The following is a 227929-nucleotide window of genomic DNA, read 5'->3' on the forward strand; positions in this document are numbered from 1 at the left end:
CGTTGCTCCTCGGACAACGAACTTCGCGCACGCATGAAACTGCTCCCCGGAGGTCGGATCTGAATTTCTCAGTCCAACTTCCGGGGAGCAGTTCAGAACCAGCACCGCCCCGCTCGCGCCGGGATCGAAGGGCGTGCTCATCGCCACCTATCGGGTGGCCTACGACGTGCCGTCGGCCTGGACGGTCCACTCCGAGAGCGACACGATGTCGTTCTCCAACACGACCGGCGCGATCGACGGTCGCGGCCAGGCGACCGAAGGCGCCGACTACTGTCCGGGCTCGGTCTATCGCGCCATGGCCGCTGTCACCTCGACCACCGAAACCGATCCGGCGGCCGCTGCCACGCGTGTCGCGAAGATCGCCGCGGCAGGCGGATATTCGGACCCGACGGGCGGAAAGGTCGGCACGCCCACCTCGCTCCAGACCCAGAGCGGTGTCAGTGGTCAATTCGTCGAGACCTCAGGTCCGTGGACCCCGCAGGTCCCGGGCTGTACCGCCAACGCCTACTCCGTCTACGCCTTCGGCTTCCGCAACGCCGCCAACACGACCCTCGTCCTGACCCTTCTCGTCGACCGCGGCACCTCCGGGGAACTCACCGCCGATCAAGCCGAGAAGATGATCAAGAGCCTGCGCCTGGTCTAGACCGCCGAGCGGATGCCCACGCAGACAGTCCAACGGGCCTTTCACCTGCGCCGGACCGGTGGGGCCGCCCCTGCCTGTCGCCGAGATGCTGCACCGGGTGCGGCTGTCGACCCGGCGCAGGTGGGCTCAGGAATCCTTCGGCAACGTGGCGAGGAAGTCGCGGAAGTCGGTGGCGGGGCGACCGGTCAGGTGCTGCACCGCATCGGTCACCTGGGCGAGGTCGCCACGAGCGATCGCGGTGTAGGTGCTGACCCAGCCGTCGACTTCCCACTTCGGCGCGTCGTACTTCGCGCGGGAGGCGTAGGCCTGGTCGACGGTCTGGTCGACGTAGCGGAAAGGACGGCCGAGGATCTCGGTCATGTCGGCGGTCGCGGTGGTGAGGCTGAACGCGCGCGGACCGGTGATGTCGAAGGTCTCGCCGTCGTAAGCCGTCGAATCGAGCACTGCCGCAGCACAATCGGCGACGTCGGCGCGCGCGACCGCGGCGACCTCGCCGTCGCCCGCCGGGCCCTCGATCACACCGTCGGCATCGGCGAAGTGCGGGATGATGTCCTGGTACTGGTTGTCGCGTAGGAACGTGAACGCCAGGCCGGAGTCGCGGATGGCCTGTTCGGTGTGCCAGTGATCGCGGCCGAAGGTGAACGTGGCCTCGGGCGCGGCGCCGACGAACGACAAATACACGATCCGTTGGACTCCCGCGTTCTTGGCGGCATTCACCACGGCGATCTGCTGGGCGGCCCGATCGGCACTCTCGGTGGCCGAGACGAAGAAGAAGGTCTGTACCCCATCGAGCGCGGACGCGACGGTGGCGGGATCGCCGAAGTCGACGGTCGCGGTGGTGGCTCCCTCGATCGGCGCGATGTGTTCGACACGGCGGCCGAGCAATCGCAGTCGCGCGCTCGAAGGCGCGAGCAGGCCGGCGACCCGGCCGCCGATTTTTCCACTTGCTCCAGAAATCGCGATGGTCTGCGGCATCGGTTCAGGCTATGGGGCTGTCACGCCGGGATGGGCCGACACGCCCACCGGTACGCGCGTCGGTGCGCGGAACTGCCCATGAGGTGGTGGAATCGGCGCGTGCGTGTATCGAGTGGAATAGCAGCCTGTGTCGTGGCCGTGGCGCTGGTCCTGCCCGCGGGCCCGGCCGCGGGCGTGGTCGAGGACACGGCGTGCGGATCGACCCTGTCGCAGGCCGATGTCGCCGAGCTCGCGCGATTGTCGGACACGTCGGCGATCTCCGGTGCGGGCAGTCTGGACCGACTCGAGGACGCGGTGGCCCGCCATCATCGGATCACCGAGATCCTCGTGGAGCATCGAGACCTGCGCGGACTGTTCGCGATCGGGCTCGACGGGGTCGAATACGCCGCGGTGATGCCGATGCAGCGCGACCCGTCGGCCTTCGCGAACCGCGAGTACGCGCACGCGATCAGCCTCGAGCTGTTGCGCCGTTTCCTCGACAACCTGCACGCCGAGTTCACCGGAGGCGCCGCCGAACCCCAGTGGGCGCACTACTTCGCCCTCGCCCGGGACTGTGGGGCATCGCGCGCTCGCACGGCGATGGCCGGATACAACGCGCACCTGACCGTCGACCTGACCTATTCGGTGGCGGCCGTGGGCAGCAAGCCGGAGAACGCACCGGACTACTTCAAGATCGTGGCCGGGATCGCTTCGGTCGGTGACGTGATCATCGACCGCACCAAGGCGGCCTACGGCGCCGATCTCGGACCGCTCTGGCGGTTCTACTTCGTCGGCGAGGGACTCGACCAGCTGTTCGGCGCGGGAGTGGCCACCGAACAGCTGCTCATCGCCGCCGACCTCGGCGCGAACACGGTGATCTTCGCCAATGGGCTCGCCCTACAGGACCCAGCCCTGGCGCCCGCGATTCGCGCCGAGATCACTGGTTTGTGGCAGGCGGGCGACCTTGCCTTCGAGGCGTTGGCCCGCATCAACGCACTCTGAATCCGGGCCGTCACCGTCCGAGATCGGCGTCGAACAACGCGGTCGTCAGGAGCGGTGGAACCGGAAGTCGGCTGCGAGCGCGTCATGGCAGATGTCGTCGAGCTCGAGAAGCTGGTGGATCCAGGTCGGTGCGGTGATCGGCGTTCGGATCACCGCGCGGACCGTGATGGCGGCGACCACCGCGGTGGCCAGTGATTGGCCCCGGCCGGTCGCGGACCTGATGGATCCGTCGGCGGACCTGGCCAGCGCTACCCACCGATCGCTGCTCCCCGGCATATGCGCCGGTGCAAGCGGTTGCAGCGCAGGCGCCCAGGTGAGGGCGGACAGGCCGAGAGTGGCGAGCCGGGAGTCGAGGCGGAGGTAGGTGCGCACCGGCACCCCGAATTCGCGGGTGAGGCGGTGCTGATCTGCGAAGTCGGCGCGCACCGCGGGAAATGGTCGGTAGGCGACCTCTTCCGGTAGTGGAAAGCTTTGTCGCCCGGTGAAATTGCGGATGCTCGAGCCGTCGGCGTCGGGAAAGCGCTGACCGAGAAGTCGGTAGGTCCAGGCCGTCGCTGCGGGCCCGTGGGATTCGCCGGAGCCGAGGCCGATCATGATGTCGACCGGGCCGCGGTGATGCGCGAGCGCGTCGACGGCGAGCAGGGTGGTCAGGCCGGGCGCCAACCCGACACCGAGGACGGCGGGCCCTTCGACGTTCTCGAGCGACCGGACATACTCCGACGTCGCCGAGATATCAAGGAAGGGGATCCCGCGCCCCGCACATGCCTGTGCCAGCTGAACATCCTCCGCGCCCACGCAATTCACCACGATGGACGCCGCAGCCAAGGCCGCGTCGACACTGGCGCTGTCGCGGATGTCGACCACCCGGTCTGCCCTGCTCGCGTCACGCCCTGCCGCCTGCGCTGGAATGCCCTCGGCGCGCAGCAACCGCACCAGGTGCGCCCCGACAGTTCCGTATCCGCCCAGAACCAGCACCGTCATCGAAGATCCTCCCCGTCGTCGACACCGATCCTACGTGGCCGAAAACCGAAAAGCCCCGGCTTGCAGCGGGTAACCGCACAGCCGGGGTCCAATTTCGTCGAATCAGCCCGCGGACTTCTCCGAGCTGCGGATCTCGACGATCGGCAGCACCAGCGCGGCGGGCGCGCCGGCGGGAACGACCGGCTGGTTCGGGCGGACCGGGGCGATCTTGGTGTAGCCCGCGCTCTGTTCGGGGCGGGTGTCGAGCTCGCCCTTGTTCGGCCAGTAGGCGGCCGCGCGCTCGGCCTGGGCGGTGATGGTGAGCGACGGGTTGACACCCAGGTTGGCCGACACGGCCGCACCGTCGACGACGCTGAGCGTCGGGTAGCCGTACACGCGGTGGAAGGCATCGATCACGCCGTGCTCGCGGTCGGCACCGATCGCCGCGCCACCGAGGAAGTGCGCGGTCATCGGCACATTGAACACATCACCCCAGGTGCCGCCGGCTTCGCCGCCGATCTTCTCCGCGACCCGCCTTGTCACGTCGTTACCCGCGGGGATCCAGGTCGGGTTCGGTTGTCCGTGACCCTGTTTGGAGGTCAGCTTGCGCCCGCCGAACAGGCCACGCTTGGTGTAGGTGGTGATCGAGTTGTCCAGGTGCTGCATCACCAGCGAGATGATGGTGCGCTCACTCCAGTTCTTCACGCTCATGAAGCGGAAGAAGGTCAGGGGATTGGCCAGCACGAGGCCGAGGAACCGCAGCCACCGTGGCACGCGGCCGCCGCCGTCGACCATGAGTGTCTGCAGCATGCCCATCGAGTTGGAACCCTTGCCGTAGCGAACCGGCTCGACGTGGGTGTCGGGCGTGGGGTGGATCGAGGAGGTGATCGCCACACCCTTGGTGAAGTCCTGATCGGGTCCGAGCGTCTTGGTGGCGGCACCGACGATGGATTCGGAATTCGTGCGGGTCAGCAGGCCGAGCTTGGCCGACAGGTTCGGCAACGAACCCTCATCGCGCATCGCGTGCAGCAACTTCTGCGTACCGAGCGTGCCCGCCGCGAGCACGACGTGCGCGGCGGTCAGCGTCTTGGGCGCCTTGCGCACCCAGGCGCCGGTGCGCTCGGTGGCCACGTCCCATGTGCCGTCGGGCAACGGACGCAACGCCGAGACCGTGGTCATCGGAATGACCTGCGCCCCAGCCTGTTCGGCGAGGTAGAGGTAGTTCTTCACCAGGGTGTTCTTGGCGCCGAACTTGCACCCGACCATGCAGTCGCCACACTCCACACAGCCGGTGCGCTCGGGACCGACACCACCGAAATACGGGTCGGCTTCGGTCTTGCCCGGCGTACCGAAGAACACACCGACGGGCGTCTGCACGAAAGTCTCGCCCACACCCATGTCCTCGGCGACGGATTTGAAGATCTCGTCGGCGGGGGTCATATGGGGATTGGTCACCACTCCGAGCATCTTTTTCGCTTGCTCGTAATACGGGGTGAGCTCGGTGCGCCAATCGGTGATCTCGCGCCACTGCGGATCCCGGAAGAACGGCTCCGGGGGCACGTAGAGGGTGTTGGCGTAGTTCAGCGAGCCGCCACCGACGCCGGCGCCACCGAGGATCAGGACGTCGCGCAGCGGGTGGATACGCTGGATGCCGTAGCAACCGAGCTTGGGCGCCCAGACGAATTTGCGCAGGTCCCAACTGGTTTTGGGCAGTTCGTCATCGGCGAAGCGGCGGCCCGCTTCGATGACACCGACCTTGTAGCCCTTCTCCACCAGGCGCAGCGCGGTGACACTGCCGCCGAATCCGGAGCCGACGATCAGAACGTCGAAATCGGTGGTGCGCTCGGGCATGGGGGAGCTCCTCGATCGGTGTCGACAGTGACGCGGGTAACGCTAATGGCGACAGCCAGAGCTGTCAACGTAGGGTCGAGCCGGTTCTATGCTGGTCGGGTGGCCCGATATACCCGAGCGGAACTCGCCGATGTCAGCGGCGTGGCCTCGCGCACCATCCGCTACTACCACTCGCTCGGCGTGCTGCCGAAACCCGGTCGCGCGGGCAAGGAAGTCGTCTACTCCGACGAGCATCTGGACCGGCTGCGCGACATCGTCGCCATGCAGGCCCGCGGGCTGCGGCTGGATGCCATTCGCGAGGTGTTCGACACCGAACCGCAGGCCGGTGACTGGCGCACGCTGTTCGATCCACGCGCGAGCCAAGCCGTCGACCGCTCGTCCTACGTCGACGACGCCGAGCTCACGGCCATGCTGGGCGACCGGGGCACCGACGTGCTCACCGAACTCGTCACGGCGGGCTACCTGGAACGCCGTGGGCAGCGCTGGTTCATCGGCGACGGTCCGATGCTCAAGGGCGCGCTGGTGCTCTACGACGTCGGCACCGACATCACCCTCAGCGGGGTGTTGCGGACCCTGATCCGCTCGCGCATCGCCGACCTCGCCGACGAAGTCGTGCGCACGGTCCGCGACGCCGCGGGAACCGGTTACGGCGGTGAGGGAGTAGCCGTGGACCTGAGTCGCTTCCGCGACCGTCTGCTCGCGATGGCCTGGGAGGTCGGCGGCGCCACCTTGGCCGCCGAGATCGAACGAGCCGCCGCCGAAGACGACACGGCGGTGCGCTCCGATCCAGCCCGCGCCGTGAGTGGGCGATGATCGGACGATGAGCTCCGAGCATCCGGGTCCGCGCGCACTGGCCCGCGCGCAGACGATCGCCGATATCAAACGCATCGGTCGCGAGCACCTGGCCACCCAGGGTGCGGCTGCCCTGTCCCTGCGTGCGGTCGCGCGCGATCTGGGTGTGGTGTCCTCGGCGGTGTACCGGTACGTGCGCAGTCGTGACGAGCTACTGACCATGCTGGTGGTCGACGGCTACAACGCCCTCGGTGACGCCGTCGACGCGGCACTGCTCGCGACGCCCGACGATCCCGCGACCCGGTTCCGGGTGACCGCGCGAACCGTGCGCGACTGGGCGCTGGCGGAGCCGGCCTGGTACGGCCTGCTGTTCGGTACACCGGTCCCCGGCTACGCCGCACCCGCGGCCGACACCGAGGCGCCTGGGGTGCGGGTGATCGCGATCCTGCTCGACATCGTCGACAGTGCCTACCGTCGGGGTCAGCTCAGCCTCCCCGCTACGGACCCAGCGATCACCCCGCGTACGTCGGCAGACCTCGCCGCGATCCGCGAGCAGTTCGGGCTGCTGGTTCCCGATCGGGTGATCGCGGCTGCCATCACGGCTTGGACCACGCTGTTCGGTGCCGTGAACTTCGACGTGTTCGACATGTACGGCCGCGACACCTTCGCCGATCGCGCGGAGATTTTCGACCTCACCATCGACCAGCTATTGCATCTGCTCGGCTTCGTCGTGCCGCGCCAAGATGATGTGGACCGGTCGGTACGGTAGCGAAACGAAGAGTTCCCGCGGTATGTGGGGAGAGGGAATGTGTGAACGGCGATATCGGCGTCGCCAACGAAGGAGAGTGCCCGAGTGAATTCCCGCGAGGAGATCTTGCGCAGAGTCCGTGACGGGCTGCTCGACCTGCCGGAAGACGAGCGCCGAGTCCCCATCCGCCGATCCGGCGGTCGACACGCGGCCGTGGATCCGACCGAGCGGGCCGAGGTGCTCGCCCGGTTCGACGAACGGTTGCGCGAGCACGGCTCGGTGGTGCGCACCGTCGACATCGCGGGCCTGCCCGCCGCGGTCGCCGACGTGCTCTACGGCATGAGCGTGCAGACGGTGCTCGCCGCGGTCGAGCCGGGCCCGGCGTGGTTGGACCGCTGGGCCAGTGCGCCGGGACACCGGGTCGTGCACAGCGGGTCGGACTCGGCCGAGCCCGCGGATGCGGTGGTTCGCGACGCGGTCGCCGGTGACGCCTCGACCGGCTCGCTGGCACTCGATGTCGACGGCGGACCAGTGGTCTCCGACGACATGCCCCAAGTCTGTGTAGTACGCGCCGATCGCGTCTTCGCCGCCCTGCCCGAAGCGCTGGACCACCTCGACCAACGCCGCCCGCTGATCTGGCTCGGCGGCCCCGGCGATACCGAACTGGCCCGTCAATTGGTGGTTCTGCTCGTCGAATAGGCCGCGCGAAATGTTATCGTGCCAGGGTTGTGTGGGACCGACGGTCTCAGTTATTCTTGGGTAACGGTGTGACGGTGCTAACAGCGCTGTGCACGCCGGAACGCGAACCGAGGAGGCACCGATGACGCTGACCGAATCGAGCCGTGGCGGACTCATCAGCGAGGAGTACCGAGATGCGTTGGCGACCCTGTCGCAGGGGTCTGTCGACCGGCATTTCGATCCCTACCTCGATATCGATTGGGATTCGCCCGCGCTCGCCCTTGACCCGAACGATGTGCGGTGGGTGCTCTCGCCGGATGTCGACCCGCTGGGCGCCACCCAGTGGTACCGCGACCAGCCGCTCGACAGGCAGATCGCGATCGGAAAGTGGCGCACCGCCAATGTGATCAAGGTCGGCGCCGCGTTCGAGAGCATCCTGATCCGCGGAATGATGCAGTACATCATGAAGCTGCCCAACGGCTCCCCGGAGTTCCGGTACTGCTTGCACGAGATGACCGAAGAGTGCAATCACATCCAGATGTTCCAGGAACTGATCAACCGGATCGGTGTCGACGTGCCCGGCATGCGGCCGCTGTTCCGGGCCCTGTCGCCGCTGATCGGTGTCGCGGGTGGTTACGCGCACACCATCTTGTTCATCGGCATCCTCGGTGGTGAGGAACCGATCGACCACTATCAGAAGGCCGTGATCCGCGAGGGCGCGTCGATGCCGCCGATGGTATTGCGCACCATGCAGATCCACATCGCCGAGGAAGCGCGTCACATTTCGTTCGCGGGTGATTTCCTCGCCGCGCACATCGGTCGGATGGGCAAGTTCAATCGCGGAGCCTGCTCGGTGGCGTTCCCGATCGCCATGCGATGGCTGGCGGGCGAGATCATGGCGCCCCCGCGGTCGTTCGGGCGCGAGTTCGATATTCCGCGTGAGGTCATCGAGCAGGCGTTCTGGAAGTCGGAGCACTCCAAGAAGATCCTGTCCGGCTACTTCGGCGACATGCGCAAACTGGCCGAGGATCTGGATCTGATGAACCCGATCGCCAAGCAGCTCTGGCGCAAGCTCGGTGTCGACGGTCCGGTGTCGCGCTACCGCAGCGAGCCCGAACGCACCGCGCGCCGCGTCGCCTGAGTCAGGCGCGGGCCACCAGTTGCGTGATGACCTCGGTCAGCTGCTGATCGGGGTCGAGGGTCAGGCCGTGGCGGCGGGCGACGCCGTCGACCACGTGCCAGGCATAGGAGGCGACCTCCTCGATCAGCTGGTCCCTGGTGAGCGCCGGATTCGGGTCGTTGGCCCAGCGGGTGACGGTGGCCTCGGTCATCGACACGATGGCGAAGGTCATCGTGTCGGCCGAGGCCTCGTCGGTCACACCGACCACCCCGGCGAGGCCGGTGACGAGAGCCCTGGTCGAGCCCGCGATGGTGGCGATCATCGCGCTCATCGCATCGATATCGGGATCGGCCTCCGACGGTCCGGTGCGCAGGAAATCGTGCAGCCGGGGATGGTCCTGGATCCAGGTGACCACCGCGCCGATCGTGCGCACCAGAATTTCGTGGATCGAGCCCTCGGCGATATCGAGCGCGTCTTCGATCTCGGCGACGAAACGGTCGGCGATCTCGCTCCTGATCCGGCGATCCAGCTCGTCACGACCGGCGAACTGCCGGTAGACCACCGATTTCGCGAGCCCCGCGTGCTCGGCGATCTGGATGATCGGCACCTCGACTCCGGCGGGCGCCTGTTCGAGCAGCTCGACGGCGGCCAGCACGATCCGCTCTCGGCGGCTGTCGTTGTGCGGCTGCCATCGCGCTTGCCTGCCGCTCACGGCGCTGGAGGGGTGTGACGCTGTGCTCGACACCCGCCCGAGTGTAGAGCAATCGTTGACGCTTCAATCCGCTACCGGGGGACCGACACGGGATCGGTGCAACTGGCGAGCCCGTCGACGATCGAACACGGGGCGACAGGGCGCGTCGGCCGGTAGTCGGAGGCGACGCCGCCCGCCGCGGTGATCGCGCGGTAGGCCTCGACCGCGTCGGTCGGGGTGCGGGTGAGTGTCGGGTCGGTGAGGACGTCGACCGTGTAGAGACCGAAACGAGGTGTGTAGGAGCCCCACTCGTAGTTGTCGGTGAGGCTCCAGTAGTTGTAGCCCATCAGCGGTATGCCGTCGGCAACGGCGCGCTGCAGCCAGTAGACGGTGTCGCGCAGCGAATCCGCGCGGGTGTAGCCGTCGGCGCGGGGGAGTCCGTTCTCGGTGGGGAGCCCGTTCTCGACGATGTAGAGCGGACGGCCGGGGAACTTTCGCGCGTAATGGTCGAGTGCGTAGTAGATCCCTTCGGGCTGCAGCGGCAGCGTCCAGAGGCGGTCGGGTTCGGGGACTTGCAGTTCGGTGGCGGAGAAGCCGTAGTAGTAGTCGATGCCGATGAAGTCCAGGCGCGTCGAGATCCGGTCGAGGATCAACCCGCTGACCGCATCGTCGACGGCGGGGATGTAGGCGACGTTGCTGGTCACCTGGGCGCCGGGGTGTACGGCGTGGATGTAGTCGTAGATGCTGTTGTGCGCCTCGATGATTCGTTCACCCATGGTGAGGACGTCGGCGGCACCGATGCCGCCGTGACGCAGATCGTTGACCAGATAGAACGTCGGCTCGTTGAAGGTCACCCACAGCGGGTCCGCGCCGGCGAACCGGTCGACGACGTGGCGGGCGTTGGACAGCCAGTTCGCGACGATCTCCGGATCGCGCCAGCCGCCGCGATCGGCCGCCCAACCCGGGTACACCCAGTGATCGAGGGTCAGCATCGGCCGCATCCCGGCCGCGGTGATCGTCGCGACCACGTCGTCGTAGAACGCGAGCGCCGCCTCGTCCCAGACACCGGGCCGGGGTTGGATCCGTGCCCACTCGATGCCGATGCGGTACACGCGCACACCGAGTTTCGCGGCCAAGGCGATGTCGGACCGGTAGCGACCACGGAAGTCGACAGAGTTCAGGTAGGGGTCGGGAGTGGTCCCGGATTCGACATAGCGGCGCCAGTTGCTGTCCGGCGCATCGCCCTCGGCCTGGAATCCGGAAGCTGCCACGCCCCAGAGGAATTCGGGTCCCAGTGGTGCCAGTTGGGTCGGCGCGGGTGGTCGGGCGAGGGTGGGGGAGGTGCTGGTCGTGAGCAGGACCGCCGCGGTCATGACGACCGTAGCGAGGATGCGGCGACCACTGGGGGAGTGCATGGCGCTCCTGGCAGCTAGGGGAGGGGAGTGGGTTCAGTGTGCGACATCGAGGTGATTGCGCGGGGGAATTGCGGCGGAGCGGTGAGCACAGTGGTCATTCTGTAAAACAACATGTAATTACGTAGATATGCGCATCTACTTATGTCTCCCCCTTTGACCACTATACGGCCGACCATTCTCAACATGTCCATACGTCATCCCTACTCACCAACAGGGACAGGGGAGGGCTCCGCTAGGTCACCGGGTCCCGGGCGTCGTCCACCACACCGAGTGAGTTGCCTCTCAGCGCGCCGTCGTGAGTGGGTGAACCCGGTTCGCTCGAGCCAGGATTCGAAGATGGTTTGGAATCCCTTGCCGGGCTTCGCGCGCGTGTTCGCGACTCAGCCCTGGGTGATGCGTGGCGCCGGCGTCGTTCTGCCGACCGAGCGGGTTTTGCGCAGGCTCAGTGGCGGTCGGTGGGGTGTGCTCGACCTGGCCGGGCTCCCGTCGATCGAGATCACGGTGGTCGGGCGCAAGTCCGGGCAGCCGCGCACCACTTCGCTGCTGTGTGTGCCCGACGGCGACGGCTTCTATCTGGTCGGCTCGAACTGGGGCAAGGCGCAGCATCCAGCCTGGTCGGCGAACCTGCGCGCGGCCCGGACCGCATCGGCCCGCTTCGGCGGCAGCCCGACCTTCCCGGTAACCGTCACCGAGATCGCCGGTGTCGAGCGCAAACGTGTGTGGGATCAGGTCGTCGAGTTCTGGCCCGGTTACGAGATGGAATTCCAGCTCTCGGGCGGCCGTGAGTTTCGCATCTTCCGGCTCGATCGGATCCGCTGATCACAGTCCCAGCTTGGTGACCGCGTTGTCTTCGAGCGGGTTCGCGGTGCGAATGTAGCCGTGGACAGTGCGAGGGTTGGACCAGCGGCCTTGGCGCATGATCTCTCGGTCGCTGGCACCGCCGAGGGCGGCCTGGGTGGCGAAGCCCGCGCGCAGGGAGTGTCCGGAGAACAGGTCCGGGTCGAGGCCCGCGCGGGCTGCGTAGCGTTTCACGAGTTCGGCCACGGCCCGCCCGGACAGCGCGGTGGCGCCGATCGAGCCGTGCCGGTTGATCGTGGGGAACAGGGGGCGATCCTCATCGGTGCTGAGCCGGGTGCCGGCGAAGCCGTGGCAGCGATGGATCGTCGTGTCGGCCGCGAGAGTGTTCGTCGTCCAGGATCGTGCGCCGACGTCGCCGGTGTCGGCGTGGACTTCCAGTAGGCGGACCCAGTCGGCGAACGCGCAGATCGGGCAGGTGCGCGGATGTTTGCCGCGGGGCAGGGCGATGCGTTGTTCGGCGACGCCGGTCGGGTCGGTCTTCGTGGTCGGCAGGTGCACGATGAGCAGTGGTTCGCCGGTGGTGTGGTCGGTGCGCACGTGCACGTCGCTGATGCGAAGCCCCGCGAGTTCGCTACGCCGTAGCGCGCCTGCGAAGCCGACCAGCAGCGCCAGGGCGTCTCGGCGGCGGGCGGGTTCGGTGGGCCAGGCAGGTGCGGGGAGTTCGGCGAGGAGCTGGTCGAGGGTGTGCAGCAGGACCGGCCGTTTCCGGGTCGGTGGGGTGCGGCGGGTGCGGCGGATTCCGCGCAGGGTGAGCCGGACGACGTCGGAGCGTGTGGGCGAGGGGAGTCCGTTGGCGGCGTGGACAGCGGCGATGGCGGCGGATTTGCGATCCAGGGTGGCCGGGCTGAATGCCCATGCGCCGTTGTCTCGTCGGGCGTCAGCGGAGGCGGCCAGGTAGACGGCGACGTCGAGTGGGTCCGCGGGGAGTGCTTGTCGCTGTTCGACCGCGCACCAGCCCGCCCAGGCGATCCAGTCTGTTCGGTAGGCACGCAGGGTGTTCGCGGATTGGGAGGCTTCGAGGTAGCGGCGCAGCGCACCTGCCTGGTTGTCATCGAAGCGTTCGCGGACCAGGCGTAGAGCGGCGGTGTCGACGAGGACGCTGCGCACCCCTCGGCGCAATTCGGTCCGTACCTGTTCGGGAAGTACGACCGATGCGTCGCTCAACTTCGCCACTCCTCGCGTGAATCGGTCTGCCGCCGATGACTCCTGGCGTGGAGCCTAGTCATCGGCGTGACTTCACGGCATTTCTTCGAGTTCGGCGAGCTGGGTGTGGATGTAGGCGGCGAGGCGGTGGCGGGCCGCGCCGGTGAGGAAACTGGTGTCGCCGAGGCGCGGGAACTGGTCATCGACGGCTTCGGTGCCGGCGGGTGGCTCGCTGACGAGCTCGAGTCGTGCCGGATGCTGTTGGGGGAGAGGAACATTCGGTTCGTACGGCTCGGTGGATGCTGCTGCGGTACGTACCATGTCTGAAGCCTAACGTTTTGGTCACGGCGGTTGCCAACATGGCGGGGTGGGTAGTGATTACCGCCACGTTTTGTCCGATATAGGTCATGATGCCCGATTTGGGTGCTTCTCGAGCGCCATTATGGGCCGATGCTGGTCGTCATCGCCGACACGGAAATCCGGTACGTGAACTACCCGTTCGTAGGCGTCTCGGTGCATCCCGACGGGGTGGTCGCGGCTTCGGAGATCCGCGAGGTCGATCCGCGGGCCACCCCGCCGGAGTTGCGGACCGAGCACGGCGAGACGTTGTTCGTGGTCGCCTCGGACGGGTCGTCACTCGACGACTTCTGCCACCGCGACGCGATCGCCGTGCGTCGTCGTCCCGATATCTGGGGCGATCTGCTCGAACCGTTCCTCGACACGTGGTTCGACCCCGAACACCAACGAGCCACCGAGCAGCGGCTGGTTCGCGCGGGCCTGTCGTCGGCGGAGATCGTCGAGATCCGTCGGCGGGTCGAACCGGCCATGATGTCCTACAACTTCGACAGCATGCTGTGGGACTGGGTGTATCTGGGATTGCACGACCTGCTGTCCGCGGCGAACGGCGTCCTCGTTCGGCCGTCGGCACAGGCGACCCTGGGAGATCCCGTGCAGCTCTACCGCTGGGCTATGCGCATCGCCGCGCCCACCGGCGGAGCGATGCCAATGAGTTGAGTCGCTTCGACCGCGTCTCACGAGGCACGTGCGGTCAAGTCCGGGCGGGCAGACTCCGCGATGTAGCCGGCGACCGGGCTCAGCTTCAGGACGGCGGGCATCCGGCGGGTGAGGGCCGACGGGCCGGTGAACCTCACCCGCCCGGTCGCCATGGCCTGGGTCAGCGGCATCCGCCCCAGCCACACCTCGTACAGCCCGGCGACGTCGGCGCTGATCGTGACATCGACGGGGTAGCCGGGATCGGTCTCGCACACCGACGGCACCGCGGCCTCCACCACGATCCAATAGCGCCGAACGTCATCGGTGAACCGGACATGCAGCACCTGCCGTCGACCGGGGAGCATCGAGGTGTCGACCCGGGTATGCATCCACCACACCAGCAGAGCGGCATCGAGTTCGTCCTCCTGCGGTGCGCCGAAGGTCCAGCGCGCGCCCCATTCGCCCAGACCGAACAGGATCGGCTCGAGCTGGCTGCCCGCGTCGGTGAGCAGGTGTTCGGGGCCGAGCTTCTCGATGAGTCCGGCGCGTTCGAACTGGCGCAGGCGCTTGGCGAGCAGGCTGCGTGACAGGCCGGGGAGACCGCGGGCGAGGTCGTTGAAGCGGGTGGTGCCGACGAACAGGTCGCGCAGGATGAGTAGCGACCACCGTTCGCCGAGCACGTCGAGTGCACGCGAGATCGGGCAGTACTGGCCATAGCCTGCGGTCGTTGTTGTCATTGGTCACCTCACCGACGGGGTCCATCTTCTGGACCGGGAGAGTCCACTTTGTGGACTATCTGGTTATCGCGGCGCTTCTTACCTTCGAAACATGACTTCCACACTTTCTGACACCACGTCCAGCACCGACCGCGTCCACCTCGCCCGCGAGATCGGTGAAACCCTGCGTCTCGAGGTCCCCGAGCGGGACCGCACCGGCGAGATCTCCGTCGCCGCGTTCGACCGGTTGCGGTCGAGCGGTCTGTCGGCCGCGCTCGTGCCGGTCGAGTTCGGCGGCGGGGGCGCCTCGCATCGGGAGATGGGCGAGATCTTGCGCGAGCTCGGCAGGCACGATCCGTCGACGGCGGTGGCGTTCGCGATGCATTCGCATCTGGTGGCCGCGCAGGTGTGGCGGCACAACCACGGAGTGGACGCGTCGGCGGTGTTCGCGAAGGTGGCGGGCGGTGCGATTCTGGTCAGCACCGGCGCATCGGATTGGGTCGAATCCAACGGGCAGGCGGTGCGCGGCGACGGTGGGTATCGGGTGAGCGCGCGCAAAGCGCCGGCCAGTGGGTGCGAGGTGGGCGACGTGCTCGTCACCAGCGTTCGCTACGGCGACGAGGTGCTGCACTTCGCGATCCCGTTGTCCGCTGCGGGCGTGAGCATCGACAAGACCTGGGATTCATTCGGCTTGCGGGCGAGCGGTTCGCATACGGTCGTGCTCGACGATGTGTTCGTGCCCGATGCGGCGATCTCGATGACCCGCCCGGTCGGTCCGTGGCCGCCGGTGCTGAATGTGGTGATCGGCGCGGCTCTTCCGCTGGTACTGGCCGCCTATCTCGGTGTCGCGGACGCGGCCGTCGACCTCACCGCGCGTCTGCTGGAGGGGCGCTCCGATGCCCATACCGTGCAGTCGGCAGGCGAAATGCTCAACGCTTACACCACCGCCACCGACCTCGTCACCGCCATGTTCACCGACTCCGAGAACCTGACCTTCCCCAACACCGACACCTACGCCGCCCGCACGCTGAGCCGCAAAACCGTTGCCGCCGACGCCCTCGTGTCCACCGTCCGCCTGGCCATCGAAGCCACCGGCGGCGCGGGCTACTCCCGCACCTGCGACCTCGAACGCCTCTACCGCGACATCCACGGCTGCCAGTTCCATCCCTTGCCCCGCGCCAAGCAGACCCGTTTCAGCGGACGAGTCCTGTTGGGGCACAGCCCGCTCGGCTGAGCAGGAGAGGGTCACCGAATCACGGTGACCCGCTCTTCTGCTGTGCCCGTGGGCCCCTCGGCCGACAGCAATATCGGGTGCTCGTACGCGCACTCGCATGGTTTGATCAGCGGGTGATGATCTTCGCGCAACAGTGGTGGCCGCTGACTTAGCGGCTGACCGCGTTGTGCGCGGCCGCCCTGAGGGTGGCCAGATCTGTCGCGAGACTTCTGTTCCGACCCTGTGGGCGGTCCCCGAACAGGAGGACGACCATGATGGACGACGACACGGCTACGGGAACCGGTGGGTTCGGCGAGATTCTCGTCAGCTCGCGCTCACTCGGCGAGTACCAGGCGATGTTCGCGCTGACCGAAGACGATCTCGGGCGCAGAATTCTGGATTGCCCGAGTGGTGCGGCAGGGTTCGTAGCCGAGCTGAGTCGACGCGGCGGTGATGTGACTGCTAGCGACGTAGCCTATTTCGACAATGGCGTCGAGCGCGTGGCCGCCACCGCGGTCGACGAAGCCGACCGCGGCAACAACTATGTCCGTGAGCACGCCGACGCCTATCGTTGGACATTCTTCACCGACCCCGACGAACACCGTCGCGCCCGCCGTAGGTCTGCTCAACACTTCGCCGACCACGTCCGCACCTCCCCGCAGAGCTACATTCCCGCTCGGCTGCCCACACTCCCGTTCGCCGACAACACCTTCGACCTCGTTCTCAGCTCACACCTTCTCTTCAGCTACGCCGATGATCTGGACCTCACGTTCCATCGCCAGGCGATCATCGAGCTGATGCGTGTCGCCGCGACGGAGGTCCGTCTGTTCCCGCTGGTTCCGATCGGCTCGACGGCGCGCTATCCCCAGCTCGCGGACCTGCTCACCGATTTGTCCCTTTCGGGCATCGAGAGCCGAATCGTTGAGGTGGAGTACGAGTTCCAAGCGCAGGCGAACGAAATGCTGGTGTGTACGAGGACCGCTGACGGTTAGGCGGTGTTCGTAGCAGCGGCAGGGTGGTGACGGTCCCGGGCGGCGGAAAATCGGTCGCCGGTCTCTGTGGTTGCTGGCAGAATGCTCCCGCATGGAACGGACGTTCGAGGAGATTCTGCGCGAAGCCGCGACGGCACCGGTGGAAGGCTGGGACTTCTCCTGGCTGGACGGGCGGGCCACCGAGCAGCGGCCGTCGTGGGGCTATCAGCGGCTGATGAGTGCCCGTCTGAAGTCCGCGACGGCCGCCCTCGATATCCAGACCGGGGGCGGCGAAGTCCTCGCCGAGGCCGCGATCTTCCCGCCGACCATGGTCGCCACCGAGTCGTGGCCACCCAACCTCGCCAAAGCCACGGGGTTGCTGCACCCGCGGGGCGCGGTCGTTGTCGCCGATCCGGACGAGCCGCCACTGCCGTTCGCCGACGCCGCGTTCGACCTGGTGACCAGTAGGCACCCGGCCACGATCTGGTGGGACGAGATCGCTCGGGTGTTGTGCGCGGGCGGAGTGTATGTGGCCCAGCACGTCGGACCCGCCAGCGTGTTCGAGCTGGTGGAGTACTTTCTGGGACCGCAGCCCGAGGCGCGGCGTCGGCGTCATCCCGACGAGGAGGTGGCGGCCGCCGAGGCTGCCGGGCTGCGGGTTGTCGATCTGCGCAGCGAGCGTTTGCGGATGGAGTTCCACGACATCGGCGCGGTGGTCTATTTCCTGCGCAAGGTGATCTGGATCGTGCCGGGCTTCACCGTCGACGGCTACCGCGATCGTCTGCGTGGACTTCATGACCAGATCGAGCGGGACGGCTCGTTCGTCGCGCATTCTGCCCGCACCTTCATCGAGGCCGACAAGCCCTGCTGAAGACGAGGCCTTCCCATGAATTAGAGGTTGTGCTCTAATTCCGTTTTAGAGGTATCTCTCTAGAACGATGGAGTCGACATGACAGCACGTGACGTAGCCGAGAGTCTGTACGCGGCCTTCGCCGAATCGGATGGCCCGGCCCTCGCCGGTTTGCTGGATCGATCGTTCACCGCGCGCGTGAGTTCGGGGATGCCGCTGGGCGTCGGCGGCTCGATTTCGGATCCACAGAGCATGCTCTCGGGCGTGTGGGGCACCGTCTTCGCTGCCTACGCCGCCGCGCCGTACCCCGAGGAGTTCGTTCCGGTCGCGCCCGACCGCGTCATTGTGTTCGGGTTCTACCGAGGCACGTGCCGGTCGACGGGTACCGGCTTCGAAGCCGCTTTCGCCCATGATCTGACCGTCCGCGACGGCAAAATCGTGTCGCTGATCCAGATCACCGACACCGAGCAGTGGCATGCGGCGTTGAGTGCCGGGTAGGCGGACCTGCTCGCCGCGGACATCCGAAAGTTCCTCCGGCGCAACATCGAGTAGGCGGTTTGCTGAGGTGTCAGCGGCAGTCGATGTACTCGAGATAGGCCCGGCCCGTGATCGCGCGGCCCCGGTAGGTGCCGCTGTAGTCGTAGGTGCCGACGAACCCGGCGCCGAGTCCGTAGGAGTAGTCACCGCCGGCGTTGCCGTCGATGCTGATCAGGTCGCGGCCTCGGTCGTCGAGTACCTGCCACGACAACGCGTTCGGTAGTCGCATCGTGCGGCCGTCGGGGGTTCGCCGCGGCGCGGATTCGTACTCGCGGACACGGAATTCGAATCCGCGGGTGTACACGCCGCCGTACTCGTCGAGCGAGCGAAGATAGACCGCTTGCTGGATCGGGAACCCGGCGGGACCCAGGACCTCCACCATCAGGGCCTGGGTGCGTTCGTCCAAGTTGAGGACGTGGTAGGTGAAGAATTTCGCGGGCAGCTTCGGTCGTGTCGAGGCTGTCACGCTGTGCACGCCGACACCGGCGGCGTATTCGACGGTGCACAATCCCTGCACCTCGACGCGCTCACCGCGATGGTCGACGTGGCCGCGGTAGGTCGACAGCACACTCCAATGTCGATACAGCGCAGGGATGTTGGCGAAGTGGGCGACCTTGTCGGTGGCTTCGATCGCGAGTTCGACGGTGACTTCGGGGTGGGTTCGGCGCACCGTGAAGCGCGGGTAGGTGCCGTCGATGACGAGGTCCTCGCCGAATCGCAGGTGACTGCCGTCCGCGGCGAACTCGCAGTCGCGGGCGATGCTGTGTACGAGGAACTGTCCGTCGGACATCGATGCCGTCGCCGAGGACGTGTACGCGGTGTCGGATGGGGTGGTCGTGATCGCGTGGTCATTGGCGAAGATCGTCACGCCGGGGGTGCCCACGATCGACATGACGCCGAAGGATCGGTGCGGCTCGGGCAAGTCCGGCACCATCACCCCGTAGTGCACCCAGCTCCGCCGGCGCCCCGACGGTGGGCTCATCGACTGGGTGGCATCGAACGGGAGGCCGTTCACCCGCCCGGTCCGGTTCACCGATCCGACCAGCCGCTGCGCTGCGCCCACCGCTCATTCCCTTCGCTGTACCTGCTCGCGGCGATATTACCTGAAAGTAATATCGCCGATGTCGGGCGTCCTGCCCGCGAGACGGCGAAACCGGCCGCAGAAATATGACAAGAGATGTCAAGGTTGCGGACGAGTATGGCGTTGGCCTATCACCCAGTGGCAAGGAACCCCATGCGTGAAACCCCAGCAGATCTCGCACGACTCCAGGCGCTTCTCGACGCTTCCCTCACCAGCGCCACCTCGCACCTGCGCTCGATCATCAACAGGGAGAACACGCTGACCGCGGAAGAACTCGTCCGGACCCTGACCGGCATGTGCACCCTGTCCCTGTCCACCGTGACGGCGAAGTGCGAACCGCGGATCAGCGGGGCGGACGGACACTTCCTGCACGGACTGTGGCACTTCGGGACCGCACGCGACGCCGCGAAGGCACGCCACCTCGCCGTCCGCCCGGCCGCCAGCGTCGCCCACCTGCGCGGCGAGAACCTGGGCGTGTTCACGCACGGCACGGTCGAGATCCTCAATCCGGTGGGCGGCGAGCCTTGCGCGGAGTGGCCGGAGCTGCTCGCGTATTTCCAGGACTTCTACGGCGCCGACGCTTTCGACTGGGACAACGAGGTGGTCTACTACCGCCTTCGTCCGCACTGGATGACGGTCTACGCGCCCGACATCACGCGGCTGGGATGATCCGATCGAGTCGGTGGGGTGCGTCGGTGCCGAGGTCGACGTAGCTTGGTGCGACAGTTGTCGGATCAGGAAACCGGGGGTGTTGTCGCTCCCCAGGCATCCGATTGCGCACTCGCCGAAGGAGTTTCGCTGTGTCACACGATTCCGCGCCGGTCCCCGCAGACCCGACCGTGCTGCACCCCATGCCCGGCCAACCGCGAGTTGTGCTGTTGAAGCCGCTGATCACCTCGCCCCTGATCGAGGTCGGTGAGTACTCCTACTACGACGATCCCGACGACCCGACCTCGTTCGAAACCCGCAATGTCCTTTACCACTACGGCCCGGAGAAACTGATCATCGGGAAGTTCTGCGCGCTCGGCACCGGAACACGGTTCATCATGAACGGGGCCAACCACCGCATGGACGGCCCGTCGACCTTCCCGTTTCCCACCATGGGTGGCTCCGGGTCCAACCATTTCGACCTGCTCACCGGTCTGCCGGGCCGAGGCGACACCGTCGTCGGCAACGACGTCTGGTTCGGCAACGGCACGACCGTGATGCCCGGTGTGCGGATCGGCCACGGCGCGATCATCAGCACCGGCTCCGTCGTGACCGGCGATGTCCCGGACTACGGCATCGTCGGCGGAAACCCGGCCCGTCTCATCCGAACCCGTTACGACGACCGCGATATCGCGCGGCTGCTGGCAGTGGCATGGTGGGACTGGCCCGCCGAACACATCACCGCACATGTACCGACGATCATGTCGGGCAGCATCGAGGACCTGGAAGCCGCCGCCGAATCCTCGAAATGAGTGCCGTTCCTCGCTCAAGGGTGGGTGTGCAGATGGTCGGCGAGGTAGCGCCCGGTGATGCTGTGGGGGTCGGCGGCGATGTCGTTCGGCGTACCGGTGGCGACAATGGTTCCGCCCGCGGTGCCGCCGCCTGGTCCCATATCGATGATGTAGTCGGCGTTGGCGATCATATCGAGGTCGTGCTCGATGACGATGACGGTGGCGCCGTTGGTGTTGAGGCGGCCGATGACCGTGAGCAGGGTGCGCACGTCCAAAGGGTGAAGGCCGACGCTCGGTTCGTCGAAGACGAACAGGGTGTCGGCCTGGTCGCGGCCGAGTTCGGTGGCAAGCTTGAGCCGCTGCGCTTCGCCGCCGGAGAGCGTGGGGGTGGCTTCACCGAGGGTGAGATATCCCAGGCCGAGGTCGATGAGTGACTGCAACCGGGTGCGGACGCGGCGGAGGTCGGCGGTGAGCTCGATGGCCTCGGCGACGGTGCGGGTGAGCAGGTCGGGTAGCGAAATGGCGCTGTCGTCCGGCGCGTTCGGGAGGGGGCGCCTGATCTCGTCGGCGGCGGGTGCGTAGCGGGTGCCGCCGCAGTCGGGGCAGTCGATGTCGACGTCGGGCAGGAACTGTACGTCGAGGGAGACCTGGCCGGTACCTTCGCAGCGGGGACAGCGCAGCGAGCCGGTGTTGTAGGAGAAGTCCGCGGCGGTCAACTCGCGTTCGACGGCGGCGGGGAGGGTGGCGTAGGCGCGGCGCAGATCGTCGAGGACTCCGCTGTAGGTGGCGACAGTGGAGCGGACGTTGATGCCGATGGGGGTGGCGTCGACCATGTCGACGCGGCTGATCCCGGGTGCGTCGACATGGTCGACGTGAACAGGCAGTGAGCCGCCTGCCGTGTGGGTTTCGAGTGCGGGGACGAGGCTCTCCAGGATCAGGGTGGTTTTGCCCGAGCCGGAAACACCGGTCACCGCAGTCACTCGCCCCTGTGGGATGTCCACGTCCAGGGCGTGGACGGTGTGCAGGGAGCGGGTCGACAGGCGGATGCGGCCGCGGTCGAACATCTCCTCGGCACTCGCGCCGGCCCGGACGACGACGGGTTCGCGGCCGGTGAGGAATCCGCCGAGCAGCGATGCCGGGTTGTCGCCGAGGTCGGCGGGGCTGCCGGTGGCCAATACGCGACCGCCTTCCCGGCCCGAGCCGGGGCCCATCTCGATGAGCCAGTCGGCCTCGCGCAGGACCTGCACGTCGTGGTCGACGCAGACCACCGAGTTGCCGTCGCGCAGCAGATCTCGCATCACGCCGAGCAGGCCGTCGACATTGGACGGGTGCAGGCCGATGGAGGGTTCGTCGAGGACGTAGAGCACCCCGGTGGTCTGGTTGCGCACCGCGCGGGCGAGTTGGACGCGTTGGCGTTCGCCGGTCGACAGGGTCGAGCTCGTCCGGTCCAGGCTCAGATACCCCAATCCCAGATCGAGCAGCCTGCGGGCCATCTCGAGAAGTTTGTCGACGAGATCGCGTGTCATCTGCCCCATCTCGGCCGGCAAGCTCTGTTCGAGGGTGGGCGCCCAGGCGACGAGTTCGTCGAGAGTCTTCGCGGTGGCCTGGGCCAGGTCGATCCCGTGGATCTGTGATCGGCGGGCCTTGTCGCTGAGTCGGGTGCCACGGCAGTCGGGGCACACCTGGGCGCTGATGAACTTGTTGACCCGGGTCAGCCCGCGCTCGCTGGTGGCCTTGTTCAGTGCTTGCTGCACCGACTGCACCGCGTTGCGGTAGGTGAAGTCCATCTCGAACAGCTTGCCGTTCTTCGTCGGCACCTCGATGTGGCGTTTCTCGGGCGGGCCGTGCATCACGATGTCGCGTTCGGCGGCCCGCAGTTTCTTGTAGGGCACGTCGGTGCGCACACCCATTTCGGCGACGACTCGGGGCATCACGGTCAGCCCGAACATCGACCAGGGGGCGACTGCGCCTTGGTCGATGCTGCGTGACGGGTCGGGCACCAGCGCGTCCTCGTTCACCTCGCGCACCACCCCGGTTCCCGCGCACCGTGGGCAGGCGCCGTCGGAGTTGAAGGCCAGCGATTCCGCGCCCGGCGGATAGAAGACCGCCCCGCACACCGGGCAGGTCAGGTCACGGTCGAGTGCCACGTCGATGGTCGGGTCGAGGCGGTGTCCGTTGGGGCAGCAGTGTGATCCGAGCCGCGAAAACATCAGCCGCACCACATTGAGCAGTTCGGTGGAGGTACCGAAGGTGCTGCGCACCCCGGGCACACTGGGGCGTTGCCGCAACGCCAAGGCCGCGGGCACGTGCTCGACACTGTCGACGGCCGCGCGCGGGGCCTGCGCCATGCGGCGGCGGGAATAGGTCGACAACGCCTCGATGTAGCGGCGCGATCCCTCGGCATACAGCACGCCCATCGCCAGCGAGGACTTGCCCGACCCCGATACTCCCGCCACCCCCACCAACGTGCGCAACGGCACCGTCACGTCGATGTCGTCGAGGTTGTGTACTTTCGCGCCGTGCACCTCAATCGCCGACGGCTGGTCGTGCATCGCGGCATGCGTTCGATCCGGTGGGGCGACCGGCAGGTGGTTGCCGTCGGCGTGGACCTCGTCGCTGGTCATCTCTTCTCCTCGGATGGGCAGTACAACGTCTCCGGTATCAGCATTTCGCTCGCGGTGAGCGACAACGGAACCGCAATATGCGAATGCGGAAGTTACTTCCTTAGAAGTTGCTTCCATGGAATATAGTTTGCTAGGGTCGAGCTCGCAACCTCACTCAGGGCGCATTTGGGCACGCCCCCGTCCACACTCGAACACCGAACCGAGGAGTACATTTCATGACCGAGAAGAACATCGAGATCGCCCGCAGCTACTTCCACGCCGTCCGAACCGGCGACATGACCACCCTCGGCGAATTGCTCGCCGAGGATATTGTCTGGCATCAGCCCGGCGTCAACAGGTTCTCCGGCGCACAAGGGCCGTGACGCCGTGTTCACCATGCTCGGTGCCATGATGCAGGCCAGCCAGGGCAGCTTCGCTATCGACACCGTCCACACCCTCATGAGCAACGGTGACCTGGTCGCGGCGACCCTGCACTTCTCCGGCCGCCGTGACGACACCGCCATGGCCATGGACGGGGTCGACCTACTGCGCGTCATAGACGGCAAGATCGTCGAAATGTGGCTGTTCTCCACTGATCCGGCCGCCGAAGACGCGTTCTGGGGTCGGTAGCGCTTGCTCATGAAGCCGCCGACCGAGACGAACTCGGTCAGGGGTCGCATGGCGTCGCCGACTGATCGTGCTCGCGGTGGCTTGCGGCCCGCCGGGCACCGGCATCGACCGCGAGCACCACACCTCACAGACCAACGGAAATAGTGATGATGACCGACCTGAAGTCGCTGTACGACAACCTGATTCGCTACGAGATCGAACTGTGGAGCGCCATCGACGCCGCCCTGCGCGCCGAATGCGATCTGCAGCTGACCTGGTTCGAGATCCTGCGATTCCTGGCCGACCACGGCGGCAACCGTGTCCAGGATATCGCCGCGGAGTTCGCCATCACCGTCGGCGGCACCAGCAAAGTCGTCGACCGCATCGAAGCCGCCGGCTACTGCGCGCGCCGCGCCAACCCCGACGACCGCCGGTCTTCCCTCGTCGAACTCACCGCGGCCGGACAACAGGCCCTCGACCGAGCCGAGGTGGTATTCGACCGCGAACTCGAACAGCGCATCGGCGCGGTACTCGACAACCAGACGATCCACACGGTCGTCGCTGCCCTCTCCGCCCTTCGCGCTGCTGGGCGTGCCCGCGACACCGACGGCAAGTCCACCTAGGATCGGCGCTCTACCGGCGGCTATGCCGTATTCGTTGCCTTCTCTGCGCTCACGACCGAAAACCCGTGCCGGTGCTCGGTTTCGGTCGCACCGATGACTTTCAGGTGGTTTCGCCGTCCATATCTCTGGATGTACCGACAGACAGGAGTCTCGGCATGACGAAACCGTTTCGAATCGGCACGACCTCGATACGGGCGAACGGGGTGGATCTCGGTATCGAGAGTTGCGGCCGTGAGAGCGATCCGCTGGTCCTGCTGGTCGGCGGGACGACGATGCTGTCCTGGCCCGACGCGCTGTGCGAGCGACTCGCGTCGGGTGGGCGGTGGGTGGTCCGCTACGACCTGCGTGACTCCGGCGCGTCGACGACTCTCGACCCGGAGAATCCGGGGTACGACCTGCGGGATCTCGGCGCCGATGCGGCCGCGCTGGTCGGTGCCCTCGGCAGGGAGAGGGCCCACCTCGGTGGGGTCGGCGTCGGCGGGATGGTCGCTCAGGTCGCCGCATTGGACCACCCGGAGACGTTTTCCGCACTGACTCTCGTCGGCACCCGACCCGTGGCGCCGGGCCCGATCGACGAGGACCTTCCCGACCACGACCCCGCGGTCATGGACGCGCTGTTCTCCCACCCGCTGCCGGACTGGACCGATCGGGATGCAGTCGCGTCGTTCGCGGCCGCGAGCGCCGAGCCGATGGGCAACGATCCGGAGCAGGCGCGGGCGACCGCGACCCGGATCTGGGACCGAACGTCGTCCAATGATCCTGCGGTGCACCAGGCCAACCAGATCGGCATGGTGTTCTCCCGGATCGACTGCGCCCCGCGCTGGCGGGAACGCCTCGGTGAGCTCGAAATGCCCACGCTCGTGGTGCACGGTCGCGCTGATCCGTTCTTCCCGCTCGGCAACGGCGAAGCCCTCGCCGCCGAGATCCCCACGGCGCGATTGCTCGTCCTCGACGACATGGGCACTGACCTGCCGAACGCCGCCGCCGCCCAGGTCGCTGCCGCCATGCTCGCCCGCTGAGCTCGGCTGACGCGGCCACCGGGGATTTCCTGCCCAGTGGGTCAGCACCCGCTGACCCACTGGGCCGCCGCTGCCCCGTGCGGTGGACCAGTGGGGCTACCGAACAGCGTTGCCGCTCACACCACGTACGTGAGCGCCGCTGCCACCGACAGGGCCAGCATGCCGAGGCAGTTGATCCAGAACTCGTATCCGAGGAACCGGGCCCGGTAGTGGGCGTACGAGGCGCACAAGAAATAGGCGATCACGCCGACCGCGGTGGCGAATCCGACGCCGGGATACTTCATTCCGACAAGGAGACCGGCTGTGGCCGCCAGCTTGATGGCGATCAGCGTCCACCACCAGTCGCGTGGAAATCGGACGCCGTCGAGGCATCGCTGAATGAACATCGGCGGACGCACGGACATGAGCGCGTCGGCGAACAGCGAGAGCGCGAGTAGCGCTGGTAGCCACCATGGTTGGGAAGTGTGGATCATTGGTTTCCTCTCGGGGGCGTGATGACGAATTCGATGGTCTGTCGTAGTTGGTCGGCCGCGTCGGGCATCGCGATGGCACCGCTGGCCGCGGTCATCAGCAAACCGAGGTATGCGAGATAGATGGTCCGAGCGCCACGACCGATCTGGCCGGGGGGCAGCGCTGATCGGGCTAGCACGGTTTCGAGTTCGCCCAGCAGTGCTAGCGCGAGGTCTCGAAAGATCACCGACTCATGGTTTCCGCGGACGAGGATCGCCAGGTACTCGCGTGAGAGCTCGGAATCGAGCGCGAAATGTCCGACGAAGGGCTCGAAGAGCTTCAGCACGTCTTCGGTGGTCGCGGTCGTCGTTGCGGGTGCGAGTTCGGTTTTCCTGCTGTTGTGCACCGCGGTGATCCAGTTGTCGTAGAGCAAGACGAGTAGCGCATCCTTTTCGCCGGCCGCCATGACGGTCCCGGTGCTCACGTTCGCTTCGGCGGCGATCTGCCGAATCGTGGTTGCCTTGAAGCCCTGGGTGCGGAAGAGCCGTTCGGCTGCTGCCAAAACCTTCTGTCGCGTCGCTGCTTGTTGCTCCGACCGTGACTGAACATGTTCACTGAACATGTTCAGAACGATATATCAGGGTTGATCTCGGACGCAAACGCGGTGTCGTCGGTCGGTCGATGACCTGGATGCCGACGAGCATCGAGCGATCCTTGGGCGGTCGGGCTACCAGTCTGTGGCCGGAGCGGAACACGACGAGTAGTGAGACATCTATCCTGTTGCGCGGCGCGACATTGCCATGCCCTGCGCTCAGGAAATTGGCCCGCTGCCGACGCTGTCACCTGGGACGGGGCGCTTCGATGGGCGCAACGAGCGGGTGAGTTCACCGGTGCAGGTGGACGGTTCGACCTTCCCGTTGTGCGACGCGGCATTTTATGTCTCCTCCGGCAGGTCAATAGCGTCGAATTCATGGATCGGAACTTTCAGTCGGCGGAAGAACAAGCGGCTGCCCTACATGCTGGTGACGTGACCTCGGAGGAACTGACCGAGGAGGCGATCGCTCGTATCGAGCGCTACGACAAAGTGATCAACGCGATCTGTGTGCCGGATTTCGACCGTGCGCGCGCCGCCGCAACCCGTGCCGACCAGGCGCGCGCCCGCGGTGAGAACAGGCCGCTGCTCGGTATTCCGGTGACGGTCAAGGAGTCCTACAACATGGCCGGGCTGCCCACGACCTGGGGCATGCCCCAACACGCGAACTATGTACCAGCCGAGGACGCGGTACAGGTGTCACGACTCGAAGCCGCCGGCGCAGTGGTGCTGGGTAAGACCAATGTGCCGTTGAACTTGCGAGATATCCAGAGCTTCAACGACATCTACGGCACCACCAACAATCCATGGGATCACGGCCGCACCTCGGGTGGGTCCTCCGGCGGATCGGCGGCGGCCCTGGCGTGCGGGTTCGGCGCGCTGTCCATCGGCTCCGATCTCGCCGGCTCACTACGCACCCCCGCGCACTTCTGCGGTGTCTACGCGCACAAGCCGACACTCGGGCTGGCGGCAACCCGCGGCATGGCCACACCGCCCACACCGGCTTTGCCGACCGACCTCGACCTCGCCGTCGTCGGCCCGATGGCGCGCACCGCCCGCGACCTCACGCTGCTGCTCGACGTGATGGCCGGACCGGACCCGCTGACCCACGGCATCGCCTACGACCTCGCGCTACCGCCCGCGCGCCACGAGCGGATGTCGGACTTCCGTGTCCTGGTCATCGAGGACCATCCGCTCATCGCGACCGAATCGGCGGTGCGGGCGGGGGTGAATCGGGTCGCCGAGGCGCTCGTCGAGGGGGGTGCCCGCGTCGAACGGCACAGCCCGCTGCTGCCCGATCCGACCGAAGCGGCGACGCTCTACATGCTGCTGATGCTGTCGAACGCCGCCGCGAATCTTCCCGTCGACGCGTACGAACAGCTGCGGACCCACGCCGAAGCCCTGAGCGCCGACGACCGGAGTCTCGATGCGGCGCGGCTGCGCGGCATGGTGCTCAGCCACCGCGGGTGGGTCGAGGCGAACAACCGTCGCGAACTCCACCGCCACGGCTGGCGGCAGCTCTTCGCCGAGTTCGATGCCGTGGTGTGTCCCATCACGCCCACTCCCGCGTTCCCGCACGACCACCACGGAGCCCTGGAGAACCGGCACATCGACATCGACGGTGTCGAGTACCCGTACTTCGACCAACTCGTGTGGGCCGGTGTGGCCACCATGCCCGGACTGCCCGCCACCGCCATACCCGCGGGCCGGTCCCCGGAGGGACTGCCGGTGGGCGTGCAACTCATCGGTCCGATGTTCGAGGACCGCACCCCGCTGCGGTTGGCCGAACTGCTCGAGCAGAAGATCGGTGGCTTCCACAGGAGATCAGAGACAGGCCGGTTGAACGGGTTCTCCAAGTGAAAGCGTTCTATCGCGAATCACCGGCCGGGTATTCCGCGTGGATGTCGCCGCCGAACAATTGCCAGTAGAAGGCGTTCATCTTCGCGGCAGCAGGTGCGTGCCGGGCCAGGATCGCGGCCACGACCGGCGGCACGGTGTCCGGGATGTGGCCAGCGGCGCACTGCACTACGTACTCGTTGCGGGCGACGGGGCCGCCGCTGGTCGGCATCGGTATCGCACAGACATCGGTCACCAGCCAGTTGACCAGTCGCATGGCGGCGTAGTCGGCGTCATGGGTGGCGTGGCGTTCGACGAAGGCCCGCTCGGCGGTCGACAGGTCGAAATGCGGCGAGGTGGCCAGCCCGAAATCGCTGAGATAGATCCTGTCCCCGTCGGTGCGCACGTTCTCGAAGTGTCCGTCCATGTGCAGTAGTCCCCGGTGGCTCAGGAACGTGACAATCTCTGAAAACTGCTGCTCGACGACGGTGGCCCTGCCGATGGGGTTCTCGCGCAGCCATTCCGACATCGGGTACGGGATGTATTCGCAGAACAGCACGAGGCTCGACGGTGCGGCGGCCAGCGCTTCGAGCCGGGCACGTACCGCCGGGCTGTTGCCCTGGGTCGAGACCACAGCATCGATGTCGGCATGTTCGGCCGCGATCGGCGAACGGCCTGGCAGCACCCGCCAGTGGTAGAGCAGGGGGAACGCCTGCGTCTCGCCGGCCAGAACAGCGTCGGTGACGATGATGTTCGCAGCCAGTTCGCGCCATCCGTTGAAGCTCGGGCCGCCGATGCCGTACTGGCAGAACACAGGCAGGTCGAACAAGTTCGCGGTGGAGCCTCGGTGGTTGAGTTCTCGATCACTCAGGGGGATCCGCTTGGCGAACACGGGCACGCCGTCGACATCGAGAACCGCCGTGCCGCCGCCCACTCCCACAGTGTTGGTCCGGCCCGCGTCCATCAGTGCCGCGAGCTCGCTGTCGCTGCGAGAAGCTAAACAATCCGAGAGTCCTTGGTGGAGCTCACTTTTGGCAGCTGTCATCGCACGATTCTGCCAGCGACTGGGGTTGACCGCGCGTGGTGAAGCAGCCCAGTGCGGCGAGGTGACCGGGGGATACAGACCGGTCGAAACGAGTCACTAAACCCGATCGGTACGCCCGTACAAGCGAGCACAGTTTTCGACGGGATTCGTCGCGGTTACGTTGCGTTGTCAGCGACCAAACGTAAACGTAAATAATGGGCGGTTGTTCGCCACGAACTTGGACCCTGACCCCCGATAATGTTCACTTATCGGGGGTCAGAACCGGAAGGGTCGGTTTCGGGCAGTGAAGAGACGACACGTATTTCGTTCCGTGCAATACGTAAGGAAATGACGAAACCAACGCTACGATTCTCTGGTGTCGAGCACCTGCAACTATCCGGGCTGCGCCCGCCCCATCACTCGCGCAGGCGGCCCGGGTCGCCCCTCCGAGTACTGCGATCACCCGGACCACACACGATGGCGGGCGTGGCGGGAAAGGCAACGCCAGCAACAGGAGTCCGAGAGTGCCGCGTCTACTGTCACTGTGACGGCTCAGGGGCCGGTGACGGTGGCGCGGTTGCGGGCCGATGAGTTGCTCGGACAGTTTCGAGGGCTGGCCGAGCAATTGGGGACCACGCTGAACGCGGCGGTAGCCGAGCTACAGACGATCGGGGATCCATCGGTAGCCGAAGCGCAGGTCCAGGCTGCGCAGGCCGACGCAGCTCGCCGGATCGCCGAGGCGGAGATGGCCACGGTGGCCGCCGAACAAGCGCGGCGCGAGGCGGAAGAGGCACGCGCACTGGCGGAATCAGTCGCCGAGGAGGCGGTGGCGGCCGCGGAGCAGGCGGAGCAGGCGGTGGGTGAGGCGCTCGCGGCCAGGGATGAAGTGGTGGCCTCGGTGGACGCGCTCACCAGGCAAGCTGCCGAGGACGTATTCGCCGCGCGCAGCGACGCCGAGGCCCAAGTGCGCGCGGCGCAACGGCAAGCGGCCGACGAAATCGACACAGCGAAACGGGAGGCCGACGAGACCGTGGCGCGCGCCGAACAGCGGGCCGATACCGAGATCGCCCACCAGCGCCGCGATGCCGACGCCCGGATCGCTGCCGCGAATGCCGAACGCGACCTCGCGATCCAGCGGGCCGCCGACGCCGACCGCGCCACCGAGCGCGCCGAGCAAGCCACCGCCGAACGCGTAGAGGCCGCCGCCGAGGCACGCGAAGAATGGCGGCGGGCGCGCACCGAACTCGACACCGCGCGCGGCGAACTCGACCGCACCCGCACCGAACTCGCCGAGTTGCGCCGCACCACCACCGTCGAAACCCAGCAACGCCGCACCGAATCGGCCGCGGCGCTGGAGCAGGTGCGCGCCGAAGCCGCCGAACGGTGGGCCGCGGTCGACGACGCCCGCAAGCAAACACTGGCCCGCGCCGAACGTGCCGAAGCTCAGCTCGACGAACTCCTCGCCGCTGCCCGCACCCCGCAGCCGCAACGATGAGTGGGGTATCGGCGACGGTGCGCGGCGACCTGGACTAGCGTCACGCCCATGACCGAGCAGCCCGGCCCTCTCGAATCGACCCGTGAGTTCGCCGCCATCGACATCGACGACATGCTGAACGCCGAAGAAACCTACACCGGTCCGTCATCACGGATTCGGCTGATCGCGATCTTGGTGGTGGCGGCACTGGTGCTGAGCGCCGGTGCCACCACCCTCGCGATCTTGCTGGCCTGACCTGTCAGGCGGGCCGGGCCATCGGGGTGTCGGGATCGCCTGCGTTGCGCAGCGCGACGATCTGGTCGGGCACCCAGTAGATCCGGCCGAATTCGAACGCCTGATAGACCCCGTCGTCGTGGGGGATCTCGTCGGAGATCGGCCATCCGAGCTCACCGTTGTGGTAACCGGCCGCCGCCCACCGCGCGCCGATCGCACCGTGCACCCAGTACGCGGGTTGCTCGGCGCGCCGGTACACGGTGCCGCCTTGGAACGCTTGTGCGAGCCCTGGCCCGGAGCCGCGCGGATCGGGCAGCTCGGTGTGCTCGGCGGTCGGATAGCCCAGGGGGCCTGCCTCCCAGTTCAACTCGGCGTACTTGGCCATCATCGCGGTCGGGACGGCGTGGGCGTCGGTAGCCGGGTGCCAGTAGACGTAGCCGTGTTCGAATTCGGCGAAGCGGCCCTGTCCGTCCGGCGTGGCGAGTTCGCCGTCTGTGCGTCGTGCGCCCAACCACGGCGACGCCGCGGCACGGGCATCGATAGCGGTCGGCCCGGTTCCGCCGGCGAACGAGGCGACGTGCGCGGCGAACACATCCCACGGGAAGTTCGGGCCGACATCGGTATGGGTGCCGATACCGAGCGCCTTGGTGACGTACTGGTGATCGGAGATGCCGTCGCCGACGTGGTAATCCGGCTCGATCACCTCGGTGGAGTACCCGTGCCGGTGCGCGCTGCGTACGGCGAGGTAGGCGGCGATCCGCAGATCACCGTCGATGGCCAGCCACTGCGCACGCGACCACGCGACGCGGCTGCCCGCGAAGCACAGATTCACGGTGAACGGGTTCGCCGAGAGTACCGACCACGACGCGAATTCCTCCGGGACCACCCGGACCACTATCGCGTCGCGCAGCGTGTAGTGGTAGGACACTCCGTTTGCGGGGTTGTTCAGGTAGGCGGCAAGGGATTCGGCAGTGCCGTTGCCTTCCTGTGTGTGCAGCAGGAAGTTGGTGATCCGGGCGCCTTCGCGCGGGGAGTGCGAGCGTCCGAGGCGGTCGATTTCGGTGAATTGCGGGACGACGACCGCTCGGTCGAGCGCCCACTGCCCGAAGTCGGCGGCGAGAATGTCGTTCACATCGACGCGGGTGCCGTCGATCAGCGGCCCGGGGTTGCTCGGGGTGTCGATCACCCGCTGGTAGAGCACGGACCGAGGTTCGCGTTCGGTGCCCGACCAGGCACGGGTCTGCCATGCCCAACTGAATTCTCCGCGCGCCCCGATCACCCCGTCCTCGATCGCCCACGCGCAGACCCGCGAATGCCCGTAGATCCCGGTCCATGCCGTACCCAGCACCGAATTGACGCCACGGAAGAACTCGACGGCGACGCTGTTCCACTGTGACAGCGTGATGTCCTCGTCGACGGCGAAGAAGATCGGTGCCTGCCGAGGCGCACCCACGCTCAGGTGGGTGGTCAAGGCCTGTTCGGCCATCCGCCTGCCGCCGTCGAACCCGGTGGTCCAGTCCGAGGGTGTCGCGTCACCGGGTTTGCCGTACTGCCAGATGGAGACGATGTCGAGCCCGGCGGCGGTGAGCGCGCGAGCGTAGTCGGCGGTGATCGGTTTGGCACCGAAGTTCGCGCCCGGTCTGCTCGGTGAGATGTAGGCGAGCACCGCTGAGTGTCCCGCCGCGGCGATCGCCCGCGGATCGATGAGCCTGGCCGCGAAATCGACAGCTGTGGACATGATTGACCCCCTGTATGACTGCGTATCCGATGGAATTCCCGAGATGGTGGAACTATCGCGATGATCTACGCTGGTACCCGAGGATCGGTACCGGGGGTGAGGATCTCACCCTGCATCCTTCATTCTAAACGAAACACTTACTCCCGCACCGTCGTTCACCAACGAACAGGGTAGTACCCGAAATCGGGAGTAGTTTCACTCACGCACGGTTGCCCGTGCGCCCGCTAACCTTTCGCTATGGTGGCGCAGCTGATGTGGGGGATCCCGACGCACGGGTTCTTCGTCGCGCTCGGGGTCGCTGTCGCCGCGGTGGTGTTCGTGGCCGAATGCAGGCGCCGCGACGCACTGCGCGAGGAGTCCCTGGTCGCGGTCACCGGGGCATTGGTCGGTGGGGCGATCGGGATGCGGTTGACGAGCCTGGTCGAGACCCTCGATCCCTATGAGAGCTGGATGTTCGGTGCGCGCAGTGTGCTGGGCGGATTGCTCGGCGCGTATGTGGGCGTGTTGATCGCGAAACGGATCATCGGTTATCAGGAACGGACCGGTGACCTGTTCGCCCCCGCGGTGGCGCTGGGAATGGCGGTGGGGCGCATCGGCTGCTTGCTCACCGAGGCGCCGGGTCGGCCGACCAGTCTGCCGTGGGGGATCCACGCGCCCACGACGGTGCCGCAGTGCCCCGGCTGTGTGGCCGGTGTGGCGATGCATCCCAGTTTTCTCTACGAGATCGTGTTCCAGCTGGCCGCGTTCGGCGCGCTGTGGTGGTTGCGGGACCGGATCAGCACACCGGGGGAGCTGTTCACCCTCTATGTCGGGGCCTACGCGATCTTCCGATTCCTGGTCGAGTTCACCCGGGCCAACGGCACGGTGTGGCTGGATCTGACGCGCCCGCAGTGGTTCCTGCTGCCCGGGCTGGTGCTGGTGGCGGTGCGCTGGGGCATCGGCTACCGCCGCGGGAACTACGACGGGGTACTTCGACGAAAGGTCGTGGCATGAACTTTCCACCCGGACCACCACCGAACATGCCACCCCCGCCACCGCAGCAGGGTGGAAAGCCGCCGGGGCAGGGCGGGCAGGTCGCGGCGATGGCGTTGGCCGGTGCGATGGCGTTCATCGTGGTCAACGCGATAGCGGGATTCGTCGTGTTCCTGATGGTCGCCTCCCTCAACGACGACACCGCGACCAGGCTGCTGTTCGGGCTCACCGCGGTGGTCAGCGCGTCGGCGGCTTTCGGTGGCGGCTGGCTGTTGATCCGGCGTAAGCGTCCCGCACCCAAGGGGTTCGGGCTGGGGTTGATGATCGGGTGGTCGCTGGTCACCGTTTTCACCGCGGGGTTGTGCACGGCCATCAACCCGGAGCTGTACACGGGGATGTTCGGGATGGCGCCATGACCGGAATGCCGTTGCGGGGTGATCGAATCCTGCGCTACGTCACCGCGTTCTGCCCCCGCTGTCACGACGAAAACCCGGATACTCCGCTGTCGGAGGTGGCGCGGCTGTCGGGGTGGCTGGCCGAACGGGACGGGAGAGTGTTCCTCGAACGAGGGTGTCGCACCCACGGCATGGTGCGCACGCTCTACGACGAGGACCCCGAAATTCTGGCCTACCTCGAAGAGTGGACGGCCCCGACCAAAGCGCACCTACCCGACACGGTCGGCAACTTCGATCCGGTGCCCTCGGCGTACCTGCGTGGCCTACCCGAGATGCAGACCCAACACACCTGCATTCTGCTCGAGGACATCATCGACAGCTGTAATCTGCGCTGCCCCACCTGCTTCGCCGACTCCTCGCCGGACCTGCGCGGTGTGGTGGCGGTCGAGGACGTGCTGGCCAATGTCGATCAGCGGCTGGCCCGGGAGAACGGGCGTCTGGACGTGCTGATGCTCAGCGGCGGTGAACCGACCCTGCATCCGGAGTTGGCGCGACTGCTGGCCGCGTTGACCGCACGCCCGATCACCCGGATCCTGCTCAACACCAACGGCCTGCGAATCGCTGTCGACGACGAGCTGCTGGCGTTGCTGCGCTCCCATCGCGACCGGGTCGAGGTGTATCTGCAATACGACGGGGAGACGGCGCGGGCCTCGCGCCATCACCGCGGCGGTGACCTGCGGGTCCGTAAACAGCAGGCGCTGCAACGGCTCTCGTCGAACGCTGTTTTCACCACCTTGGTGATGACCGTGGCGCTGGGCGTGAACGACGACGAGATCGGTGCTGTCGTGCGCACCGCCATGGACACCCCGTTCGTCGGCGGGGTGTCGATCCAACCGCAATTCGGTTCCGGGCGTTCGGGAACGATCGACCCGATGGAGCGGCTCACCCATACCGGTGTGCTGCGCCGACTCGGTCCGCAGACCGACGGCCGGGTCACCTGGCGTGATCTCACCGCGCTGCCGTGTTCGCATCCGCACTGCTGCTCGGTCGGCTACCTGTTGCGCGACGACGCCGGCGACTGGCGGTCGCTGGTCTCGTTGATCGGACACGACAGGTTGAAGCAGCAACTGGGGCTGGTGTCGAATCGGATCGCGGACTCGGCGTTGCCCGCCGAACTGCGGGTGGCGGTGCAGGAATCGTTGCTGGGTCTGCTCTCGGAGCAGTCGTCGCTGTCGCATCCGGAGATCGGGCGGGTGTGGCGCAACATCTGCGAGAACTGCGATCTGGGAATGTCGACCCTGCTGACGTTGGCGTCGTCGGCATTGCCGGGGCGGCGCAAACGGTTGCGGACACTGCTCGGGGAACGGGTCGTGCGGATCACGGTGAAACCGTTCATGGATATGTCGACGATGATCGAGGAGCGGCTCACCCAGTGTTGCGTGCACGTCGGCACACGCGCTGACGCCGATCAGTGCGCGCCGTTCTGTGCGGTGCAGGCGTGGCCGGCGCTGTCGCGGCAGCGGTTGTCGGCGGCGGCACCGTCGGGGCGGGCGTTGTTGCCGGTGGAGGCGCGGTGAGCGAGCGCGGGGTCTACTACGAGGAGGCGGTACGCGGGCAGCAGCCGCACGACCCGTTGACGTTGTGTGTGGTGGCGACCGTGGCGTTGCTGACCTGGTTGGTGGGGCCGTGGGCGGTGGTCGGATTCGGTGCGCTCGCGTTCGTCGGTTACTGGCGGGCGTGGCGGGCCGGGTTGCGGCGGAGCCGGTGCTGGTTGCGCGATACCCGGCTGGTGCTGGCCTATGTCGGGGCGATCGCCGTGGTGGGCGTCGTCGCGGCGGTGTGGTGACGGCGTGTCGCCAATGCTGTTGCGGCAGAACGGTAGCGGGTCGAGACGTGGCACGGTTGACTGGTAGCCATGGCCTCCACTCGATCCAGCAGGCAGCGCCGCTCCGGTGCGCCGACGCCCGCGGTGCCACCGGGCGAATTGATCGTCGTCACTGTGCCGACCGGGCCCCGGATCACCCCGATCGCCCTGCGTGAGAACCGGTCCGCGCGGACCAGGGTGGATGAATTGCTGCCTGCCACCGCGCATCTGGTACCGATCTTCGGTCCCGACGACCGGTTGGCGGCCAGGTTGGCCGACACGGCTCAGGCGCCGGTGGCGGGGGAGTATCTCGGCTACTACTCGGTGCAGGGTGAACTGGGCGACCTCGGAGAGCTCGCGCATCGGCTGCGTGCCGACGACACCGTCGCCGCCGCCTACGTGAAGCCCGCTGCCGAACCGCCGCTCGCACCGCTCGCGGAGAACATCGTCGCTCCGCGAGCCCCGGCGGTGACACCCGATTTCCGGGTAAGGCAGGCGTATCTGGACGCGGCGCCGAACGGCATCGACGCGGTGTGGGCGCACACCAGGCCCGGCGGGCTCGGCACCGGTGTGCGAGTGATCGATGTCGAGGGGGCGTGGCGGTTCACCCACGAGGACCTGCGCCAGAACCAGGGCGGGATGATCGGTGGCACCGCCTCGGCCGATCTGGGGTGGCGCAACCACGGCACGGCCGTCGCCGGTGAGATCAGCGGTGACCTCAACGCCGTGGGTGTCACGGGAATCGCCCCCGACGCCCATATCCGGGCCATCTCCATCTTCGGCATCGGCTCGGCCGCCGCGATCCGCTCCGCGGCCGACGCACTGAACCCCGGCGACATCGTCCTCATCGAGTTGCACCGACCCGGACCACGATTCGACTACCGGAGCACCCCCGACCAGCGCGGCTACATCGCCGTCGAATGGTGGCCCGACGACTTCGCCGCCATTCGCTACGCCGTGAGTCGCGGCATCATCGTCGTCGAAGCCGCGGGCAACGGCGGCGAGAACCTCGATGACGCCGTCTACGACACCCGCCCCGGCGACTTCCCCGCCACCTGGCACAACCCGTTTCGCGCGGGCCCCGCCGACTCCGGCGCGATCGTGGTGGGCGCGGGCGCCCCACCACCGGGCTTGCACGGCCGAGACCACGGCCCTGCCCGCTCGCGCCTGGACTTCTCCAATCACGGTGCCCGCCTGGATGCCCAAGGGTGGGGCCGTGAAGTCACCACCACCGGGTACGGCGACCTCCAAGGCGGACCCGACGAAGACCTCTGGTACACCGACGAGTTCAGCGGCACCTCCAGTGCCTCCCCGATCGTCGTCGGTGCCATCGCCGCCTACCAGGGCATCCGCGCCCACGGCCCCGGCCGCGCGACCCCCGACCAGGTCAGAACCCTGCTCCGCACAACAGGCTCCGCCCAAACCGCCGCACCCGGTCGTCCCGTCGGCCAACGCATCGGCGCTCTTCCCGACCTACGGGCCATGACCGCGAAAGACTGACGAACACTGCCCACCGGGTCGAAAATCGGATGTGTCCGGGTGTGGTGGCGTGGCAGGGTACGGGCATGACATCTGCGAGGAGTTTTTCCGTTCGGGCGGCAACTCAGGCGGATTCGGCGGCGATCAGGGGGTTGCAGGAGGCGGGTTTCGGAATGCGGTACGGGGGTGACGAGGACCAGTTCCGGGGGCAGATCTTTCCCGTCGAGCGGTCGTTGGTCGCGGTGGAGGGTGATCGGATCGTGGGGCACACGGTCGATCGGACGATGACGGTCACGGTGCCGGGGGAGCGGACGGTGCGCGCGTGTGGGGTGTCGGGGGTCGCGGTGGCGCCGACGCATCGGCGGCGGGGGATCTTGCGCGAGCTCTACCGGGCCCAGCATGCTCGCACCGAAGCCGACGGGTTGCCGTTGACGATCTTCACCGCCAGTGAGGCCACGATCTACGGGCGGTTCGGGTACGAGGTGGCCGTTCTCGACACCGCGGTCTCCATCGACGCGCGGCGGGCCGAGTTCCGCTCGACCACACCGGATCCCGGAGGTGTCACACTCGAGACGCTGACCGAGGCCGCCGCGCGGATTCGCGAGATCTACGAGCGCTGGCAGAAAGTGACGTCGGGGGCGCAGGATCGTCCGGACGCCAAGTGGGACCTGTTCTTCGCCGATGTGGAACGTCACCGGCAGGGTGCGACGACCCTGTTCGTGCTGCTCCACGCCGACGGATACGCCCTGTATCGACGTTCCCGGCGCGAGAACTGCGACATCGCTTCGGTGTGGGAGTTCCGTGCCGTGACCCCCGATGCGCACGCCGCGCTGTGGCGGGTCCTGCTCGGCATGGACCTCGTCGACACCGTGGAAGCCGAGATCGCCGACGACGACCCGTTGGCCCACATGCTCACCGACCCGCGCGCGGTGAAGGTGACCCGCCGCGGCGATTCGTTGTGGGCGCGAGTGATGGACGTGCCGGCGGCCTTGACCGCGCGCACCTACCGCGCCGACCTCGATACCGTACTGGCGGTGCACGACCCGTTCCGCAGCGCCGGCGGGAATTTCGCCCTGCGCATCCGCGACGGCATCGCCGAGTGCGAGCCGACCACCCGGGCAGCGACTCTGAGCGTCGACATCAACATTCTCGGTGCGCTCTACTTCGGCGGGCAGCGCGCGAGCACGTTCGCCGCCGCGCACCGCATCGTGGTCGAGGGTCCGGAGGTGCTGCGCGCGTTCGACGCAGCGTTCGCTGCCGACCGGGCGCCGCAACTGGGCTGGTTCTTCTAGGACCTACGACAACGGGCGCGTTCACCGCGCAGGTCGCCGCCGCGGGAGTACGGTAGGTAGCTGTGGATTCGCACGAGGTCGATTCTTCGGTTCGGGTGCGTGGCGCCCGGGTCCACAACCTGCGTGATGTCGACGTGGACATGCCCCGAAACGCCCTGGTGGCGTTCACGGGTGTCTCGGGGTCGGGCAAGTCTTCGTTGGCGTTCGGCACCCTCTACGCGGAATCGCAGCGCCGCTACCTGGAGTCGATGGCACCGTATGCTCGGCGATTGCTGAACCAGGTCGAAGCCCCCGATGTCGACACCGTCACCGGTCTGCCGCCGACGGTGGCACTGGCCCAGCGTCGGTCCGCGCCGTCGTCGCGATCGACCGTCGGCACCGTCACCGCGATCTCGAACACGTTGCGCATGCTCATGTCCCGCGAAGGTCACTATCCCGACGCCCCGGCGAGAACCGGCCCAGGGCATTATCCGCAGGGCACCAACCGCCTCTATTCCGACGCGTTCTCCCCGAACACCGTCGAAGGCGCCTGCCCGCGTTGTCACGGACAGGGTGTCGTCCACGAAGCCACCGAGGCATCGATGGTGCCCGACCCGTCGCTGAGCATTCGCGCGGGCGCGATCGCGTCGTGGCCCGGCGCCTGGCAGGGCAAGAATCTGCGCGATGTGCTGGCCGCGCTCGGCTACGACATCGACCGCCCGTGGCGTGAACTCTCACCCGCCGCCCGCGAATGGATCCTGTTCACCGAGGAGAAGCCGGTGGTCACGGTCGAACCCGTGCGCGAACCACACCGCATCCACCGCCCCTACCAGGGCACCTACACCGGCGCACAACAGTTGTTGCTGCGCTCGCACGCCGAATCCAAGAGTGAGGCCACCAGGGCCCGCGCGGCCGAATACCTGCACACCACTGTCTGCCCGGTGTGCGAGGGGCGGCGACTCAAACCCGAAGCGCTCGCGGTGACCTTCGCCGGGTTCGACATCACCGAGCTGGCCGCGCTGCCACTGAGCGAGCTCGTCGAGATCTTGCGGCCCTACACCCCCGGCACGGAAGCGCTGGCCGTGCTCACCCAGGACCTCACCTCGCGCATCGACGTGCTGATCGAACTCGGGCTCGGCTATCTGAGCGTCGACCGGGAAAGCCCGACACTGTCCGGCGGCGAGCTACAACGGTTGCGGCTGGCCGGTCAATTGCGGTCGGGACTGTTCGGAGTCGTCTACATTCTCGACGAGCCATCGGCGGGACTGCACCCCGCCGACACCGCCGCACTGACGAAAGTCCTGAACCGCCTCAAGAATTCGGGCAACAGCGTATTCCTGGTCGAACACGACCTCGACGTCGTCCGGCACGCCGACTGGCTCATCGACATCGGCCCCGGCGCGGGCGTGCACGGGGGCACGGTGCTCTACGCCGGGGAAGTCGACGGCTTGCGCGAGGTCGCTGATTCGATCACCAGGCCCTACCTGTTCGACGAAATCACCCGGCCCCCGCGCGCGACCCGAATCCCCACCGGCGAGCTGCGATTGCGCGCGATCACCAGCCACAACCTGCACGATCTCGACGTCGACATCCCCCTCGGTGTGCTCACCGCGATCACCGGTGTCTCCGGATCGGGCAAGTCGACTCTGCTGCACGCCGTGTCGGTCACCGCACACGCGGATCCCGGCATCGTGCGCGTCGTCGAGGTCGATCAGGCGCCGATCGGGCGGACCCCACGGTCGAACCTGGCCACCTACACCGGCCTGTTCGACACGGTGCGCACACTGTTCGCCGCGACCGACGCCGCTCGCGCCCGCGGGTACGGCGTGGGCCGGTTCTCGTTCAATGTCGCCGAAGGGCGCTGTCCGACCTGTCAGGGCGAGGGTTACATCACCGTGGAGTTGCTGTTCCTGCCCAGCACCTACAGTCCGTGCCCGACCTGTCACGGTGCCCGCTACAACCCCGAAACCCTCGACATCACCTACCGCGACACCACCATCGCCGAGGTGCTCGACATGACCGTCGACCAGGCGGCCGGCTTCCTCGCCGATGTGCCCGTCGTCGCGCGGGCGCTGCGTACGCTCCGCGACGTCGGCCTGGGCTATCTGCGGCTCGGGCAACCGGCCACCGAACTGTCCGGCGGTGAGGCGCAGCGGGTGAAGCTGGCCACCGAGTTGCAGCGAGCTCGACGCGTCGGCACCGTGTACCTGCTCGACGAGCCAACTACCGGCCTTCATCCGGCCGACACCGATATCCTGATGACACAACTGAATTCGCTTGTCGACGGCGGCGCCTGCGTGGTCGTGGTCGAACACGACATGGCCGTGGTCGCCGGAGCCGACCACGTGATCGACATGGGACCGGGGGGCGGTGGGCAGGGAGGCCAGATCGTGGCGCAGGGGACACCGCGACAGGTGGCGGACAATCCGGTGAGCCGGACTTCGCCCTACTTGCTGGAGCGATCGAGATGACCCACGACGTTGATCGGACCCGGAATGCGATGCTGGTCGCGGGCGGGTGCTCGTTCGCGCTCGGTGTGGCGCTGCTGCTGTGGCCGGGACGCGACGAATCCACCCTGGCGATGCTGTTCGGGATCTCGCTGGTCCTGAGCTCCCTGGTGCAGGCGTATCTGGCGGTGACGGCGCGGATCGCGTTGCTGCTGCGCGTGTTGGTGCTGGTCAGTGCCGGTCTCACGGGCATTTTGGCCACTCTGGCTTTTTACGGTGGCAACATCGAACTGCTCGCACTCTGGATCGGGATCGGGTGGTCGGTGCGCGGCATCGTGCAGGCGCTGGTCGCGGCGTGGGACGACAGCGTCGTCGACGGCTGGATGCACGAAGTGTGCGGGCTCGCCACTACCGCGATCGGCGTCGTCGTCATCGCGATCACCTTCCAGACGGTCACCGGATTGGCCACCATGGCAGGCGGTGGGCTGGTCGTGATCGGTGTCATGGAGTTGTGCGCCGGGGGGCTCGGGCGGGCGGCTCTGCGCGCGGCGAACGGGTCCGCGGTCGAGGATCCGGGGTCGCCGATTCGGGCTGCCACCGAGCGGTAGTCGCCAATCACACACTGCGAGTGGGCAATTGGTAGTTCGCGCGAACTCGGGGACAACGTGACATTGCGGGTAGTCGAGCGAGTGCTGAACTCTGCGTGCACCCTCGCTCACCGCTGGGGTATCTGTGCAGCACGCCGGTAGCGTGGCCCGCGGCGTGCGCACGGGAGGGCCTTTTGTTCGGCGCGCCGCCGCCCGCAGCCCGATCGTGAGCCCAGGAGAAAAGTGTGTCGCGCGTAGTTTCCGGCGTAGCCGCCGATGCGGTCCAGCGTGAAAGGCAGGCCATGCGGCGCATGACCGAGAGCCTGGTCGAGGACCTGTCCGAGAACGTCCCCGTCGACCAGGTGACGTCGGCGGTCGGCGCCGCGCATCATCGTTTCACCGGTAAACCGATCCGGGAGTTCGTACCGATCCTGGTCGAGCGGATCGTCCGGCGCGAACTCGCCGATCCCGATCCCACGGTGCGGGTCCCGGCCCCCACCGCCGCGCGGGCCGCCGAACTGATCGCGCGCGAGTCGAACACCACCGGGGAGCCGGGGAAGCGGTCGGTGCGCGGGCGTGCGGTGGCGCCGCTGTCGATCGGCGCGGCCGTGCTGGTCGCCGCCGTCGTTGCCGCCGTGGTGCTGTTGCCCGGTGGCGCCGATGCCCCGGCCGCCGCCCCTGTCGCCGGGCCGACCGTGGTGCGCGGTGTCGTCGGGTCGGAGAAGATGTCGTACTTCGCCGACGAGCGTGTGGTGAAGGTGCTCGCCGACAACGGTCTCCGCGTTCAGGTCGAACCGGCGGGGTCACGGCAGATCGCGACCACCGTGGACCTCGGCGGCGTCGATTTCGCGTTCCCGTCGAGCATTCCGGCGGCGCAACGAATCCAGCGTCAGCGCAATATCACCACCAAGTACACGCCGTTCTCGTCACCGATCGCCATCGCCACCTACCGGCCGATCGCGGACCTGCTGACGGCGGCCGGGGTGATCGAACCCGGTCCGGTGGCGACGTTCGACATGAACAGGTACCTGGAGTTGGCCGCAACCGGTGTGCAGTGGGACGACCTGCCCGACAACACCACCTACCCGGTCGCCAAGAACATCCTGGTCTCTACCACCGATCCGCGTAGTTCCAACTCCGCGGCCATGTACCTGTCGATCGCCAGCTACGTCGCCAACGACCACACCATCGTGCGCGGGGCCACCGCCGAACAGCATGTGCTGCCCGTCCTTTCGAAACTGTTCCTCGCCCAGGGCTATACCGACAACAGCAGCGAAGGGCCGTTCAACCAGTACCTCACCAACGGAATGGGCCAGACCCCGCTGGTCTGCATCTACGAGGCGCAGTTCGTCGAAGCCGCGGGCGAGGGCCGGATCGAACCGGACATGGTGCTGACCTATCCGACCCCGACGGTCCTGTCGAGCCACACTCTCGTCCCGTTGACCGCCACCGGCGACAAGATCGGCGCGCTGCTCACCGACCACCCCGAGCTGCGCCGTCTGGCCGCCGAACACGGTTTCCGCACCGGCGACACCGCCCAGTTCACCTCGGTCGCCGCCGAACGGTCGGTGCCGGTGACCGCGGACCTGATCGATGTGGTCGACGTACCCGCCTATGAGACGCTCGAGCGCCTGCTCGACGGGGTGGCCAACTCCTACAACTGAACCCGTCGCACATCGGCGGCGGGCGTGAGCGAACCTGTACGCGTGCCGACCGTTCTGGCATGCTGGGTTTCGTCGCGAGCCGCCGGGACTTGACACAGATTCAGTGCACGACTGTACACTGAGCCTAGTCGGATATCCGAGCTGGCCCGCACTGCGAATGGAGTCTCACGGAGATGGACAAATTCGATCCCGGTCGAGAACTGATCAACGAACTGTCCATCGCTGCCCGCCGAGCAGGGACCGCGATCGCCGCCATCGTCAGCGACGCGGGACGCGAGAGTGCCCGTGAGCTGGTCGATCTGGCGCACGAAGGTCGCGAACTGGTCGCCGGAACACTGCGCGCTCGCGCCGACGAACTCCGCCGCCGGCGCTGACCGGCCGCCGGCCGTCGTCGAGCTCGCGTGGTTGTCGTCGGTTTGCGGGCTCTCACCGTGGAAAGATTCTGATCTGCGCAACGATGAGTTCTTTCGGGCCGCACCGTCTGTATGAGTGCTACCTGTAGCCGAGATCCGGGAGAGCCTCATGACCGCCAGTTCCGCCGTCACCACCGGCATCCTCGTGGTGCCGGACGCCCGCCTGTATTACGAGGTCCGCGGGGCGGGACCGCTGCTGGTGCTCGTCGGCGCTCCGATGAACGCCGCCGCGTTCGCCGGGGCCGCCGAACAACTCGCCACCACCAACACCGTCCTCACCACCGATCCGCGCGGCCATTTCGCCAGCCCCCTGAACAACCCGGACCAGGATTCGACGGCGCTCGCCCGCGCCGACGACCTCGCTCAGCTCATCACCCACCTCGACGCGGGCCCGGCGGTGGTCTTCGGCTCCAGCGGCGGCGCCGTCACCGCGCTGGCCCTGGCCCAGACCAACCCCGACCTGGTCACCACCGCCGTCGCCCACGAACCGCCCCTGCGCGAACTGCTCCCCGACGCCGACGCCCAGCGCGCACTCACCGAGGACATCATCGCCACCTACGCGGCCGCAGATGTGATCGGCGCCTGGCGAAAGTTCTTCGCCCAAGCCCGGATCTCGCTGCCGGATCCGATGCTCGACCAGATCTTCGGCGGAGACCGCGACCCCCAGCAGGTCGCCAGCGAACGCTACTGGTTCGCCCACGAACTGCGCGCGACCACCTCCTGGGTACCGGACCCGCCGTTGCTTCGCTCGGTCCCCACCCGCGTGATCGTCGGGATCGGCGCCGAGTCCGCCGGCCAGTTCTGTGATCACACCGCACGAGAACTGGCCTCGGCGCTCGGCGTCGACCCGGTCCTGTTCCCCGGCGACCACACCGGATTCGTCCACGACCCCGTCGGCTTCACCGCCCGCCTGCGAGAAGTACTCGACGAGCCGTGAGCGTGGTTGCTCGCGACCGGTCCTACCGCAGACCGATGTGGTGGTAGTACCGCAGTCCAATGTGGGTGTCGGCCTTGGCTTCCTACCGTTCGATCATGCGAATTCGAACGTTGACCGTGCCGATCGTGACGGCCGCACTGATCCTGTCTGCCTGCACGACGAGCACCGCCGAGCCTGTCGCGCCCTCCCGCGCGGACGTTGTGCGTGACGACCTCGACGCGTTGGTCGGCACGGGCGCTGTCGGGGCCGTTGCCACGCTCACCGAGCGCGGCACGCACACCGTCGTCAGCTCCGGTCTGGCGAATACGGCCGCGGCGACCCCGATCGGTACCGATGTGCCCCAGCATGTTCGCATCGGTAGCGTCACCAAGTCCTTCACCGCCGCGATCGTGCTGCAGCTGGTGGCCGAACACCGAATCGAGCTCGATCGGTCCATCGATACCTATCTCCCCGGCCTGCTGACCGGTGACGGTGTGGACGGTCGCGCGATCACCGTGCGTCAGATCCTGGGTCACCGCAGTGGCCTGCCCGAGCCGAGCCCGTCCCCGGAGCTCGACGAACACCGAGCGGCGAGGAACGGCCGAACCTTCACGCCGGACCAGGAGATCGCACTGGCCTTGGCGCACCCCGCGAAGTTCGCGCCCGGCGCTCGATTCGAATACACCAACATCAACTACATCGTCGCCGGCATGCTGATCGAAGCGGTGACCGGACATCGCTACTCCGACGAACTGCGCGACCGGATCCTGACTCCGCTGGGCCTGTCGAACACCTATCTGCCCGCTACCGGCGAAACCGGTCTGCGCAGCCCACATCCGAGCGGCTATGCCGTGCTCGACGGGACCGTGGCCGACACGACACAGATGGAGCCGTCGGTGCCGTGGACATCCGGGGCCCTGGTCAGCACCGGTGCCGATGTGAACCGGTTCTTCCTCGCGCTGCTGGCCGGTCGGGTCGTGCCCGAGCCCCTGCTCGGGCAGATGCTCGACGGTGTCGATATGGGCAACGGTGACGGCATGTCCTACGGACTCGGCATCGGCTATACGTCACTGCCGTGCGGTGCCCACTATGTCGGCCACCTCGGTGGCGTCACCGGATTCTCCACCGTCGCGGGCGCCACCCGAACCGGCCTCGCGGTCACCATCGTCTACACCGGCGAATCGACCTCTGTCGAGCTCGGCGCGATGCTCACCCACGCGCTGTGCGACTGATCAGCCGGAACCGTCGACGCACTGGAACACCGATACATCAGCAAGTTGGTGGCACCTGATGCATATGTGCATCGGGTGCATTCTCGTACGCGGCGCGGCAGCGTTCGCTCACTGTCCGCAGCGCCGTGAGGAGTTCCGGTGGACCCGTGACGGTGAAATCGACGTCGAGGGCGGTGATCATCCAGGCCAGCGAGGCGGGGGAGTCGGCGCCGAGGTGCAGCAGGCAGCGGGTGTCGTCGACCGCTTCGAGCACACCCATTCCCGGCCAGACCCGGTCGGCCAGATCGGCGGCCGATCCGTGCAGGGTGACGACAGTGCGCCACGGCCACGACGCGACCGACAGCCTGCGTGACAGATAGGTCGCCGCGTCGCCGTCGGGCAGGGCGCGCGGGGTGAAACGTGGGCCCGTCGGGACCCGCGGATGCAGTCGGTCGATGCGGAAAGACCGCCAATCGGCCCGGTCGACATCCCAGCCGACCAAATACCAGTGCCTGCTCACATTGACCAGCGAATCGGGTTCCACATCGCGGCGCGAGGTGTGCCCGGCGTGATCGGTGTAGTCGAACCGCAGGCGCTCGCGGCGTCGGCACGCGTGCGCGATCGTCAGCAGAACCTCCGGCGCCACCCTCGGTGCTTCGGCGGAGACCCGCACCATCGACTGCTGCAGTGTCGTCAGCCGATGCCGCAGCCGAGACGGCAGCACCTGCTCGAGCTTGGCGAGGGCGCGCAACGACGCGCCTTCGATGCCGGTGACGGTGCCGCCCGACGTGGTGCGCAGGCCGACCGCGACGGCCACGGCCTCCTCGTCGTCGAGCAGCAGCGGCGGCATCGCCGCACCCGCCCCCAACCGATACCCCGCGGTGCCCTGCAACGCCTGCACCGGATAGCCCAGTCCGCGCAGCCGTTCCACATCGCGTCGCACAGTCCGCGCGGTGACGTCGAGTTCGGTCGCGAGTTCGGCACCCGACCACGCACGGTGCGTCTGCAACAGCGACAGCAGTCGCAACAGCCGGGTAGATGTTTCGGACATCTGTTCATCATGCCGCGCACTTAGGAACGATTCCGACCTAAGCGGTCCCTAGCGTTATGGACATGAGCGACATCGACACCTTCCGGATCGACATTCCGCAGTCCGACCTCGACGACCTGCACGAGCGGATCGCCCGCACCCGCTGGGCCGACGACCTGACCGATACCGGCTGGACCTACGGCCTGCCCACCGCTTACCTGCGCGATCTCGCCGACTACTGGCGGACCGGGTTCGACTGGCGTGCCGCCGAAGCCGCACGCAACACCCACCCGCAGTTCGTCACCGAGATCGACGGACAGCGCCTGCACTTCACCCATGTCCGCTCACCCGAATCCGATGCCCTGCCGCTGGTCCTCGTGCACGGCTGGCCGTTCACCGACTTCGGTGCGACGATCGGACCGCTCACCGACCCGCGCGCGCACGACGGCGACCCGCGTGACGCCTTCGACCTCATCATCCCGACCCTGCCCGGTTTCGGCTTCTCCGGCCCCACACACCAGCCCGGCCAGGCCGCGACCGAGCGATCCGCCGAGCTGATCGCCCGGCTGATGAGCGAACTCGGCTACGAGCGCTACGGCATGCAGGGCAGCGACGCGGGCTCGTTCATCGCTCCCCACGTGGGCCGCGTCGACACCGAGCGAGTCGCGGGCGTGCACCTCAACGCCGCGATCACCATCCCCGCCTGGGACGACGACGGGGCCGGCTACGCCGAGCAGGACCAGGAAAAGCTTGCTGCACTGCAGGATTGGAGCAGCAACGAAACGTCCGCCTACGCGGGCGTGCACAGCACGCGCCCCCACACCCTGGCCCACGCGCTCACCGACTCGCCGGTGGGTCTGCTCGCCTGGATAGTCGACGTGGTCAACACCTACAAGGATCCCGCCGCCGCGCTGCCCGAGGACTCCCTCGACCGCGATGCCATGCTCGCCGAAACGGCGATCCTCTGGTTCACCGGCACCGCGGGCTCCTCGATGCGCCTGTACAAGGAATCCCAGCAGTGGGGCGCCGATCTTCCCAGCTCCGGGGTCCCGACCGCCGTCGCGGTCTTCCCCGGCGACACCACGATTCGCGGTATCGCCGAGAAACAGAACAACCTCGTCCGCTGGACCGAATTCGAGCGTGGCGGGCATTTCGCCGCAATGGAAACCCCCGACCTGCTGATCGAGGATGTGCGTGCGTTCTTCCGTTCGGTGAGGTAGGCCAGAGTGCCCGCGGCCGCGGGCACCCTGGCACCATCAGCGGCTCAGGTCCCGAAAACGCCTCACCGCCAACGGGAAGAACACCGCGATCAGCGCCAGTGGCGATGCCACCGCCAGCAACTCCGCGTGGACCGCGGCCCAGGAGTCACCGTCGGCACCCGGATTGCCGAACAGCCCGCGCACCGCGGTGGCCGTCGCCGACATCGGGTTCCATTCCACGATCGTTCCGAGCCAGGACGGCATCGACTCGGGCGAGGCGATGGCGGTCGACAGGAAGCCTATCGGCCAGATCAAGATCTGCACCGCCTGCACCAGTTCCGGTTTGCCCGCGACCATCGCCAGGTAGATGCCGATCCACAGCATCGCGAACCGGAGCAGCAACAGCAGCCCCACCGCAGCGAGGAAGGAGGCGAACCCGCCGTGCCAGCGCCAGCCCATCGCAAATCCCATCGCGATCATCACTGTCAGACCGACGACCGACTGCACCATGTCCGCGATGCTGCGGCCCACCAGCACGGCGCCGGAGTTCATGGGCATCGAGCGGAACCTGTCGATGACACCCTTGCCGAGGTCCTGGGTGACCGCCAGCATCGTCGCCTCGAGACCGAAAGCCATCGTCATGGTCAGCATGCCGGGGACCAGAAATGCGGTGAAGTCCCCGTCTACGCCACGTCCACCACCGATCAGGTAGCTGAACATCAGCAGCAGCATCACCGGAAAGACCAACCCGACGACCACCTGCGCGGGCTGGCGTACCCAATGCGCCAGCTCGCGCCTGGTCATCGTCCAGGAATCGGCGACCGCCCAGCTCAGTGTCGAACCGGTGTCGTATGTCGTAGTCACACAGTCTCCTTCGTCAGATGCAGGAAGACTTCGTCGAGCGTCGGCCTGCGCAAGGCGATGTCCTCGGCGTCGATGCCTGCCGTTTCCAGGGCCCGCACGGTTTCGGTGAGCGCGGCCATCCGGTCGACAACGGTGGCGCTCACCATCCGCCGGTCCTCGTCCACCACTGCGTCACCGGGAATCAACGCGGCCGCGAGGGCGAGTTGCGTGGTGTCGTGCAGGACAACGTCGATGCGGTCGCCACCGGTTTTGGACTTCAGCTGGTCGGCGGTGCCCTCGGCGATGACCTTTCCGTGGTCGATCACCGCGATCTGGTCGGCCAACTGGTCGGCCTCCTCCAGATACTGGGTCGTCAGCAGTACGGTGGTACCGCCGTCGACCAGCGAACGCACCGCGTTCCACACCTCCGTGCGACCGCGGGGGTCGAGCCCGGTCGTCGGCTCGTCCAGGAAGAGCACCTGCGGCTGGGAGATGAGCGAGGCCGCGAGGTCGAGGCGCCGGCGCATACCGCCGCTGTACTGTTCGACCGCTTTGTTGCCGGTGTCCGCGAGGCCGAATCGGTGCAGGAGCTCATCGGCTCTGACGCCCGCCCGGCGCGCGCCGAGATGGTAGAGCCGCCCGAACATCTCGAGGTTCTGGCGGCCGCTGAGCTTTTCGTCGACTGCGGCGTGCTGGCCGAGCAACCCGATGCGTGAGCGCACCTCATCGGCCCTGGTTGTCGCGTCGATGCCCGCGACCTCGACTCGGCCCGCATCGGGGCGCAGCAGCGTGGACATGATCCTGACGGCTGTGGTCTTGCCTGCGCCGTTCGGGCCGAGGATTCCCTGCACGGTTCCGGCTCGGACCGTGAGATCGAGGCCGTCGAGAGCATGTTTGTCCCCGTACCGCTTCCGCAGGCCTTCGACGACGATCGCCCGATCGTGGTCAGTCACTACACTCTCCTTCAGTCAGTAATCAAACTTGACTAGGTGGACCAAGGTACGAACATTTTGTCGTTTAGTCAAACTTGATTACTTGCGAGATGTCCGATGCTCGGGCACCTGGCTAAGCTGGCTTCGACATGCTCTAGTCAAGGTTGCCTAGAAGGAGGCGTACATGTCGGCCATCCGACTGCTGGTTCTGGGCGCGGTCCGCCAACACGGCCGAGCGCACGGTTACCAGGTGCGCAACGACCTGGAGTTCTGGGGCGCCCACGAGTGGTCCAACGCCAAGCCCGGGTCGATCTACCACGCGCTCAAGCAGCTGGCGAAGCAAGACCTCCTCCTCGCCCACGAGGTCGCGCCGAGCACGGTCGGCGGTCCGCCCCGGGTCGAATACGAGATCACCGACCGGGGCACCGAGGAATACCTCACGCTGCTGCGCCAGGCCCTGACCTCCTACGACCAGAAGATGGACATGCTCTCGGCCGCTCTCGGATTCATGGTCGATCTGCCCCGCGACGAAGCCGTCGCGCTGCTCCGCGAGCGGATCACCCGCCTGGAGCAGTGGCGAGGCTCGGTCACCGAGTACTACACCCCGCAGGACGGCCCGGAACAGCTCGGCCACATCGGCGAGATCATGAACATGTGGCTGCACTCGGCCGACAGCGAGGCGGACTGGACCCACAACCTGATCGCGCGGATCGAAAGCGGCGCCTATGTATTCGCGGGGGAGGGCGATCCCTTCGTCGGGGTGCTCGCCGACGGTGAACCGAACCCGTTCGCGACCGGTTCCCATCCCGAGGACCTCCGTTAGGTGGTGGTCCACCAGCCGAGCTTCGCGCCCCCTTCACGCATCCGCTCCATCGCGTAGGCCGGGTCGATCAGTGACTCCGGGGTGTGGATCCCAGGCGTCGGGCGGGTGCCGTTGAGGCCGAGGAGGCGTTCCGCGCCGAGGGCGATGCCGAGGGCGGTGAGTGGTCGTTGCCCGGAGGGATGGGTGAGGTGGTGTGTTCGATGGAGTGGGTCACCTGCCTCGTCGACACCGTCGAGTTCGATGCGGATGTCGACCGAGGCGGGCTCGCCGTCGGGTCGGCTCGGGGTTGCACCGACGGCGAAGTCCACGCGGACATTCGGTGCTCCGGTCGCAAGGGCCAGGCTCGGCACATCGAGAACGGGAATGCTCTGACCGGGTAGCGCGGTCCCGTCGGCAGTGTGCACGGAGGCTTGGGCGTCGGCCTCGGCAAGCCAGGTGAAGATGCCGTCGCGACGCACCAGGCCGGCCGACGTGACGGAAAGCCACCGCTGCAGATCGGCGATCCCCGCCGGTCCGCCGATGTCTGTGTCATCGAGTGCGACGCCGACCCGCACTGTGTCGAGGCTCGCGAACTCGCGCGCGAGAGCCAGCGTGGCGAGAACGACGGTACCCGCCATCAGGTGGCTGGCGACCAGGACCGGAGCCGCGCTCGCCTTGTGCGCGCCGGCGACGATTTCCGGGCCGATGTCGAGCAGCCCGCTGGAGATGCTGAGGTAGGGCAGCCCGCGATCCTGTGCGTAGTGCAGGCCGTTGAGCCGGTTGTCCCACAGCGTCGCGATCACCGCGGCGTGGGCGGTCTCGGTGAGGCCGAGATCGCGACGAGACAGGTCGATCGTCACCGCGGTGGCGGTGCCGAGATCGCCGGCGACCCGCTGCGCACGGTCGAGGTCGCGGCCCGCGATGGTCAACGGCAAGGTCGGGTACCAGCGGCGCAGCAGGGCGGCGGTGTCCGACCCCGCCTGCCCCGACCCGCCCAGGATCAATACCGATCGCTCCATGGTGAACTCCGTTCCCAATCAAACTACAGTTTGTAACTTACTCTTTGTAGCTAAACTGTGGGCATGGCGCAAGAGCGAACGACCACACGATCGGGCAGGCTGGCCAAGCCGGCCAGGCGCGAGCAGTTGCTCGACACCGCCTTGACGGTGGTGCGCGAGCACGGCACCGACGGTCTGACGCTGGCCACCCTCGCCGAGGCCGCAGGGGTGAGCCGGCCGATCGTGTACAACCATTTCGGCACCCGCCCCGAACTGTTGCTGGCGCTGTACCGACAACTCGACGAACGCCATCGCCTCGCCTCGGAGCAGGCAGTACGCGACGCCACCCCCACCGTTGACGAAATTGCCCGCGTCATGAGCTCCGCCTACTTCGCGTGCGCCACCGCAATGCCCGAGTTCGACGCGATTTCCGCCGCACTGAAAGGGAATCCGGAGGTCCAGGCGATCCAGCACGACATGCTCGACAGCTACCGAGACTGGATGGCGACGACCCTGCTGCCGTTCTCGTCACTCACGGCCGCGGCGCTTCGGCTGCGCTGTGTCGGCGTGCTGGGCGCGGCCGAAACGCTGGCCGCGGAACTGAATCTGGGCGCCACCTCCGCCGAGAACGCGATCTCGGCGCTGACCGACCTGATCGTCGGCAGCATCGGCGCGGGAAAGCGGCACTGACCAGACTTTCGACGCGCCGACGACGTGGCGCTGATGCGGCCGGCGACCATCAGGGCGAGCGGACTTCGCGATCGGCTCGAACAAGGGGGGACTGCTAGGTTTCGTCAAATGTATAGGCAGACAAGGCTCATCGCTGGACTCGGTCTGGTGGTGGCGGTGGGGGTCTTCTGCGGTTGTGCCGGTCACTAATCGCCTACTGCTCGAACGGACATCAGGAGCTCAACCGCTCTCGAGGTCAAGGCTCGGGGGAGGTGAGCTCGACGGCATCGTGTCGGACGGAAGCGACGCTGGGTCAGTGCCGGCTGGGCACCTCGGTCACGTAGATCCGCGCGCTGCGACGAGACATCACAGCTTCGAGCTGGTCGATCCCCTCGAACTCGTTGCACAAGAGGAACAGGTGTCGACCCTGCGGCCCGCCGAGCGCGCAGGAGAAACACGGGAGGTCGGTTTCGACGCGGTGGGTGATCTCGCCACCCTCGAGTACCCGAACCACTGCCCCCGTAGGTGCGCTCTCATCGTGGGGATCGGATACATCGGCGGTCTGACACCAGATCCCTCCGTCGGCATCGATACAGATTCCGTCCGGCCCCAGACCTTCGGCCCAAGTGCGTCGGCGCGACAACGAGCCGTCGTCTCCGATATCGAACGCGGAGAGCCGACCGGCGAAGGATTCCGCGATCACCAGCGTCGAGCCGTCGGGGGTGATCACCATTCCGTTGGGGAAATCGATGTCCCCAGCGACGTCGCGGGTGGATCCGTCGGGGTGAACCAGCCGGATCCAGCCAGGTTCGGGTGCGCCACCGCCCAGGAAATCGAAGTCGGCACCGTTGACATAGACATGACCGGCCCGATCGACGACGAGCTCGTTGCCGCCCTGAGCGCTGTGCCGCACGGTCGACCCGTCCGGTTCCACTCGGGTCAGTACCTCCCCCGAAACCAGCAGCCGACCATCGGGCAGCCAGTCGATCGACCACCCCATGGTGGCGCGGCCGGGCGCTACCACCTCGGCCTGTCCGTCGAGGTCGACTGCGACCACATCGCCGCCGCCCCAGTGGGCGAACCACAGTCGGCCGTCGTGCCAGCGCCCGGATTCGACCATGATCAGGTCGTCCAGTAGAAGGTGCGGAGGTGGAAGCGCTTCAGCCACAGGGGCAACGGTACCGATCAGCGCTGTCGTGGTCGGACTTCGACACGGCCGCGGCGGGCGTTGTCACCTAGCGGCGTTCGATCGTGGCGAGCCAGGCGGGGGTCGTGTCGGCGAATCGCGTGCGAAGGAGCTCGGGGGTGATGGCGCGGAGGTGCCAGGCGGGGTGGTCGGCGAAAGGTGCGGTGAGGGCTTGCTCGGTGACCGGGTGCGGTCCGGAGTCGCTGAAGCACAGCACGTGCAATGTGCCACCGGAGTCGGTGACCGAGGCCAGGCTTGCCACGTACTCGATACGTTCGGCCTCGTCGAAGGTGTGGAACAAGCCGCAGTCCAGGACGGTTTCGAAGCAGCGGTACAGGCGCTGCAGGTGCAGCGCGTCGGCCATCGCGAAGCCGACGTCGATTCCACGGTCGTCGGCTGACTGCCGGGCTGTGGCCAAGGCTGTTTCGGCCACGTCGACGCCCAGCACCGGTAATCCGCGGGCGGCGATGAACAGCGCGTTGTCGCCGGTGCCGCAACCGACGTCGAGTACCGGTCCGCAGAACCCCCCTGCTTCGGCCAGCCGCACGACGGCAGGCTGCGGGGCACCGATGTCCCAGGGCGCGGGGCCGTCGAGGTAGGACGCGTTCCACGGTCGGCCGGCTCGGCGTTCGTGGCTCGTCGGTGGGCGTGAGTCGGGCTGGGGAGTCGGCGGCATCAGCGGGTGAATACCGCGCAGCGGTCGGCGAGGTCGAGGATCGGTTGGGGAAAGAGGCCGAGCAGGATGGTCGCGCCCGCGCTGAAGGCCACGACCAGGGTGGTCGCGAAGGGGGCGGTCACGGTGGGAGCGTCGGACGGCGGGTCGGTGAAGAACATCAGGACGATGACACGCACGTAGAAGAAGGCGGCGATGGCGCTGCAGAGGACACCGATGATGACCAACGCGGCGTAGCCCGACCCGGAGGCGGCCGCGAAGACGGCGAACTTGCTGACGAACCCGCTGGTGAGTGGCAAACCGGCGAACGACAGCAGCAACAGGGCGAACGCTGAAGCAAGCCACGGGGATCGACGGCCCAGCCCCGCCCATTGGGACAGGGAGGTCGCTTCGTCGCCGGAGGAGTCGCGGACCAGACTGACCACCGCGAACGCGCCGACGGTACCGAGCCCGTAGGCCAGCAGGTAGAACAGCACGGCCGCGACCCCGGCGGTGTCGGCGGCGACCATGCCGACCAGCAGGAAACCCGCGTGGGCGATCGAAGAGTAGGCGAGCATCCGCTTCACATCGGTCTGGGTGATCGCCATGATCGCGCCCACGACCATCGTCGCCACCGCGACCGCGGCGATGACCGGTCGCCAATCCGCGCTCAGCGCGTTCACTCCCACCATCAGCACGCGCATGGTGGCACCGACGGCGGCGATCTTGGTAGCGGCGGCCATGAAGGCGGTGATCGGCGTCGGGGCGCCCTGGTACACGTCGGGCACCCAGGCTTGGAACGGCACGGCACCGATCTTGAACAGCAGGCCCACGGCGAGCATGGCGATACCGAGCAGCGCCAGAGTCGCGTTCTCTGGTTGCTTGTCCAGCGCCGCACCGATTCCCGGCAACGACACGGTGCCGGTCTGCCCGTACAACAGGGCGACACCGTAGAGGAAGAACGCCGAGGAGAACGCGCCGAGCAGGAAGTACTTCATCGCCGCCTCTTGCGAGAGCAACCGTCTGCGCCGGGCAAGCCCGCAGAGCAGATACAGCGGCAGCGACAGCACTTCGAGCGCGACGAACATCGTGAGCAGGTCGTTCGACGCCGGGAACAGCAGCAGGCCGCCGACCGCGATCATCGTCAGCGGGAACACCTCGGTGGTCGCGACGCCGGAGCGCACCGCCGCGAGCTCGTGCGCGCTACCCGGCACCGCGGATGCCTGTGGGGTGAACGCGTCGACCCCGCGATCCAGCGCGGCCGCGGCTCGGCTCCATGTCCCCGGCCCGCTGCGCGCCCTGGGCACGGCGCCACGCTCGGCGATCAGCAGCAATCCGAGCAGCGCCACCAACAGGATCGTGCCCTGGAGGAACAGCGTCACCCCGTCGACGGCCACCGCGCCCACCACCGCGGTGCCCTCGGACCCGGCGAGCAGCACCACCGCAACCAAGGCGCCGATCACGCCGGCGACCCCGAGTACCAACTGCGTCAGATATCGGTAGGGCCGTGGCACGAACGCTTCGACGAGCACACCCACCACACCGACCCCGAAGACGATCAGCATCGGGGCGAGCAGGTGGTATTCGATGCTCGGTGCGGGCGCGATGGCCGCGAGCTCGGTGATGGTCACGGAGTCCGTCCTCATTTGTGGCCGCCTGCGGGCGGGGTGGCCGCACCTGCTTCGGGAGCGGGGACCGTCGGAGCGGGGTCGTGCTTACCGATCGTCGACAGGGTGTGCCCCACCGCGGGATCCACCAGATCCAGGATCGGTTTCGGATAGAACCCGAGCACCAGCAACGCGACCAGCAGCGGCACCACCACAGCGAGCTCGCGCGGCACCAGATCACGCAGGTGTTCGTTGCCTTTCTTCAGCGGGCCGGTCATCAACCGCTGATACAGCCACAGCACGTAGAGCGCGGCCAGCACCAGCGCACCGGTCGCGACCACCGCCGCTACCTGATACTTCGGGAAGGTGCCGACCAGGACCAGGAATTCGCTGATGAAAGGCGCCAGGCCGGGCAGTGACAGGGTGGCCAGGCCGGCGATGAAGAACGTGCCCGCCAGCACCGGCGCGACCTTCTGCACGCCGCCGTATTCGGCGATCAACCTGGTCCCGCGCCGGGAGACGAGGAACCCGGCGATGAGAAACAGTGCGGCCGTGGACAGCCCGTGGTTGACCATGTACAGGGTCGCCCCGGATTGGGCCTGGCTGGTCATGGCGAAGATGCCGAGGATGATGAACCCGAAGTGCGAGATCGAGGTGTAGGCGATCAGTCGCATGATGTCGGTCTGGCCGATCGCGAGCAGCGCACCGTAGAGGACACCGATCACGGCCAGGGTGATGACCAACGGCGCGAAGGTGTCCGAGGCCAACGGGAACAGCAGCAGGCAGTAGCGCAGCATACCGAAGGTGCCGACCTTGTCGACCACGGCCATCATGAGCACCGCGCTGGACGGGGTGGCCGAGACCGCCGCGTCGGGTAGCCACGTATGCAGCGGCCACAGTGGTGCTTTCACGGCGAAGGCGAACATGAAGCCCAGGAAGAGGGCGTTGAGAACCGCGGTGCTGCCCCCGAGTTCACCGTTGTTCGCCGCGGCGACCACGACGCGCAGATCGAAGGTGCCCGCGGAGCCCTCGCCCAGGCCCGCTTCGGCGGTGAGCACGTACAGCCCGATCACCGCGGCGAGCATGACCAGTCCGCCGAACAGGTTGTAGAGCAGGAACTTCACCGCCGCGCGTGAACGTTGGGCGCGGATCGCGGCGTCGGTGGTACGGGTGCCGAAACCGCCGATGAGGAAGTACATCGGGATCAGCATCGCTTCGAAGAACACGTAGAACAGCAGGATGTCGAGGGAGAGGAAGGAGATCAGCACCATCGCCTCGACCAACAGCATCAACGCCATATAGATATGGGTGGTCTTGCGGCCGTCGCCGGTGCCGGTGTCGTCGTTCCAGCCCGCCAAAATCAGCAGCGGCACCAGCACCGCTGTCAGCAGCACGAGCGCGGTGGCGATGCCGTCGAGGCCAAGGGTGTAACCGACACCGAATGCCGGGATCCATTCCTGGGATTCGACGAACTGGTACTGCGCACCGCCGGGCTGGAAACGCACCGCCAACACAACGGCCAGCGCGAACACACCCAGCGATACCGCGAACGCCACACCACGCGCCACAGTGCGGCGCGCGGCGGGCACGACGAGCACCACGCCCGCCCCGATCGCGGGGGCGAGCCACAGTGTCGTCAGCCAGGGAAACGAGTTCACCAGAACCTCACCGCCAGCAGGGCAGCGGCCACCAGGGCCGCGCCGGTGAACATGGACAGGGCGTAGGAGCGCACGAAACCGGTCTGCACCTTGCGGATTCGCGCCGAGAGCCCGCCGATGGAGGCGGCCGTCCCGTTGACGATCCCGTCGACACCCTTCGCGTCGAGGAACACCAGGGCCCTCGTGACGTGTCGGCCGGGGCGCTCGAACACGGCTTCGTTGATCTTGTCGCCGTAGAGGTCCGCCCGTGCGGCCCCGGTCAGCACGCTGACCGACTCCGGCGCGACCTCGGGGACCGGGTTCTCGGCGTACTTGCGGTAGGCGATGGCCACACCGATCGCGACCGCCGTCAACGCCAGGCCCGTGACCACCACCGGGGGAATCACGGGTTCGCCGTGATGGGAACCGACGACCGGTTCGAGCCAGTGCACCAGCGACGAACCCCACACGAACAGTCCGCCCGCGAACACCGATCCGAAGGCGAGCAGGATCATCGGCCCGGTCATCACCGCGGGTGACTCGTGCGGATGGGTGTCGGGCTTCCACCGGCGCTCGCCGAAGAACGTCATCAGCATGACCCTGGTCATGTAGAACGCGGTGAGCGCGGCGCCGAGCAGGGTGACCACACCGAGCAGGATCCCGGTGGAACCGCCGTGGTCGAAGGCTGCCTCGATGATCTTGTCCTTGGAGAAGAACCCGGAAAACGGTGGCACTCCGATGATGGCGAGATAGCCGAGGCCGAAGGTGACGAACGTGATCGGCATCAGCGTGCGCAGACCGCCGTAGCTGCGCATGTCGGTTTCGTCGTTCATCGCGTGCATCACCGAACCGGCACCGAGGAACAGTCCCGCTTTGAAGAAGCCGTGGGTGAGCAGGTGCATGATCGCGAACGCGTACCCGGCCGGACCCAGGCCCACGGCCAGGATCATGTACCCGATCTGGCTCATCGTCGAGGCGGCGAGGGCCTTCTTGATGTCGTCTTTGGCGCACCCGATGATGGCGCCGAACAGCAGCGTTATCGCACCGACGGCGAGCACCGCGGTCCGTGCGTTCGGGGCCAGATCGTAGATCGGGTTGGAGCGCGCGATCAGGTACACACCGGCGGTGACCATGGTCGCGGCGTGGATGAGTGCCGAGACCGGGGTGGGGCCTTCCATCGCGTCCCCGAGCCACGACTGCAGCGGCACCTGCGCGGACTTACCGCACGCGGCCAGCAACAGCAGCAGTCCGATCGCGGTGAGTGTGCCTTCGCTCGCTCCCGGCGACGCCGCGAACACGGTGCGGAAGTCGAAGGAGCCGAACGACGCGAACATGACCATCATGGCGATGGCCAGGCCCATGTCGCCTACCCGGTTCACCACGAAGGCCTTCTTGGCTGCCGTTGCGGCCGAGGGCTTTTCGTACCAGAAGCCGATCAGCAGATAGGACGCGAGGCCCACGCCTTCCCAGCCCAGGTACAGCACAAGGAAGTTGTCGGCCAGGACCAGCACGAGCATGGCGGCCAGGAACAGGTTGAGATAGCCGAAGAACCGACGCTTGCCCGGATCGTGGCTCATGTAGCCCAGCGAGTACAGGTGGATCAGCGATCCGACGCCGGTGATGAGCAGGGCGAAGCAGATCGAGAGCTGGTCCAGTTGCAGGCTGAACCCGACTTGCAGATCGCCGACCGGTACCCAGTCGAACAGTTCTCGGTGCACGGCTCGGTCGGCGTCGGGTCGGCCGAGCATCCCGAAGAACGCGACGACCGCGACGACGAACGAGGACAGCGCGGCTGTCGTGGCCAGATACGGTCCCCACCGGTCGGTCAGGCGGCCGAACAGCAGCAGGACGATCGCGCCTGCGAGCGGGAGGGCGGGCAGCAGCCACAGCGTTGCGGTACCCATGTCAGAACTTCAGCAGGTTGGCGTCGTCGACCGAGGTCGACCGGCGGGCACGGAAGATCGTCATGATGATGGCCAGGCCGACGACGACCTCGGCGGCGGCGACCACCATGGTGAAGAACGCGATCACCTGACCGTCGAGGTTGTCGTGCAACCGGGCGAAGGTGACGAACGCCAGATTCACCGCGTTGAGCATCAGCTCCACGCACATGAACACCACGATCGCGTTGCGGCGCAACAACACTCCCGCCGCGCCGATGGTGAACAGCAGCGCAGACAGGAACAGGTAGTTCTGGGGGTTCACCGCTTGCCTTCCTCGTCGGCTGTCGGGTTGTCGTCGGTGATCTCGTTCTCACGCAGCGTGCCGACCGAGGCCACGGCGGCTTCGGTGTGGGCGCGGGTGCGGCGGTGACGCAAGATCGTGCTCACCGAGAGTTCCGCGAAGGAGCCGTCGGGGAGCTGTGCGGGGCTGTCCACGGCGTTGTGTCGGGCGTAGACGCCCGGCGTCGGCTGGGGGGTGGCCCGTTCTCCGGCGGTGCGGAAGCGGTCGCGCGACATTTCCCGCTGCCCGCGCTTGGGGGTGAACTGCTCGCGGTGGGCCAGCACCATCGCGCCGATGGTGGCGGTGATCAGCAGTGCGCCGGTGAGTTCGAAGGCCCAGACATAGCGCAGGAAGATCAACTCGGCGAGTTCGGCGATCACGTCACGGTCTCCGAAACCGCGCCCGGGAAAGCTCGTTGCGCTGTCGCGCAGAGCCGCGCCGATGCCGCCGATGAACAGCAGCCCGAACCCGACTCCGACGATCGCGGCGGCGATGCGCTGCCCGCGCAATGTCTCGCGCAGCGATTCCGAGGAATCGACACCGACGAGCATCAGCACGAACAGGAACAGCATCATCACCGCACCCGTGTAGACGACGATCTGCACGACGCCCAAGAACAGCGCGCCCTGCGCGATGTAGAACACGGCGAGCGAGATCATGGTGGCGGCCAGGCACATTGCCGAGTGCACGGCCTTGGCGGCGGTCACCATACCCAGCGCGCCGAGCACGGTGAACGGGGCGAGCACCCAGAACAGGACAGCCTCACCGGTGGAGGTGTCGGCGATCTCGGCGGCGAGCATGTGTGCGGTGCTCATCGCAGTACCTCCTGCTCCGACGGGGCGGGACCGACCCTGCCCAGGTAGTAGTCGGCGGCGTCGGTGCCCGGCGCCATCGGGTGCGGCGCGGGAGCCATGCCCGGCTGCATGGGCGCGAGCAGTTGGTCCTTCTCGTAGATGAGGTCGGCGCGGTTGTCGTCGGTGAGTTCGTACTCGTTGGTCATCGTCAGCGCGCGCGTCGGGCAGGCCTCGATGCACAGACCGCAGCCGATGCAGCGCAGGTAGTTGATCTGGTAGACGCGTCCGTACCGTTCGCCGGGGGAGAAACGCTCGTCCTCGGTGTTGTCGGCTCCTTCGACGAAGATCGCGTCGGCCGGGCACGCCCACGCGCACAGTTCACAGCCGATGCACTTCTCGAGCCCGTCCTCGTAGCGATTGAGCTGGTGGCGACCGTGATAGCGCGGCGCGGTCGGCACCTTCTCCTCGGGATAGGACTCGGTGTTGGGCTTTTTGAACATGGTGGCCGCGGTGACCGCGAAGCCGGCGAGCGGTTCGAACAAGCCGATCTGGGGTTGGTCGTTCGCGGGCCGTGGTGGCATCGGCGGGACCGGGAAACCGAGGAACACCGAGGAAGTCGAAGGCTCCTGTGGCGGCAACGGTGGTAGCCCTCTGCTGCGGCCCGCGCGCAGGAACATCGCGATCATCGCCGCGGTGATCACCACACCCACGCCGACCAGGATCAGGTTCTGTCCGGGCAGGCCTTCCAGGTCGAGTACCCGTGCGACGGCCACGATCATCACCCACACCAGCGAGGTGGGGATGAGCAGTTTCCAGCCGAGGTTCATGAACTGGTCGTATCGCAGTCGCGGCAGGGTGCCGCGCAGCCAGACGAACACGAACAGGAAAGTCCACACCTTGAGGGTGAACCACAGCAGCGGCCACCATCCGGAGTTGGCGCCCTCCCACAGGCTGATCGGGAACGGTGCGCGCCAGCCGCCCAGGAACAGCGTCGTCGCGAGCGCCGACACCGTCGCCATGTTCACGTATTCGGCGAGCATGAACATCGCGAACTTCAGCGACGAGTACTCGGTGTGGAAACCGCCGACCAGTTCGCCTTCGGCTTCGGGCAGGTCGAAGGGCGCCCGGTTGGTTTCGCCGACCATCGCCACGCAGTAGATGAGGAACGAGGGCAGCAGCAGGAAGACATACCAGGTGCCCTCCTGCGCGCCCACGATCTCGGAGGTTGCCATCGTTCCCGACAGCAGGAACACCGTGGCGAAGGTCAGTGCCATGGCGATCTCGTAGGAGATCACCTGCGCGGTCGAGCGCAGGCCGCCGAGCAGCGGATACGTCGAACCCGACGACCAACCGGCGAGCACGATGCCGTACACGCCGATGGAGGTGATGGCCAGGATGTAGAGCACGGCGACGGGCATGTCGGTGAGCTGCAACGCGGTACGCGTGCCGAAGATCGACACCTCGGGGCCCATCGGGATCACCGCGAACGCCATGAACGCCGGGATCACCGAGATGATCGGGGCGAGCACGAAGATCGGCTTGTCCACGATCGCCGGGATGATGTCTTCCTTGAGCGCCATCTTCACGCCGTCGGCGATCGACTGGAGCATGCCGCCGGGGCCGATGCGGTTGGGGCCGACCCGCATCTGCATCCACGCGACGACCTTGCGCTCGGCGTACACCGCGATCAACGGCACCAGCATCAGGTAGACGAACACGCCGAGCGCCTTGACCACGACCAGCCACAGCGGGTCGGTGCCGAAAACAGGTCCGGCATCGGCCGCGAGGAGTAGCACTCGATCACTCATGACGGTGTTCCTTCATCCTGTCGTCGGCGCGACGCAGGCGCACCACGGCACCGGGTGTCACACCGAGTTCGGCGGCGACCGTCGAACCGGGCGAGTGCAGCGGCAGCCACACGACTCGGTCGGGCAGGTCCGTGATCATCAGCGGCACCGAGATCTGGCCGCGGTCGGTGGAGACGATGATGTGATCGGCGTCGGCGGCCTCGATCTCGGCGGCGGTCGCGGCCGAGAGCCGGGCGACCGGCGGGCGGGCGACGCCGGCGAGAGCGGGTTCACCGTCCTGCATCCGACCGACGTCGAGCAGCATCCGCCACCCGGCGAGCACCGCTGTGCCCGGTCCTGGGACGGGGCGAGTCTGGCTCGTCAGTTCCGGTGCGGGAATGGGTTCTCCGTTCCACGTGCCGAGCGCGTCGAGTTCGGTGCGGGCGGCGGCGGAGTCGGGCAGGTTGATCGGGACGCCCATCTGCGCGGACAGCGCGTGCAGCACTCGCAGATCCGACTGCGGCGCGGCGACGCGGCGGGTGGTGTCGAGCGAGGCCGCGGCGAAGGGACGTGGCCTGCCTTCCCAGGTGCGGAACGTGCCGGATTTCTCCATCGCGGTCGCCACCGGGAAGACGACGTCGGCCCGTTCGGTGACGGCGCTGTGCCGTATTTCCAGGCTCACGACGAAGCGCGCCGCGTCGATGGCCGCCAGCGCGGCGGCCGGGTCGGGCATGTCGACCGGGTCGACACCGCCGATCACCAGCGCACCCAGCTGGGCGGCGCTCGCCAGAATCGCCGTGGCGTCGCGGCCGAGGGTGACGGGGAGTTCTCCGGACTGCCATCGGTGTCGAACCTGTTGGCGTGCGGCGGGATCGACCACCGGCCTGCCGCCGGGCAACAGCCCCGGCAGCGCGCCCGCTTCCAGCGCGCCACGTTCGCCCGCACGGCGCGGCACCCAGGCCAGCGCGGCGCCCGTGGCGTCGGCCAAACGAGTCACCGCCGACAGAGCGCCGGGACTGCCCGCGAGCCGTTCGCCCGCCATGACGACCGCGCCGGGGGTGTTCAGCAGCGCCATGAGTTCGGTGGCATCCGGCGACGTTTCGGCCATGATCGAGGTGATGACATCGGCCTCCCCGCAGGGCGGAGTCCGGATCAGCGCGCCCGACATCCGTTCGAGGCCACGGGAGGCGAACGGCGCCAGCGACACCACCCGCTGCCCGCGCGTGCGTGCGGCCTTGCGCAGCCGCAGGTAGACGATCGGTGATTCTTCTTCCGGCTCGAACCCGACCAGCAGCACCACGGGGGCCCGGTCGAGTGCGGCGTAGTCGACCTCGACACCGCGCCCGGCGATCCGGGCGGCGAGGAACCGCTCTTCCTCCTCCGAGTGCACCCGGCTGCGGAAGTCGATGTCGTTGGTAGCGAGGACCATGCGCGCGAACTTGCTGTACGCGTAGGCCTCTTCCTCGGTGACCCGTCCGCCGACGAGCACTCCGGCGTTGCCGATCGCTGCGCTCAGGCCCGCCGCGGCGGCGGTGAGCGCTTCGGGCCAGGAGGCGGGAGCGAGGACGCCGTCCCAGCCGCGCACCATCGGGGTGGTGAGGCGGTCGCGTTCGGTGGCGTAGGCGAAAGCCCAACGGCCCTTGTCGCAGTTCCATTCCTCGTTGACCTGCGGGTCGTCACCGGCCAGGCGGCGCAGTACTTTCCCACGGCGGCTGTCTGTGCGCTGGGCGCATCCCGAGGCGCAGTGCTCGCAAACGCTGGGCGTGGACACCAGGTCGAAGGGGCGGGCCCGGAATCGATAGGAGGTACCGGTGAGCGCCCCGACGGGGCAGATCTGCACGGTGTTGCCGGAGAAGTAGGAGTCGAGGGGTTCGGCCTGGGCGGTGCCGACCTGTTGCAGCGCACCACGATCCATCAGTTCGATGAAGGGGTCGCCGGCGACCTGCTGGGAGAACCGGGTACACCGTGCGCACAGCACGCACCGTTCCCGATCCAGCAGCACCGCCGTGGACAGGGGGATCGGCTTCGGGTACGTCCGCTTCTCGCCGTCGAACCGGGACTCGGCGCTGCCGGTGGACATCGCCTGGTTCTGTAGCGGACACTCGCCGCCCTTGTCGCAGACCGGGCAATCCAGGGGATGGTTGATGAGCAGTAGTTCCATCACCCCGCGCTGCGCCTTCTCGGCGACCGGGGAGCTGATCTGGGTGCGCACGATCATGCCGTCGGTGACGGGGATCGTGCAGGAGGCGACCGGCTTGCGCTGGCCTTCGACTTCGACGAGGCACTGGCGACACGCGCCGACCGGGTCGAGGAGCGGGTGGTCACAGAAGCGGGGGATCTGCACTCCGATGAGTTCGGCGGCACGGATCAGCAGGGTGCCCGCGGGCACTTCGATGGTGGTGTCGTCGATGGTGACGCTCACCAGGTCGGTGGGCACCACACCGCTGTTGTTGACCGGCGCCGCGGCAGGCGCACCTGCCGCCCGAGCGTCGCCCTTCACCGAATCACTACGCGAAGTGGGTTTCATTTGTCCTCTTTCGCTGGTGCCCACACGGTCGAGGCGGCCGGATCGAACGGGCAGCCGCCGAGTCGCTGATGCGCGAGGTACTCGTCGCGGAAGTACTTCAGCGAGGAGAAGATCGGGCTGGCCGCGCCGTCGCCGAGCGCGCAGAACGATTTGCCGTTGATGTTGTCGGCGATGTCGGCGAGCTTGTCCAGGTCGGCTTCGGTGCCCTGACCCGCTTCGAGTCGGCGCAGCAATTGCACGAGCCAGTAGGTGCCCTCACGGCACGGTGTGCACTTGCCGCACGATTCGTGGGCGTAGAACTCGGTCCAGCGCAGCACCGCCCGCACGACGCAGGTGGTGTCGTCGAATATCTGTAATGCCTTGGTGCCCAACATGGATCCGGCGGCGGCGACGCCTTCGTAATCGAGCGCGACGTCGAGGTGTTCGTCGGTGAACATCGGCGTCGACGAGCCGCCGGGGGTCCAGAATTTCAAGGTGTGCCCGGCTCGGACGCCGCCCGCACAGTCGAGCAGCTCCCGCAAGGTGATACCGAGTGGAGCCTCGTACTGGCCGGGGCGGGCGACGTGCCCCGACAGGGAGTACAGGGTGAAGCCGGGTGACTTCTCGCTGCCCATCGAGCGGAACCACTCGGTGCCGTTGCGCAGAATCGAGGGCACGCTGGCAATGGATTCCACATTGTTCACCACGGTCGGGCAGGCGTACAGGCCGGCGACGGCGGGGAACGGCGGGCGCAGCCGGGGCTGGCCGCGCCTACCCTCCAGGGAATCGAGCAGGGCGGTTTCCTCGCCGCAGATGTAGGCGCCCGCGCCGGCGTGCACGATCAGGTCCAGGTCGAAGCCCGAGCCGAGGATGTCGCGGCCGAGTAGACCGGCCGCGTAGGCCTCGTCGACGGCGGCGTGGAGTCTGCGCAGCACCGGCACCACTTCGCCGCGGACGTAGATGAACGCGGTCGCGGCCCGGATCGCGTAGGCGGCGATCACCACTCCCTCGATGAGGGTGTGCGGGGTGGCCAGCATCAACGGGATGTCTTTGCAGGTACCGGGTTCGGATTCGTCGGCGTTGACGACGAGGTAGTGCGGTGCGATCGTGCCGTCCGGGCCGGGGCCTTGCGGGATGAACGACCATTTCATGCCGGTGGGGAACCCCGCGCCGCCGCGACCGCGCAGGCCCGCGTCCTTCACGGTTTGGATGACCTCGTCGGGCGTTGCGCGCAGGGCGGCGCGGAGTCCGTCGTAGCCGCCGGTCGCGCGATAACTGTCCAGGGTCCAGGAACGGGGGGTGGCCCAGTGCTCGCTGAGGACCGGGGTGAGCGTCGTCATCGCGATCCCCCTGCCGAATCACCTTCTGCTGCGGCGGTGTCGAGGCCTGCCAGGGTGGGTGCGCCCGGGGCGCCGTCGAGCGCACCGGGGCGTTCGTCGGGGAATCCGGCGAGGATGCGGGCGGTCTCGCGGAACGTGCACAGTGGTGCGCCGCGGCTGGGGCGCACCTGGTGGCCTGCGCGCAGGGCGTCGGCGATCGCCACGGCCGATTCGGGGGTCTGGTTGTCGAAGAATTCCCAGTTCACCATCATGACCGGCGCGTAGTCGCAGGCGGCGTTGCATTCGATGTGTTCGAGAGTGATGGTGCCGTCGGAGGTTGTTTCGCCGTGCGCGACGTCCAGATGTTGTTGCAGCGCTTCATAGATGGCGTCGCCGCCGAGGACCGCGCAGAGGGTGTTGGTGCACACGCCGACGTGGTAGTCACCGGTGGGGGTGCGCCGGTACATCGAGTAGAACGTGGCGACCGCGGTCACTTCGGCGCCGGTGAGGTTCAGGTGATCGGCGCAGAAATCGATGCCGGTGCCGGTGACGTAGCCTTCCTCGGCTTGCACCAGGTGCAGCAGGGGCAGCAGCGCGGAGCGGGGGTGCGGGTAGCGGGCGATGATCTGCTTCGCGTCCAGTTCGAGGCGCTCGCGCACATGGGGCGGATACGGTTCGGGCCGGGTGCTGAGGCTAAGGAGAATCGGTGTGCCGGTGGTGCGTTCGATTGTCATCGGTCCACTCCGCCCAGTGAGAGGTCAGGGCACGTAGGCAGTTCCACGTTCATCGGTCCACTCCGCCCAATGAGAGGTCAGGGCACGTAGGCAGTTGGTCCTTCATCGGTCCACTCCGCCCATGACCGGGTCGATGCTGGCGACCGAGGCGATGACGTCGGCGACCATGCCGCCCTCACACATCGCGGCCACCGCTTGCAGGTTGGTGAAGGAAGGGTCGCGGTAGTGCACCCGGTAGGGCTGGGTGCTGCCGTCGCTGACCATGTGCACACCCAGTTCCCCGCGCGGGGACTCCACCGCCGAATACACCTGCCCCGCAGGCACTCTGATGCCCTCGGTGACGAGCTTGAAGTGGTGGATCAGCGATTCCATGGAGGTGCCCATGATCTTGCCGATGTGCTCGGATGAGTTGCCGAGGCCGTCGGGGCCCAGTTTCAGGTCGGCGGGCCAGGCGATCTTCTTGTCGTCGATCATCACCGGGCCGGGGCGCAGCTTGTCCAGGCACTGTTCGACGATCTTGATCGACTCGGCCATCTCGGCGACCCGGATGATGTAGCGGCCGTAGCAGTCACAGCCGGTGGTCGTCGGGATGTCGAATTCGTAGTTCTCGTAACCGCAGTACGGGTCCGATTTGCGCAGGTCGTGGGGCAGGCCGGTGGCGCGAAGGACGGGGCCGGTGATGCCGAGTGCCATGCAGCCGGTGAGATCGAGGTAGCCGATGTCCTGGGTGCGCTTCTTCCAGATCGGGTTGGCGCTGAGCAGATGTTCCAGATCACGGAGCCGACCCGGCAACAGGTCGAGCAGCTCGCGGACCTTGGTGACGCCGTCGTCGGGCAGGTCCTGGGCGAGGCCGCCGGGGCGGATGTAGGCGTGGTTCATCCGCAGGCCGGTGATGGTCTCGAAGACATCGAGGATGAGTTCGCGTTCGCGGAAGCCGAACAGCATCGGGGTGAGCGCGCCCAGTTCCATGCCGCCGGTGGCCAGTGCCACCAGGTGCGAGGAGATGCGGTTGAGCTCCATCAGCAGCACCCGCACCACGGTGGCGCGTTCGGGGATCTGCTCGGTGATGTCGAGCAGCTTCTCCACGCCGAGGCAGTAGGCGGTCTCGTTGAAGAACGGGGACAGGTAGTCCATCCGGGTCACGAAGGTGACGCCCTGGGTCCAGTTGCGGAACTCCAGGTTCTTCTCGATGCCGGTGTGCAGGTAACCGATACCGCAGCGGGCTTCGGTGACGGTTTCGCCTTCGATCTCGAGGATCAGGCGCAACACCCCGTGCGTGGACGGATGCTGTGGGCCCATGTTCACCACGATGCGTTCTTCGGCGCCGCCGTCGATCACGTCGCTGACCTGGTTCCAGTCCTGGCCTGCGACAGTCACTACGGGCGGGTCGTCGCGGCGGAAGTCGGTGTCGGTCATCAGCTGTAGGTCCTCCGCTCGTCGGGCGGCGGTATGCGCGCGCCCTTGTACTCCACCGGGATCCCGCCGAGCGGGTAGTCCTTGCGCTGCGGATGCCCGCGCCAGTCGTCGGGCATGGTGATGCGGGTCAGGGAGGGATGTCCGTCGAAGAGGATGCCGAAGAAGTCGTAGGTCTCGCGTTCGTGCCAGTCGGTCGTCGGATACACCGAGAACAGTGACGGGATGTGTGGATCGGCGTCGGGCGCGGACACTTCCAGCCGCACGCGGCGACTGTGGGTGATCGACATCAGGTGATAGACGGCGTGCAGTTCGCGATCTTTGTCGTCGGGGTAGTGCACGCCGCTCACACCGAGGCACAGTTCGAATCGCAGCGAGCTGTCGTCACGCAGCGTGCTCGCGACGGCGACGAGGTGCTCGCGCGCGACGTGCAGGGTGAGTTCGTCGCGGAAGACGACGATTCTCTCGATCACGGTGTCGAAGGCGATGACTCGGCCGACGAGTGCGGCGCGCAGGCTGCCGACGAAGGCGTCGAACCAGCCGCCGTACGGCGGTGGGGTGCCCGCGGGCAGGGTGACCGGGGTGACCAGGCCGCCGTACCCGGAGGTGTCACCGGTGCCGCTGACGCCGAACATGCCGCGCCGGGTGCCGATCACTTCGTCCTCGGGCGGGTTCGGCGGTGTCTGCGCGGACGATTCCTCCGGAATCTCCTGGCCCGCGGGGATGTCGGCGTTGTCGGGGGAGTCGAAGGTCATCGCAGCAGCCCTTCCATCCGGATGGTCGGCGTGCTGGCCAGCGCGGCTTGCTCGGCGGCGCGGATCGCTTCCTCACGGTTGACGCCCATCGGCATCTCGGCGATCTTCGCGTGCAACGCCAGGATCGCGTTGAGCAGCATCTCCGGGCGCGGCGGGCAGCCGGGCAGGTAGATGTCGACCGGGACGATGTGGTCGACGCCCTGCACAATGGCGTAGTTGTTGAACATGCCTCCCGAGGACGCGCAGACCCCCATGGCGAGAACCCATTTCGGTTCGGTCATCTGGTCGTAGACCTGCCGCAGCACCGGCGCCATCTTCTGGCTCACCCGGCCTGCCACGATCATCAGGTCGGCCTGGCGTGGGGAGGCGCGGAACGCTTCCATGCCGAAGCGGGCGATGTCGAATCGCCCGGCGCCGGTGGCCATCATCTCGATCGCGCAGCACGCCAACCCGAATGTCGCGGGCCAGACCGAGCCCTTACGCAGGTAGCCGGCGAAATCTTCGACTGTGCTCAGCAGGAACCCGCTGGGCAGTTTCTCTTCGAGACCCATTATTTCCCACTCATTCCCAGCTGAGGCCGCCGCGACGCCACTCGTAGGCGTAGGCGACGGACACGTTGACGATGAACAGCGCCATCGCGGCGAGACCGAACAGCCCGAGAGTGTCGAAATGCACTGCCCACGGGTAGAGGAACACGATCTCGATGTCGAAGATGATGAACAGCATCGCCGTGAGGTAGTACTTCACCGGGAAGCGCTGTCCTGCTGCATTTCCCGGGCCACCGGCGATGGCGTGCGGGGTCGGCTCGATGCCGCATTCATAGGGTTCGAGTTTGGCCCGGTTGTAGCGTTTCGGGCCGACCAGCGACGCCATGGCGACGGAGAACACCGCGAACGCGGCGGCGATGGCGCCGAGTACGAGTGCGGGCACCTCGATGTTCACGACTGCACTTCCCCTCCTCGCTGGAGCAGGCCGAGCCGTGTGGCCCGGCCGCGGACGGCAGCTTTCGGCGAGACGGGGCCGACAACGTTGTCCGCCGAACCGGGGCTCGCGCAAGGCTGTGCAGCGATGGCGGAGCGTTATACAAGAGCCCGTGCTCGTGTGAGCTAGAGCACAGACTACCGCCGTTTCGGGGTGCCGCCGCACGTTTCCGGTGCGGGGTTTGATCGATATCGGTACCGCGATTCATGAGCGATACGGGGGTAATCGTCTGCGGGCATGCGGCAGCGAACCGCTGGCATTACCAGTGGCGATGGACAGAAAGGTGCGAAGCGGACTATCCGACAGGTCGGGACGATGCCCGGACGCTCCGGTTCAGCGGGCGAGCAGGATCCCGGCGACCGCGTTGGTGAGCTGCATAGGGTCGATCGGGTGCGACACGGCGGCCTCGGCCCGTGACCAGTTGGCCAGCCAGGCGTCGTCGGGTCGTCCGGTGAGTACCACCACCGGCGGGCAGTGCGCGATCTCGTCCTTGAGTTGCTTGGCGATACCCAAACCCCCGGTCGGGGCGGATTCACCGTCGAGGATCGCCAGATCTATCCCACCGGCGTCCATCTGCTCGATGACCACCGGCGCGGTGGCGACCTCGAAGAAATCCAGCTCCGGTAGGTCGGCACGCGGTTTGCGACCCAGTGCCAGGATCACCTGTTGGCGGGTATCGGCATCGTTGCTGTAGACCAGCACACGCAGCGGGGTGGAACCATGGGATTCGGCCACGCTCGGATCGTACGTCCGTGCGGGTGGGTGCCGGGCGGGTTCGGCCGGATTCGGCAGTCGGCCTGCGGCGCAGGGCCGCCCGCCGCAGGCCGTGCGCTGGGACCGGTCACCGCCCTGGACCGCGTTGTCGCCCAGGGGAATCGCCGAAAGAATATCGGGCCGGGCCCGGTTCGGTTGTTGTCCTGCACGCGACGGACCTGGTGCGCGTTACCGGTGCAGCGCGTCGTCCAACTCGGCCAGAAGCCGTGCCTTGGAGCGTGCGCCGACGAGGGTGCGCAGCAGTCGGCCGTCGCGGAAGAGCAGCAAGGTCGGGGCCGCCATGATCTGGAAATCACGGGTGGTGAGCGGGTTTTCGTCGGTGTCGAGAGTGCGCACGGTCACGGTGTCCGCGCGTTCGCGGGCGACTTCGGCCAGCACGGGGGCGAGCATTTTGCACGACGGGCACCTTGGGGCCCAGAAGTCGACCAGAACGACGCCGGGACTGTCGAGGACGTCACGGTCGAACGACTCGTCGGTGACCGCGACGGTATGGGCGATCGCAGGACTCGGGGTCATCAGAATTCCTTGGTGTCGAGTAGTGGTTGCCGTGTGGCACCGCGTCGGTACGCGGCGTCACGGAGGCGTTCCGTCAGGGCGTCTCTTCGCGCGGTCAGGGCTTCGATTTCTGTCGTCAGCGCGGCGATGGTCCGCTGATATTCGGCCAAGGAGGCGGGACAGTCGTCGACGTGTGCGCTGCCCGTCGCCAGGCACTCCAGGAACGGGCGCGTCTCCTCCACCGGGATGCCCAGGCGATTGAGGGTCCGGATCTCGCGCACCAGCCGGACGGTGTGGTCGTCGTATTCGCGGAATCCGTTGGGATGCCGTTGCGGAGCGACCAGCCCCAACGCCTCGTATCGCCGGATGGCCTTGGGGCTGAGCCGGGCCAGTTGGGCAAGCTCTCCGATCCTCATGAACCGAATCTAAACGCTGCCCCCAGGGGCAGGGTCAAGGGTGAGCCTGGCCCCTGGGACCCCGATTGGGGGTGACGCGCCCGCGGTCGGCGGGCCGTGCGCATGAGGAGAGTTCACATTGCCCGCGAGGCCGCGGTGAGCCATCCTGGAAAAGGCAGGGACACACCGTAATTCACAGGGGGATGTGACCGAATGCCGGATCGTCTGAAAACACTGACGCGCTACACGATCGAGGAAGAACATCGGCATCCCGGTTCGTCGGGGGAGTTCTCCGCGCTGATGAACGTGGTGGCGACAGCGGCGAAGATCATCGCCAATCAGGTGACGCGTGGGGCGATCGTCGGGTCAGGCACGGGCGACGAGGCGTCGGTGAGCGGGCGTCTCGATGTGTTGACCGACGAGATCATGGTGGGACAGACGCAGTGGTCCGGGCATTTGTCGGGGCTGTTGTCCGAGCAGCACGCCACGGTGCTGCCGGCGACACAGCGACGCGGAAAGTACCTCTTGGCCTATGACGCCCTGGACGGGTCGAGCAATATCGACGTGAATCTTCCCGTCGGTTCGATCTTCAGCATTCTGCGTGCGCCGCGGGAGGTGGTCGCCGGCGACGCCGAACCGGCCGACACCGACTTCCTGCAACCGGGTGTGCGGCAAGTGTGTGCGGGGTTCACGTTGTACGGGCCCGCGACGATGCTGGTGCTCACCACCGGGAGCGGGGTCGACGGGTTCACCCTCGATCGCGAGATCGGCGCATTCGTCCTGACACATCCGCAGATGCGCATTCCGCAGGACACCTCGGGTTTCGCGATCAACGCCGCCAATGAGCGGTTCTGGGAGCGGCCGGTGCGCCGGTATGTGCTCGAGTGTTTAGAAGGTGTCGAGGGGCCGCGGGGGCGCGACTTCAACATGCGGTGGGTGGCATCGTTGGTCGCCGACACCTTCCACATCCTGACCAGGGGCGGGCTGTATCTCTACCCGCGCGATACGCGCAATCCCGCTCTGCCGGGACGTGTCTCGCTGCTGTACGGGGCGAATCCGATCGCGTTCATCATCGAGCAGGCAGGAGGGGCGGCGACCACCGGGCACGAGCGCATGATGGAGGTTCCCCCGGTAGACGTGCATCAGCGGGTGCCGTTCATCTTCGGCTCCCGCAACGAGGTGCTGCGCATCGAGCGCTACCACCGGGAACCCGACGCGGGCAAGCGGTTCGACAGTTCGTTGTTCGGAACGCGGTCGCTGTTTCGGCCCGCCAGGCACGACCAGCGCACCTAGATGGACGAGCGGGCCCACCTTCCAGCGGTCAGGCCGGGTCCTGGTCGCGCTCTTGCTGTTGCCTGCGGGCTTCGCGACGCTGCTGCTCGGCGCGGTCGCGCAGGCCGCGCAGGAAGGCCTCGTCGTCGTCAGGATTCGACGCGACCCGGCGGCCGGGGCGGTCGTATTCGCCGAAGCGAGTGTTGGAGGCGGTCCCCGACTCGACGACGGGCCTGCCCGCGAACAGCCACAGCAGCGCGCCGACCGTGGGAATCAGCACGACGACGATCAACCAGCCCATCTTCGGCAGGTGGCGGATACCCGCGTCGGGGCTGGTGACGATGTCGACCAGGCAGTACACCCACAGGGCGAGGGTCAGGAAGCCGATGACGGCATAAGGCATTCGGCGATTATTCCATGTGTTTCCTACGGTTCGATCCGTAGTGGTCGGCGACGGCGGGTTTCGGCTCTGGAACCAGTTCGGTCGTCGTCGAGGTCAGTCGGGCAGGAGCGGAACCGAGATGCCTTCGCCGCTGCGCAGGAGCGCGGCACGGGTGACGGCGGTGGATCCGAAGCGGCGGCGCAAGTCGTCGAGGGTGGCGTCGAGGGTGTTCTCGGCGCGCGGTTCCAGTGGCAGGGTGAGCTGCATGGTGTCGCCGTCGTCGAGGTTTGTCAGCGACAGGCCGATCAGGGTGATGCCGCGTTCGGTGATGAGTGGTTGGGCGGTGTGCAGGAGCCGGCGGGCGGCCTGGCGGATCGCGGGGGTGGCATCGGTGGCTTCGACGAGGGTGTGGGAGCGGGTGGCTCGGGTGAAATCGTCGAACCGTAAGCGCAGCACCACTGTTCGGCATACGCGGTCGGCGGCGCGGAGGCGGCGGCCGAGACGGTCGGTGAGGCCGTCGAGATAGGCGGCGATCTCCTCGGGTTCGCGGGGGCGGCGACCGAGGGCGCGTTGGGCACCGATCGAGCGCCGTCGTCTGCCGGTTTCCACGCGGCGCGGATCGCGAGCCAAGGACAGGGCGAACAGGTGACGGGCGGACGCGGGACCGAGGATCGCGCGCAGGTGGGGTTCGCCGAGTTCGGCGAGCTGGCCGATGCGCGTGATCCCGTTGGCGTGCAAGGTCGCCGAGGTGACCTTGCCGACGCCCCACAGCCGCTCCACCGGCAGCGGATGCAGGAAGTCGAGTTCTCCGCCGGGTTCGACCAGGCGTAACCCGTCGGGTTTGGCGACGGCGGAAGCAACCTTGGCGAGGAACTTGTTGGGTGCGATGCCGACGGAGATGGGCAGGCCGACGCGATCGGCGACCTGTGCGCGGAGCCGATGGCCGATCTCGATCGGCTCGCCGCTGATCCGGCGTAACCCGCTGACGTCGAGGAACGCCTCATCGATCGAGATCCCCTCCACTACCGGGGTGGTGTCGTGGAAGACAGCGAAGACCGCCTTGCTCGCCTCGGCATAGGCCGCCATGCGCGGTGGCACGACGATCGCCTGCGGGCACAATCGCAGCGCCTGCCGTGCGTTCATCGGGGTCCTGATACCGAACGCCTTGGCCTCGTAACTGGCCGCCAGCACCACCCCGCCGCCCACGATGACCGGTTTGCCGCGCAGCCACGGCTGGTCACGCTGTTCGACCGAGGCGTAGAACGAGTCGAGATCGGCGTGCAGGATCGAGGCATCGGCGCGGGACCGGATACGCGGGCGACGCGAGGCGGCGGAATCGGACACGAACATATGTTCGCATCGGGGTACGACGAGTTCGGTCGGTCAGGGGGCGGTGGTGGTCCTGGCCAGCAAGTTTTCGGCGAACGCGCGGGCGGCGGCGATGTCGGCGGCGTCGGGATGGCCTTTGCGGATGCCGCCGACGAGGCGCAGCGGCAACCAGGTGTCGAAGCCGCGGCAGCCGAAGGTGTCGACCACGTCGAAGCCCTTGCGTTCGATACTGCGGGTCAGGGTGGTGGTATACCGACGAAAGGGTGGTTCGGCGAATCCGCTGGTGCGGAACACGAACGCCGTGCCCTGGAGTCCGGTCGGCAGCGCGGCGATGAACCGGCGCAGTTCCGGATGGAAAGCCATGTTGTAGATTCCCGAGCCGAAGCCGACGAGGTCGCAGCCGGCGAGCTCGGCCGGATCGACGTCGGCGGGGGCGACGATCCGGCCACCGAGCACCTGGCTCATGGCCTCGGCGACGCGCTGGGTATTGCCGTGCGACACCGACTTGCACACGATGATGACCTTCATAGGATGGCCCTTTCGTTTCGCTGCACTGATGGACGCTCTCGAAGACACCGCTCGCGGACCCGGCGTGACACGGTCGGGCTGTGCCCTCGGTCACAGCAGCGTGTCAGTGCGGGTCGGCGGTGATGTCGAGGGTTCGCAATACCTCGACGGACTGCAATTTGTCGGGGTTGCGGATGGCGTAGAGACCGGCGACGAGGCCGTCGGTCAGTTCGACCAGCAGCACCGTGTCCAGGTCGCCCTTCTCGGCTCGGACGATGACCGCGGGCATCGCGTTGAAACAGCCGAATTCGACAGTCGCGCCCGCCATCGAGGTGTGGGCCAGCCCGATCAGGAACCGGGCGACGGACTCGGCGCCGATGATCGGGCGGCGTGCGGCGGAGACCCGGCCACCGCCGTCGGAGATCTGGACGACATCGGGAGCGAGCGCCGCCATGAGGGCGCTCACGTCACCGGTGTGGGCGGCGAGCAAGAATCGGTCGATCACCGCGCGGCTGGTGTCGGAGTCGGGTTGGAAGCGTCGGCGCCGCGCCGCGACGTGCGCACGGGCACGGTGAGCGATCTGGCGCACGGCGGTGTCGGACTTGTCGATCATGTCCGCGATCTCGCCGTAGCTGTGGCCGAACACCTCCGACAGCACGAACACCGCACGCTCGGTGGGACCGAGGGTTTCGAGCACGAGCAGCATCGCCATCGACACCGACTCGGCCAGCAACACATCGTGCCCGGCATCGGGCGTCGTGCGGATCGGTTCGGGCAGCCAGCTGCCCACGTAGTCCTCGCGGCGGCGCCGGACGGAGCGCAGATGGTTGATCGCCTGACGGGTGACGATCTGCACCAGATACGCACGCGGATGTGTCACCTCTGTCGCGTCGCGCCAGCGAAGGTAGCTGTCCTGCAACACATCTTCGGCGTCGGCGGCGCAGCCCAGGATGTCGTAGGCGATGGTGAACAGCAGTGGCCGGAAGATGCCGAACGTGTCGAGCTCGGTCATCGGGCCACCCCTGCGCGCCGCATACGCCGATGATTCCGGGAGACCACGAGTCGGCGCAACTACGTCGGCGCGCACGATGATTCAGACGGGCACGTCGGTGCGATGTCAGGACGTCATGGCGAGGTCTGGTCGACCGAACCAGAGGGGCAGGTGGGCGAGCAGAGCCTGTTGGTCTTCGCCGATCCACGCCACATGTCCGTCGGGTCGGAGCAACACCGCGGGGGCGTCGAGTTCGTCGCTGACATCGACGAGGTGGTCGACCCGATCCGACCAGCCCTCGACCGAGAGGCGCCCGGTCTGATCGAGCAAGAGCCCGCGGCCCGCGTGCATCTGTTCGTAGAGGCGACCGCGTCGCAAGCCGATGTCGCGCAACCGCCGACCGAGTAGGGGATCGCCGTCGCCGAAGTCGTAGCGGATTCCGATGGCGATGATCTTCTCGGTGAGATAGCGGCTCACGTCGTCGAATCTCATCAGTTGCGACATCAGCCTGCGCACCGCCTGTGGTCCCGCGTCGAGGGACATGAGTTCCATCTGAGCGCGGGTGTTGTCGAGCACGTCGGCGGCCACGGGGTGGCGTTCGGTCTCGTAGGTGTCGAGCAGGCCCGGTGGCGCCCACCCGTTGATCTCGGCGGCCAGTTTCCAGCCGAGGTTGAACGCATCCTGGACACCGAGGTTGAGGCCCTGGCCGCCTGCGGGCGGGTGGATGTGGGCCGCGTCGCCGGCCAGCAGCACCCGGCCGACGCGGTAGTGCTCGGCTTGGCGGGTGCCGTCGCCGAAACGCGACAGCCAGCGCGGTGAGTGCACACCGAAGTCGGTACCCGCGGTGGCGATGAGTTGGCGTTTCAGTTCGTCCAAGGTGGGAGCGAGGCCACGGTCCTCGGCGACGCCGTCCGCAGGGGCGAGCACGCGGTAGATCCCGGCGCCCAGCGGCATCGCGCCGAAGCGGAACTGGGTCTTGCGAACTTCGGTCGTCACGGCGGCGATCGTTTCCGGTGACGCGGTCAGTTCCATTTCGCCGAGCAGTGTCTCGACTCGGCTCGGCTCGCCCGGAAACGCGACGCCCAGCAGTGTGCGCACGGTGCTGCGGCCGCCGTCGCAACCGACGACATAGCGCGAACGCAACTGGGTGCCGTCGGCGAGTTCGACCGTGACCGTGTCCTCGTCGGTGCGCAGTCCGACCACTGGGGTGCCACGACGGATCTCGACTCCGAGGTCGACGGCATGCTCGGTCAACAGTCGATCGGTGAGGGGTTGGACGATGCCGAGCACATAGGGATGAGCGGTGTCGAGTCCCTCGGGTACCGGTGCCGGGATGCCGGCGAAGAAGCCGCCCACCGGATGCTTGTGCCCGAGTGCCAGGAACCGGTCGAGCAGACCACGCTGATCCATGATCTCGATACTGCGCGCGTGCAGGCCGAGCGAGCGCACGATCTTCGTCGGCTCGGCGTCCTTCTCCACCACGACCACACGCACCGCGTGCAGCCTCAACTCCGCGGCCAGCAGCATGCCGGTCGGTCCACCGCCGACAACGATCACGTCGATCATCGATTACTCCCCTTCGACAAGATTTCCGCAGGTTACGGGCTTGCCGAGAGATTGTGCGGCACGACCCGGGGCTTGCCGCAAGCCCCGGGGTGGGCTATACGTTAGAAGTGGCAAGGAGTGGTTTCCCTCCTTGCCGTTGCCATGCTCGCGACGTCGCTCGACGTGATGCCGGCACGGTGAGGCGATTCGGGCAAGGCGAAGGAGTCGATCGGCGGTGCGTGGTTTCGGGGAGCTCGAGGCGGTGCTGATGGATCGGCTGTGGAACCGCGACGTCGACGCGACCACGGTGCGCGAACTGTTCGACGAACTCGCGACCGAACGCGACATCGCCTACACCACGGTGATGTCGACCATGGACAACCTGCATCGCAAAGGCTGGCTGGCCCGCGAGCGCGAGGGGCGCGCGTACCGGTACTGGCCGACGGTGACCCGTGAGGAGCACAGTGCCCGGCTCATGCACGAGGCGCTCGGTGGCGGCGGGCGGTCCGACCTCGTTCTGCACCATTTCGTCGACCGGATCAGCGACGACGAATTCGCGGGTCTGCGCGCGGCTTTGCGCCGGGTCACCACCCGACGGAACGAGGCGAGCTGATCCGAATCTGTCACGGTGATCTGATCTGATGGGAACGTTCAACGGGATCGGTCACGGGGATGGGGACGCATGCTGAGTGTCGGATGGGATCAGGTGTTCGCCTGGCGGCTGGGTCGTCAGTTCGTGACGGCACCGACCGCGGGGTCTGTGGAGGACGTCGCGACCCGCTTGGTCGGCGTACAGGCGCAGGTGGCCTCGGCGGCGGAGACGGCTGTGGCGGTACGGAGTTCGGATTGTCCCGCGCGCGGTGTCGGGGCGGCGCTGGGTGCGGGCACCCTGATGAAGACCTGGGCGATGCGCGGCACCTTGCACGCGATGGTGCCCGAGCAGGCCGCGGCCGCGCTGTCGCTGATCGGGTCGGCCCGCACGTGGGAGAAACCGTCGTGGCAGAAGACTTTCGGTGCGACTCCCGAGCAGGTGACCGGGCTCGTGGAGGCGGTGTCGGGCATCTTGGCCGATCAGGTGCTCACCCGGGAGGAACTGGTCGACGCGGTGCTCGCCGAACCCGGCTTCGCTCACCTCGGCGAGCAGTTGCGGTCCGGGTGGGGTGCGGTGCTCAAGCCGTTGGCCTGGCAGGGCGCGCTGTGCCACGGACCCGCCCGCGGCAGCAAGGTCACTTTCACCGCACCGGGTGGCTCGGTTCGGGGATGGCGGGGCATCCCCGAACCCGACACCGCCGCACCGACGTTGATCAGCGCCTATCTCGGCGCGTACGGCCCCGCGACGCCGGCGGCGTTCGATGCGTGGCTCAGTCGCAACAGCTTGCGAAAAACCGTGGTGCGTGGCTGGTTCGAGGCCATGGGCGACGCGCTCACCGAGGTCGATGTGGAAGGCCGTATCGGCTGGATTCCCAGCGAATTCGCCGACGATCTCGTCGCGGCGGAACTCGACGGCAGCGTCCATCTGCTCGGCCCGTTCGACCAGTACGTCCTGGGGCCCGGCACCGCCGACACCGCGCTGGTACCCGCCGAGCACCGGTCGAAGGTGAGCAGGGCGGCGGGCTGGATATCGGCGCTGGTGCTGGTCGACGGGCGGATCGCGGGCACCTGGGAGCAGGTCGGCAACGAGATCGTGGTCTCGATGTTCGACGCGCGCACCGTCGCGAAGCGCACGCTGTCCGCGGCGGTGAACCGGCTGGCCGAAGCGAGCGGTGCGCGCGGGCTCGACCTTCGCGTGGACTGAGATCTCCGATACCCCCGTCCCTGAACCAAGCGCTTGCTACGGTGGCTCGATGATCCCCACGATCGTCTGGGGCACCGGAAACGTCGGCCGCGCGGCCATCCGTGCCGTCGCGGCCCATCCGGCGCTGGTTCTCACGGGGGTGCTGGTGCACAACCCCGACAAGGTCGGCCGAGACGCGGGCGCGCTCGCGGGCCTCGACATCGAACTGGGGGTGGCCGCCAGTGACGACATCGAGGCATTACTCGCCACAGGCCCGCGGGCGGTGGTGTACGCGGCGTCCGGTGACATCAGGCCCGACGACGCGCTCGCCGACATCGTGCGGGCGATCCGCGCCGGGGCGGTGGTCGTCACGCCCGCCCTCTACGCCCTCTACGACCCTCGCAACGCACCGGCCGAAATGCGCGAGCCGGTGCTGGAAGCCATTGCGGCGGGCGGTGGTTCGCTGTTCGTGTCCGGGGTGGATCCCGGCTGGGGCAACGATGTGCTACCACTGTTGATCAGCGGCCTCGCCGGCACTGTCGAGGTGGTGCGCTGCCAGGAGATCTTCGACTACTCCACCTACGACCAACCCGACTCGGTGCGCTATCTCGTCGGGATGGGGCAGCCGATGGACTACGAGCCGCCGATGCTGATGGCGAGCGTGCCGACGATGGTGTGGGGCGGCCAGATTCGGCTGATGGCCAGGGCGTTGGGCGTCGAACTCGACGAGCTCCGCGAAACCGTCGACCGGCGCCCCCTCGACGAGACCGTCCAGACCACCCGGATGGGCGCGTTCGAGGCGGGCACCCAGGGAGCGGTGCGGTTCGAGGTGCAAGGCATCGTCGACGGGCACGCGCGCATCGTGATCGAGCACGTCACCCGCATTCATCCGAGCTGCGCACCGGACTGGCCGACACCGCCCGACGGTGACGGCGCGCACCGGGTGATCATCGAGGGCTCGCCACGCATCGAGGTCAGCGTCGAAGCGACCGACGAGGGTGGCAATCGCGCGGCGGGCGGAAACGCCACCGCGGTGGGCCGTTTGGTCAATGCCGTCGACTGGCTGGCCGAAGCGCCGCCCGGCCTCTACGACGCACTCGATGTGCCGCTGCGCGCCGCGGTCGGCAAACTCGGAAGGACACCACGATGATCATCGACATTCCCGAGGGCAAAGATCCCATCGGCTACGTCTGGGGCGAAATGGTCCCCGGAATCGGGGTCGCCGCGGCGGCGTTCTCGCTGTCGGTCTACGAGCACTCCACCCTCGGCCTGCGCGAATTCGAGGCGGCCCGGCTGCGGATCGCCCAGATCAACGGGTGCCTGTTCTGCCAGGACTGGCGCACCGAACGCGACGGGCACAAGGTCGAGGCCGAATTTCCCGAGGCCGTCACCCAGTGGCGTGACACCGACCGGTTCGACGAACGCACCAGGCTGGCCGCCGAGTACGCCGAGCGTTATGCCACCGACCATCACGGTCTCGACGACGAATTCTGGGCCAGAATGTTCGCACAGTACTCCCAGCCCGAGGTGGTGGAGCTGAGCATGAGCATCGGTTCCTGGCTGGCGTTCGGCCGGCTCAATCGTGTCCTCGGGCTGGACACGGTGTGCGTACTGCCCGGCCACTGATCGCCGGTTGCGGCAGGCCTAGCGCGGTCTTGCCCGCGACCGCGCGCGAGGGACTGGGCGAGATCGACGTAGCCGTGCCGGTTAAGCTGCGGGCCGTGGTGGAACCTGCGCAACAGCAGCTCGTCGATACCGTGGCCTGGGTGCTGATCGAGAACGGTCGCATTCTGTGTGCCCGTCCGCGCGGCAAGGACGTGTTCTTCGTTCCGGGCGGCAAACGCGAGGGTCTCGAGACCGACCTGCAGACCCTTGTTCGTGAGGTCGCCGAGGAGCTGACCGTCGAACTCGCGCCCGAGAGCGCCGTCCACGTCGGCACCTATGAGGCCGCGGTCGCCGACGGCCACGACACCCTGGTCCGGATGGCGTGCTACACCGCCGACTACCGTGGGGTGCTCACTGCCAGCAGCGAAATCGAGGCGCTGGCCTGGTTCGGCTTCGGTGACCGCGAGCTGGTTCCACCTGTCGACCGACTTCTGTTCGACGATCTCGCGGCGGCCGGATCACTACGGTGATCCGCGTGGTGGCACGGTCAGCGGCCTACGAACTGCTGGCCCTGCCGCTGGCCTTCACCCGCGTGCGCACGCGACTGCGGGTCCCACGGTTGCTGTTGCGTGAACCTGTCGGCGCCCACAACTTTTCGCTGTCGCACCGGCTGACCCATTCGGTGCTGTCCGGCGGTGTCGGGCTGCTCGGCTGGTTCCTCGCCGTGCTCAGCGTGCTGGTTCTGGTGCGCGGCCTGGCCTATCCGCTCGTCGCCGCCGACGGCTACCAGAACTCGTGGGGCGGGCCCTCCTTGGCAGGCGCGTGGGCGACGCACGCGGTACTGGGTGTGCTGATCGCGCCGCTGTTCGGCGGCATGATCGCGGTGTTCGGCCGGTTGCAGTTGCGGCTGACCCGGACGGTGCTCGGTGGTGACCGCTCGTGGTGGGCGATTCCGGCAGCCGTGGTTCTCGCCGCGTTCGGCGGGTTGTTCTTGGTGGCGTGGGTGCGTCAGATCTGAGGGTGCGGCGCTGAGCGGGAGTTCTGCTCGCGCATTGTCTTGATCGTGACCCTTCCGGGCCCGCCGAACCGGGCCCGGAAGCGCTGGTGTCAGGCCGTTGCGCCCAGGTGGCGGATCAGGAATTCGGTGGTGGTGTTCAGTTGGAAGGGCGGGACCTGCGCGTGCCCACCGGGGTTGGCGTGCAAGGTCTTCTCGGCCGAGCCGAAGGCGTCGAACAGGGCGAGAGCGCTGTGGCGGTCGACGAATTCGTCATCCCACTGCAGGAGGAACTCGAGGGGAACGGTGAGCGAGGCGGCTGCTTCGATGAGGGACTCGTGACCGAGTAGACCGAAGACCGCAGCGGTGATCCGGGAATCCGCCGCCGTCAGCGCGATGCCGATGGCGGTACCCAGTGCGGTGCCGCAGTAGGCGATCCGAGCATCGGCGCCGATGCTCGGCAGTTGCTGTAGTGCGTCGATGCTCGCCCGCCATTCGGGCACGGCGCGAGATGCCAGCGAAGCGTTGTACTCCACGATGATCGGTGCGATCGGCTCGCCCGCGGCTCGGGCTCGCTGCAGGGTGGCGATGAGCTGTTCGTCGGCGGGAGTTCGCGCTCTGCCACCGTGGCCGGGGGCGTCGATCGCGGCCACAGCGAAGCCGCATGTGGTGACGAAGTGGTGAGCGCGGGCCACGATGGCCGGTGCCTGCTTGTGCAGGCCCCCGCCGTGGCCCATCAGTACCACCGAGGTGGGGCCGGAATCGACGGCGGGAGACCAGAGTGCGCCGGTCACCTCACCCAGGGTGAAATGGCGTTCGACGACACCGTTCGACGACGTGTTCGCGGTGAAATGCATGGCTGTGCCCTTCGGGATTGCCTCGTGGGGCGCTCCCGGCGGCCTCTACGTCAGGCAGCCGACCGTGTGGTGAGGGAGCACCCATGGATTACTGCGTTGATGGGTCTCACCTCCTCCTGCGATGTCACGGACACCGCGACGGTACCAGTGCGATACCGTCGCGCCGCAACCGGTTACGACTGGCCGAGCTTCTCCCGCAGGGTGTCGGCGATGACGGCGAGGGCGTGGTCGTCGGTCATTCGCCAATGGGTCGCGTCCACGCGATGGTTGTCGACCGAGCCGGTCACTGCCTCGGACCAGGACGCCGCACCGGCGGTTGCGGTCGGATCATCATGGGCCGCGGTGAAATAGGTGATGGTGCCGTCGAAGCGGCGGGGGCGATAGGCGGCGTCGAGGGTGACCGAGGTGATCGCCGCGTCGACGATTCGGTCGATGCGGGCGGGGTCGAGACACGCTTGCGGGGCGGACAGTTCGAACAGGGTTCGAGCGAGTGCGTGCAGGTCGAGCGGTTCCGTGAGGTTCACTTCGTGGGCGCCGACGAATCCGCCGAGCAGGTCGGTCGCGGTCACGGTGGTGGTGGCGACGGCCGTCGATGCCGACGACAGGGTGCTGTCGAGCATCGCCAACACCGCGACGTCCTCGCCGTCCTCCTGCAGCTGCACCGCCATGGCGTGGGCGATGACGCCACCGAGGGACCAGCCGAGCAGGTGGTACGGGCCTTCGGGTTGCACCGCGCGTATTTCCTTGAGGTAGCGCAGGGCCCATTCCTCGATCGAATCAGGAAGGGGCTCAGCCGAACTCAACGCCGGTGATTGGAGACCGTAGAGCGGGCGGTCGAGGTGGGCGGCGAGGCCGCTGAAGGACCAGGCGAGGCCGCTGATGGGGTGGATGCAGAACACCGGCTCGCCGGTGCCCTCGGCGCGCAGGGGCAGCAGGACATCGAAAGCGGCCTCGGTACCCGCGCTGTCGGTGCCCTCGGCGCGCAGCGCAGCGACGATGCCCGCCGGGGTGGGTGCGGTGAAGATCCAGGTGACCGGGATGGTCGCGGCCGTCGCGGCCCCGAGCTGGGTAGCCAGGCGGGTGGCGCTCAGGGAGGTGCCGCCGAGTTCGAAGAAGTGGTCGTCGATGCCGACACGGTCCACCCCCAGGACGTCGGCGAAGATGCCGCAGACGGTGTGTTCGACGGCCGTGGCCGGGGTGCGGTAGGTGCGGGCGGCGAATTCGGGGGCAGGCAGGGCGGCGCGGTCGAGTTTGCCGGTGTGAGTCAGCGGGACTTCGTCGAGGACCATGATGGTGGTGGGGACCAGGTGGGTGGGCAGGACGTGGGATGCCCACTGCACGAGGCTGTCCGGGGTGACCTCGCGACCTTGCCCGGCGACCACATAGGACACCAATACCGTTTCTCCGGATCGGTTCTCACGCCCGACGGTGACGGCGAAGCCGACGTCGGGGTGGGAGGCCAGGACAGCATCGATCTCCGCGAGTTCGATCCGGAATCCGCGGATCTTGAGCTGGAAGTCGGTGCGGCCGCGGTATTCGAGTTCGCCGTGTGTGCTCCATGCGGCGAGATCGCCGGAGCGATACAGGCGCCTGCCCGGGTGGAACGGGTTGGCGACGAAACGTTCGGCGGTCAGGTCGGGGCGGGCGAGGTAACCGGTGGCCAACTGGTCACCGGCCAGATACAGCTCGCCCGCGACACCCACGGGGACCGGGCGTAGTCGCGCGTCCAGAACATAGACCTGACTGTTCCAGGCCGGTGTGCCGATCGGCACGGTGCTCGTGTCGGCGGCGCTCACGCGGTGGCTGGTGATCGACACGGCGGCCTCGGTGGGGCCGTAGACGTTGAACAGGGCGGTGTTCGGGGCCACGGTCGCGAATCGGCGAGCCAGTGCGACCGGGAGGGACTCGCCGATGGCCAGCACCCGACGCAGTGACGGCGGCAGTGGCGCGGTGAGCAGGGCATCGAGCATCGAAGGCACCGCGTGCAGGGTCGTCACCCCTTCGCGGCGCATCAGATCGGCGAGGTAGGCCGGGTCGCGGTGACCTTCGGGTGCGGCGAGCACCAGTCGGCCGCCGCAGACCGCCGCGGACCAGAATTCCCAGACCGACAGGTCGAACGTGGCCGCGGTCTTGAGCAGCACGCTGTCCTGCGCGGTGAGACCGAATTCGGTTGTCTTCCAGCGCAACTGGTTGACGATCGCGGCATGCGAGACCGCCACACCCTTCGGGCGGCCGGTCGATCCCGAGGTGAAGATCACGTAGGCGGTGTTCGCGGCGCGCAGCGGTGCGCGGCGGTCGCGGTCGGTGATCGGGGCCGGGCTGTGTGTCGAGAGGTCCAACTGTTCGACACACAGCACAGCAGTCGCGCTGCGGCCACTGCCCGGGATCGCGTCCGTCGCGGCGAGCCAGGTGTCGGCGCTGGTGAGGATCAGCAACGGGGCGGCGGTGTCCAGGATGTACTCGGTGCGCGCCGGAGGTTGGTCGGGGTCGATCGGGACGTAGGCGCCGCCCGCAGTGCTGACCGCGTACATCGCGACGACCAGGTCGACCGAACGGCGCATCGCCAGCGCCACCCGGGTTTCCGGGCCGACGCCGGCGGCGATGAGGCAACGCGCCAATCGGTTCACTCGGGCGTCCAGATCGGCGTAGGTCGAGCGCACGCCGTCGGCGACGAGGGCTTCGGCGTCCGGGGTCGAGGACACAGTGGCATCGAGCAGCGAGACCAGGGTGGTGTTCGGATCACCGTGCCGCGCTGTGCGGTTCCAGGTGTCGAGGATCTGGACGCGTTCGGCCGGGGCGAGCAGGTCGATGGTGCGCAGCGGTGCGCCGGGGTCGGTGACCACCGCGGTGACGAGGCGGGTGAGTCGCGCCAGGAATCCCTGCACGGTGGCCGCGTCGAACAGGTCGGTGGCGTAGGTGCAGTAGCCGAAGATGCCGGCGGGGGACCCGTCTGCGGTGTAGCGGTCGGCCAGGATCAGGTGCAGGTCGAACTGGGACAGCTCACGGTCGAGCTCCACCGACGACACGCTCGTACCGGGCAGCTCCATCCGCACCTCGGCCAGGTTCTGGAACGACAGACCCACCTGGAACAGCGGGTGCCGGGCGGTGGAACGGGCCGGGTTGAGGACCTCCACGAGCCGTTCGAACGGGATGTCGGCGTTGGCGAAGGCAGCGAGGTCGATGTCGCGTTGGCGGGTCAGCTGTTCGGCGAAACTCGCGTCGGCGTCGACTCGGGTACGGAAGACCAGGGTGTTGACGAACATGCCGACCAGGTCGTCGAGGACCGCGTCGCCACGGCCCGCGACGGGGGTACCGATGGCGATGTCGGTGGTGCCCGACAACTCGGCGAGCACCACCGCGAACGCGGTGTGCACGGCCATGAACAAGGTCGCGCCATGGGTGCGTGCCAGTTCGGTGAGCGCGGCGTGGGTGGCGGTGTCGACAGTGAACGGCACCCGCCCGCCCGCGTAGGACTGGATCGCGGGTCGTGGCCGGTCGCGGGGCAATTCGAGCTGGTCGGGCAGGTCTGCCAGCGCCTGCTGCCAGTAGCCGAGCTGGACAGCCGACATCGAGGCGGGGTCGGTCTCGTCGCCGAGCAGGGTTCGCTGCCAGATCGCGTAGTCGGCGTACTGCACGGGCAACGGCGCCCAGGTGGGGGTTTTTCCGTCGACGCGGGCGGTGTAGGCGCGAACGAGGTCGCGCGCGAGGGGGCCGCCGGAGAAGCCGTCACCGGCGATGTGATGAACCGCCATCGCCAGGACGTGGTCGTCCGGGCCCAGCGCGAACAAGGTCGCGCGCACAGGCACTTCGGTGGTGACGTCGAAGACCGTCGACACCAGTTCTGTCACCGCGGCTGTCACGGCTTCGTCCGAACCGACGTCGGCCTGGTTGTCGGCGCCTCGCGCGGTTGTGGCGAGCTGGAGGCGTGGCACGTCCGGGTGGTCGAACGGCAGGACCACCTGTGCCGGTGCCAGATCGAGGGTCGGGTAGACCGTGCGCAGGATCTCGTGGCGGGTGACGAGATCGGTGAACGCCTGCCGCATCGCCACGGTGTCGAGCGCGCCGGTCAGGCGGAGCACGACCGGAATGTTGTACGCGGCGGTCCCGGTGTCGAAGCGGTTGAGGAACCACATGCGTTGCTGGGCGGGTGAGAGCGGGATCTGCGCTGGTCGCGGACCCGCCTGCAGGGCGGGGCGGTGGGCCGCGCGTGTCAAACCGGCGACGGCGTTCGCGCATTCGGCGACGGTGGGTGCGGCGAACAGCACCCGCACCGGAACCCGGATGTCGACCGCCGCGCCGAGCCGTGCGGTCAGGCGGGTGGCCAGCAGCGAGTTGCCGCCGAGGTCGAAGAAGTTGTCGTCGGCGCCGACGCGGTCGGCACCGAGCACCTCGGCGAAGGTCTCGGCGACCGTGCGTTCCCAGCCGGTCGCGGGTTCGCGGTAGGCGCGTGTCGCGAATTCCGGTGCGGGAAGGGCATTTCGGTCGATCTTGCCGGTCGCCGACAGGGGGATGTGGTCCAGGGCGACAACGGCGGCGGGGACCATGTGCGCGGGCAGCATCGACGACGACCATCGGGTGATGGCGCTGGGATCGATGTCGCGCCCCGTCACATAGGAGACCAACGCGGTGTCACCGGCAGGGTTCTCGACGCCGAGGGTGAGGGCGAAACTCACCTGCGGGTGCCGCAGCAGGACCGCGTCGATCTCGCCGGGCTCGATCCGGAAGCCACGGATCTTGATCTGGAAGTCGGTGCGGCCCAGGTACTCCAGCTCATAGGTGTCGCTGTGCACCCAGCGCACGCGATCGCCGGTGCGGTACATGCGGTCGCCGGGCCCGGCCCACGGGCAGGCGACGAAACGGTCCGCGGTGGTGGCGGCGCGGCCGCGGTACCCGCGGGCGAGCGCGGGACCCGCCAGGTAGAGCTCACCCGTGACGCCCACCGGCACCGGATGCAGGCGGGCATCGAGCACGACCGCGCGCAGGCCAGGGACGGGGCGACCGATGGTGACGCGGTCCCCGGCACGCAACGCCGAGTAGGTCGCACCGATGGTCGCCTCGGTGGGCCCGTAGCCGTTGAGGAATCCGCGGCCGGGCTGCCAGGTGGCCAGGAGTTCGGGGGTGGTGGCTTCCCCGCCTGCCGACACGCACAGCAGGTCCGGCAGGGCTGCCGGGTCGAGGGTGCTGAGCAGGGCCGGGGTGATGATCGTGTGCGTCACCTGTTCGGTGCGCAGCAGGTCGTCGAGCTCGGCCCCGCCCAGGATGTCCGGTGGCGCGACGACCAGGGTGGCACCGTGGTGGAAGGCGGTGGCGAGTTCCTCGATCGACTGGTCGAAGCTGGGCGAGCAGACGTGCAGCATGCGGTGGTCGTGACGCAGGCGCATCAGGGCCGCCGAGTGGGCGACGAGGGCACCCAGCCCGGCGTGGGTGACCGAAACGCCCTTGGGTGTGCCGGTGGAGCCGGAGGTGTAGATCACGTAGGCGAGGTTGTCGCGACGCAGGGGCGCTCGGCGGTCGCGGTCGCGCACCGGGGTCGACGCGTGGGCGGCGATGCGGGCCCGGGCGGTCGGGTCGTCGAGGGCCAGCCAGCGCAGTGTTGCGGGGAGTCCACTCGCACGCTCGGCGACGGTCAGGCCGACCGTCGCGCCGGAATCGTCGAGCATGTGGCGAATACGGTCTTCGGGGTAGTTCGGATCCACCGGCAGGTACACGCCGCCGGCCTTGGCGACGGCCCACAGGGCCAGGATCGACGCGTAGGAGCGCGGGATGGCCGAGGCGACTACTGTTTCCGGGCCGATTCCCTCGGCGATGAGGACGCGGGCCAGACGTGAGGAGTCGGCATCCAGGGTGCCGTAGGTGATGCTGTCCACGGTGTCGCGCACGGCGATTCGGTGCTGACCGAAACCGGTGCCGCGGACCAGGAGCTCGGGCAGGGTGCCGATGGTGGAGGGGGTTGTGCCGTCACCGAGATGAGTCAGGAAGGTCGACTCGGCGTGATCCGACAGCGGGAGATCGCCTGCCGCTGTCGCGGGCCGCTCGGCGACGGCGGTGAGCAGCCGGACCAGGCGGCGGCCGAATGTCTCGGCCTCGGGGGCATCGAAAACTGTTCGCGCGTAAGACATCTCGATCGACACATCCGACCGCGACTCGGTCACCGTCAGGGCGAGGTCGTGGGTCTGGCCCGGGTCGACCGACAAGGCCGAGTCGACGGTACGGGCGCTCGAACGCGGCTCGAACGCGGCTCGCGCAAGTCGGTCGTCGGACTTGTTCGGTGCCGATCGCAGCGGGTCCCGGTGGTTCGCCGCCGCACCGTCGTCGGTGCTCGTCGCGGTGGCGGGGAAAGCCAGAGACACCTGTCCCAGGGCATCGGGGGTGACGTCGAGCAGCTCGGCGAGTTCGGTCAGGGGGATTGCGGCGTGCGCCATGGCCTGGGTCTCGGCGTGATGAGCCGGTGGGAGGAGATCGAGGAACGGGGCGGACGGGTCGATCGCGGTGCGCAGCACCAGATCCGGGTCGCACGTCGTGATCACTACGTCGTCGGAGTCGGTGAGGCGCGCGAGCAGGACTGCCACCGTGGTGCGGAGCAGCGTCGGCCAGCTCACGTTCGCGGAGTCCGCGAGTTCGCGAAGGTCTCGGTGCACCGTCGCCGGGACCACGAATCGGATACTGCCCCGCTCTCGCTCGGCTCCGCCACGGCTGTCGAGCGAGAGCCCGCCGCGCGTGAGCGAGCGGCCGACCGGCGCGATGACATGGTCGGTGGGCAAGACCGGCCGGGCGGGCAGGTCGGCCAAGGTCTTACGCCAGTAGCGGGATCGGGTGATCGGGTCGGTCGGGTCGGAGGCGAGCTGTTCGACGACGCGAACAGCAGGCGCGGTCGGTGTCGCGACGAGGTCGCCGACAGCGGCACGGAGCCGGTCGGTGACCGCGCGGGCCACCACCTCGGAGACCAGGTCGCGGCGGTACTTGATCTGCACCTGGGTGCGGACACCGAGGAAGACCAGGACCGTGATCGGGTAGTGGGTGTGGTCGGCGCCGTGCAGGTCGTCGATGGTCAGGTTGTCGAGCGCCCCACCTGCCTGCTGGAGGCCTTCGACGTCGACGGGGAACGACTCGAAAGCGAGCATGGTGTCGAACAGCTCACCGAGTCCCGCGACACGCTGGATCGCGCCGAGCCCGAGGTGGTGGTGATCGAGCAGGCAGGCCTGTTCGGCCTGGACAGCGCGGATCAGGTCGCCGGCACTGTCGGTGGGGTGAACGCGCACGCGCACCGGGACCGCGTCGACGAACAGTCCGATCATGTCGCCGACGCCGTCGAGCTGCGGCGGCCTGCCCGACACGGTGGCACCGAACACGACATCCTCGCGCCCGGTACTGGCGGCGAGCACCAGCCCCCACGCCGTCTGGAACACGGTGTTCGCGGTGACGTCGGCCGCCGCGGCGACAGCGGTCAGTTCCGCCGTGCGCGCGGCATCGAGTTCGAACTCGCACAGGCCGTAGCCTTCGCCGGTCGCCGGCGGCCACGTCAACTCGGGGGCGAGCATGGTGGTCCGCACCCCGTCGAGGACGTCGGACCACGCGCGCTCGGCGGCGGGGCGGTCCTGTCGGGTGAGCCACTCGAGGTAGTCGCGGTAGGGGCGCACCGGTGGTAGCGGGGTCGCGTCGCCGTGGGTGGCGTAGAGGACGAGCAGTTCCTTCATCAGCAACGGCATCGACCAGCCGTCGAGGAGGATGTGATGGCCGGTCAGGACGAGGTGGCTGCGCCCGGAACCGGTGCTGTAGACCGTGAATCGCAGCAGCGGCGCGACCGTCGGGTCGAAGCCCCGTCGCTGATCGGTGGCGAGCAGGGCGGGCAGCTCGGCGTCGGTGGCGTCCACGACGCGCAACGGTGCTTCGACGACGTCGGCGACGAGTTGGACCGGAGTGCCGTCGGATGCGGTGACGAAGGCCGAGCGCAGGTTGGCGTGACGCTCGAGAACCGTCGCGGCCGCATGGCGGAGCCGGTCGATGTCGAGTTCACCGGACAGTTCGGCCATGAGCTGGATGACGTAGGCGTGGACCGACTCGTCCAGCATGTCGCCCAGCGCCAGCAGCGAGTGCTGCAACGGCGACAGCGGCAGCACGTCCGACAGGCCGCGACGGGTTCGGCGCCACGTGTCGAGGTCGGTCTGGGTGACCGGCACCAGCGCCACGTCCGACGGGGTCAGACCGCCCGCGCACGGGTGCGCGGTGTGGTCGGCCAGCGCCGTGAGCCAGCTCGTCCAGTCGTCGGCCAGTTCCTGGACCTCGGACTCGGTCACAATGCCGGTGGCGTAGCGGAAATCGGCCTGCAATTGCAGACCGGTGTCGGTGGCGACAGCGATCGCGTTGATGTCGAGGACGGTGTGCGCGGGCAGGGCAGGGTCGTAGTCGACCTCGATCTCGCCGAGTTCGGCGGTGGGCAGCCACGCGGTGTCGTCGCTGGACCGGGCCGCAGTCGTCGCGCGACCCAGATAGTTGAAACCGATCTGGCCGACACTGCCCGACAACAGGTCCCGGACTTCCGGATCGCGGCGCAGCAGGCCGAAACCGATGCCGTTGTCGGGCACAGCCAGCAGCTGCTCCTTGACGGTGCGCACCGTCGCGGCGAGTGCTTCGTCGTCGAAGGTGGCGGGTGTGATGGCGGACAGGTCGACGGCGACGGGGTAGACGGTGGTGAACCAGCCGACGGTGCGGGTCAGGTCGGCGCCGGGGACGGCGTCCTCCTGCCTGCCGTGGCCTTCCAGTCGCAGGCGCAGAGTCGGGGAATCGATGCCGCGACGGGCACGCCACACGCGCACAGCCAGGGCCAGCGCCGCGAGCAGCGGGTGGTCGGCGCCCGCTCGATACTGCGCGGGCAGGGTTGTGAGCAGCGGTTCGGTGATCTCGACAGGTATCCGCACCGTGATCGACCGCATCGTCGCGCCGGTGTCGAGGCGAGCGTCGACCGCGCGGGCGCCGAGCAGGGGGTCGGGGGCCGACAGGACCCGCTGCCAATGGTCGAGTTCGGCGGTGCGGTCGGTCGCGGCGAGGCCGTGCGCCCAGCGCCGGAACGAGGTCGCGACCGGCGGAAGGGCGATCGGTTGACCTGCCGCGTACTGAGCCCAGGCCACGACCAGGTCGGGCAGCAGGATCCGCCAGGAGACACCGTCGATGACATAGTGGTGCGCGGCAACCGCGAGGACATCGCGAGCATCGTGCCTGCGAACCCAGGTGAAGGCGATCATGCGAGCGGCAGCGGGATCGAGCGCTGAAAGGGCTGAATCCATGGCGGCGCTGCCGATTCGGGTCAGCGCCTCAGGTGAGATCGGCGCGTCGCCGGACCGTCCGGCCTCGATCTCTGTGATCAGCGAGTCCACCTCGACGACATGGTGCGGCAGGACCTCCCACCGCCAGTCGTCGCCGTCTCGCCGCAGGCGCGAGCGCAGCATGTCGTGGTGGCGCAGGATCGCGGCCAGGATCGTCCGCAGGCCCGCGCGATCGATGTTCTCGGGCAGTGCCAGGACCATCGTCTGGGCGAACCGGTCGCTCGAGCCGGTGGTCAGGAAGTCGGCCATGACCGGCGTCAGCGCGACGTCGCCGACGCCGCCACCGGGCAGTTCTGCCAGGACGGGCGTGTTCGGGCTGTCGAGGGCGGCGATATCGGACAGCTTCGCCACCGTGCGGTGCTCGAACACATCGCGGGTACTGATGACGATGCCTGCCGCGCGGGCGAGCGAGACCAGCTGGATCGACAGGATGCTGTCGCCGCCGAGCGCGAAGAACGAATCGTGCACACCGACCTGTGACACGCCCAGAACGCGGGCGAACAGGTCTGCCAACAGGGTCTGCACCGTGCCCGTCGGTGCGACGGCGGGCTCCGCCGCCGTGACCGGTTCGGGCAGGGCGTCGCGGTCCAGTTTGCCGTTGGAGGTCAGCGGCAGCTTGTCGAGGACCACGATCGCCGACGGCACAGCATGCGCGGCCAGGCGGTCGGTGGCGTAGTCGGTGAGCGTGTGCGGGTCGGCCGCGTGGCCCTGGGTCGCGAGAACATAGGACACCAGCGTTGTCGATCCGGCGGGTGTCCGCCGACCCACCGTCACCGCGAAGGCGACATCGGGGTGACCGACGAGCACGGCATCGATTTCGCCCGGTTCGATCCGGAAACCGCGCACCTTCAACTGAGCGTCCGCGCGGCCGAGGTAGTCGATCTCACCGCTGTCGCGGCGGCGCACCAGGTCACCGGTGCGGTACATGCGGGAACCGGGCGCACCCCACGGATCCGGGACGAACCGCGCCGAGGTCGTCGTCGGCTGATTGCGGTAACCGCGTGCCAACGCGTGACCGGTCAGGTAGAGCTCCCCGGTGACGCCCAGCGGCACCGGGTTCAGGCGGGAGTCCAAGACCATCGCGTGCGTGCCCTGCACCGGTGTGCCGATCGAGACGGGTTGTCCGGCAGTGAGTTCGGCGTACGTCGAGATGATCGTGGTCTCGGTGGGACCGTAACCGTTGAGGTAGCGGCGGCCGGGCTGCCAGGTGTCGAGTATTTCCGGGGTGGTCACGTCGCCGCCGACCGACAACGACTCCAGAGCGTCCAGACCGGCCGGGTCGAGGGTGCCAAGGACCGCGGGGGTGATGATGGCGTGGGTGACCGACTCCGCGGCCAGCAGGTCCGCGAGTTCGACACCGCCCGCGATGTCGGACGGCACCACGACCAGCGTCGCGCCGGTGGCGAAGGCGCACAGCCATTCGAGCACGGACGGGTCGAACCACGGCGCGCAGATGTGCAGGAAGCGGTGCTCGGACTCGAGGCGGTAGCGGCGCACGGCTTCGTCGACCAAGCAGGCCAGGCCGGCGTGGGTCACCGTGACGCCCTTGGGCAGACCCGTGGAACCAGAGGTGTAGATGAGGTAGGCGGGGTGCTCGACCCGCAACGGTGCGAGACGGTCCGCATCGGTGATCGGCGTCGCCGGATGCGTCGCGGCGGCCCGGTCGAGATCGTCGAGCGTCAGCCAGTGCAGATCGTCGGGCAGGTCTGGCCGATGTGGTGCGGCCGTGATGCCGACCTTCGCACCCGAGTCGCGGACCAAATACTGGAGACGCTGAACGGGATTGCGCGGATCCATCGGCACATACACACCACCCGCCGCGGCGACGGCGAGCCCGGCGAGGACCATGTCCCAGGACCGCGGAAGGGCAACGGCGACAGCGACTTCGGGGCCGACACCCCGGGCGATCAGCGCGCGCGCCGATCGGGCGACCCGCTCGGTCAGCTCGCCGTAGGTGATCGACATGCCGGCGTGGCGCACCGCGATGCGGTCGTGGCCCAGTGCGCTGCCGCGCGCCGCCAGGTCGGGAAACAGCGCGATGGCGGGGTCGGCGACGGTGTCGCGCGCGGTCAGGGCCGCTTCTTCGGCGGCACTGAGCACGGGGAGATCACCGACCGGGGCCTGCGGGTGTGCGATCGCCACGCGCAACAGGCGGACCAGGCGTTGCCCGAACACCTCGACCGTTTCCCGATCGAACACAGCGCCGGCGTAGGCGAATTCGACAGTGGCACTCTCGGCGGAGTCGCCAGCCGCGCCCGGCCGCAGATCCCCGATAGTCGGCCGGGCCGTGTCCGACCCGTGCGAATCCAGCAGCCGGTCGACGTACTCGGCTCCGGGCCGATTCTCGTTCGAAGGGCCCGGCATGAGCAGGGTGAGAACGAGATCGCACGGCACCGCGTCCGCGGACGAGAACGGCGCGGAGACCAGGCTGACCCGCACCGTGCGGGCCCTACCGGTTCGCGCGAACGCCCGTCGGGCATTCGCGGTGGCCTCGGCCAGCAGTTCGTCCACGGACACGCCGCCCCGCACCGGCAGTCGCAGCAGCAGATGCGTGCCGGGGGACCGCGGGCACGGGGTATCGATCGCGATGTCCTCGGTGCCGGACAGTCGGGCGAGCAGCACCGCGAAGACCGTGTGCACGAGGCCGAACACCGTCGCGTCACGGGCACCGGCGAAGTCCCGCATCCGCTCGAGGAGATCGGCGGGGATCTCGCAGGAGACGCGAGCGTCGGTCACCGCGGGGGTCGCGGAGCGGGCGCGATCGGTCGGAAGGCGCAGTTCGCGGGGCAGGTCCGCGAGGACCGAACGCCAGTAGGCGGTGTCCGCGATCGGGTCGTCGTACTGGGTCAGCAGCTGGGCAGCAGTGCGTTCCGGGGTTCGGACGAAGGCGTCGAGGGTGGCGCGCAGGCGATCCGCGAGCGCGTGCGCGATGCCGGAGTCGATCACGTCCGAGCGGTACTGCACGCCGACGCGAATCCCGTCGCCCACCTCGACGCCGACAGCCACCGGATAGTGCGTCGCGTTGGCAGCCTGGACCTCGACGATCTCGAGGCCGTCGATGGCGCCGTGCGCGCGGCGCATTCCCTCGGTGTCGACGGGATAGGACTCGTAGGCCATCAGGGTGTCGAACAACTCGCCCGCACCCGCGGCCCGCTGGATCTCGGCGAGACCCAGATGGTGGCCGTCCAACAACGCGATCTGTTCGGACTGCACCTGCGACAACATGTTTCGCAGCGGCTCGCGGTCGTTGAAGCGGACTCGAACGGGAATGGTGTTCGCGAACAGCCCGACCATGCCGTCGACACCGTCCAACTGCGGCGGACGCCCCGAGACCACCGCGCCGAACACCACGTCGCCGCGCCCGACCGCACCGGCCAGCACCACACCCCACGCCGCCTGGAACAGGGTGTTCACCGTGACGTCGTTGGCCGCGGCACAGGCCGACAGGTCCGCGGCCTGGGCCGATGACAGCTCGACGGTGCACAACCCGTGCCCCACGGTCGACTCGGACGGCGGGGTTACCGCGGCGGTGAGCAGGGTCGGCTCGTGCCCGGCCAGCGCCTCGCGCCATTTCTGTAGGGCGGCGGCACTGTCCTGAACGGCCAGCCAGGCGAGGAAGTCCCGGTAGGGACGCACCCGCGGCAACACCGCGGCAGCGCCGTCCGCGGCGTAACACAGCAGCAGTTCCTGCATCAGCAACGGCATCGACCAGCCATCGACCAAGAGGTGATGCGCGGTGAGCACCAAATGCATGCCGCCGGCGCGGCGGTACAGCGTGAAACGCAGCAGCGGTGCGACAGAGAGCACGAAACCGATCCGCGCCTCGGCGGCCAGGAACTCATCGGCATCGGCGAGCTCGGTGTCGACGATCCGCCACGGCACCGTCACACCGTCGGCGACGAAGCCGACCGGAGCACCCGTCGCCGACGACCCGAAAGCCGTGCGCAGAATCGCGTGACGATCCAGCACGGTCTGGGCAGCCCGGCGCAGGCGGTCGGTGTCGACCTCGCCGGACAGCTCGACAGCCAACTGCACCAGGTACGGATCAGCCGCCGACACCTGGGCCAGAAACATCAAACCGAGCTGCAAGGGCGCCAACGGCAGCACATCGGTCAGGCGCGGACGTTCGCGATGCCAGGTGTCGAGTTCGGCCTGGGTGACCCGGACCAACGGCACATCGGCGGGGGTCAGGCCACCGGCCGCGGGATCGCGCAGGTGATCGGCGAGGACCGTCAATGCCTCGGTCCAGCAGTCGGCGAGCTCCCGCACCGACGACTCGTCGACGATCGCGGAGGCGTAGGAGAACGAGGCGCGCAGGTGCAAGCCCGCGTCGGAACCGGTGGCGAGGGCGTTGATGTCGATGACGGCGGCGGCGGGCAAGGCCGGGTCTTGTTCTGCCACCGGCTCGCCCCAGTCGGCGGTGGGTAGCCAGCCGTGGTCGGTATCGGCCAGATCACCCGCGGAAACGCGGCCCAGGTAGTTGAAGCCGACCTGGCCGAGGCAACCGTCGAGCAGCGCCGCCGAATCCGGGTCCAGGTGGCGCAACATGCCGAAACCGATGCCCTTGTGCGGCACCGCGCGGAGCTGTTCCTTGACCGCCTTGACCACAGCGGCCGTGGCCTCGCCACCACCCCACGCGGCTTCGTTGCCGACCGCACTCAGGTCGAGCGCGACCGGATACATGCTGGTGAACCAGCCGACCGTGCGGGTCAGATCGGCGCCCTCCACCGCGGACTGCTCACGACCGTGACCTTCCAGACGGACTCGTGTCGCGGGTGCGTCCACCCCACGCCGGGCCCGCCACAGGCGCACCGCCATGGCCAACGCAGCGAGCAAGCCGTCCTCGGCGCCCGCGCGATACAGGGTCGGCAAGTCGGTCAGGACCGCCGAGGTGACGTCGGCGGGAACCTCGACGCTGACCGTCGCCACGGTCGACGCGGTATCGCCGGCGTCGAGCCGACGACCACCCAACAGCGGGTCGGGGACCGTCAATGTCTGGCGCCAATGGTCCAGTTCCGCGCGCCTGGTCGCCGCCGCGTCGGTCAGGCCGTGCGCCCATCGACGAAACGACGTGCCGACCGGTGGCAGGATCACACGCTGACCGAACTGTGCCCCGGCGGCGACCAAGTCCGACAACAGGATTCGCCACGAAACACCGTCGATCACCGCGTGGTTCGCCGCGACCACCAGCCCGTGCGGGCCGTCCTCACGGGCGAGCCACGCGAAGCCGATCATCCGGTACGCCCGCGGATCCAGCGACGCCAGCACAGAATCCATCGCGGTCTCGGCCACAGCAGCGAGCTCGTCGGTGCCCGCGGGCACATCGATCCGGATGAGCAGGTCGTTCACGTCCACCGCGCCCGGCGCCAGTGTGTGCAGCTGCCACTTTCCGTCGACCTGACGCAGACCTGCCCGCAGCATGTCGTGATGATCGATCACCGCGGTCAGAGCATCCACCAAGGCATTTCGATCGATACCGGCAGGCAGCGCCAGCACCATCTGCTGAGTGAACCGGCCGAACACCCGCCCACCCGCCAGCGCCGCGGCCAGCACCGGCGTCAACGGCATCTCGCCCACACCACCGCCCGGAAGTTCGGCCAAGGTGGGCGCCGCTTCGGCGCCCACCACCGCCACCCGCGCCAATCCGGCAACGGTGCGATGCTCGAACACCGCCTGCGGAGTGAACGAGATCCCGGCATTACGCGCGCGCGACACCAGCTGGATGGACAGAATGCTGTCTCCACCGGCGGCGAAGAACGAATCCTCGGCACCGACCTGCTCGAGACCCAGAATCTGGGCGAACAGTTCGGCGAGGGCGATCTCGACCGGACCTTCGGGCGCCCGGGAATCGACCACTCCGAAAACCGGTGTGGGCAGGGCCTTTCGGTCGAGTTTGCCGTTGGGGGTCAGCGGGATCTCGTCGAGCGTCATCACCACAGTCGGCACCATGTGACCCGGCAGAGAGGTGCCGACGAAACGGGCTACTTCCTCGGTGTCGATCGAAATACCCTGCCGGGGCAGCACATACGACACCAGCACGGTCGCACCCGAGTCGGCCTTCGTGCCCACCGTGACCGCGAACTCGATATCGGGGTGAGCGGTGAGCGCGGCGTCGATCTCGCCGAGTTCGACGCGAAAACCACGGATCTTCACCTGGAAATCGGAGCGCCCGAGATACTCGAAGTCACCGTCCGCGGTGCGCCGCACCAGGTCGCCCGTCCGATACATGCGGGACCCGGTGCCGCCGAACGGCGCGGCGACGAATCGTTGCGCGGTGAGGCCGGGCCTGCCCTGGTAACTCTGAGCCAGCGACGGACCGGACAGATACAGCTCGCCCGCCACACCCGCGGGAACCGGGCGCAGCCGCGAATCCAGCACTGTCGCACCGACTCCGGCGAACGCCGTCCCGATCGTGATGGGCTGACCGGGCAGCAGTTCGGTGGTGCCGGTGGCGAGGATAGTGGCCTCGGTCGGACCGTAGCCGTTGAAAAAGGCCCGGTCGACCGCCCAACGGTCGACCAGGGTCGGCCCGAACGCGTCGCCCGCGACGACGACGACCCGCAGTGCCTCGAGGTCGCGCGCGTCGACAGATTCCAACGCCGCCGGGGTGATCAGCAGGTGCGTCACCCGTTCCCGGCGCAGCAGCTCGGCAAGTTCGTCACCGCCGAAGGCCGTCGACGGGGCGACCACCAGCGTGGCACCGCAATTGAACGCCAGCAGCAGCTCGAGCACGGAGACGTCGAAGTTCGGCGAGCACACATGTAGGACGCGGTCGCCCGCGCCGACCGAATAGCGTTGCGTGGCCGCCGCGACCAAGGCGCCGAGACCGCTGTGCGTGACCACCACACCCTTGGGGCGACCCGTCGAGCCCGAGGTGTAGATGACATAGGCCGGGTGCTGATCGGTCAGCGGGCGCACGCGGTCGAGGTAGGAGACGGGGTGTGCGGGATGCGCGGCGATGCGGTCGTGGTGAGCGGGAGCGTCGATATCCAGCCACTCGACCGAGTCGCCGAGCGTGTCCCGGTGCGCGGTGCAGGTCAGTCCGAGCAGCGTGCCGGAGTCGTCGAGAAGGTAGGCGATCCGTTCGGCGGGGAGGGCCGGATCGACGGGGACGTACGCGGCACCGGTCTTCGCCACCGCCCACACCGCCGCCACCGATTCGATCGAACGGGTGAATCCGAGCGCCACGACATCGCCGGGGCCGATCCCACGCGCGAGCAGCTCCCTGGCCAACCGTGACGAATACTCGTCGAGTTCGGTGTAGGTGAGTTCGCGGCGTTGCCCGTCGACGGGGGAGTAGGACACCGCGATCGCGTCCGCCGCCGAGTCGACCGCCGCGGTCAGCAGCTGGACGAACAGCGGAGTACTCGACTTTCGATTGCCTCGACCACGCGGTGCACGACGAGCTTCACGTGCAGAGGTGCGCACTTCACGCATTCGAGAACAACATCCTTCAACTGTCCGGCCCACGGCTCTGCGATGACCCACGAACCCTGTCGGATTCGGCCTACCGTGGCGGACCAGTGTCGAACGAGCGAGAAGGAGTCGATATCGGGGCGTTCGGCGACCATGACACCACATGTCACGGTGTCACGACCACATGACCGGTTTGTTTATCGACGACAAGACCGAATCAGCCCGAAATTTGTGCTGATGGCACAATGCCGTCGACAGTTTTTGTTCAAAGGACGGAAGCGAACGTGGCGACATACGGATCCCTGGTATGGGTGGGCCAAGCCCTCGGCCCGCGCGTCGACGCCATCACCGAAGACCTCATCCGGGTGACCGAGCAGATGATCCCGCTCAACGACGTCGCCGCCGACCTGGCCGACATGCGAGCCGCCAGCATCGCGGAGAACATCACCGCTGTGCAGTACGTGCTGGCGAACAACATCGACCCGACCACCGTCAGCCCGCCTCCCGGCGCGGCCGCCTACGCACAGCGCTTGGCCCGGCGAGGCGTGCCGCTGACGATTCTGCTGCGCGCCTACGGGCTCGGGCAGTACCGGATACTCGACGTGGCGATCGGGCTGATCCTCGCCGTTCCCGGCCCCGAGCAGCCCGCCCGCATCGCGGAGTTGCTCAAATTCGCGGGGTCCTACCTGGACCGGCTGAATTCGTCGATGGGACGGATCTACGAGGCGGAACGCGATCGCTGGCTCAGCAGTCGCCAAGCCGCACGCCAGCAGTGGATCGCGCGCCTGCTCGACAACGACGATGTCGACGTCGCGGCGGCCGAAGAAGTGCTCGGCTACCGACTCGACCGGCGTCACCACGCGGTAGAAGTGTGGTCCACGGCCACCGGAACGGACGCTGTGCGCGCGCTCGAGCAGGCGCGACAGCTACTGTCCGCGGCGATGCGCACCGGCGGCGGCGAACTGGTCGCGGCATCGGGGGACCGGGCCATGTGCCTGTGGTTTCCGATCGAGGAACCGTGCGCGATCGCCGACCTCACCGACCAGATCGAGGCCTCCGGATTGCCGGTGCGGGTCGCTCTCGGCCCGATCGGCGACGGACTACCGGGATTCCGGCGTTCCGCCCGCAGCGCGGCTCGGACGAAAGCGCTGGTCATGTCGGCGGGGGAGACCGCGCCCCTTGTCGTCGACTACGACACGATCGCACCCTTCGCACTGCTGTCCGACGACCCGGACGAACTGGCCGGCCTCGTCCACCGCGTCCTCGGCCCGCTGGCCGGCGACGGCGCCAAGGCGGAACTGCTGCGCAACACCCTCGAGGTGTTCCTCGCCGAAGGCGCCAGCTACTCCCGCACCGCCCGCATCCTCGACGTCCACCGCAACACCGTCCAATACCGCATTCAACAGGTCAGCGGCCGGTACGGCATCGCGGTCGACATCGACACCTTCGAGCTACGCTTCGCCCTTGGTATCTGCCGCTGGTACCGCCACGTCCTGACTCGGACATTCTGAGTCCAGGTGGTTTGTGCGACCCGCACAGCCGGATTCGGCCACCCTCAGCCGCAAACGGACCGGTTCCCCCAAGCTCTGCTGCCCACCGCACGGCCCGGACGATTCGCACGGGATTGTTTCTGGCAGTGGCGATCTCGGCTGTCAACATCCCTGACCTGGGGGAGCGGGCTCACTCCGCCGATCCCGGGTTTTCGCGCTGGTTGGCATGGAAGCGCGCCTTCTTCTGTCGATTCCCGCACGTGTTCATGTCACACCATCTGCGGGAGCGACTCCGGCTGGTGTCGAAGAAGGCTGCTCGGCAGGTCGGCGACGCACACAAGGCCAATCTTCCGTCTCGTTCGCCTGCGATGATGCTGATCGCGTCGGCCGCGATGACGCCCAGGGCGTCTTCTACACAGGAAGCCGAGCTGAGACGCCATTGCCGAGTGCCCTCGGGCGTCAGGACCGCCGCCGCCCGACCCCGCATGCTGCAGTCATTGATGACTCGGACAGCGGATGCCGGGGGAGCGTCGCGGGTCGCGGTCGCGGTCGCGGCGGCGTGAATCGACTCCCTCAGTGCCCGAGCGAGTTCGAACTGGGCAGTAGTGCAGGAGTCCACGGCGAGGTCGTTCACCGCCAGCCAGTCGACGAGCCGCTGCGGCGTGGGCATGCGCTCCACAGCGTCGCCCTGACGCTCGGTCAGGGTCGCCGTGAAGCTGGTCGCCAGCACACTCCCGAGGCGAAAGTCAGGGAACTCGGCACGCATGGAACCACCATAGCCGGTTGCGGGCACGGCGAAAGGCGTGTTAGAACCTTCTTAGACGGTTCTCTACAGGCTGTAGCCGGTTCCGCCACGGCCAGGAGGTCTCATGTCTCGCCCTACCGACCACGTGCAAGCATTCGAAGCCCACGCGACCGACGCCGAACTCGACGATCTGCGCGCACGACTAGCCGCGGCGCGACTGCCGGAGAAGGAGACGGTCTACCGGGCCGCGCCCGACCCTCGGCGCTGGGACCAGGGCGTTCCGCTCGCCGATCTCGTCGACGTCGTGAACTACTGGCGCACCGAATACAACTGGCGGTCGTTCGAAGAGCGTCTCGATCGCATCGGCCAGTTCCGCACGACCATCGACGACCTGAGCATCCACTTCCTGCACCGCCGATCAGCGCGCGAGGATGCCACCCCGCTGATCCTGACGCACGGCTGGCCGGGCAGCATCGCCGAGTTCACCGGGGTAGTAGACGAACTGGCAGACCCGAAAAGCGTAGACACTCCGGCATTCCACGTCGTGATCCCTTCGCTACCCGGCTTCGGATACAGCGACAAGCCGAGCACCACCGGGTGGGGGACCGAGAAGATCGCGGCCGCATGGGTGGAGCTGATGGGAAGGCTGGGCTACAGCAAGTTCGTAGCCCACGGCGGCGACTGGGGAGGCAATATCACCACCGTCCTCGGCGGCAGGTTCCCGGCGAATGTTCTCGGCATCCACACCACGTTCGCGGAAGGACCGCCCGGGCTGACAACGGACGGGTTGACAGCGGTCGAGCGCAAATGGACAGAGGAGACCCGCGATTTCTGGCACCACCGCGCCGCGTACGCGAAGCAGCAGGCCACCCGACCGCAGACCATCGGATACTCGCTTGTCGACTCACCGGTCGGACTTCTCGCCTGGATTCTCGACAAGTTCGCCGAGTGGTCGGACACCGACGACAGCCCGTTCGAGACCATCTCCATAGACAGCGTTCTCGACGATGTCACCCTGTACTGGCTGACGCGGACCGGGGCATCCGCGGCCCGCATCTACTACGAAAGCCACAACTCACTCGACCCCGAACTTCGAGTCGACGTCCCGTCGGCGATCACCATGTATCCCGGCGACATCGAGAAGTGTCCGCGGGGATGGGCGCAGGAGCGGTACCGACGGATCGTGCGATGGAGGTCGCCCGAAGCCGGGGGACATTTTCCCTCACTGGAGGTTCCCGCGTACTTCGTCGAGGATCTACAGGAAGGTCTCGCGGCAGTGCTGGCCGCAGGCCGGTGAAGGCGGCCGTGCCACCAGGGCAGCGACCGATATCAGCACTACTTGACATAATGTGCATTATCGGCGTTTGAAGGCGGCCTGTCGGGAGGGGGTTTTCGGAAGTTTGCAGCGGTGTGTGCTGAGTTGCACCGCACGTCGAGTGGCACCCGCTGCCGCCGGCGGTGAAACCTTCTCTGCGCGGAATGCGCGTGCGAATACTTCACAGCGTTGATTTCGGGCACTTCGGTGTGTGCGACGAAATTCGACGAATTTCGTGGCGATTCGCGTATCGGTCGATTAATGACCGTCCGTGCCGAATGCCTTCCTCGGCGACCTGACCCCGCGTTCTCGGCGAAACCGAATCGGCTACCTCGAGTCTGGCCCTCCCCCTCCCACTTCCCCGCGCTTAATTCGTCACAGTGACGAAATAATGGAGGGTGGCTGGGAGGCGTACCGCACCATTGTTTTGCATCATGATGCGATACGCCTTCGGATCAGACTGGAACAGGAACCAGCCGTCGGGATTCGACGGCCTTTTCGGAACTGGTCTCCGGGGCATCATCGGCGTCGGCGGTGAGATACTTCTCGGGCAGCGACAATTTCGCGATAGTGCGCAAGGTGAGTCCGTATTGTCGAACCAGGCTGCCGGTGGTGTAGGGCAAACGGTATTCGGCCGCGAGCTTGCGCACCTCACGTTGGATTTCGGGGAGCCGGTTGCTCGGCAGGTCCGGGAACAGGTGATGCTCGATCTGATGGCTGAGGGTGCCGGTCAGAATGCGCATCAGGGGGCCGACGTCGATATTGGCGCTGCCCAAGTACTGGCGCAGATACCATTCGCCGCGAGTCTCACCCTCGATGTCGCGTTTGGTGAATTTCTCGGCGCCGTCGGGAAAATGCCCGCAGAACGTGATGATCTGCTCCCACACGTTCTTGGTGAGGTTGGCGGTGACGTTCGCCCGCATCGTCGATTTCCAGTTCCGCCCGGTCATCGCCGGGAAGATGACGTAGTCCTTGAGCAGCTGCTTGCCGGCCTTCTGGACGATTTCGTCGCGTGCCTGCTGGAACTTCTTCTTGTCCTTCTTGCCCGCCAGCACGCGCGGGATCTCCAAGTGGTACACGCACATGCCCAGCTCGTAGAGCAGCGATACCGGGACAAGGTAGACGAAGTTACCGAGGTGGTAAGGACGCCAGCGGCGGTCGCGCGTGATACGAAGAAGCCCGTATCCTTCATCGGGGTCGAGCCCGAGTACGTTGGTGAAAACATGATGGCGGTAGTTGTGCGCTTCTTTCCAATGCGCGGCGGGCATGGAATGGTCCCATTCCCAGGTGGTGGAATGGATTTCCGGATCGTTCATCCAATCCCACTGGCCGTGCATGACGTTGTGCCCGATTTCCATGTTCTCGAGCACTTTCGACAAGGTGAGCAGGCCTGTCCCCCACCACCAACTTCTTTTCCGACCTGAGTCGAGTAACACCAGCCTGGCTGCGATCTCACACGCGCGCTGAACGCGAATAACGGTTTTGATGTATTTCGCGTCGCGCTCACCCAAGCTGGATTCGATCTGTTCGCGCAACGCGTCCAAGCGCTGCCCGAACTCTTCGATGTCGGTCGGCGAGAGATGCGTGTACGCCTCGACGTCAGATATAGCCATCTGCTTTGTAAACCCCTGTTCCGGTGCCGCGCGCCGGGCGCGGTCCTGGTGAGGATACGAACTCGAGGGGTCGATGCGAGGTAAAGCGCGGTATTTAGTTAGACGTAACAGCCAGGCGGCCCGGATTGGGTGTCACTGGCTACTGGCGGAGGCGGGTTCGTAGATCTTGTCCACCTCGCCGGCGTACTTCCTCATGACCTCTGCCCGTTTGAGCGACAGCTTCGGCGTGAGTTCGCCGGTTGCCTCGGTCCAGTCGACCGGCAGCACGCGGATCTTCTTGATCGCCTCGGCATGTGACACCTTCTTGTTGGTGTCGGCGACCACCGCGTCGATCTCCGCGAGAAGGTCCGCGTTCGCGATCAGTGCTTCGGTGGGGGTGTCGGCGGGCAGGTTGTGGCGTTGCTTCCACGCCGGTAGCGCTTCGGGGTCGAGGGTGATCAGTGCGCCGACGAACGGGCGGCCGTCACCGACCACCATCGCCTGGCTGATCAGTGGGTGCGCGCGCAGTGAATCCTCCATCAGCCCCGGGGAGACGTTCTTACCGCCCGCGGTGACGATGATTTCCTTCTTGCGGCCGGTGATGGTGAGGTATCCGTCCTGGTCGATGGCGCCGAGATCGCCGGTCTCGAACCATCCGTCGGCGAAGGCTTCCTCGGTGGCTTCGGGGTTGCCCCAGTATTCGCCGAAGACGACCGGCCCGCGCAGCAGCAGCTCACCGTCGTCGGCGATCTTGATGCTGTGGCCCTCGATCGGTCGCCCGACGGTGCCGATCCGGGTGTCGCTCGGGGTGTTCACGGTGATCGCCGCGGTGGTTTCGGTGAGTCCGTAGCCCTCGTAGATCGGGATGCCGACGCCGCGAAAGAAGTGTCCGAGCTGTGCGCCGAGTGGCCCGCCTCCGGAGACCGCCGCCTGGCACTGTCCGCCCAGCGCCTTGCGCAGCTTGCGATATACGAGCTTGTCGAACACGGCATGCTTCAGCCTGAGGACCGGGCCTGGGCCCGCGCCGTCCATCGACTCGCTCCAGTCGACGGCTGTCTCGGCGGCCAGGTCGAAGATCTTTCCCTTGCCGTCGGCGTGCGCTGTCTGCTCGGCGCCGTTGAAGACCTTCTCGAACACGCGCGGCACCGCGAGGATGAAGTGCGGGCGGTAGCTGCCGAACTGGTCGACGAGGGTGGACCAGTCGGCACTGAACGCGACGACCACTTTGGCATCGAGGGCGGCCAGCGTGACCGCACGCGCGAAGACGTGGGCGAGCGGCAGGAACATCAGCGTCTTGTTGCCCTCGGTGACGAAATCGCCCAGGGCGATGCGGTCGGACTTCGACTCCGCGTAGAGGTTGGCGTGCGAGAGGATCACGCCCTTGGGGCGACCGGTGGTGCCCGAGGTGTAGATCAGGGTTGCCGGGGAGCTCGCGTAGACCTGTGCTCGACGCACGTGGACTGCCTCGTCGCCGAGGTGGGCGCCGCGGGTGGTCAGTTCCGCGACGATGTCCTTGTCGATCTGCAGGATCTCTCGCAGCTCGGGCAGCGCGCCCGCGTCGATCTCGTCGATGATGCGGCGGTGCTTGTCGCTGTCGACCGCCAGGAGCTTCGTCGCGGAATCCTGCAGGATCCATTTGGCCTGTTCGGCGGCGGAGCTGTCGTAGATGGCGACGGTGCAGCCACCGGTCGCCCAGATCGCGTGGTCGAGCACGACCCACTCGTAGCGAGTGGGGGCCATGATGGCTACGCGGTCGCCGGGTTCGATGCCGGAGGCGATGAGGCCTTTGGCCACGTCGGTGACTGTTTTCGCGAATTCGGCGGCGGTGACGTCGGTGACGCCGCCGCTGCCGCCGGAGACGTTGAACAGCACCGTGCGGGGCGAGTGCTCCGCGTGCCGGAACACGCTGTCGGAGTTGTTCGCGTGTTCCGGAATGGTGTAGGAAGCCGGGGCTTCGAACTCTCGCATCAGTGCCCTTCCACGTGGGTTGATCGGTTACTGGGCGGACGCCGGTTCATGGCGGTGCTCGATACCCAGGCGGTGCAGGCCGCGCAGATCGTAGGTGTGAGTCGCGATCGCACCGAGGATCAGGCCGATCGCCAGTCCGGCGAGGGTCATCCACAGGCCCTGGGCCAGTCCTGCCTCGAGGTGTCCGTCGAAGAACAGGATGGCGCGCACGGCCAGGTAGATCTGGTGCATGGGTTCGAAGGTGGCCATGTCGGCGATCCAGCGGGGCGTCGCCTCGAGCGGGATGGTGCCCGAGGACGACGGGATGCCGAGCACCACGAACACGATGAGGTTGATCATCAGGCCTGCCGTGCCGAAGGCGGCCATCACCGACAGGGCGGTGACCGCGATGGCGGCGATGGCCAGTGTGCCATAGAGGAACAGCATCAATGGGCGCTCGATCGCCATGTTCAGCAGGGTGCCGATCCCGAGGAACACGCCGGAGGCCAGTGGGGCACTGATCGCGGCGATGCCCCATTTGACGAGCAGGGTTCGCCATCGGCTGATCGGGGCGGGCGCGGTGGTTTTGTGCCAGGGGCCGTATTCGGCGGGGATGTAGCCGAGTGAGGCGTCGGCCAGGGAGTTGATCATCATGGCGCCGCTGAAGCCGACGATCAGCAGGACCAGGGTGTAGAAGAAGGCGGCCAGGCCTTGGCCGGTGCCTTCGGGGAGGGGGTGATAGGCGGTGACCACGATGTCGATCGGCTCGGTGAGTTGCAGCTGCGCCGCGCCGCTCAGTGGTGTGGTGCCTGCCGCGGCTCTCACCTGTTCGGCGAGTTGGGCGCCGACGGTGCTGTTCACCTGGGTCATTGCCTCGTCGGCGACGGTGTTCATGATCTGCGCGGCGAGGGTGCCCGCCCGCGGGTTGGTCAGCACGGAGATGATCGGCCGCTCGACCTGGCCCGGGACGATCGAGGCGGCGCCGAGGATGGCGACGCGTTTGGTGAAGTCGCCGGGGATGACGATGGCGCCGTAGACCTCGCCGTTCTGCAGCTGTTGCTGAGCCTCGTTGAGGCCGAGTGGGCGTAGGTCGATCTTGTCGGCGGGGATGTTGTCGCTCAGTGCCGAGGTGATCTGCTCGCCGATATTGGTCGGCTTTCCGCCGACGGTGTCGCCGACGTCCTGGTTGACCAGGGCGATCGGGAAGTCGTGGAGGTGCTTCTCGGGATCGGCGGTGTAGCCGAGATACATGGTGCCCAGGAGCGCCGCCAGGATGGTGACCAGTGTGATCGGGGCCAGCCATTCGCGGATCGGCATGTTGCGCGGCTTGCGGGTGGGCGCGGTGTTGTCAGTCATGGCCTTCGCCAATGTAGTCAGCGACAACAAAGTAGTCAACGCAAACATTGGGCGGGGTGTCGGATATCCTGCTCGTACCATGTCGCTGCACACCCCGTACCACCACGGAGACCTCCGCGCCGCACTGCTCACGCGGGCCGAGGCGACCCTGCGCGAGGCCGGTGTCGACGGGCTGTCGCTGCGTCAGCTGGCCCGCGACACCGGCGTGAGCCACGCGGCTCCGAGCCGGCATTTCCGCGACAAGCAGGCACTACTCGACGCACTCGCCATCACCGGACTCGAACGCCTTGGCGCCTGCTTCGAACGGGCCGTGATCGATGGGCCGATCACCGCCCGCCTGCACACGCTCGCCACCGCGTACCTGCGATTCGCCGTCGACAACCCCGAACTGCTACCGCTGATGTTCGCGCGCAGGCACAATCCCAGCTCGGTCGACATCCAGGAAGCCGCCGACCGCGCCTTCGCGGGCCCGATCGCCCTCATCGCCCAGGGCCAAGCCGCCGGCGAGATCGTCACCGGCGACCCGAAACGCCTCGGCCTCACCGCCCTCGCCGCGCTCCAGGGCCTGGCCACCTTCGTCGGCTCCGGCTACACCGCCGACTACGACTCCGAAGAACTACTCGACGACCTGGTCCGACATCTGACCCTGGGCCTACTCCCCCGGCCTGCTCCCAGCTGACGAACCGCGGCAAAGACGGGATGCCGGCAGTCATGCTGTTCCGGCGCGCGGTCGCCGCTGTATCGGTGCTGCGACCGCGGTTCCCTCGGTCGGCTCTCACGGGCATCGAGCTCGCTCGGGAGATCGTCGTCGTACCGGTCGCCCCTCGCAGTCAGGTGCCTGTGAAGGTGGGGATCGCTGATCGAGCGCATCGACCACCTCTATCGGCTGCTCAGCTGGATCCGGCGAGGATCACCGGTCGGCCGTTGCGCGGCTGGGTGGGTCGGTTGCTGTGGGGGAACTGCGCGCGGAAATTGTCGACATCGGCGACAGCGACCGGCGCGGGATGGCGCAGGACTGTCCACTCGACGCCTTCGGTGCACGGGGGCGTGGTCAGTGAGCCCTGGTAACGGAATTGGGCCAGGTCGGTCGGCAGGAATTCGCGGGGATCTACGGCGGTGACGGTTCCAGGGCGTCCGGGATGGTTCGGCGACGCGGTGAGCACTCGGCTCAGCGGCGTCGGGCCGCTCTCCGGACGCAGGAGGACGGCGAGAACTGCCAGGCGGCCGGACGCGGCGATGTGGACGAGGTGTAGCTCCATGGCGGTCTCGTCACCGTCGATGGTGTGTTCGCTCGGTAGGTGGAAGTGGAATTGGGTCAGGGTGAATCGGGTGCCGTCGACGGCGATGGCGTTGCCGGAGTCGGCCGGGACGCTCGCCTGGATGGTGTGGCCGTTGTTGAGCAGAGTCAATGACGGGATGGGGCGATAGTCGATCTCGATATGGTCGGTGGGGTGGATTTCGGTAGGGCCGTCCAGGGCGATCGGTGATTGGGCGTGACCGGCTCGACAGGTCGCGTAGCCGCGGTCGAGGTCGGCCCAGTGGTCCGGGCCCTCGGCGGAGTAATCCCAGTGTGGTTCGCCGACCATTGCGGATCCGCCGCAGCCGGCGACCGCGAGCAGCGCCAGCGCGACGAGGGCGCTGCGCCGTGTCACGACGGATCCAACCGGACGAGCAGAATGATGACCAACCGACACCGGTGCAGCTCCTAACCAGGATTCTGCCGTCGGCCCGGCGAGAGGTATGTCCCGGGACGGCAGTGCGCGCACGTCGAAATCAGCGAACCGTTCACTGGATGCAACTGTCCGATTTGCACCGAATATCCTTCTAGCGCAATCGCTTTCGCCTGTGCTCGAGAACCCACGCTATGCCTGTGTTCACCACGGAGGCCATAGCCGAACACGGCGAGATAGGTCACACCCGCCGCTCGCCCCGAACACCGGCTTGTCACACTCGGCGCGCGTGCGTCGTCTACTCGGTGCGGACCATCAACGTGCATCAGGAGAGTCACATGCCTTTGGAAATCAGTAACCCGGCCGAACTGCACGATCCGACCGGTTTCGGGTACAGCCACGTCGCCCGGGTCACCGGTGAGCTCGTGCTGATCGCCGGTCAGTACGACTCCGATGCCGAGGGGCACACCACCACCGAGGATTTCGCGGGGCAGGTCGAACGGGCGTTCGCCAACCTCGGGACCGCGTTGCGCTCGGCCGGGCTCGGCTACAGCGACGTCGCGCAGTTGCGGACGTTCATCGTCGACCACGACCTGAACAAGCTCGAGATCATCGGCAAGCAGATCGCCCAGATCTGGGGTGACACTCCCCCGACCCAGACCCTGCTCGGCGTCGCCTCGCTCGCACTGCAGGGAATGCACTTCGAGGTCGACGCGCTCGCGGTGCGCGGCTGAGGCGAGCGTGTGAACCGGTTCAGGACGGGTTGTCGGGCCAGTTCTTTTCCAGCAACTGGTCCGGTTCAGGATGGGGAGCGAACCCGTAGGGGCGGTAGAGGTTATGGGCGTCGGCGGTTGCCAGGAGCACGCGGCGCAGGCCCCAAGTGTCGGCGTCGGCCATGATGCGGTCGAGGAGAAGTTTGCCGATACCTTTTCCGCGGTGGGAGCGGTCGACGTAGACGTCGGAGAGCCAGGCGAAGGTGGTGCGGTCGGTGATCAGGCGGGCGAAGGCGATGTGGGTGCCGTCGTCGAACACGCTGTAGGGCAAGGAGTTCTCCACGAGGCGTTCGACGCGCTCGCGGCTGCGCCCGAGTGCCCAGTAGGCGTCGGTGGACAGGCGGTGGTGGAGCCAGTCGAGGTCGACGGCGGCGGGATCGGTGGAGATCTCGAGCATCGGTCCAGGATAGGTGGGGCGGGTGCGGTATTCAGGCGTGCTCGGCGCCGGTTCGTGCGCGTGAAGGGCCGTGCCGGCGCTCGGGTGAGCGCCGGCCGAGCGATTCTCAGGCGCCGACGTAGGTGGCGAGGTGTTCGCCGGTGAGGGTGGAGCGAGCCTCGACGAGGTCGGCCGGGGTGCCTTCGAAGACGATCTGGCCTCCGTCGTGGCCCGCGCCGGGGCCGAGGTCGATGATCCAGTCGGCGTGAGCCATGACGGCTTGGTGGTGTTCGACGACGATGACGGACTTGCCGGATTCGACGAGGCGGTCCAACAGGCCGAGGAGTTGTTCGACGTCGGCCAGGTGCAGGCCCGTGGTGGGCTCGTCGAGGATGTAGACCCCACCTTTGTCGGACATGTGGGTGGCGAGCTTGAGGCGTTGACGTTCACCGCCGGACAGGGTGGTCAGCGGCTGGCCGATGGTGAGGTAGCCGAGACCGACTTCGGTGAGATGGGTGAGGATCTTGTGGGCGGCAGGTGTGCGGGCTTCGCCTTCGCCGAAGAACTCGCGTGCTTCGTCGACGGGCATCGAGAGTACTTCGCTGATGTTCTTGCCCGCGAAGGTGTATTCGAGGACTTCGGCCATGAAGCGCTTGCCCTCGCACACCTCACACATGGTCGAGACGCCGGCCATCATCGCCAGGTCGGTGTAGACCACGCCCGCACCGTTGCAGTTGGGGCAGGCGCCTTCGGAATTGGCGCTGAACAGAGCGGGCTTGGCGCCGGTGGCCTTGGCGAAGGCTTTGCGGATGTGGTCGAGCAGGCCGGTGTAGGTGGCGGGATTGCTGCGCCGCGAACCCTTGATCGGGGCCTGGTCGATGGAGATGACGCCCTCGTCGAGCGGGATCGAGCCGTGGACCAACGAGCTCTTGCCCGAGCCCGCGACACCGGTGACCGCCACCAGGATACCGAGGGGGATGTCGACGTCGACTTTGTCGAGGTTGTTGGCGGTGGCGCCACGAATCTGCAAGGCGCTGCTGGACTTTCGCACCGAGTCCTTCACCGAGGCGCGGTCGTCGAAGTGGCGGCCGGTGACAGTGTCGCTGGCGCGCAGCCCGTCGACGGTGCCTTCGAAGCAGATCGTGCCGCCTTTGGACCCGGCGGCGGGGCCGAGGTCGACGATGTGGTCGGCGATCACGATCGTTTCGGGCTTGTGCTCGACCACGAGCACCGTGTTGCCCTTGTCGCGCAGACGCAGCAGCAGGTCGTTCATCCGCTGGATGTCGTGCGGGTGCAGGCCCGCGGTGGGCTCGTCGAAGACGTAGGTGACGTCGGTGAGAGAGGAGCCGAGATGGCGGATCATCTTGACGCGCTGGGCTTCACCACCGGACAGGGTGCCCGAGGGCCGCGACAGCGACAGGTAGCCGAGGCCGATCTCGACGAACGAGTCCAGGGTTTGGCGCAGCGATTCCAGCAGCGGCGCCACCGACGGGTCGTCTACTCCCTTGACCCATTCGGCGAGATCGGTGATCTGCATGGCGCAGGCGTCGGCGATGCTGATGCCGTTGATCTTCGACGAGCGCGCTTCGGCGGACAGCCGGGTGCCGTCGCACTCCGGGCAGGTGCCGAAGGTGACGGCCCGTTCGACGAAGGCACGCACATGCGGCTGCAGTGCCTCCACGTCCTTGGACAGCATCGACTTGCGGATCTTGGGGATCAGACCCTCGTAGGTGAGATTGATGCCCTCGACCTTGACCTTGGTCGGTTCCTTGTAGAGCAGGTCGGCGAGCTGCTTCTTGGTGTAGTTCTTGATCGGCTTGGCGGGGTCGAAGAAGCCGCTGCCCTTGTAGATTCGGCCCATCCAACCGTCCATGCTGTACCCGGGGATGGTGAACGGGCCTTCGTCGAGTGACTTGTTCTCGTCGTAGAGCTGGGTGAGGTCGATGTCGTTGACGGTGCCCTTGCCCTCACAGGTGGGACACATGCCGCCGGTGACGGAGAAACTGCGGCGTTCCTTGACGGTGACGCCGTTCTTCTCGACCTCGACCGCACCGGCGCCGCTGATCGAGGCGACGTTGAAGGAGAAGGCCTGCGACGAGCCGATGTGCGGGTCGCCGAGACGACTGAACAGGATCCGCAGCATGGCGTTGGCGTCGGTGACGGTACCGACGGTGGAGCGTGGGTCGGCGCCCAGCCGGGACTGGTCGACGAGAATGGCGGTGGTCAGGCCCTCGAGCACGTCGACGTCGGGGCGGGCCTGACTGGGCATGAAGCCCTGCACGAACGCGCTGTAGGTTTCGTTGATCAGGCGCTGCGATTCGGCGGCGATGGTGCCGAAGACCAGAGAGCTCTTGCCGGATCCGGACACACCGGTGAAGACCGTCAACCTGCGCTTGGGGATCTCGATGTTCACATCGCGCAGGTTGTTCACGCGGGCGCCGTGCACGCGGATCAGATCGTGGCTGTCGGCCGGCTCTATGGTGGTGCCGGTCTTCTTGGCCGTGCTCATGGGTCTCCCTCGATCAGTCGACATCGCCGGATATCGAATCTACCGGCGCGGTGGCCTACTTGGCCTGCTGGATGCGGACCATATTTCCGGCGGGGTCGCGGAAGGCGCAGTCGCGCACACCGTAGGGCTGATCGGTGGGTTCCTGGACGACCTCGATGTCGCCTGCCTGCAGCTTGTCGAACAGGCCGTCGAGGTCGTCGGTGGCGAGGTTGATACCGGCGTAGGTGCCCTTGGCCATCATTTCGCCGATGACGCGACGTTCGTCGTCGGTGAGGCCGGGGTCGGCGGCCGGTGGATGCAGCACGATGGAGGTGTCGGGCTGGCCCGCGGGACCGACGGTGATCCAGCGCATCCCGTTGTAGCCGACATCGTTGCGCACCTCGAAGCCGAGCGCGTCGCGGTAGAAGGCGAGCGCGGCGTCGGGGTCGTCCTGGGGCAGGTAGCTCTGGTGAATGGTGAGGTTCATGCCGACCACGCTAATTGCCGGTCTGTGCCGACGCTTCTCGATTCCTGATCGGTCTGGTCACCTTCTTGACCACGCACGACGGCATTCCCGCGGTCTGTTCGTCCTGCTGCTGCCTGTAGACGCTGGGCGGCACGCCGACGAGTTCGGTGAACCGGGTACTGAAGGTGCCCAGCGAGGACGAGCCGACCGCGAAACACACCTCGGTGACGCTCAGGTCGCCGCGGCGCAGCAAAGCCATGGCGCGTTCGATGCGGCGGGTCATGAGGTAGGAATACGGTGATTCGCCGTAGGCGAGGCGGAATTGCCTGCTGAGGTGCCCGGCCGACAGGTGTACGCCACGCGCGAGCGCTTCGACGTCGAGTGGCTGGGCGTATTCGCGGTCGATGCGGTCGCGCACGCGCCGCAGCAGCGCGAGGTCGCGCAGGTGCTGTGGTTTCGCGGGTGTACCGGTCACATCCGCGATCGTCCCACGTCGGGCGGTATTCAGGGCGCAGGCCCCACGTCTCGGGTGTCGAGGACCCCGGCGAGTTCGGCGCGGAAGTGCGGGCAGGTGCGAAAGTCCTCGGCGTCGCACTCGAGAACATGGGTGACGGTGTCGAGGGCGGCGCGTGTGCGGGCGATCTTGTCGGCGAGGCGGTCGCGGTGGGCCTCGAGAACGTCGCGGCGGGTGCCGCGGTCGGGGGCGCGAACGAACAGGACGGCGAGATCGTCGAGGGACAAGCCTGCCTTCTTGCCGAGGACGATCATCGCGATGGTGTCGATATCGGCGCTGCGGTAGTGGCGGCGCCCGGCCGAGTCCCGGGGCGGGTAGAGCAGTCCGCGGTCTTCCCAGTGGCGCAACACGTGCGTCGCGAGGCCGAACCGCGCTGCCACCGCACCGATCGTGGCGTTGTCGTCGCCCATCCGCCGAGCCTATGCGGTGACGCGGTAACAGGTGATCAGGGCGACCGGATGCCGGGGAAGGCGAACTGTTTCGGTGTCGACCGAACCGAAGACCGCACCGAGTGCGCGCTGGATCCGCCGGGTTCGGGCGAAGCGGAAGTCGTAGAGCCCGGCGGCGCCGCCGGGGCGCAGCACCCGGCGCAGTTCGGTGGCGGCGGCAGGCAGATCCGGCCATTCGTGCATGCTCAGACTCGAGACGACGAAGTCGATGCTCGCCTCGCGGTACGGCAGTTCGGTGACGTCGGCGACAGCGAGCTCGATCTGCTGCTCGGCCGAGGTGCGGCGGGCGATGTCGATCATGTGCGGGGACCGGTCGATGCCGTGCAGGTGCAGGTCGGGGCGCCGACCGGCCAAGTGCGACAGCAGCTTTCCCGGACCGGTGCCGAGGTCGACGACGGTGGCCGAGTCGGTGGTGCGGGTGTCGACGTCGATGGCGATCCGGCGGTAGAGGCCGGTGAGGAGTCGGGTGGCGCGACGGTCGTAGTCGTGGCTCTGGGCGTATCCGAAGGTGGTCATGGGACCACCGTGCGTGTTCAGGTCGACCTGAAGTCAAGCTTTCGGTCGGTGTCGTCGGAGCGGTCAGCGGGGGCGCAGCACGACGATGCCGGGGACGGTCCGGAGGTAGTCGGTCAAGGGGGTGTCGACGACCTGGTTGTTCGCCGCGAGCGAGGAGGCGTTGCGGAACACGGGGCCGGCGGGGGTGTGTACGACGATGCCGACGTGGGTGACGTCTAGGCCGGCGTCGGGGGTGTAGGCGCCGAGGTAGTCGCCCGTGCGCAGGGCACTCGACACGGCTCCGTCGACGGCGGCCGAGGGAATGTAGGTGACAGCGCGGTCGACCACGGGCACACCGGGCAGGTAGCGACCGCCGTCGGCCTTCGCGTTGAGGTGCTTGGTGGCGGTGACGGACGCGGGGCTCAGACTCGCGGTGATGTCGGTGGCGGCCGGACGCTCCCGGGCGGCCCAGTCGGTGAAAAAGTGCTTGCGCTGCGCGAATTCGACACGGCCGTAGATGTAGCGAGTGGTGACCAGGTTGGTCAGGAACTGCTCGCGATCGTTGGATCGGGAGGCGGCGTCGATGTAGTCGAGGTAGGTGAAGCAGTCGACACGACGCAGGTCGACGACGAGCTGTTCGGGTTCGGTGGCCGAGCCGATCAGCATGTTCGCCCCGTATGGGGTGCCGAGCAGCCGTGCGGAGAGGCGTTCGATGAGCTCACCACGGTCGAGATCGCCCGCTTCGGCGCGCACAGCCAGGAGTTCGTCGATCTTGCGGGCCGAAGCGTCGTCGACGGCTGGGGCGGCCGAGGCGGGGGCGAGAGCGCAGCCGAACACGGCGAGCACGAGCAAGATCCGGACGATGATGCGCAACACGCCTCCAGCGGGCCAGGGTCGATCGGTGCGAGCGGCTTCCACCGTAGCCGACGAGATGAACTGGTGAGAGCACTCGCGGGCAGGATCGCAAACGATTCGCGATGTCGGCGGCGCTGTGCGATCGAGCCGTATCCCGTACCGTTGTCGCAGGTAGTTCGCGGTGATTTCGCGAAGAGGTCGCTCGTGCAGGTTCCGACACCATCGCCCGTCTCGGCGGAAGGACACCGACATGCGTGCTTTGACCGTGGTTCCGGATCAGCCCGGATCGTTGAGCATCCAGGACGTGCCGGATCCGGTTCCGGAGCCGGACGAACTGCTCGTCGACGGTATCGCGTTGGGCATCTGCGGCACCGATCGCGAGATCGCCGACGGCACCTACGGTTGGGCGCCACCGGGACGCGAGCGCCTGGTTCTCGGACACGAATCGCTCGGCCGGGTCCGGACGGCGCCGGACGGAAGTGGTTTCGCCGCAGGCGATCTCGTGGTCGGGATCGTGCGCAGGCCCGATCCGGTGCCGTGTGGCGCGTGTGCGCGCGGCGAGTTCGACATGTGCCGCAACGGGCAGTATGTCGAGCGCGGGATCAAGCAGGTCGACGGGTACGGGTCGAGCCAGTGGGTGGTGCGCGCCGAGTACGCGGTGAAACTGGACCCGTCACTGGAGCGGGTCGGGGTGTTGATGGAGCCGACCACGGTGGTGGCCAAGGCGTGGGATCAGATCGAGCGCATCAATCAGCGTGCCTGGTTCGAGCCGAAGACGGCGCTGATCACCGGTGCGGGACCGATCGGTTTGCTGGCGGCTTTGCTCGGTGCGCAGCGAGGGCTCGACGTCCACGTTCTCGATCTCTCCACCGAGGGACCGAAGCCGGGGCTGGTGGCCGATCTCGGCGCTACGTTTCACACCGGTTCGGCGGCGGACGTGGCGGCGAAGATCGACCCGGATGTCGTGATCGAGGCGACCGGCGCGCCCGCGGTCGCCCTGCAAACGGCCGAGATCAACAATCCGGGCGTGATCGTCTGTCTGACGGGGGTGTCCACCCCGGGTGCCGAGGCCGAGGTCGACGTGGGCGCGCTCAACCGCAATATCGTGCTCGACAACGCGCTGGTGTTCGGTTCGGTGAACGCGAACCGCCACCACTACGAGCTGGCGGCCGAGTCGCTGGCGAAGGCCGACCCGCGGTGGCTGGAACGGTTGATCACGCGGCGGCTACCGCTGGAGCAGGCGATCGAGGCCTTCGACGCGGGCGGGTCCGACATCAAGGTCGTCATCGACCTGGCCTGATCGCTGGTCCGCGGCGGTCAGTCCGCCGCCGCGGACCCGGTCGCGGGGACCGCGCACCCATCGGGGCCGCACGTCTCGCCTTCGGCAATGGGTTGGAGAGTGGGCCGATCGTTCCAGGCCGTGTTCAGCGCGCGGGTGAACGTTTCCAGGGGTTGGGCGCCCGAGACCGCGTATTTGCCGTCGAAGACGAAGAACGGGACACCGGTGGCACCGAGTGCGGCGGCTTCTGCTTCGTCGCGGCGAACCGCGTCGGCGTAGGCGTCGGGGTCGGCCAGCACCGCGCGCACCGCGTCCTCGGCCAGGCCCGCGCGCACGGCCAAGGCCACGAGCCGTTCGGTGTCGCCGAAGACCGGTTCGGGCTCGGCGAAGTTGCCCGCGTAGAGCGCGTCGAGCATGGCTTCCTGTTTGCCCTGGTCGAGGGCGTAGTGCAGGAGCCGGTGCATGTCGAAGCTGTTGCCGGAATCGCGGCCGGACGTTTGGTAGGCCAAGCCCATCGCCGCGGCCTGGGCGCCGATGCTTCGTTCGTTGGCGCCGGCCTGGTCGACGGTGATGCCGTACTTCTCGGCGATGGCGGGGATGACCGGGCGCGTGGAGCCGACGGGCAGCGTCGGATCCAGCTCGAAGGACCGGTGCACCACCTCGACATCGTCGCGGTGGGCGAAGTCGGCCAGCGCTTCTTCGAAGCGGGCTTTGCCGAGGTAGCAGAACGGGCAGTTGATGTCGGTCCAGATCTCTACTCTGGTGCTCAAGCGGGCCTCCTGCGGCGCATCGACGGTGCGGCGGCGGTCCGCCGGACGGTTCTGGACAGGCGTTCGAATTCGGGGAGTGCAACGTCGGCGACGAAGCCGCTATTCCCTGGTGGTCCGGATACGACGGGACGAGCACGAGGACAGCGATGGGGTCGGAGCAGCGGAGGGGGTGGGTGCAGGTGCCCGAAGGATTGGTGGTGCCGCGCGCGCTGGGCGGATTGTGGGCGGTGCGGCACGCGCAGAGCGAGGCCAATGTGTGGTTCGCCGACCCGGCCACCGAGCAACGGCCGATGCGCGGTACCGACTCCGCGGTGGGCCTGACCGCGCACGGACGGTGGCAGGCACGCCGCCTGGGTGATTGGCTGGCCGGGTTGGCCGGAATTCAGCGACCCACCCTGGTGGTCTGCTCTCCCTACCTGCGTACCCGGATCACGTGGGCGGTGATGGCCGAGGCCGCCGCCGCCCGCAACGAGCACCTGCGCCCGATTCGCACGCTGGTCGACGAGCGGCTGCGCGATCGGGAGATGGGGGTGTTCGAGCTGCACCCGTACCGGGCGATCCGGCGGCGCGCCCCCGAGGAGGGTGCGCGCCGTGAATTGGTCGGCAACTGGGTGTATCGCCCGCCGGGCGGGGAGTCGCTGGCCGATGTGGCGGTGCGGGTGCGCAGTTTCCTCGACGAGTTGGATGTGGTGGCCGCGGGTGAGCAGGTGCTGCTGGTGACCCATGACGCGGTGGTGGTGTCGTTGCGCTACATCCTCGACGGACTCGGTGCGCCGGTACCGGATTCGCTCGAGCCGGTGCCCAACGCCTCGGTGTCGCAGTGGCGGCGCGAGGGCTCGCGGCTGGCCCTGCGCGTGTGGGGCTCGGCCGATCATCTGACGATGGGCGAACAGGCAGGCTGAGCGGCGGTGCGAGAATGCGCGGGTGGATGTCGCGATCGGTCTGGTTGTCCTCATCGGCTCGGCGACCGCGCTGGCGGCGCTGGCACGGCGATTCGGGGTGTCCGAACCTCTGGTGTTGACGTTGGCCGGGGTGGCCGCGTCGTATCTGCCGATGGTGCCGCAGGTGCATCTCGAGCCGGAGGTGGTGCTGCTGGGGTTGCTGCCGCCGCTGCTCTACACCGCCGCGCTGCGCACGTCGCTGGTCGATTTCAAGGACAACCTGCGCACCATCGCGTCGCTGTCGGTGGGGTTGGTGCTGTTCACCACGTTCGCGGTGGCGCTGGTGGTGTGGTGGTTGCTGCCGGTGCCGTTCGCGGCGGCGGTCGCGTTGGGTGCGGTGGTCGCTCCCCCGGATGCCGTGGCCGCGACCGCGGTGGCCCGGCGGACCGGGATGCCGCGCAGCATCGTGACGGTGCTCGAGGACGAGTCGCTGTTCAACGACGCGACCGCGCTGGTAGCGCTGCGGTCGGCGATCGCGGCGATGGCAGGTGCGGTGACCGTGTGGCAGATCGGGGGCGATTTCCTGCTCGCCGCCGTCGGTGGCGCAGTCGTCGGAGCCGCGGTGGCGGCGGCGTTGGCGTTGTTGCGCCGGCGGATCACCGATCCGGTGCTCGATACCTCGGTGTCGCTGCTCGCCCCGTTCGTGGCGTATCTGCCTGCCGAACACTTTCACGCCTCCGGGGTGATCGCGGTGGTGACGTGCGGGATGATCCTGGGTCACGGCGCGCAACGGTGGCAGGGGGCGGCCTCGCGCGTGGCCGAGACCACCAATTGGCGCACCATCCAGTTCATTCTGGAGAGCACGGTGTTCTTGATCATCGGGTTGCAGGTGCGCTGGATCGTCGAGGGTGCCTGGCACAGCGGGCTGGACCACGGCACGCTCGTCGTCGCAGCGATGGCGGTGCTGGCCGCGGTGATGCTGGCGCGCCCGGTGTGGGTGTTCACGCCGGTGTTGGTGGCCAGGGCGTTCGGGCGCACGACCGAGCCGTTGAGTCACGCGGCGGTGGTGTCGTGGGCGGGGATGCGCGGGGTGGTGACCTTGGCGGCGGTGCTGTTGTTGCCCGACTCCACGCCGCAGTTGCCGGTCTTGAAACTGCTCGCCCTGGTGGTGGTCGGTGGCACCCTGCTCGCGCAGGGCAGTTCGTTGCCGTGGCTGGTGCGCTTGCTGCGATTGCGCGGACCCAGTCGCGCGGAGGACGCGCTCGCGAAAGCTGATCTACTGCAACAGGCTTCGACCGCGGGGTTGGCCGAACTCGATCGGCGCATCGGGCCGAACACCCCGGAGCCGGTGATCGAGTCGCTGCGTCAACGCCTGATCTGGCGGTCCAATGCGGCATGGGAACGGTTGGGCCGCCCGGAGGCCGAACTGGTGACACCGACCGCGGAGTACCGGCGGCTACGGGTGGCGATGCTGGGCGCCGAACGCGATGCGGTGCTGCGGGTGCGCGACGCGGGATCGGTGGATTACGAAGTGCTGCAACATGTGTTGGCCCACCTCGATCTCGAGGAGTCGATGATCGACCGCTTCGACGAAAGCGATGACGAGCGCCGCGCCGAAACGCTGTCGACCGCGGCCGGTGCGCTGGGGTGCGCCCATCTCGACGAGGCCCCTGCATCGACGGAGCCGCCCGCCGGTGCGTTGGCCTGCCGGTCGTGTCTCGACGAGGGCCTGCGCTGGGTGCATCTGCGAATGTGCACCGATTGCGGCAACATCGGCTGCTGCGAGTCCTCGATCGGCAATCACGCCGACGCCCACTTCCGGGCTTCGGCACATCCGGTCATGCGCAGTGTGGAGCCGGGCGAAGCATGGCGATGGTGCTATGTGGACCAGTTGCTCGGGTGACTCGGGTGTGGGCGTCCGTCGGTACCGGCGCGGTCGGTCAGCCGCGGTGGGAGTAGATCAGCCGGGCGTACTCGGCGAGCAGGTGGTCGAGTTCGGTGGATTCGCCTGCGGCGGCGAGCTGTTGGTAGCCGATGATCATCGCCATGCCGAATTCGGTGACGACGGTGGCGGTGGCCGTGTCGTCGACGACGCCGTCGATGACCCGGTGCACGGTGCGTCGACGTGACTCGTCGACCCGCTTGACGGTGACGTGTACCGATTCGTCGTTGGCCGCCCAGGCGCGCAGTGCGGCTTCGGCGCCGTGTTCTAGTCCGCTGGCGAGCACCGACATGGCGCGCACGTCGGCGTCGGCGTCACCGTGGCCGACATCGAGCGCGCGTAGCTCGACCATCTGACGGTTCTCCCAGTGTTCGAGCAGGGTGTCGACGAAGCCCTGCCAGGAGCCGAAGTGGTGATAGAACGAGCCGCTGGTGACGCCGAGACGCCGGCACAGCACACCGATGTTGAGGCCTTTGAAACCGAACTCGGCAAGCACCGCCACCGCGGTGTCGAAGTACTGCTCCTTGGTGACCACTCGGGACATCGCGATGCCGTTCTGTTCGTGCGGGCAGGGCCGAAGAATGCGAACAGTACCCCATCGTATCGAGGCCCCGCGCGTACATAACGTTGACTACGCTGTGTCCGAGGCGGCCGATGGAACGCCGAATTATCAAGTGGCGGAACGAAATACGTGCACAACGGCCGAAAAGCGCACCCGAATGGAATAGCAGAGCAGACGCTCTGTAAACTTTTGTTCATGCCCAGACCGCGCACCCACGACCCGGAGACAGTTCTGGACGCCGCCGAAAAGCTCGCGGCCCGTTCCGGTCCCGCCGCGGTGACGGTGCGCGCCGTCGCCGCAGCCACCGGAGTCTCCAACGGCGCGCTCTACCACACCTTCCAGTCTCGACAGATTGTGCTGGCGCGCACCTGGTTACGCGCCGCGCACCGATTTCTCGCACTCCAATCGGCCGACATCGACCGCGCCGTGAAGGCAGTCGACCCCGCGACCCGCGTCGACGCGGTCCTCGACGCCGCCGAGGCCCCGGCGCGACTGGCCGAGGACCACCCCGATTCCGCGCGTCTGCTCCTGGTCGTCGACCGTGTCGAACTGCTCGCCGGAGACATCCCCCCGGCACTGGCGCGCGAGATCGCCGACACCGAAAAGGCACTCGTCACCGCCCTCAACCGGCTCGCCCGCGCCCTGTGGGGTCGCGCCGACCGGCGCGGGCTCGCCACGATCACCACCTGCCTGGTGGACCTGCCCACCGCGCTGCTGCTGCGCCGCGACCGACTCACCGATCCCCTGGCCCGCGCCCAACTGCGTGCCGCCGTCCGCGCCGTTCTCGACCTCGGCCCCCACTGAAAAGGAAATTCCGTGCCCACACTGCGCCACCATGATTCGATCGCCGTGCTCGACCTCGGTGACGGGGAGAACCGCTTCTCCCCCGACTTCCTCACCGAACTGCACACCCATCTCGACACCGTCGTCGCCGAGGGCGCCCACGCGCTGGTGACCACCGCGACCGGCAAGATCTACTCCAACGGCCTCGACCTGGACTGGCTCTCGGCCAACGGCGATCGGGCCGCCGAATACGTCGAGTCGGTGCACACCCTGTTCGGCCGGGTCCTCACCCTGCCCATGCCGACGGTCGCCGCCATCGGCGGACACGCTTTCGGGGCAGGCGCGATGGTGGCGATGGCCCACGACTACCGGGTGATGCGCGCCGACCGCGGCTACTTCTGCTTCCCCGAGGCCGACATCCGCATCCCCTTCACCAACGGTATGGCCGCGCTCATCCAGGCCAAGCTGACGCCCAAGGCCGCCGTCGCCAGCATGACCACGGGCCGGCGTTTCGGTGGCGCCGACGCACTGGCGCTGGATCTGGTCGACGCCACCGCGGCCGAGGGCGAAGTCCTCGATACCGCACTGGCTTTGGTCGCGCCACTGGGCGGCAAGGATCAGGCCACGATGACGGCGATCAAATCGGTGATGTTCGCCGAGGTCCTCGACGCGCTGCGCAACCGGGACTGAGCGAGGCGTCGTACCCGCTCAGGGCAGCCGGGGGCCCTTGCCCAGGTAGATGTCGCCACGGTCATCGCCTGCCCAACCGCCCCCGGTGTAGTCGCCCAGCACGAAACACGCGTCGCAGAACTGCTTTCCGAAAACCGTCAGGTAGATGCTGCGATAGGAACTGATCGCCCGCATCTTCACCGACTTGTACGCTGCCTGCGCCGGTGGTTGCGCTTCGAGAAACGCGTAGCGGCGGAAGTCGGCGACCGGTTCGGTGGAGTAGCGGACCAGCCCGAGGCGACTGAGGTTTCCCAGGTAGTGGTGATCCCGGTCGGGCAGCGCGCACCCGGCCATCGCGGCGATCATGTTGATGCCGTCGGCCAGCCGCTGCGAGCCGATCCCGAACGGGGCCTTGGTGCGGATGTCGATCGCGGGCTGGGGTCCGGCGACGGCGAGGAACCGCAGGATGCGGGCTTCGTCGGGTGTCAGGTCGTGCAGGATCGGCACGAACGAGGGGTGCAGCTCGCGCGGTTGCCGCGCGCAATCCCAGCCCTCGGTGATCATCGCATCGCCCATCGCCTTGAGGTCGGCGGCATCGACCTCGGCTTCGACCGGACCGTACACGCCGTTGGCGGTGCTGGTCAGTCCGAGCGCGCTCAACGCGGTGCGCCGCAACAGATCCACACGTTCGTCGAAGATCTGCGACATCGGCTCACCGGCGCGTAGATCGTCGACCAGATCGGTGGCGGTGTGCACGGCGCCTTTGGTCACGGCACCGACGATGTGGCGCAACGACAGTCCCGCGATGCGCGCCAATCCGAGCAGATCGGTGGGGATCCCGGGTTCACGGTCGGGCTCGTTGTCCATCGTCACGCTCCGAAGATCAGCAGGTGCAGTGCGCCGATGAAGGCTCCGAGCACGCCGCCGTGCAGATACAGCAGCCAGGCGTCCTGCTCGATGGCGGTGTAGAGCATCTCGACGAACTCGTCCGGGGGCAGTTCGCGCAGTTTCTCGGTGGCGAGCCGGTCGACGCTGGCCGCGGTGGTCTGGGAGAACTCGACATCTTCGACCAGCCATGGCTTCATCTCGGTGGCCAGGTTCGCACCGGCGGTGGCTTGGATGGCGTCGAATTCGCGCCGCCCGATCGCGAGCCGGGTCACCGAGCGCAACGGGCCGAGGATCCGGTCGATCTCGACCTGGAGGAAGTGGGCGATCACCGCGCGGGTCTTGTCACCGCTCGGCCCGTCGAGCAACTGCTCGGTGACGACGTCGAGGGTGACGATCTGATATCCGATCGCGTGCCCGAGGTCCGCGGCGGCCTGATACTGCCGTTTCGCGAATTTCGCGACCCGCCACGGATATTTGTAGCGCGGCTGCGGCACCGCGGGCTCGAACACCACCTTGATCGCGATGATGTTGACCAGCACACCCACCGCCGCACCACCGGCGAGCACCCACGCCCACGCGGGCAGGAAATGCAGGATGCCGTAGAGCCAGCCGGGCAGGGAGATCAGCGCGGGGGTGTCGCCGTGGGGGGTGCTGTAGTGCAGCAACGACAACCACAGTGCCACGATCACCCCGAACGGGAAGCCCAGCACTCCACTGCGGGTCATGAACCGCAATTCCGGCGCCCCGAGCCCGTAGATCACGTCCTTGAGCAGTTCGGGCCTGCGTCGCAGGTAGCCGACGACCATCAGCTTCACATCCAGGAGCTGGTCGATGTTCTCGCCGATGAAGTCGAACGCGCGATCGGTGATCGCGGGCAGCTCGGCCTCCACCCGTGTGTAGACGGCTTCGCGTGCGCGCGGCGGCATGTCGGCCCACAGTCGGGGGTGCTCGGTGACCATGATCGAGTCGACCATCGAGCGCACGTTCGGCATCGCCACCAGCGCGACCTGCGCGGAGATCTTGCGTGGATCCATCTGGTCGAAGAAGTCCTTGGCGGTGCCGATCTTGGCGACCGCGTTGTCGACCATCAGGCTCGCCATCTTCTCCGAGCGGGCGGGAATGAAACCCTGGAAGCCGAGGATGCCGCCCGGGGCGAAGGTCGGCAGGATCTGCACCTTGCGCGGCAGCAGCGGAAAGATCGTTTTCAGGCCCGGCACATAGAAGCCGGTGAACCGCACCGGCGCGAACAGCATGATCACCCCGGTCCAGTTGGTGATCAGACCGGCCATCGCGCTGAAGATCGGGATGGTGATCATGTCGACCCAGAACCTGCTCAGACCGGTCGTCTTCTCCCAGTCCAGCAGGCCGAAGAAACCCGCCGCCTCGATCCCAGCATTCATCCGGCGTCCACTCCGTTGTGTGGCGAACATCGCGCGTACGGTCATCATAGGCGACCGAACACGCCCGTCCGGGCAAGTTCCGCCGTTACCCGCTAAATCGGAGCAAACATCGCGTTTCCGGTCAGTGCGTGGTATTGACGAGCAGTAGGTTGGTGTCGATGTCGTGGGTCACTTTGTTGGCTACCGAGCCCAAAAGGCGTGCGGGCCCGCTCATTCCGCGGTTGCCGATCACGACCAGATCGTATTTCCAGGCCGAGTTGCAGATCGCCTCTGCCGCGGGGACCCCGGTGAGGATGTCGCGGCCGAACAATTCCGGGTCCTCGACCGCGAGTTGGCCTTCCACCTCGGCCAGGGTGTCGATACCGTCGTCGTCGGTTTTGGCGGAGGTCACCAGGAAGGGGCGCGCGCCGAGAGCGAGCGCGACATCGTAGCCGCGCCGGACCGCGGCCAGCGAACTCGCCGAGCCGTCGGTGGTGAGGCCGATGGTCGTCCAGCGTTTGGGGACCTTGCTGGTGAACACCACGTCGGTCTGACTGTGGTGGGACACGTGATTGGCGGTCGAACCGAGCAGTCGCGCTTTGGAACTACCGAGGCTGCCCCCACCGATGACGAGCAGTGCGTCGGGTCGCTGTTCGGCGATCGCGAGCAGGATCGCGCCCGCGGTGCCGTCGACCTCGATGCGCGAGACCTCGAACACACCGGCGGCGGTGAGGGTTTCCGCGGCCGCGGCGGTGGCCTGCGCGGCCCATTCGACGTCGGTGGCCGTTTTGCGTCCCGCGTCCTTCCAGACGCTCACCACGGTGACCGGGATTCCGAGGCGTACGGCGAACTCCCCCGCTACCGCTACCGCTGTCTGCGCGGACTCCGAGCCGTTGGTTCCCACAATGATGTGCTGGTAGCACCCCATGTGATGCTCTCCGATCGACGGCAGGTCAGCTGCGCTGTGGCCCACAGTATAGGTGCAGCACACTGCGGGCAACCGGCACGGCTGTGCGGTTCACGCCGGCGGACGCCGTGGTGACAGCTACGGAACGGTCACTGATGCCGGGCGTCCGGCGCTCCGGTCAGAGAGTGACACCGAGGAGCGCTTCAACCGCGGTGCGGACCAGGGCGGGGGCGTCGGTGTCGGTGCCGCCGTAGGCGATGGCCTGTTCGGCCCAGTTGTCGATGGCGTCGAGAGCCTTCGGGGTGTCGAGGTCGTCGGCCAGGTGCTGACGCAACCGGGCGACGGTGTCGGTGGCCGAGGGGCCCGCGGTCAGCGATACCGCTTCACGCCAGCGGTCGAGGCGATTCTGCGCGGCGGTGAGCACCTCGTCGGTCCACATGCGGTCCTGGCGGTAGTGGCCGTCGAGCAGGCCGAGGCGGATCGCGGCGGGGTCGACACCGGAGCGGCGCAGCTTCGACACGAGGACGAGGTTGCCCTTCGACTTCGACATCTTCTCCCCGTCCAGGCCGATCAGCCCGGCGTGCACGTAGTGGCGGGCGAAGCGGCGGGTGCCGGTGATCGCCTCGGCGTGCGCGGCGGAGTATTCGTGGTGCGGGTACATCAGATCCGAGCCACCACCCTGGATATCGAACTCGGCGCCGATGCGGTTGAGCGCGATCGCCGCACACTCGATGTGCCAGCCGGGCCTGCCCGCACCGAACGGCGCCTCCCACGACGGCTCCCCGGGGCGTTCGGCCCGCCACAGCAGGGCGTCGATGGTGTCGTGCTTGCCCGCCCGGTCGGGGTCGCCGCCGCGTTCGGCGAACAGCGTCTCCATGGTCGCGCGGTCGTAGCCGGATTCGTAGCCGAACTGCTCGGTGGCGTCGGTGCGGAAGTAGATGTCGGGGTTCTCGGCATCGTCGACGATGTAGGCGGCGCCGGCGGCGAGCAGTTTCTGCACCAGCTCCACCACCTCCTCGACCGACTCGATGGCGCCGATGTAGTGGCGTGGCGGCAGTACTCGCAGCGCGGCCATATCCTCGCGGAACAGCTCGATTTCTCGGCTGCCGAGGTCGCGCCAGTCGATGCCGTCGCGGTCGGCGCGTTCGAAGAGCGGGTCGTCGACATCGGTGACGTTCTGCACGTAGTGCACGTCGTGGCCCGCGTCGCGCAGGATCCGGTTGACCAGGTCGAACGTGAGATAGGTGGCGGCGTGCCCGAGGTGGGTGGCGTCGTAGGGGGTGATGCCGCAGACGTACATCTTCGCGGTCTCGCCGGGGGTGACCGGGCGGATCTGACGATCGGCGGTGTCGTACAAACGCAACGGCGGCCCTGTTCCGGGGACGGTCGGCAGGGCGATATCGGACCAGGACTGCATGTCTTCGAGGGTAGAGCCCCCGCCGATGCGCTCGGCCCGCGGCCCGGCCCACGGGGTTGCTCGCGGTGTCGCGGGGTGGCCCGTTACCTGCACACAAACCTGTCGCGGCGCCGACGTCAAGGTTTGCGCTCAGCCGGATTCGCTGGTCACCGGGCTGAGGGCCGATGCGGGCGTGTCGTGCCGAGCGTGCCCATCCGGTCCGGGCGATCGTGTGAAATCGCGATCATTGTCACATCTCATACTTCCCTGAACATCCATATTGATACCTATACATACATTCGTTTACAGTCGTTTCATGACGGAACGTCTCTATTCGGTGGAGCAGGTAGCCGAACTACTCGGGCTGCACGTGCGCACCGTGCGCAGCTATGTGCGCGACGGCAAGCTCCCCGCCACCCGCATCGGCAAGCAGTACCGCATCACCCACGAAGACCTCGAGGCGTTCACCGGACTGCCGATCACCACCCCGCACACAGCGCCACGTCGCTACGCCGAGTCCTCCTGCATCGTCGAGATCGACGACATCGACCGCGCCACCGTCGACCGGATCACCACCCTGCTCACCGCCACCGCGGGGACCCGGGGCGCCGGCGGTCAGCGCATGCGCGTGGAAACCAGCTACGACCCGGCCCGTGACCGCCTCAAAGTGATCCTGCTCGGCAGCCTCGCCGACACGTCCCGCCTGCTCGACTACCTGGACGGAATCCTCAGCTCATGATCTACAAATCCGACGAAGGCCGACAACTCATCCACCAGCGCTACCGCGAAAACCTCGACGCCTGGCCGGTTCCCCGCGAGGAACTGCGCATCGACACCGGCGTGGGGGAAACGTTCGTCGTGGTCTCCGGACCCGCCGACGCACCGCCGCTGATCGCACTGCACGGCTCAGGAGCCAACGCGAGCACCTGGCGTGCCGACATCGCCGACTGGTCGACCCGATTCCGGGTGTACGCGGTGGATCTGCCCGGCGAACCGGGATTCAGCGCCCCCGTCCGGCCCGCACTGGACAGCGACGCCATCGCGAGTTGGCTCGACGAGGTCATCGACGGCCTCGGCCTCGACACCGTGGCGATGGTCGGCATGTCGCTGGGCGGGTGGACCGCACTCGACTACGTGCTGCGCAGGCCGACCCGGGTCACGACGTTGGTCCTGCTGTGCCCCGGTGGGCTGGGAAAGCACCGCTACGGCTGGCTGGTGAAGGCGATCGGGCTGCGGCTGATCGGTCGACACAGTGTGCGCGACATGGCGCACATCGTTCTCGGCATCGATGGGCCCGACGCGGACCCGATCATCGACGACATCGAGTTGACGTTCACGCATTTCGCGCCGCGCCCGGCGAGTCTGCCCATCTTCCGCGACGAACAACTACGCGCGGTGGACATCCCGGTCCTGGTAATCGTCGGCGAACGTGACGTCCTGTTCGACTCGGCGCGTACCGCCGAACGCGCCCGCGGAGCTTTCACGCGGGGCGAGGTGCGTGTGCTTCCCGGCGTCGGCCACGCCTTGGTGAATCAGACTGCGGCGGTAAGCGAATTCGTGCAAGCACACACACGATGAGACTTCGGTGCCACCGCTCCCCGACGTGCGGCGGCACCGAACGAGATCACATCACTGCTGGTAGCACTGCACATTCGCGGTGTCGGCGTCCGGGCCGAACTGCGGCAGCGCGTAGAACGACGCACCGACCTGGTCGGCCGCCTGCACAGTGACGTCGGGCAGCGGCGCACCGGAGCGGTCGGTGGCGGTGCAGACGAAGGTCTTCTCGGCCCACCAGCCGGCGGGGAACGCCTGCGCGGGTGCGGCGACCGCAGCGGCGGCACCGGTCAGCAGCAATGCGGTGGCGGAGGCGGTAACGATAGAACGGGTCGACATGGTTCCTCAGATCTCGCGGGGATAACGAAAGTGCTTGGAGCACACTAGCACCGGCGTTGACCAGGCAACAGAGCCTCGACAGCACGATCTGCCGCCGGTGCGCTACCACGCGACGCCGAGCCCCGGCGCCGGGTGCGGCGACCTCAGTCGACGACGTAGCGCAGCATCACCGCGGTCTCGAAGCGCCTCGTCTCGGCCAAGCGGAGCCCGACGCGGTGGTCCAGTGACGGGAACATCGGTGTGCCGCCGCCGAGGACCACGGGCGAGACGAAAAGCTGGTACTCGTCGATGAGCCCGTGGGGCATCAGCGAGGCCGCCAGGCTCGCGCCACCGACCTCCATGACGCCGTCGCCGCCTGCCTTGAGCCTGCGAACCTCCTCGACCGCGTTCTCGCTGACCAGGGTGCTGTTCCACTGGACCTCGGTGAGCGTCCGAGAGAAGACGACCTTGGGTGTGTCGGTCCAGAGCTCGCCGAATTCGCGCTGCACAGGCGGTGCGTCCTCGGGCACGTACGGCCAGTACTCGGCCATCAGCTCGTACAGCCGGCGACCGTTCAACGACACCTCGAGCCCGCGGAAACGGTCGTTGTGGAACTGGTGCAGCTCCTCGTCCGGATCGGTCCAGTCGATGCTGCCCTCCCGGTCGTTGACATAGCCGTCCAGGGACACGCCGAACCCGTAGATCAGTTTCCTCATAACGGTGTAGACCTCCTTCGCGCTCGAAACTCATCGGTGGGATGGTCGGCCTCACCTTTCCCCAGCCGCGCGTCGTTACTCGACAACGCGCTCATCCCACACCGGTACAGCGCCGACTCCGAGTGCCACCACCCGCGACAGCCCCGACCTGACTGTCACCTGACATCGGCCTCGGCGGTCAGATACACCACGAGATCGCGAGGTAGGCCGTGCGTGTCGTGCAGATAGTGATAGTCGTCGTCGGTCAAGGGCCCGGTGAAACGGCGCTGGGACAGGACTTTTCGTCCGCCCTGGAGCAGCAGGTGGAATTTTCGTTCCTCGTCGAGCAGGATGGCGCGGACCTCCTGGGCGGGAACGGATTGCCGGAAGTGTCCGAGGGTGCGTTCCACCACCTCGATCGGCAGGTCGGCCAGGGTGCGGGTCGGATCGTCGCGCCACAGCGTGGTCAAGGCGCGGCGGATCACCCGGCGAAGTATGTGACCGCGACCGGACGGCGAGGGTGCGACCCGGTCGCCGAGGATGACGATGCTCGACCGTAGATGGTCCGACACCAATCGCAGCGACCGCTCGTCCAGCGGACCCCAGATGCGGGGCAGGGCGGTCGTCCAAGGCCCGAAAACGTCGATATCGAAAACGGACTGCGTGTTCTGCAGGACTCGCACCAGCCGTTCCACACCCAGACCGGTGTCGATGACGGGCCCGCGCATCGGTTCGAGGCTGCCGTCGCGATGGCGCAGGTATCGCATCATGACGTGATTCCACAGCTCCACCCACCGGTGATCGGAGGTCGGTGTGCCCTCTGGCCAGTCGTCTCCCGTCCAGACGAAGATCTCGGAATCGGGCCCGCAGAGTCCGGTCGGACCGTTGGACCACCAGTTCTCGTCGGTGGTCGGTTCGACCGGCAGGCCCAACTCGTCCCAGGTGCGCCACGATTCGTGGTCGGGCTCGACCTGTTCGTCACCGCCGAACACCGTGGCATACATCCGGTTGGGGTCGATGCCGAACCCGTCACGCAGTAGTTCGAATCCCCACCGCAGGCTCTGTGAGCCGTCGTAGTCGCGCAGTGACCAGGAGCCGAGCATTTCGAACACGGTGAGGTGGGTGTCGTCACCGACCTCCTCGAGATCGGTGGTGCGCAGGCATCGCTGCGAGCCGGTGAGCCGTCGACCCAGCGGGTGGGAGCGGCCCATCAGATAAGGGGTCAGCGGGTGCATTCCGGAGGTGGTGAACAGCACCGGGTCCCCCGGCGAGGGAACGAGCGATCCGGCCGGTGTGCGGGCGTGCCCGCGGTCGCGGAAGAAGTCGAGGAATGTCCGAACGGTCTGGTCTGTAGTGATCACGGTGGTTGCTCCATCGATGTGACATCGACCGGAAGCGACCGCACGGGCAGGCCCGGCACCGAGACCGACGCACACCGGCGGACCGTTTCCGGTCGCCGGCGTGGGGGAAGAAGGTCAGGCGGCAGCGACCGGCGAGCTGAGAGCTCGTGCGATCGCGGCAGCGGTTCGTGAATCGACCTTCATGGCGGCAACGGTAACAACCGGGCGGTGGGGAGCGCGACCGGTTTTCGGCCGGTGAGGTGAGCGGGCGGCTGCCGTCAGAAAGCGGGCCACGGGATCGGCCGCGAGGAGTTGGGCACCGGCATCACCGGGTGTTCGAGCAGTGCTTTCGCGCGTTCGGTGAGCGCGGTGATCTCGGCGTCGGTGATGTGGGTGGCCAGCGAATCAGCCACGGCGCCGGGCAGATTCGCGGCGAAGGTGGCGATGTCGGTGATCAGTGACTCGTGGACCGGTCGCCCGGCCCAGCCCCACAGCACGGTGCGCAATTTCGGTTCGGAGTGCAGGCAGATGCCGTGGTCGACGCCGTAGACCTGCCCGTCGACACCTTCGAGTGCGTGCCCGCCTTTGCGGTCGGCGTTGTTGAGCAACAGGTCGAGCACCGCCATCCGTTGCAGGCGCGGGTCGTCGGCGTGGATGAGCGAGACCTCGTTGCCCTGCTCGTCGAGCGCCCGCAGGACCTCGCAGAATCCGTCGGGCACCGCTTCGGGGGTGCACAGGTCGACCAGGTCGAGACGTTGACGGGTGTCGGTGCGGTTGTCGACCGAGGTGACCCACCGCTGCACCATGCCCGGCCCCAACGGGCCCTCGCGCAGCACCGTTTCGGGGATGACCCCCCAACCGAGGTGTTCGGAGATCAGATACGACGCGACTTCGCGGCCGGCGAGGGTGCCGTCGGGAAAGTCCCACAGCGGTCGTTCACCGCGCACCGGCTTGTAGACCACCCGCAGTGGGGCACCGTCGGGCTCGGGTGCGGCGATCTCACAGACCAGCGTGAGATTGCTGGCGACGCCGATGCGTCCGACGATGTCGAGTTCACCTTCGGTGATCACCGGCACGGCAGCTCACTCCTCTTCGAGCTCGGCCGCACCGAAGATCTCGCCACGCTTGTACCCGTTGGTGCGCACGCACATGTGCCCGCGCGAGGACAGCGGTTCCCCGCACAGCGGGCACGGTGGGCGCCCGGCCGCGATCACCCGCGCCGACCGCAGCGCGAACTCGCGGGCCTGGATGGGGGTCAGGAACACCCGCACGGCGTCGGGGCCTTCGTCGGTGTCGTCGAGCACCACCGATTCGTCGACCTCGGTCTCGGTGATCGCCAGCAACTCGACCACGACGGCGTTGGCGTCGGAATCCCAGCCCAGGCCCATGGTGCCCACCCGGAACTCGGTGTCGATGGGGGTGACCAACGGCGCGACATCGCGCACGTCCTCACCTTCGGGTGGCACCTCGGCGCCGAAACGGCGCGCTACCTCGTCGAGCAGCAGACCCATCCGGTCGGCGAGCACCTTCACCTGCTGCTTCTCCAGCAGCACACTCACCACCAGCGGCTCCTGCACAGCCTGCAGGTAGAACGAACGATCGCCCGGTTCACCGACGGTCCCGGCGACGAAACGATCGGGGGTGCGAAATACATGGATTGCGCGTGACACATGCACCTCCTGATACGTGACCCTGATCGACACTCACGAACACACTTCTCTAAGGAGAATCGCGGTGCCCCGCATTCCCATTATCCGCGCTTGTGGCCGTCGGCACCTCTCCACCGGGCGTCGGTGTCGGCGGGGCGGCCACGGCGAGCGCGGAAAGATCGGAACCCGTGTCGTTGAACTTCCACACCGACGGCCCGTGCGGGCTGTAGCGGACAACGCTGATCGAGGCCGGTTCCACCGCGATCCGCTGAAAGCTGTCCAGGTGCAGGCCGAGGGCGTCGGCCAGGATCGATTTGATGACGTCGCCGTGCGCGCACGCCACCCAGAGCACGTCCCGACCCGCCTTCTCGGCCAGTGTGCGTTCGATGTCGCGGATCGCGGCGACCGCACGCTGCTGGACCTGAGCCAGCCCTTCGCCTCCGGGGAACACCGCACCCGAGGCGTGCCCCTGCACGACCCGCCACAGCGGCTCGGTGACCAGTTCGGCGATCGGCCGCCCGGTCCAGTCGCCGTAGTCGACCTCGATCAGTCGTTCGTCGTGGTCGGGTTCGAGGCCGAGTTTCTCGGCAAGGGGTGCCACGGTGCGCTGACACCGCAACAGCGGTGAGCTGGCGATGTGTTCGATCGGCAGCATCGCGAGCCGGTCGGCCACCGCGGCGGCCTGTTCGGTGCCGCGCTCGGTGAGTTCGACGCCGGGTGCGCGGCCCGCGAGGGTGCGCGCGGTGTTGGAGGTGGACACACCGTGGCGGAGCAGGATCACCGTCATGGGACCAGCCTAGTGGGCGCACTCGCGCGGCGTTCCGCGGTCGTAGCGCGTTCGGCCGCCGCGAAGGCAGAGCTGGGTGTCACCATCGGAGCCCGGTGCCCGCTCAGGTCGCGGAGACGACGCCGGTGGCGAGCAGGCCCATCACAGCGAGGCCGACGATGATCCGGTACCCGACGAACCAGTAGAACGAGTGCTTACCGACGAACTTGAGCAGCCACGCCACCGACGCGTAGCCGACGACGAAGGCGAGCACGGTCGCGACCAACAGCTGCGGCCCGCTCGCGTTGAGACCCTCACCCGCCGGTTCGAACGCGTCGGGCAGGCTGAACAGGCCCGACGCGGTGACCGCGGGGATCGCCAGCAGGAAGGAGAACCGCACGGCAGCCTCGCGCCGCAAGCCGAGGAACAGGCCCGCGGTGGAGGTGGCCCCGGAGCGGGAGACGCCGGGAATCAGCGCGAGACACTGCGCGAGGCCCATGAGGATGCCGTCGCGGGTGGTGAGTTGCTCGATGGGACGCTGCTTCTTGCCGAAGTACTCACCGGCGGCGATGACGAGGGCGAATGCGACCAGCATGAACGACACCAGCCACAGATTGCGGGCACCGGTGCGGATCTCGTCCTTGAACAGGAACCCCAACACCCCGATCGGGATGGTGGCGATGATCACGTACCAGCCGACGCGGTAGTCGAGTTCGCGCTGGGTGTCGCGTTCGTGCGCGTCGCGGGCACTGCGATCCATCACCGGCAGCTTCGTGGTGACCCGGTCACCGACAGCGACCTCGCGCTGTGAACGTTCCCGCCACCGCATACCCAGCGTGGTGAACCAGGCGACGATGATGCGCTGGATGTCCTTGGCGAAGTACACCAGGACCGCGAGTTCGGTGCCGAGCTGGGTGACCGCGGTGAACGAGGCGCCCGCGTCGTCGCCGAAGAACACGCCCGAGACGATGCGCAGGTGTCCAGAAGAGGAGATCGGCAGGAACTCGGTGAGTCCCTGCACCAATCCGAGTACCAATGCCTGAAACCAGGTCATCGACTCGCCCACCGTGTCCTCCTGCTGACTCGCGCCCGAAAGACCGCGTCCTCCTGGGCTTTTGCTTCATATCCGGCCGTGACGGCCATGATCTCGCAGCGACCCTACCTGTCGTCGCCGCCGGTCGCCGCCTGCCCGTCGCCGAGATCGGGTTCTGCCGCGCCACGCAACGGGTCGTCGAGCGAGGCAGCGATGGTGCGCGCATTAGGCTGTCGCCGTGACGAAAGCGCGGGCGCGGTGATGGAACAGCGATCGGTGGGACGCAGCGGCCTTCGGGTGTCGCGAATCGGCTTGGCGACCCATACCTGGGGAACACATACCGACGCCGACGAGGCATCGGTGCAGTTGGCGGCGTTCACCGAGGCCGGTGGCACGCTCGTCGACATCTCGCCCGTCTACGGCGAGGGTGCGGCGCAGCGGATCCTGGCGGATCTGCTCGGCGACCTGGTCTCGCGTGACGAATTGGTGATCAGCGGCAGTGCGGGGGTGGTGATGCACGCGCCCGGCGCCGGGGTCGGCGACTCGGTGCCCGCGCCCGCGGCGGTGGGCCCGGTGGTCGACGCGTCGCGGCGCACGCTGCTCAAACAACTCGATCGGACCCTGCTCGAACTCGGCACCGACCATCTCGACATCTGGAGCATCGCCGCCTGGGATCCGTACACGCCGCTCGACGAGGTCGCGGCCACCCTGGATACCGCGGTGCGGACCGGTCGCACCCGATACGCGGGCGTGCGCGGCTTCGCGGCGTGGCAGGTTGCCAGCCTGGCCGCGATCGCGCCGATCATCGCCGCGCAGACGCCGTACTCGCTGCTCGCGCGTGGCACCGAGAACGATGTGATTCCCGCCGCCCGCCACCACGGGGTGGGCGTCATCGCCTCGGCGCCGCTGGCCGGGGGGATCCTGACCGGTAAGTACAGCGACGGTGTTCCTGCGGATTCGCGTGGTGCCGACGAGGCGACGGCCGCGGAGATTCGGCGCAGGCTCGACGACGATCGCGCGACCAGAGTGGTCGACGCGCTGGTCACGGCGGCCGACGGGCTCGGCACGTCCCCGCTGGCGGTGGCGCTGGCTTGGATTCGTGATCGGCCCGGCATCGCGAGCATGATCGTCGGTGCCCGTGATATCGGTCAGCTCACCGGCGTGCTGGCCGCTGAAACCCTCGAGCTGCCGCGGGCGATCGCGGCGGCACTGGACGATGTGAGCGCCCGTTCCGAATGATGGCTAGCCTTGCCTTCATGAAACTGCGTGGTGTGCTGACGGCGATGCTCGCGGCGACGGTGCTGACCGGCGCCGTCGCGTGCACCGGAAGCAATCCTGCATCGACTGCCGATTCGGGACCGGTCACGGCCCAGCTCGCCGACCTGGACCCCGTCCCGATCGGGCCCGCCCCGACACCGCGGCTGCCGGTGACGGTGAAGTCCCACGACGGCAACGACGTGACGATCACCGACACCTCGCGGATCATCGCCGTCGACCGGTACGGCACGCTCGCCCAGACCGTGTGGGCGCTGGGTCTGGGTGCGAACCTGGTCGGCCGCAGCACGTCGGCCTCGTTCCCCGCCGTCGCGGCCGTGCCCAATGTGGCAGGCGGCAACGGCAGCCTCAGCGTCGAAGCGGTCCTGAACCTGCGCCCGTCGGTCTTCCTCACCGACACCACCAGCGCGGCGCCCGCCGTGCGCGAGCAGCTGCGGGCGGCCGGGGTGACCGTTGTCTACTTCGACCCGGAACGCAGCATGGCCGGTGTCGTCCCGCAGATCGAGGCAGTGGCCACCGCCCTGGGTGTTCCCGAGGCCGGTCAGCAGCTCGGCGCGCGCACCCACGACGAGATCGCCGCCGCGACCGCCGAAGTGCCCGAGCGGGACCCGCGACCCAAGATCGCGTTCTTGTACCTGCGCAGCACGGCGATCACCATGATGGCGGGCCGCGGCTCGGGCGCCGATTCGTTGATCACCGCGATCGGTGGGGTGGACGCGGGCACCGCGGCCGGGGTGAACGAGCCCTTCGTCTCCATCACCAGCGAGGCGATGATCGCCGCCGCCCCCGATGTGCTGTTGGTGATGTCGGACGGGCTGAAGTCGGTGGGCGGCGTCGACGGCCTGGAGAAGGTGCCCGGCATCGCCCAGACCCCGGCGGGTCGCAACCGACGCGTGATCGACATGTCCGACGCGGTGATCCTCAGCTTCGGCCCCAACACCGGCCGGGTCGTCGCCGCGCTGTCCGACGCCGTTTACGGCGAAGCGGCATGAGAGGTCGGCGGTCGCAGCGCGTGAACACCGAATGAGTGAAGTGCCCGATCTGACGAAGTCCGCGAGCCCGCCGCGGATCACCGACGCCACCCCGGATCCCCTGCCGCCCACCGGGCACCGGGGTACTCGCGTGACAGTGGTGTTCGCCCTCGCGCTGCTCGCCCTGGTCGTGCTGGCAGTCGTGTCGGCGGTACTCGGGCAGGTGCCCACGACCGCCGCCGAGGTGCTGGGCAGTGTGGCGCACCGGGTCGGCCTGGACATCGGGTCGCTGCCCGCGCACCCGGCCGGTGAGGTGACGCTGTGGGAGGTGCGGTTCCCCCGGGTGGCTCTGGCCGTCCTGGTCGGGGCCTCCCTCGCGACGGCGGGTGCGTTGTTGCAGGGCGTGTTCGCCAATCCGCTGGCCGAGCCGGGCGTGATCGGGGTATCGGCGGGCGCCGCGGTGGGGGCGGGCACCGTGATCGTGGTCGGTGGTGCGTTCGTCGCGTCCTGGTCGGTGGCCGCGGCCGCGTTCGTCGCGGGATTGATCACCACCGCCCTGGTCTATGTGTTGTCGAGGTCGGGTGGGCGCACCGAAGTGGTGACCCTGATCCTCACCGGTGTCGCGATCAACGCCTTCGCCGGCGGATTGATCGCGCTGCTGCTGTTCGTCGCCTCCCCCGCCGCGCGCGATCAGATCGTGTTCTGGCAGCTCGGCAGCCTCAACGGCGCCACCTGGCAGTCGGTGACGGTCGTGGCGGCGCTGGCATCGGTCGGCATCTTCGCCGCGATCCTCCTCGCGGCCCGTCTGGATCTGCTCGCGCTCGGCGACTCCGCGGCCCGCCACCTCGGTGTCGACGTGGAGCGGCTGCGCAGGCAGGTGATCGTGGTGGTCGCGGTGCTCACCGCGGCCGGTGTGGCGTTCAGCGGCATCATCCTGTTCGTCGGGCTGATCGTGCCGCACCTGGTGCGCATGATGGTCGGCCCCGGACATCGGGTGCTGGTCCCGCTCAGCGCGATCGTGGGCGCGGTGGTGCTGCTCGGCGCCGACGTGGTGGCCCGCACGCTGGTCCACAACGCCGACCTCCCGCTGGGCATGCTCACCTCCCTGATCGGTGGCCCGTTCTTCTTCTGGCTGCTACGCCGCACCCGCGCCCGAGCAGGAGGCTGGGGATGACCGAGGTCCACACCGCGCCACAACGCCGCAATTCCTGGCGTTCCCTGTTCGCTCGCACCCCGGACCTGCCCTCGCGCCCCGAGCCGGGCACTGTCACCCTGCGTGCCACCGACCTCACCGTGCGGCGCGGGACCCGCACGGTGCTCGAAGCGGTCGATTTCCAGGTGAGGGCAGGCGAGATCGTCGCCCTCGTCGGCCCGAACGGGGCGGGCAAGTCCAGCCTGCTCGCCGCCCTCGCCGGCGAGCTGGAACCGAGCGCGGGCACCGTGAAGCTCGAAGGCCACGCGCTGTCGCACTGGACCCCCGCCGATATGGCCCGCCGCCGCGCCGTTCTGCCTCAATCGCATGCCGTCGGCTTTCCGTTCACCGCCCGTGAAGTCGTCGCCATGGGCCGTGCCCCGTGGCTGCACACGCCCGCCGCCGACCACGACGACGCCCTCGTCGCCGAGGCGTTGGCCGCCACCGACGTCACCCATCTGGCCTCGCGTGTGTTCCCCTCGCTCTCGGGTGGCGAGCGCGCCCGCGTGGCCCTGGCCCGTGTCCTGGCTCAGGACACCGCCACCTTGCTGCTCGACGAGCCGACCGCCGCGCTCGACCTCGGCCATCAGGAAGCCGTCCTGCGGCTGGCCGCCACGCGTGCCGCCGAGGGCGCCGCCGTGATCGTCGTCGTCCACGACCTCGGGGTGGCCGCCGCCTACGCCGACCGCGTCACGGTCCTGGACGCGGGCCGCGTCGCCGCGGACGGCCCCCCACGCGAGATCCTCACCCGGGAACTGCTCACCACGGTCTACCGCCACCCCGTCGACGTCTTCGATCACCCGGCGACCGGCGCCCAACTCGTCCTGCCCGAACGCGGCCGTCGCTGACGAGTTCCAGGCGGCTATTTCCAGATGATCTTCAGCAGGGCGGGTGTGAGCACCATGCGGATGATCGTGGCGTCGATGATCAAGGCCACGATCATCCCGTAGGCGATGTATTTCATCAGCACCAGATCCGAGAACCCGAACGCCCCGGTCACCACGATCAAGATCGCGGCCGCCGAGGTGATCACCCCACCGGTGTGGGCCACGCCGTAGCGGATCGATTCCGCGGCATCCGCGCCCGCGGCCCGCTTCTCGGCGATCCGTGACAGCAGGAAGACCTCGTAGTCGGTGGACAACCCGAAGATCACCGTCACGATCAACGCCACCACCGCGAACATCAACGGCCCCGGGGTGAACTGGAACGTCTCGGACCCGTGCCCTTCCACGAAGATCCAGGTGAGCACGCCCAATGTCGAGACCAAACTGAGCGCGCTCATCGCGACGGCCTTCAGTGCCAGGATCACCGATCGGAACGCCACGATCATCAATGCCAGCGCCGCCGCGATGAGGATCGCCAACAGCAGCGGCAGCCCGTCGATCAACCCGTTGATGCTGTCGCGTTCCAGCGCGGGGATGCCGGCGACCATCACCTGCACGCCCGGTGGCGCGGGTAGCGACCGCAGTGTGTCGATCACCCGGTCGGCGTCGCGTTTGTCGGCGAGTCCCGCGGAGAGCACATTGATGTTGTCCTTGGTCGCCGCCGCCGGTTCGAACCGCCCGGTCAGCCCGGGGACCTGATTGGCTTCGAACCGGATATCGCTCAACTGCTCGGAGGAGGCGCCGACCACGATCAGCTTCAACGGTTCGGTGCGGAATCCGGGGAAAAGGCGATCGAAGTCTTCCTGGGCCACCCGCGCCGGGTTGTCGGCGGCCAGATACTTCTCGCTGATGCCGCCGAATTCGATGTGGCGCAACGGAATACTCAAAGCCAGCAGGCCGAGCACGATCGGGATGACCACGGCCCACGGCCTGCGCATCGCCCACTGTGCCAGCCGGGAGAAGAACCCCGCGTCGATCTGGGCTTCGGTCTTGCTGCGCGAGAAGCGTTTCCAGCCCAGCCAGTCGATGCGGTGTCCGGCGATGCTCAACGCGGCGGGCAGTGCGGTCACCGACAACAGCGCGGCCAGCATCACCGCCGAGATTCCGCCGTAGGGCACCGAGCGCAGCACACCGTTCGGGAAGATGAACAGCGCGCCCAGACTCATCGCGATGATCCCGGCGGAGAACAGCACGGTGCGACCCGCGGTGGCGACCGTTCGCGCGGCGGCGTCCTCGACCGAGCGTCCGGCGGCCAACTCCTCGCGGAACCGGGTCACGGTGAACAGCCCGTAGTCGATCGCCAACCCGAGCGCGACCAAGGTCATCACCGCGCTGGCGAACACGTTGACCTCGATGTGGGCGGTGAGAACCCGCAAGATCCCGGAGGTGCCGAGAATGGTGAGCCCACCGATCAGCACCGGCAGCAAGGCGCCGATCACCCCGCCGAACACGAAATAGAGCAGGATCGCCACGATCGGCAACGCGATGATCTCGGCGCGCTTGATGTCGTGCTGCATCCCGATATTGATGCCTTCGACCACCGGCTGCAGGCCCGCCAGCTGCACTGTCGTCCCCCCGGGTCCGCCGCCGGGCACACCGGCGTCCAGGTGTGGCTTCAACGCGAGGTAGTTGTTGACTGTCGCGGTCCCGCCGCCACCGGCCAGCCCGATGCTGGCGAAGGCGTGCTGTTTGGTCGGATCGGAGGCGTTCGCCGAGAAGGGGCTGTCCCAGTAGCTGTCGATCTTGTGGATCCGCTCGCCGTACTGCTTTCGCAGGTCGGCCAGTGCCGCCGTCACCGGTCCGCGCACGGCGGGGTCGTCGACGGTGGTGCCGGGTGGGGCGGTGTAGATGACGATCAGGTCGCCGTCGGTGTCGCGGCCGAAGGTGTCGTCGGCCAGTTTCGACGCCGCCACCGACTGGCTCGACTCGTCGAACCAGCCCTCCTGGGTGTAGCGGTCGGCCAGGTCGCGCCCGAACCATCCCGAGGCCAGCACTGCCAGCACGAAGAGGCCGAGCACGAGGAATCGGTGGCGGAACACGAACCTGCCCCACCGCATGGATCGAGATTCGCGCATGTCAGCCGCAGGCGGCGGTGCGGTAATCGGCAGAGCGCAGGATGCCGCACAGGTCGGTGCGCGAGATCTTCCACTTACCGTCGAGCAACACGAAGTGCACGATGGTGGTGCGCACGTTGGTACCCGAACCGTCCTTGTCCAGGCGCATGGTCGCGGTCAGGGTGCCGTCGCGGTTGTCGAAGACCGGGTCGACGACGCCGTACACGGCGTGGGGGTTGTCGCGCAGCGCCTTGTACATGTCGGGAATCGCGTCGGAGAACGCGGCGCCGTCTTCGATCAGTTCGGTGCGTTCGACATCGGGCAGGCTCGGGTCGAGCGCGCGTTTGATCTGCGCGTCGAGTTGTTCGGCGGTCGGCAGCGGCACATTGGCCTTGCTGGCCGAGACCGCGACGGAGGAAGCGAGGGAGGCGTTGGCCGAGGACCGTGCGGCGTCGACCGAGGCCTCGTCGGCGGTTCCCGCGCACGCGGCGAGGGCGACGAGGGCCGTGAGGCAGGCGGTGGCCGCAGCGGCCCTGGCGAAAAGTGTGGAAGACATCACCATCTACATACCATCAATGACGGCACTGATTCGTCCCAGGATGGCGCGAACTGTGGAGATGTCACTGGAAGCGGGCGCCGCGACAGGGCCGGCGTCGGGGAGCAGATCGCGTACGAAGGCGCTGACGCTGCGTTCGTCGTCGAGGTCGATATCGGTCACCTGGGCTCGGGCTTGGGCCACCACGTCGTCGGATCCGGGGACCGCGTCACCCAGGTCGGCGCGATAGATCTGCACGGTGAGGGTGGCGTGCTGGGTGCGGAAGGCGAAGGGGTGGCCGTCGTCGGTGGTGCCGAAGCCGTGGGCGAACGGTCCGACGGAAATGTCATCGATGCCGAAACCCGTGCGTGTCCGATCGGTCATCGTGAGATCTCCTGCCGCTGGTGTGGCAATCAATTGTCGACGCGTCAACAGTATCGCGCGTCACCGACACCGCCGACGCGAGCACCCGGTCGAAGCTACTGGTGAGTCATCATGGTCAGATGGTGATCAAGGGAGTCACCTCGTGCGGATTGAAGGAGTTCGGTGCATGCGCCCTCGTGGCTCGGTCGCCTCTGCGTTGGTCGGCGCGGCGGTTTTGGTGGTACTGACCGGGTGCAGCGGTGAAGACGGTGCTCCCGACGTTCCGACCAGAGTTCCGGCCACCGCGGCCGTCTCCCCCGCTACCGCGAACCCGGCAGGCCAGGTTTTCCCGGCGGCCGCCACGAAGGCTCTGCTCACCGAGCGCTCGACCGGCCGCCTCGCCGCCCTCGACACCGCGGGCACCGCACTGTCGCTGATCGATCCCGCCGCCCCGGCCACCGCGCGCACGGTCGCCCTCCCCGCCGTCGGGGCGGCGCTGGCCCAGGGCACGCCGGGCGAGGTGCTCGTCGCCGCCCCGCGCCGGGTGCTGCGCATCGACGCGACCACCGGCACGCTCACCGAGATTCCCGTCGACGGTGACGTGCACAGCGTGCACATTCGCACCGACGGCACGCTCGTCGTCGGCACGGCCGAGGGCACCGTGCGCGAGATGAACGCCGACGGCACGGTCACGCGCACGATCACCGGCCTGGTCTCCGCCGACGCGATCGCGGTGACCGGTGAGGACATCACCGTCCTCGACCGCAGGCAAACCGCCGTCGTCGCCGTGGGCGAGGACGCACTCGGCCTGATGCTGCGCGCGGGCGACGGTGCCACCAACGCCATCACCGACCCGCACGGCCGGATCATCGTGGCCGACACCGCAGGCGCTGAACTGCTGGTCTATTCGGCCGGTCCGCTCGTGCTGCGCCAGCGTTTCCCGGTATCATCGTCGCCTTACGCGCTCGCTTACGACCCGCGTTCGGACACGGTGTGGGTGAGCTGCACGCAGAGCAACGAGGTCGTCGGCTACGACCTGTCGACCGGCATCGGTGTCGAGACACGACGGTTCCCGACGCTGCGCCAACCCGACGCGATCACCGTCGACGAACGCACCGGCGACCTGTTCGTCGCCTCGGCCACGGGCGAGGGCCTGCAGCGGATCGGCGCGGACGAGCGGAAGAGAGGGCAGTGATGGCCACATCCCCCAGGCCTCGCAGTTCGCGCTCGGCGATACCGCCGAGCTGGGAAACCAGCAACGACGACTACGAATACGTACCCCTGCGGCTGCCACCCGAGGTCAACCGGGTCACCGCCTCGATGCGACTGGCCATCCAGGCCGAATTCGGTGGCTGGGAGTTGTCGCGGGTACGTGCCTACACCGACGGCAGTCGCCGGGTGCTGTTGCGCCGCCGCAAAAACGCCGTCCTGCCTGTGCCCGAACCCGGATTGTGAGTCGACCATGTACGCCCTCCTGTTACGCCTGATGTTCCTGATCCCGCCGGAGCGGGTCCATCACCTGGTGTTCGCCGCCCTGCGTTTCGCCACCTGGTTCCCGCCCACCCGGTGGCTGGCCCGCAAGCTCACCGTGGTCGAGGACCCGATCCTGGCGACCACCGCGTTCGGTGTCGACTTCCCCGCCCCGCTGGGCCTGGCCGCCGGTTTCGACAAGAACGCCGACGGCGCGAACGTGTGGGGCGCACTGGGTTTCGGTTTCGCCGAGATCGGCACCGTCACCGCGCACGCGCAGCCCGGCAACCCGACGCCGCGGCTGTTCCGGTTGCCCGCCGACCACGCCCTCATCAACCGGATGGGTTTCAACAATCACGGTGCCGCCGCCGCGGCCGCTCGCCTGCACGGCGCGCACCCCAGCGTCCCGATCGGCGCCAACATCGGCAAGACCAAGGTCACCGAACCCGACGCGGCCGCGGGCGATTACGCGACCAGCGCGCGATTACTCGGCCCGCTCGCGGACTTCGTCGTCGTCAACGTGTCCTCCCCCAACACCCCCGGCCTGCGTGATCTGCAAGCCGTCGAGTCCTTGCGCCCGATCCTGCAGGCCGTGCTCGACAGCGTCTCGGTGCCGGTGCTGGTGAAGATCGCCCCCGACCTGTCCGACGACGACATCGACGCCGTGGCCGATCTCGCCGTCGAACTGGGCCTGGCGGGCATCGTCGCCACCAACACGACCATCCGCCGCGACGGGCTCGACACGCCCACCGCCGAGGTCGAGGCCATGGGTGCGGGTGGCCTGTCCGGCGCCCCCGTAGCCGAACGCGCACTGGAAGTCCTGCGCCGCCTCTACGCCCGCGTCGGCGACCGGGTGATCCTGATCTCCGTCGGCGGCATCGAAACCCCCGACCAGGCATGGGCGCGCATCCTCGCCGGCGCCACCCTCCTGCAGGGCTACACCGGTTTCATCTACGGCGGCCCCTTCTGGACCACCCGCATCCATCGCGGCATCGCCGCCAACTTGCGTGCGGGTGGCTACGCCCGTCTGTCCGACGCGGTCGGCGCCGAACACCGCGCGCACTCGGTCTGACAGTTCAGCCGTGGTAGGCCTGGGGCGCCCGGTCCTCGTGCATCGACCGTGGCGGGCGTAGCCGGGACAGTTGGGCCGGTGGGTCGGGCACCGACTCCCCCGCGGCCGGTTCCTCGCCGCGTTGGCGGGCGTCGATGCGTTTGGCCAGCTTGATCAGTGCCTGCTGCCAGAGGATGCCGAGCACGTCGGCGCGGGCACTGATCTCGGCGTGCGCGAGCCGGTCGTGCACGGCGGCGAGATCGCTGACGAGTTCGTCGAGCTCCATGCCTGCCCAGGCTTGCTCACGGCTGAGGGTGTACTCGGGCAACCAGCTCAGTCGCCAGCCGCCGGTGTCGGTTCGTCGAGCGAATTCCGGCGTGCGGTCGCTGCGTAACGTGTCGTCGGTGCCTCGGATGACCATCGCGGACCTGCCTTCCCCGGCGGGGGCGCTGAGCCCTCCCCGAGCTTCTGGCGGGGCATCTACTCCCCGTAATCCAGTGTGGCATTTGCCATTTGTCTCGGTCAATTGCCATTGTTAGTAGGTAATTGCCGGATTTCGGGCGTGGCAAACCCGGCATTGTGGCGATCGCAGTGCGTCGTCCGCCCCGACGGGCCCGCGTCGGCCACGAGAAGTTGACGGGAGGCAGCATGCCCACGGTTCCCCAAGATGCCCGCGTCGCCGCGATCCGCAGCATCCTGGCCAGGTTGGGCAAGTACGCGGGTCTGAACGCAGAACGCTTGCGCCACACCGAGATCGACGCCGCGCCGCTGCTGGAGCTGCTGTCGGTGCGCCGATACGCGCGACGAACCGGGGCCTCCGTCGAGGCATCGATCCTGCCCGTGGTGCGCGAGATCGCGCAGTGGCTGCCGCCGACGGACCGGCTGATCGTGGACGCGGCGCTCTCGCTGGGCCTGTTCCGGGAACGATCCGGCGTGGGTATCGATGTCGAACGCCTTTACGCGGACAACCTCGGGGAACGTCGAGAGGCCTTGACCGAACAGTGGGTGGCGCTGCATACCCTGCTCGATGTCGACCCCGCCCCCGAGGCACCCACCGTCAAACGGTTGCGCACGGTCTCCGAGCATGCCGCCTTCACCGCGCTCGCCGGTTTGCTCGCCACCGACTCGGGTCATCCCATGGCCGGGCCGTCGGTCGCACAGCCCACCACCGTGTCGGCGCGCCGCGGTGTCGTCACCGTCTTCGGTGACGCCGTCATCGATCACCTCTATCGGGTCGACGCCTTCCCCACCGCCGACACCGCGGCAGGCGGCACCTTCACCGGCCACCCGGGCGGCAAAGGGCTCAACCGCGCTGTCGCCGCCGCCCGACTCGGCATCGGAGTGCACCTGGTCTGCGCGGTCGGCGGTGACGAATACGGCCGCCGCATCCTCGAATTCATCGACGCCGAAGGTGTCCACCTCGACCTGGTCAAGGTCGTCCCGTTCGCGACGTCGCTGGTCACCGCGGTGGTGGTCACCCCCAACGGCGAGACTCGCATCATCGGTTGCCGCGACAGTCGCGTCCAACTCCAAGACGACGACCTCCATCGCCCCGAGTTGCGCGCCGCCCTGGAGGCCTCCGACGCGGTGATCCTGAGCTTCGAGCCACCACCGTCGGTGATCGAGCAGGTGCTGTCGGTGGTGTCGCGAATGCGACCCAAACCGCCCGTCATCGTGTGCCCGACGCCGTCGATGCCGGTGCCGCAGAGCCTGTATCAGCATCTGGGCGCGGTCGACTACCTCGTCGGCGCCGCCGCGGATCTCGGCGCGCTGCTGCCCGATGTGCCCGCCGAATCCGCCGACGATATCGCCCGACTGCTGCGCGGCCTCGGCGTCGGCACTGTCTGCACCGTCGAGAACTTCCGGTGCGTCGTCGCCTCCGACACGGTCGAGACGGTCGTCGACCATTTCCCGCAGGTGCTCAAAGCCTCGGTCGGCGCCGCCGCCGCGTTCACCGGCGCGCTGGCCTATCGTCTGGTCGATTCCCGAACTCCGCTCACCGCAACCGATTTCGTGTGGGCGACCGCGGCGATGATTCCCACCCAGAATTTGGGCGCGGTGGCGGTGTCGATGCCGAGCGTGGCCGAGATCGACCGCATCGTGCGGCTGTACGCGCCGTCTGCCTGATCCGGGGGTACAGTCGCGCCGTCGAGCTCGCATGCCTGTCCGGTTCCGCCCTTCCCCGCACGGAGGATCGTTGACCATTCTGTCGTTCGGCGGTGCCAGGACCGGGCGTGCCGGTGCCGACACCGCGCACCGGCTGGGTCGCCACGGCACACAACTACCGATCCGGGTCATCGAGATCCCCGACCCCCGTGACGGCGGGCACCTGCTCGTCTTCGGCGAACCTCGCGACGGCTGCCTGGTACGAGTGCACTCACGCTGCCTGTACGGCGAAGGCCTCGGCTCCGACGACTGCGACTGCGGCGGGGAACTCACCGAGTCGATGGACCGCATCCAGGCCGAGGGCGCGGGTGTGCTCGTCTACCTGGAGCAGGAAGGTCGCGGGGCAGGCTTGATCTGGAAAGCTCGTGGCTACCGGGAAAGCGAACAGTCCGGCGCCGACACCTTCGACAGCTACCGGCGCCTCGGCCTCGACGCCGACACCCGCTGCTACGACCCCGCCGCCCACGCGCTGCGCGAGCTCGACCTCACCCGCGTCCGACTGCTCACCAACAACCCCGACAAGTGCCGGGCACTGACCGAGGCCGGGATCACCGTCGAGCCCGTCGCCCTCACCATCGCCCCGCGATCCTCGCGCGGAAGGCAATATCTGCAGGCCAAACGGCGCCACCGCCGCCACACCATCGCCGTCGATCCACTGGCCGACGAGCCTCGATCGATCCGGGGTCGGTCGTGGTGGTGGCCACGTGGTCGCCGGTAACCCCCCTCACAATCCCCTATGTCCGGTTACGATGAGTGAGCCACGCCACTGCTGACGCCTCCGCCTCGAGATAACGAGGCAGTTTCACTCGCATTGGTTCGGCATCCAGCTCGGCCTATGGGAACAGGGATATGACAGACATCGGTTTCGCGCACGCATCCGGGGTCACGGTGCACACCGTGCCCGCCGCCTTCCAGCAAACTGCCGCGCTGCGGCCCGACCAGGTCGCGTTGCGCACCGTCGGTGGCACCCAGGAGATCACCTGGGCCGAGTATGCGACCAGGGTGCGCGCATTGGCCGCGGGACTGGCCGAACTCGGCGTGCGCCACGGCGACGCGGTCGGCATCATGCTCACCAACCGACCCGAGTTCAACCTGATCGACACCGCCGCCCTGCACCTGGGTGCCATCCCGTTCTCGGTGTACAACACCAGCTCCACCGAACAGATCGCGCACGTGTTCGCCAACGCGGGCAACAAGGTGGTCATCACCGAGCAGGCGTTCCTCGACACCATCCGGGCCTCGGGCGCTGAGATCGCGCACACGGTCATCGTCGACGGCACCGCCGAGGGCACCGTGACCTTGGCCCAGCTGGAATCCGATCCTCAGCCGGACTTCGATTTCGACGCGGCCTGGCAGGCGGTGCAGCCCAGTGACCTGGCCACCCTCATCTACACCTCCGGGACCACCGGCCCGTCCAAGGGTGTGGAGCTGACCCAGAGCAATGTGATCGCGCAGGTCGTCGGCCTGGTCTCGGGTCCGTTGCCGGTCGGTTTCGACGACCGTGCCGTGTCGTACCTGCCCGCCGCGCACGTCGCCGACCGCATCTCCGCGCACGCGATGAGCCTGCTCACCGGCATCCAGATCACCACGGTGACCGATCCGCGTGAAATCGCCGCGGCCCTGCCCGATGCCCGCCCGACCGTGTTCTTCGGCGTGCCTCGGGTGTGGCAGAAGATCAAAGCCGGCATCGAGAACAAGCTCGCGGTCGAGCCCAGCCCGGTCAAGAAGGCGCTCGCGAACTGGGCGATCGGTGTCGGTGTCGCGCAGGCCAAAGCGAACCTCGCCGGTCAGAGCTCACTATTGCTCGGCGTGCAGCACAAGATCGCCGACGCGCTCGTACTGTCCAAGCTGCGCGGGGCGCTCGGGTTCGCCGAGCTGAAGGTCGCCGCGTCCGGCGCCGCACCGGTGCCGCCGGAAACCCTCGAGTACTTCCTCGGCCTCGGCTTCGCCGTCAGCGAGGTGTGGGGGATGTCGGAAACCGCGGGCGTGGGCACCTTCACCGAGATCGACAAGCCACGCCCCGGCTCGGTCGGACGTGTCATGGACGGTGTGGAGCTGCGTCTGGACGCAGACGGCGAGGTCCTCATCCGCGGCCCCATCATCACCCCCGGCTACCGCAACATGCCCGACAAGACCGCCGAGGCGATCGACGACGCGGGCTGGCTGCACACCGGCGACATCGGCACCCTCGACGCCGACGGCTACCTGCGCATCGTGGATCGCAAGAAGGAACTGATCATCAGCGAGGCGGGCAAGAACATCGCCCCTTCCAATATCGAGAACGCCATGAAGGCGGCCTCGTCGATGATCGGCCAGGCCGTCGCGATCGGTGACGCCCGCCCCTACATCACCGCCCTGATCATGCTCGATCCCGACGTGGCGGCGTTGCGCGCCAAGGACTTCGGCGCCACCGACGCCACTCACGCGGAGCTGGCCCGTCGTCAGGAGATCGTCGACGAGGTCAGGGAAGCGGTGCTCGCGGGCAACCGCAAGCTCTCGCGGGTGGAGCAGATCAAGCGCTTCGTGATCGTGGACAATCTGTGGGAGCCCGGCGGCGACGAGCTGACCCCGAAGATGTCGCTCAAGCGGACCCCGATCTCGAACAAGTACGCCGAGCAGATCGACCAGCTCTACGCCGCGACACCGCCCGAGCATGTGGTCAACGTGAAGTAGGCACGACGCACGGCGGTGGCCACGGAGATCCCGTGGCCACCGCCGTTATTGCGGGCTCGGCGGCAGGAGACGGTCGATCACCTGGCGCATCTTGCGGGCGTCCTCGACGTTCGCCAGGCGCAGCGCGATATTGGCGGCGTTGAGCAGGGCGTCGATCTGGAGAATCGTCGCTTCGGTATCGGTGTGCTCGACCTGCCCTTCGGCGGCGGCCGCGTCGAATTCTCGTGCGAGGGTGCCCAGCCATGCGCGACGTTGTTCGCGCAGCGCCTCGCGGATCGGTCCGGGATGGCTGTCGAACTCCGGCACCGTGGCACCCCAGAAGCAGCCACCGGGAAACAGTGGCTGGGTGGCATAGTCCATCCACCGCTCGATCAGCAGGCGCAGCCGGTCCCCGCCCGCTCGTGCGCCCTGCGTCGGCGCGAGAACAGCCTCGACGAACACTTCCTGTGCGGTGTGCACCGTGGCCAGCTGCAAGTTCTCCTTGGTGCGGAACAGGGTTTGAATTCCCGCTTTGCTGATCGTGAGGTCATCGGCGAGTCGTCCGAAGCTGAGCCCACCGAGTCCGTCCAGCGAGGCGATGTCGACGGCGCGCCGGGTGATGAGCCGACGCGATCGATCGCCACGCTGACGGCGAAGATCTCCGTCCGGGTTGGGTGTGGGCGTCACAACACGCGCTCCACGTGGTAGCCCACACCGCCGTCGACGAGATATCCCGACCCGACGGCGACGAGGTCGTTGAGCCAGGCGTATCGGGTGGATCCGGTTTCGAAAAGAGGGTTGGTCCGGAAGTAGTAGCGTGCCGGGTCGATCCGGTGCCGTGATGCCGGGTCGGCCATGTCCGCGCGGACTTGCGGCGGTATCACCCAGCGCCCCAGATAGGTCATGTACACGAGTTCGTCGTCGTCGGTGCGCAGCGTCAGCCGAACGTCGAGCAGCATCACCCCGTCCGGACGGATCAGGGCCCAGTCGCCGCCGCCTGCCACCACCTCGCCGCGCAGGTCCGGACCGTCGAACGATCCTCCGGCCGCGCGGTAGAGCACCCGCCGACCGAGTGGAGCGTCGGCGCCGAAGTCCACTCGCGGGTCCAGATCGACCACAATGTCGAAAAGGGGTGCGGTGCTGATTGTTTCGACCGTCTTCGCTCGCGTATCCACCGTCATCGCCGACCCTGCACTCGGCTGGTGCCGCCGAACAGCGTGTGACGAACCGTATCCGTGGACACACCCGATTGTGCGCACAGGCTCGACAGATCGAGGAAGAAGTGTTCGCTCGCGATCAGGTCGTCGGCGAAGGTGAATCGGAGGAATACCGGCACCTCGGCGCGCCGACCGTTCGGAACGACCCCGAATCGTGGACCGGTCATGGTCATTCGCGCGGTGCCCCAGCACACCAGCGACTCGCCGTCGTCGGCGTGACCTTCCAATTCGACCAGATAGTCCGGAAATGCCGCGAAGAACCGCGCCAGGGCCTTCTCGTTGGCCGCCGCTCCACGGGCTGTGGTACCGAACGCCGGGCTCTCCAACACCATGTCGGGGTGCAGTAGTCGCATCGCCGCGGGAAGGTCCTGTCTGCTCTTGGCAACGGCCAGCGCCTGCGCGAGCTCGAACATACGGCGATCGTCCATGGTGGGCGTCCTTCTACCAGGAAATACCGGGCCGAATCGACCCCGCAACAAAACCATACAGTCGACCGTATGTATTTTCAACGGAGACGGCGTCCCCGGACCCCGCGGGCAGCCGAGCGAGACGCACGCCCGCTGCCCGCAGGTCGGTCTCAGCGTTGTTCGTAGGTGCCGATCAAAGTCGCCCGACCCAGCGTGTGGGTGAACAGATTGAAGCCGAGAAACGCGGGAGCGGCATCAGACCCGAGCTCGAGTGCCGGCACATCCACGGCGTGCACCACGACGAAATAGCGGTGCGGACCATGACCTTTGGGCGGGCCTGCACCGACGAAGCCGGGGAAGCCGCCGTCGTTGCGCAGGGTCACCGCGCCCGCGGGCAGGGTGCCGCCTTCGCTGCCCGCGCCGGTGTCGAGCTCGGTGGTCGAGGCCGGGATGTTGGCCACGGCCCAGTGCCAGAACCCGGACGCGGTCGGGGCGTCGGGGTCGTAGACGGTCACGGCGAAGCTCTGCGTGCCCTCCGGGAAACCCGACCAGCTCAGCTGCGGGGAGATGTCCTTGCCGCCCGCACCGAAGACCCCCGACACCTGGTCGTTGCCCAACGGCTGACCGTCGGTGATGTCGGTGGAGGTGACGGTGAACGACGGTACCTGCGGGAGCGCGTCATAGGGGTTGTGGCTCATGAAGTCCTCTCGAATGTTGGACGGTCAGCTGTGCAGCAGGAAGTGTTCCAGCACTCGGGTGCCGAATTCCAGCGAGTGCACCGGCACCCGCTCGTCGACCCCGTGGAACAGTGCCGTGAAGTCCAGGTCGGGCGGCAACTGCAGCGGCGCGAAACCGAAGCAGCGAATTCCCAAGCGCGCGAACGCTTTCGCATCGGTGCCACCGGAGAGCATGTAGGGCACGGTGCGCCCGTTCGCGTCGTGGGCAAGCACCGCGTCGTTCATGGCGTCGACGAGATGGCCGTCGAAAGTGGTCTCGTAGGAATCGAGCTTGGTGATCCACTCACGTTCCACGTCGGGACCGATCAGTTCGTCGACCTCTCGCTCGAATGCCGCCTGCCGTCCGGGCACCACCCGGCAGTCGACCACGGCCTCGGCGGTCTGCGGGATGACGTTGGCCTTGTAACCGGCCTGCAGCATCGTCGGATTGGCGGTGTCGCGCAGGGTGGCGCCGATGATGCGGGAAACGGTGCCCAGCTTGGCGAGCTGGCCTTCGATATCGGGTCCGTGTGGGTCGAAGGCCAGCCCGCTCTCCTCACTCACCGCGGCGAGGAACTCGGCCACCGAATCCGACAGCACCACCGGGAAGGTGTGGCGACCCAGGCGCGCGACGGCCTCGGCGAGAATGGTGACCGCGTTGTCCTCGTGCAGGAACGATCCGTGTCCGGCGCGTGCCTTGGCGCGCAACCGCATCCACCCCAGGCCCTTCTCCGCGGTCTCGACCAGGTAGAGCCTGCGTTCGGTGCCGTCGGGGCGCGGGACCGTCAGCGAGAACCCGCCGACCTCGCCGACCGCCTCGGTGACGCCGTCGAACAGGTCGGGCCGGTTGTCCACCAGCCACTGCGAGCCCCATTTGCCGCCGTTCTCCTCGTCGGCGAGGAACGCGAACACCAGATCGCGCGGCGGCACCGTGCCTTCGGCTTTGAACTGGCGGGCCAGGGCCAGCGTCATCCCGACCATGTCCTTCATGTCGATGGCGCCGCGCCCCCACACGTAGCCCTCACGCACCGCACCGGAGAACGGATGCACGCTCCAGTCGGCGGCCTCGGCGGGCACCACGTCGAGGTGGCCGTGGATCATCAGCGCGCCGCGACCGGCATCGGCGCCCTTCAACCGCGCGAACACATTGCCGCGCCCCGGCGCTCCCGACTCGACGTACTCGGTCTCGTAGCCGACCTCGTGCAATTGCCGCGCCACCCACTCGGCGCACTCGCGCTCGCCCTTGGTGGTGGCCAACTCGCCGGTGTTGGAGGTGTCGAACTGGATCAACTTGCTGACCAGGCCCACCACCTCGTCTTCCGCGCGGGACCGCCCGTTCGAACCAGAATTCTCGCCAGATGCCGACACGCCCCCTTTCCTACCACCATTCACGCATCCACCGCGCCACCTCCCGTGGTTGAGGCCCTTGCATCGCTGCTCGTCGCCGCCGACTCGGCGTGAGCGAAACTTCCCCGACGTAGCGGAAGACGCGGTGTCGGTTTCTCGGCGAAGAAGTCGTGCAGTCCGGTCCGCCGAGTGACCGGAGCGGCTGAGCGGAGATTGGTGTGCGGCCCCGTCGCGTGCTTGGCTGGCGCAGTGAGAGCGCGGGTAGTCCGGATCGGGGTCGGTCTGATGGCGGGGGCGGCGACGCTGGCCGGGGCCGCGGGTGTGGGGCTGCATTTCGTCCGCTGGCCGCTGGAACCGCTCGTTCTGGCAGCATCGGGGGCGCCCTACCTGATGGGCGGTGCGATGCTCGGTGCCGTCGGTTTTGCGGCCACCAGGCGGTGGATAGCGACCGGTGTGGCGGTGGTCGTGGCCGGAGCGGGCATCGCGACGCAGGCACCACTGTATTTCGCGGAGCCGGGCGGTGACGGGCCGCCGATCATGACGATGCAGGCCAACCTGCTTTTCGACGGTGCCGATCCGGATGCTCTGGTGGATCAGGTGCGCGCGCGTGACATCGCGATCCTCACCGTCAACGAACTGACCCGCACCGCCGTCGATAGCCTGTCGCGTGCCGGTCTCGACCAACTCCTGCCCCACCGCTACCTCGCGCCCGGACGGACAGCCAGCGGCACCGGCATCTGGAGCCGATTCCCCCTGTCCGACACCGTCGAATACGACGGTTACGTCCTCAATCAGATCTCGGCCACCGCCACCGTTCCCGAGGTGGGCCCGGTGGCGATCTACGCCTTCCACCCCGTTCCCCCGGTCTATGACACCGGGGTCTGGGCTGACGAGCTCGCCCGCCTCGACGACATCCTGCGCAACTCCCGCACCGACCGCCCCGCGATCGTCGGTGGCGACTTCAACGCCACCCACGACCACGCTCGTTTCCGCGCCATGACCGCGGGCCGTTTCGCCGATGCCGCAGCGCAAGCGGGCGCGGGTCACCTGGTCACCTATCCCACCGACAAGCGCCTGCCACCACTGGTCGGCATCGATCATTTCCTGCTCGCCGACGCCCACGCCACCACTGTCGAAACCGTCGACCTGCCCGGCGCCGACCACCGAGCACTGATCGCCCGGGTCGTCCTCACACCGACTGATCGGTAGCCGTATTCCGTTGCTGAGTTCGCTCGCTACTCCCCTTCGGCGGCGCGCTCGGCCAGCCGATCTCGCCACTGCTCCATGGCCTGCCGCAGTGCCGCGCCCACAATGACCACGAATTCGCCCGACAGTTCGAAGCGCGCACCCGCGGGGGTGTCGGGGCCGAGCACCTCGACTCCACGTCGGGTGATCGCGGCCAAGGCGTTCTGCATCTGCACCGACGCGACTAGATTGCGCATCCAGATGTCGTCGTCGATGACGTAGCGCTCGCGCCGCGCGCCGGGGACCAGTTCGCGGCGCAGCATGCCCTGCTGTTCGAGAAAGGCCACCGCGTTCGAGATCGACGCCGGGCTCACGCGCAGCCGCTCGACCAGTTCGGCGGCGGTGAGCGCACCCGAGTCGGTGATCTGTAGGCAGGCGAGGACTCTGGCTTCCATTCGAGGCAGACCCTGTTCGATGAGCAGGGCGGTGAACGACTCGGCGAAGTCGGCGACCGCCCGGGGATCGCGTCCGTAGCCGGTGTCGGAGAGTGGCACCGCCGCGGGCTCGGCCTGTTTGTGCCTGCGGGCGCGTTGCCGGGTTGCTTCTTGCGCGCGTTCGGCGCGGTAGTCCTCGGGACCGCCGTTGCGGGTGACCTCGCGCATGACGGTCGAGGCGGGTCGCCCCAGCTGTCGCCCGATCTCTGCGTAACCGAGTCCTCGCGCCAGGCCCGCGGCGATGTGGCCACGGTCCGCGTCGGTGAGTCTGCCTCCGGGCATCGCTGCTGGTCACCTCTCTGTCGTCGGGCGCGAGATTCGTCGCCGGCGCGAAACCCAGTATGCATTCACCGCCAATTCATTGCAATATATTGACCCTTTGGCCATTGCATTCACCGTCGTTGTCATTGCAACATACCGAAGGTTAACGGCATCGGCTTGCATGTTTAGCCGAAATCAGACGTTGACAGAATAGTGAATGCAATTTATCGTTTAGTCATCAATGAAACTCTCCCAGTGCAAGGACATTCACGATGACTTCCTCGAACCTCACCAGCGCGACCACCCCGGCGTGGACCGGCATGGTCGCCGTCGATGACACCGAACTGGCCGTCACCGACACCGGCGGCACCGGAACCCCCGTGGTCTATCTCAACGGCCAGTTCGCCACCCAGGGGTACTGGCGCAAGGTCATCGCCGATCTCGGCCCCGGCTACCGCCACCTCACCTTCGACGAGCGGGCGCGCGGCAAGTCGAAGAAGTCGACCGACTACTCCTTCGACACATGCGTGCGCGACATCGACGCTGTCCTGGCGGCCAGGGGCATCACGGAAAAGCCGATCCTGGTCGGCTGGTCCTACGGCGCCTACCTCGGGGCGCACTGGACCAGCCGCCACCCCGGCGGTGCCGTCGGCGCGGTTCTCGTCGACGGCGCCTTCCCCTACGACTGGCTCGACGAGGCCATGGAGTTGCGGATCCGCACGCTGTTCAAACGTTTGAGCTGGGTGCTGCCGCTGGCCCGCCCGACCGGTCTGGCGCCCCGCTTGACCGCGCAGCAACAGGCGGACAGCAACATCGAACTCGGCAAGCTCTCCAGCGTCGGCCAGCTGAGCCCGGTGTTGAACGCCATCACCGTTCCGGTGCGCTACGTGGTCGCTTCGGGAACTTCGTTCGGCAGCAAGGGCGACGAGCAGGAGAAGATCCGCGCCGGCCTGAACGCCGTGCTCGCCACCAACCCGAACATCCGCGTCAGCGCGAAGGTTCCCAGCAACCACGGCGCGATTCTGCGCAAGGACTACCGGGCCGTCGCCGACGCCGTCCGCGAGATCGAGACCATCGTCGACATCTCGACAACCCGATGACATGGCAGCAGGGCGGAGTGGTCAACGATCGACGGCAGGGCTCTCATCCGCGGCGAGCAGAGCACCCACCCGCGCTGCCATCGCCCGCCCTGCCGCACGCAACGGCTCGGCCGAACGGAGCGTGCGACCCAGGATGAACGCTCCTTCCAGCGCGGCCAGCATCGCCAGAATCAGCTCTCGCGCCGCAGACTCCTCCACTCCGCGGCTGACGAAATATCTTGTGCCCCGGTCGATCCAGTCCTGCACGACTTCGGCGGCGACCTCACGCAAGACCGGTTCGCTGTCGGCGATCTCGCCGGCGACGGTGCCCACCGGACACATGTTCATCCATCCGGACTCCGCGAGTGTGCGGGCGGCGTCATCGAACGCGGCGGGTACGGCCACGCGCAGATCCTCGTGCGGGTCCATCAGCAGCGGCAGCAACTGGATGTAGACCGCGCCGGTGCTGCGCAACGCCTCGGCCGCGATCTGCAGTTTGCCCTGCGGGAAGTGGTGGTAGAGCGAGCCCATCGGCGCGTCGGCGGCGGTGGTGATCTGTTTGACGGTGATCGCGCTGTACCCGTGGACACGCATCAGTTCAGCGACCGCGGTCACCAGGCGCTCGCGGGTGGTCGTTGACATCTGCTCGCTCACTCCACCAGACTAGAGCAAACACACTAGAGCGAATGCTCTAGCCGTGGGGACGCAAGGGAGGACTCATGCCGACCGTCGAACTCGATGCGGGCCGGATCCACTATCGCGACCGCGGGGAAGGCCCGCCGGTGGTCCTGCTGCACGGACTACTGATGAACCACACAGTGTGGGACTCGGTCATCGACCACCTGCCCGCCGGTTTTCGCTACGTCCTGCCCGACCTGCCGCTGGGCGCACACCCCGAACCCCTGCGCCCCGGCACCGACCTCAGCTTGCGCGGCCTCAATCAGCTCGTCGCCGACTTCCTCGCCGCGCTGGACCTGGACGAGGTCACCCTCGTGCACTCCGACTGGGGCGGGGCCCTGTTCCTCACCGCCTACGGCCTCGACGATCGCATCGGCCGCCTGATCGTCTTCCCCAGCGAAGCCTTCGACAACTTCCCGCCCGGCCTACCGGGCAAAACCGCCATCCTGGCCTCGGTCCTGCCCGGCGGAATCACCCTTGCCCTGCGCCAGATGCGCATCGGTTGGCTACGCCGCAGCCCCTTGATGTTCGGCTGGATGGCCAAATACCGCCTTCCCGATGCCCTCGTCCACGCCTGGACCGAGCCCGGACTGCGAGACCCCCGCATTCGCGCCGACCTGCTCGCCTACACCCGCTCCGGGTTCGACAAACGCGAACTCGTCACCAACACCGAAGCCCTCCAACACTTCCCCGGCGAAACCCTCATCCTCTGGTCATCAGCCGACAAAGTCATGCCGAGCGACCACGGACGCCGCCTGGCCGCCCTCCTCCCCCGCGCGCGCCTCGTCGAGATCGACGACGCCTACGTCCTGTCCATGCTCGACCAACCCACAGCTGTAGCCGCCGCCGTCACCGAATTCCTCACCACAACCACCGCCAACCGGCCAGAACCCGGTGCGGAGGCATCTCCGGCGCGGGTGCCGCCGACCTGACAATTCGAGAGTGACCCACATCACTCATCGATCCTGTCAGGGTTTCGCGTGCTGTCTCGTTCAAGGTGCACGCGAAGCAGACAGGAGCGAATCATGAAGCACCGCATCGTCGTCCTCGGGGCCGGATACGCCGGAGCATTTTCCGCCGGAGCATTGGCCCGCCGCCTCCATGGCGACGACTTCGAGATCACCGTCGTCAACGCCGAACCCGATTTCGCCGAGCGGCTGCGCAATCATCAACTCGCCGCCGGTCAAGACCTGCGCCACCTGCCGTTGACGCAGGTGTTCGCGGGCACCGGGATCCGGCTTCGAATCGCCCGGGTGACCGGCGTCGATGTCGAGCATCGGACCGTCACCATCAGCGACGGGCACGAACTCGACCGGCTCGACTACGACACCCTGCTGTACGCCCTCGGCAGCACCGCCGACGATCACGGCATCCCCGGCGTCGACGAGCACGCCTTCCACGTGGCGTCGCGCCCGGCCGCACTGCGACTGCGCGCTCGCCTGGACGAACTCGGTGCGGGCGCGAAGGTGCTGGTCGTCGGCGGTAACCTGACCGCGATCGAGGCCGCCACCGAGATCGCCGAATCCCATCCAGAGCTGCGGGTCGACCTCATCACCCGCGGCGAACTGGGCGGCTGGCTGGGTAGCGGGGCTCGCCGTCACCTGCTCGACGCCTTCGGCCGACTCGGCATCACGGTTCACCAGCACGCCACCGTCGAGCGTGTCGAGGCCGCAGGGGCCGTCACCGGCGACGGCACCACTTTCGCCGCGGACGCAACCGTGTGGGCTGCCGGATTCGCCGTCCATCCGATCGCCGCGGCCAGCGGTCTGATGGTGGAACCCAACGGCCAGATCACGGTCGACCGTCAGATGCGGTCGGTGTCGCACCCCGATGTCTATGTCGCCGGTGACAGCGCCTTCGTCCTCGGCGACAACGGTCGGCCGTTGCCGATGTCGTGCGCGTCCGCCGGATACACCAGCATGCAGGCCACGGCCACGATCGTCGGGGACCGCACCGGGCGCGAGATCTCGACGAAGTCGCTGTCGTATGTGGGCAACCACATCAGCCTCGGCCGCAAGGACGGCATCTTCCAGGTGGTCGACGGTGACGCGCGATCGAAGTCGTGGGCCCTGCGTGGCCGCACGGCCGCCCGCGTGAAAGCGGCAGTCCTCGGGGCCAACCCGTGGAGCCTGAGCCATCCGACCTTCGGACTGCCCAGTCGCCGATACCGCGCGGCCACCACCGCAGAACACAACGCGGTCCCCGCCTAGAGTCGTGCTCATGGACACCGCCACCGTGGCGCGTTTCGAGGCCAGCCGCGATCGGCTGGCCTCGATCGCCTACCGTCTACTCGGCTCGGCCGCCGACGCCGAGGACACGGTGCAGGACGCGTTCCTGCGGTGGCAGGCCGCCGACCGAACCTATGTCGAGGTGCCCGAGGCCTGGCTGACCAAGATCGTCACCAACCTCGCGCTGGACCGGCTCCGATCGGCCAAGACGCGCCACGAACGCTCGGTGGGCGCCTGGATGCCCGAACCATTGCTCGACGGCGACCCGATGCTCGGCCCCGCCGACACCGTCGAGCAGCGCGAGTCGGTGACCTTGGCGGTGCTGACACTCATGGAACGGCTGTCACCGGTCGAACGCGCCGTGTATGTGCTGCACGAAGCGTTCGCCTACCGGCATGCCGAGATCGCCGAGATCCTCGACGTCACCGTGTCCGCGAGTCAGCAACACCTGCACCGGGCCCGCGGGCGGATCACCGTCGCCCGCAACGCCACCGACATCGATCAGGCCGGCGCGCGTCGCATCGTCGCGGCCTTCCTCGATGCCGCGTCCTCGGGTCGCACCGATCAGCTGATCGCCCTGCTGACCGACGACGCGACCGGCATCTCCGACGGCTTCGGGGGCCTGGCCGCGAAGCTCGTCCGGTACGCCACCCCGCATCGGCTCGCGGTCGCGGTGCGGGCCGGTTTCACACCGACTCCGGCCAAGCGCCGACTCGCCGGCGGTTCGCCCTCGTTCCACGCCGTCGTTGTCAACGGTTGCCCGGCGCTGCTCGTCACGCTCGACGATCGGGTCCTCGGGGTCGCGATCCTGGAGATGCGACACGACAAGATCGCCGGGATGCGCAGCATCGCCGCACCGACCCGACTCGGTCGCCTCACCCACGAATGGCGGCGACGCGACCACGATGCCCCGCTGATCGACTCGTGGTGATCGACTGCCTCAGGCACGCTCGGCGACGCCGAGGGACAATGCCGCCAGAGCTTTCGGAGCGCCCGGCTGGTAGAACCGGTCGAGGTCGGTGATCTGGAAGCCTGCCGCGGTGATCAGTCCCGCGATGTCGCGATCGAGGTGGCAGCCGCCGGCGATCTTCTGCTGGATCGGGTCGAGGCGGTGCTGCCAGGTACGCACCGATTCCTCGGGCGCGAGCCCGTGTTCGACGAAGTGCAGGGTGGCACCGGGGCGGAGTACTCGACGGATCTCGGCGAGTGCCGCCGCCACATCGGGGATGGTGCACAGGGTGAAAGTGGACAGAGCGGTGTCGAAGGTGGCGTCGGGAAACGGCAGGGACTGACCGTCCAGACCTGCCCGTTCGATCGGAACAGAGCTCGCAGCGACACGTTTTGACGCGATCTTCCACGCTGTGTCGGCGGGCTCGACTCCGCTGACCCGCGCGACCCCGGCGGGGTAGAAGCCGATGTTGTTGCCCGACCCGAAGCCGATTTCGAGCACCTCGCCGTGTAACCCGGCGCAGGTTCGCTCACGCAGCGGCCCGTTCTGGGCGACGCCGCAGACTTTGTCGGTGAGGTGCGGGAGGATCCGGTCGGTGTAGAAGCCCATCTCCCGATCATCCTCCCGCGCGCGACCGCTGGTGGTCGGGTTCAGCCGAGTCGGCGGTCGAACACCTGGGTGCTCGCCCCCGATGCGGGGTCGACGGTGAGCACTCGCAGGTTCACCGAGTCCGCGGTGAGGTCGATGACCATGAACCCGAGTTCGTGCTGGGTTTCGAACAGTGCGCCGTGGCCACTGGCCACCGAACTCGGCTGCCCGCCCGAGGTCTTGCCCGCCGCACCCGAGACGATCTGGCGGGTGCCCTTGGTCGCCGGTGTCGGCTCGAGTACCTGCAAGGTGTGGTCGTGGCCGGACAGCAGCAACGACACCTTGCCCAGGACGTGGTCTTCGAAGAACCGCTTGGCGTGTACGCCGTTGAGCGGCTCGATGGGCAGGCCCTCGTAGTTGCCCGCGTCGCCGTGCGGGCCGTTGCTGAGATAGGGGTGGTGGGTGCAGGCGATCTTCCACTGCGCGGTCGACTCGGCCAATGCGCTGTCGAGCCAGGCGCGCTGGGCGTTCATGTACGGACCGTTCACCGCCCAGTACGGATCCAGCAGGGGCGGGATGTAGGCGGCCAGGGGGTTCAGGTCGAGGACGAAGAACTCGACGACCGGGTTCTGTTCGGGTACTCGCACCGAGTAGTAGCGGCTCGGCATCCACCAGCGTGAGGACTTCGCGTGATATTCGACCTCGTGGTTGCCGCGCGCGAGCCAGCCGCCGTCGCCGGGGAACAACCCGGAGGTGTCGTGATTGCCCAGCACCATGGCCCACGGAAAGTCCAGGCCCGCGTTGGGATCCTCGAATTTCGTGGCGAACTGGACGTCGTCGGGGCCGTGGGGACCCGACTCGTAGATGTTGTCGCCGAGTCCGACCGCCATCGAGAACGGCTCCCGCGCGTGAAAGGCGCGCGCCGCGTCGGCGACTGCCCACTGGGTGCGGGTACCGGTACCCGCGTCGCCGGTGACCAGTACCCGTACGTGGCGCCCGGGCTTCGGGGTGAACTTGGGTACCTCGGCGGGCACCGCCGCAGCGGGCGTGAGCCCCACCAGCGACATGCCCGCGACGACACCGGCGGCCCCGGCCAGGACTTCACGACGGCCGATTCCGGACGAGGAGTGTTCGTGCATGCTCACCTTCTGGGTAGTAGCTCTGCTGGACAACTGACCTGATCGAAGCACAGTGCCATGATCGCGACGCCGCCGCAGCTTAGACGGCGAAGTTCCCTCACGCGGCAACTCGGACTCACCTGCCTGCGCGGATTTTCGCCGGCGTGGTGAGCTCCGACCTGGCGACGGAACCCATTTCGTGCGATCCGACTTTATTGTCAGCTGGTTTCCGCATCATCGTCACCAAAATGAACACTTGTCCAACTCCGATCTCGAGGGATCGCTCTCACTCCGGCAGCAGATCCGCCAGATCGGTGACGACCGCGTCCGCACCGGCGGCGCGCAACGCCGACGCTCCGGTCCCCCGGTCGACCCCGACCACCCAGAACCCGCCCCGACGCCCCGCCTCGACCCCCGACACCGCGTCCTCGATCACCACGGTGCCCGCCGCACCCACTCCCAGAACTCTTGCCGCCGTGAGGAACATGTCGGGCTCCGGTTTGCCGGCCAGGTGTTCGTCGTGGGCCAGGACCCCGTCGACGACCACCGCGAACCTGTCCAGCAGGCCGGCGGTGGCGAGCACGAGCACCGCGTTGCGTGAACTCGACACCACCGCCATCGGAATGCCGGCGGCCGCGACAGCGTCGACCAGGCGCAACGACCCGTCGAACACTGCGACACCGTCACCCCGGATGATCTCGGTGAACCGCACGTTCTTGCGGTTGCCCAGTCCGTGCACGGTCGTCGCGCCGGGCGGGTCGTCCAACTCTCCGTCGGGCACGCTCACGCCACGGGAGGCGAGCACCGACCGCACCCCCGCCGCACGTTCCTTGCCGTCCACCAGTGCGAAGTAGTCGGCGTCGGTGTACGGGGCGGCCTCGGGCGCGACGGTCGGCAGGAACTCGGTGAACAGCGCCGCCCACGCCCGCCGGTGCACCGCCGCGGTATCGGTGAGCACACCGTCGAGGTCGAAGAGCACGGCCTGTGAATCCAGCACCGCTGTCACGACGGCTCCCCCTCGGGGGCGGCCACCTCGACTGCCCTACCCGGCTCCAGTGTCACCGCGGTCCCCCATACGGCGATCTCCACCGCGGGTCCGTCGCCCACGAGTTCCAAGCGCGCGTCGCGATGTCCGAGATCGGCTCGCACCGTGCGCCCCCGCCACCGCACCGAGAACCGCACACGCTGCCACGACGACGGCAGCGCGGGCGAGAACCCCAACCCGTCGGCACCGGCCCGCAAGCCCCCGAAACCGTGCGTCGCGACCTGCCACGTGCCCGCCGCCGACGCGATGTGGATTCCCTCTTCGGTATTGCCCTGGTTGTCGTCGAGATCGACGAACGCCGACCGCTCGAAATACCGTTCCGCCGTGCGGGTATCGCCCACCCGCAAGCCCACGATCGCATGGATCGACGGGCTCAGCGAGGACTTGTGCAACGTGCGCTGCTCATAGAACTCGTAGTTCTGCCGCCGGGTGGACAGCGAATACTCGTCGGGCAGCATGTGCAGCAGCATCACCACATCCGGCTGTTTCAGTAGCGAGGTGGCCTCGCAGTCCACATGGTCGTAGCCGGCCGGATATCGCGGCATGTCGTTGTCGTCGTATTCGACGATGGGCACGTCCGTGCGATCGAAATAGCCGTCGAACTGTTCGATGACACCGCAGTCGGGATCGGTCGGTGCCCGCAGCCGGTCCGCGGTGGCCAGCCAATGGGCCGGTTCACCGTGGTCGAGCCCCATCGAGGTCGTGAGGTGGTGCCACTGATCGGGACGCTCCCGCGACATCCGTTCGAACACCGCCGCCGCTTGCTGCAGATGCCAGTGCACCAGCTTGTTGGTGAAGGCGTTGTTGTCGACATGGGAATGGAATTCGTCGGGCCCCATCACCGTCCGGATCGCGAGGTGATCTCCGTCCTCGACACACCGTTGCACCCAGAATCGGGCGGTCTCGAACAGGATCTCGGCACCTTCGCCGAACAGATAGTCGTCATCGCCGGTGACGCAGGCGTACCGCATGATCGCGTAGGCGATATCAGCGGTGATGTGGAGTTCCTCTTCGCGCGTGTAGAAACGTTGCGTGCCGTCCGGGGTGTACTGCGGGCATTCCTCACCTCCGGTGTCGGCCGATTCCCACGGAAACCGAGCGCCGCCGGTCCCGTTGGCGGCGGCCACTTCCCGTGCGCCGGGCAGGGTGTGGTGGCGGTAGCCCAGCAGCGCGCGGGCCGCGCGCGGTTGGGTGAACAGGTAGAACGGCAGCAACATCACCTCGGTGTCCCAGAAGACATGGCCCCGATAGCCTTCGCCGGACAGCGATTTCGCGCCGATGCTCACGGTCGGATCATCAGGATCGGCGGCGATGATCAGGTGATAGATCGCGAATCGCAGCGCCCGGGTCACCCGATCGTTGCCCACCACTTCACAATCGGCGTCTGCCCACGCCCGATCCCACACCGCCCGGTTCGCCGCCGCCGCGACATCGAACGAGCCGGCCCGCACGACGGTGTCCACCGCGCGCTCTCGCGGTGTGCCCACCGCCTGGTAATCGCGACTGGTGGCGATCCCGACCAGTTTGTCGACCCGCACGGATTCACCGGCACCGGTGTCGAATTGCCACTCCACCTCGATGGCGTCGTGTCGGCACCGCTGCTGACGGCGTCCCCCGTCGGCCGAGCACGTGATCGCATACGCGAGGTCGATCCCGCTGTCGATGGTGCGGCTCTCGATGACACCGACGTCGGCGTCGAATCCCGCGCCGACCGACGCCAGGTGCGTGGACTTGGCCCACTTGTCCCATTTGCGTTCGTAGCCGAACACTGTCTGCTCACGATAGGTCGGCAGCCGTTCGAGATTACGCCGGTGGGCGTCGACGCCGGTCCGCACCGTCACCGCCCCCGCCCGATCCGAACAGGTCACCTCGATCCGCAGACCGCACAGATCACGATCGGCGGTACTCGCGAACCGCTGCGTCCGCAGCCGGGCTCGCGCGCCGTCGGGCAGCCGGAACACCGTGTCGCGGGACAGGACTCCGCTGCGCAGATCCAGTTCACGGCGATGCTCGATCACCTGCGCCGACTCGGTATCGAGCCGTACGCCGTCGACGAAGACTTCCCCGGCCAGCCAATCCGGCGCGTTCACCAGGTCGATGACCGGCGAGTCGTACGCGTCGTAGACACCGGCGATGAAGGTGGCGGGCAAGGCGCCGGTGTGGCGTTCCTCGAGCGACCCGCGAGTGCCGAGGCGCCCGTTGCCGACGGTGAAGATCGTCTCGAAGTAGTTGGCGCGCTGCGGGTTCCAGCCCTCCTCGACCACTGTCCAGGTCGCGGTGTCGCTCGCGGAGCCCGGTGCTCTCACCACCCCACCGCCTCGGCGTCGTCCGTCGCGCGCGACTGCCGGTTCATCTCGTGGGCCGAATGCATCGCGCAGCCTTCCTCCCTCGTCGAGGTGCTCAGGCGCTGGCGGTGGGGCGCTCGAAGCCGGCCGCTTCGTCCATGTCCTCGAGCGTCATCCCCTTGGTCTCGGGCACGAACTTCGCCACGAAACCCAACGACAGCAGCGCGAACACCGCATACATCCCGTAGGCGAAACCGAGCGAGAAGGTCTTCAGGCTCGGGAACGAGACGGTGATCGCCCAGTTCGCCGCCCACTGCCCCGCCGCGGCGAGCGAGAGCGCGGCGCCACGGATCCGGTTCGGGAACATTTCACCGAGCAGCACCCACACGACCGGGCCCCAACTCATCCCGAAGAAGACGACGAACAGGTTGGCCGCGACCAGAGCGATCGGGCCGAGCGCACCCGTCAGTTGCGGCTCCAAAACCCCTTCGGCGTTGGGCACCTGGTCCGCGGCGCCGAAGCAGATCGCCATCGTGGCCAGCGTGACGGTCATACCGATCGAACCGGTCAGCAGCAGCGGTCTGCGCCCGATCTTGTCGATGAGCATGATCGCCACGATGGTGGTGGCGATGTTGACCACGGAGGTGAACACGCTGATCTGGAACGACCGCGATTCCTCGAAGCCCACGGCCTCCCACAGCACGTTCGAGTAGTAGAAGATCACGTTGATGCCCACGGCCTGCTGGAACACCGACAGCATCAGCCCCACCCACACAACCGGGTAGATCGCGCCACCGGGACGGCGCAGGTCCTTCCACGACGGCTTGGTGTCGCTGCGCAGGCTCTCTTCGATGCGGCCGATGGTGATCTCGAGGTTCTTCGCACCGAACAGCATCGACAACACCCGGCGCGCCTCGCCGATCTTGTGGGTGGCGACGAGGTAGCGCGGCGACTCGGGAATGGTGGAGGCCAGCACGCCGTAGACCACGGCGGGCACCACCATGGACAAGAACATCCAGCGCCAGGCTTCGAGCCCGAGCCACAGCGTTTCGCTCGCGCCACCGGCGATGTGGGCGAGCACGTAGTCCACCAGCAGCGCCAGGAAGATACCGAGCACGATGGCGAGCTGTTGCAGTGACCCGAGCCTGCCGCGGATGCTGGCGGGCGAGGTTTCGGCGATATAGGCCGGGGCGATGACCGAGGCCACGCCGACACCGACACCGCCGATCACCCGGCCCAACACCAGGATCCAGACATCGGGTGCGAAACCGGTGACCACAGCGCTGATGAAGAACAGGACCGCGGCGATCTTCATCACCTTGACCCTGCCGATGCGATCGGCGATCCGGCCCGCGGTCATCGCGCCCGCGGCGGCGCCGAGCAGGGCCGAGGCCACCGCGAAGCCGAGCACGGCGTCGGCGACATCGAATTCGTCTTGGATCGCCGCGACCGCCCCGTTGATCACGGCACTGTCGAAGCCGAACAGCAACCCGCCGAGCGCCGCGACGGACGCGATGCGGACTACGCGACTGCTCGAGGAACCGTCGGGTAGAGCGGACTGTTCGGCGAAGGAGCCTCCCTCGTGCATCGGCTTCGTCCTCTCCACGGCGGCATCGTCGACTCGCGAACATCAGGTGAATCCGATGACAGTGTGCCCCGAACGAGGTGGCATCCGCAGGAACTGGCGAGACCGCGCCCAGATCGCCGTGTTGAGGGTGCGGGCCGTGGGCCCGGTGGGCACCGCGCGTTCATCTCAGCGACACGCGCGTCATTTAGCGTCCGAGAGATGACCGATGTCGAGACTCGTCCGATCCCCCGTGATGTCAGCGAGATCGCCGATCTCGCGACTGTCGTGAACCTGGCCGACACCACCGGTTTCACCGTCGACGACAGTGACGACGACGATCCGATCCTGCTCACCCACCCTGGCGGTCTGGTCGTGGACACCTGGCGTGAGGGCTACCCATACGACGAGCGTCTCTCGCGCCTGCAGTACGACCTCGACAAGCGGCTGCTGCAGATCGAACTGCTGAAACTACAGAACTGGGTCAAAGCGACGGGTCGCCGCGTCGTGATCGTGTTCGAGGGTCGCGACGCCGCGGGCAAGGGCGGCACCATCAAGCGATTCATGGAGCACCTCAATCCGCGCGGGGCCCGCGTGGTGGCGCTGGAAAAGCCCTCCGCCCGCGAATCCACCCAGTGGTATTTCCAGCGCTATGTCGAGCACCTGCCCGCCGCGGGCGAAATCGTGCTGTTCGACCGCTCCTGGTACAACCGCGCGGGTGTCGAACGGGTGATGGATTTCTGCACCCCCGAACAGCATCGGCGTTTCCTGTCGCAGGTGCCGCTGTTCGAGCGGATGCTCGTCGACGACGGCATCGACCTGGTCAAGTTCTGGTTCTCGGTGTCTGCGCTGGAGCAGCGCACCCGCTTCGCCATCCGCCAGGTCGACCCGGTGCGGCACTGGAAGCTCTCGCCGATGGACCTGGCCTCGCTCGACAAGTGGGACTCCTACACCGCGGCCAAGGAGGAGAACTTCGAGCACACCGACACCGACCACGCACCGTGGATCGTGGTCAAGAGCAACGACAAGAAGCGGGCCAGGCTCAACGCGATGCGGCACGTGTTGAGCGGGTTCGACTACGACAACAAGGAGTTCGAGATCGTCGGCACCGCCGACCCACTGATCGTGGGCCGCGGGCGCGACGTCATCGGTTCCTGAACGCTCTAGCGGCTCAACGCGACTCGGTGCGCTTCGCGCATCAGCGCGGTGAGCTCCTCGCGTTCGGCGTCGTCGAGGACCTCGAAGCAGGGCGCGATCAGTTCGTCGGTCAGCTTCTCCGCCGCCGCCCAGCGCACCCGCATATCGTCGGTGACCGTCTCGAACGGCTCGGTCCAGCCGAGAAATTTCGCGTGGCCGGGTCCGTCGTAGATCGGCGAGCCCGCGACCAGGATCGCCTGCAGGGGGGTGAGCCCGTTGGCGATCACCGCGATCAGGTGCAGTCCGCCGCGTAGTTCGCGCAGCACATGCGTCAGCTGCAGCGCCGCGGCCCGGCCGTCCTCGGGCACCGGCATCGCCCGCCACCCGGCGAACAACGGCAGCCCGGTCGAGGGCGCGGCATCGACCACGCGCCGCAGCAGCTCGACGAGCCGGTCGGACTGCTCGAACGCGGCGAGCTTGCGCTGCCCGAAGTCGCGACACGCGACCATGTAGTCCACGGCGGCCTCCGCGGCGGGCATGGGCACCGATTCCCACGCGGCGCGGACGCCGCCGGGTTCGAAGAATCCGAACGCCGCGGTCACGACATCGGCGTCGACGTCACCGAGCACCCCGCCACGTCCACGCGTGTAGGCGCCTTGGAATCCGGGCACTCCGGTCGTTTCCCCGAACGCCCTGGCCTCGCGCGAGATCATGAACGCCCCACCGAGTTCGAGCACCTGCTGTTTGACCGCCGACGCTGTCATTGCCTGCCACCTTCCGCTGTATTCCACTCCAGGCAGACTTTAGCGCGCAATAGCTAGATAGGGCAGTCCTTCACCGAGATCACCCGAAGTCCCGTCGACCACACCACCCACCGAAGACGCCCGAGCACCTTCACGCCGACCGCGCGCGCGGGTACCCAGTAGGCTCGGGCCATGACCGTCGACACCGGCCTCAACCGCCGGAAGGCCTGGCTCACAGTCGAATTCGTCGCCTTTTTCCTCTGCCTGACCGGGTTGTACGCGGTGTTCCTGCGCGGTGTCGGCCCGCTGCCTTTCCTGCTGGTCATCACCGTCGGCATCGTGATCTACCTGCGCCGCACAGGATTCGACCACCGCTCCTTCTGGCGAGCCGACACACTACGGCCCGCCCTGCCCAGCATCCTCGCACTCTGGGCGATCTGCGCCGTAGCCCTCACTGCCGCGGTAGCCCTGCTGCGCCCGGACAACCTGTTCGACCTGCCTCGAGAACGCCCCCTGATCTGGGTACTGGTCCTCGTGTTCTACCCACTGGCCAGCGTCTATCCGCAGGAACTACTCTTGCGCGCGTTCCTCTTCCACCGCTACGCCCCGATTTTCGGCGACGGTCTGCGCATGGTCGCCGCCAGCGCCACCGCGTTCGGCTTCGCCCATTTCATCGTCGGCAACTGGATCTCGGTGCTGCTGAGCATCGCGGCGGGCGCACTCTTCGCCGTCCGATACCAGCGCACCCGCTCACTGCTCACCACTTCGGTAGAACACGCCCTGTACGGCATCCTGGTGTTCACTGTCGGCCTGGGCGACCTCTTCTATCACGGCGCGGCGGCCTCGTAACCGGCCTGCGAGAGCAGCCTCGCACCATCGACGACGGGCGACCTCCGCCCTGATATGAACCCCCACGGCAGTCGCAGCGTAGTACCGATGGTGCGGGCTGATCACGCGACCGCCCGACGAAGACGGAGACCGGATGCGAGTGCTGTTCGTGGCCATGCCGTTGATCGGGCACCTTTTCCCGATGCTGCCGCTGGCGCGGCGTCTGCGCGAGCTCGGCCACGATGTCATGGTGGCCACCGGCGGTGATGCCGCCGCGGTGGTGCGTACGCAGCTACCGGTGATCGACATCGCCCCGCCGATCGACTATCTGCGTGCCGCGGTGCGCGGGCTGGGCACGCATCCGGTGCTGGCAGTGCGCTCGGGCAAGGGAATGGCCGATGCGCGCGGCGGTGCCCATGTCTTCGCGGTCACCAATCGTCCGATGGTCGATCCGCTCCTGCGTGCCGCCACCGAGTTCCGACCGGAAGTGATCGTGCACGAGCCGTTCGCTTCGGCGGCCGCGATCGTCGCCGACCGACTCGGTGTCCCCACGGTCCTGCACAACATCGCCCTCGACGACGGCACCGTCATTCGTCGCGAACTTCTGCGCCTGCTCACCGACACCGCCCTGCCCGCACCCGCGACCACCCTGTCCATCGCCCCACCCAGCATCGTCGACATCGACGGCCGCGCGCTGCGCTACACCCCCTACTCGGCGCCCGGCGCGACCACGCCCCGGTTTCTGCGCGAACCGTCGAGCCGTCGGCGCATCCTCGTCACCCGCTCGACCATGCTCGGCGACGGTCCGGACACGATGCTGCGCGCCATCGTGCGCGCGGCCCCGTCTGTCGATGCCGAGATCGTCATCGTCCGGCCCGATCGAAGGACTCTGCGCGCCGACAACCTTCCCGCGAACATTCGCACCACCGGTTGGATCGCCCTCCACGATGCTTTGCCCCACTGCACGGCCATGGTCAATCACGCGGGGGCGGGTTCGGTCTTCGCCGCTTTGCACGCGGGCATCCCGCAAATCGCCACCCCCGCCCCCGGAGACAGGGCCTGGAATGCTCTCGCGGTGCGGCGGCGCGGTGCCGGGCTGTCGATCCCCGCCCGCTCGATCACCGCCGCGCACCTCAACACCTTGATCGACGATCCCGACCTGGCCTCCAACGCCCGCGCGGTCGCCGCCGAGATCGCCGCGATGCCCAGCGTCACCGAGATCGCCGACGAATTCACCCAGTCGGCCGCACACACCCGGTGATCATCCAGCGAGTGCCCCGCCACATCACACGCGATCTCCGCTGTCGACGCCGACCGAATCATCGAAAAGACCTGCGCCGCCGCACACTCCGGTCGCCGGCAGGGCCAGGTCGACACGGGTCGCGGCTTCGTGGTCGCCTGCGAGTGCGGCGGCGATCGAGCGGACCTGTTCATAGCCGGTCATCGCCAGGAATGTGGGGGCGCGGCCGTAGCTCTTCATGCCGACCAGGAATACGCCCGGCTCGGGGTGGGTGAGCTCGGTGATGCCGTGCGGATACACGGTGCCGCACGAATGGATGTTCGGGTCGATCAACGGCGCCAGGCGGATCGGGGCCTGCAGGACGGGGTCGAGTTCGAGTCGCACCTCGGACAGCCACGAATGGTCGGGGCGGAATCCGGTCAACGCCACCACGTGGTCGACGTCGTCGACGCGCCGCCCGTCATCGGCGACGACCGCGACTCGACCGTCCGGGCCGGATTCGACAGCGGCTGTGCGAAACCCGGTGACGACGGTGAGCAGCCCGTCTTCGACAGCCTGCTTCGCGCGCACACCGCGCGCGCCGCGCGCGGGCAGTTCGTCTGCTTCGCCGCCGCCGAACGTCGACTCGCTCCGGCCACGGCGCAACACCCAGGTCAGGCGTGTTCCCGGGTCGTTCGCGAGCTGCGAGAGCGCTACGATCGCGGTCAACGCGGAGTGCCCGCTACCGGCGATGACCGTGTGAGCTCCGCTGTATCGGGCACGCACAGACGGCGATTCGATCTCAGGAACACGATAGGTGACGGCATCGGCGGGCTCGCCGAACGCGGGAAACCCCTCACCGCCGAGGGGGTTGGGCGATGTCCATGTGCCTGATGCGTCGATGAGCGCCCCGGCCACAATCCTGTCCCGCGAACCGTCGCTCCGGCGCAGATGCACCGAGAGCGGTTCGGTGTCGCGACCGGAGTCGACCACACGATCGCGACCGCGCCGAGCGACTCCGACGACCTCGGTGTCGTAGCGCACGCATCCGAGCGCGGCCGCCAACGGCTCCAGATACTCGCGCACCCAGGCTTTTCCGGTCGGATAGTCCTTGCCCCCGGGAGCGACCCACGGCGTGGCCGCGAGCAGACGCCGGGCGGGGGCGGCGATCAGTTCTGCCCAGGGGGAGAACAACCGCACATGGCCCCACTCGGCGACCGCCGCACCGGCCCGCGAGCCACGTTCGACGACGACTACCGCGAGCCCACGTTCGCGCAGTTCGGCGGCCGCCGCCAACCCGACGGGTCCCGCACCTATGACAACGACAGGCAGAGCATCCACCAGAACCTCATTCATCGGATACGCGTCCAGCTATGTCGAGAACTGTATCGACAGCCATCGATGTGGAGTGGCGATCCGGGCGGCGACAGCTTCCGAGGGACGGGGCAACAATTCGAAACCGTGCCTCTCCCAGCGAATTCCGATAGGGAAACACTGTTTGAGCCTGCCCGAGACGGGCATTCGCACTGAGCAAGACAAACCCCTACCGGAGGGACAGCTCCGTGTTCACACATCTCCGAGGCGCCGTGCTGGTCGGGCTGCTGGTTGTCGCCGGCTGCGCTACCAGCACCGAGTCGCCTGATCCCGGTTTGCCGCCGTCCACCGCGGGCGCCCCTGAAATCTCCGACGACGCCGCCAGGCACCTGTGCGAGATGATGGCCCCGGATCTCGACAACTGGCGCGCGCAGGGGGCCAACGTCGCGCGCGTGTCGTTCAACGCGACCGTGCAGAACTGGGCGGTGCGCAGTGGTGGCATCAATGTCGCGGTGGCCCGCAATCGCGAAGTGATCGACACCGTCACCGCGCAACACTGCCCCGATGTCCGCGGCCAGGCCGTGCAGGCCCTGGACGTACCGGATCTGGCCTCAGCGCTCGCCGGAGTCTGAGGCAGCGCCCTGCGATACCTCGGCGGTCGAGATATCGCCGGGCGCGGTATCGACGGTGGCCCGACGCCGGTCGCGCACGATCAGTACTCCCGCCGCGACCACCCAGATCACCGCGAACGCCACAGCCCGCATCGGACTCCAGTCGACCATCAGCATCACGACGGCGACGCCGCCGAACAGCGTCAGCAACCCGGTGGTACTCGTCTGACCTGTCATCGCCAGATCATCGCACGGGCCTACCGCGGGACGAGTCGTTCCCGTCGCAGTGGCCCCGATCAGTGCTCGGCACGCACGACCGGGCTCTCCTCGCCGACGGGTGGGCGGCGAGTCGCCCAGGCCAGCGCGGGCACGATCAGCAGCGCGATCCCCGCGCCGAGGAATCCCAGGCCCGGGTAGTCGGCGGCCGCCACCACGACTCCGGACCCGAGTCCACCACCTGCTCCCGCGATCGCGATTCCCACATCGACCGTGCCCTGCGTACGGGCACGGGTGGCGACCGGGGTCGCATCCGCGATCATCGTGGTCCCCGCGACCAACCCCAGGTTCCAGCCCACCCCGAGCAGCCCGAGCGCCACCGCCAGCGCCCCCACCGAGCTCGGCGGGGCAAGGGCCGCGGCCGTACCCGCCGCGACCAGCGTGCCCGCGGCGGCCACCGCGATCCGCCCCGGCCCGAACCGATCGACCAGCATCCCCGACAGCAACGACGGCAGATACATCCCCGCGACGTGCACCGCGATGACGAAGCCCGCCGAGCCGACCCCGTGCCCGTGGTGCTGCATATGGATCGGTGTCATCGTCATGACCGCCACCATCACCAGCTGCGTCACCACCATCACCGTCGTCCCGGCCACGATCGGCGCCGACCAACGCGCCGCGGCGTCGGTCACGACAGCCTCACCCGGCGGCTCCGCGAGACCGCGAGCGAGCACGAGCGGATCCGGCCGCAACAACACCCACAGCACCAGCGCCGCCAGCACATACGCCACCCCGGACAGCACGAACGGACCCGACAACGCCGGAATACCCCACCGCACAGCCATATTCGACATCGGGGTCGTCAGATTCGGCCCGACCACCGCGCCCACCGTCGTCGCCACCAGCACCGTGCTGATCGCGCGCGCCCGATGGGCGGGCTGTGCCAGATCGGCGCCGGCGTACCGCGCCTGCAGACTCGTCGCCGTACCCGCCCCGTACACGATCAGCGACACGAACAACAACGGCAGACTCCCGGTCACCGCGGCCGCCACCACTCCGAAACTGCCCAGCCCGCCCGCCAGATACCCGAGCGTCAAACCCGCGCGACGCCCAGCGCGCTGCGAAATCCGGCCCACCCCGACCGCCGCCGCGGCCGACCCGATCGTGAACATCGCACTGGGCAACCCCGCCAACCCCGTCGACCCGAGCATGTCCTGGGCCAACAGCGCCCCGACGGTGATCCCCGCGGCGAGTCCCGCGCCACTGAAGACCTGCGCCGCGACCAACACGGCCAGCGTGCGCCGTTGCGCGGGATGCTCGCTCATGAGCATCACAGTGCGGCATAAATGGACGTAGGTCCAGTAGTTGGAACGCCGAAATACCGACCGTGCCACCCATCACCGATGCGGCGCAGGTCAACGCACGAAAGGCCCCAGCTCGATATTCACCTCGGACCCGGTGTCCTCGACCGAGGTGATCGGCCAGATCCGACCGGGCAACATCGTCCCGGCGGCCGTCGCGTACCCGACGACATCGAGCGCCGCGCTCCCGTCGTCGTCGCGCAGAATCCCCGCCTCGGTGCGCACCCCGTCGGAGAACACCACATCGAACTCGTCGGCCATACGATCGGCGCGCACCACGACTCCCGGGAACAGATGCGAATAGCCGACGGTGATCAGGCCGGGCTCGGCATCTGCACCCACGTCAGTGACCGCAGGGATCCGTGAGATGCAGACCCTCGCCGACCTTGATCCGGCGATGCTCGGCGAGCACGATACCCACGCCGAACAGCAGACACACACCGCTGAGAATTCCGGCGATCACCGCCCATCCCACGAATCCGGAACCGGCGGCCGTCAGGGTGGCCGCGATCATCACGATGCCGATCCCGACAAGCAACAACCCCGGCCAATTGAGCGAGTCCTGAATCGACTCCCCCGCGTGCGAACGCGTCGTCCGTTCGGTATCGGGAAACTTGTGTTGATGGGGATCACTACTGCCATTCATGGCACGGCCTCCTTTCGACGTGGGGTTACCCCGGTCCCAGTCGGCGCGTACCCCCATTTCACTCGAGCAAACGGACCGCATCCTGCACGTTCTCGCGAACGAGCACGAAAAAGTACGGCTCGGGAAAGTTCCGGTAGTCCATCAGACCCAGCACCGTGTCGTCATCGATGCGACGGAACACATCGATGATCGGTAGATGGTCGTACACCATCGCCGTGGTCACCACCCCGCGGTGCTCGACCGACCGCAGCCGCGCCCGGTATCCGCGCGCCCGCAACGCCGGCTTCAACACCCCGAGCAGTCCCCGACCCCGGTCGACCACCGTGCTCGGCACCTTGCCGACCAAGCCCAACGGCACTCGCTGCGGATCGACAGCGAAAACCGCACCCGCCCGATCGCGAAACAGCAACGGATGCACGCTGTCGACACCGTCGAACTGCTTGCCGTACCACCCGGACGCCACGAGCAGGCCGTCCAACGGGTGCCCGGTGGCCAGCTCACGACCGTGCCACCGCCCACCGAGCTGGGCCGCGGGCACCGGCGCGAGGCTGTCGAACAGGGCCAGCGCCGCCTCCCTCGAACAGGCGGGTTCGAGCGCGGTGAGTTGGTCGATTGTCATGATGATCCTCTCGCCTCAGGCAGGCAGTCGTAGCGCACCGGGCGCCGAAGCGGGCACAGCGGGCCGATCCGGGGCCACCGGGCTGATCCGCCGGTAGGCGGCACCCAGCTCAGGCCGCGGATCCGGCTCGCCCTTGTTGGGCCAGAACGCCATCGCGCGCTCGGCCTGGGCGGTGATCGTGAGCGACGGGTTCACCCCGAGATTGGCGGTGATCGCACTGCCGTCGGCGATATGCAGACCGGGATAGCCGTAAACCCGCTGAAAGGGGTCGATCACACCGGTATCGACCGAATCGCCGATCGTGCAGCCGCCGATGTAGTGCGCGGTCGCGGGGATATTGAAGATGTCGGTGGCAATATTGCCGCTGATGCCATCGGACTCGGCCGCGTACCGGCGGGCGATATCGTGCGCCAACGGAATCCACTCCGGGTTCGGCTCCCCGCTGCCCTGCTTGGTCACCAACCGCTTGCCCTTCAGATACGAGGTCAGCGAATTGTCGAGCGACTGCATGACCAGCAGGATCACCGACCGCTCCGAGGCGCCGCGCGCGTTCTGCGAACGCAGGAACTGCACCGGATGCAACAGCATCGTCAGCAGCAGCCGCAGGAACCGGAACGCCCCGCCGTCGACCATCGGCACGGTCTGCACGAACAGCGCGTTCTGTCCCTTGCCGTAGGTGCACACCTCCACATGCGTCTGAGGTTCCGGATGGATGGACGACGTGATCGCCACGCCCTGCGAGAAATCGCGTCGCGACTTACTGGTGACACCGATGATCGCCTCGGAATTGCTGCGGGTCAGCTCACCGACCCGCGCCGACAGCGCGGGCAACGTGCCGTTGCCGCGCAACGAGTGCAACAATTTCTGAGTGCCGAGCGCGGCCGCCGCGAACACCACCTGCTGCGCGGTGAACGTGCGCCGCTGCTTGCGCAGCACGCCGTTGGACTGCACCGTCTCGACGCGGTAGCCGCCGTCACCGTCGGGCGCCACCGACGTCACCGTGGTCAGCGCGTGCACTTGCGCGCCGTTGCTCTCGGCCAGGTGCAGGTAATTGAGCGTGGTGGTGTTCTTGGCATTGTGCTTGCAGCCGGTGAAACACTCCGAGCAGTGGATACAACCGGCCCGCCGCGGACCCGCACCACCGAAGTAGGGGTCATCGACCTCGACACCTTCGGAACCCTCGTTGAAGAAGACCCCGACATGGGTGCGATGGAAAGTATCGGCGACCTTCAGATCACGCGCGATCTGCAACAGCACATCGTCCTTCGGCCCGACCCGCGGATTCTCGACCACGCCCAACATCCGGGCCGCCTGGTCGTAGTACGGCGCGAGCTCGGACTTCCAGTCGGTGATGTGCGCCCACGCCCGGTCGGTATAGAACTCCGGCAGCGGCTCGTAGAGCGTGTTGCCATAGATCAGCGAACCGCCACCCACGCCCGAACCACTGAAGACCAAGCACTTGCCGAGCGCGCTGATCCGCTGCGGCCCGGTGAGGCCGAGGCGCGGCGCCCAGATGGCCTTGGGAATGTTCCAGTTGGTCTTCGGGTAGTCCTCGGCGTTCCAGCGCCTGCCGGATTCGAGAACACCTACCCGGTAACCTTTTTCGGTCAGCCGCAGCGCGGTCACGCTGCCACCGAAACCGGAACCGACGACGATCACGTCGTAGTCGTAGTCACTCATCGCGACACCACCTCATAGTCGGCGGGGTCGAACCGCGCCTGCTTCTTGTATTGGATTCCGAGCAATGGCCAGTTGGTTGTGATCCGGCCGTCGGCCTGGCGATACCAGGACGAGCACTGGCTCCACACGCTCCCGGTGAGCTGCGACTGGATCCGTTCGTCGTAGGCCTGTTCCACATCCGGGCGAACCGTCAACGCGCGACCGGTCGCCGCGAGATGGGCGACGTAGTCGCCGAGATATTTCGCCTGGGCCTCGAGGAAGTAGATGATCGAGCCGCCACCGGTATTGGTGTTGGGGCCGTACATGATGAACAAGTTCGGGAACCGGGGCACGGTCATGCCGTAGTAGGCGTGTGCGCCGCTGTCCCACTCCTGCGTCAGCGCCAGGCCCTGCGCACCCGTGATCTTCATCGGAGCCAGGAACTCGGTGCTGGTGAAGCCGGTCCCCCAGACGATGACGTCGACCTCGTGCTCGTGCCCGTCCACAGTGCGCACGCCCGACGGGGTGATCTCGGCGATCCGCTCGGTGGTCACCTCCACGTTCGGTTCGGCCAGCGCCGGAAGATAGTTGTCCGAGAACAGAATCCGCTTGCAGCCGATCGGATAGTCCGGCCACACCTTCTCGAACAGACCCGGCTTGGCCCTGGTCTGCCTGCGCATGTGCCACTTCGACACGGCCTTGATCGCGGCGGAGAGCGGTTTGGCGTACACCCACGCGACACTGAGCCCTTCGACCACGCCGTACCAGGTGCCGCGTTCGGCGAGCTCGGTCACCGGCAGCTTCTCGAACACCCGCTGATGGCGGGCCGAGAACTCGCGGTCGGGGCGCGGGATGATGTACGGCGCTGTCCGCTGGAACAACGTCAGCTTCTCGACCTGTGGTTGGAGCTCGGGAACGAACTGGATCGCGCTCGCCCCGGTCCCGATGACCGCGACACGCTTGCCGGTCAGGTCGATGCCGTGATCCCACTCGGCGGAGTGGAAACTGCTCCCGCCGAAGCTGTCACGGCCCGCGATCGCGGGCAGCGCGGGCCGCGACAGCTGCCCGACCGCCGACACCAACACATCGACCACCACGGTCTCCGCGTCGCCGAGTTCCACCGTCCACTTCTCGGTGGCGTCGTCGTACGCGGCGCCGACGACTTCGGTGCCGAAGCGGATGTGGCGGCGCACGTCGTACTTGTCGGCGACGTGCCCGATGTAGTCGAGAATCACCGGCTGTCGCGAGAACCGGTGCGGCCAGCGCGGATTCGGCTCGAAAGAGTAGGAGTAGAACGGTGACGGCACGTCACAGGCGGCACCGGGATAGGTGTTCTCCCGCCAGACACCGCCGACATCGTCGGCCTTCTCGAACACGACAATGTCGTCGAAGCCGCGCTTCTTCAATTCGATGACGGCGGCCAGGCCACCGAACCCGCTGCCGATAACGGCGATGGACGGCGTCATGAGGTCCCTTCGAGAACGAGGCGAACACAGGTATCGGGATCGTCGCTGAACGGCAGGTGCCCGCAGCCGGGTAGGTCGACATGGCGCGCGAACGGCAGCACCGCGCGGGCACGGGCGCTCTGGGTGCGGTGCACGAGCACGACGTCGCGGGTGCCCCACGCGATCGTCACCGGGATCTCACCCAACGAGCCACGGTCGTCGCCCGGATCGAGGACATAGTTGGCGAAGTCGTCGCGTGCGGCCGTGAAGGAGTTGGCGCCGGCCAGCCCGGCCAGGTCGGTCCTCGCGGCGTCGGGGTCGACGCGGACCGGGTGGCCGAACATGGTCGAGAGCAGCGCGACGCGGCCCGCGGGATGCTCGACCAGCCGACCCAGTGTCGGCCCGGCGGCCCGGGCGGCGCCACGCATGCCGGTGAGCAGACACTGGGTCCACCGCCGCCCCACCGGGCCGTAGAACCCGACCGGGGAGAACGCGGTGACCCCGGAAGCGACCCCGGCGCGACCGAGCTCGATGGCGATACCGCCACCCATCGAACTCCCTGCCACGTGCGGGTTCCGAATCTCGTTGTCGGCCAACCATCGCGCGAGCCACGCGGCATATCCACGCGGCCCCGGACGCACCGCGTCCAGCGCGGGCGAGTCGCCGAAGCCCGGTAGGTCGACCGCGATGACCTCGTGCCGCTGCGCCAGCTGGTCGATGATCGGCGCGAAAACCTGCCGGCGACTGCCGAGACCGTGCACCAGCACGATCGGCGAACCACTACCCCGGCGGAGGTGAGAGATCTGCGTCATCGCAGCCCTTCATCCGAATAAACAGTTACTACGTACGGTTTCTTGATTGCACCAGCTCGATCGGCCGTCGTCAAGAGGTGACGGCCGACACCTTCTTGACAATCTACCGAATCTTGTCGGCAGGACGTACGATTTCTTAGGTGACCGTGCAACCACCGCGCCGGACCCAGGCACAACGTCGGGCCTCCACCCGCGCCAGAATCCTGGCCTGCACCGCCGAATGCCTGCTCGAACGCGGCTACGCGGCGACCACCGTCAGCGCGGTCCAGGAACGCGCCGGGCTCGCCCGCGGCACCGTGCAACACCACTTCCCCACCAGAGCCGAGCTGCTCATCGCCGCCACCACCCAGGTGGTCGACACCCGACTCGAGAAGTTCCGGCGCGAGGCCGAACTCCTCCCACCCGGCCGCGACCGACTCCAATCCGTCGTCGACCTCGCCTGGCGCGACCTCAGCAGCCCCACCTTCTACATCGCACTCGACCTGTGGGTCGCCGCGCGCACCGACGCGGAACTGCGCGAACAACTCGTCACCGAGGAACGTCGCGTCTTCACCGAAATGCGCAGGCTCTACCTGGAGGTACTCGGCGAACCCTATGCCTCCGATCCGCGCGCCGAGGTCCTGGTCGAGTTCACCATCGACGTGCTCACCGGACTCTCGATGACCGCCATGCTCACCGGCACACTCGGCGAACGCGAGGCGCTACTGCGACGATGGAAGCGTGCCCTCGCCGTCCTCGTCGGACAACTGCCCAGCGAGGAACTCCTGGATGGCAGCCCACTGCCGGTGGCGTCGAACTGAACGACATCACCGCGCTCCCGGGAGCGGTTCGACCCTAACTGTCCGTGGTCCGCACTCCGGACAATCCGTTCCAGCACAACGCCACCACCGTGTCGACAGCGTCGCCCTTCGGGATCGGGCGACCCGCGTCGAGCCACTGCCGGGCCGCCAGGTGGCTGGCCCCGACAACGCCGAACGCACACCCGTAGGCGCGGACATCGTCCATCCCCGCCGCCCGCAGCTCGGCGCTGACCAACACCGCGCATTCGCCCATGGCATTGCTCACCCGCCACCGCACACACGGCTCGCTCGGCACCGGCGACTCGAAGACCAAGGTGTGCCCACCGGCGTCCTCGTCGACGAAATCGAAATAGGCCAACACCGCGCGGCGCACCTTGTCCTCTTGACCGTCGGCATCGGCCAGCGCGTCCCTGATCCCGTCGACCATCCGGTCCAGATAACCCTGCAGCACAGCGAGATACAGGTCGAGCTTGCTCGCGTAGTGCGTATACAGCACCGGCTTGCTCAGCCCGGCCCTGACGCCGATGTCCTCCATGCTCGCACCGTGGTAGCCGTGGGCGACGAAGACCGCGCGCGCGGCATTCAGCACCGCGAGCCGGCGTTGAGTGCGCGCGTCCGTCTCGCCGCCCTGGATCGCCGGGGCGTCGTTGTAGAGAAGTGTCATGCGACGTCCGGGGATTCGAGGATGTTCACCATGTGAGCACCGGCTTGACGACGGCGCCAGCGCGCTGCTCGGCCAGCGCGGTGCCGACCTCGGTGTGCGGGTATCGCGCGATCAGGCGCTCGACCGGAAAGCGACCGGTCGCATACAGGTCGAGCAGGTGGGGAATGAAGGTGGCAGGCACACTGTCGCCCTCCAGACAGCCGCGAATCGCCTTGCCGTGCAACACGAGATCGCCGATGTCCACCGGTGGCGTGCCACGGCCGAGACCGACCGCGACCACAGTGGCCCCGACGGCGAGTGCCGCGACGGCATCCGCGAGAACGGTCGTGACGCCGGTCGTGTCGAGCGCGTGGGTCGCGCCACCATCGGTGAGTTCGCGAACGCGCGCCGCGGTAGGGCCGTCAGCGGGATCCAGCGCGGCGTCGGCGCCCAGTACGACAGCGAGTTCCCTACGCGCAGCGGATGGCTCGACCACGACCACGCGGACATCGGCAACCGTGCGGGCAGCGAGCACAGCCGCCATTCCCACCGCCCCAGCGCCGTACACGGCGACCCACGCACCCGGCTCCGGACGCAGGGCGTTGAGCACAGCGCCCGCGCCGGTCTGGAACCCGCAGCCGAACGGCGCCGCCACGGCGAGGTCGATCGCGGGGTCGATCACTATCGTGTTGTCCTCGGTGGTCAGCGCGTAGCCGGCGAAACTGGACTGACCGAAGAATCCGTCCAGGACCGGAGACCCGTCGACGAGCACGCGGGGTTGGTCGTGTGCTCGCCGCCCGAACTGGTTGAGCGCGGTCGAGCGGTGACAGTAGGCAGGACGCCCCGCCGCACAGTTGCGGCAGGCACCGCAGTGCCGGAACGTCAGCACGACGTGATCGCCGGGCCGGACCGTGCGCACCTCGGACCCGACCGCCTCGACGACCCCAGCGCCTTCGTGTCCCAGCAGGATCGGACGGTCCGCCGCGCCCGCGCGGCGGCTCACCAGATCGGTGTGACAGATTCCGGCGGCGACGATCCGCACCAGGATCTCGCCGGCGCGCGGCCGGTCGACCTCGATCGGCTCCACCGAGAACTCCGTCCCCGGATCGCGCGACAACACCGCCGTAGTGCGCATCAGGAGACCCGTTCCAGCAAGAAGTAGAAGTATTCGCCGTGGGCGAGAACCAGTTCGGGACGGCCGTTCATGATGCCCATCAGGGTGGTGTCGTCGAGCCACTTGAAATGGTCGAACACCGCGCGGCCGTCGTAGACCATGGTCGCGGTGACCTCGCCGCGGAATTCGATGTTCCACAGGGTCGCTTCCCCCTGGCCCATGTCGACATTCGAGAACAGACTGCCGTCCTCGGCGCGACAGATCAGCGGCTTCGCGTCGTCGAGGGCGAGGAAGTTCTTGCCGTACCAGCGACTCGCCGGCAGCGCACGGCACAGCGGGTGACCGGTCTGGAAGGCATCACCACGCCATTCACCGAGAATGTCCTCGGCGCGGGCCGGGCGTAGCCGGGTCCACAGCTGGTCCAGTTCCGCGGTCGTGACACCCTCCGCCTGCTCCCGGAGTTGCTGCCACCGTGGTTTGTCCGCGCTCATCAAGCCCTCGTCTCACAGATTGCAGAACCGTCCGGTTCCTCATTGGACCTTAGTTCCGAACCAGATGGTTCGGCAAGGGGTACGATTCGGCACATGCGGGCGGCAGGACAGGCAACCAGGGAGCGAATACTCGCCGCGGCGAAAGCGGAGTTCGCCGAATTCGGCATCGCCGGCGCCCGGATCAACCGCATCGCGGCCGCCGCGCACGCCAGCAAAGACCGGCTCTACGCCTACTTCCCCGGCAAGAACGAGCTCTACGCGGCGGTCACCGAGCGCTGGACCAGCGAAACCAGCGTCGAAGCCGCGATGTCCGCCGACGACCTTCCCGCCTACGTCGGCCGCCTGTTCGACCACTTCATCGCCCACCCGGACAACGCACGCCTACAAGCCTGGGCCGAACTCGAACCGGCGGGCGACATGCCCGGAGTGCTACGGCGCACCATCGACCAGAAACTCGCCGAGCTCCGCCACGGCCAGCACGAAGGACTGATCACCGCCGAGATCCCGGCCCCGATCCTGCTGCGTATGCTGACCGATCTGGCTCGCACGTCAGCGACCCATGCGCGGGCCGGTTCCAGCGCGGGCCGTGACCGCCTGGCGCAGCATCGCGCGGCGACGGTATCGGCCGTCGCACGCATAGTGACCCCGCCGTAGCAATCGGCATCTCGCCCACGGTCCCCCACTACAGCAACGCCCACCCTTTCGAGGCCCCTGGCCTCTGTGCGTTTTGTTTAGGGCTTGTTTTCGGCGGTAGCTATCCGCCGTGAACGGCGAGACATAGTTAGATGCATATATCTCAGTATCTCGATTAATTACCTCACCTCGGAAGTCGGGCGACCGAGACCACCGGTGTGGGCAACGCCGACTGCACCATTCGAACTTCTACTGTCCCTTGGCTTCCCCGCTCCCCCAGCACCGGTTCGACCGAGCGGCACGCTCCCCTCCCCCGCCTCGTACTCTTGCCGGAATGAACGAAGATCTGCGTATCTGCTTCATCGGCGACTCCTTCGTCCAGGGCATCGGCGACCCGGAGTACCGCGGCTGGGTCGGCCGCGTGCTCATCGCGACCGGACCCGCCATCACCGCGTTCAACCTCGGCATCCGGCGCAACACCTCCGCCGACGTCGTGCGCCGCTGCTGGCGCGAGGTCGACCCGCGCATCCTGCCCGCCGCCGACAACCGCCTGGTGATCTCCTTCGGCAGCAACGACGCGGTCATCGAAGACGGCACTGTGCGGGTGGGCAGGACGCAGTGCCTGCGCAACCTCGACACCCTGCTGACCGAAAGCCGAGAGCGCGCGATCCATCCGCTGGTGATCGGCCCACCACCTGTCGTGGACGGCGGCGAGGAGCACCTCGAACGCACGGCCGATCTCGCCGACGGCATGGCGCAACTGTGCGCCACACACGATGTGCCGTTCGTCGCCACCACAAGGGAATTGGCCGCGGACCCTACCTGGATCCGCGAAGCCGGAGAGGGCGACGGCGCCCACCCCGGCAACGGTGGTTACCAACGTCTGGCCGACCTGATCCTGGGTGGTCCCTGGCACTCGTGGATCGCCCGGCCCACTCCGTGAGGACTACTCCAGCAGGCCGAGATGGGTCAGGTCGCGAACGTACTTGGCGATGAGATCTGCCGGCAGGTGCGGGATGTCGTGGTCGGGGCCGATCCCGGCGGCACGGACGGCGGCGTGGAATCCGTCCGCGGGCAGGGCCGAGCCGGCCAACGGACGCCCGGGCCTGCGATAGGCGTCGAGCAGCGGCAACAGGGTGTGTTTGCGCTGCGGTTCGGGGAGGGCGCGCAGGGCGGTTTCGAAGCGAGCGAACCAATCGTCGTAGGAGTCGATGCGAACGATGTGGTGACCCGTTTCGATCAGCCAGTCGATGAAGACGTCGAGGGAGATGCCGTCGTCGTGCGGGTTGAGCACGTCGTAGGTGCGGTAACCGCTTGTCGCGGTCGCACCGAGTTCGGTGATCGCCGTGGCGACGAAGTCGGCCGGTAGTCCGTCGTAGTGCGCGCGCTGCGGTAGGCCCTGGGAATCGGTGCGGTAGAACGATTTCGGCGCCAGGCCGGTGGCGAGCACGCTCAACAGCAGCCGGGTGAAGACGTCGGGCACATTGAGCTGGCCGCGGAAACGGCTGTGCGCCAAGATCATGTCCGAACGGAACACCGTGACGGGCAGCCCGAACCGCTCGGCTGCCTCGCGCAACAGAACCTCGCCCGCCCATTTGCTGTTGCCGTAGCCGTTGGCGTACGAGCCATCCAGCCGGCGGATCGGACTCATCGTTCGCACGTCACCGTCTTCGGCGAAGGACTCCCCTTGCGCCGCGACCGCCACCGTGGACAGGTAGCTGACCGGCTTGCGAGTCGTTGTCAGCGCCAGCCGGATGATCTCGGCCGTGCCGACCACATTCGGACCGAACAGCTGGGCATACGGGAGCATATGGTTCACCAGCGCCGCGGAGTGCACGATCAGATCGACCTCGGCGGCCAAGCGGTCCCATGTGGGCTGGGGTAGCCCGAGATTCGGTTCACCGATGTCGCCGGGCAATACCTCCAGGGTGTCCTTCGCGAGGATCTGGAAGCGGTCGGCGAGTTCGCTGTCGCCGGTGTCGAACGCCGCGTCGAGGCGCTCGCGGGCGGCGACCGCATCACCGCCACGCACCACACAGATCACCGTGCCGCCCTGCGGGGCGAGCCGTTCCAGCCAGGTCAGCAGAAGAAAGCGACCGAGATAGCCGTTCGCACCGGTGATCAACACCGTCCTCGCCGGCGCAACGGCGGGTACGCGCGCCGCAGCTGTGACATCCATGAACTTCTCGAGCGTCAGATCCGCGGCGCGAATCTCGGTGGCGCCCACACCGTGCACCGCGTCGGAATCGACCCGGTGTGTGTCGGGTTCGCGCTCCCGTCGCACGTAATCGGCGATGTGCGCCAAGTCGCTGTCCGGGCCGAGCAGCACATTCACCGGCACATCCACACCCAACAGTTCCCGCAGCAAGGTCGAATACGACAGTGCCGCCAGCGAGTCACCGCCGAGGTCACCGAACCGGGCATCGGGGCGCAGGTCCGTGCTGTCACCGCCGAGCACCGCGCGGGCGGCACGAGCGACGGTGTCGTACACCGGCATTGTGGGCGCGTCGCGGCGCAACCGCTGCAGTTCGTCTTCCTGTCCCCGCGCGAGTTCGACGTACAGCGTCTCGAGACGCTGCCCGTAGCGCTGTTTCAGCTTGGGCCGCAACAGTTTCCCTACCCCGGACAACATCGCGTTCACGGTCGAGAACGGTTCGGTCTCGATGATGAAGTCACGCGGAATCTCGTACGGCTCCAGCTCCGCCGAGACGGCCGCGCGGTGCAGCGACGCACTCACCGCGGCGCGCACTTCGTCGGCGGGCGCGGCGAGCGCGGCTTCGGTCGGTACCACGACCGCCAGCAGATAGGACCGTTCACTGCTGCCGTACACATAGATCTGGCGCACCAGATCGGCGCCCGCGTACACCGCTTCCAGTCGCGACACCGCTACGAACTCGCCCTGGGAGAGCTTGAGGACATTGTTGCGGCGGTCGACGTAGGCCAACCGGTCGGGAGCCAACTCCGCGACCACATCCCCGGTGCGGCAGAAACCGTCGGCGTCGAATACCTCGGCGGTCACCTCCGGACGGCGGTAGTACCCCGCGATCATGGTGGTGGTCTTGAGCAGCAACTCACCGCGCGGATACGGCTTGTCGGTCCCGAAGTAGCCGAGTTCGGGCACGTCGACGAGCTTGTAGTCCAGTACCGGCGGGCGCATCACCTTCGTATCGAAGATCACTCCGCCGCCGGTCTCGGTGGAGCCGTAGCCGTCGTGTAGGCGCAGCAGCAGCACCGATTCGACGAAGCTGCGCAACTCGGGGGCGATCGGCGCGCTGCCACACAAGGCCGTCATCAGCCTGCCACCCAGGAACTGCTCGCGCAGTTCCGTTTTCACCGCGTCGACGGCCGCGTCGCCACGCTCGCCCACCGCTCGGCGGAAGCGCTGCAGGATCATGTCGCACACTCGGGGCACCAGGAAGATCTCGGTGGGCCGCACGAGCGTGATGTCGGTGAACAAGGTGGACAGGTCCGGCGCCGCGGCGAAGTACGCGGTGCCGCCACGAGCGAGCACGCTGTTGAGAGTGAGCCGGGCAGCGATATGGCTCATCGGCAGGAAGTTGACATTGATCGCCGCCAACGGCCGCGCGGGCTGCCAGCCGACCGCGACCAGGCGCTGGGTGTACATCGCACCCTTGGGTGTGCCGGTACTGCCCGAGGTGTAGATCAGCAGGGCCAGGGGGTCTTCGCCATCGGCGGGCACGTTCAGCGGCGCCTCGTCGGCGCGGCGGCCCTGTGCGATGGTGTCGTCGAGGGTGCGGGGCACAACGGCCGATCCCCCGGCCCGCAGACGTGTTCGAGCCGCGTCGAGCGCATCCCGGTGATCGTCGTCGTCGGGGTGATGGTCGAACACGATCAGTGAGCGTGCAGTGGTGCCGGCCAGTATCGCGTCGACGGCGATGTCGAGGTGCGCGGTATCGACCGCGAACACGGTCGGCCCGGTCTCGTCGAGGATCGAACGCAGCTGTTCCAGACCCGCGCCCGCTTGCAGCGGCACCGCGACCCCACCGCAGTGGATCGTGGCGAGGTCGAGCACGGTGTAGTCGGCACTGGTGAAGCCGAGCACGGCGACGAAATCCCCCGCGACGACGCCGTCGCGGTGCCAGGCAGCCGCGAGCGCGCGCGTGCGTTCCCATAGCTGCCCGTAGGTGAGCAGCTCGAATTCCGGCAACAGCTTTCGGGTCGCCCGTCCCCTGGTCTGGACTAGTTCGGTTCGGCGCGTGCCGAGCGCGGGCCGGTCGGCGTAGGCCGTCATGACGGTCTCGACGATGCGTGCCGTCGCGAGCCCGGGGGTCGTCACGATGGCGTGAACGTCCTCGTCGGGCCGCGCCGCACGAATCTGCTCGTCCGCGGCGTAGAGCGCCTTGATGCGCTCGGCCAACTGCCCGGCAGCGAGCTCTACGGTCATGCTTCACACTTCCGAATGCCTTGCCACGCTTGTCGTTGCGCGGAGTCCGGGTCGACCAGCACGCGCGGTGGATGGTCGATGATGCAGGTGGTCCGGCGTTCGGCGGTGTAGGGCGTCCAGGGCGAGAGCGGTCGGCCGGTGCGGGCGAAGCTCAGCCAGTTGTCCTGGATGTGGTCCTGGACGGCGAGGAACGCCCGCCTGCCACCAGCCGCGGTCATCGCACGGCCGATCGGTCCGTCGACCCAGCCGAAGACTGGAACGAGGTCGAGCGCGTGGGTGGCGCCGAGGCCCGCCAGGTGCAGTGCGCGCGGGGCATAGTCGTACCGGTACGCGTACGTCGGGGCGAATCGGCTGTGGCCTTCGAGAACGGCCAGCGTCGGTCGCAGGAACAGATGGTCGCCGCCGATCCGCACTGCGGTCCGCGCCGCCGGATAGCCGGGGTAGCTGCTGGTCACCCGCTGCTCGGTGCCGGGCTCGTAGCGTTCGAAGATCGATTTGAGCTGCTCGGGCGTGTGCGGAACCGACTTCGCGAAGCGCTGGAACAGCGTCGCCTCGTCGCGGTTGGTGCCGATGATCAGCGGCACCGGGTGCGCGTGGCCCGCCGCGATCGCGTCCAAGGGCTTCTCCGGCAGGAAGTCGCCGTCGGCGACCGGGGCGTAGGGGAAGCTGCCGGGCTCTTCGCGCAGAGCGCGGCCGAGCGCACGGTCGCCCGCGCGACACAGTTGCTTCGCTGACACCGCGCTCAGGACGGTCGCGGCGTCGGTCTCGGTCGCGGCGAGCCGCTCCAGGCAGCGACGGGCGAAGCGGCGCGCTTCGTCCGGTGTCGAGGTCCAATCGGCGGGAGCGCTCTGCGCGATCGCCCGATGGAACAGGCCGCGCGCGGCAGGTGTCGCCATCAGGCTGACCACCGCGTGCGCACCGGCCGATTCGCCGAAGATGGTGATATTGTCCGGGTCACCGCCGAACGCGGCGATATTGCGACGCACCCACTCGAGTGCGGCGACCTGGTCGCGGAGTCCGAGGTTCGACTCGAAAGGTCTTTCCGGCGTGGAGAATTCGCTGAAGTCGACGTACCCGAGGGCGCCGAGGCGGTAGTTCACCGACACCACGATCACGTCGCCCCGCGCGGCCAGCCGCGCGCCGGAGTACATGCTCGACGTGCCGATCAGGTATCCGCCGCCGTGGAAGAACACCATGACCGGGCGCGGGGTCGGCGACGGTGTCGCCGGAGCGGTCACATTGAGCGTCAGGCAGTCTTCCCCAGTGGGTTGCCAGGTGCGCGGCCCGATTCGGGCACCGTTGGGATTCTGCACCGCGGCGAAACCGAACTCGGTCGCCGACCGCACCCCCGTCCACGGTCGAACCGGCTGGGGAGCACGCAACCGCAACGCTCCGATGGGTGGGGCCGCGTAGGGCAGGGCACGCCAGCGGGCGATTCGGCGACCCGCACGACCGCGCACGACTCCGTCGGCGCTCACGATCTCGGTGGACAACATCCCCCGAATGTACGTGGTACCGACGGTACCGCGCAGGTAGTTCGGCTGGCGAACTGTTTCGAAGTCGCATCGGCGCCCCGGGCTAGACTGGGCCGATGACCGGCGAGGACCCGGAAACAGCCCCGCATGCGGCGCCGGACACCCCCGATATCGACGCACTCGATCGCTTGATCTGCACCTGTCGTGCCTGCCCCCGTCTCGTCGCCTGGCGCGAAGAAGTCGCCGTGGTCAAGCGTGCGGCATTCCGCCACGAACAGTATTGGGGACGGCCCGTGCCCGGCTTCGGGCCCACCGACGCGGAGATTCTCGTGGTCGGCCTCGCCCCCGCCGCCCACGGCGGAAACCGGACCGGACGAATGTTCACCGGCGACCCGAGCGGCAACGTCCTGTTCGGCGCGCTCCACGCGGTCGGATCGGCCACCGGCGCGCACCCGGTCAGCCGCGACGACGGCATCGAACTGCTGAACATCCGGCTCACCGCGCCCGTGCACTGCGCCCCGCCGGAGAACAAGCCGACACCCGACGAACGGCGCCGCTGCGCGCCGTTCCTCAGCCGAGAGCTGGAACTGCTCCGCCCGACACTGCGCGTGATCGTCGTCCTCGGCGCCTTCGGATGGCAGGCCCTGTTCACGGTCCTGACGGCGGGCGGCTGGAATGTGCCACGACCGCGGCCTCGTTTCACCCACGGCGCCCAAGCCGGTCTCACCCATCCCGACGGCCGATCGGTGACCGTCCTCGGCAGCTATCACGTGAGCCAGCGCAATACCGCCACCGGCCGAGTAACTCCCGCGATGATCGAAGACATCCTGGTGCGCGCGAAGACGATCGCCGAGTCCTGACCGGGATTCGCTGCTCGCTCACCTACGCCCGCGTCCACTCACGAAGGCGTGCGGCATCATTCGATCAAGTTCGCGCTTTTCAGCCAGTCGTAGGCGACGTCGGCGGGGTCTTCGCCGTCGATGTCGACGCGGCCGTTGAGCTCTCGCATCAGATCGTCGGTCAGGCGTGCGGAGATCGTGTCGAGGAGTCCGCGCAGTTCGGGGTGCGCCTCGAGGACCGCGCCGCGGACGACCGCGGTGCCGCTGTAGGGGAGGAAGAATTTCTTGTCGTCTTCCAGGACGAGCAGATTCAGGTTCTTGACGCGACCGTCGGTGGTGTAGACCATGCCGAAATGGCAGGGGGCGCCTTCGGCGGTGGCGGTGTAGACGACGCCGGCGTCCATGCGGGTGACGTTGCCCGCGGGAACACCGTTGGGATCGTTGTAAGGAATTCCGTACTTCTGCAGCATCGGAATGAAACCGTCCGAGCGGCTGAAGAATTCGTCGTCGACACAGAAGGTTCGCTCGGCGACCGGCAGTGCGGCCACATCCGAGAGAGACTCGACGCCCAGTCGCTGCGCGGTCGGCGTCGACGCACCGAAGGCGTAGGTGTCGTTGAAGTTGGACGGGGCCAGCCATTCCAGGTCGTGATCACGCTTCTCGACATCGTGGACGCGCTGCCAGAGTTCCTGCGGGTCCACGATCGTCTCGGTCTCGTTGTGGTAGTTGACCCAGCCGGTGCCGGTGTACTCCCACAGCACGTCGGCGTCGCCGTTGAGCTGAGCCTGCCGTGACGAGGCCGAACCCGGAGCGCCGGTCAGATCGGTGACCGCGGCGCCCGCGGCGGCCAGGTAGGTCGCGGTGATCTTGCCGAGCAGCACGCCCTCGGTGAAGCTCTTCGAGGTGACCACCACCTTCGCGCCGTCGAGTGGACGTTCGCCGCCGGGCAGACTCGCGTCGTGGAAGGTACCCGACGAACTCACCAGCCCACACCCCACGACCAGGGAGATCGTGGCGATCAGCGCGCAGACCACCGGGACCAGTCGTGCTCGTCTCATGAGACACCTCGTGGGGTAGCGGCCAGTTCGACGAGTCGCCCGAGCCAGTCGATGGTCAACGCCAACAGCCCCACGAGCACGGCGCCGGAGATGAGCAGCTTGGGCAGGAACAGGGTGACCCCCGTCGTGATCAGGGTGCCAAGGCTGGTCGCGCCGATGAACGTACTCAACGTCGCGGTGCCGACCAGGATGACCAGGGCGGTGCGCACTCCGTTGAGGATCACCGGCACCGCGAGCGGCAATTCGACCTGCACCAGGGTCCGTGCGGCCGAGAAGCCGATCCCGCGGGCGGCTTCGATGGTGCGATGGTCCACCTGCCGCAGCCCGACGATCGTGTTCTGCAGGATCGGCAGGATCGCGTAGACGACGAGACCGACCACCGCCGTACGGAATCCGGTGCCCAGCCAGAAGGTGAACAGCACGAGCAAACCGACGGCGGGCGCGGCCTGACCGACATTGGCGAGGTTGACCGCGATCGGTTCGAGCCGTTGCAACGCGGGCCTGGTCAACGCGATGCCGAGCGGGATCGCCACGAGCACCACGATCAGCGTGGCGACCACCGTGAGCCGGATGTGCTCGAGGATCGTGGTCTGCAGATTGGCCCAGCCGAGCGAGGCCTGTTCGGTCGCGGTGAACGTCGACGACCGATACCAGAGCAGGTAGCCGATCCCGATCACCGCGATGATCAGCGGTTCGAACCACACGTCGATCGGCACCCGGCGCAGCCGAGTCATGCCGGTCCGGCCGATCCGGGTTCGTCGTCGGCGGCGACGACCGGAGTGGGCGTGGGATCGGAACCGTCGACGTAGGTTTCGTAGGACGGGTCCTCGACGGCGGCGTGCCCCTCGGCGAGCTTGGTTTGAATCACATCGGTCACCGAGCCGATGTTCAGCGAGCCCACCACGGCGCCCCGACCGTCGGTGACCAGGGTGGCGCCCTGGCTCGCCGCGAGCATGGCATCGAGCGCGTCGTTGAGCGTCGAGGACTTGGCCACCACGGGCAGGCGACGGTCCAGATAGTCCGAAACCTCCGGCTTGCTCGCCACCTCGGTCAGCGAGGGCCACGACCGCGGCCGACCCGCCTCGTCGACGACCACCACCCAGGTGTGTCCCGCGGCCTTCGCCCGCCCGATCACGACCTGCGCGGATTCCCCGATCCGGGCGGTGGTGACCGGGTCGACCGCCACATCGCGCACCCGTGACACCGTGAGATAGGCCAGTTTCGCGCCGGATCCGACGAATTCCTCCACGAACGGGGTCGCCGGGTCGGTGAGGATCTCCTCCGGTGTGGCGTACTGCTCCACGTGCCCGCCCTCGGACAGGATGAGTACCTTGTCGCCGAGTTTGGTGGCTTCCTCGAAGTCGTGGGTGACGATCACGATGGTCTTGCCGAGTTCGTGCTGGATCGCGATCAGACTGTCCTGCAGGCGGACCCGGGTGATCGGGTCGACGGCCCCGAACGGTTCGTCCATCAGCAGCACCGGCGGGTCGGCCGCGAGCGCACGGGCGACGCCGACGCGCTGCTGCTGGCCACCGGACATGTCCTTGGGCAGCCGATCGGCGAACGTGGCCGGGTCGAGACCGACCAGGTCGAGGAGGTATTCGGTGCGCTCGGCGATCCGCTTCTTGTCCCAGCCGAGCACCCGCGGGATCGCGCCGACGTTCTTGGCGACCGACCAGTGCGGGAACAGGCCGCCGGATTGGATGACATACCCGATCGACTGGCGCAGTTTGTCGGGATCCTCCCGCGTCACGTCGCGGCCGCCGATGAAGATCCGTCCCTCGGTCGGTTCGATCAGCCGGTTGATCATCTTGAGCGTGGTGGTCTTCCCGCATCCCGAGGGCCCGACGAACGCGACGATATCGCCGGCGTCGATCTCGAGGTCGAGCCGCTCGACCGCGGGCGTGTCCTGGCCCCTGTAGCGCTTGACGACCCCGTCCAAGGTGATGGAATCGCCGGTCACATGGCGCTGCGGCGTCGTCGGCGCGGGCTGGCTGGTCACATCGGTCATCACAGTCCCTTGGCAATCGTGAGGCGTCCGAGCAGGACGAGGAGCGCGTCGAAGACCAACGCGATGGCGACGATGAGAATCGTTCCGGTGAGCGCCATTTCGAGGGCATTCGCACCACCGAGACGCGACAGGCCGTTGAAGATCAGCGAGCCGAGGCCGGGTCCGAGAACGTAGGCCACGATCGCGGCGACACCGACGATCATCTGCGTCGAGACCCTGATGCCGGTGAGAATCACCGGCCAGGCGATCGGCAGTTCCACGGTGAGCAGGATCCGCCACCGGGAGAGTCCGATGCCACGCGCGGATTCGACGACCGCCGCAGGCACCGATCGCAGGCCCACGATCGAGTTGCCGATCACCGGAAGTGCCGCGAAGAACGCCAGCATGATGAACGAGGGCACCACCCCGAGGCCGAACGGGACGAGCAGCAACGCCAGCAGCGCCAGCGACGGGATGGTCAGCGCCACCCGGCTCGATGTCAGGGTCAGCGCCGAGGCCAGCGGTAAGCGGTACACCGCCACCGCGATGACAATCGCGACGACGGTCCCGACCAGCACCGTCTGAAACGCCAGCGACGCGTGTTGGTAGGTGAGGAAGGCCAGCACCTCGCCTCGGCCCTGGACATAGCTCCACAAATTCACGGCATTCCCGTCGTCGGACTGAGCCAGTGGGTAGCTGTTCGCGTGTGATCCACGGTCGAATGTGCCGTCGCAGAATAGTCGATACCGAGTGTTCGTCCGGGGACGCGCGCGAGCTGGTGGCGGTCGATGCCGGTCACGCCACCCGCGCGAGCGGGGCGGCGTATCGCTCGGCGTCGCCGGCGATCACGGTGCTCGCACGGCCGTCGACTCCGACGGGAACCGGTCCGCCCAGCGTGATGCGGGTGAGTCTGCGGTGCTCGCTGCTGTCGTAGTCGTCGATGGCGTAGTGCTGGGTGGCCCGGTTGTCCCAGATCGCGACGTCGCCCAGCGACCAGTTCCAGCGCGTGGTGTGCTCCAGGCGGGTGATCCGGTCCTGGAACAGCCGCAGCAGCGCCCGTGACTCGCTGCTCGACACCCCGACGATCTCCTTGACGAAGCACCCGAGCAGCAGTGCTCGCTCGCCGGTCTCGGGGTGTACTTCCACCACGGGATGCTCGGTCTCGAAATAGGTGGACTCGAACTCGCTGCGGTAGGCGTTCTCTGACTCGACGCGACGATCCTCGATCTCGGCGGCATAGTCGTAGCGGTTCGTATGGCGCGCGCGCAGGCTCTCGGCGAGTCGCTGCAGCGGCTCGGGCAGCGCGTTGTAGGCGGCGACGGTGGAGGCCCAGGTGGTCGAACCGCCGTAGCCGGGCAGCGCGACCGCACGCAGGATCGAGGCCTTCGGGACCCGATCGACGAAGGTGACATCGGTGTGCCAGACATTGGAGCGAGTCCGGCGCGAGTCGATGGCCAAGCTCTTGGCACCCGCCGAGGTGACGGTCGGGTGCGGGCTGGTCGGCTCGCCGAGCAGTTGCGCGAAGGCGTACTGCCCGTCCTCGCTGAGGTGGTGCTGGCCCTGGAAGAAGATCACCTTGTGCTCGTCGAGCGCGGCGCGGAGGGTGGCCACCGACAGCGCGTCCAGGCCACCACCGAGCCGGACCCCGTCGATGCGCGCGCCGATATGCGCACCGAGCTTGACCACCCGCACATGGGGGACAGTTACGTCATCGACGGACATAAGGAAGCCTTTCGCTCGAACCCGGACGATCTGGTCACACCAAACCACCGAGAACAGGCGGGCGACCAGTATTGCGTTCAGGCTGAGCGGAATCCAGGCGTCGACCGTCGGACACCGCCGTGCGGCGGTTCCCGCACGACGGCGGTTACGGTATGCGCAATTTCGCCACGTGATGTCGCGGAGTCGTCCAATCGCTGAACTGCTGTTCGGCGGCTTCGGCCGACGGCGCGCTGATCACCCGGGCGACCGCTTCCCAGGAGGCGCCCGACGCGCGCACGAACCGGACAGCCTCGACGAGCCGCTGCTGCGCCGACGTGGTGTCCTCGAACGCCAGCCGCACCGGGATCAGCACCTGCATCTCGCGCTGGTGGTAGTCCCATTCCGCGAGCACCAGGCGTGCCAGGCCCGGGTCGAGTCGGCCGGTCGGGCAATACAGCACGCGCGCTGCCGGGGCGTGGTCGGCGGCTCGTTCGGCGCGTAGCCAGGTTCGCCCGTGCCAGCTCTCGCAGGAGCACAGGGCGCGCCACCCGATCACCTCCTCCTGCCGGCGCGGGTGCCGATCTTCCGACGACAGCGGGTGGGCGTCGATCGCGACCGTCGCGCGGGGGTCGGGGTCTTCGCTGCGTCCGTACAATCCGTCGGCGAAGATATCGGCAACCCATCCGCGATGGCTTTCGAGCAAGCTGTTCATCTGACTCCGATGTCGAATCCGAAAAGCTCGATCCCGAACCGTCGGTCGTGAGGCGATCGCCGTAGGTTCGGTGTGTGGGACGAATACTCCCAGATACTCACCTTCGACCCCATCACCGCCATCGGCAACACTTCGCCGCATTGTTGTTGCTAGTCACATAATGCCTGTTGGTGACCTGTGTCCCGAGAGTCGCCGATCGAGATCTGGCACCGGCCACGTTCGTCGAAGCGGGCGCTGCACGCCGTCGAGATGGGCCGTGCGACAACCGGAATCCGGCCGGAGACTTGTGGTGGGCGTGGTCTTTACGGGATGTTTATGGGTCGGCAAGTCGGGAAGTCTGGTCGACAACCCGGCTCGAGCCCGATCGAGTGGGGTTCTACCGGTGACGGGCACCTACCCGTTCAGCCAGGAGTACCGCATGCCGCACGCACTCACCCACCTCAGCATGGGTCTCGGATGGGACCCCGCCCGCGCCGACGGAACGTACGCGCGCCGAGACGAGATCGACCTCAACGCCGCGGCGCTGTCGTTCGCCGGCGAAGATTTCGTCGACGGCGCCTTCCACGAGCAGTTGACCTCGCGCGACGGAGCGCTGCGCCACCTCGGCGACAGTGTCACCGGCGACGGTGACGGCGACAACGAGGTCATCGTCGCCGACCTCACCCGGCTCGATCCCGCCGTCACCACGATCGTGTTCCTGGTGACCTGCTACACGGGCCAACGGTTCGACCAGATCCGGAACGGCTTCTGTCGCGTCGTCGACAATGTCACCGGCATCGAACTGCTTCGCATCGACCTCGACACCGTCGGCGCCCACACCGGCATCGTCGTCGGCAAACTGCACCGCCCCCACCAGGAGTGGGTGTTCACCATGCTCGGTCGACCGATTGTCGCCCAGCACCTGGTCGACGCCGTGCCCCAAGTTGTCGGCTACCTCCGCTGAAGCCCGCGGCCCGGCGCCGTCATTCGGTCAGTGGGTCGCGGGCCCGTAGTCGCGTCTCGAGCGCGTCGAGCACATGCGTCACATCCGCGTCGAACTCCTCGGCCAGCATTTCCAGTAGAGCGGCGCCGATCAGCAGGAGCGTGGTGAAGACCACGGGGGCAATGGGTTCGGTCGCCTCGAGCAGGGGGCGGGTCCGGGGTGCTCCCCCGCGATGCCAGGCCTCGAGCAGGGCCAGCGCGCCCTGGAGGTAGATCGGCGGTTCCGGTCGGGCGCTCAGCGCGGGAACCGCCCGGTGCGCTGCCCGGCGGAGGATGTCGGGCATGGCCTCGGCGCCCGGGCCCATCACCTCCACCGCGCAACCGGCCAGGCGCAGAGCACCGTCGAGGTGACGCGGGGTGTAGCGCGCCGATTCTGGGATCTGGTCCCAGGGCAGACGCAGGATGTGCAGCAATTCGGCGGTGATCGCGGTCGACGATGGTGACTGCACCGGCACAGCGGACGAACCGGACATGTGATCGACACCGAGCATGATCTCGAGCCCGATCGCCGATGCCATGAGATCGCTGCGGTTGCCGCGAGATTCGCGACGATGGCGCCGATCCTCGACGAGCAACCAGCCGACCGTCTGCGCGTCGGCGGTTCGCAACAATTGCGCGTCGGCCTGCCAGCCGTTGGCGGTATCGCACCGCGACAGCGCGCAGACGAGATCGGCCATGACGTGGTTGCCGGTGACCAGCGTGGGCTGATGCCTGCGGCGGCGCGACACCACCGGAAGATCTCCCAGGCGGGCCGAGGGGGACACGAACGACATCGCGGTGAGCGCCGCCGCCGCCGTTCGCGCCGCGGCCACGGCGTCGGCGGAATTTGTGCGCAGCAGCGCGCGATGGATCGAGTCGGCCAGCGGCGCGAGACCGAACTCGGCATAGTGCAGCAACAGCCAGGCCAGCGGCATCTCGCCGAGGACCGGGCCGAGCCGTTCGTTCAGCTCGTACAGCAACGCGGCCGACTGCTCCGGCCGACGAGATCGTGGCGCGTCCCCGGTGAGGTCACGCCATTCCAGCAACGCCAGGTAATTCGGTAGCAACAGGTTATCGACCAGCTCGCTCACCTGAGCGATGACGAATTCGAAATCGAGTTCCGTCATGGTGGCGGGCCCGACCGAATTCCGCACGGGATTCCCGTCGAACGGATCGATACCTGATTCACCCAGCGCGAGATCGAACAACAACTCCGCGTTCCCGAGCCTGCCGACCACCCGACCGACAAAGGGAACCACCCCGCCGTCCTCGACGGCGGTCGCGGCGCCGAGAAGGCAATTCACCATCGCGCCTTCAGCTTTCGCGTGTGCGCAGAACCTTCGCAGCCGCTGGTGCATGGCGTCTTCGGCATCGAAACCCGTGCGCACGATCTCTTCGGCGATCATCACAATGGCCGCGTCGACGACATATTCGGGTCTGGCCCCGGCAACGTCGGAGGCAGACGCGGGGCCTGCGAAATAGAGCCGATCGCTGAAGGCATTGCCCATTCTTCGCCTCACACAACCTCCACTCGGATGCGCAGTGTTTCGTGCCCATGGACAGCCTTCCAGCAAATTGCTCGCAAGTCGCGGCTCACACCTCACAAGGCGATAACGGGATGAACACCACGCCGGCCGACCAGGCCGCCCGCGAGCCCCTCTGGCCGATCGAGACAGTATTTGCCCGAAATCGGGCAGGGATGTTGGCGATATCGATGTGGGCGAGGCAAGATCGTCCGGGTGAACGACGGGGTCCCGACCGAGCTGGTCCGCTATGTGGTGGCGTCCACCGGCCTAACCGAACGCGTGGCCGCCCGGGTCGTCGCCGACATCGTCGGCTACTTCGACGAGACCGCCGAGCAGTTCGTCCGCCGCAGGCATGCCGAGTTGCAGTCTCGCGAGATGCGCAACGCCGAGATCTGGCGGCGACTCGAAGCCGAGCTCGCCGAGCGTCCGGTCGCGGCCCCGCTGTTCACCGAACGGCAACTACGTCGCATCGTCTACGGGTAAGGGGTTCATCACGCCATGTGTGGAATCGTCGGATACATCGGTCATCGGCAAGCTGTCCCCGTGCTCCTCGAGGGCCTGCATCGACTCGAGTACCGCGGCTACGACTCAGCCGGTTTGGCACTGCCGCACCGCGGGAAGTCGCGGGTGTGCAAAACGCGAGGGCGGGTGCAGGACCTGCGAGACAAGGCCGACACCACCGTTCTACGCGGCACCGTCGGTATCGCGCACACCCGCTGGGCGACCCACGGCGAGCCCAGTGACGCCAACGCCCACCCGCACACCGACGTCAGCGGCCGTATCGCCGTGGTGCACAACGGCATCGTCGAGAACGCCGAACAGCTGAGGGCCGAGCTCACCGAGCTCGGGATCGAGCTGGCCTCGGAGACCGATACCGAGGTCATCGCTCACCTGGTCGCCCGCGAACTCGCGCACGTCGATTCCCTCGAGGAGGCCGTTCGCCTCGCGCTGCACCGAGTCCGGGGCACCTACGGACTGCTGGTGCTCGACGCGCGCAGGCCGACCGAGCTGGTGGTCGCTCGCAACGGCAGCCCGATCGTGCTCGGCGTCGGCGACGGCGAGATGTTCGTGGCCTCCGATGTCGCCGCCCTGGTCCACCACACCCAGCGCGTGGTCTTCCTCGACGACGGCGAGCTCGCGACGGTTCGCGACGGCGAGTTCCGCACCAGCACACTGGGAGTCGACTCCGAACAGACCGACAAGATCCCGACCACCATCGACATGGTGGCCGAGGACTACGCACTCGGTGGATTCCCCGACTTCATGCGCAAGGAGATCGCCGAACAGGGCGAGGCGGTCCGCAGGGCCCTGCGAGGCCGCCTGGACGACCGCTTCGCCACCGCCCACCTCGGCGGGTTGAACATGGACGCGCGCGAACTGCGCGGCATCAGCAAGGTCGTCTTCCTCGGGTGCGGTTCGGCCTACTACGCCGGCCAACTGGGCGCCCAGCTGATCGAGGAACTGGCCCGGATCCCCGCCACCGCGGAGCCGGCTTCGGAATTCCGCTACCGCAATCCGGTCGTCGATCCCGACGCGCTGTACGTCGCGATCAGCCAGTCCGGCGAAACCCTCGACACCCTGGCCGCGGTGCAGGAACTGCAGCGCAAGGGCGGTCGGGTCATCGGTGCCGTCAATGCCGTCGGCAGTGCGATCGCGCGCCAGTGCGGGGCAGGCGTGTTCCTGCACGCGGGCCCGGAGATCTCCGTCGCCTCGACCAAGGCATTGACCAACATGACCGTGTCGTTCACGATGCTGGCCCTGTTGCTCGGCCGGGTCCGCGATCTTTCCGCGGCGGACGGCCACCGGATCGTCGACGGACTGCGCGCACTGCCCGACGCCATCGATCAGGTCCTCACCGACGAAGACGCCATCGCCGAGATCGCGCACCGATACGCCAAGGCCCGCAGCATGTTCTTCATCGGACGGGTCCGGGGGTGGCCGGTTGCCCGCGAAGGCGCCCAGAAACTGAAGGAGGTCTCCTACGTGCACGCCGAGGCCTACCAGGCCTCCGAGCTCAAACATGGTCCGCTCGCCCTGATCGACCAGGAGATGCCGAGCGTGGTGATCGTTCCCGACGACGAACTGCTGGCCAAGAACCTCAGCACCATCGAACAGATCAAGGCCCGCGGCGGGCCCGTGATCGCCGTCACCAACGCCGACCTGCCACCGAACGTGGCCGACGAGGTGATCCGGATCCCCCGGGTCGCACCGGAATTGGACCCCATGCTGCTGACGATCCCCTTGCAGCTGCTGGCCTATCACACCGCCATCGCCCTCGGACGCGACGTCGACAAGCCGCGCAACCTCGCCAAGAGCGTCACGGTGGAATAGCCACCGCTCGCGTCGGGTTCGGAGCGCGGCGACAGATCGGCTGGCAGGATCGTGGGGGTGAACACCGCGAACCTCACCCGCTCCGAGACCGCCGCGCGATCGGCAGCGGTCACCGTCCGCGACTACAGCGTCGAGCTCGACCTGTCGCACGCCCAGGACCAGACCCGAGCCGGGTTCGCCACCACCACGACCGTCGTGTTCGACGCCACCGCCGAGCAGACGTGGCTCGACTTCATCGGCCTCTCGGTGGAATCGGTGACGGTGAACGGTGCGGACGTGGCAGTCGCGTACGACGGGGCCCGGATCACGGTCGGCGGCTTGGCCGAGACGAATGTCGTCGTCGTTCGTGGCACGGGCGCCTACAGCCGTTCGGGCGAGGGACTGCACCGGTTCCTCGATCCGGTCGACGGGCAGACCTACCTCTACACCCAGTACGAGCCCGCCGATGCGCGCCGGGTCTTCGCCTGCTTCGAGCAGCCGGACATGAAGGCGCCGTTCACGTTCGCGGTCACCGCCCCCGCCGCGTGGCAGGTCGTGTCGAATCGGCCGTTCGCGGCGATCCAGAACAACGGCCTGATCCAGAACGTCGCGTTCTCCCCCACCCTGCCCATCTCGACGTATATCACCGCGCTCGCGGCCGGGCCGTATCATCGCGTCGAATCCTCGTGGACGCGAGGCGAACTCACGATCCCGCTCGGGGTCTACTGCCGTGCCTCGCTGGCTCGCCACCTGGACGCGGACACGATCTTCGAGGTCACGAAGCAGGGGCTGGACTTCTTCGCCGCGCACTTCGACTACCCGTATCCGTGGGGTAAGTACGACCAGGTGTTCGTGCCCGAGTACAACCTGGGCGCGATGGAGAACCCCGGGCTGGTCACGTTCACCGAGGCCTATGTGTTCCGTGGTGCGGCCACCGCCGCGCAGTACGAGGGCCGGGCCAACACGATCCTGCACGAGATGGCGCACATGTGGTTCGGCGATCTGGTGACGATGGTGTGGTGGGACGACCTGTGGCTCAAGGAATCCTTCGCCGACTACATGGGCGCGCTCGCGAGTGCGGAGGCCACCGAGTGGACCGAGGCCTGGGTGGCGTTCGCGAACCGTCGCAAGGCCTGGGCATACCTGCAGGACCAACTGCCGACCACGCACCCGATCGTCGCCGACATCACCGACCTCGAGGCCGCCAAGCTCAACTTCGACGGCATCACCTACGCCAAGGGCGCCAGCGTGCTCAAGCAGTTGGTCGCCTATGTGGGCCGGGAGGAGTTCTTCTCGGGCGTGCGCCGGTACTTCCGGACGCACGCCTTCGCCAACACCACCCTCGACGACCTGCTGACGGAATTGTCGGCGGAGTCCGGTCGCGACCTGGCGGGCTGGGCGCGGGCCTGGTTGCAGACAACCGGGGTGTCCACGCTGACCCTCGAAGACGGTGAGATCGTGCAAACCGATCCGCGCCCACACCGGCTCGCCGTCGGCCTCTACGACTTCGATGCCGCGGGTGAGCTGGTAATTCGCGAACGCGTCGATCTCGACATCGTCGACGAACGCACGCCGATCGCCCTCCCACCTGCACCACTGCGACTGCTCAACGACGGCGATCTCACCTATGCGAAGGTTCGCCTGGACATGGATTCGCTTGCCACCGTGCAGAGTTCACTGGATCGGGTGAGCGACCCGCTGGCCCGCGGCCTGATCTGGTCGGCGCTGTGGAACGCCACCCGCGACGGCGAACTCGCCGCCGGTCGCTACCTGTCCATGGCACGCGATTTCGCGCCCGCCGAAACGAACATGGCGCTGCTCACCGCCGTCCTGGCGAACGCGTCTTTCACGATCGACCACTATCTGCCCGCCGCGGCGCGCGATCGCTGGAGGGGCGATTGGCTCGAAACATGCTGGGCCACACTGCATTTGTCAGCACCGGGCTCGGGTGCGCAGTTGGCGTGGGCGCGCGCGACGGCGGCCGCCGGCACCGTCGAGGGCAGCCGTGCCACCGACATTCGAGCGATCCTGCTCGGGCGGGCGCCGGAAGGTCTGGCCTTGGATCCCGATCTGCGCTGGGCGCTGTGGACGGCGCTGGCCGCCACCGACGCGGCGCAGGTCGGCGACCTGGACGCCGAACTCGAACGAGACAACACCGCATCGGGGCGCACCGCTCACCTGCGCGCACTCGCGGCGCGCCCGGACTCAGACGTCAAAGCCTCGGCATGGGCTCGCGCGCTCGACGACACCACCCTGACCAACGACCACCTCGACGCCATCATCGACGGAGTGCGCGCGGGCCGCCGTCGCGACCTGATCGCGCGCTACGACGACGCGTATTTCGCGAAGCTCCGCGCGGTGTGGGACCAGCGCAGCATCGAGATCGCCCGCCGCCTCGTGGTAGGGCTCTTTCCCGCCGCTGATGCACTCGAGGGGGTCGATCGGTGGCTCGCGGAGAATACGGATGCGCCGGGCGCTTTGCGCCGCTTGGTCATCGAACAGCGCGATCATCTTGCCCGTGACCTGCGCGTACGCGCCGTTAATTGATTTTGCCCATTTCGCAGCGATTCAAACATAAAATGGCGGAACCATCACTCTGTCAACCCCAGTCGACCAATAACGGTTTAATAACCACCGCGATGGTGAACCCTTGTTCTATGACCTTCTCACGTAATCGGACAACGAGTACGCCGAGCATGGATCTGACCAGCACCACCATCATGTTGGCCACCTGCGTGTTCTTCCTCTTCGGCCTGACTGCACTGACCGGATCGCTGCCCGCCGCACTGTTCGGCGCCGTCGGCCTGGGCGCGGGGATGCTGATGAGCTTCAGAATGCTCGGCCTGCACACACTTTAGGTTCACCTCCGCAGTACCCCGGAGAGCATTCGACGGCCAGGAGTTGATCCCCATGTCCAAGACCACCCACCCCCGGACCTATGAACACGCCGAGCCCTTGTTCGCGCACTGGGCGCTGACCGATCCTCGCAGCCCCGAACACAGCGCCCTGCGGGCACAGATCATCGAGGTCTGCCTCCCGCTCGCCGAGCACATCGCGCGCAAATACGCCGGCCGTGGCGAAATCTTCGACGATCTGCTCCAGACCGCACGCCTGGGCATGGTCATGGCGGTCGACCGCTACGACGTCACCACCGGATCACCGTTCCTGGGCTTCGCTGTCCCCACCATCATGGGCGAGGTACGCAGGCACTTCCGCGACCACATCTGGCCGCTGCACGTGCCGCGTCGCGAGAAGGAATTGCAGGGCAAGGTCAGGGCGGCGACCGAAGAGCTGAGCCGTCGGCTCCAGCGCTCCCCCACCGCTCAGGAACTCGCCACCGAACTCGATGTTCCGGTCACCGACATCGCCCGAACCCTGGTCGCGGCCAACGCGTTCCAGACGCGCAGTCTCGACACCCCCGCCCGCGACAACGACGGCGACCCCGGCATGACCGTGGCCGAGACCTTCGGCGCCGAAGACCCGCATTACCGCCTCACCGAAGACACGATCACCGTCGCGCCGCTGGTGGCGCAACTGTCCTCGGAAGAACAGCAATTGCTGATCTGGCGGTTCTACGACACCCTCACCCAGGGTGAGATCGCCGAACGCCTCGGCGTCTCCCAGATGAGCGTGTCGCGCAAGCTCACCAGGTTGTTGGGCGATCTGCGTACCCAGGCCGCCGACCAACCCGTACCCGCCGCCTGAATCTCGGCACGCCTGCCCTCCCACGGGGCGATGAGGGTGCATGCTTCGACCGACACCGTCCATTGACTATGACTCTGTCGGGCTGCACAGTTGAGGAAGCAGGAATCTCGCGCGTGTCGTGACAGCGCCCACCGAGTCGGTGCTGTTCACATGATGTATCTATGTGGTGCTCGCCGGCTGGAAGGGTGCGATGACGATGCGCGGTCGACGGAATCGACGGGACCGAGAGATTCGCGAGGTACGAGAGATCCGGGCCAGCCCGGCCCATCAGACCGCCAAGTTCCTGCTGTCGGTGCTGATGCTGGTCTGGTTCGGGGCCGGGCTGGTGGCGGCGATGCAGCGCGACTATTTCACCGACACCCCCGCCAACTGCGGCGATCTGGGCACCATCGGACTCACAGTGCTCGCGGGCCCGCTCAACTACATGGGAATGAACCCGCGGGTCGCCGAATGCCAGCTGCCGGAGCCGAGCCGATGAACTGATGTCGAGCGTGCGTCGCCCAGGGATTCGCCGACGCCGACATCGCGGCCGGATCGCGGTCGCAGTGTGCCCGCATCGGTTTGGGCGACGGCCGATCCGTCGTAGCCGTGTCGCCCCTGACTACGCTGGCTGGCGGCAGCCCGCGTACGGAGGTATACGGGGTACGTGCACCGATCGCGAGGAGAACTACCTATGTGGCCGTCCGACTGGCCCTCGTCCGCCCGCGCGATCGCGACCGCTGTCGAAGCCGCCGTCGCCGCGGCGCGGGCAGGCGACGAATCGGCGTTCAGCGCGACCACCGCGGACCTGTCCGAACTACCCGCTGACCAGGTCACCTCCGTGCTGGCGGCGATCGTGCGGGAACTACTCGAAACCGCGCATCCGGAGGGCCTCACCGGCGACGATGTGCGTGCCGTGCTGGAATCGGTGGTGCGACGATCGGCGTCGTGGCTTCCTCGGCTGGAGGTGGCCACGGTCGTCAGCGCGCTCACCGGGGCGCTCGGGATCGACGAGTCGGCCGAACCGGACCGCGGATGGGCGAACCCGCAACCCGCGGCGGTACTGCTGGTCGAGTACCTCGCCGAGCTGGCCCGTACACCGCCGCGTCAGTCCATTCACCGTGCCATCGGTGAGATCGCCAGGGCCGAAACGATCGAAATGCCCTGAGGCGCCGCGAAATCCACGACGTGCGCGGGCCGAACTCAGCGGCCTGCGACGGTGAGCCGGTAGTCGGCTTCGAGCAGCATCCAGCCGCTCAACTGCACCGAGAGATCACGGCTCAGATTGGCCGACGAAACAGCGGCCGCGTCCGCGAGTTGGAGGAACGTTCCCGGATCCTGTGGCACCGTGACCGCGCGGGACCAGTCCGTGCCGAACAACGGTAGTCCGTCCACCTCGGCGCGGTTTTCCCATGCCGCCCGCGCCGAGGCGTGCACGATATCCGCAGCGGCCGTGTTCCCCAGCGACAGAGCGGTTTCAGCGAGATATTTCGCGAGAATCCCCATGAAGAGCCCGGAGTCGTTTCCGGCGGCCGCGGCGATCACCTTCTCGTCGGTGAGCCCGCCCTCGACCGCGGCGACGAGGGCCGCCGCACGATGGTGGTGGTCCGATCCCCCTGTGCGCAGCGCCAATTCGGTTTCCAGGCCGATCGCCACGCCCTGGCAATAGGTGTGGACGGTTCGATCCACTCGCCCGCCGGGCTCGTGGACACCGTCGAATATCAGGCCGCTGTCACCGTCGCGCAGTCGGGTGTGCAGAAAGTCGGCGAGTCGGCCGGCTAGGGCGAGGTCGCCGAGACGGGCCATCGCGATGCCGGTCGGACCGATCGCGGGAGTGTTGAAGTAGTCGTCGCCGGACCGCCACGGCACCGCACCGACATCCGGGTTCCAGCCGTCGATCAGCGCGGCCCGCAGGTCCCCCACCGCGTCGTCGAATCGGACGCCGAGCAGTCGCTCCGCGCGTTCGAGCGCCAGCACCAGCCACGCCATGTCGTCGTAATACCGATTGGTCCACCCCGTGAGGTTGCGGGTTCGGATACCGCGCGCGAGCGCGGTGACCCGGTCGACGCGTTCGGGGGTGCGTGCGCGGTCCGCGGCGTCGACCGCACAGTCGAGCAGTTGCGCCTGCCACCAGTAGCACCACCGCCCGAACGACCGTTCCACCAGATCCGCGGGCCACACGAGGCCGCCCAACCGACGCTGCGGCAGCCCCCAGAGCGAACGCACATGCCGCTCCACGATGGCCCGTTCCGCCAGGTCCACCCGCGCCCCCGCCCCGAGGTCGGTGGCCTGCTTGGCGGTGATCGTCCCCGCCTGGAGCGGCTGTGCCACCGGAATCAACGCGATCGCCGCCCCAGCGGCACACAGCACGCTGCGCCGACTGAACCTCTGGTCGCGGCGATCCATCCGCTCGGGCTCCTCCTCTGGACAACGGCATCGACGCCGAATCTCCAGAGTCCCGTATCGGGATGGCCAAAGCTTGAACTGCTCCGGTGTGCCGCGAAAACGTTCAGCGCGACGGCCAGGAGCACGCCTACGGCTCGTCGGTCTCGGTTCCCGGGGAGAACGGCGAACTGAAACCCGCGACCCAGGCGAACGGCGCGGCCCCCGGATCGGCGCTTCGCTCGGCGGCCGCGGCGAACAGAGCGTTGTTCTGGGTCAATCGCACGACGGTGCGTTCGAGCGCGGGCAGGATATCGGTGATCGCGAGATCGCCGTGCGCGAAGCGCGCCAGCAGGGCGTAGACCATATTGGTCAGGACGAGTGCGAGATCAGCGGCGTAGTCCTCGTCGAGACTGGCGAACATCGACCCGACAGCGGGCAACACCGCGGCGAAACCCTGGGCGTCGAGTCGCTGCCCGCCGGGGCCGGACCGGGCGTGCGAGTAGGCGGCCAGCATCCGTGGGTGCCGCTCCCACGGCTCGAACACATAGCGGATCACCCGTATCAACACCGCGGCGAGCGATTCGTCGGCTCGCGGCGGGTCGAGTTCGGTGTAGGTGTTGGTGGCCATCCACTGCGCGACCGCCGCGATGACGAGCTCGTCCCGGGTGGGGTAGAGCTTGTAGACCGTGGTCAGCGAGACGTGGGCGATGCCGGCCACTCGGCGCAGCTGAACCGCGTCGTACCCCTCCGATTCGAGCAGCGACAGGGTGGTTTCGGTGATCTTGCGCGCGGGATCACCTTCGCCCTTTCTGGCCACCACATCACAGTAGTCCATCGGCTTGTCCTGCCGCCGAGGCAATTCGACCTCAGATCCGGGTGCCCACGTCCGCGGCGACGAGATTGTCCATGGCCCGCTCCGCGACCGCCGCGATGGTCATCGACGGGTTACACGCGGCGGCGTTGCCCGGCAACAACGCACCGTCGAGCACATAGAGGCCCGGCTGGTCATGGACGCGGCCGTCCAGGTCGCACACCGCGCCCATGCTCGCCCCACCGAGCGGATGCCAAGTCGAGGGGAACAGCGCATTGGTATCGAGCAGCATGCTGTCGGCTCCCGCGATACGACGTACCGAGGGCCCGATGTGATCGTCCTGGATGACCCGGTCGCCGTCGTGCGGCCAGTGCAGGATCGCGTCGTCGCGGTCGGCGTCGTAGGTGAACGCGCCGCGACTGTCACTGACGCCGTAACCGACGAGCATCGTGCTGGCCGCATCCAGCGACAGCGGTGGAATGGATGCCTGGACCACGGTGTGCGCGGCCGCCGGATCGTCCCAGTTCCTGCTGCCGTAGATCACCGGGCCACCTTGCGGCGCACCGAATTCCGCGTTGGGGTCGGACCACACGTAGATGCGGTCGGCGTTGGTCCCCCACCCCTGACCGAGCCCGTCCGGGAGATCGGGGATCAGCCCCTTGGCACCGGCCCGCACCAGCAGCCGGGTGGTGTTGACACTGCCGGCGGCCAGGATCACCGCTCCCGCGGTGAGCACCTTGTTCTCGACCACGACGCCTGCCGTGTCGAGCCGTTGCACGTGCACGGTCCAGCGGCCGTCGCGGGCGCGTTCGAGATCGGTCACCTCGTGCAGAGTCTGCACCCGGCACCGACCGGTCGCTTCGGCGGCGGCGACGTAGGTGACGTCGACAGAGTGTTTGCCGCCGTTGTTGACACCCATCGCACCGTCGCCGTTGGTGTAGGAGGCCTTCATCTCCCCGCGCAGCTCGGCCATCGCGAATTCCCAGTCGATGGGCATCGGGATCTTCGACAGCGGCATCCCGGCCGCGCGCACCCGGTCCGCGAAAACACGTGCGGCCCGGTAGTTTTCGCTGGCGATCAGTTCGTCCGGAGCTTCGGCCAGACCCAGCATCCGCGCCACTCGCGGATAGTGCACCCGGTCCATCCTCGCCCAGTCCAGCTCCTGCGGAAAGTGCGCGTTGAACACCGACTCGTCGGGCTGCAACGACATGCCCTGGTAGACCAGCGAACCGCCGCCCACACCGGCCGCGCACAGCGCGGTCATGTTCACACCCGGCACTGCCTCGATCAGCCCGGCGTACGGGTCGAAGGCGAGCGGTCTGCCGAACAGATTCGGGCTCGACCGGTACCACAGCAGCCGCTTGTCCGGGGCGGACGCACGCGGGAAGGTTTCGGCGTTCGGTCCGCTGGGCCAGCGCTGACCACGCTCCAGAACCGTCACCGTGACACCGGCCTGCGCCAACCGCAGCGCGCTGACGCCGCCGCCGAAGCCCGACCCGATCACCACCACTCGATGCTCTTCGAAGGTCAGCGGAATGTTGTTGGCCCGCAATGCGATCGGAGTCGGCGCGGTCGTAGGTCGGGCGCCGAGAAACATCCCGCTCGCGGTTGCGGCGGCAACCAGCATCGCGCGGCGTGAGATGGCTTTCACAACAGATCCTTGTTCAGTCGAAGCTACAGCCGGAAACCGGTGCGTCGGCGAGGCGATCGAGCAGGTAGCTGAACGCGTTGTCGGGTCCGAAACCGTCGATGATCTCCGGCCCGAAATGATTCGGAATGGTGGTTCCCGGCAGGATCGGCGGAAGATCGTTCGTGCGGAAGGTGACCGTCGCGCCCTTGCCACACCAGTCTTCGGCCAATCGGCGGGCCTGACCGTACGGAACGGTGTCGTCGTTGAGGCCGCTCGTGATCAGGACCGGAGTGGCCGGGGTGGAGTTTCCGACGCGCAGTTCCGCCAAGACAGGACCGGCTTCGGGCAGTTCGCCGAGATGGGCCGACAGCGGACGCCCGTCGCGGGTCAGCGACTCGGTTTTCAGGAAGGGGTGGTAGGTGATCACGTCAGCGATGCAGGAGTTGCTCAACGTCTCGAGCATGGCGCGTCCCGCCGGGCTGATGACCTGGTCGACCGCCCGCTGCAATTCGGGGTAGCGCGCGAGCATGCCGTTGACAGCGAACCCGATCGCACCCCCGATCAGCGCCCCGTCGATCTTTTCCAGGATCGCGGCCAGGTCGGCGACCGGTCCCCCGGCCCACGTGCCTTTGAGATTCAGCTCGGGCGCGTAGCTCGGCTGCATCTCCGCGGCGGCCGCGGTGGCGCCACCGCCTTGGGAGTAGCCCCAGAGCACGACCGGTGTCTCCGGTCCGACCCCGCCCAGATTGTTCGCGGCGCGAACACCGTCGAGAATCGCGTGCGCGCTGTCGAATCGATTGGCGTAGGTGTGCATTCCGGGTGTACCGAGGCCGATGTAGTCGGTCACCAGCACCCGCGCACCCAGCCCGCTCCATACCGTCGACGACGGCAGCTCTTGGTTCGCCGAGACCCCCAACGGTTCGGCGGACACCGACACCCCCGTCGAGAACGCCCTCGACATCGCGCAGCGGTCGGCCTGCCCCGACGTGCCCGGTCCGATGACCACCGTCGGAACCGGTCCCGGTCCGCGCCACGGACCCGTGGGCTCGATGAATGTCGCGCTCACCGCGACCGCGGACCCGTCCTGCAGTCGAGACGTGTACATCACGTGCTGTGCCCGGCCCGGCCACCCCTGCTCGGTGGGCGGTGTGACGAACAACGTCATCGGCTGGGTCTTGATGATCGCCCCCGGTTCCTGCGGAATCCGGTCCGGCGGCGTATAGAACGAGTCGATCGGATCGGCCGCGGCCTCCCGCGTCTGCGTCACCACGCCGCTCACCGCCGTCGCGGCGGCCAAGACCACCACCGCGAGGATGCGCGCGGCACCCGGCCGCATCCGTGCAAGACCCTGTCGCTTCATCGAGAACCTCTCAGTCGACACCACCGTCGGCATCGTCGCCGCAGTGATTCAGGCCGCCGGAGATGCAGATCATGATGCCTGTCACACCAGCGCCGACAGAGAGTAACACGGTTACTGACAGCGGACGACAGCGCGTGAGATGTCCCTGCCGCGCCAGGACTTCCTCTGTCCAGGTTCACGGAAGCTCGCACAACAGTTCGTCCCTTCCGCACGCCGCGATGGCAATCACGACCCGCGGTTCCGCGTAGCACGCACACACGTCCCGACAGGCCGCCGCGTCCAGGAGGGGTCGACAGGCGGCCGTGGATCAGTCCCGCCGCCCGGGGTATCGGGTCGCGTGTTCATCGGCGCGCGGGTCGCAGACCAGCTTCGAGGCGGGCTCGCAGAAGGTCATCACCGACCGGTCCTCGGCGTACCGGGGCCAGCCGGGGTCACCGTCGGTGGCGAAACCGATCCAGGCCGAGTGCATTTCGTCAGCTAGGCGCTGCGGTGGATTCGGGCCGGTGAGGCTGGTTGCCGCAGCCAGGGTGTCGAAGACGAAGGGAACCTCCAGTGCGTGTATCGCACCCAGGCCTTCGCGCCGCCAGCCGAATTCGTAGAGGTACGCGGGAGTCTCGACAGCAGCTTGGAGTTCGACGAGTTGCTTTGTCGGACCACGGAATACGGCGTCGGTAACCATCGCCGCCAACAGGTCTCCGGCGGTGGCCTCAGGGCGGTTGACCGCGTACGGCCTGATCGCCGAAGCACCGATACCGAAGCGCGCGAGGGCGAACGGCAGCGTGTCGACGGTGATCGCATCCTCGAGCCCGGTCGGTACCGTGAACAGCCGGAACTCCTCGGTGGTGTAGCCCGCGAGCAGGGCGATTCCGCGAGCCGAGCCCGCCGCTATCGCCTCGACCGGCACGACAGGAACAACATCTCCGTCCACGACGGGAAAAAAGCTCATGCCCGCGCCCGCGGTCAGCACCGAGGCACCGAAGCGTGCCGGGTCCGGGTAGCGGGCGAAGTCCGCGCGAAGCGCCTCCTGCGCGGCCAGCATCGCCGAGGGTGACACTGCCGCAAAGGCTTCCGCGGTTGCGGGTACGCCCAGCGCCTTGCCGAGTTCACCACTCAGCAGGCGGGCGTCCTCGACCGTTGCCGCCGTCTCGGGGTTGCCGCTCTGCATGATCGCGCGTCCGAACAGGCCGCGGGCCGCCGGCGAACCGAGCAGGGCGGCGATGCTCATCGCGCCCGCCGACTGGCCGAAAACAGTGACATTGTCGGGATCACCGCCGAATGCCCGGATGTTGTCGCGCACCCATGCCAACGCGAACAGCTGATCGAGCAGACCACGGTTGGCCGGTGCCCCGCCGAGTACCGCGAATCCTGGCGCGCCGAGCCGATAGTTGATCGACACGAGCACAACGCCGTGGCGGGCGAAACCGGCGCCGTCATAGGCCGGTACCGCATTGGCGCCGTGGACGAACGATCCACCGTGGATCCACACCATCACCGGCAGCCCGCCACCACCGGGCGTCCAGACGTTCACATTCAGCGATTCCAGACCTGTCACGAGGTGGGTGCCGAGAAGCTGTTCGATCCCGGGCGGATACGGACCCTGCAGGCAGGTGGGCCCGAGTGTGTCCGCGTCGCGCATCCCGTCCCAGTCCGCGACCCGTTCGGGCGCGCGGAACCGAGCCGGACCCGCCGGGGGCGCCGCATAAGGCACCCCCACAAACGCACTGACACCGTCGACTGTCCTACCCCGCACCTTGCCGCCGGTCACCTCCACCACCGGCCGGTCGACGCGCTTCACAGGTCGACCATGTCGTACTCGGCGACCCGGCCCACCCGCGATCGCCGGTGGACATCGAGATCGCCGAGCTTCTGCTCGACGGCGGCGAGTCGATCGCCGGTCAGTGCCAATTGCATTGTCGTTGTTCACTTTCTGCGCTGATGCCCATACGTCGGCCGATCGCCACACCGGCAACGCTGCCGGTGTTGTGCGCGGATGCCGGGTACCCGTCAGATATCCCGCCACGTGGAACTCACATGATCAAACGTTCCAGTTCGTCGGTCGACTTGTCAAGGCACTCGGCTTTTGTAGCTGCATTTTGCGCATTCTCGCTTTACTGTCAGTAAAGCAATGCTAGAACTTGTGGCGGTACAACGATGCCTAGGAGTGCTCATGTCTTCTCCCGCCCGAATCCCCACCCACCGCCGACGTCCCGGCGCCATGAAGCGGCTGGTCCTGGCCGCGACACTGGCGGGCGCGGCCGCTGCCGGCGCACCCGCCGCAGCGCAAGCCGCGCCGCCGTACCCCGTCCCGTACGGATTGATTCCCGGAATCGTCCACTTCGTCGACCGGGCCTCCCCGCCCGGAGCCAACGATTGGAACTGCCGACCGAGCGCCGAACATCCCGAGCCGGTGGTACTCGTACACGGCCTGACCGCCACGATGGCAGCCAACTGGACGACCATCTCGCCACTGCTGGCGAACAACGGGTATTGCGTGTTCGCCCTGAACTACGGGCTCGACCCGACCGCGCCGCCACCGCTGAACCTGATCCCGGGCACCAAGTCCATGCGGGATTCCTCAGCCGAGGAGCTCGCACCGTTCATCGACCGCGTGCTCGCCGCCACCGGGGCGCAGAAAGTGGATCTGGTCGGCCATTCCGAAGGCACCGTGATGCCACGCTGGTACATCAAGTACCTGGGCGGAGCCGCCAAAGTCGCCAAGTCGGTGAACCTGACCCCGCTCAACGACGGCACCAGGGCGGGTGGTCAGGCGCTGATCGCCCGTGCTCTCGACGCGCTCGGGGTATGGGACGACCTCCAACTCCGGTCGGAGGCCTTCGGATTCGGCGCGAGCCTGCAGATGACGAGTGGGTCGGACTACCTGAACGCGGTGAACGCCGGCGATGCCTACCCCGCCGATATCGACTACACCTTCATCATGACCCGGTGGGATCAGGTGGTGGCTCCGCACACCAGCGGCATGGGGCCGACGGCCCCGAACGTCAGCAATATCGTCGTGCAGGACCAGTGCCCCCTGGCGATCTTCGAGCACGCGGGCGCCGCCTCGGATCCGGTTGTCGCACAGCACGTTCTCAACGCGCTCGACCCGGCGAATCGAATGCCGGTCAACTGCTTCGCCCATCCCCGCAACGGCTGACGGTAGTCTGCTGCATCATGACCAGGTCCGATTCGGAGCCGGCCGACGTCCGGCCGCGCCGCCGCTCCACAGCGGTGCGGCCGTCCGACGACACTCTGCTCGACGGAGTGCTCTCGGTATTCGCCGCGCACGGCTTCGACAACGTCACCATGGAACAACTGGCCACCGCCGCCGAAACCTCCAAACCGACGCTGTACGCGCACTTCGGAACCAAGGACCAGCTTTTCGACGCGTGTGTACGCCGTGAGGCGATGAGCCTGCTGGAGTGGATGAGGGAAAGCTACCGGCGCGCACAGGGTTTCGACCTCGACCGGCACGTCGCGACGACAACACGGGCACTGTTCGACTTCGCCGCAACCCACCCCGAGGGCTTCCATGTGCTGTTCGGGGCGCCGACGGCGGGGCGCTCGCATGAACTGCGGACCGCCACGATCCAGTCGGTGGCCGACACCGTCGCCGAACTGATCCGGCACGAATACGGCGGCGCCGACCTGGAGTGGGGCGCCAGCGCCGACTTCTGCGCGGCGGCGGTCGCCGACATCGGGGTGCGCGGCGTGCAACAGGCGATCACCCAGCGCCTGGATTTCACCGCGGCCGCGAATCTGACGATCTCGCTCATCGTCGCCGCGATGCGCCACCTGGATCCGGCTACTGTGCGTGCGGTCGACCTCGGCGCGCGACCAGCCGGCCCCGCCGAGCCGCCCCTGTCCGGCGCACCCACCGCCTCGGATCGCGCACCACTGTCCGGCGATCGAGCACAGCCAGCCGTACCCCTGTCCCCCGTGGCGCCTCGCAGTGACGTGCTCGACACCGCGATCGGCATCTTCCTTCGCGGCGAACGGCTGGAATTGCACGCGGTGGCAACAGAACTCGGGATCAGTCGAACCACCATCTACCGCCGATTCGGCACCAGAGAAGAACTGCTCGGGGCCGCCATCGCCCGTCAGTTCGAGCACATGATCACCGCCATCGACAGTCGATGCACCAGCCGTGGTGCGCACCGAATCTCCGAAGTCTTCGATCGGGCCCTGCGCCGATTGGCCGCCGACCCGGCATTGCGCACCTACCTGCAGAACGAGGCACCGGCGGCCCTCCGACTGGTCACGCAGGCCGACGGGCCGGTGCACCGTGGCAGCGTCGCACTGGTCGAGCGACTCATCCAGCGCGCGCAGCTACACGACGGGTACCGCCCCCCGATCGACCGAACGACCCTGGCATTCGCCCTCGTCCGCCTCGGCGAGAGTTTCCTCTACAGCAATGCCGTCGCCGATACCGAAGGCGACATCGACCACCTACTCCGAGTGCAGACGGCCCTACTCGGCGTTGCCGCCCCCGTCGGCGGATCCTGAGCGCTGATCGACCCGATCGGCTAGGTGATGTCGTCGCGGTGCCGGGCCGCATCGAGTGCGGTGAATGCCGCCGCGGCGAGGATCATCAGCGCCGACACGAGCAGAGCCACATCGAGTCCGTGGTGGAACGCCGCTTTTCCGGCGTTGAGCACCTCGGAGACTTTCGACAGATATTTCAGGTACGGGCCGATGTCGACGCCCTCGGGTATTCGACCGATCTCCACGGCCTGGATGGCGTCGGGCTGCAACGTGGTGGGCAGACCCAACTCGTTCATGCGCGCCTTCAGGTCCGAGGACAGGAATCCACTCACCAACGCGCCGAGCACCGCTACGCCGAACGCCGAACCGACCTGGCGCATCGTATTGGTCACCGCGGCAGCCATTCCGGAGTGCTCGGCCGGCACCCCCGACAGCACCGCCGACGTCAGGGGCACCACCGCGATCCCGAAGCCGAAGCCCGCCACCGCCATCGCCGCCGACAGCGTGGGGTCGTGCAGTGTGCCGGCCAGCATGTGCCGAGTCAGCAGAATGCCGCCCGCACCGACCACGCAGCCCAGGATCATGGGAGTGCGGGCACCTCGCCTGGCCACCCAGTAGCCCGCCACCAGCGAACCGAGCACGATCGTGGCGGCCATCGGCGCGAAGACCGTGGCGGTGCGCGCACCCGAATACGATTGCATCACTTGCAAATACAGCGCGGTGAAGAAGAAGATCGAGAAGATGCCGAAGTAGACGGCGAAGGCGACCACCAGTGCGCTGCGCACAGCGGGCAGGCGCAGGTAGCGAAAGTCGAGCATGGGAGCGCGGACCCGCAATTCGACGGCGATGAAGGCGGCGAGCGCGAGAGCTCCGACCGCGAACAGCGCCAACACCGACGGCGCGGCGTAGCCCCGGTCCTGGCCGAGGGTCGCGGCGTAGATCAGCGATCCGAACGCGGTGGCGCCGAGTAGAGCTCCGGCCCAGTCGATCGGCTCAGGGCGTGGGTCCGCGCTTTCCGGGACCGACCACAGCGCCGCGATTAGCGCCACCGCCGCGATCACCAGGTTGAACCAGAAGATCGAGCGCCACCCGTACGCGTGCACCAGTACGCCGCCCAACACCGGCCCGGCTGCCAAGGCCAGCCCGGACACCGCCGCCCACACCCCGATCGCCTTCGCGCGCGTCCGGTCGTCCGGGAAGATGTGCCGAAGCACCGACAGCGTCCCGGGTTCCGACGCCGCCGCGCCGAGTCCCATGATCGCGCGGCCCGCGATGAGCATCGCGACACTGCTCGCCAGCGCCGAGACCACCGACCCGGCGCAGAAGATCACCAGCCCGACGATCATCACCCGTTTGCGACCCCACCGGTCCCCGAGCGAGCCACCGGCCAACATCAGACCGGCGAACACCACGGTGTAGGCGTTGACCACCCATTGCAACGCCGTCACGTCGGCGCTCAGATCACTGCGGATGTCCCCCAGCGCCACGCTGACGACCGTGGTGTCGAGGAAGGTCACAAAAACCACTACAGCGACTGCGGTCAGTGCGACACGCGGTCGCGCCGTCCCGCCCGGCGCATTGCCCATCGGTCTCACGGGCACAGGGTACTGGCGGGTTCATCGGGACGCCACACACGCGACAGCGCGGTCGGTGACGTCTGATCGACGCTCACCGGCGCGAGCGCCCGGGTGTGCGAGACTGAGTCGGTGAGCGATGCCGAAGCGGGCACTTATGTCGAGGCGGGCGAGTTCCGCCGCGACACCAACTACATCACCACGCGGATCACCGTCGACGGACGTGACGGTTATCCCGTGGAAGCCGGCCGGTACCGGCTCGTCGCGGCCAGAGCCTGTCCCTGGGCCAATCGAACGCTGATCGTGCGCAGGCTGCTCGGACTCGAGCCGGTACTGTCGCTGGGCCTGTGCGGACCCACCCATGACAAGCTCAGCTGGACCTTCGATCTGGACCCGGGCGAAGTCGATCCGGTCCTGGGCATCCACCATCTGCGCGACGCCTATCTGGCCCGGTTCCCCGACTATCCGAGGGGGATCACCGTGCCCGCGATGGTCGACATCGCGACCGGGCAGGTCGTCACCAACGACTACGCACAGCTGACCCTCGACTTCTCGTCCGAATGGACCGCGTTCCACCGGCCCGGCGCACCGCAGCTCTATCCCGAATCGCTGCGCCCACAGATCGACGAGATCAACCGAGAAGTCTTCCGCGACATCAACAACGGTGTCTACCGCTGTGGTTTCGCCGGCGATCAGGACGCGTACGACACTGCCTACGCTCGGCTTTTCGCCGCACTCGACCGGGTCACCGAGCGGCTGCGCACCCAGCGCTATCTGGTCGGCGACACGATCACCGAGGCCGACGTCCGGTTGTTCACCACACTTGCCCGCTTCGACCCCGTCTATCACGGCCATTTCAAGTGCAACCGCAGCAAACTCAGCGAGATGCCGGTGCTGTGGGCCTACGCCCGCGACCTGTTCCAGACCCCCGGGTTCGGCGACACCATCGACTTCGGGCAGATCAAGGAGCACTACTACGCCGTGCACCGCGACATCAACCCCACCGGGATCGTCCCCGCAGGGCCGGACCTGTCGAACTGGCTGACCCCGCATCATCGCGAGGAGCTGGGTGGACGGCCCTTCGGTGACGGAACTCCACCGCCTCCGCCCGCGTCGGCCGAACAGGTGCCCGCGATCGGGTGAGACCGTCGAGATTTCGATTGCTCGAGTGCGGCAACATTTTCCGCTGACCGCTGCGATCAGCGGTCTCTCGGACGCTCGATACGTTCCTCCGCTGGGTCGTTTCGACGGCCGACGCGGCCGATCAGGACCGCGAGCACGACCAGCGCGGTCAAGATCAGTGCGTGAGCGGCGAACAGCGCCAGCATGGGAAGTGCGAAGCCCTCGTCGGTGAGCTCGCCACGGTCGCCGACGCAGTACAGCGTGTAGTTGGTCGAGGTCCCCTCGGAGTCGTGGAACGTGTCCGAGACGACCACGGGTTCGGTGGCCGGGGGTGAACAGAACAGGGGTGCGGTGAGTTTCGCTTCGCCGGGCCAGACCACAACGGCCACGAAGAGAGTGAGAAAGGCAGCGGCACAGAGAACGGCCGCTGCTGACACCCGTAACCGTCGCATTCGTTATACCTGCTGTACTCGGAGGAACGTACCGGTGCGATCGAATTCGGCGATCATCTCCGAGCGTGGTGACAAGACGTTGGCGACTATGCGAATTTCGCGGCCGAAACGACTCACCACGATGACGGTCACCTGGCCGTCGGCCAGTGCGCTCCGCTCGCGGGCGGTGTCGACGATGTCTTCCAGTCGCGACAGGCCGGGTACCTCGCTGACGGTGAAATTCTCGCTGTCGAGGTCGTCGGACGCCGAAACCCGTACCGGGCGTGGTGCGCTGAGCGCGCCGAGGGTGAAGGAATAGTCGTCGAGCTGCCGCGATCGATCGGGTGGCCGAACACGCAGGCGCACAGTGGGCGCCCGAGCGGCCAGTACTTCGTCGTCGGCCAGGAACCTGGTGATCTGCGCGGGCTGGTCGTGCAAGGTCAGGCGGAACTGGGTCGAGTTCGGCGGGGTGAGGATGATGAGGTTCGCCTCGAGGTCGGTGGCGCCGGTTCGCTGGGTCAGCGCGGCGACGGCCGCCTGCGGCAGCGTGCTCACCAATCCGCCGCCCCGGGTTCGGATCCGATCCTCGAAATCGGCCCGGTCGACCGCGCCCACGCATCCACTGGTGCTGCCCGTGACGACCAGGCAGACGAGGACCCGAAACCAACCGCCACCGCGCACATCCCGAATGTTAAGCCGTGCGCACCGATCGTGCCGGTCCTCAGCCGCCGACGGGTTGCAGAACTCGCAGGATCGGGTCGTAAGCCCAGTTCAGCATGCGCTCGGCGTCCTGTCTCGCGGCGGCGCTGCTGTGGTCCGAGCTGTGCAGAACCACACCGATCAGCGGTATGCCCGCCCGGACCGTCTCGAACATCAGGCAGTGCCCCGCCGCGTTGGTGTTGCCGGTTTTGATGCCGATGGTCCCGGGATACTCGTCGAGCATGCGGTTCGTCGTTTCCCAGTGGTGCTCGCGGTTGGCGGGTCCGGCGGGAACGTGGAAATGCCTCGAACCGACGATCTCTCGGAACAGCGGCAGGTTCATCGCCCGCACACCCAGCGCCACGAGATCCGCCGGTGTGGAATAGGTGGAGTGGTCGGTGGGATAGGGCATACCGCTCGGGTCGCTGAAATGTGTTCCCGCCAAACCCATTACCCGCGCGGTGTCGTTCATCCTGGCGAGAAAACCGCCCTGCCCTGGGCCGAACGACTCGGCGACGGTGTAGGCGGCATCACAGCCGGACGGCAGGAGCAGTGCGTACAGGAGCTGGCGCGCGGTGAGCACCTCGCCCGCGACCAACCCCGCGGTGCTTCCGTTCTCCCTGGCGCAGTACGCGCTCGCTTCCTGCGGCACCGTCACCGGCCGTTCGAGATCACCGGAGACGATGACGACGACCGCCGTCATCACCTTGGCGATACTGGCGATCGGGATCGGCGTGTTCGCTTCGCGCGACCACACCACCGTGCCGGTGAGCCCGTCCGCGAGCGCCGCACCCGATGCCTGCACGCCGTCCGGCCCGGCGGCCGGCCACGGCAGCAGACCATCAGCACTGCCGGTGGGTGCGGCGGCCGCAACCCCGTGACCTGCTGCGACGATCAAAACCCCGACAGTGACGGCGTGCAACATCTTGGCGAATGTCCGCATGGCGACATTCTGGCGCACAATTGCGCCGACCTGCGGGATTTAACCGTCTCGATTCGGCCGGAGTCCGTCGGCTAGAGGATTTCGACGTAGCCGTCGGTGCCGTTCACCCGGATGCGCTGCCCGTCACCGATCAGCTCGGTGGCGTGTTCCACGCCGACCACCGCGGGGAGACCGTATTCGCGGGCGATCACCGCACCGTGCGTCATCAGGCCGCCGACCTCGGTCACCAGACCCGCGATGCCGACGAACAGCGGAGTCCAACTCGGATCGGTATACGCGGTGACCAGGATGTCGCCCGATTCGAGATCGGCCTGCGCGATATCGGCGATCACGCGAGCGCGACCTTCGATCGTCCCGGCCGACACCGCCAAACCGGGCAGTGCGCCGGTGGGCAGGTCTTCGCGCCGATACGCCCCGGTGAGCGCCTCGCCGTCGGAGGTGAGCACGCGCGGCGCGGTGAGTGACCGATACGTACCGAACGCGTCACGTCGTTCGTCGACGAGTTCCTGATCTGCCCGATGCGTGCGAACCACCTCGTGCAGTTCGTCGAATCGCAGGTAGAAGATGTCGTGTGGTTCGCGCAGTACATCTGCCTCGACCAGCCGTTCGGCTTCGCGCAGCAGCGCCTGCTTGTAGACGAAGTAGCGACAGACCATGGCGTACTTCGGGTACTCCCGGTATCCGGCGAGGGTTCGGACGCGCTCGATCATCCGCGCGGTTTCGGCAGCTTTGCATTCCCCGTCGGGCAGGGCGCGCAGGCGTCGCAGGATCTGCCGTTCCGCCTGCTCGGCATCGCGCAGGCCGTCCTCGAAACGCTGACTCCCCGCGCCCGGCCCGAAGTTCTTGATATTGCCGAGGACTGTCGAGACCAACGTGGCCGGACTCTCACTCCACCTCGGCCTGGTGATATCGATTTCGCCCGCGCAGCGCATGCCGTACTTGTCGAGGAACTTCTCGATCGCGCCTCGCGCCTCGTCACCACCCTGGTATTCGGCCAGGCCCTCCAGGAAATCCTCGTCCTCGATCTGTTCCAGGTACATCACCACCTGCGGATACGGACGGATCACATCGGCGACGTCCAGCAGTGCCAGACCCATCTCCGATGTCACGTTCCCCGGAATCGACTGGGTGAGGGCATCGGCGGCGTTCTTCTCGCCCAGCCATTCGCGCAACCGATCGTTGAGCCACTCCGTGGCCTCCATCGCGGCCATGATCACCCGCAAACCCCGGGGATCGAAGAGGACCCGCCGCAGCTCCTCCTGGATATCGGACCGGATGAAGTCGAGCAACGCCGATCCGGACCGGTTCCCGATGTCGGCCTTCAAGGCCGCCAGAGACGCCTCGCTCCGGGCGATGAGCTCGGTGACGATGTCGGGATCGGTCTCGATCGGCGCGGGCGCGACACCGAGGGGTGTGGCCGGCGCGCCGGGATCCTCGTCTGGCACCTGACGAACGAAATCACCGCGGTCGAGAACCGTCCGCAGCGCGTCGCCCATCAACGGGTCGGACTTGCCGAGTCCCTCGACCAAGGCGGTGCCTTTCGCGGGCGAGGACATCATCGCGGTGACGTCGACGAACAACCGCCCGCCCGCGTCGCGCATGGGCGCGTTGCTCGTCAGCTGCCACACCGAGATCCCCAACGGCTTCATCGCGTCGGTCATCATCTGCTGATGGCCGACCGACACGTAGACGTGGTTCTCCGTGTCGGCGGCGACCGGAATCGGGAACAAGGTGGTGATCGGCCTGCTCTGGACGACGCGGAAATCGTCACCGTCGCAACACCATTCGATGTCCTGCGGACTGCCGAAGTGCGCTTCGATTCGGCGGCCGAGGTGCGCCAGCCGCAGCACCTCGGCATCGGTGAGCACCGGCTCGTCGCGGCGCTCCGGCGCGATATCGCGCACCTGCGTTCCGCCCGCGGGCACCGACTCCACGGCAACCTTCTTGGTGGCGATCGTCTTGCCGGTGATGCGGTTGTCGCGCACCCGATACACGTCGGCGTTCACCACACCGGAGACGAGGGCCTCCCCGAGACCGAAACCGGCGTCGATGGACACGACGGTCCGGTCGGAGGTCACCGGGTCGGCCGTCATCAGGATGCCCGCGGCGCGCGCGAACACCATTCGCTGCACGACAATGCCCATCTGAATCTTCTTCTGGTCCAAAGCATTACGCAGCCGATAGGTGACGGCGCGCTCGGTGAACAACGAACCCCAGCACCGGCTGACCTGCTCGAGGATCGCCCCCGACCCCACGACGTTCAGAAAGGTGTCTTGCTGACCGGCGAACGACGCGGTGGGAAGATCCTCGGCCGTCGCACTCGATCGCACGGCGTAGGCGCCGTCGACGCCGAGCCGAGCGTGCGCGGCGAGGATCGCCGCCGCGACGTCCTCGGGAACGACCAGTTCCTCGATCGTGCGCCGCAACCGCGCACTCAGCGCGGCGATCGCCGCCCGATCCCCCGGTTCGAGGCGCGACAACTCGTCGAGCCGCTCGTCGAGCGAGGGCACCTCGGCCACCGTCCGCGCGAAGGCGTCCGTCGTCACGCAGAACCCGTCCGGCACCTCGACACCCTCGATGCGCGACAACTCACCGAGGTTCGCGCCCTTACCGCCGACGATCGCGACCTGCGTTCGATCGACCTCACCGAACTCGAGCACATAGGGCATCCGCTACTCCTCACCTGGTGTTTTCCGTCTTTCGCGAGCGATTATGGACCAGGAATCAGCGCCTCATGAGGGCCCGGAATCGTGTATACAGTAGAAGGGGGAAGGGCCACGCGTCCGTGATGCGAGTGCCCCCCGTTCGCCGCACCACGAACTCGAATGTGCACCACGTGGCCTTCGCTGTGCCGCGAACGGTCGGCGACGTCCGAGTTTCGGCGATGTTGTCGGGGTCGCCCTCGATCTGCGCGCTGCCGGGTTCGCGGTCGCGAGACCGGGTAAGCGGCACTGTGACCGAGCGAGGACTGACCCGGCAAAAGGAGCGACCCCGACATGGTCCAGGTGACGCGCACGATCAAGGCCCCGATGCACGAGGTGTTCGCGGTGCTCGCCGATGGATGGGCATACGCGAGCTGGGTGGTGGGTGCCTCCCACATCCGCGGAGTCGACGACACCTGGCCCGAGGTGGGAGCTCGCATTCATCACAGCGTCGGGATGTGGCCCTTGACCATTCAGGACACCACCGCGGTCCGCGCGGTCGATTCGCCGCACAGCATCGAACTCGATGCCAGGCTCTGGCCCATCGGCGCCGCGATCGTGCGGGTGGAGTTACGCGCCACCGGCCCCACCTCGTGTGAAGCGGTGATGACCGAAGAAGCCGTCCGCGGGCCCGGTCGACTGATGCCGCCCGCGCTACAGGCGGTGGCGCTGCGGCCACGCAATCGCGAATCGTTGTCACGACTGGCCGATCTGGCCGAGGGCGGGTACATGGACGCCAGAGAAGGCAGTCAGGAGCAGTAGTTCGTTTCGTTCGACGTACCGGGGTATGCGGTCCCCATGACATCGTTTTGGTTCACCGACGCACCGACGCCGACCCGACCACCCCTCGTCGGTGACATCGAGGTCGACACCGTGGTGATCGGGGCCGGGATCGTGGGACTGACCACGGCGCTGCTCCTGGCCGAGCAGGGCCGCGAGGTCGCCGTGCTGGAGGCACGTCGAGTCGGCGCCGTGACCACCGGCGCTTCCACTGCGAAGATCTCACTGCTACAGGGAACCCGCGCACAAGCGATCGCCCGTCGTCACGGCATCCCGGTGCTGTCGCGGTACCTGGCCGCCAATCAGGCGGGCTTCGACTGGTTGCTGGAATTCTGTCTCGGCCACGAGATCGCTACGCAGCGCGTCCCCGCCGTCACCTACGCGCAGAATGCCGACGAAGTCGCGGCGGTCCGCGCCGAGTACGAAGCCACCCGGGCGATAGGTCTGCCCACCCAGCTCGTCGACGAGCTCGAGGCCCCCTTTCCCACGCACGGGGGTGTCCGGCTCAGGGAGCAGGCGCAGGTAGACCCGGTCGCGGTGCTCGGGGCGCTCGCGACCGATATCGAGACGCACGGCGCCCGGATCTTCGAATCGACGCGCGCGCGCCGACTTCGCCGAAGCAAGTCAGGCGTCGTGATCGGCACCGATCAGGGTGAGGTATCGGCGGGCAGCGCCATCGTGGCGACCGGGTCGCCGGTCTTCGATCGGCTCGGCCTCGCCGCGCAACTGACCGCGCAGCGGTCCTACCTGGCCGCGTTCGAGGTGCCCGGCCCGATTTCACAGGAGATGTTCGTCAGCGCCGGTCAGCCCACCCGTTCGTTGCGCTGGTGCCCCACCGAGACCGACGATGTCCTGCTGGTCGGCGGCCACGGCCACGACGTGGGCCGTGCCGATTCCGAAGCCGACCACGTCGCGCAGCTGCTGGACTGGACAGATCGCTGGTTCCCCGGCGCGCGACTACTGGACCGCTGGTCCGCACAGGACTACCACCCGATCTCGGAACTGCCCTATGTCGGCGCGGTGCAACCAGGCCTCGACGAGGTGCAGTGCGCGACCGGATTCGCCAAGTGGGGCATGACCAACGGCGTCGCCGCCGCGCTGGAGCTGGTCGGACGACTGACCGATCGAGAGCCCGCATGGTCGGGCGCCTATGACGGCTGGCGTTCCGGGGCGGCGAAAACGCTGTTCGCGGGCGTGCAGGCGAACGCCGCGGTGGCTCGGCACATGTCGACCGGATGGCTCCACTTGGTGGGCCCCGACGACGGTGCGGCCCCGCCTGAAGGCGAGGGCAAGGTCGAACGTCGCGGCCTCCATCCCACCGCTCGGTGCACCATCGGCGGTGAGTCCCACGCCGTGTCGGCGGTGTGCACCCACCTGTGGGGCATCCTGAACTGGAACGATGCCGAGAAGACCTGGGACTGTCCCCTGCACGGGTCCCGCTTCGCACCGGACGGCACCGTGCTGGAGGGCCCGGCGACCACACCACTCTCCCGCTGACCTGTCGGCGGCGTCCGCGAGGCAAAAGACCCTACCGACGCTCCGCCGGTTCGACCGGTCGAGGCTCAGCTCTTGTCGGTCGTTCCGGTCCGTCGGCTGGATCCGTCGTTCTCGGCGGCCGGTCCGTCCTGCGCGTCGGCTCCGGCCGACGCCGGCCATGCACCGCGCAACCGCGATTGCGCGCCATCGTGGCCGGCATTGTCGGCGGTCGCGATGTCTCGACGCCACTGAGCGATGATGTCCAGGGGATCCATGAACTTCTCCTCCACGAGGTGGTGACGCGCTCGTGCGGCCGACGGCCGCACCGTCGTGGTACCTCGAAATTCGCGTCCCAAACAGCCACGCCCGGATTCCCCCGCCTTCGACCGTTGCCCTCGCACGAATTCGACCGTTGCCTGATTGGCTGCGCGAGGTAGGGGTATGACGCTGGCGAAGCGACCACCGATCCGGGTGGTCGCCAGCACGATTGGAGTAGCCCATGCTCGGTCTCGGTATCCTCGGATGGATCATCATCGGCGGCCTCGCCGGTTGGATCGCCAGCAAGATCATGAAGACCGACGCCCAGCAGGGAATCCTGCTCAACATCGTCGTCGGTATCGTCGGCGGCCTGCTCGGCGGGTTCCTGCTCACACTGTTCGGTGTCGATGTCGCCGGCGGCGGGCTCTGGTTCAGCTTCTTCACCTGCATCGCCGGCGCGGTCGTCCTGCTGTTCCTCGTCGGTTTGGTCACCGGACGTCGTGGCGTATCGCGTTAGTGTCCTCCTGCCTGGGTGATCCCCAGGCTTCATCAGGTGAACCCTCGGCAGCGACGACACAGAACTCGTTGCCTTGCGGCTCCCGCAGCACAGTCCAACTGAACCCGGGCAGCGAGTGTTCACCCAGGATGGTGGCCCCACGGCCACCATCCTGGGTGACCTCCGCTGCTCGGGCAGTTGTCTGGAAACACTGAACCGAAGGACCGACAACTTCCGATCCACCGAGATCGTCGGCTGCCGTGCCAAACTAACAACGTGAGCGGACCCGTGAAAAAGACCAGTCGAGCGCATCCGAACGGAAAGTCGTTGCGGGACCGCGGTGAAGTGATCGGAGCCGGGCTCCTGTGGCTGGCCAAATGGTCGCTGTGCGTCGTCGCGATCGCGCTGGGAGCCTGGGTCCTCGGCACGGTCACCGCCCGACTGTGGGTCGTGATCTTGCCCATCGCCCTGGCGATCGTGGTCACCACGATCCTGTGGCCACCGACCCGCTGGCTCACCCAGCACAAGCTACCGCCCGCGCTGGCCGCGTCGATCACCCTGCTGGGGTTCGTGGCGATGCTGGCCGGGGTCATCGCGCTGATCGTGCCCTCGGTGGCCGATCAAGCACCCCAACTCGCCGACAAAGCCACCGACGGGGTCAACCAAGTACGCCACTGGATCCAGGGGCCACCGTTGCGCGTGCGCGACGAGCAACTCGATTCCGCGGTCGACGCGATCGTGGGCCGGCTCCAATCCAGCGGCACGCAGATCGCCAACGGTGTGTTCACCGGTGTGTCTACCGCGACCTCGGTCCTGATCACCGTGTTCTTGGTCTTGGTGCTGGTGTTCTTCTTCCTCAAGGACGGCACGCGTTTCCTGCCCTGGATGCATCGGGTGTCCGGCAACCGCAGCGGCCGCCATCTCGAAGCCGTCCTGGAACGAGTCTGGGCGACCCTGGGTGGATTCATCCGTACTCAAGCGGTTGTCAGCATGGTCGACGCCGTTCTCATCGGCGCGGCACTGTTCATCCTCGATGTTCCGCTGGCGCTGGTGCTGTCGGTGATCACCTTCATCGGCGGATTCGTCCCGATGGTCGGAGCTTTCGTCGCCGGTGCGCTCGCCGTCCTCGTCGCACTGGTCGGTAACGGACTCACCACCGCACTGATCGTGCTCGGCATCGTCATCGCGGTGCAGCAGCTGGAAGGCAATGTGCTGCAACCTGTTCTGCAGAGCCGCAGCATGGAACTCCACGCCGTCATCGTGCTGCTCGCCGTCACCGCCGGCGGCTCGCTCTACGGGATCACCGGCGCCTTCCTGGCGGTACCGGTGGTCGCGATGATCGCGGTGGTCATCCGGTACATCGGCGAGCAGATCGACGCGACCACCGAACCGCCGACCGAAGACGACGAACCGGATGTCGACGGTGCCTTGGCGGCCTCGCCGTCGCCCGACCCCGCCGCCTGACCTGAGCGAGAAGGTCAGCGGCCGTCGTGTCGGAGCTCGATCGACGCCCCTGGTGGCCGCAGCGGAGTCAGCACCAGCGCGGGCAGATAGGTCCGCTCGAGTTCACCGTGCGCGAGGCGGTCGGGTTCGACAAGGCTCTGGGCCAGACCGCCCTCGCGCAGCGCGATGACAGCCCTGGTCAGGTGGTCGAGGTCGACCGGGACAGTGACATCGAACTCTCGCCGTAGAACATCGAGCAGCGGAATGAACAGCGCTCGAACTTTGGCGTCGTGGTCGGCGAGGGTCCTGGCCGCGGCGGGATTGCGAATGGCGTAGAGCGTGAATTCGGTGCTGATCAGATACCAGCTGCGCTCCTCGGGGCCGATCTCGGTCGCCGCGGCGACGAGCTCGTCGATCGTGGCCGATTGTTCCCGCAATCGGGTGAGCTTGTCGCGCAGACGTTCGATCAGCTCGGCGGCGTGGGCGTCGAACAGGGCGAAGAACAACTCGTCCTTGGAGCTGTAGTTCGAGTAGAAGGCCCCGCTGGTGTACCCGGCTCGCCCGCAGATGTCTCCGACCGAAGTCGCGCCGAATCCCTTCTCGGCGAACAGCTCCCGTGCGGCTTGCAGCAACTTGGCCTGAGTTCGGGGACGGCGTTTGGTCGGACCCTTCGGCATGCGCGCCTTCTCCTCCATAGGGCTGTGGCCTTGACCACACCTTCGTCGCCTGTCAGGATACACACCACTATCGGATAGCGATCTCTATCCGATAGGAATGCTGTCGAGTGAGAGGTGCGACCATGACCGAGACGTTGCCCGAGGAGTTGGCCGCGGCCGTCGGACCACAGACCGCCAGTGCGCAGATTCCGCTGCCGCCGACATTCGAGTCGATCGAGGTGGAACGCACCTACCGCAAGCAGCAATTGGCTGCCGGTTTCCGACTGTTCGGCCGTTTCGGTTTCAGCGAAGGGGTGGCCGGGCACATCACCGTGCGTGATCCGGAGAACCCGCAGTGGTTCTGGGTGAACCCGTTCGGCATGAGTTTCCACCACATCACCGCCTCGGACCTGATCCTCGTCGACCACGAGGGCAACGTTCTTGCTGGAAACGCACCGGTCAACCGCGCGGCGTTCGTGATCCATTCCCAGGTCCACAAAGCACGCCCGGACGTGATCGCCGCGGCCCATTCGCATTCGATCTACGGCAAAGCGTTCTCGTCGTTGGGTATTCACCTCGACCCGATCACCCAGGACGCGTGTGCGTTCTACCAGGATCACGGCCTCTACACCGACTACCGAGGCGTGGTGAACGAACAGGAGGAAGGCGAACGCATCGCCGCCGCTCTGGGTTCGCACAAGGCCGTGATCCTGCAGAACCACGGCCTGCTGACCGGTGGCGGTTCGGTGGCCGAGGCAGTGTGGTGGTTCATCACGATGGAACGCTCCTGCCAGGCCCAACTGCTGGCGATGGCG

At 67.6% G+C, this 227929-nt stretch carries 211 protein-coding genes and 1 pseudogene (1 of these 212 cut by a window edge); 93 read left to right on the forward strand and 119 right to left on the reverse strand.

Annotated features, from left to right (window positions below):
* Window positions 1–133: 133 nt before the first annotated feature.
* On the forward strand, window positions 134–643 hold the full coding sequence (locus ACFWUR_RS13345; protein ID WP_378906388.1) for a hypothetical protein: 510 nt from the start codon (window positions 134–136) through the stop codon (window positions 641–643).
* Window positions 644–769: 126 nt separating this feature from the next.
* Here the strand turns inward: ACFWUR_RS13345 and ACFWUR_RS13350 are convergent, their stop codons facing one another.
* On the reverse strand, window positions 770–1618 hold the full coding sequence (locus tag ACFWUR_RS13350) for an NAD(P)H-binding protein (RefSeq protein WP_378906390.1): 849 nt from the start codon (window positions 1616–1618) through the stop codon (window positions 770–772).
* 132 nt (window positions 1619–1750) lie between these two features.
* On the opposite strand from ACFWUR_RS13350, the gene ACFWUR_RS13355 reads away from it, so the two are divergent.
* Window positions 1751–2599 carry a DUF5995 family protein gene (locus ACFWUR_RS13355; protein ID WP_378906392.1) on the forward strand — a complete coding sequence of 283 codons (849 nt, stop codon included), beginning with the start codon at window positions 1751–1753 and terminating at the stop codon, window positions 2597–2599.
* 45 nt (window positions 2600–2644) lie between these two features.
* On the opposite strand, the gene ACFWUR_RS13360 is transcribed toward ACFWUR_RS13355, so the two are convergent.
* Window positions 2645–3580, reverse strand: a complete 936-nt coding sequence (locus ACFWUR_RS13360; protein ID WP_378906394.1) for an NAD-dependent epimerase/dehydratase family protein — start codon at window positions 3578–3580, stop codon at window positions 2645–2647.
* A 102-nt stretch (window positions 3581–3682) separates the two neighbouring features.
* Complete coding sequence (locus ACFWUR_RS13365) at window positions 3683–5410, reverse strand: GMC oxidoreductase (protein ID WP_378906396.1); 1728 nt, start codon at window positions 5408–5410, stop codon at window positions 3683–3685.
* A gap of 99 nt (window positions 5411–5509) precedes the next feature.
* Here ACFWUR_RS13365 and ACFWUR_RS13370 point away from each other — a divergent pair, with 99 nt between their 5' ends.
* From ACFWUR_RS13370 to ACFWUR_RS13385, 4 genes are all read left to right on the forward strand, one after another.
* Window positions 5510–6223, forward strand: a complete 714-nt coding sequence (locus ACFWUR_RS13370; RefSeq protein ID WP_378906398.1) for a MerR family transcriptional regulator — start codon at window positions 5510–5512, stop codon at window positions 6221–6223.
* 7 nt (window positions 6224–6230) lie between these two features.
* Complete coding sequence (locus ACFWUR_RS13375; RefSeq protein ID WP_378906400.1) at window positions 6231–6971, forward strand: TetR/AcrR family transcriptional regulator; 741 nt, start codon at window positions 6231–6233, stop codon at window positions 6969–6971.
* A gap of 84 nt (window positions 6972–7055) precedes the next feature.
* Window positions 7056–7649 carry a hypothetical protein gene (locus tag ACFWUR_RS13380; RefSeq protein ID WP_378906402.1) on the forward strand — a complete coding sequence of 198 codons (594 nt, stop codon included), beginning with the start codon at window positions 7056–7058 and terminating at the stop codon, window positions 7647–7649.
* Window positions 7650–7770: 121 nt separating this feature from the next.
* Window positions 7771–8769, forward strand: coding sequence for a diiron oxygenase (locus tag ACFWUR_RS13385; protein WP_378906404.1), 999 nt, complete (start codon window positions 7771–7773; stop codon window positions 8767–8769).
* 1 nt (window position 8770) lies between these two features.
* Here the strand turns inward: ACFWUR_RS13385 and ACFWUR_RS13390 are convergent, their stop codons facing one another.
* A complete protein-coding gene (locus ACFWUR_RS13390) occupies window positions 8771–9493 on the reverse strand; it encodes a TetR/AcrR family transcriptional regulator (protein ID WP_378906406.1) in 723 nt (240 codons plus the stop codon).
* A gap of 38 nt (window positions 9494–9531) precedes the next feature.
* The gene (locus ACFWUR_RS13395; protein WP_378906408.1) at window positions 9532–10854 is read right to left on the reverse strand and encodes a family 1 glycosylhydrolase; all 1323 of its coding nucleotides are present in this window, start codon (window positions 10852–10854) and stop codon (window positions 9532–9534) included.
* A 336-nt stretch (window positions 10855–11190) separates the two neighbouring features.
* Here ACFWUR_RS13395 and ACFWUR_RS13400 point away from each other — a divergent pair, with 336 nt between their 5' ends.
* Entirely contained in the window at window positions 11191–11673 is a 483-nt protein-coding gene (locus tag ACFWUR_RS13400) for a nitroreductase family deazaflavin-dependent oxidoreductase (protein WP_378906409.1), read from the forward strand.
* Here ACFWUR_RS13400 and ACFWUR_RS13405 read toward each other — a convergent pair whose 3' ends face one another.
* On the reverse strand, window positions 11674–12876 hold the full coding sequence (locus tag ACFWUR_RS13405) for a site-specific integrase (protein ID WP_378906411.1): 1203 nt from the start codon (window positions 12874–12876) through the stop codon (window positions 11674–11676).
* A 72-nt stretch (window positions 12877–12948) separates the two neighbouring features.
* Window positions 12949–13176, reverse strand: coding sequence for a hypothetical protein (locus ACFWUR_RS13410; protein ID WP_378906413.1), 228 nt, complete (start codon window positions 13174–13176; stop codon window positions 12949–12951).
* A gap of 129 nt (window positions 13177–13305) precedes the next feature.
* On the opposite strand from ACFWUR_RS13410, the gene ACFWUR_RS13415 reads away from it, so the two are divergent.
* Window positions 13306–13869 carry a hypothetical protein gene (locus ACFWUR_RS13415; protein ID WP_378906415.1) on the forward strand — a complete coding sequence of 188 codons (564 nt, stop codon included), beginning with the start codon at window positions 13306–13308 and terminating at the stop codon, window positions 13867–13869.
* Window positions 13870–13886: 17 nt separating this feature from the next.
* Here ACFWUR_RS13415 and ACFWUR_RS13420 read toward each other — a convergent pair whose 3' ends face one another.
* The gene (locus ACFWUR_RS13420) at window positions 13887–14585 is read right to left on the reverse strand and encodes a winged helix-turn-helix transcriptional regulator (RefSeq protein WP_378906417.1); all 699 of its coding nucleotides are present in this window, start codon (window positions 14583–14585) and stop codon (window positions 13887–13889) included.
* 91 nt (window positions 14586–14676) lie between these two features.
* Here ACFWUR_RS13420 and ACFWUR_RS13425 point away from each other — a divergent pair, with 91 nt between their 5' ends.
* From ACFWUR_RS13425 to ACFWUR_RS13440, 4 genes are all read left to right on the forward strand, one after another.
* Window positions 14677–15798 carry an acyl-CoA dehydrogenase family protein gene (locus ACFWUR_RS13425; RefSeq protein WP_378906419.1) on the forward strand — a complete coding sequence of 374 codons (1122 nt, stop codon included), beginning with the start codon at window positions 14677–14679 and terminating at the stop codon, window positions 15796–15798.
* A gap of 251 nt (window positions 15799–16049) precedes the next feature.
* Complete coding sequence (locus ACFWUR_RS13430) at window positions 16050–16769, forward strand: class I SAM-dependent methyltransferase (RefSeq protein WP_378906421.1); 720 nt, start codon at window positions 16050–16052, stop codon at window positions 16767–16769.
* A gap of 91 nt (window positions 16770–16860) precedes the next feature.
* Entirely contained in the window at window positions 16861–17619 is a 759-nt protein-coding gene (locus ACFWUR_RS13435) for a class I SAM-dependent methyltransferase (protein WP_378906423.1), read from the forward strand.
* A 78-nt stretch (window positions 17620–17697) separates the two neighbouring features.
* The gene (locus ACFWUR_RS13440; protein ID WP_378906425.1) at window positions 17698–18096 is read left to right on the forward strand and encodes a nuclear transport factor 2 family protein; all 399 of its coding nucleotides are present in this window, start codon (window positions 17698–17700) and stop codon (window positions 18094–18096) included.
* A gap of 70 nt (window positions 18097–18166) precedes the next feature.
* Here ACFWUR_RS13440 and ACFWUR_RS13445 read toward each other — a convergent pair whose 3' ends face one another.
* Window positions 18167–19198 carry a DUF6670 family protein gene (locus ACFWUR_RS13445; protein WP_378906427.1) on the reverse strand — a complete coding sequence of 344 codons (1032 nt, stop codon included), beginning with the start codon at window positions 19196–19198 and terminating at the stop codon, window positions 18167–18169.
* A 171-nt stretch (window positions 19199–19369) separates the two neighbouring features.
* Here ACFWUR_RS13445 and ACFWUR_RS13450 point away from each other — a divergent pair, with 171 nt between their 5' ends.
* On the forward strand, window positions 19370–19885 hold the full coding sequence (locus tag ACFWUR_RS13450) for a pyridoxamine 5'-phosphate oxidase family protein (protein ID WP_378906429.1): 516 nt from the start codon (window positions 19370–19372) through the stop codon (window positions 19883–19885).
* A 182-nt stretch (window positions 19886–20067) separates the two neighbouring features.
* Window positions 20068–20676, forward strand: a complete 609-nt coding sequence (locus ACFWUR_RS13455) for a CatB-related O-acetyltransferase (RefSeq protein ID WP_378906883.1) — start codon at window positions 20068–20070, stop codon at window positions 20674–20676.
* A gap of 14 nt (window positions 20677–20690) precedes the next feature.
* Here ACFWUR_RS13455 and ACFWUR_RS13460 read toward each other — a convergent pair whose 3' ends face one another.
* The gene (locus ACFWUR_RS13460) at window positions 20691–23207 is read right to left on the reverse strand and encodes an excinuclease ABC subunit UvrA (RefSeq protein WP_378906885.1); all 2517 of its coding nucleotides are present in this window, start codon (window positions 23205–23207) and stop codon (window positions 20691–20693) included.
* 287 nt (window positions 23208–23494) lie between these two features.
* Between ACFWUR_RS13460 and ACFWUR_RS13465 the strand changes: the two genes are divergently transcribed.
* The 4 genes from ACFWUR_RS13465 to ACFWUR_RS13480 all read left to right on the forward strand — a co-directional run bounded on the left by ACFWUR_RS13465 (window position 23495) and on the right by ACFWUR_RS13480 (window position 25509).
* On the forward strand, window positions 23495–23641 hold the full coding sequence (locus ACFWUR_RS13465; RefSeq protein ID WP_378906431.1) for a nuclear transport factor 2 family protein: 147 nt from the start codon (window positions 23495–23497) through the stop codon (window positions 23639–23641).
* 25 nt (window positions 23642–23666) lie between these two features.
* The gene (locus tag ACFWUR_RS13470; protein ID WP_378906433.1) at window positions 23667–23888 is read left to right on the forward strand and encodes a nuclear transport factor 2 family protein; all 222 of its coding nucleotides are present in this window, start codon (window positions 23667–23669) and stop codon (window positions 23886–23888) included.
* A 146-nt stretch (window positions 23889–24034) separates the two neighbouring features.
* Complete coding sequence (locus tag ACFWUR_RS13475) at window positions 24035–24490, forward strand: MarR family winged helix-turn-helix transcriptional regulator (RefSeq protein ID WP_378906435.1); 456 nt, start codon at window positions 24035–24037, stop codon at window positions 24488–24490.
* Window positions 24491–24645: 155 nt separating this feature from the next.
* On the forward strand, window positions 24646–25509 hold the full coding sequence (locus ACFWUR_RS13480; RefSeq protein WP_378906437.1) for an alpha/beta fold hydrolase: 864 nt from the start codon (window positions 24646–24648) through the stop codon (window positions 25507–25509).
* Window positions 25510–25625: 116 nt separating this feature from the next.
* On the opposite strand, the gene ACFWUR_RS13485 is transcribed toward ACFWUR_RS13480, so the two are convergent.
* Together ACFWUR_RS13485 and ACFWUR_RS13490 are read right to left on the reverse strand one after the other, a co-directional pair.
* The gene (locus ACFWUR_RS13485; protein WP_378906439.1) at window positions 25626–25982 is read right to left on the reverse strand and encodes a DoxX family protein; all 357 of its coding nucleotides are present in this window, start codon (window positions 25980–25982) and stop codon (window positions 25626–25628) included.
* Complete coding sequence (locus tag ACFWUR_RS13490; protein WP_378906441.1) at window positions 25979–26581, reverse strand: TetR/AcrR family transcriptional regulator; 603 nt, start codon at window positions 26579–26581, stop codon at window positions 25979–25981. Before ACFWUR_RS13490 ends, ACFWUR_RS13485 begins: the two co-directional genes overlap by 4 nt.
* 348 nt (window positions 26582–26929) lie before the next feature.
* Here ACFWUR_RS13490 and ACFWUR_RS13495 point away from each other — a divergent pair, with 348 nt between their 5' ends.
* Window positions 26930–28411 (forward strand): amidase, encoded by a 1482-nt coding sequence (locus ACFWUR_RS13495; RefSeq protein WP_378906443.1) that lies wholly within the window; start codon window positions 26930–26932, stop codon window positions 28409–28411.
* A 7-nt stretch (window positions 28412–28418) separates the two neighbouring features.
* On the opposite strand, the gene ACFWUR_RS13500 is transcribed toward ACFWUR_RS13495, so the two are convergent.
* Entirely contained in the window at window positions 28419–29432 is a 1014-nt protein-coding gene (locus tag ACFWUR_RS13500) for a serine/threonine protein phosphatase (RefSeq protein WP_378906445.1), read from the reverse strand.
* Window positions 29433–29955: 523 nt separating this feature from the next.
* Between ACFWUR_RS13500 and ACFWUR_RS13505 the strand changes: the two genes are divergently transcribed.
* Both ACFWUR_RS13505 and ACFWUR_RS13510 read left to right on the forward strand, forming a co-directional pair.
* Window positions 29956–30906 carry a hypothetical protein gene (locus ACFWUR_RS13505; protein WP_378906447.1) on the forward strand — a complete coding sequence of 317 codons (951 nt, stop codon included), beginning with the start codon at window positions 29956–29958 and terminating at the stop codon, window positions 30904–30906.
* 48 nt (window positions 30907–30954) lie between these two features.
* Window positions 30955–31140, forward strand: a complete 186-nt coding sequence (locus ACFWUR_RS13510) for a hypothetical protein (protein WP_378906449.1) — start codon at window positions 30955–30957, stop codon at window positions 31138–31140.
* A 4-nt stretch (window positions 31141–31144) separates the two neighbouring features.
* Here ACFWUR_RS13510 and ACFWUR_RS13515 read toward each other — a convergent pair whose 3' ends face one another.
* Together ACFWUR_RS13515 and ACFWUR_RS13520 are read right to left on the reverse strand one after the other, a co-directional pair.
* Window positions 31145–32047, reverse strand: a complete 903-nt coding sequence (locus ACFWUR_RS13515) for an LGFP repeat-containing protein (RefSeq protein WP_378906887.1) — start codon at window positions 32045–32047, stop codon at window positions 31145–31147.
* A gap of 156 nt (window positions 32048–32203) precedes the next feature.
* Window positions 32204–32857, reverse strand: a pseudogene (locus ACFWUR_RS13520) (DUF1906 domain-containing protein); the annotation flags it as partial.
* Between the two features lie 237 nt (window positions 32858–33094).
* On the opposite strand from ACFWUR_RS13520, the gene ACFWUR_RS13525 reads away from it, so the two are divergent.
* The 12 genes from ACFWUR_RS13525 (at window position 33095) to ACFWUR_RS13580 (ending at window position 46097) form a co-directional block, all read left to right on the forward strand.
* Window positions 33095–33850, forward strand: coding sequence for a prolipoprotein diacylglyceryl transferase (locus ACFWUR_RS13525; protein ID WP_378906451.1), 756 nt, complete (start codon window positions 33095–33097; stop codon window positions 33848–33850).
* Entirely contained in the window at window positions 33847–34245 is a 399-nt protein-coding gene (locus tag ACFWUR_RS13530) for a hypothetical protein (protein ID WP_378906453.1), read from the forward strand. The genes ACFWUR_RS13525 and ACFWUR_RS13530 overlap by 4 nt, the downstream gene beginning before the upstream one ends.
* 5 nt (window positions 34246–34250) lie before the next feature.
* On the forward strand, window positions 34251–35801 hold the full coding sequence (locus ACFWUR_RS13535) for a radical SAM protein (RefSeq protein WP_378906889.1): 1551 nt from the start codon (window positions 34251–34253) through the stop codon (window positions 35799–35801).
* Window positions 35798–36070: a hypothetical protein gene (locus tag ACFWUR_RS13540; protein WP_378906455.1), complete on the forward strand. Its 273-nt coding sequence runs from the start codon at window positions 35798–35800 to the stop codon at window positions 36068–36070. The genes ACFWUR_RS13535 and ACFWUR_RS13540 overlap by 4 nt, the downstream gene beginning before the upstream one ends.
* Window positions 36071–36139: 69 nt before the next feature.
* Window positions 36140–37588 carry a S8 family serine peptidase gene (locus tag ACFWUR_RS13545; RefSeq protein ID WP_378906457.1) on the forward strand — a complete coding sequence of 483 codons (1449 nt, stop codon included), beginning with the start codon at window positions 36140–36142 and terminating at the stop codon, window positions 37586–37588.
* Between the two features lie 65 nt (window positions 37589–37653).
* Entirely contained in the window at window positions 37654–38859 is a 1206-nt protein-coding gene (locus tag ACFWUR_RS13550) for a GNAT family N-acetyltransferase (protein WP_378906459.1), read from the forward strand.
* A gap of 140 nt (window positions 38860–38999) precedes the next feature.
* Window positions 39000–41309 carry an ATP-binding cassette domain-containing protein gene (locus tag ACFWUR_RS13555; protein WP_378906891.1) on the forward strand — a complete coding sequence of 770 codons (2310 nt, stop codon included), beginning with the start codon at window positions 39000–39002 and terminating at the stop codon, window positions 41307–41309.
* The gene (locus ACFWUR_RS13560) at window positions 41306–41893 is read left to right on the forward strand and encodes a DUF308 domain-containing protein (protein ID WP_378906461.1); all 588 of its coding nucleotides are present in this window, start codon (window positions 41306–41308) and stop codon (window positions 41891–41893) included. Before ACFWUR_RS13555 ends, ACFWUR_RS13560 begins: the two co-directional genes overlap by 4 nt.
* 224 nt (window positions 41894–42117) lie before the next feature.
* Window positions 42118–43536 carry a three-helix bundle dimerization domain-containing protein gene (locus ACFWUR_RS13565; protein WP_378906463.1) on the forward strand — a complete coding sequence of 473 codons (1419 nt, stop codon included), beginning with the start codon at window positions 42118–42120 and terminating at the stop codon, window positions 43534–43536.
* Between the two features lie 173 nt (window positions 43537–43709).
* A complete protein-coding gene (locus tag ACFWUR_RS13570; RefSeq protein ID WP_378906465.1) occupies window positions 43710–43910 on the forward strand; it encodes a hypothetical protein in 201 nt (66 codons plus the stop codon).
* Window positions 43911–44058: 148 nt separating this feature from the next.
* Window positions 44059–44886 (forward strand): alpha/beta fold hydrolase, encoded by an 828-nt coding sequence (locus ACFWUR_RS13575; protein ID WP_378906467.1) that lies wholly within the window; start codon window positions 44059–44061, stop codon window positions 44884–44886.
* 95 nt (window positions 44887–44981) lie between these two features.
* Entirely contained in the window at window positions 44982–46097 is a 1116-nt protein-coding gene (locus ACFWUR_RS13580; protein ID WP_378906469.1) for a serine hydrolase domain-containing protein, read from the forward strand.
* A gap of 37 nt (window positions 46098–46134) precedes the next feature.
* Here the strand turns inward: ACFWUR_RS13580 and ACFWUR_RS13585 are convergent, their stop codons facing one another.
* The gene (locus ACFWUR_RS13585; RefSeq protein WP_378906471.1) at window positions 46135–47127 is read right to left on the reverse strand and encodes a helix-turn-helix transcriptional regulator; all 993 of its coding nucleotides are present in this window, start codon (window positions 47125–47127) and stop codon (window positions 46135–46137) included.
* Between the two features lie 62 nt (window positions 47128–47189).
* On the opposite strand from ACFWUR_RS13585, the gene ACFWUR_RS13590 reads away from it, so the two are divergent.
* Window positions 47190–48326: an epoxide hydrolase family protein gene (locus tag ACFWUR_RS13590; RefSeq protein ID WP_378906473.1), complete on the forward strand. Its 1137-nt coding sequence runs from the start codon at window positions 47190–47192 to the stop codon at window positions 48324–48326.
* Between the two features lie 36 nt (window positions 48327–48362).
* Here ACFWUR_RS13590 and ACFWUR_RS13595 read toward each other — a convergent pair whose 3' ends face one another.
* Both ACFWUR_RS13595 and ACFWUR_RS13600 read right to left on the reverse strand, forming a co-directional pair.
* Complete coding sequence (locus ACFWUR_RS13595) at window positions 48363–49169, reverse strand: ABC transporter permease (RefSeq protein WP_378906475.1); 807 nt, start codon at window positions 49167–49169, stop codon at window positions 48363–48365.
* Window positions 49166–50101 (reverse strand): ATP-binding cassette domain-containing protein, encoded by a 936-nt coding sequence (locus ACFWUR_RS13600; RefSeq protein ID WP_378906477.1) that lies wholly within the window; start codon window positions 50099–50101, stop codon window positions 49166–49168. The genes ACFWUR_RS13595 and ACFWUR_RS13600 overlap by 4 nt, the downstream gene beginning before the upstream one ends.
* Before the next feature lie 163 nt (window positions 50102–50264).
* Between ACFWUR_RS13600 and ACFWUR_RS13605 the strand changes: the two genes are divergently transcribed.
* On the forward strand, window positions 50265–50903 hold the full coding sequence (locus ACFWUR_RS13605; protein WP_378906479.1) for a PadR family transcriptional regulator: 639 nt from the start codon (window positions 50265–50267) through the stop codon (window positions 50901–50903).
* On the opposite strand, the gene ACFWUR_RS13610 is transcribed toward ACFWUR_RS13605, so the two are convergent.
* Entirely contained in the window at window positions 50900–51901 is a 1002-nt protein-coding gene (locus ACFWUR_RS13610) for a saccharopine dehydrogenase (protein ID WP_378906481.1), read from the reverse strand. The genes ACFWUR_RS13605 and ACFWUR_RS13610 overlap by 4 nt on opposite strands.
* A gap of 63 nt (window positions 51902–51964) precedes the next feature.
* Here ACFWUR_RS13610 and ACFWUR_RS13615 point away from each other — a divergent pair, with 63 nt between their 5' ends.
* Window positions 51965–52570, forward strand: a complete 606-nt coding sequence (locus ACFWUR_RS13615; protein ID WP_378906483.1) for a TetR/AcrR family transcriptional regulator — start codon at window positions 51965–51967, stop codon at window positions 52568–52570.
* A 292-nt stretch (window positions 52571–52862) separates the two neighbouring features.
* Here ACFWUR_RS13615 and ACFWUR_RS13620 read toward each other — a convergent pair whose 3' ends face one another.
* From ACFWUR_RS13620 to ACFWUR_RS13705, 18 genes are all read right to left on the reverse strand, one after another.
* Window positions 52863–53717 (reverse strand): SMP-30/gluconolactonase/LRE family protein, encoded by an 855-nt coding sequence (locus ACFWUR_RS13620; protein ID WP_378906485.1) that lies wholly within the window; start codon window positions 53715–53717, stop codon window positions 52863–52865.
* Window positions 53718–53784: 67 nt separating this feature from the next.
* Window positions 53785–54411, reverse strand: coding sequence for a class I SAM-dependent methyltransferase (locus ACFWUR_RS13625; protein WP_378906487.1), 627 nt, complete (start codon window positions 54409–54411; stop codon window positions 53785–53787).
* Window positions 54411–56033 carry an NADH-quinone oxidoreductase subunit NuoN gene (gene nuoN, locus ACFWUR_RS13630; protein WP_378906489.1) on the reverse strand — a complete coding sequence of 541 codons (1623 nt, stop codon included), beginning with the start codon at window positions 56031–56033 and terminating at the stop codon, window positions 54411–54413. The genes ACFWUR_RS13625 and nuoN overlap by 1 nt, the downstream gene beginning before the upstream one ends.
* The gene (locus ACFWUR_RS13635; protein ID WP_378906491.1) at window positions 56030–57652 is read right to left on the reverse strand and encodes an NADH-quinone oxidoreductase subunit M; all 1623 of its coding nucleotides are present in this window, start codon (window positions 57650–57652) and stop codon (window positions 56030–56032) included. Before ACFWUR_RS13635 ends, nuoN begins: the two co-directional genes overlap by 4 nt.
* Window positions 57649–59535, reverse strand: a complete 1887-nt coding sequence (gene nuoL, locus ACFWUR_RS13640) for an NADH-quinone oxidoreductase subunit L (protein ID WP_378906493.1) — start codon at window positions 59533–59535, stop codon at window positions 57649–57651. Before nuoL ends, ACFWUR_RS13635 begins: the two co-directional genes overlap by 4 nt.
* Before the next feature lies 1 nt (window position 59536).
* The gene (nuoK, locus tag ACFWUR_RS13645) at window positions 59537–59836 is read right to left on the reverse strand and encodes an NADH-quinone oxidoreductase subunit NuoK (protein WP_056819797.1); all 300 of its coding nucleotides are present in this window, start codon (window positions 59834–59836) and stop codon (window positions 59537–59539) included.
* Window positions 59833–60669, reverse strand: a complete 837-nt coding sequence (locus tag ACFWUR_RS13650; RefSeq protein ID WP_378906495.1) for an NADH-quinone oxidoreductase subunit J — start codon at window positions 60667–60669, stop codon at window positions 59833–59835. Before ACFWUR_RS13650 ends, nuoK begins: the two co-directional genes overlap by 4 nt.
* Entirely contained in the window at window positions 60666–62456 is a 1791-nt protein-coding gene (gene nuoH / locus ACFWUR_RS13655; RefSeq protein ID WP_378906497.1) for an NADH-quinone oxidoreductase subunit NuoH, read from the reverse strand. The genes ACFWUR_RS13650 and nuoH overlap by 4 nt, the downstream gene beginning before the upstream one ends.
* Entirely contained in the window at window positions 62449–64962 is a 2514-nt protein-coding gene (locus ACFWUR_RS13660; protein WP_378906499.1) for an NADH-quinone oxidoreductase subunit G, read from the reverse strand. The genes nuoH and ACFWUR_RS13660 overlap by 8 nt, the downstream gene beginning before the upstream one ends.
* Window positions 64959–66281: an NADH-quinone oxidoreductase subunit NuoF gene (nuoF, locus tag ACFWUR_RS13665; RefSeq protein WP_378906501.1), complete on the reverse strand. Its 1323-nt coding sequence runs from the start codon at window positions 66279–66281 to the stop codon at window positions 64959–64961. The genes ACFWUR_RS13660 and nuoF overlap by 4 nt, the downstream gene beginning before the upstream one ends.
* Entirely contained in the window at window positions 66278–66994 is a 717-nt protein-coding gene (gene nuoE, locus ACFWUR_RS13670; protein WP_378906503.1) for an NADH-quinone oxidoreductase subunit NuoE, read from the reverse strand. The genes nuoF and nuoE overlap by 4 nt, the downstream gene beginning before the upstream one ends.
* Before the next feature lie 102 nt (window positions 66995–67096).
* Window positions 67097–68410 carry an NADH dehydrogenase (quinone) subunit D gene (gene nuoD, locus ACFWUR_RS13675; protein WP_378906505.1) on the reverse strand — a complete coding sequence of 438 codons (1314 nt, stop codon included), beginning with the start codon at window positions 68408–68410 and terminating at the stop codon, window positions 67097–67099.
* The gene (locus ACFWUR_RS13680) at window positions 68410–69162 is read right to left on the reverse strand and encodes an NADH-quinone oxidoreductase subunit C (protein ID WP_378906507.1); all 753 of its coding nucleotides are present in this window, start codon (window positions 69160–69162) and stop codon (window positions 68410–68412) included. The genes nuoD and ACFWUR_RS13680 overlap by 1 nt, the downstream gene beginning before the upstream one ends.
* Window positions 69159–69713 (reverse strand): NADH-quinone oxidoreductase subunit B family protein, encoded by a 555-nt coding sequence (locus ACFWUR_RS13685; protein WP_019047013.1) that lies wholly within the window; start codon window positions 69711–69713, stop codon window positions 69159–69161. Before ACFWUR_RS13685 ends, ACFWUR_RS13680 begins: the two co-directional genes overlap by 4 nt.
* A 10-nt stretch (window positions 69714–69723) precedes the next feature.
* Window positions 69724–70104, reverse strand: coding sequence for an NADH-quinone oxidoreductase subunit A (locus ACFWUR_RS13690; protein ID WP_378906509.1), 381 nt, complete (start codon window positions 70102–70104; stop codon window positions 69724–69726).
* Window positions 70105–70476: 372 nt separating this feature from the next.
* Window positions 70477–70878: a hypothetical protein gene (locus tag ACFWUR_RS13695; RefSeq protein ID WP_378906511.1), complete on the reverse strand. Its 402-nt coding sequence runs from the start codon at window positions 70876–70878 to the stop codon at window positions 70477–70479.
* A 207-nt stretch (window positions 70879–71085) separates the two neighbouring features.
* Entirely contained in the window at window positions 71086–71433 is a 348-nt protein-coding gene (locus ACFWUR_RS13700) for a thioredoxin family protein (protein ID WP_378906513.1), read from the reverse strand.
* Window positions 71433–71828 (reverse strand): MerR family transcriptional regulator, encoded by a 396-nt coding sequence (locus tag ACFWUR_RS13705; protein ID WP_378906515.1) that lies wholly within the window; start codon window positions 71826–71828, stop codon window positions 71433–71435. The genes ACFWUR_RS13700 and ACFWUR_RS13705 overlap by 1 nt, the downstream gene beginning before the upstream one ends.
* A gap of 192 nt (window positions 71829–72020) precedes the next feature.
* Here ACFWUR_RS13705 and ACFWUR_RS13710 point away from each other — a divergent pair, with 192 nt between their 5' ends.
* Window positions 72021–73100, forward strand: a complete 1080-nt coding sequence (locus ACFWUR_RS13710; RefSeq protein ID WP_378906517.1) for a class 1 fructose-bisphosphatase — start codon at window positions 72021–72023, stop codon at window positions 73098–73100.
* A 28-nt stretch (window positions 73101–73128) separates the two neighbouring features.
* Here ACFWUR_RS13710 and ACFWUR_RS13715 read toward each other — a convergent pair whose 3' ends face one another.
* The 5 genes from ACFWUR_RS13715 to rox all read right to left on the reverse strand — a co-directional run bounded on the left by ACFWUR_RS13715 (window position 73129) and on the right by rox (window position 77854).
* Window positions 73129–73482, reverse strand: a complete 354-nt coding sequence (locus tag ACFWUR_RS13715; RefSeq protein WP_378906519.1) for a PLD nuclease N-terminal domain-containing protein — start codon at window positions 73480–73482, stop codon at window positions 73129–73131.
* Between the two features lie 93 nt (window positions 73483–73575).
* On the reverse strand, window positions 73576–74811 hold the full coding sequence (gene dinB / locus ACFWUR_RS13720) for a DNA polymerase IV (protein ID WP_378906521.1): 1236 nt from the start codon (window positions 74809–74811) through the stop codon (window positions 73576–73578).
* A gap of 33 nt (window positions 74812–74844) precedes the next feature.
* On the reverse strand, window positions 74845–75318 hold the full coding sequence (locus ACFWUR_RS13725) for a flavodoxin family protein (RefSeq protein WP_378906523.1): 474 nt from the start codon (window positions 75316–75318) through the stop codon (window positions 74845–74847).
* Between the two features lie 103 nt (window positions 75319–75421).
* Window positions 75422–76309 carry an RNA polymerase sigma-70 factor gene (locus ACFWUR_RS13730; RefSeq protein ID WP_378906525.1) on the reverse strand — a complete coding sequence of 296 codons (888 nt, stop codon included), beginning with the start codon at window positions 76307–76309 and terminating at the stop codon, window positions 75422–75424.
* A 105-nt stretch (window positions 76310–76414) separates the two neighbouring features.
* Window positions 76415–77854 (reverse strand): rifampin monooxygenase, encoded by a 1440-nt coding sequence (gene rox, locus ACFWUR_RS13735; protein WP_378906526.1) that lies wholly within the window; start codon window positions 77852–77854, stop codon window positions 76415–76417.
* Between the two features lie 214 nt (window positions 77855–78068).
* Here rox and ACFWUR_RS13740 point away from each other — a divergent pair, with 214 nt between their 5' ends.
* The 6 genes from ACFWUR_RS13740 (at window position 78069) to ACFWUR_RS13765 (ending at window position 82230) form a co-directional block, all read left to right on the forward strand.
* Window positions 78069–78446, forward strand: coding sequence for a BlaI/MecI/CopY family transcriptional regulator (locus ACFWUR_RS13740; RefSeq protein WP_378906528.1), 378 nt, complete (start codon window positions 78069–78071; stop codon window positions 78444–78446).
* A gap of 69 nt (window positions 78447–78515) precedes the next feature.
* The gene (locus tag ACFWUR_RS13745) at window positions 78516–79628 is read left to right on the forward strand and encodes a winged helix DNA-binding domain-containing protein (protein ID WP_378906530.1); all 1113 of its coding nucleotides are present in this window, start codon (window positions 78516–78518) and stop codon (window positions 79626–79628) included.
* Window positions 79629–79677: 49 nt separating this feature from the next.
* Complete coding sequence (locus tag ACFWUR_RS13750) at window positions 79678–80757, forward strand: dihydrodipicolinate reductase (protein ID WP_378906532.1); 1080 nt, start codon at window positions 79678–79680, stop codon at window positions 80755–80757.
* Window positions 80754–81233: a carboxymuconolactone decarboxylase family protein gene (locus ACFWUR_RS13755; RefSeq protein WP_378906534.1), complete on the forward strand. Its 480-nt coding sequence runs from the start codon at window positions 80754–80756 to the stop codon at window positions 81231–81233. The genes ACFWUR_RS13750 and ACFWUR_RS13755 overlap by 4 nt, the downstream gene beginning before the upstream one ends.
* A 95-nt stretch (window positions 81234–81328) precedes the next feature.
* The gene (locus ACFWUR_RS13760; RefSeq protein WP_378906536.1) at window positions 81329–81742 is read left to right on the forward strand and encodes an NUDIX domain-containing protein; all 414 of its coding nucleotides are present in this window, start codon (window positions 81329–81331) and stop codon (window positions 81740–81742) included.
* A gap of 5 nt (window positions 81743–81747) precedes the next feature.
* Window positions 81748–82230 carry a hypothetical protein gene (locus tag ACFWUR_RS13765; protein WP_378906538.1) on the forward strand — a complete coding sequence of 161 codons (483 nt, stop codon included), beginning with the start codon at window positions 81748–81750 and terminating at the stop codon, window positions 82228–82230.
* Window positions 82231–82319: 89 nt separating this feature from the next.
* Here the strand turns inward: ACFWUR_RS13765 and ACFWUR_RS13770 are convergent, their stop codons facing one another.
* Both ACFWUR_RS13770 and ACFWUR_RS13775 read right to left on the reverse strand, forming a co-directional pair.
* Window positions 82320–83063, reverse strand: a complete 744-nt coding sequence (locus ACFWUR_RS13770; protein ID WP_378906540.1) for an alpha/beta hydrolase — start codon at window positions 83061–83063, stop codon at window positions 82320–82322.
* 173 nt (window positions 83064–83236) lie between these two features.
* Window positions 83237–99811: an amino acid adenylation domain-containing protein gene (locus ACFWUR_RS13775; RefSeq protein WP_378906542.1), complete on the reverse strand. Its 16575-nt coding sequence runs from the start codon at window positions 99809–99811 to the stop codon at window positions 83237–83239.
* 272 nt (window positions 99812–100083) lie between these two features.
* Between ACFWUR_RS13775 and ACFWUR_RS13780 the strand changes: the two genes are divergently transcribed.
* Entirely contained in the window at window positions 100084–101310 is a 1227-nt protein-coding gene (locus ACFWUR_RS13780; protein WP_378906544.1) for a PucR family transcriptional regulator, read from the forward strand.
* Window positions 101311–101479: 169 nt separating this feature from the next.
* On the opposite strand, the gene ACFWUR_RS13785 is transcribed toward ACFWUR_RS13780, so the two are convergent.
* Window positions 101480–102055, reverse strand: a complete 576-nt coding sequence (locus ACFWUR_RS13785; RefSeq protein ID WP_378906545.1) for a CGNR zinc finger domain-containing protein — start codon at window positions 102053–102055, stop codon at window positions 101480–101482.
* A gap of 103 nt (window positions 102056–102158) precedes the next feature.
* On the opposite strand from ACFWUR_RS13785, the gene ACFWUR_RS13790 reads away from it, so the two are divergent.
* Window positions 102159–103331 carry an epoxide hydrolase family protein gene (locus ACFWUR_RS13790; RefSeq protein WP_378906546.1) on the forward strand — a complete coding sequence of 391 codons (1173 nt, stop codon included), beginning with the start codon at window positions 102159–102161 and terminating at the stop codon, window positions 103329–103331.
* Window positions 103332–103804: 473 nt separating this feature from the next.
* Here ACFWUR_RS13790 and ACFWUR_RS13795 read toward each other — a convergent pair whose 3' ends face one another.
* The 3 genes from ACFWUR_RS13795 to ACFWUR_RS13805 form a co-directional block, all read right to left on the reverse strand.
* The gene (locus ACFWUR_RS13795; RefSeq protein ID WP_378906548.1) at window positions 103805–104893 is read right to left on the reverse strand and encodes a fatty acid desaturase family protein; all 1089 of its coding nucleotides are present in this window, start codon (window positions 104891–104893) and stop codon (window positions 103805–103807) included.
* Window positions 104894–105094: 201 nt separating this feature from the next.
* On the reverse strand, window positions 105095–106909 hold the full coding sequence (locus tag ACFWUR_RS13800; RefSeq protein ID WP_378906550.1) for an AMP-dependent synthetase/ligase: 1815 nt from the start codon (window positions 106907–106909) through the stop codon (window positions 105095–105097).
* A 27-nt stretch (window positions 106910–106936) separates the two neighbouring features.
* On the reverse strand, window positions 106937–108244 hold the full coding sequence (locus ACFWUR_RS13805) for a DUF3533 domain-containing protein (protein WP_378906552.1): 1308 nt from the start codon (window positions 108242–108244) through the stop codon (window positions 106937–106939).
* A gap of 79 nt (window positions 108245–108323) precedes the next feature.
* Between ACFWUR_RS13805 and ACFWUR_RS13810 the strand changes: the two genes are divergently transcribed.
* A complete protein-coding gene (locus tag ACFWUR_RS13810; protein WP_378906554.1) occupies window positions 108324–108923 on the forward strand; it encodes a TetR/AcrR family transcriptional regulator in 600 nt (199 codons plus the stop codon).
* Between the two features lie 211 nt (window positions 108924–109134).
* On the opposite strand, the gene ACFWUR_RS13815 is transcribed toward ACFWUR_RS13810, so the two are convergent.
* Window positions 109135–109896, reverse strand: coding sequence for a carbonic anhydrase (locus ACFWUR_RS13815; RefSeq protein WP_378906556.1), 762 nt, complete (start codon window positions 109894–109896; stop codon window positions 109135–109137).
* Window positions 109897–110252: 356 nt separating this feature from the next.
* Here ACFWUR_RS13815 and ACFWUR_RS13820 point away from each other — a divergent pair, with 356 nt between their 5' ends.
* Window positions 110253–110648: a RidA family protein gene (locus tag ACFWUR_RS13820; RefSeq protein ID WP_378906558.1), complete on the forward strand. Its 396-nt coding sequence runs from the start codon at window positions 110253–110255 to the stop codon at window positions 110646–110648.
* A gap of 19 nt (window positions 110649–110667) precedes the next feature.
* On the opposite strand, the gene ACFWUR_RS13825 is transcribed toward ACFWUR_RS13820, so the two are convergent.
* From ACFWUR_RS13825 to ACFWUR_RS13855, 7 genes are all read right to left on the reverse strand, one after another.
* The gene (locus ACFWUR_RS13825) at window positions 110668–111084 is read right to left on the reverse strand and encodes a GNAT family N-acetyltransferase (RefSeq protein ID WP_378906560.1); all 417 of its coding nucleotides are present in this window, start codon (window positions 111082–111084) and stop codon (window positions 110668–110670) included.
* Window positions 111085–111190: 106 nt separating this feature from the next.
* Window positions 111191–113572: an ATP-binding cassette domain-containing protein gene (locus ACFWUR_RS13830; RefSeq protein WP_378906562.1), complete on the reverse strand. Its 2382-nt coding sequence runs from the start codon at window positions 113570–113572 to the stop codon at window positions 111191–111193.
* A 55-nt stretch (window positions 113573–113627) separates the two neighbouring features.
* Window positions 113628–114038, reverse strand: coding sequence for a VOC family protein (locus ACFWUR_RS13835; RefSeq protein WP_378906564.1), 411 nt, complete (start codon window positions 114036–114038; stop codon window positions 113628–113630).
* Between the two features lie 10 nt (window positions 114039–114048).
* On the reverse strand, window positions 114049–114492 hold the full coding sequence (locus tag ACFWUR_RS13840; RefSeq protein WP_378906566.1) for a helix-turn-helix transcriptional regulator: 444 nt from the start codon (window positions 114490–114492) through the stop codon (window positions 114049–114051).
* Between the two features lie 29 nt (window positions 114493–114521).
* On the reverse strand, window positions 114522–114941 hold the full coding sequence (locus ACFWUR_RS13845) for a MerR family transcriptional regulator (RefSeq protein ID WP_378906568.1): 420 nt from the start codon (window positions 114939–114941) through the stop codon (window positions 114522–114524).
* A gap of 9 nt (window positions 114942–114950) precedes the next feature.
* Window positions 114951–115496, reverse strand: a complete 546-nt coding sequence (locus ACFWUR_RS13850; protein ID WP_378906570.1) for a class I SAM-dependent methyltransferase — start codon at window positions 115494–115496, stop codon at window positions 114951–114953.
* Window positions 115497–115559: 63 nt separating this feature from the next.
* Entirely contained in the window at window positions 115560–116348 is a 789-nt protein-coding gene (locus ACFWUR_RS13855) for a DUF1460 domain-containing protein (protein WP_378906572.1), read from the reverse strand.
* A 232-nt stretch (window positions 116349–116580) separates the two neighbouring features.
* Between ACFWUR_RS13855 and ACFWUR_RS13860 the strand changes: the two genes are divergently transcribed.
* Window positions 116581–117630, forward strand: a complete 1050-nt coding sequence (locus ACFWUR_RS13860) for a glucose 1-dehydrogenase (protein ID WP_378906574.1) — start codon at window positions 116581–116583, stop codon at window positions 117628–117630.
* Window positions 117631–117647: 17 nt separating this feature from the next.
* Here ACFWUR_RS13860 and ACFWUR_RS13865 read toward each other — a convergent pair whose 3' ends face one another.
* Window positions 117648–118379, reverse strand: coding sequence for a DsbA family oxidoreductase (locus ACFWUR_RS13865; protein WP_378906576.1), 732 nt, complete (start codon window positions 118377–118379; stop codon window positions 117648–117650).
* A gap of 179 nt (window positions 118380–118558) precedes the next feature.
* Between ACFWUR_RS13865 and ACFWUR_RS13870 the strand changes: the two genes are divergently transcribed.
* Together ACFWUR_RS13870 and ACFWUR_RS13875 are read left to right on the forward strand one after the other, a co-directional pair.
* The gene (locus ACFWUR_RS13870) at window positions 118559–119281 is read left to right on the forward strand and encodes a histidine phosphatase family protein (RefSeq protein WP_378906578.1); all 723 of its coding nucleotides are present in this window, start codon (window positions 118559–118561) and stop codon (window positions 119279–119281) included.
* A 22-nt stretch (window positions 119282–119303) separates the two neighbouring features.
* On the forward strand, window positions 119304–121163 hold the full coding sequence (locus ACFWUR_RS13875) for a Na+/H+ antiporter (RefSeq protein WP_378906580.1): 1860 nt from the start codon (window positions 119304–119306) through the stop codon (window positions 121161–121163).
* Window positions 121164–121200: 37 nt separating this feature from the next.
* On the opposite strand, the gene ACFWUR_RS13880 is transcribed toward ACFWUR_RS13875, so the two are convergent.
* Window positions 121201–121746, reverse strand: a complete 546-nt coding sequence (locus ACFWUR_RS13880) for a TetR/AcrR family transcriptional regulator (protein WP_378629092.1) — start codon at window positions 121744–121746, stop codon at window positions 121201–121203.
* A 213-nt stretch (window positions 121747–121959) separates the two neighbouring features.
* Between ACFWUR_RS13880 and ACFWUR_RS13885 the strand changes: the two genes are divergently transcribed.
* Entirely contained in the window at window positions 121960–122568 is a 609-nt protein-coding gene (locus ACFWUR_RS13885) for a TetR family transcriptional regulator (RefSeq protein WP_378906582.1), read from the forward strand.
* Window positions 122569–122580: 12 nt separating this feature from the next.
* The gene (locus tag ACFWUR_RS13890; protein WP_378906584.1) at window positions 122581–123237 is read left to right on the forward strand and encodes an enoyl-CoA hydratase-related protein; all 657 of its coding nucleotides are present in this window, start codon (window positions 122581–122583) and stop codon (window positions 123235–123237) included.
* Window positions 123238–123255: 18 nt separating this feature from the next.
* Here ACFWUR_RS13890 and ACFWUR_RS13895 read toward each other — a convergent pair whose 3' ends face one another.
* From ACFWUR_RS13895 to mshC, 4 genes are all read right to left on the reverse strand, one after another.
* Window positions 123256–124083 carry an Abi-alpha family protein gene (locus ACFWUR_RS13895; RefSeq protein WP_378906586.1) on the reverse strand — a complete coding sequence of 276 codons (828 nt, stop codon included), beginning with the start codon at window positions 124081–124083 and terminating at the stop codon, window positions 123256–123258.
* Window positions 124084–124085: 2 nt separating this feature from the next.
* Window positions 124086–125504 (reverse strand): hypothetical protein, encoded by a 1419-nt coding sequence (locus ACFWUR_RS13900; RefSeq protein WP_378906588.1) that lies wholly within the window; start codon window positions 125502–125504, stop codon window positions 124086–124088.
* A 121-nt stretch (window positions 125505–125625) separates the two neighbouring features.
* The gene (locus ACFWUR_RS13905; protein ID WP_378906590.1) at window positions 125626–126411 is read right to left on the reverse strand and encodes a universal stress protein; all 786 of its coding nucleotides are present in this window, start codon (window positions 126409–126411) and stop codon (window positions 125626–125628) included.
* A gap of 157 nt (window positions 126412–126568) precedes the next feature.
* Window positions 126569–127807 (reverse strand): cysteine--1-D-myo-inosityl 2-amino-2-deoxy-alpha-D-glucopyranoside ligase, encoded by a 1239-nt coding sequence (gene mshC, locus ACFWUR_RS13910; protein ID WP_378906592.1) that lies wholly within the window; start codon window positions 127805–127807, stop codon window positions 126569–126571.
* Window positions 127808–128102: 295 nt separating this feature from the next.
* Here mshC and ACFWUR_RS13915 point away from each other — a divergent pair, with 295 nt between their 5' ends.
* Window positions 128103–128525 carry a helix-turn-helix domain-containing protein gene (locus tag ACFWUR_RS13915; RefSeq protein WP_378906594.1) on the forward strand — a complete coding sequence of 141 codons (423 nt, stop codon included), beginning with the start codon at window positions 128103–128105 and terminating at the stop codon, window positions 128523–128525.
* Window positions 128522–129364, forward strand: coding sequence for an alpha/beta fold hydrolase (locus tag ACFWUR_RS13920; protein WP_378906596.1), 843 nt, complete (start codon window positions 128522–128524; stop codon window positions 129362–129364). Before ACFWUR_RS13915 ends, ACFWUR_RS13920 begins: the two co-directional genes overlap by 4 nt.
* Window positions 129365–129415: 51 nt before the next feature.
* Here ACFWUR_RS13920 and ACFWUR_RS13925 read toward each other — a convergent pair whose 3' ends face one another.
* The 7 genes from ACFWUR_RS13925 to ACFWUR_RS13955 form a co-directional block, all read right to left on the reverse strand.
* Complete coding sequence (locus tag ACFWUR_RS13925; protein ID WP_378906598.1) at window positions 129416–129679, reverse strand: hypothetical protein; 264 nt, start codon at window positions 129677–129679, stop codon at window positions 129416–129418.
* Window positions 129680–129822: 143 nt separating this feature from the next.
* On the reverse strand, window positions 129823–130374 hold the full coding sequence (locus ACFWUR_RS13930) for a dihydrofolate reductase family protein (protein ID WP_378906600.1): 552 nt from the start codon (window positions 130372–130374) through the stop codon (window positions 129823–129825).
* A gap of 155 nt (window positions 130375–130529) precedes the next feature.
* On the reverse strand, window positions 130530–131714 hold the full coding sequence (locus ACFWUR_RS13935) for an alanine--tRNA ligase-related protein (RefSeq protein ID WP_378906602.1): 1185 nt from the start codon (window positions 131712–131714) through the stop codon (window positions 130530–130532).
* A 257-nt stretch (window positions 131715–131971) separates the two neighbouring features.
* Entirely contained in the window at window positions 131972–132769 is a 798-nt protein-coding gene (locus ACFWUR_RS13940; RefSeq protein WP_378906604.1) for an SCO1664 family protein, read from the reverse strand.
* A 6-nt stretch (window positions 132770–132775) separates the two neighbouring features.
* The gene (locus tag ACFWUR_RS13945) at window positions 132776–133363 is read right to left on the reverse strand and encodes a DUF3090 domain-containing protein (protein WP_056820470.1); all 588 of its coding nucleotides are present in this window, start codon (window positions 133361–133363) and stop codon (window positions 132776–132778) included.
* 49 nt (window positions 133364–133412) lie between these two features.
* On the reverse strand, window positions 133413–134129 hold the full coding sequence (locus ACFWUR_RS13950; protein ID WP_378906606.1) for a histidine phosphatase family protein: 717 nt from the start codon (window positions 134127–134129) through the stop codon (window positions 133413–133415).
* Between the two features lie 103 nt (window positions 134130–134232).
* Window positions 134233–135174 (reverse strand): undecaprenyl-diphosphate phosphatase, encoded by a 942-nt coding sequence (locus tag ACFWUR_RS13955; protein ID WP_378906608.1) that lies wholly within the window; start codon window positions 135172–135174, stop codon window positions 134233–134235.
* A gap of 228 nt (window positions 135175–135402) precedes the next feature.
* Between ACFWUR_RS13955 and ACFWUR_RS13960 the strand changes: the two genes are divergently transcribed.
* Genes ACFWUR_RS13960 through ACFWUR_RS13975 form a run of 4 tightly spaced genes read left to right on the forward strand, consistent with a single transcriptional unit; the run spans window position 135403 to window position 139427 of the window.
* Entirely contained in the window at window positions 135403–136380 is a 978-nt protein-coding gene (locus tag ACFWUR_RS13960; RefSeq protein ID WP_378906893.1) for an aldo/keto reductase, read from the forward strand.
* Between the two features lie 17 nt (window positions 136381–136397).
* A complete protein-coding gene (locus ACFWUR_RS13965) occupies window positions 136398–137408 on the forward strand; it encodes a hemin ABC transporter substrate-binding protein (protein WP_378906610.1) in 1011 nt (336 codons plus the stop codon).
* 31 nt (window positions 137409–137439) lie between these two features.
* A complete protein-coding gene (locus ACFWUR_RS13970; protein ID WP_378906612.1) occupies window positions 137440–138561 on the forward strand; it encodes a FecCD family ABC transporter permease in 1122 nt (373 codons plus the stop codon).
* Window positions 138558–139427 (forward strand): heme ABC transporter ATP-binding protein, encoded by an 870-nt coding sequence (locus ACFWUR_RS13975; protein WP_378906614.1) that lies wholly within the window; start codon window positions 138558–138560, stop codon window positions 139425–139427. Before ACFWUR_RS13970 ends, ACFWUR_RS13975 begins: the two co-directional genes overlap by 4 nt.
* Window positions 139428–139441: 14 nt before the next feature.
* On the opposite strand, the gene ACFWUR_RS13980 is transcribed toward ACFWUR_RS13975, so the two are convergent.
* Genes ACFWUR_RS13980 through ACFWUR_RS13990 form a run of 3 tightly spaced genes read right to left on the reverse strand, consistent with a single transcriptional unit; the run spans window position 139442 to window position 142436 of the window.
* Window positions 139442–141520, reverse strand: a complete 2079-nt coding sequence (locus tag ACFWUR_RS13980; RefSeq protein WP_378906616.1) for an MMPL family transporter — start codon at window positions 141518–141520, stop codon at window positions 139442–139444.
* Between the two features lie 19 nt (window positions 141521–141539).
* A complete protein-coding gene (locus tag ACFWUR_RS13985; protein WP_378906618.1) occupies window positions 141540–142073 on the reverse strand; it encodes a hypothetical protein in 534 nt (177 codons plus the stop codon).
* A gap of 6 nt (window positions 142074–142079) precedes the next feature.
* Window positions 142080–142436: a hypothetical protein gene (locus tag ACFWUR_RS13990; protein ID WP_378906620.1), complete on the reverse strand. Its 357-nt coding sequence runs from the start codon at window positions 142434–142436 to the stop codon at window positions 142080–142082.
* A gap of 166 nt (window positions 142437–142602) precedes the next feature.
* Between ACFWUR_RS13990 and ACFWUR_RS13995 the strand changes: the two genes are divergently transcribed.
* Genes ACFWUR_RS13995 through ACFWUR_RS14005 form a run of 3 tightly spaced genes read left to right on the forward strand, consistent with a single transcriptional unit; the run spans window position 142603 to window position 144957 of the window.
* Entirely contained in the window at window positions 142603–143610 is a 1008-nt protein-coding gene (locus tag ACFWUR_RS13995) for a YncE family protein (protein ID WP_378906622.1), read from the forward strand.
* Entirely contained in the window at window positions 143610–143870 is a 261-nt protein-coding gene (locus ACFWUR_RS14000) for a DUF5703 family protein (protein WP_378906624.1), read from the forward strand. Before ACFWUR_RS13995 ends, ACFWUR_RS14000 begins: the two co-directional genes overlap by 1 nt.
* Window positions 143871–143877: 7 nt before the next feature.
* Complete coding sequence (locus tag ACFWUR_RS14005; protein WP_378906626.1) at window positions 143878–144957, forward strand: quinone-dependent dihydroorotate dehydrogenase; 1080 nt, start codon at window positions 143878–143880, stop codon at window positions 144955–144957.
* A gap of 4 nt (window positions 144958–144961) precedes the next feature.
* Here ACFWUR_RS14005 and ACFWUR_RS14010 read toward each other — a convergent pair whose 3' ends face one another.
* The gene (locus ACFWUR_RS14010; protein WP_378906628.1) at window positions 144962–145357 is read right to left on the reverse strand and encodes a hypothetical protein; all 396 of its coding nucleotides are present in this window, start codon (window positions 145355–145357) and stop codon (window positions 144962–144964) included.
* 227 nt (window positions 145358–145584) lie between these two features.
* Between ACFWUR_RS14010 and ACFWUR_RS14015 the strand changes: the two genes are divergently transcribed.
* From ACFWUR_RS14015 to ACFWUR_RS14025, 3 genes are all read left to right on the forward strand, one after another.
* On the forward strand, window positions 145585–147063 hold the full coding sequence (locus ACFWUR_RS14015) for a PfkB family carbohydrate kinase (RefSeq protein WP_378906630.1): 1479 nt from the start codon (window positions 145585–145587) through the stop codon (window positions 147061–147063).
* A 70-nt stretch (window positions 147064–147133) separates the two neighbouring features.
* Window positions 147134–147820, forward strand: a complete 687-nt coding sequence (locus ACFWUR_RS14020; RefSeq protein ID WP_378906632.1) for a GTP cyclohydrolase II — start codon at window positions 147134–147136, stop codon at window positions 147818–147820.
* 131 nt (window positions 147821–147951) lie between these two features.
* The gene (locus tag ACFWUR_RS14025) at window positions 147952–149775 is read left to right on the forward strand and encodes an AMP-dependent synthetase/ligase (RefSeq protein ID WP_378906634.1); all 1824 of its coding nucleotides are present in this window, start codon (window positions 147952–147954) and stop codon (window positions 149773–149775) included.
* A 45-nt stretch (window positions 149776–149820) separates the two neighbouring features.
* Here ACFWUR_RS14025 and ACFWUR_RS14030 read toward each other — a convergent pair whose 3' ends face one another.
* From ACFWUR_RS14030 to ACFWUR_RS14050, 5 genes are all read right to left on the reverse strand, one after another.
* Window positions 149821–150441, reverse strand: coding sequence for a TetR/AcrR family transcriptional regulator (locus ACFWUR_RS14030; RefSeq protein ID WP_378906636.1), 621 nt, complete (start codon window positions 150439–150441; stop codon window positions 149821–149823).
* A complete protein-coding gene (locus ACFWUR_RS14035) occupies window positions 150438–150935 on the reverse strand; it encodes a DUF3237 domain-containing protein (RefSeq protein WP_378906638.1) in 498 nt (165 codons plus the stop codon). The genes ACFWUR_RS14030 and ACFWUR_RS14035 overlap by 4 nt, the downstream gene beginning before the upstream one ends.
* The gene (locus ACFWUR_RS14040; RefSeq protein WP_378906640.1) at window positions 150932–151399 is read right to left on the reverse strand and encodes an ester cyclase; all 468 of its coding nucleotides are present in this window, start codon (window positions 151397–151399) and stop codon (window positions 150932–150934) included. The genes ACFWUR_RS14035 and ACFWUR_RS14040 overlap by 4 nt, the downstream gene beginning before the upstream one ends.
* Before the next feature lie 149 nt (window positions 151400–151548).
* Window positions 151549–152076, reverse strand: coding sequence for a YbhB/YbcL family Raf kinase inhibitor-like protein (locus ACFWUR_RS14045; protein ID WP_378906642.1), 528 nt, complete (start codon window positions 152074–152076; stop codon window positions 151549–151551).
* A gap of 24 nt (window positions 152077–152100) precedes the next feature.
* Entirely contained in the window at window positions 152101–153462 is a 1362-nt protein-coding gene (locus tag ACFWUR_RS14050) for a M20/M25/M40 family metallo-hydrolase (RefSeq protein ID WP_378906644.1), read from the reverse strand.
* A 228-nt stretch (window positions 153463–153690) separates the two neighbouring features.
* Here ACFWUR_RS14050 and ACFWUR_RS14055 point away from each other — a divergent pair, with 228 nt between their 5' ends.
* A complete protein-coding gene (locus ACFWUR_RS14055) occupies window positions 153691–154650 on the forward strand; it encodes an endonuclease/exonuclease/phosphatase family protein (RefSeq protein WP_378906646.1) in 960 nt (319 codons plus the stop codon).
* 26 nt (window positions 154651–154676) lie between these two features.
* Here the strand turns inward: ACFWUR_RS14055 and ACFWUR_RS14060 are convergent, their stop codons facing one another.
* A complete protein-coding gene (locus tag ACFWUR_RS14060; protein ID WP_378906648.1) occupies window positions 154677–155402 on the reverse strand; it encodes a helix-turn-helix domain-containing protein in 726 nt (241 codons plus the stop codon).
* A gap of 251 nt (window positions 155403–155653) precedes the next feature.
* Here ACFWUR_RS14060 and ACFWUR_RS14065 point away from each other — a divergent pair, with 251 nt between their 5' ends.
* Entirely contained in the window at window positions 155654–156481 is an 828-nt protein-coding gene (locus ACFWUR_RS14065; protein ID WP_378906649.1) for an alpha/beta fold hydrolase, read from the forward strand.
* Between the two features lie 21 nt (window positions 156482–156502).
* Here ACFWUR_RS14065 and ACFWUR_RS14070 read toward each other — a convergent pair whose 3' ends face one another.
* Window positions 156503–157114 carry a TetR/AcrR family transcriptional regulator gene (locus tag ACFWUR_RS14070; protein ID WP_378906650.1) on the reverse strand — a complete coding sequence of 204 codons (612 nt, stop codon included), beginning with the start codon at window positions 157112–157114 and terminating at the stop codon, window positions 156503–156505.
* A gap of 65 nt (window positions 157115–157179) precedes the next feature.
* Between ACFWUR_RS14070 and ACFWUR_RS14075 the strand changes: the two genes are divergently transcribed.
* The 3 genes from ACFWUR_RS14075 to ACFWUR_RS14085 all read left to right on the forward strand — a co-directional run bounded on the left by ACFWUR_RS14075 (window position 157180) and on the right by ACFWUR_RS14085 (window position 160297).
* Window positions 157180–158070, forward strand: coding sequence for an alpha/beta fold hydrolase (locus tag ACFWUR_RS14075; RefSeq protein WP_378906651.1), 891 nt, complete (start codon window positions 157180–157182; stop codon window positions 158068–158070).
* A 93-nt stretch (window positions 158071–158163) separates the two neighbouring features.
* Window positions 158164–159348: an NAD(P)/FAD-dependent oxidoreductase gene (locus ACFWUR_RS14080; protein WP_378906653.1), complete on the forward strand. Its 1185-nt coding sequence runs from the start codon at window positions 158164–158166 to the stop codon at window positions 159346–159348.
* Between the two features lie 10 nt (window positions 159349–159358).
* Window positions 159359–160297 carry a sigma-70 family RNA polymerase sigma factor gene (locus ACFWUR_RS14085; protein ID WP_378906655.1) on the forward strand — a complete coding sequence of 313 codons (939 nt, stop codon included), beginning with the start codon at window positions 159359–159361 and terminating at the stop codon, window positions 160295–160297.
* Window positions 160298–160306: 9 nt separating this feature from the next.
* Here ACFWUR_RS14085 and ACFWUR_RS14090 read toward each other — a convergent pair whose 3' ends face one another.
* The 5 genes from ACFWUR_RS14090 to ACFWUR_RS14110 all read right to left on the reverse strand — a co-directional run bounded on the left by ACFWUR_RS14090 (window position 160307) and on the right by ACFWUR_RS14110 (window position 166939).
* Complete coding sequence (locus tag ACFWUR_RS14090) at window positions 160307–160924, reverse strand: class I SAM-dependent methyltransferase (RefSeq protein WP_378906657.1); 618 nt, start codon at window positions 160922–160924, stop codon at window positions 160307–160309.
* Between the two features lie 41 nt (window positions 160925–160965).
* Window positions 160966–162042, reverse strand: coding sequence for a metallophosphoesterase (locus ACFWUR_RS14095; protein WP_378906895.1), 1077 nt, complete (start codon window positions 162040–162042; stop codon window positions 160966–160968).
* Window positions 162043–162307: 265 nt separating this feature from the next.
* Complete coding sequence (locus tag ACFWUR_RS14100) at window positions 162308–163027, reverse strand: HAD family hydrolase (protein ID WP_378906659.1); 720 nt, start codon at window positions 163025–163027, stop codon at window positions 162308–162310.
* Window positions 163024–165372, reverse strand: a complete 2349-nt coding sequence (locus ACFWUR_RS14105; protein WP_378906661.1) for a glycoside hydrolase family 65 protein — start codon at window positions 165370–165372, stop codon at window positions 163024–163026. The genes ACFWUR_RS14100 and ACFWUR_RS14105 overlap by 4 nt, the downstream gene beginning before the upstream one ends.
* A gap of 94 nt (window positions 165373–165466) precedes the next feature.
* Complete coding sequence (locus tag ACFWUR_RS14110; protein WP_378906663.1) at window positions 165467–166939, reverse strand: sugar porter family MFS transporter; 1473 nt, start codon at window positions 166937–166939, stop codon at window positions 165467–165469.
* Window positions 166940–167137: 198 nt separating this feature from the next.
* Here ACFWUR_RS14110 and ppk2 point away from each other — a divergent pair, with 198 nt between their 5' ends.
* Window positions 167138–168073 carry a polyphosphate kinase 2 gene (ppk2, locus tag ACFWUR_RS14115; protein ID WP_378906665.1) on the forward strand — a complete coding sequence of 312 codons (936 nt, stop codon included), beginning with the start codon at window positions 167138–167140 and terminating at the stop codon, window positions 168071–168073.
* A gap of 5 nt (window positions 168074–168078) precedes the next feature.
* On the opposite strand, the gene ACFWUR_RS14120 is transcribed toward ppk2, so the two are convergent.
* Window positions 168079–168816: a hypothetical protein gene (locus tag ACFWUR_RS14120; RefSeq protein ID WP_378906667.1), complete on the reverse strand. Its 738-nt coding sequence runs from the start codon at window positions 168814–168816 to the stop codon at window positions 168079–168081.
* Between the two features lie 171 nt (window positions 168817–168987).
* Between ACFWUR_RS14120 and ACFWUR_RS14125 the strand changes: the two genes are divergently transcribed.
* Both ACFWUR_RS14125 and ACFWUR_RS14130 read left to right on the forward strand, forming a co-directional pair.
* On the forward strand, window positions 168988–169644 hold the full coding sequence (locus ACFWUR_RS14125; protein WP_378906669.1) for a CPBP family intramembrane glutamic endopeptidase: 657 nt from the start codon (window positions 168988–168990) through the stop codon (window positions 169642–169644).
* A 133-nt stretch (window positions 169645–169777) separates the two neighbouring features.
* Window positions 169778–170884: a glycosyltransferase gene (locus ACFWUR_RS14130; protein WP_378906671.1), complete on the forward strand. Its 1107-nt coding sequence runs from the start codon at window positions 169778–169780 to the stop codon at window positions 170882–170884.
* Window positions 170885–170908: 24 nt separating this feature from the next.
* Here ACFWUR_RS14130 and ACFWUR_RS14135 read toward each other — a convergent pair whose 3' ends face one another.
* Window positions 170909–172183, reverse strand: a complete 1275-nt coding sequence (locus tag ACFWUR_RS14135; protein WP_378906673.1) for an FAD-dependent oxidoreductase — start codon at window positions 172181–172183, stop codon at window positions 170909–170911.
* A 221-nt stretch (window positions 172184–172404) separates the two neighbouring features.
* Between ACFWUR_RS14135 and ACFWUR_RS14140 the strand changes: the two genes are divergently transcribed.
* Window positions 172405–172788 (forward strand): hypothetical protein, encoded by a 384-nt coding sequence (locus ACFWUR_RS14140; RefSeq protein ID WP_378906675.1) that lies wholly within the window; start codon window positions 172405–172407, stop codon window positions 172786–172788.
* Here the strand turns inward: ACFWUR_RS14140 and ACFWUR_RS14145 are convergent.
* The 8 genes from ACFWUR_RS14145 to ACFWUR_RS14180 all read right to left on the reverse strand — a co-directional run bounded on the left by ACFWUR_RS14145 (window position 172768) and on the right by ACFWUR_RS14180 (window position 179525).
* Window positions 172768–173004, reverse strand: a complete 237-nt coding sequence (locus ACFWUR_RS14145; RefSeq protein WP_378906677.1) for a hypothetical protein — start codon at window positions 173002–173004, stop codon at window positions 172768–172770. The genes ACFWUR_RS14140 and ACFWUR_RS14145 overlap by 21 nt on opposite strands.
* Before the next feature lie 59 nt (window positions 173005–173063).
* A complete protein-coding gene (locus ACFWUR_RS14150) occupies window positions 173064–174308 on the reverse strand; it encodes an MFS transporter (protein WP_378906679.1) in 1245 nt (414 codons plus the stop codon).
* A gap of 90 nt (window positions 174309–174398) precedes the next feature.
* Window positions 174399–174686 carry a hypothetical protein gene (locus tag ACFWUR_RS14155; protein WP_378906681.1) on the reverse strand — a complete coding sequence of 96 codons (288 nt, stop codon included), beginning with the start codon at window positions 174684–174686 and terminating at the stop codon, window positions 174399–174401.
* A gap of 1 nt (window position 174687) precedes the next feature.
* On the reverse strand, window positions 174688–174990 hold the full coding sequence (locus ACFWUR_RS14160; RefSeq protein WP_378906683.1) for a hypothetical protein: 303 nt from the start codon (window positions 174988–174990) through the stop codon (window positions 174688–174690).
* Between the two features lie 58 nt (window positions 174991–175048).
* On the reverse strand, window positions 175049–175609 hold the full coding sequence (locus ACFWUR_RS14165) for a DUF4334 domain-containing protein (protein ID WP_378906685.1): 561 nt from the start codon (window positions 175607–175609) through the stop codon (window positions 175049–175051).
* 15 nt (window positions 175610–175624) lie between these two features.
* Window positions 175625–177289, reverse strand: a complete 1665-nt coding sequence (locus ACFWUR_RS14170; protein WP_378906687.1) for a GMC oxidoreductase — start codon at window positions 177287–177289, stop codon at window positions 175625–175627.
* Window positions 177286–178734, reverse strand: coding sequence for a flavin-containing monooxygenase (locus tag ACFWUR_RS14175; RefSeq protein WP_378906689.1), 1449 nt, complete (start codon window positions 178732–178734; stop codon window positions 177286–177288). The genes ACFWUR_RS14170 and ACFWUR_RS14175 overlap by 4 nt, the downstream gene beginning before the upstream one ends.
* A complete protein-coding gene (locus ACFWUR_RS14180; RefSeq protein WP_378906690.1) occupies window positions 178731–179525 on the reverse strand; it encodes an alpha/beta fold hydrolase in 795 nt (264 codons plus the stop codon). Before ACFWUR_RS14180 ends, ACFWUR_RS14175 begins: the two co-directional genes overlap by 4 nt.
* A gap of 140 nt (window positions 179526–179665) precedes the next feature.
* On the opposite strand from ACFWUR_RS14180, the gene ACFWUR_RS14185 reads away from it, so the two are divergent.
* Window positions 179666–180325: a TetR/AcrR family transcriptional regulator gene (locus tag ACFWUR_RS14185; protein ID WP_378906692.1), complete on the forward strand. Its 660-nt coding sequence runs from the start codon at window positions 179666–179668 to the stop codon at window positions 180323–180325.
* Between the two features lie 34 nt (window positions 180326–180359).
* Here ACFWUR_RS14185 and ACFWUR_RS14190 read toward each other — a convergent pair whose 3' ends face one another.
* From ACFWUR_RS14190 to ACFWUR_RS14200, 3 genes are read right to left on the reverse strand one after another with little or no spacing between them, the layout of a single operon-like run.
* Window positions 180360–180989 (reverse strand): TetR/AcrR family transcriptional regulator, encoded by a 630-nt coding sequence (locus ACFWUR_RS14190; protein WP_378906694.1) that lies wholly within the window; start codon window positions 180987–180989, stop codon window positions 180360–180362.
* A 25-nt stretch (window positions 180990–181014) separates the two neighbouring features.
* Window positions 181015–182103 (reverse strand): NAD(P)-dependent alcohol dehydrogenase, encoded by a 1089-nt coding sequence (locus tag ACFWUR_RS14195; protein WP_378906696.1) that lies wholly within the window; start codon window positions 182101–182103, stop codon window positions 181015–181017.
* Complete coding sequence (locus ACFWUR_RS14200; protein WP_378906698.1) at window positions 182103–182573, reverse strand: DUF4334 domain-containing protein; 471 nt, start codon at window positions 182571–182573, stop codon at window positions 182103–182105. The genes ACFWUR_RS14195 and ACFWUR_RS14200 overlap by 1 nt, the downstream gene beginning before the upstream one ends.
* 93 nt (window positions 182574–182666) lie before the next feature.
* On the opposite strand from ACFWUR_RS14200, the gene ACFWUR_RS14205 reads away from it, so the two are divergent.
* The gene (locus tag ACFWUR_RS14205) at window positions 182667–183227 is read left to right on the forward strand and encodes a TetR family transcriptional regulator (protein ID WP_378906700.1); all 561 of its coding nucleotides are present in this window, start codon (window positions 182667–182669) and stop codon (window positions 183225–183227) included.
* Between the two features lie 313 nt (window positions 183228–183540).
* Window positions 183541–184149, forward strand: a complete 609-nt coding sequence (locus ACFWUR_RS14210) for a GDSL-type esterase/lipase family protein (RefSeq protein WP_378906702.1) — start codon at window positions 183541–183543, stop codon at window positions 184147–184149.
* Window positions 184150–184152: 3 nt separating this feature from the next.
* On the opposite strand, the gene car is transcribed toward ACFWUR_RS14210, so the two are convergent.
* Window positions 184153–187611, reverse strand: a complete 3459-nt coding sequence (gene car, locus ACFWUR_RS14215) for a carboxylic acid reductase (protein ID WP_378906704.1) — start codon at window positions 187609–187611, stop codon at window positions 184153–184155.
* Window positions 187608–189107, reverse strand: a complete 1500-nt coding sequence (locus ACFWUR_RS14220; RefSeq protein ID WP_378906706.1) for a carboxylesterase/lipase family protein — start codon at window positions 189105–189107, stop codon at window positions 187608–187610. The genes car and ACFWUR_RS14220 overlap by 4 nt, the downstream gene beginning before the upstream one ends.
* Window positions 189108–189202: 95 nt before the next feature.
* Here ACFWUR_RS14220 and ACFWUR_RS14225 point away from each other — a divergent pair, with 95 nt between their 5' ends.
* Window positions 189203–189946 (forward strand): uracil-DNA glycosylase, encoded by a 744-nt coding sequence (locus ACFWUR_RS14225; protein ID WP_378906708.1) that lies wholly within the window; start codon window positions 189203–189205, stop codon window positions 189944–189946.
* A gap of 56 nt (window positions 189947–190002) precedes the next feature.
* Here the strand turns inward: ACFWUR_RS14225 and ACFWUR_RS14230 are convergent, their stop codons facing one another.
* The 6 genes from ACFWUR_RS14230 to ACFWUR_RS14255 all read right to left on the reverse strand — a co-directional run bounded on the left by ACFWUR_RS14230 (window position 190003) and on the right by ACFWUR_RS14255 (window position 195386).
* A complete protein-coding gene (locus ACFWUR_RS14230) occupies window positions 190003–190983 on the reverse strand; it encodes a glycine betaine ABC transporter substrate-binding protein (RefSeq protein ID WP_378906710.1) in 981 nt (326 codons plus the stop codon).
* Window positions 190980–191717: an ABC transporter permease gene (locus ACFWUR_RS14235; protein ID WP_378906712.1), complete on the reverse strand. Its 738-nt coding sequence runs from the start codon at window positions 191715–191717 to the stop codon at window positions 190980–190982. The genes ACFWUR_RS14230 and ACFWUR_RS14235 overlap by 4 nt, the downstream gene beginning before the upstream one ends.
* Window positions 191714–192994 carry an ATP-binding cassette domain-containing protein gene (locus ACFWUR_RS14240; protein WP_378906714.1) on the reverse strand — a complete coding sequence of 427 codons (1281 nt, stop codon included), beginning with the start codon at window positions 192992–192994 and terminating at the stop codon, window positions 191714–191716. The genes ACFWUR_RS14235 and ACFWUR_RS14240 overlap by 4 nt, the downstream gene beginning before the upstream one ends.
* Window positions 192994–193635: an ABC transporter permease gene (locus tag ACFWUR_RS14245; protein WP_378906716.1), complete on the reverse strand. Its 642-nt coding sequence runs from the start codon at window positions 193633–193635 to the stop codon at window positions 192994–192996. Before ACFWUR_RS14245 ends, ACFWUR_RS14240 begins: the two co-directional genes overlap by 1 nt.
* A gap of 133 nt (window positions 193636–193768) precedes the next feature.
* Window positions 193769–194695, reverse strand: a complete 927-nt coding sequence (locus ACFWUR_RS14250; protein WP_378906718.1) for a TauD/TfdA dioxygenase family protein — start codon at window positions 194693–194695, stop codon at window positions 193769–193771.
* Window positions 194696–194840: 145 nt separating this feature from the next.
* On the reverse strand, window positions 194841–195386 hold the full coding sequence (locus tag ACFWUR_RS14255; RefSeq protein ID WP_378906720.1) for a hypothetical protein: 546 nt from the start codon (window positions 195384–195386) through the stop codon (window positions 194841–194843).
* 382 nt (window positions 195387–195768) lie between these two features.
* Here ACFWUR_RS14255 and ACFWUR_RS14260 point away from each other — a divergent pair, with 382 nt between their 5' ends.
* The gene (locus ACFWUR_RS14260) at window positions 195769–196329 is read left to right on the forward strand and encodes a TerD family protein (RefSeq protein WP_378906722.1); all 561 of its coding nucleotides are present in this window, start codon (window positions 195769–195771) and stop codon (window positions 196327–196329) included.
* Window positions 196330–196348: 19 nt separating this feature from the next.
* On the opposite strand, the gene ACFWUR_RS14265 is transcribed toward ACFWUR_RS14260, so the two are convergent.
* Complete coding sequence (locus ACFWUR_RS14265; protein WP_378906724.1) at window positions 196349–197866, reverse strand: hypothetical protein; 1518 nt, start codon at window positions 197864–197866, stop codon at window positions 196349–196351.
* Between the two features lie 219 nt (window positions 197867–198085).
* On the opposite strand from ACFWUR_RS14265, the gene ACFWUR_RS14270 reads away from it, so the two are divergent.
* The 7 genes from ACFWUR_RS14270 to ACFWUR_RS14300 all read left to right on the forward strand — a co-directional run bounded on the left by ACFWUR_RS14270 (window position 198086) and on the right by ACFWUR_RS14300 (window position 205034).
* Entirely contained in the window at window positions 198086–198355 is a 270-nt protein-coding gene (locus ACFWUR_RS14270) for a hypothetical protein (RefSeq protein ID WP_378906726.1), read from the forward strand.
* Window positions 198356–198370: 15 nt separating this feature from the next.
* Window positions 198371–200203: a glutamine--fructose-6-phosphate transaminase (isomerizing) gene (gene glmS, locus ACFWUR_RS14275; protein WP_378906728.1), complete on the forward strand. Its 1833-nt coding sequence runs from the start codon at window positions 198371–198373 to the stop codon at window positions 200201–200203.
* 57 nt (window positions 200204–200260) lie between these two features.
* On the forward strand, window positions 200261–202729 hold the full coding sequence (gene pepN, locus ACFWUR_RS14280; RefSeq protein ID WP_378906730.1) for an aminopeptidase N: 2469 nt from the start codon (window positions 200261–200263) through the stop codon (window positions 202727–202729).
* A 110-nt stretch (window positions 202730–202839) separates the two neighbouring features.
* Complete coding sequence (locus tag ACFWUR_RS14285) at window positions 202840–203040, forward strand: hypothetical protein (protein ID WP_378906732.1); 201 nt, start codon at window positions 202840–202842, stop codon at window positions 203038–203040.
* 52 nt (window positions 203041–203092) lie between these two features.
* Entirely contained in the window at window positions 203093–203887 is a 795-nt protein-coding gene (locus tag ACFWUR_RS14290; protein WP_378906734.1) for a SigB/SigF/SigG family RNA polymerase sigma factor, read from the forward strand.
* Between the two features lie 196 nt (window positions 203888–204083).
* The gene (locus tag ACFWUR_RS14295) at window positions 204084–204365 is read left to right on the forward strand and encodes a hypothetical protein (protein WP_378906736.1); all 282 of its coding nucleotides are present in this window, start codon (window positions 204084–204086) and stop codon (window positions 204363–204365) included.
* Between the two features lie 195 nt (window positions 204366–204560).
* Complete coding sequence (locus ACFWUR_RS14300; protein WP_378906738.1) at window positions 204561–205034, forward strand: hypothetical protein; 474 nt, start codon at window positions 204561–204563, stop codon at window positions 205032–205034.
* Between the two features lie 35 nt (window positions 205035–205069).
* Here ACFWUR_RS14300 and ACFWUR_RS14305 read toward each other — a convergent pair whose 3' ends face one another.
* The 5 genes from ACFWUR_RS14305 to ACFWUR_RS14325 all read right to left on the reverse strand — a co-directional run bounded on the left by ACFWUR_RS14305 (window position 205070) and on the right by ACFWUR_RS14325 (window position 211847).
* Window positions 205070–206272 carry a glycoside hydrolase family 76 protein gene (locus ACFWUR_RS14305; protein ID WP_378906740.1) on the reverse strand — a complete coding sequence of 401 codons (1203 nt, stop codon included), beginning with the start codon at window positions 206270–206272 and terminating at the stop codon, window positions 205070–205072.
* A 127-nt stretch (window positions 206273–206399) separates the two neighbouring features.
* Complete coding sequence (locus ACFWUR_RS14310) at window positions 206400–207068, reverse strand: TetR family transcriptional regulator (protein ID WP_378906742.1); 669 nt, start codon at window positions 207066–207068, stop codon at window positions 206400–206402.
* A 49-nt stretch (window positions 207069–207117) separates the two neighbouring features.
* Window positions 207118–208713: a GMC oxidoreductase gene (locus tag ACFWUR_RS14315; RefSeq protein ID WP_378906744.1), complete on the reverse strand. Its 1596-nt coding sequence runs from the start codon at window positions 208711–208713 to the stop codon at window positions 207118–207120.
* 13 nt (window positions 208714–208726) lie between these two features.
* Entirely contained in the window at window positions 208727–210052 is a 1326-nt protein-coding gene (locus ACFWUR_RS14320; protein ID WP_378906746.1) for a lipase family protein, read from the reverse strand.
* Window positions 210053–210359: 307 nt separating this feature from the next.
* The gene (locus ACFWUR_RS14325; RefSeq protein WP_378906748.1) at window positions 210360–211847 is read right to left on the reverse strand and encodes a carboxylesterase/lipase family protein; all 1488 of its coding nucleotides are present in this window, start codon (window positions 211845–211847) and stop codon (window positions 210360–210362) included.
* A gap of 372 nt (window positions 211848–212219) precedes the next feature.
* On the opposite strand from ACFWUR_RS14325, the gene ACFWUR_RS14330 reads away from it, so the two are divergent.
* Both ACFWUR_RS14330 and ACFWUR_RS14335 read left to right on the forward strand, forming a co-directional pair.
* The gene (locus ACFWUR_RS14330; protein WP_378906751.1) at window positions 212220–213206 is read left to right on the forward strand and encodes a lipase family alpha/beta hydrolase; all 987 of its coding nucleotides are present in this window, start codon (window positions 212220–212222) and stop codon (window positions 213204–213206) included.
* 17 nt (window positions 213207–213223) lie between these two features.
* A complete protein-coding gene (locus ACFWUR_RS14335) occupies window positions 213224–214555 on the forward strand; it encodes a QsdR family transcriptional regulator (protein ID WP_378906753.1) in 1332 nt (443 codons plus the stop codon).
* Between the two features lie 20 nt (window positions 214556–214575).
* Here the strand turns inward: ACFWUR_RS14335 and ACFWUR_RS14340 are convergent, their stop codons facing one another.
* Entirely contained in the window at window positions 214576–216060 is a 1485-nt protein-coding gene (locus tag ACFWUR_RS14340; RefSeq protein WP_378906755.1) for an MFS transporter, read from the reverse strand.
* 180 nt (window positions 216061–216240) lie between these two features.
* Here ACFWUR_RS14340 and ACFWUR_RS14345 point away from each other — a divergent pair, with 180 nt between their 5' ends.
* Window positions 216241–217251 carry a glutathione S-transferase family protein gene (locus tag ACFWUR_RS14345; RefSeq protein ID WP_378906757.1) on the forward strand — a complete coding sequence of 337 codons (1011 nt, stop codon included), beginning with the start codon at window positions 216241–216243 and terminating at the stop codon, window positions 217249–217251.
* Window positions 217252–217307: 56 nt separating this feature from the next.
* Here ACFWUR_RS14345 and ACFWUR_RS14350 read toward each other — a convergent pair whose 3' ends face one another.
* From ACFWUR_RS14350 to rph, 4 genes are all read right to left on the reverse strand, one after another.
* Window positions 217308–217619: a hypothetical protein gene (locus ACFWUR_RS14350; protein ID WP_378906759.1), complete on the reverse strand. Its 312-nt coding sequence runs from the start codon at window positions 217617–217619 to the stop codon at window positions 217308–217310.
* 66 nt (window positions 217620–217685) lie between these two features.
* Window positions 217686–218342 (reverse strand): hypothetical protein, encoded by a 657-nt coding sequence (locus ACFWUR_RS14355; protein WP_378906761.1) that lies wholly within the window; start codon window positions 218340–218342, stop codon window positions 217686–217688.
* A gap of 40 nt (window positions 218343–218382) precedes the next feature.
* Window positions 218383–219303, reverse strand: coding sequence for a D-alanyl-D-alanine carboxypeptidase family protein (locus tag ACFWUR_RS14360; RefSeq protein ID WP_378906763.1), 921 nt, complete (start codon window positions 219301–219303; stop codon window positions 218383–218385).
* Between the two features lie 71 nt (window positions 219304–219374).
* A complete protein-coding gene (gene rph, locus ACFWUR_RS14365) occupies window positions 219375–221972 on the reverse strand; it encodes a rifamycin-inactivating phosphotransferase (protein ID WP_378906765.1) in 2598 nt (865 codons plus the stop codon).
* A gap of 327 nt (window positions 221973–222299) precedes the next feature.
* On the opposite strand from rph, the gene ACFWUR_RS14370 reads away from it, so the two are divergent.
* Together ACFWUR_RS14370 and ACFWUR_RS14375 are read left to right on the forward strand one after the other, a co-directional pair.
* Window positions 222300–222767, forward strand: coding sequence for an SRPBCC family protein (locus ACFWUR_RS14370; RefSeq protein WP_378906767.1), 468 nt, complete (start codon window positions 222300–222302; stop codon window positions 222765–222767).
* 36 nt (window positions 222768–222803) lie between these two features.
* Window positions 222804–224282, forward strand: coding sequence for an FAD-dependent oxidoreductase (locus ACFWUR_RS14375; protein WP_378906769.1), 1479 nt, complete (start codon window positions 222804–222806; stop codon window positions 224280–224282).
* A gap of 65 nt (window positions 224283–224347) precedes the next feature.
* On the opposite strand, the gene ACFWUR_RS14380 is transcribed toward ACFWUR_RS14375, so the two are convergent.
* The gene (locus tag ACFWUR_RS14380; protein WP_378906771.1) at window positions 224348–224536 is read right to left on the reverse strand and encodes a hypothetical protein; all 189 of its coding nucleotides are present in this window, start codon (window positions 224534–224536) and stop codon (window positions 224348–224350) included.
* 224 nt (window positions 224537–224760) lie between these two features.
* On the opposite strand from ACFWUR_RS14380, the gene ACFWUR_RS14385 reads away from it, so the two are divergent.
* Both ACFWUR_RS14385 and ACFWUR_RS14390 read left to right on the forward strand, forming a co-directional pair.
* Complete coding sequence (locus tag ACFWUR_RS14385) at window positions 224761–225036, forward strand: GlsB/YeaQ/YmgE family stress response membrane protein (RefSeq protein ID WP_378906773.1); 276 nt, start codon at window positions 224761–224763, stop codon at window positions 225034–225036.
* 255 nt (window positions 225037–225291) lie between these two features.
* A complete protein-coding gene (locus ACFWUR_RS14390) occupies window positions 225292–226479 on the forward strand; it encodes an AI-2E family transporter (RefSeq protein ID WP_378906775.1) in 1188 nt (395 codons plus the stop codon).
* A 14-nt stretch (window positions 226480–226493) separates the two neighbouring features.
* On the opposite strand, the gene ACFWUR_RS14395 is transcribed toward ACFWUR_RS14390, so the two are convergent.
* Window positions 226494–227135 carry a TetR/AcrR family transcriptional regulator gene (locus ACFWUR_RS14395; RefSeq protein ID WP_378906777.1) on the reverse strand — a complete coding sequence of 214 codons (642 nt, stop codon included), beginning with the start codon at window positions 227133–227135 and terminating at the stop codon, window positions 226494–226496.
* 122 nt (window positions 227136–227257) lie between these two features.
* Here ACFWUR_RS14395 and ACFWUR_RS14400 point away from each other — a divergent pair, with 122 nt between their 5' ends.
* A protein-coding gene (locus ACFWUR_RS14400) for a class II aldolase/adducin family protein (protein WP_378906779.1) crosses the window boundary here: on the forward strand, window positions 227258–227929 show its 5' portion. It continues 138 nt past the right edge of the window; only the first 672 of its 810 coding nucleotides appear in the window; the start codon lies at window positions 227258–227260; its stop codon lies beyond the right edge, outside the window.

The sequence above is a fragment of the Nocardia sp. NPDC058633 genome, assembly GCF_042717045.1.
In the GTDB taxonomy this organism is placed as follows: Bacteria; Actinomycetota; Actinomycetes; order Mycobacteriales; family Mycobacteriaceae; genus Nocardia.

Bases quoted from the DNA above. Each gene is read 5' to 3' on its own strand.
- ACFWUR_RS13350 (WP_378906390.1), bottom strand. From the start codon at position 1,618: ATGCCGCAGACCATCGCGATTTCTGGAGCAAGTGGAAAAATCGGCGGC.
- ACFWUR_RS13360 (WP_378906394.1), bottom strand. From the start codon at position 3,580: ATGACGGTGCTGGTTCTGGGCGGATACGGAACTGTCGGGGCGCACCTG.
- ACFWUR_RS13365 (WP_378906396.1), bottom strand. From the start codon at position 5,410: ATGCCCGAGCGCACCACCGATTTCGACGTTCTGATCGTCGGCTCCGGA.
- ACFWUR_RS13375 (WP_378906400.1), top strand. From the start codon at position 6,231: ATGAGCTCCGAGCATCCGGGTCCGCGCGCACTGGCCCGCGCGCAGACG.
- ACFWUR_RS13385 (WP_378906404.1), top strand. From the start codon at position 7,771: ATGACGCTGACCGAATCGAGCCGTGGCGGACTCATCAGCGAGGAGTAC.
- ACFWUR_RS13395 (WP_378906408.1), bottom strand. From the start codon at position 10,854: ATGCACTCCCCCAGTGGTCGCCGCATCCTCGCTACGGTCGTCATGACC.
- ACFWUR_RS13400 (WP_378906409.1), top strand. From the start codon at position 11,191: ATGGTTTGGAATCCCTTGCCGGGCTTCGCGCGCGTGTTCGCGACTCAG.
- ACFWUR_RS13410 (WP_378906413.1), bottom strand. From the start codon at position 13,176: ATGGTACGTACCGCAGCAGCATCCACCGAGCCGTACGAACCGAATGTT.
- ACFWUR_RS13415 (WP_378906415.1), top strand. From the start codon at position 13,306: ATGCTGGTCGTCATCGCCGACACGGAAATCCGGTACGTGAACTACCCG.
- ACFWUR_RS13420 (WP_378906417.1), bottom strand. From the start codon at position 14,585: ATGACAACAACGACCGCAGGCTATGGCCAGTACTGCCCGATCTCGCGT.
- ACFWUR_RS13425 (WP_378906419.1), top strand. From the start codon at position 14,677: ATGACTTCCACACTTTCTGACACCACGTCCAGCACCGACCGCGTCCAC.
- ACFWUR_RS13430 (WP_378906421.1), top strand. From the start codon at position 16,050: ATGATGGACGACGACACGGCTACGGGAACCGGTGGGTTCGGCGAGATT.
- ACFWUR_RS13435 (WP_378906423.1), top strand. From the start codon at position 16,861: ATGGAACGGACGTTCGAGGAGATTCTGCGCGAAGCCGCGACGGCACCG.
- ACFWUR_RS13440 (WP_378906425.1), top strand. From the start codon at position 17,698: ATGACAGCACGTGACGTAGCCGAGAGTCTGTACGCGGCCTTCGCCGAA.
- ACFWUR_RS13450 (WP_378906429.1), top strand. From the start codon at position 19,370: ATGCGTGAAACCCCAGCAGATCTCGCACGACTCCAGGCGCTTCTCGAC.
- ACFWUR_RS13455 (WP_378906883.1), top strand. From the start codon at position 20,068: ATGCCCGGCCAACCGCGAGTTGTGCTGTTGAAGCCGCTGATCACCTCG.
- ACFWUR_RS13460 (WP_378906885.1), bottom strand. From the start codon at position 23,207: ATGCACGACCAGCCGTCGGCGATTGAGGTGCACGGCGCGAAAGTACAC.
- ACFWUR_RS13465 (WP_378906431.1), top strand. From the start codon at position 23,495: ATGACCGAGAAGAACATCGAGATCGCCCGCAGCTACTTCCACGCCGTC.
- ACFWUR_RS13470 (WP_378906433.1), top strand. From the start codon at position 23,667: ATGATGCAGGCCAGCCAGGGCAGCTTCGCTATCGACACCGTCCACACC.
- ACFWUR_RS13475 (WP_378906435.1), top strand. From the start codon at position 24,035: ATGATGACCGACCTGAAGTCGCTGTACGACAACCTGATTCGCTACGAG.
- ACFWUR_RS13480 (WP_378906437.1), top strand. From the start codon at position 24,646: ATGACGAAACCGTTTCGAATCGGCACGACCTCGATACGGGCGAACGGG.
- ACFWUR_RS13485 (WP_378906439.1), bottom strand. From the start codon at position 25,982: ATGATCCACACTTCCCAACCATGGTGGCTACCAGCGCTACTCGCGCTC.
- ACFWUR_RS13490 (WP_378906441.1), bottom strand. From the start codon at position 26,581: ATGTTCAGTGAACATGTTCAGTCACGGTCGGAGCAACAAGCAGCGACG.
- ACFWUR_RS13495 (WP_378906443.1), top strand. From the start codon at position 26,930: ATGGATCGGAACTTTCAGTCGGCGGAAGAACAAGCGGCTGCCCTACAT.
- ACFWUR_RS13500 (WP_378906445.1), bottom strand. From the start codon at position 29,432: ATGACAGCTGCCAAAAGTGAGCTCCACCAAGGACTCTCGGATTGTTTA.
- ACFWUR_RS13510 (WP_378906449.1), top strand. From the start codon at position 30,955: ATGACCGAGCAGCCCGGCCCTCTCGAATCGACCCGTGAGTTCGCCGCC.
- ACFWUR_RS13525 (WP_378906451.1), top strand. From the start codon at position 33,095: ATGGTGGCGCAGCTGATGTGGGGGATCCCGACGCACGGGTTCTTCGTC.
- ACFWUR_RS13530 (WP_378906453.1), top strand. From the start codon at position 33,847: ATGAACTTTCCACCCGGACCACCACCGAACATGCCACCCCCGCCACCG.
- ACFWUR_RS13535 (WP_378906889.1), top strand. From the start codon at position 34,251: ATGCCGTTGCGGGGTGATCGAATCCTGCGCTACGTCACCGCGTTCTGC.
- ACFWUR_RS13545 (WP_378906457.1), top strand. From the start codon at position 36,140: ATGGCCTCCACTCGATCCAGCAGGCAGCGCCGCTCCGGTGCGCCGACG.
- ACFWUR_RS13550 (WP_378906459.1), top strand. From the start codon at position 37,654: ATGACATCTGCGAGGAGTTTTTCCGTTCGGGCGGCAACTCAGGCGGAT.
- ACFWUR_RS13555 (WP_378906891.1), top strand. From the start codon at position 39,000: ATGCCCCGAAACGCCCTGGTGGCGTTCACGGGTGTCTCGGGGTCGGGC.
- ACFWUR_RS13560 (WP_378906461.1), top strand. From the start codon at position 41,306: ATGACCCACGACGTTGATCGGACCCGGAATGCGATGCTGGTCGCGGGC.
- ACFWUR_RS13570 (WP_378906465.1), top strand. From the start codon at position 43,710: ATGGACAAATTCGATCCCGGTCGAGAACTGATCAACGAACTGTCCATC.
- ACFWUR_RS13575 (WP_378906467.1), top strand. From the start codon at position 44,059: ATGACCGCCAGTTCCGCCGTCACCACCGGCATCCTCGTGGTGCCGGAC.
- ACFWUR_RS13580 (WP_378906469.1), top strand. From the start codon at position 44,982: ATGCGAATTCGAACGTTGACCGTGCCGATCGTGACGGCCGCACTGATC.
- ACFWUR_RS13585 (WP_378906471.1), bottom strand. From the start codon at position 47,127: ATGTCCGAAACATCTACCCGGCTGTTGCGACTGCTGTCGCTGTTGCAG.
- ACFWUR_RS13590 (WP_378906473.1), top strand. From the start codon at position 47,190: ATGAGCGACATCGACACCTTCCGGATCGACATTCCGCAGTCCGACCTC.
- ACFWUR_RS13605 (WP_378906479.1), top strand. From the start codon at position 50,265: ATGTCGGCCATCCGACTGCTGGTTCTGGGCGCGGTCCGCCAACACGGC.
- ACFWUR_RS13610 (WP_378906481.1), bottom strand. From the start codon at position 51,901: ATGGAGCGATCGGTATTGATCCTGGGCGGGTCGGGGCAGGCGGGGTCG.
- ACFWUR_RS13615 (WP_378906483.1), top strand. From the start codon at position 51,965: ATGGCGCAAGAGCGAACGACCACACGATCGGGCAGGCTGGCCAAGCCG.
- ACFWUR_RS13625 (WP_378906487.1), bottom strand. From the start codon at position 54,411: ATGCCGCCGACTCCCCAGCCCGACTCACGCCCACCGACGAGCCACGAA.
- nuoN (WP_378906489.1), bottom strand. From the start codon at position 56,033: ATGAGGACGGACTCCGTGACCATCACCGAGCTCGCGGCCATCGCGCCC.
- nuoL (WP_378906493.1), bottom strand. From the start codon at position 59,535: ATGGGTACCGCAACGCTGTGGCTGCTGCCCGCCCTCCCGCTCGCAGGC.
- ACFWUR_RS13650 (WP_378906495.1), bottom strand. From the start codon at position 60,669: ATGAGCACCGCACACATGCTCGCCGCCGAGATCGCCGACACCTCCACC.
- nuoH (WP_378906497.1), bottom strand. From the start codon at position 62,456: ATGAGTGATCGAGTGCTACTCCTCGCGGCCGATGCCGGACCTGTTTTC.
- ACFWUR_RS13660 (WP_378906499.1), bottom strand. From the start codon at position 64,962: ATGAAACCCACTTCGCGTAGTGATTCGGTGAAGGGCGACGCTCGGGCG.
- nuoF (WP_378906501.1), bottom strand. From the start codon at position 66,281: ATGACGACGCTCACCCCGGTCCTCAGCGAGCACTGGGCCACCCCCCGT.
- nuoE (WP_378906503.1), bottom strand. From the start codon at position 66,994: ATGACAATCGAACGCACCACCGGCACACCGATTCTCCTTAGCCTCAGC.
- nuoD (WP_378906505.1), bottom strand. From the start codon at position 68,410: ATGACCGACACCGACTTCCGCCGCGACGACCCGCCCGTAGTGACTGTC.
- ACFWUR_RS13680 (WP_378906507.1), bottom strand. From the start codon at position 69,162: ATGACCTTCGACTCCCCCGACAACGCCGACATCCCCGCGGGCCAGGAG.
- ACFWUR_RS13685 (WP_019047013.1), bottom strand. From the start codon at position 69,713: ATGGGTCTCGAAGAGAAACTGCCCAGCGGGTTCCTGCTGAGCACAGTC.
- ACFWUR_RS13700 (WP_378906513.1), bottom strand. From the start codon at position 71,433: ATGACCCCGAGTCCTGCGATCGCCCATACCGTCGCGGTCACCGACGAG.
- ACFWUR_RS13705 (WP_378906515.1), bottom strand. From the start codon at position 71,828: ATGAGGATCGGAGAGCTTGCCCAACTGGCCCGGCTCAGCCCCAAGGCC.
- ACFWUR_RS13710 (WP_378906517.1), top strand. From the start codon at position 72,021: ATGCCGGATCGTCTGAAAACACTGACGCGCTACACGATCGAGGAAGAA.
- ACFWUR_RS13715 (WP_378906519.1), bottom strand. From the start codon at position 73,482: ATGCCTTATGCCGTCATCGGCTTCCTGACCCTCGCCCTGTGGGTGTAC.
- dinB (WP_378906521.1), bottom strand. From the start codon at position 74,811: ATGTTCGTGTCCGATTCCGCCGCCTCGCGTCGCCCGCGTATCCGGTCC.
- ACFWUR_RS13725 (WP_378906523.1), bottom strand. From the start codon at position 75,318: ATGAAGGTCATCATCGTGTGCAAGTCGGTGTCGCACGGCAATACCCAG.
- ACFWUR_RS13730 (WP_378906525.1), bottom strand. From the start codon at position 76,309: ATGACCGAGCTCGACACGTTCGGCATCTTCCGGCCACTGCTGTTCACC.
- rox (WP_378906526.1), bottom strand. From the start codon at position 77,854: ATGATCGACGTGATCGTTGTCGGCGGTGGACCGACCGGCATGCTGCTG.
- ACFWUR_RS13745 (WP_378906530.1), top strand. From the start codon at position 78,516: ATGCTGAGTGTCGGATGGGATCAGGTGTTCGCCTGGCGGCTGGGTCGT.
- ACFWUR_RS13750 (WP_378906532.1), top strand. From the start codon at position 79,678: ATGATCCCCACGATCGTCTGGGGCACCGGAAACGTCGGCCGCGCGGCC.
- ACFWUR_RS13755 (WP_378906534.1), top strand. From the start codon at position 80,754: ATGATCATCGACATTCCCGAGGGCAAAGATCCCATCGGCTACGTCTGG.
- ACFWUR_RS13770 (WP_378906540.1), bottom strand. From the start codon at position 83,063: ATGCATTTCACCGCGAACACGTCGTCGAACGGTGTCGTCGAACGCCAT.
- ACFWUR_RS13785 (WP_378906545.1), bottom strand. From the start codon at position 102,055: ATGCGTGCCGAGTTCCCTGACTTTCGCCTCGGGAGTGTGCTGGCGACC.
- ACFWUR_RS13790 (WP_378906546.1), top strand. From the start codon at position 102,159: ATGTCTCGCCCTACCGACCACGTGCAAGCATTCGAAGCCCACGCGACC.
- ACFWUR_RS13800 (WP_378906550.1), bottom strand. From the start codon at position 106,909: ATGCGAGAGTTCGAAGCCCCGGCTTCCTACACCATTCCGGAACACGCG.
- ACFWUR_RS13805 (WP_378906552.1), bottom strand. From the start codon at position 108,244: ATGACTGACAACACCGCGCCCACCCGCAAGCCGCGCAACATGCCGATC.
- ACFWUR_RS13810 (WP_378906554.1), top strand. From the start codon at position 108,324: ATGTCGCTGCACACCCCGTACCACCACGGAGACCTCCGCGCCGCACTG.
- ACFWUR_RS13820 (WP_378906558.1), top strand. From the start codon at position 110,253: ATGCCTTTGGAAATCAGTAACCCGGCCGAACTGCACGATCCGACCGGT.
- ACFWUR_RS13825 (WP_378906560.1), bottom strand. From the start codon at position 111,084: ATGCTCGAGATCTCCACCGATCCCGCCGCCGTCGACCTCGACTGGCTC.
- ACFWUR_RS13830 (WP_378906562.1), bottom strand. From the start codon at position 113,572: ATGAGCACGGCCAAGAAGACCGGCACCACCATAGAGCCGGCCGACAGC.
- ACFWUR_RS13835 (WP_378906564.1), bottom strand. From the start codon at position 114,038: ATGAACCTCACCATTCACCAGAGCTACCTGCCCCAGGACGACCCCGAC.
- ACFWUR_RS13845 (WP_378906568.1), bottom strand. From the start codon at position 114,941: ATGGGCGACGACAACGCCACGATCGGTGCGGTGGCAGCGCGGTTCGGC.
- ACFWUR_RS13850 (WP_378906570.1), bottom strand. From the start codon at position 115,496: ATGACCACCTTCGGATACGCCCAGAGCCACGACTACGACCGTCGCGCC.
- ACFWUR_RS13860 (WP_378906574.1), top strand. From the start codon at position 116,581: ATGCGTGCTTTGACCGTGGTTCCGGATCAGCCCGGATCGTTGAGCATC.
- ACFWUR_RS13880 (WP_378629092.1), bottom strand. From the start codon at position 121,746: ATGTCCCGAGTGGTCACCAAGGAGCAGTACTTCGACACCGCGGTGGCG.
- ACFWUR_RS13885 (WP_378906582.1), top strand. From the start codon at position 121,960: ATGCCCAGACCGCGCACCCACGACCCGGAGACAGTTCTGGACGCCGCC.
- ACFWUR_RS13895 (WP_378906586.1), bottom strand. From the start codon at position 124,083: ATGGACAACGAGCCCGACCGTGAACCCGGGATCCCCACCGATCTGCTC.
- ACFWUR_RS13900 (WP_378906588.1), bottom strand. From the start codon at position 125,504: ATGAATGCTGGGATCGAGGCGGCGGGTTTCTTCGGCCTGCTGGACTGG.
- ACFWUR_RS13905 (WP_378906590.1), bottom strand. From the start codon at position 126,411: ATGGGGTGCTACCAGCACATCATTGTGGGAACCAACGGCTCGGAGTCC.
- mshC (WP_378906592.1), bottom strand. From the start codon at position 127,807: ATGCAGTCCTGGTCCGATATCGCCCTGCCGACCGTCCCCGGAACAGGG.
- ACFWUR_RS13915 (WP_378906594.1), top strand. From the start codon at position 128,103: ATGACGGAACGTCTCTATTCGGTGGAGCAGGTAGCCGAACTACTCGGG.
- ACFWUR_RS13920 (WP_378906596.1), top strand. From the start codon at position 128,522: ATGATCTACAAATCCGACGAAGGCCGACAACTCATCCACCAGCGCTAC.
- ACFWUR_RS13925 (WP_378906598.1), bottom strand. From the start codon at position 129,679: ATGTCGACCCGTTCTATCGTTACCGCCTCCGCCACCGCATTGCTGCTG.
- ACFWUR_RS13930 (WP_378906600.1), bottom strand. From the start codon at position 130,374: ATGAGGAAACTGATCTACGGGTTCGGCGTGTCCCTGGACGGCTATGTC.
- ACFWUR_RS13950 (WP_378906606.1), bottom strand. From the start codon at position 134,129: ATGACGGTGATCCTGCTCCGCCACGGTGTGTCCACCTCCAACACCGCG.
- ACFWUR_RS13960 (WP_378906893.1), top strand. From the start codon at position 135,403: ATGGAACAGCGATCGGTGGGACGCAGCGGCCTTCGGGTGTCGCGAATC.
- ACFWUR_RS13965 (WP_378906610.1), top strand. From the start codon at position 136,398: ATGAAACTGCGTGGTGTGCTGACGGCGATGCTCGCGGCGACGGTGCTG.
- ACFWUR_RS13970 (WP_378906612.1), top strand. From the start codon at position 137,440: ATGAGTGAAGTGCCCGATCTGACGAAGTCCGCGAGCCCGCCGCGGATC.
- ACFWUR_RS13975 (WP_378906614.1), top strand. From the start codon at position 138,558: ATGACCGAGGTCCACACCGCGCCACAACGCCGCAATTCCTGGCGTTCC.
- ACFWUR_RS13980 (WP_378906616.1), bottom strand. From the start codon at position 141,520: ATGCGGTGGGGCAGGTTCGTGTTCCGCCACCGATTCCTCGTGCTCGGC.
- ACFWUR_RS13985 (WP_378906618.1), bottom strand. From the start codon at position 142,073: ATGTCTTCCACACTTTTCGCCAGGGCCGCTGCGGCCACCGCCTGCCTC.
- ACFWUR_RS13990 (WP_378906620.1), bottom strand. From the start codon at position 142,436: ATGACCGATCGGACACGCACGGGTTTCGGCATCGATGACATTTCCGTC.
- ACFWUR_RS13995 (WP_378906622.1), top strand. From the start codon at position 142,603: ATGCGCCCTCGTGGCTCGGTCGCCTCTGCGTTGGTCGGCGCGGCGGTT.
- ACFWUR_RS14000 (WP_378906624.1), top strand. From the start codon at position 143,610: ATGGCCACATCCCCCAGGCCTCGCAGTTCGCGCTCGGCGATACCGCCG.
- ACFWUR_RS14005 (WP_378906626.1), top strand. From the start codon at position 143,878: ATGTACGCCCTCCTGTTACGCCTGATGTTCCTGATCCCGCCGGAGCGG.
- ACFWUR_RS14010 (WP_378906628.1), bottom strand. From the start codon at position 145,357: ATGGTCATCCGAGGCACCGACGACACGTTACGCAGCGACCGCACGCCG.
- ACFWUR_RS14015 (WP_378906630.1), top strand. From the start codon at position 145,585: ATGCCCACGGTTCCCCAAGATGCCCGCGTCGCCGCGATCCGCAGCATC.
- ACFWUR_RS14025 (WP_378906634.1), top strand. From the start codon at position 147,952: ATGACAGACATCGGTTTCGCGCACGCATCCGGGGTCACGGTGCACACC.
- ACFWUR_RS14035 (WP_378906638.1), bottom strand. From the start codon at position 150,935: ATGACGGTGGATACGCGAGCGAAGACGGTCGAAACAATCAGCACCGCA.
- ACFWUR_RS14040 (WP_378906640.1), bottom strand. From the start codon at position 151,399: ATGGACGATCGCCGTATGTTCGAGCTCGCGCAGGCGCTGGCCGTTGCC.
- ACFWUR_RS14045 (WP_378906642.1), bottom strand. From the start codon at position 152,076: ATGAGCCACAACCCCTATGACGCGCTCCCGCAGGTACCGTCGTTCACC.
- ACFWUR_RS14060 (WP_378906648.1), bottom strand. From the start codon at position 155,402: ATGCCCGGAGGCAGACTCACCGACGCGGACCGTGGCCACATCGCCGCG.
- ACFWUR_RS14065 (WP_378906649.1), top strand. From the start codon at position 155,654: ATGACTTCCTCGAACCTCACCAGCGCGACCACCCCGGCGTGGACCGGC.
- ACFWUR_RS14075 (WP_378906651.1), top strand. From the start codon at position 157,180: ATGCCGACCGTCGAACTCGATGCGGGCCGGATCCACTATCGCGACCGC.
- ACFWUR_RS14080 (WP_378906653.1), top strand. From the start codon at position 158,164: ATGAAGCACCGCATCGTCGTCCTCGGGGCCGGATACGCCGGAGCATTT.
- ACFWUR_RS14085 (WP_378906655.1), top strand. From the start codon at position 159,359: ATGGACACCGCCACCGTGGCGCGTTTCGAGGCCAGCCGCGATCGGCTG.
- ACFWUR_RS14090 (WP_378906657.1), bottom strand. From the start codon at position 160,924: ATGGGCTTCTACACCGACCGGATCCTCCCGCACCTCACCGACAAAGTC.
- ACFWUR_RS14095 (WP_378906895.1), bottom strand. From the start codon at position 162,042: ATGCACGAACACTCCTCGTCCGGAATCGGCCGTCGTGAAGTCCTGGCC.
- ACFWUR_RS14110 (WP_378906663.1), bottom strand. From the start codon at position 166,939: ATGCACGAGGGAGGCTCCTTCGCCGAACAGTCCGCTCTACCCGACGGT.
- ppk2 (WP_378906665.1), top strand. From the start codon at position 167,138: ATGACCGATGTCGAGACTCGTCCGATCCCCCGTGATGTCAGCGAGATC.
- ACFWUR_RS14120 (WP_378906667.1), bottom strand. From the start codon at position 168,816: ATGACAGCGTCGGCGGTCAAACAGCAGGTGCTCGAACTCGGTGGGGCG.
- ACFWUR_RS14125 (WP_378906669.1), top strand. From the start codon at position 168,988: ATGACCGTCGACACCGGCCTCAACCGCCGGAAGGCCTGGCTCACAGTC.
- ACFWUR_RS14130 (WP_378906671.1), top strand. From the start codon at position 169,778: ATGCGAGTGCTGTTCGTGGCCATGCCGTTGATCGGGCACCTTTTCCCG.
- ACFWUR_RS14145 (WP_378906677.1), bottom strand. From the start codon at position 173,004: ATGACAGGTCAGACGAGTACCACCGGGTTGCTGACGCTGTTCGGCGGC.
- ACFWUR_RS14150 (WP_378906679.1), bottom strand. From the start codon at position 174,308: ATGAGCGAGCATCCCGCGCAACGGCGCACGCTGGCCGTGTTGGTCGCG.
- ACFWUR_RS14160 (WP_378906683.1), bottom strand. From the start codon at position 174,990: ATGAATGGCAGTAGTGATCCCCATCAACACAAGTTTCCCGATACCGAA.
- ACFWUR_RS14165 (WP_378906685.1), bottom strand. From the start codon at position 175,609: ATGACAATCGACCAACTCACCGCGCTCGAACCCGCCTGTTCGAGGGAG.
- ACFWUR_RS14170 (WP_378906687.1), bottom strand. From the start codon at position 177,289: ATGAGTGACTACGACTACGACGTGATCGTCGTCGGTTCCGGTTTCGGT.
- ACFWUR_RS14175 (WP_378906689.1), bottom strand. From the start codon at position 178,734: ATGACGCCGTCCATCGCCGTTATCGGCAGCGGGTTCGGTGGCCTGGCC.
- ACFWUR_RS14180 (WP_378906690.1), bottom strand. From the start codon at position 179,525: ATGACGCAGATCTCTCACCTCCGCCGGGGTAGTGGTTCGCCGATCGTG.
- ACFWUR_RS14190 (WP_378906694.1), bottom strand. From the start codon at position 180,989: ATGACACTTCTCTACAACGACGCCCCGGCGATCCAGGGCGGCGAGACG.
- ACFWUR_RS14195 (WP_378906696.1), bottom strand. From the start codon at position 182,103: ATGCGCACTACGGCGGTGTTGTCGCGCGATCCGGGGACGGAGTTCTCG.
- ACFWUR_RS14200 (WP_378906698.1), bottom strand. From the start codon at position 182,573: ATGAGCGCGGACAAACCACGGTGGCAGCAACTCCGGGAGCAGGCGGAG.
- ACFWUR_RS14205 (WP_378906700.1), top strand. From the start codon at position 182,667: ATGCGGGCGGCAGGACAGGCAACCAGGGAGCGAATACTCGCCGCGGCG.
- ACFWUR_RS14210 (WP_378906702.1), top strand. From the start codon at position 183,541: ATGAACGAAGATCTGCGTATCTGCTTCATCGGCGACTCCTTCGTCCAG.
- car (WP_378906704.1), bottom strand. From the start codon at position 187,611: ATGACCGTAGAGCTCGCTGCCGGGCAGTTGGCCGAGCGCATCAAGGCG.
- ACFWUR_RS14220 (WP_378906706.1), bottom strand. From the start codon at position 189,107: ATGTTGTCCACCGAGATCGTGAGCGCCGACGGAGTCGTGCGCGGTCGT.
- ACFWUR_RS14225 (WP_378906708.1), top strand. From the start codon at position 189,203: ATGACCGGCGAGGACCCGGAAACAGCCCCGCATGCGGCGCCGGACACC.
- ACFWUR_RS14230 (WP_378906710.1), bottom strand. From the start codon at position 190,983: ATGAGACGAGCACGACTGGTCCCGGTGGTCTGCGCGCTGATCGCCACG.
- ACFWUR_RS14235 (WP_378906712.1), bottom strand. From the start codon at position 191,717: ATGACTCGGCTGCGCCGGGTGCCGATCGACGTGTGGTTCGAACCGCTG.
- ACFWUR_RS14240 (WP_378906714.1), bottom strand. From the start codon at position 192,994: ATGACCGATGTGACCAGCCAGCCCGCGCCGACGACGCCGCAGCGCCAT.
- ACFWUR_RS14250 (WP_378906718.1), bottom strand. From the start codon at position 194,695: ATGTCCGTCGATGACGTAACTGTCCCCCATGTGCGGGTGGTCAAGCTC.
- ACFWUR_RS14255 (WP_378906720.1), bottom strand. From the start codon at position 195,386: ATGAACAGCTTGCTCGAAAGCCATCGCGGATGGGTTGCCGATATCTTC.
- glmS (WP_378906728.1), top strand. From the start codon at position 198,371: ATGTGTGGAATCGTCGGATACATCGGTCATCGGCAAGCTGTCCCCGTG.
- ACFWUR_RS14285 (WP_378906732.1), top strand. From the start codon at position 202,840: ATGACCTTCTCACGTAATCGGACAACGAGTACGCCGAGCATGGATCTG.
- ACFWUR_RS14290 (WP_378906734.1), top strand. From the start codon at position 203,093: ATGTCCAAGACCACCCACCCCCGGACCTATGAACACGCCGAGCCCTTG.
- ACFWUR_RS14295 (WP_378906736.1), top strand. From the start codon at position 204,084: ATGCGCGGTCGACGGAATCGACGGGACCGAGAGATTCGCGAGGTACGA.
- ACFWUR_RS14300 (WP_378906738.1), top strand. From the start codon at position 204,561: ATGTGGCCGTCCGACTGGCCCTCGTCCGCCCGCGCGATCGCGACCGCT.
- ACFWUR_RS14305 (WP_378906740.1), bottom strand. From the start codon at position 206,272: ATGGATCGCCGCGACCAGAGGTTCAGTCGGCGCAGCGTGCTGTGTGCC.
- ACFWUR_RS14320 (WP_378906746.1), bottom strand. From the start codon at position 210,052: ATGAAGCGACAGGGTCTTGCACGGATGCGGCCGGGTGCCGCGCGCATC.
- ACFWUR_RS14330 (WP_378906751.1), top strand. From the start codon at position 212,220: ATGTCTTCTCCCGCCCGAATCCCCACCCACCGCCGACGTCCCGGCGCC.
- ACFWUR_RS14335 (WP_378906753.1), top strand. From the start codon at position 213,224: ATGACCAGGTCCGATTCGGAGCCGGCCGACGTCCGGCCGCGCCGCCGC.
- ACFWUR_RS14360 (WP_378906763.1), bottom strand. From the start codon at position 219,303: ATGCGGACATTCGCCAAGATGTTGCACGCCGTCACTGTCGGGGTTTTG.
- rph (WP_378906765.1), bottom strand. From the start codon at position 221,972: ATGCCCTATGTGCTCGAGTTCGGTGAGGTCGATCGAACGCAGGTCGCG.
- ACFWUR_RS14370 (WP_378906767.1), top strand. From the start codon at position 222,300: ATGGTCCAGGTGACGCGCACGATCAAGGCCCCGATGCACGAGGTGTTC.
- ACFWUR_RS14375 (WP_378906769.1), top strand. From the start codon at position 222,804: ATGACATCGTTTTGGTTCACCGACGCACCGACGCCGACCCGACCACCC.
- ACFWUR_RS14380 (WP_378906771.1), bottom strand. From the start codon at position 224,536: ATGGATCCCCTGGACATCATCGCTCAGTGGCGTCGAGACATCGCGACC.
- ACFWUR_RS14385 (WP_378906773.1), top strand. From the start codon at position 224,761: ATGCTCGGTCTCGGTATCCTCGGATGGATCATCATCGGCGGCCTCGCC.
- ACFWUR_RS14395 (WP_378906777.1), bottom strand. From the start codon at position 227,135: ATGCCGAAGGGTCCGACCAAACGCCGTCCCCGAACTCAGGCCAAGTTG.